We start from the raw sequence: 230,686 nt of genomic DNA, 5'->3' as shown, positions 1-230,686 counted from the left end.
CGAGATCATTTCAGAACGCGCATGGAATGGAACCGGCTTTTGTGCATGGAAAAGTCATGGCAGCGTTCAGGAACGCACCGTGGAATATCTGGAAGAGCAAATGCCGAAAATGGAACGCGAGTTGGAAGAACGAAGAGCCTTTCTTGAACGCATGATACAGCTCGCCCCTGAACACCGTGAAGCAATCGAAAGCACCTCTTTATACAAAGACGCATTCAAAAACGTGGTAAATAGTGTGGTATAAGCAAAGAAAAACGCCTAGATTTTAGCAAATCTAGGTGCTTTTTACTGGTGGAGGCGATGGGAGTCGAACCCATGTCCGAAAAGAGTTCAGTGTAGGTATCTCCGGGTGCAGGCGATCTACAACATTCCCGCCGCGCCACGCCGATCGTCAGGCTAGCGCATTGGTAGCTTCATGAGTTCCTGCCGGTCCGCAAAGCTTAGGTCCGTTCAGGTGCTGTGTCTAAAGGACGCCCCGGCCCCACACGACACAAGAGTGGGCGGAACGCGCAGCACTCAGGCTGCGAGCAACTGAGAATTGTTATTGTCAGTTAATTTTTTTGGAGGAGTTATAGAGCAGTTCCCCCACTGCTACCCGCTGCCCAGACCTCGCTCTCCCCGTCGAAACCTTTACGCCCCCTTATAAAGCACACCCTGCGGTGTGCAGAAAGCTTTGGAAAAGTTCCGCTTCAGGAAGCGGTCTGAAAGAATCAATAATACTTGCCGTTGGACTTCATGGCACGGTCAATAGAGCGCTTTGCGTCACGCTGTGCGGCGTCTGCACGCTTATCGTAGAGCTTTTTGCCTTTGCAAAGGCCCACTTCCATTTTTACGCGGCCATGCTTGAAATAAAGCGAGAGCGGCACAAGGGTGTAGCCCTGCAGCTTGCACTGCTGGTGCAGCCGCCGGATCTCACTTTTGTGTGCCAGCAGACGCCGGACACGCATGGGATCCTGATTGAACATGTTTCCGTGGTCGTAGGGGCTGATATGCATCCCCTTCACCAGCAACTCACCATCTTCAATATCGACCCAGCTGTCTTTCAGGTTGACGCCTCCGGCACGCAGGCTTTTCACCTCTGTGCCCTTCAGCTCCACACCCGTTTCCAGCGCTTCCAGAACAAAATACTCGTGGCGCGCTTCACGGTTTGTAGCGATGGTTTTGGTTGCCGGACGCTCTTTGGTGGGTGCCATGCTGCGCGCCTCCTTTCTCCGTTTCTGTTGTATCAGTATACCATTTTTTCACGGTTTTGCAAGAGCTGTTTTTGAAGAAACTGTAAATTATTTCCAAATTACAGCTCGCCGCGGCCAGAAAGTGCACGGTACAAGGTGGTCTCGTCTGTGTACTCCAGACTTGCACCTACCGGCAGGCCGTAGGCCAGACGGGTAGTTTTGATGCCCAGCGGTTTGATGAGCTTTGCCAGATACATGGCAGTAGCCTCTCCTTCTACCGTCGGGTTCATGGCCATGATGACCTCTTTCACCTTGCCATCCCCCAAGCGGGCCAGAAGCTCCTTGACGCACAGCTGCTCTGCGGTGATGCCGTCCATCGGGCTGAGCAGGCCGTGCAGCACATGGTACAGGCCATGGTATTCCCGGGTGCGCTCAAATGCCTGAACATCGCGGGGCGTTTCCACCACGCAGATGACAGAGGGATCCCGCTTTGTGCTGGCACAGATGGGGCAAAGCTCTGCCTCCGTATAGTTCTGGCAGATGCGGCAGCGATGAAGCTTGGTGTGAGCACCCTGGATTGCACCTGCCAGAGCTGCAGCGTCTTCATCCGACATGCTCAGTACCTGATATGCCATACGGGTAGCACCCTTGCGCCCGATGCCCGGAAATTTGCTGAACTCTTCGATCAGCTTTTCCAGCGGGGCTGCAGTATAGCCCATGTTCTTCCCTCCTGCCGGATCAGAGACCGGGGATGTTCATGCCGCCGGTCAGCTTGCCCATTTCAGCTTCGGCCGTTTCGTCCACCTGCTTGACGGTAGCATTGATGGCTGCAGCCACCATATCTTCCAGCATTTCAATATCATCCGGGTCCACAGCCTCCGGCTTGATGCTGATGGACAGCACCTCGTGCTTGCCATTCATCCTGACCGTGACCATTTCACCGGCAGCACTGCCAGTGTACTCAGCAGCTTCCAGTTCGGCCTGCTTTGCCTTCATGTCCTCCTGCATCTTCTGTGCCTGACGCATGAGGGCGTTCATATCGGGGCGGCCAAAGCCTGCGGGCATTCTTGCTTTCATAGTTGGTTTACTCCTTTTATTTATTGACCCTCTCAGTCAAACCCTTCGGGAGAGCTGGTGCGCATGCGCCTGAGAGGGTTTTATTGCTTATGATTTCTTTTTCCTTGCGGAATCTTCAATGGACACATCCAGACCCAGCTTTTCCAGTGCTCGGAGAGACTGTTCCGCATTGGAAACAGCCTTGCCTGCCGTTTTGGGCTCATAGGGTCCGATGGGCACTGCCACGCCGGATACATTGGCGATCAGCTTTTTGATGAGCCGCTGGCTGTCCTTATTGGCACGGATAAAATCCCGGAAGGTCTTTCCGCCGTCGATCAGCACACGGGTACCGTCAAAATAGGCTTTTGACTTGCGCAGGTAGGTGTACAGCATGGGGTCTTTTTCCTGCAGCTGCTGCACCACCTGCTCCCAGTACGGGAAGGGAGCGATCCCCTCCTGTACTGTCTTATCGGACTTGCCGGGTACAGGGCCTGCCGTTTTTTCCTGCACCGGCGGGACAGACGGCTGCTGAACCGATTCCGGGGCAGCGGGCTGCTCCACCGATGCGGGTGGTTCCTCCCACGGCAAAGGAGTTTCTGTCTGCTGCACCGGAGGTTCCTCGGGAAGCGGCAGTGTTTCCTCCGCCGGAGCAGGAGATATTTCTGCCTGTTCCGGCTCTGCAGTCTGCGGTACGGATGCAGCAGGCACCGCCGACTGTACCGGAACAGCTTCCTGGGGCTGCGCCGGTGTCGGTTCGGCGGTCGGAGCAGGCCGGGCCGGAGCACTTGCAAATGGCTGCGCCGCCGGTGCCGAAGCAAACGGCTGCACGACTGCAGGCTGAGCCGCCGCACGGGCAGGCACGGCCTGTACGGGTATCGCCTGCATCTGCTGAGGCGGCTCCGAAAGGCTGAACAAGGCAAGTTCCAGCTCAATGCGCTGGTCGCTGCCGCGGGTCATGTGCTCCAGCGCACTGCCCAGAGCACGGATCGCACGGATGGCCTCCCGCTGTCCCAGCTGAGGGCCTTTTTCCAGATAAAGGGCTTCTTCCTCCGGCGAAACACCGGACAGCAGGGCCTGTCCGCCGGGCAGTGCCGCCAGCATCAGGGCACGGTAGTGGGCGATCAGTTCCTCTGTCAGGCGCTTGACATCCACCGACTGCTGACGCAGCTGGGCAAGCTGTGCCAGCGCCGCAGCACCGTCCTGCGCTTCCAGCGCATCCGAAATACGGAACAAATAGCTGCGGTCGGTCACGCCGGCCATACGGCGCACCACATCTGCGTCGATCTTCGCCGTCACGCCGGCGCAGGTGTCCAGAATGGACAGTGCATCGCGCAGTGCGCCATCTGCCAGACGGGCGATCAGCTCGGCTCCGTCCGGGGTCAGCTCCAGCTTTTCCTCCCCTGCGATATACTCCACCCGGCGGGCAATGTCCTCCGGCCCGATGCGGGTGAAGTCATACCGCTGGCAGCGGGACAGAATGGTGGCAGGCACCTTCTGGATCTCGGTCGTTGCCAGAATAAAGATGACATGGGCAGGCGGCTCTTCCAGTGTCTTGAGCAGTGCATTGAAGGCTGCTGTGGACAGCATGTGCACCTCATCGATAATGTATACCTTATATTTACAGGCACTGGGCGTGTAAGCAGTCTCATCGCGCAGGTCGCGGATATCATCCACGCCGTTGTTGGAGGCGGCATCCATTTCCACCACATCCAGAATGCTGCCGTTGTCGATGCCCCTGCAGATCTCGCACTCGCCGCAGGGGTCGCCATTCACCGGATGCAGGCAGTTGACCGCCTTTGCAAAAATCTTAGCGCAGGTGGTTTTGCCGGTGCCGCGCACACCGGTGAACAGATAGGCGTGGCCCACACGGTTTGCCGTGATCTGGTTTTTCAGAGCGGTGACGATGGCCCGCTGGCCCACTACGTCTTCAAAGCGCTGGGGTCTCCACTTGCGGTACAATGCGCGATACATGGTCTGTTCCCCCTTCCTGGCAAATCTGCAAACAAAAAGGACAGCGCACGACGGGGTTTTGTCCCCGCCTTGCGTAACTCGGCATACGGATGCAGGCTTACTGAAACGCACGAACGCACTGCTTAAGGCTGCTTGGTTCCCCACCTGACCTGGTTCACAGCGAATCCATCGTACAGGACCCGCATCCGTATGCCGAACCACGCAGCAGGCGCTGTCCGACACATTCATTGAATGCTAGGATATTGTACCATAAACGCAGGCAGATTGCAAGAGGGGCACGGCCGGTTTTTGCCGGTGCAAAAAAGCCGCGCCGGACGATTTAAAATGGCCTCCGCTGCGCTCTGGCCATTGTTCAGGGAATTGCATTTTAATATTTGAGGTTTCGAAGGGGTCGCAACCGGAAACGGTATCTGAAACAATAGATGATACTATTCTATCGCAAGACAAGATAAATCGGGTTATTTTTCTTCACGACTTCTCTCGTGAAAATGCCCAAAGCACTGCGGAGGGCACCCCTGATCGTTCTCACGCAAAAAAAGACTGCCGCACAAAAAAGTACGACAGTCTTTGAAAAGGCAGATGCTATTCAGCCGGTCGGCAGTTTAGGACTGGCAGGCAGTGATCAGGCTCATCTTGTAGACCTCGTCTGCGTTGCAGCCACGAGACATGTCGTTGATGGGAGCGTTCAAGCCCTGCAGGATGGGGCCGTAAGCTGCGTAGCCGCCCAGACGCTGAGCGATCTTGTAGCCGATGTTGCCGGCCTCGATGCAGGGGAAGATGAAGGTGTTGGCCTGACCAGCCACCTTGCTGCCCTTGCACTTGACCTGTGCAACCTCGGGAGCAACGGCAGCGTCAAACTGCAGCTCGCCGTCCACAGCCAGCTCGGGGTCCATTTCCTGAGCCTTGATGACAGCGTCATGGCTCAGAGCGACCGTACCGCCCTTGCCGGAGCCCTTGGTGGAGAAGCTCAGCACTGCGACCTTCGGGTCAATGCCGAACAGCTTTGCGGTCTTGGCAGTCTCAACTGCGACCTCAGCCAGCTTTGCAGCAGCAGGGATCTTGACCTCGCCGGTAGCCTTATCAACGGTATCGGTGTAGTCGATGTTCACAGCGCAGTCGCCCATGGCAATGCGCTTCAGGCCCTCTTCGCCGCAGTCGCGGTCCAGAATAAAGCAGGAGCTCACCAGATGTGCGCCCTTCCTGGTCTTGACCAGCTGCAGGGCGGGACGGATGGTATCGGCGGTGGAGTAGGTAGCGCCGCCCAGCAGGCAGTCAGCCTTGCCCATCTTCACCAGCATGGTGCCAAAGTAGTTGGACTTTTTCAGCAGAGCAGTGCACTCCTCAGCAGTCTGCTTGCCCTTGCGCAGCTCCACCATGGTGTTGACCATCTCATCGAAGCCTGCGTAGTTCTCAGGGTCGATGATCTCGGCAGCGGAAATATCAAAATTACCGGCGGCGGCAGCAGCCTTGCACTCAGCCTCGTTGCCCACCATGACGACCTTCAGCACGCCCTCAGCCAGCAGCTTTGCAGCAGCCTCCAGAATGCGGGGATCATTGCCCTCGGTGAAAACGATCGTCTTGGGATTTGCCTTCAGCTGTGCTACCAGCGGTGCAAACATATCAGCCATTGTGATTACCTCCGAATTAACTTTCCAATATTCGCATCCCGGCGTCTGTTGGACACAAGGATGCCTTTCTTCTTTATTCTAGCACACCCGGCAAAAAGTTCAAGACAAAATTAGCTTTTTGTGCTATTATTTTAGGAGAAAAAGCGTTTCTATTTGTGAATAAAATATCATACTGTTTCAAGAGGAGATCGTGTCATCATGGATTGGGAAACTTTGCGATCAGGCTGTCTGGCCTGCACACGCTGCGAGCTGTGCAAGACCCGCACCAACGTGGTGTTCGGTCAGGGTGTTGAAAATGCCGAAGTATTGTTTGTAGGCGAGGGCCCCGGCCAGAGCGAGGATGAGCAGGGCCTGCCTTTTGTGGGCCGCAGCGGCCAGCTGCTGGATCGATATCTGTTCGCCATCGATCTGGACCGCAGCCGGAACTGCTATATTGCCAACATCGTCAAATGCCGCCCGCCCCAGAACCGGGACCCGCTGCCCGCCGAGAGCGAGGCCTGCATGCCCTGGCTGCGGGAACAGTTCCGTCTGCTACGGCCAAAGATCGTGGTCTGTCTGGGCCGCATTGCCGCGCAGCGGATGATCCGCCCGGACTTTTCGGTGACAAAGGAGCACGGGCAGTTCATCGAGAAGGGCGGCATCCTGTTCATGGGCACCTTCCACCCTGCTGCCCTGCTGCGTCAGCCGCAGAACAAGCCCACTGCTTTCGAGGATTTTGTCGCCCTGCGGGAGACCATTGAAAAGGTGTGTGACCATACCTATTAATAAGAACGAACCAAACCCTTCCCTTTTGCATACTGTAAAGCAAAAGAGAGGTGTTCAGTTATGGAAACCACACGGCACGATCCCATTGATTTTTTTCTGGGTGCGACCACACCCGCCGGGTTCAAGGGCTACTTTGAACCGCTGCGCCGCGAACCCGGGATGCAGATGTACCTGATCAAAAGCGGGCCGGGCTGCGGCAAATCCACTTTGATGAAGCGGCTGGCCCGTGCTGCAGAGCAGAACGGCCTGCTTACCCAGCGCATCCACTGTGCCAGCGACCCGGACAGTCTGGACGGCGTGATCCTGCCCGGGCAGCAGCGGGCCATCGTGGACGCCACCGCGCCCCACGTGGTGGAACCGGATGCCCCGGGAGCGGATGAGGTGGTGGTGAGCCTGTATCATACCATCGACGCCGAAAAGCTGCATCTGCACACCGACGAGGTAAAAGCGCTGTTTGCCCGCAACGCCATCCTGCGTAGCCGGGCGGCACGGTATATCGCTTCGGCGGGCAGTCTGCTTCTGGACAGCCGCCGGGCCGAAGCATGCAGTGCCAATTTTGACAAGGTGCGCCGCTACGTCAAGCGTTTGTGCGCCCGGGTGCTGCCGCGCACCGAGGGCACCGGTACCGAGGAGCTGCGGCTGCTCTCCGCCGTCACGCCCAAGGGTGAGGTATTCTATCAGGGTACCGTGCAGGCACTTGCCAGCAAGTTCATCGTGTTCCGGGACGATTATGGCGCAGTGTCGCGGCTTTTGCTGGAACTCATCCGCGCCGAAGCCCTGACCCGGGGCTACCACCTTATCACCTGCCCCTGCGCCATGCATCCGGATGACAAGATCGACCACATCCTCATCCCGGAGCTGAAGCTTGCCTTCCTCACGGACAATCGCTGGCATCCGGTGCAGCTGCCCGGCGTGCAGGCCGTGCGCTGCAGCCGCTTCCTTGACCGGGAAAATCTGGCCGGGTATCGTGCACGGCTGCGCTTCAACGAGCGCGCCGCTGCAGAATTGCTGGAACAGGCCAGTGCCCTGATGGCACAGGCCAAGAGCTGCCACGACGAGCTGGAGACCTACTACCGTGCGGCCGTGGATTTTGGCAAGGTGGATGCGGCAGCAAAGGAATGCATTAGAATGTTTGAATTGGATTAGCTTTTTTTACGGAAAGAGCATTTCAAAGGAAGGGAAGTGAACCGCCTTGTCCTCTATCCATCTGCCCATCCGCCAGCTGGTGGAGTTTCTGCTGCGCACCGGCAGCATCGACAGCCGTTTTACCGGCTTTGACCGCGCACTGGAAGGTGCACGCATCCACCGCAAGCTGCAAAAAGCGGCCGGAGAGGACTATCAGGCCGAGGTGTTTCTCTCTGCCGAGCGGCAGGCAGAGGGGCTCACGTTCCTTCTGGAAGGACGTGCGGACGGCATTTTTACCGACGGTTCCGGCACGACGGTCATTGACGAGATCAAGACCACCGCTGTCCCCTATGAAGCGATCACCGAGGATATGAACCCCTGCCACTGGGCGCAGGGCATGGTATACGGTGCCATTTACTGTTCCCGGCAAAGCCTGCCGGAATTGAACGTCCAGCTGACCTATTATCAGATCGATACGGATCAGATCATCCGCTTTGTGCGTCACTTTTCCGCACCGGAGCTGGAGCAGTTTCTGCACAAACTTCTTTGTCAGTACGCACCATGGGCACGGCGGCAGCTGGACTGGGCGGCAAGGCGCAGCCAGAGCCTTGCTGCTTTGCCGTTTCCTTTTGCGCAGTACCGCCCCGGGCAGCGGGCACTGGCGGGGGAAGTCTACCGCGCCTGCCGCACCGGAAGGGATGCCGACCACAAAGGCGGCAGCCGTCTGTTCTGTCAGGCACCCACCGGCATCGGCAAGACCATGAGTGTCCTCTTCCCCGCCCTGCGGGCCATGGGTGAGGGCAGCGGCGAAAAGCTCTTTTACCTCACCGCCCGCAATACGACTCAGGCCGCGGCCGAGGATGCCATTGCCCGGCTGCGCACTGCCGCGCCGGAGCTTGCTCTGCGCAGCGTGACCCTGACCGCCAAGGAAAAGGTCTGTCTTCACCCGGACCTGGAAGGACATCCCGCCTGTCTGCCGGAGCTCTGTCCCTATGCCAACGGCTACTATGATCGCATCAAAGATGCCCTGTCCGCACTGCTGGACGGTACCGGCAGCTTTGACCGCGCCGCGCTGGCCGGGGCGGCAAAGCGTTTTTCGGTGTGTCCCTTTGAGCTGGGGCTGGACCTGAGCGAATGGTGCGATGTGGTGATCGGCGACTACAATTATCTGTTCGACCCCGTCGTACACCTGAAGCGGTTCTTTGATGCTTCCGGCGACTGGCTGTTTCTGATCGACGAGGCACACAATCTTCCCGACCGGGCCAGAGCCATGTACTCCGCACGCTTTTTCAAAAGCAGTCTGACCGAGGCAAAACGCGCCCTTGGCAAAGGGAAAAGCTCCCTCCGGACCGCGCTGACCCGCGCAGACCGGGCGTTTCTGGATATCCGGAAAGCCTGCGTGCGTCTGGCACCGCGCCGCGGCCAGACCGGCGCACCGGAAACCGACACCGCTCAGACCACTCTTCTGCCGTCTTTGCAGGACCCTGTGCCGGAACTGCCCGAGCCGCTGTATGCACAGGACGGCACCGTGTTTTTGCAGGAGCTTCCGTCTGCCCTGCTCAGCCCTCTGCGGGCGGTGCAGGCTCCCTTGCAGGATTGGCTGGAAGCGAACCCGGACGCGGATGCTCACACGCAGCTGTTGGAGCTTTATTTTGCAGTGCAGGATATCCTCCGCTCTTCCGAACGGTACGACAGCCATTTTGTCACCCAGCTGACTGCCCGCGGCAGTGAGCTGGAACTGCAGCTGTTGTGTCTGGACCCAGCGCCCTTTGTGGAGGCCAGCCTTGCTGCCGGACGCTGTGCCGCATTGTTCAGCGCAACACTCACCCCGCCCAGCTATTATCGGGGCGTGCTGGGCTGCGCGGATGCCCGGGCCGTGGCGCTGCCCAGCCCCTTCCCCGCCGAAAATCTCGGTCTTTACTGCATGGCAAATATCTCCACCCGCTACCGCGACCGGGAAGCCAGTGTGCAGGCCGTTTCGGATGCACTGGCCCGGCTGACCAGCGGAAAAACCGGCAACTATCTGGCGTTTTTCCCAAGCTACGCCTATCTCCGGCAGGTATATGAAGATTTTACAGCGCGTCACCCGGACATCCGCACGCTTGTGCAGGAGAGCGGCGCAGACGATGCTGCCCGGGCAGAATTTCTTGCACAATTTGTGCCGCAGCCAAAAGAAACTCTGCTGGGTTTTGGGGTGCTGGGCGGTGTTTTTGGCGAGGGCGTGGATCTTGCAGGCGACCGGCTCATCGGGTGTGCGATCGTGGGGGTCGGTCTGCCGCAGGTGAACCCCCAGCAGGAAATGCTGCGCCGCTACTACGATGCACAAAACGGCTCCGGATTCGACTATGCCTACCGCTATCCCGGCATGAACAAGGTGCTGCAGGCCGCCGGGCGGGTCATCCGCACACCGGAGGACAGGGGTGTGGTGCTTTTGCTGGACGACCGCTTTGCCCGGCCGGATTACGCCCGGCTGTTCCCGCCGCACTGGCAGCACATCCGGTATCTGCACAGCGCCGAGGAGCTTGGGCAGGCACTGCAGGATTTCTGGCAGAAATAGCCGCAGACAAAAACCACCGCCTTTCCGATCTTCTGATCGGTCCGGCGGTGGTATTTTTTTGTCTTATTTGCGACGGCCCGGCATCATTTCTGGTGCTGCAGCGTCTCCCAGGGCGGCATCTCGCTGCGCAGCTTTTCCCACATGGGCATTGCCGTACCGGTCTGCCTGCGCAGAGCCTCAAAGGCCTCGTCCAGATATTTCATTTCGGACACCGCGTTCATTGCGTGGTCCGATGCACACAAACGGCCCAGCGGCGTTTTTGCCATCACGAGCACCATGGCTTCCACCTGACGGCGGCCTGCAGAACCCGGCTTGTAAACATCCGTGTTTTCCTTGTCATTCACCGGGATGCCGGCATCCTTGAGCATCAGACAGGCTTCATAGGCGGCATCGATCATCGCTCCGCGCTGCTGTCGGGTGGCGCGGGTCAGGTCTCCATTGCAGGCGTAGCAGACATAGCACACCGGCAGGATAAAAGCAATGTGACACTTGAGCCACTCGTCCATATCACTGTAGAAGGTAAGCTTATATTTCGTGCCGTCAAAGGCTGTCTTGAGCCGGATGCGGAACGCACCGGACAGCGGTGCTGTTGCGCCGCCCACCGTCATGCCCACCCCGACGTGAGCGCTGACCACGCGGCCATGTTCCCGGTGTCCTGCGGAGTTCTGGAAGCCGAATGCGATCTTATCAGCCGGACGCTGCATGTACTCCAAGACCTGCTTTGCATGAGGGTCGTTGCCCACGAACACAAAGTACTGGCTCCTGTTCGCCTTGAGCACAGGCAGCACATCCGGCAGCTGCCCTGCCTGCACCACCACAAAAACAAGATCATAAAAGTCATCCGGCGCAAGGACATCAATGGTCTTTACACGTTCTGTGGTCGTTCTGCGCTGCGCCCAGTGGCGGATGACCAGACCTTTCTGGTCGATCATCTCCTTCCACTCACCGCGTGCAAGCAGCGTCACAACGTTCTTTTTGTTCTGCAGCAGCACATGCGTCAGCTCACAGCCCAAAACGCCCGCACCATAAACCAGGATCCTCATACCGATACGCCTCCCTTGATGTGTGTTAGGGTGTATCTGAAAACAAAGAAAATGACGAATATTTCGCAAGCACAAGCGGGATTTAAGGCAAAGAGCCGCAGGAATCCTTTGTGGATTTCAAGGCTGTTTAACGCAAAATCCAGCTGTGTTTGTAGAAATAGGCTAAATTTTCGACTTTTCGGATACACCTTAGGGTCTGCTTATTTTTTCAAGAACGAGAAAAAGCCTTTTTTCTCGTAAGGTGCACTCTTTACGCCTTTGACCTCGTAACCGGTGGCATTGATGGCATCCCGCAGCTTCTGCTCATCCAGCGGCTGCTCCGAGTGGATCACGGTCTGCCCTTTGGCCTGCGAGGATGTGACCTTTTTCGCCTCCGGAAAGGCCTTGCGCACAGCTTCGTTGACATGGCTCTCGCACATGCCGCACATCATACCATCTACTTTTACGATCGTTTCAATCATTTTATTCCCCTCCGGATGTCCTGCGCACACCGGCCCACAGGTATCCGCTCTGTTAGGAAATACTAACCGTCGTTTCAAACAAAACGCCGCCGAGAACTGCCCCGGCAGCGGTGCGGAGCGGTTCCCTGTCTGCTGTCGGGTCTGCTCAGAAAAATGCACGCATGGTTTCTTGCCTTCATCATATCACACCGGTCGGATAAATGCAAGATAAAAATACCCCGCACCGGTGTCCTGTCTGTGTCAGTATTCAATGCCCTTCCGGGCCGCGATGCCCTTCTGGTACGGGTGGCGGCAGCACTTCATCTCGGTCACATAGTCCGCAGCATCCAGCATCCACTGCGGAGCGGCATGAGCGGTCAGGACACACTCCTGCGCTGCAGGCCGGGCCTGCACAGCTTTTTGCAGCAGGGCCTTATCCACCATATCCAGTTCCCACGCACTGCCCGCTTCGTCCAGCACCAGCAGATCGGCGTCTTCGGTCATAGCAGCAGCAAGGTTCCGGTTTTGCAGATCGCGGGTGGAGGCCTTTTCTACTTCGTTCATCTGGAACACGAATTTCTGCCCGGCCTTGCCCCGGTAGATCTTTGCGCCCAGCTGTTCCAGCAGCGGGATCTCGCCGCTCTGTCCTCCCTTGAGAAACTGCAGGACCACCACCTTTTTTCCGCTGCCCAGCGCCCGCAGCGCAAGGCCCATGGCAGCGGTGGTCTTGCCCTTGCCGTCGCCGTAATATAGATGTAACAGCCCTGTACGCTCCATGGTCATTTCTCCTTTTGTCTTTGCGTTTATGGTAACACAAACTCTGCAAAAAAGAAAGAGGAAGCACTCGAAGGCGCTTCCTCTTTCAAACAGAGCGATATTTACTGATACAGCGGGAAGTCCCGGGTCAGCTTCAGCACACGGTCGCTGATCTCGTCCTTCTTTTCGTCATAATGCCAGATGCAGTCGGCAATGCAGTCCGCAATGACCTTCATTTCGGCCACGCCCATGCCGCGGGTGGTGACAGCCGGAGTGCCCAGACGCACGCCGGAAGTCACAAAGGGGCTGCGGGTCTCGCCGGGAACGGTGTTTTTGTTGGCGGTGATGTGCACACTGTCCAGACGTGCTTCCAGCTCCTTGCCGGTGCACTCCTCGTCGCGCAGGTCAATGAGCATCAGGTGGTTGTCGGTGCCGCCGGATACCAGCTTGACGCCGCGAGCCTGCAGCGCATCTGCCAGAGCCTTTGCATTTTCCACGATCTTGCGGGCATACTCCTTGAACTCAGGCTTCAGCGCCTCGCCAAAGCAGACAGCCTTTGCAGCGATGACATGCTCCAGCGGGCCGCCCTGCGTGCCAGGGAACACAGCGGAGTTGATGCGCTTTGCAAGGATCGGGTTGTTGGTCAGGATCAGGCCGCCGCGGGGGCCGCGCAGGGTCTTGTGGGTGGTGGTGGTCACAACATCTGCATAGGGCACGGGGCTCTGGTGATAGCCGCCTGCCACCAGACCGGCAATGTGGGCCATATCCACCATCAGATATGCACCATAGCCGTGGGCGATCTCAGCGATCTTTTCAAAGTCGATGGCACGCGGATAGGCGGATGCACCGGCCACGATCAGCTTGGGGCGGACCTTCCTGACCTGCTTTTCCAGCTCGGCGTAATCGATCACGCCGTCGGCGTTGACACCGTAAGAGACGAAGTTATAGTTCTTGCCGGACATGTTCACCGGAGAGCCGTGGGTCAGATGACCGCCCTGAGACAGATCCATGCCCATGACGGTATCGCCCAGATCCAGCAGAGCAAAATAAACTGCCAGATTGGCCTGTGCACCGGAGTGCGGCTGAACATTGGCATATTTTGCGCCGAACAGTTTGCAGGCACGCTCGATGGCAATGTTCTCCACCTCGTCCACATAGACGCAGCCGCCATAGTAGCGCTTGCCGGGCAGGCCCTCAGCGTACTTGTTGGTCAGGATGCTGCCCATTGCGGCCATGACGGCGGGAGAGACGATGTTCTCGCTGGCGATCAGTTCAATGTTCTGGCGCTGACGGTTCAGCTCGCGATCCATAGCTGCAGCCAGCTCCGGATCAACGGTATTGACCAGACCGATGGTGTCCATCATTTCATTGTACATAATATTCTACCCCTCTCAATTTCCGGGAGAAAGCCCCGGATCTCTTCAAGCCACCCTGCTCCGCGCACGAACCGAATTGCTTTCCCTTATCATAGCAGAAAGCTGCAGAATCTTCAACTTCCATTTTGACAAAAGGCTTGCTTTTTTCGTCTGAAGTGTTTATTATACTTGTATAAAAATGCAATGTTGTTTTTGTATATTTTTCAAGTCAGTCAACCTTCAGATGAAGCGAGGTGTTCTCCGGTGACGGTCAGCGAACAAAAGCAGGCACAGCGCCGGGCAGGCCGTACCGCACGCAGGGCGCTTTCTGCTCAGGCACGCGCCGCAGCAAATGCAGCCCTGTGTGCGAACCTCTGGCAGCTGGATGCCGTACAGAATGCGCAGACCATCCTGCTGTACGCGGCGTTTGGCTCTGAAGCCGACCTTTCTGCCTTTGCAGAAAAGGCGCAGGCGCAAGGCAAAACGCTGGCCTATCCGGTGTGCGGCGAGGCGTATTCCCTTACCGCCGCTGTGCCCGGCCCGGACGGCTGGGAGGTGGGACAGTACGGCATCCGCACCCCCATCCTGAGCCGGTCGGAGATCCTGCTGCCGGAAGCGCTGGATCTGGTCCTTGTGCCCTGCACGGCTTTTGATGCAGACTGCTTCCGGGTCGGCATGGGCAAGGGTTATTACGACCGCTTTCTTCCCCGCTGCACCCATGCGGGAAAGATTGGCATTGCATTTGAAGCGCAGCGGGTCGCCCATGCCGCCGTGGACAGGCACGACCAGCGGCTGGACGCCTATGTAACAGAGAGGGGTATTTACCAATGGAAATGATGAAGCAGAGCTGTGAGCAGTTTCTGGCAGAACTGGCCGGCAAAGCGCCCACGCCGGGCGGCGGCGGCACAGCGGCACTGGTGGGTGCCGCCGGTGTAGCACTGGGCAGCATGGTGGGCAGCCTGACCGTCGGCAAAAAGAAATATGCCGCTGTGGAAGCGGGCATTCAGGCCCTGAATGCCCGGGCTGACATCCTGCGCAAAGAGCTGGAAGCTCTGGTGCAGGCCGACGCGGAAGCCTTTGCGCCGCTGGCCGCAGCCTATGGCCTGCCGAAGGACACGCCGGAACAGGCCGCACACAAAGCCGCCGTGCTGGAAAGCGCACTGGACGCCGCCTGTGTGGTGCCGCTGCAGATCATGGAAAAATGCGCTGAGGGCATTGTGCTGGTGGAAGAATACGCCGCCAAGGGCAGCGTGCTGGCCGTCTCGGACGCAGGCTGTGCAGCCGCTCTGTGCAAGGCAGCCTTGCAAGCCGCAAGCCTGAATGTGTTCATCAACACAAAGCTGATGACAGACCGTGCGCACGCTGCAGAACTGGACGCAAAAGCGGATAAATTGCTGGGTGAATTTGTACCAAAAGCAGATGCCGTGTTTGCATCGGTGACGGAGAAATTACGGATGCGGTGACCTACGGTCGAAGGCAGGAAGCTTTCTCCGCGAACAGCCCGGGACTCCAGTCCCGCCCCAACGCTTACGCGCCGGGGCCCCACCCCCAGGACATTCGCTGGAGAGACTTCCTGCCCCCGACCTGAGAAGCTGCTTTTACTATCAATCATCGAGAGAGGAAAAGTATTATGGCAACGATTTTAAAAGGTGCGCCGGTTGTGGCCGCCATGAACGAGCGCAACGCCGCATTGTGCGAGCAGCTCAAAGCAAAAGGCGTCGTGCCCACGCTGGCCGTAGTTCGTGTGGGCGAACGGGAGGACGACCTCTCCTACGAGCGCGGCGTGATCGCCCGCTGCGGCAAGGTTGGCGTGGAGGTAAAGCAGTTTCTGCTGCCCGCTGATGCCTCTCAGGACGAGCTGCTGAAGGTGATCGCAGAGATCAACGCAGAGGATGCCATCCACGGCTGTCTGCTGTTCCGTCCTCTGCCCAAACAGTTTGACGACCGCACTGTGCGTGCGGCTCTGGCTCCGGAAAAGGACATTGACGGCATCACAGACGGATCGCTGGCCGGAGTATTCACCAATACCGACCTCGGCTACGCCCCCTGCACTGCGCAGGCCTGCCTTGAGATCCTGAAGTATTACAACATTCCGCTTTCCGGCAGGCGTGCTGTCGTAGTGGGACGCAGCCTTGTGGTGGGCAAGCCCGCCGCCATGATGCTGGATCGCGAGAACGCCACTGTGACCATCTGCAATTCCCGCACCCGGGATCTTCCCGCCCTGTGCAGAGAAGCCGATGTGGTCGTGGTCGCCATGGGCAAAATGGGTGCCGTGGGTGCCGACTGCCTGCGGGAGGGCCAGACCGTGGTGGATGTGGGCATCCATGTGAACGAAGAGGGCAAGCTGTGCGGTGACGTGAAGTTTGCCGAAGCTGAACCCATCGTGGATGCCATTACCCCTGTGCCCGGCGGCGTTGGCACCGTGACCACCTCGGTGCTGGTAGGCCACGTGGTGCAGGCCGCAGCCAAAAAGGCCGGAGTGTAAGCGGAAGAATAATTTATAACATTGCAAGCAAGCCAGACCCGACAAGTTCTGTGGGTCTGGCTTGTTTGCTTTTTTTGCGAAAGAGTTTGTTGCAGGCGGCGGCATCTGCCGCGTCGGCTCTCCTCCTGTAAAAAAGAGGTTCAGAGAAATCCGCAGATTTTTCTGAACCTCAAAATAACAAATAATTTTCCGCTGAATATAGCCAAAGCGAACGCGGCGGCTATTTTCAATCAGCTTATCCGCGGACAAGGAACAGCAGCAGGGCCGACGCCACGCACTGCAGGATCAGCCAGCGGGCCACCACCTGTTCGTCGCTCCAGCCTTTGTTCTTGCGCACATGGTCGTGCAGCGGGGTGCGGGTGTTCTTGAGGATCGAAATATGCAGGAAGCGCTTCAGACTGATCTTGATAATGCCCAGGCTTCCATCCACGATGAACACGATGGCAGCCAGCAGGAAGGCAAAGGGGTGGCCGCACTTGAGCGACAGCATTGCGATGAAAAAGCCCATGGCGCGGCTTCCGGCGTCGCCCATCAGCAGGCTGGAAGGCTTTGCGTTGGACCACAGATAGGCCAGCAGTGCACCCATGAACACAACGCCTGCGGTGCCGTACTCGGCCAGCTCTGTTTTATAGGCCAGCAGGTAGGTGCCGATGGTCACGACTGCCACGCTAGCAGACAGACCGTCCACGCCGTCGGTGCAGTTGACCACATTGATGCTGGCCCAGATCAGAATGACGATGAGCAGCAGGTACACTGCATACGGCAGGGTGAAGCTCCACTGCAAAAAGTGCACGCCGCAGCCGTTGAAGTTCAGGTAAGTGGCACCGGCTACAATGGCGATCACAAAATCGATCAGGCCTTTTTTGTACTCATTCCACGCGGTCTCTGCCGCATCGTCAAAGTAACCGGACAGCATGGACGCAATGAGCAGCACGGTGTAGATGACATACTCCACCTTGAAGGGCAGGAAGGCCATCGACACCAGCGCGATGCACAGCACGAAGATCAGTCCGGAACCGCGGGCCTTGCCCTTGGAAAGTGCACCATTCACCGCAAACTCGCGGCCATGGTCATGGGGGAGCCTGTCATGAAAAACGGAATCCATCAGAGCCGTGAGAGCAAATGCCAGCAGAAATGCCAGAGCATCCACGCCGCGCTGTCCCACGACCGAAAGCAGCAGTTCGATCATATTCAAAGTTCCTCTTTCTTTTATTCTTACTGTGAAAGAAGTGTATCACGCTCCCCGTAAAAAATCAATCACTCACAGCGAAAAATGTGTCTTCGATTGACTTTTGTCGTGCCTGCATCTATAATAGTATATTAGTTTGTCAAATTCTGCTGTTTGGGCTGCTGCTTGCTTTCCGGACTTCTATTCGTGAAAAAGCGTTTGGAGCGGGCCACAGCCCGCGGCAAACGCAAACTATAAAAAATTATTTTCCGCTGAATATGGCAAAGCGTATGCGGTGCCATTTTTTAATGTGTAATCAGGATAAGGAGAACCAATGACCATTTCCCTTGAGCAGCTCTCGGCGCAGATGCGCCGGGGCGAACAGGTACCGCTGCGGCACACCATGCAGGTGGTGCTGACTCTGAGCATTCCGTCCATCCTGCAGCAGATCGTGGTAACAGCAGTGGAATACATCGACGCAGCCATGGTAGGCCACATCGGTGCATCGGCTACAGCCTCCATCGGCATCGTCAGCTCCAGCACTTGGCTCATGCATGGAATGCTGGCCGGTCTGTACATGTCCTTTGCCATTCAGGTGGCGCAGTATCTGGGGGCCGACCGGCAGGCAGACGCCCGCGGTGTGCTGCGTCAGTCTATGATCTTCAACCTTGCAGTGGGCCTTGCGGCAGCCGCCTTTGGCATCGGCATCAGCCGGTTTCTGCCCGGATGGCTGGGGGCAGACCCGTCCCTGCGGGCGGATGCATCGGCTTATTTTGCCATCTGGTCCGCTTCCCTGCCCTTTTTGATGGTCATGGGCACCTATTCCTCCATGCTGCGTTCCTGCGGCGACGCCCTGACGCCGGGCCTGATCAGCGTATTGACCTGCGTGCTGGATGTGATCTTCAACTTCTTCCTCATCAACCCCACCCGGCAGATGACGGTGCTGGGCCGCACCATGACCGTGTGGGGCCTCGGCTGGGGCGTGCCGGGCGCGGCGCTGGGCACCGCCTTTGCCACTGCCATCAGCGGCACGCTGACGCTGGCACTGCTGCTGCTCCGCGATGGCCCGCTGTGCATCCGCAAGCCCGGCTCCTGGCAGATCACCAGAGCCTGCCTGCAGAACCTCTGGAAGGTGGGCACGCCGCTGGCCGCCGAACGCGCGGCCCTTTCCTCCGCACAGGTGCTGCTCATCCGCATCGTGTCCGGCCTTGGCACCACTGCCATTGCGGCCAACAGTCTGGGGGTGAGCGCCGAAAGCCTGTGCTATATGGCAGGCTACGGCATTCAGGATGCCGCCCTTGCACTGGTCGGTCAGGCTGTAGGCGCAAACCGCCGGGATATGTCCAGACGTTTTGCATGGCTGTGCACCTGCATGGGCATAGGCATCATGGCTCTGACCGGTGCAGGCATGTATCTGTTTGCGCCCAATCTGATGGGCATCTTCACCGCAGACACCGCAGTCATTGCACTGGGTGCGCAAGTGCTGCGGATCGAAGCTCTGGCTGAGCCCATGTTCGGAGCCAGCATCGTTGCCAGCGGTGCCATGCAGGGCGCCGGCGACAGTGCCGGCTGCTTTGTGCTGAACCTCGTCAGCATGTGGGGCATCCGGCTCACCCTTGCCACCCTGCTGGCCCCGCACTTTGGGCTGGTGGGCGTGTGGTTTGCCATGAGCTTTGAGCTGACCATGCGCGGCGTGCTGTTCCTTGTGCGGCTGGCGCGTGGCAGATGGCTGGACAAGGGCGCACTGGCCTGATCGACCGCTGGCGGATCTATTTTCCTGTAAATAACAGCTCCCCGGCCGGGAACCGCACTGCGGGACCTGACCGGGGAGTTTTGCTGTGGTTATTTGATTTGAGAAGAAAAAAGTGGAGAACAAGTTACTTTCTGCCGTGCAGGATGGGAGACAGCGGCTTGTAGATCAGCAGGCACAGTGCTGCGTCCAGCAGGCCCTTGACCAGCGTAAAGGGCATGTTAAAGACGACCAGACACTTGATGAGGCTGTCTGCGGAGGGCAGGATCGCCTGATACATGCCAAGGATCGCCTCCAGCGGCATGTGGTAGAAGGTGACATAGGCCGGATAGGTAATAAAGTAGTTGGACGGTACGCTGAACACAGCCATGGCTGCAGCGCCTGCAATAGCACCAATGATGGCGGTCTTGCGGCTCTTGTGGTGCTTATAGACAACGCCTGCCACAGCGGAGAAAACCGCACCCAGCATAAAGTTGCACAGCTCACCCACACACGCGGTGGAGGTGCCCTTGATGACGATGTGCAGCAGGTTCTTCATAAAGCTGATGACCACACCGTACACCGGGCCAAGTGCGAATGCGCCCAGCAGAGCGGGCAAATCGGAGAAGTCCATCTTGACGAAGGACGGGATGAGCATCGGGATGGGAAACTCAATGAACATCAGGATAAAGGCCACTGCGCTGAGCATGGCGGCAACGGTAAGATTGTGGGTCGTGTTCTTTTTCATGGTTATGATTCCTTCCCGGGCAAAAGGCCCTGTAAAAATGTTCCGAAAGCTCTTTTCGTATCGCAGAAGCTGTTCCCATAAGCATTGCACACCGCCTGAGCGTCTTTGTCATTCGGTACGCCCTGCTCATGAAAGCAGTTTCTTATTTTGGAACGGGAAGGACAAACAGAAAAGCGCCCTGCTGCAACAAAAACACTGCAACAGGGCGCGTAGACAACAATTTGCCTGCCGTTTCTTACATCCGGACTATACCGTTGGTCCCGGAATCGCACCGGGTCAGCACCCACAAAAGGTGGTCGCGGACTTGGAGAGATCTCTCATTGTCATTGCACGCCGTTTGAACTTTTTTGTTCCTTTGGCACGCTCCGGCAACGAAAGCAGCTTCCTTACCGCCAGTGGGGAATCACACCCCGCCCTGAAACGAACTTTCTGGCACAGAGTATAGCGTGCCGGCCCCGGCTTGTCAAGAGGGAACTTTTTGATTTGTATATTTTTTATCAAAGTATTCCTTTTTTTGTTTTCCTCTCAGCCTTGCTCCGGCGGGTGTGATATGATATCATGGATGCGCTGTAAAAATTCAGGAGGTTAAAATGATTTTCTCGATCCGTGATCTCTCGTTTGAGCTTGGCTCGCTGCTTCTGGAAGGCTGGCTGGCGCTGGCTGCGCGTGCGGTGTGCGCCCTGCTCATCCTGCTGGCCGCATGGCTCGTGCGCCGCTGGCTGAACAAAAAGGGCATTCCGGCGCTGCTTGCCCGCAGCTGGTATTTTACCGGCACGCCCATCCTGCTGCGCAGTTTTTCCACCCCCATCCTGCGCATGTGCAGCGTCATTGGTGTGTATCTGGCCGCCGCTTCCCTGCCATGGGCCATTTCCGGCATTCCAAAGCTGCTGCTGCTCTGTTTCCGTCTCGCCATGACCTTTCTGGTCTGCGAAGGGCTGTATGCCGCATCCGATCTGGCCGACCTGCTGCTGGCTTCCTGCAGCCCGGAGATCCGCTCCAACAAAACGCTGCGCTCTCTGCTGGATACCACCTACAAGGTGCTGGTCATCGTGCTGTGCGTGGCTGCGCTGGCGCAGGAGGTGGGTTTTCCCATCGGCAGCATCGTAGCCGGTGCCGGACTTGTCGGCCTGACCATTTCGCTGGCTGCACAGGAAAGCGCCAGCAACCTGTTTTCCGGCATCGTCATCCTGCTGGATAAGCCCTTCTCGGTGGGCGACTGGATCACCGTGGGCAGTGTGGAGGGCGAAGTGATCGACATCAATTTCCGCTCCACCCGCATCCGCTCTCTGGATAAGACCATCAATGTCGTCACCAATAGCCAGATCTGCGCCTCCACGGTAAAGAACGCGGCCCTGCGCACCATGCGTCCCTATAAGTTCAACCTTGGCGTCACCTACAATACTACCCGTCCCAAGCTGGAAAAGCTGATGAAAGACCTGCAGGCCATGCTGGATGCCAGCCCGTATACCAACAAGGGCACCAACATCGTGCAGCTGGCAAACTTTGGGGATTCCAGCATCAACATTCTGGTCTCCGCCTATCTGGTGACCAATGTCTACGCCGAGTTCCTGCAGATGCAGAACGACCTGAACCTGAATATCATGGATATCATGCAGGCTGACGGTGTGGATTTTGCCTTTCCCTCCACCAGCGTGTACATCGAAAAAAATTCCTGACACCAGAAAAAAATGCCGCTCCAGCCAAACCGGAGCGGCATTTTTCTTTTGTTTATTCGTTTGCAGCCTTATTCAGCTGCACCTCGGCAGCTTCTTGCGCCTCTTCTTCCTTCTGATAGATTTCAAATGCCGACCACATGGGTACAATGTCCCTGCCGCAGAGCCGGCGCTCAATACAGGACCGCCAGCACCCGGCCCAGAGCCCTGCAGCCCTTCTTGGCCCCCAGACCACTCCATTGACCGCGCTGTTGATGCCTGTGATGGTATCCAGCATCCTGATTTCCCCCTCTTGTTAAAAAATGCGGGCAGGAACCTTTCAAGGCTCTGCCCGCATGTCAGGATGCTTATTCCACACTCTGGTGCGCACCTCAGCAGGCAGTCACACCATTGTGTCTGTTCGTTCTTGCCCCGTACCCTCTTGCGGGTACGGGGCATACAGGGTATCATAAAATTTCCGCATACGCAAGATTTTCAGATAAAATGCAGGAATTTTCAGTTTGGCCTTGTCTATGCTGAATTTTGTTATCGTATGACTTTTCATCGGTTATAATGCCACATCAAGCGCCATCATCAGCGCAAACCCCAGCACGATGCTCACCACACCGGCAGGCTCATCCTCTTCCACCGCCTGCGGGATCATCTCCTGCGCGGTCACGCACACCATGCAGCCTGCCGCCGCACTGAGCAGCCATGGTAGCGCAGCTCCGACCTGCTCCGCAAGGGCGAAGGCCAGCAATGCGCCCAGCGGCTCCACCAGCCCGGACGCAGCGCCTGCCAGAAACGCCCGGAGCCGTGCACAGGAGCCATGGGCCAGCGGCAGACTGACCGCCGCACCTTCCGGGATATTCTGCAGGCCGATGCCAAGGCTCAGTGCCAGTGCCCCGCTGATGGCATCCGGCTCCCCGGTCGACGCCATGGCAGCGGCAAGCCCCGCCACCATGCCCTCGGGCAGATTGTGTAAGGTCACAGCCAGGATCATGCGGCCGCTGTGCCCTGCCCCGCCTGCCAGCAGCTGTCCGGCAAACTGCTCCACCTGCAAAAGGCCTACTGCGCCCAGTACGAGCCCTATCGCCGATGGGATCCACGCAGGCAGTGCCAGACCGCGTCCCCGCTCAATGGCGGGCAGCAAAAGGCTCCACACGCTGGCCGCCAGCATGATGCCTGCCGCCATGCCGCACAAAATGCGCTGTGTGCAGGGCCGGGCCTGCCGCCGCAGCAAAAACACACCCGCCGCGCCCAATGTAGTGCACGCCGCCGGAAACAGCAGCACCCATGCAGTCAAGATCATCCGGTTCAAAACAGCATTCCCCCTTTGCCCGTTGTATGTGCGCAAAGGTAAAAAGGTGCAGAGCTGTCCGGAACGCCCTGAAAAAGCTTTCCCATGCGATGCGTCAGCCGCATCCTCACCCGAGATCCTCTCAGCTTTATTTCTGTCCGGAGCAAAGCCTTATTCCGCAGGTTTTATCTGAACAAATGATACGACCCTTCCGCCCTCATAAAAAACTTTTCCAGCTCATCTGCCGTTCCTTTGCCTCCAGGTTCAATTTTGCCAAAAAGCCTTTGGCTTTTGTCAACAAATTATAACAAAAGCGTAGATTTTCTTGAAGATATCACTTCTTTGCCCAAAAAACTCTTGATTTTTCAAATAAAAAGACTAGAATATCTTCTTGCAGCAAGGCTCCTCCTGTGGGGCAGCTGCAAGAATACTTTTGCATGAAGCAAGGAGATTTTAGATATGAAACTCAAGAATGTTTGTGTTGCTGTTGTCGCTCTGGCTCTGGCTGTTGGCATGACTGCCTGCGGCGGTTCTGCTTCCTCCACTGCTGCATCCTCTTCCGAGGCTGCTTCTACCAGCACTTCTGTTGCTGCTGAGGCCGAGGAGGACGCTTCTTCTGCTGTTGCAGAGGAGAACGCTTCTTCTGCTGTTGCAGAGGAGAACGGTTCTTCTTCTGAGGCTGCATCCAGCGAGGCTGCTTCTTCTGAGGCCGCTTCTTCTGAGGCTGCTTCCAGCGAAGCTGCTTCTTCTGTTGCAGCTTGATCGCACAGCGCCTAAATTCCAATAAAAGCTGAAGCCGGGCACAGGGAGCCATGAGTTTTCCTGTGCCCGGCTTTTTACAACAAAACGCACCGGATCGTTCAACGAGAACCACCCGGCGCGTTATTTTTTATGCTCCCCAGAACAGGATGCCCAGCGCTGCGGAGAGCAGGATCATCCCAATGGGCGATGGTGCTTTGCCCTTTTTCCGGCGGCAAAGGGCATGCAGCCCCCACAGCAGCAGGAACACCACAATGGAACGAAGATCCGGTGCAATGCCTGCCTTGTCTGCTGCAAACCCGGCCAGCGTAGAAAGCGCCATGTTGACAGCAGTTGCCAGGATCATCGCCACCACACAGGGACGAACGCCGCCAAGAACTGCGTTGACTCCCGCATACTTCATCAGGTTCTGCAGCACCGATGCAACGAGCAGGATAATGACAAAGGACGGCAGCACCACACCCAGCGTCGCACACAGCGCGCCCCAGAAGCCGCCCTGTGAAGCACCGATGAAGGTAGCCATATTGATGGCCAGCGGGCCGGGTGTGGATTCCGACACGGCAATGAAGCTGAGGAATTCGCCTTCCGTCAGCCAGCCGTGTCCTAAGACCGTTTCCCGCACCAGCGAGATCATCCCGTAGCCGCCGCCGAAGGACAGCGCACCGATCATGAGGAAATTCCAGAAGAGTTCTACATAGATCACGGCTTCTTCTCCCCCTTCCGCAGCTGCTGTACTGCATACACCAGCAGCCCGGCCGCACCGCTGAACAGGATGTAAAAAATGGAAGAGAAGGACACTGCTGCAATGGAACAGCCCACCATCGCTGCCGCAACCGTGGTCAGGATGACAATATTGAAGACGCTGTGTTCCAGCTGCTTCAGCATTTTTAGGCCCGCCGAGAGGATCAGATAGATCACACACACCTGAATGCCGTGGAACGCACTTGCCACCACCGACAGGCGGAGGAACTGGTCAAAGAACAGCGAGATCAGATAAATGACCGCGAAGGACGGGAGACACACCGCCACCGTGGACGCCGCCGCGCCTGCCGCACCCTCGATCTTGTAACCGATATAGGTGGCACTGTTCACCGCCACCGGGCCGGGCGTAGACTCCGCAATTGCCACCATGTCCAGAAATTCTTCTTTTGTCAACCACTTTTTCTCTTCCACAAATTCATTCTGCAGCAGGGCTACCATGGCGTAGCCGCCGCCAAACGTGAACGCGCCGATCTTGAAAAACGTCCAGAAAAGCTCCTTTGTTTTCGACATAGCTTTCTCCCTTCTTGCACCTTATTATATCATTTTTTGTTTTGATATGATATACTTTAATGGAATATGCTGTTTTCTTTGGAAAAAGCAGAAAAAGGAGTTTAGGATATGAAAACAAAATTTGGCATTGTAGGCTGCGGATTTCTGGGCAACATTGTGGCCGATGCATGGAAGAACGGTCTGCTGCCGGACTATGAGCTGGTGGGCGTGACCAGCCGCACCCGTGCTTCGGCAGAAAAGACTGCCGAAACGGTGGGCTGTGCCGTGTGTGACGATGTGGACGCCCTGCTGGCGCTGGAGCCGGAGTACATCGTGGAGACCGCTTCGGTGGAGGCTGTGCGCGCCATGGCTGTGCCTGTGCTGAAAAAGGGCGTGAATCTGGTCATCATTTCCATTGGCGCGTTTGCAGACCTTGCCTTTTATGAGCAGGTCAAGGCCGCTGCCGCAGAGGGTGATGCCAAGGTGCATCTTGCAAGCGGTGCCATCGGCGGCTTTGATGTACTGCAGACCGTCACCCTGATGGCTCAGGCCCAGCAGCTGGCCGAGACCGCAGGCATCGAGACCCACACCGGCGCAAGAGGCTTCCGCAACACGCCCGTATGGGAGGAGCACCTGCTCACCGATACGGAAAAGACCACCGTGTTCACAGGCAATGCCAAGCAGGCCATTGCCACCTTCCCGCGCCGGGTCAACGTAGCCGTGGCCACCTCTCTGGCCACCACCGGCCCGGAGATCACCAGCGTGACCATGCATTCCGTCCCCGGCTGGGTGGGTGACGATCACCGCATCACTGCCGAGATCGAGGGTGTGAAGGCTGTGGTGGACATCTGCTCTTCCACCAGCGCCATTGCTGGCTGGAGTGTGGTTTCCCTGCTGCGCAATCTCGCTTCCCCTGTGTGCTTCTATTAAAAGGAGGATCTGCACATGTTCCATAAACTGGTAGCCATTGAGCCGGTCAGCCTGATCCCCTCTGCCGAGCAGGAACTGCATCAGTATGCAGAAGAGGTGACCCTGTACCGCGATATCCCGGCGGACGATGACGAGATCGTGCGGCGTGTCGGGGATGCCGATGCCGTGCTTCTGAGCTATACCTCCCGCATGGGCAAAAGCGTGATCGAGCGCTGCCCGAATATCCGTTACATCGGCATGTGCTGCAGTCTGTATTCGGAAGAGAGCGCCAACGTAGATATCGCCTATGCCCGCACCCGCGGCATCAAAGTGCTGGGCATCCGGGACTACGGCGACCGCGGCGTTGTGGAGTACGTTCTGCACGAGCTCATCGGCATCCTGCACGGTTTTGGAATGCCCATGCTGCGGGACGAGCCGGTGGAGATCACCGGGCTGAAGGTCGGCATCGTCGGGCTGGGTGTGTCCGGCAAAATGATTGCCGATGCTCTGCAGTTCATGGGTGCCGACATTGCCTATTACAGCCGCACCCGCAAGCCCGATGCCGAAGCCTCCGGCATGGCCTACAAGCCGCTGGCACAGCTGCTGACCGAGAGCGAGGTGGTGTTCACCTGCCTGAACAAAAATGTCCTGCTGCTGGGCAAGGACGAATTTGCGCAGCTGGGCGAGGGAAAGGTGCTGTTCAACACCTCCATCGGCCCGGGCTTTGACTCGGCCGCACTGGAAGATTGGCTCACTCTGCCAGGCACCCATTTCTTCTGCGATACCCGCGCCGCTGCAGGCCCGGTGAGCGAGGGCTTTTTTGAACGCGAGAACGTACACTGCGCCAATGTTTCCGCCGGGCGCACCAAGCAGGCCTTTGTGCTGCTGAGCCAGAAGGTCCTTGCGAATCTCCGCACTGCTCTGGGAGAATGATATAAAAAGGGAACGCTTCCCGGCCGTGAGAAGCGTTCCCTTTTAGGCTTTATTCAAAATTGTTGCGATCTCTTCCAGATTCGCTGCAAATCGGATGCCCTGCTGGCGCTGCGGCGTGGAAAGGCCCTTCTCGATCATTTTGTCCAGCAGTGCTTTCAGGCTGTCGTAGTAGCCGTTCAGATCATAAAGGATGCAGGGCGCATCCAGCTGACCCAGCGAGACCCGGGACATCACTTCTGCAATTTCTTCCAGCGTGCCTGTGCCGCCGGGAAATGCGATAAAGGCATCCCCCAGCTCGATCATCTTCGTCTTGCGCTCAGCCATATCTCTGGTAACGATCAATTCGGTCAGGCCGTCATGCTGCAGCTCCTGCTGAATAAAAAACTGCGGCTCCACACCGGTCACGGTGCCGCCCGCATCCAGTGCGCTCTGCGCCAGCAGGCCCATCAGACCGCTGCGGGAGCCACCGTATACAAGGTGATGCCCGTTTGCGCCGATCCAGCTGCCCAGCTCCCGGACAGCCGCTGCCAATGCCGGATCGCTGCCTTCATTTGCCCCAAGATAGACTGTAATGTTCATGGTGTTTCCCCTTTTTGTTTTTTCTCATTTTACCACGTTCGCTACGCTTTGCAAGGCCCGGCACTACTTGCAAATAAAGCTGCACTGTGGTATGCTTGTGCACAGAAAAGGGAGCTTGCAAAAGCAGGCTGAGAGTGGGCTGTCTGCCCAGACCTGTGACCTGATTTGGATAATGCCAACGTAGGGAGATACCACTGCTTCAGCATGCGGAAGTGTCTCCCTGTGGGCATTTCCGCATTTTGATGCAAAGGAAGTTATTGCTATGAAAACCGCATTGACCATTGCCGGCAGCGATTCCAGCGGCGGCGCCGGCATTCAGGCCGATATCAAGACCATGACCGCCAACGGCGTGTATGCCATGAGCGCCATCACCGCCCTGACCGCCCAGAACACCACCGGTGTTATCGGCATTTTTGAAGCCACCCCGGAATTTCTGGCGCAGGAGATCGACTCCATTTTCACCGACATCTACCCGGACGCCGTCAAGATCGGCATGGTGTCCTCGGCTGAGCTGATCGGGGTAATTGCCGAAAAGCTGCGCAGCTATGATGCAAAGCACATCGTGGTGGATCCCGTGATGGTAGCCACTTCCGGTTCCAAGCTGCTGCGGGATGACGCCGTGCAGGCACTGACCGAAAAGCTGCTGCCCATGGCAGAGGTCGTCACCCCCAATATCCCGGAGGCCGAGATCCTCTCCGGCATGAAGATCACCGACGCGGCAGGCATGGAAGCTGCCGCACAGCGCATCAGTGAAAAATATCACTGCGCCGTGCTGTGCAAGGGCGGCCACCAGATCAATGACGCCGACGACCTGCTGTGGCGGAACGGCTGCGGCAAGTGGTTCCGGGGCAGACGCATTGACAACCCCAATACGCACGGCACCGGCTGCACCCTTTCCAGCGCCATTGCATCCAATCTGGCAAAGGGCTATGATCTGGATGCTTCTGTGGAGCGGGCAAAAGCCTATATTTCCGGCTGTCTTTCTGCCATGCTGGATCTGGGCCATGGCTCCGGCCCCATGAACCACATGTTTGCACTGAAGGGAGAATTTGTTGGTGAGTGAGCAGTCTTTTGTGCAGCAGCTGGTACAGGAAAGTCTGCCCGTGTGGGAGCAGTGCCTGCATTCGGAATTTCTGGAAAGACTTGCGGACGGCACGCTGGACGAAGCTTGCTTTAAGGGCTACATTGTAGAGGACAGCCTTTACCTGCGGGAATATGCCAAGGTGTTCGCATGGGGCATGACCAAGGCGGCAGATATGCAGACCATCCGCACCTACTATTCCCTGCTGTCCTTCGTAAACGAGAGTGAGGACGCCGAACGCCTGCGCTGCCTGAGGCAGTTCGGGCTGACCGATAAGGGCATCCAGAGCCTGCCGCTGCGGCCGGAGAACCGCGCCTATGTGGACTACATGATCGACACCGCCAGAAAAAGCGAGGGCGCAGCCGAGTGCATGATGGCCTGCCTGCCCTGCATGCTGAGCTACAGCTGGATCTTCCAGAAGCTGCTGAAAGAGCATCCCGCTGTGCAGGATGCCCCCTATGGTGCGCTGGTGGCAGACTATGCAGGCAGGGACTACGAGGAAGCCTGCCGCGACTGGGCTGCATTTGCAGAAAAGACCTGTGAGGGCCTGAGCCCGGAGCGTCTTGCCCGCTGCCGCGAGATCTTCCATGCCTGCTCTGTGTATGAGCTGGATTTCTGGGCCATGGCGGCTTTGCCCCGCAGCGACCTGTAATGATTCTGAGCATAAAAATGCACCCGGCGTGTGGGCAGGACCACAGCAGCCGGGTGCATTTTCTTTTGCGCAGTCAGGCAGACATTAAAAGTCCGACTTCTCGTGATTTTTTGCAAAAGTTGTCCGTGGTGCAAACCACTGCGGGCTTTTTGTTTTTCTGGGAAAGTGTTAAGAAATTAGAGGAGGCATTTCTTATGAAAGCATGCTCTCCGCTTCGCTCTGAGCATAAGCAGAGGAATTTATAATTTTATTTGTGGTCTGGAAACAACCGCAGTTGTTTCCAGACCACTTTTTTCACGAGAAAGGCCGTTCCGTTCAATGCATTTTGAGCTCCAAAATTTACAGCAAAAAGCGAAGAGGAAATGACCCTCAGTCATTTCCTCTTCGCAAACGGTAAAGTTATATTCTATGAATATTCTTACCCTCTTACGGCATCCTTCATGCGCTTGACATAGGCACCGATCTGCTCCGGGGCATCCTTGCCGTACTGATCCAGCAGCTTGATGACGGCGGAACCCACGATCGCACCATCGGCGATGCCCGCCATCTTTGCCGCCTGCTCCGGTGTGGAGATGCCAAAGCCGATGGCACAGGGCACTGCGGTGTTTTCCCGCACCACCTTCACGATGGACGCAAGGTCGGTCCGGATCTCGCTGCGGGTACCGGTGACACCCAGACTGGACACGATATACAAAAATCCCTCGGCTTCTTTGGCGATCATGGCAATGCGGTTTTCAGAGGTAGGAGCGATCATCGAGATCAGGTCCACACCGTACTTATGGCAGATGGGCGCAAACTCCTCTTTTTCCTCATAGGGCAGGTCGGGCAGGATCAGCCCGTCGATGCCGATCTCCGCGCAGGTAGAGATGAACCGCTCTGCGCCGTAGGAGAACACGACATTTGCATAGGTCATGAACACCATGGGGATCGAAACATCTTTCCGCACCTCGCGGACAAAGTCAAAGACCTTATCCGTGGTGGTCCCCGCTTTCAGGGCGCGGATGTTGGCCCCCTGAATGACCGGGCCCTCGGCGGTGGGGTCCGAGAACGGGATGCCCAGCTCGATGAGGTCGGCGCCGTTTGCCGCCATGGCGCGGACGGCGGCGGCAGTGGTTTCCAGATCCGGGTCGCCGCAGGTGGTGAACGGAATGAACGCCTTGCCGTTGGCAAAGGCCTTTGCAATGTTACTCATGAAGATCCTCCCCTCTGTAGCGGGCAATGGCGGCGCAGTCCTTATCGCCGCGGCCAGAAATGGTGATGACGATGATCTGTTCCTTGTCCATAGTGGGTGCCAGCCGGATGGCATGGGCCACGGCGTGGGCCGATTCAATGGCCGGGATGATGCCCTCGGTGCGTGCCAGATACTCAAATGCGTTCACGGCTTCGTCGTCCGTAATTGCCACATACTCGGCGCGGCCGATATCATGCAGCCATGCGTGCTCCGGGCCGATGCCGGGATAATCCAGACCGGCAGAAATGGAGTAGACCGGCGCGATCTGACCGTATTCATCCTGACAGAAATAGGACTTCATGCCGTGGAAAATGCCCAGACGGCCCGTATTGATGGTAGCGGCAGTCTCGAAGGTGTCGATGCCGCGGCCTGCGGCCTCACAGCCGATGAGGCGCACATCTTTATCATTGATGAAATTATAGAAGCTGCCAATGGCATTGGAGCCGCCGCCCACGCAGGCAATGACGGCATCCGGCAGGCGGCCTTCCTTTTCCAGTATCTGCTCCTTGATCTCCTTGGAAATAACCGCCTGAAAATCACGCACGATGGTGGGGAACGGATGCGGGCCCATCACCGAGCCAAGGCAGTAATGGGTGTCGCTGATGCGGCCGGTCCACTCGCGCATGGCTTCGGACACGGCATCCTTCAGCGTGCCGGTGCCGCTGGTGACGGGAATGACCTCTGCGCCCAAAAGACGCATCCGGTAGACGTTCAGGGCCTGACGTTTGGTGTCCTCCTCGCCCATGAACACCACGCACTCCATGCCCATCAGGGCAGCGGCAGTGGCGGTGGCAACGCCATGCTGACCGGCACCGGTCTCGGCGATGAGGCGGGTCTTGCCCATCTTTTTGGCCAGCAGCGCCTGCCCGAGAACATTGTTGATCTTGTGCGCACCGGTGTGATTCAGGTCCTCACGCTTGAGGTAGATCTTTGCACCGCCGAGGTCCTCGGTCATCTTTTTTGCATAGTACAGGCGGCTGGGGCGGCCTGCGTACTCGTTGAGCAGTTCGGTGAGCTCCCGATTGAATTCCGGGTCATCTTTGTAATGGTTGTAGGCCTCTTCCAGTTCAATGACGGCATTCATCAGCGTTTCGGGGATATATTGTCCGCCGTGGATGCCAAAGCGTCCGTTGGGGTTTGTCATGGTCGTTCATTCCTTTCCTGATTGGTCGTTTTTGCGTACCGCGGCCACGAATGCCGCCATCTTTTCGGGGTCCTTCTTCCCTGCCGTCTCAATGCCGGAGCTCACATCCACCGCATAGGGGTGCAGACGCTCCACAGCATCGGCCGCATTTTCCGGGCCAAGCCCTCCGGCAAGAAGATAATCCCGCTTGAAATTTTCCAGCAGCGCCCAGTCAAAGGCCCTGCCCGTTCCGCCTGCGCCGGAATCCAGCAGAATAAGGTCTGCCGGGCTTTTTTCCGCCTTTGCAAGGCTTTCGGCATCCGTCACGCGGAAGGCCTGCCAGAGCGGCCTTGCGGTCAGCCCCCGCAGCCGGGCAATGTAAGCGGCATCCTCCTGCCCATGAAGCTGGGCGATATCGACAATGCCCGCATTCAGCAGGCCCGCCACCGTTTCCGGTGCTTCGTTCACGAACACGCCCACGGCCTGGATCCCGGGGGAAAGCTGTGCTTTTAATTCTGCGGCCAATTCCCGGGAAACATACCGTCTGCTTTTGGGGGCAAACACAAAGCCGATGTACTCCGGCTGCAGGGCATTTGCCGCTGCGATATCCTCCGGACGGGTCAGGCCACACAATTTGATCCTTGTCATAGCAGTCCTTTCAATTCCCGCAGCTTTGCGGTCTTATCCGGCGCACGCATGAGCGTTTCACCAATGAGCACTGCGTCTGCCCCGATGGCTGCAAGCCCGGCAACATCTTCGGCAGTTTTTACGCCGCTTTCCGAGACAAAAAGCACATCCTGCGGGATACGGGAGCGCAGGCGGCGGCTGTTTTCGGTGTCCACCGTGAAGGTTTTCAGGTTGCGGTTGTTCACACCGAGGATGCGTGCCCCGGCGGCAAGTGCCCGGTCCACTTCGGCGTCATCATGCGCTTCCACCAGAGCGGAGAGTCCCAAGTCCTCGCAGATGGCAAGATACTCTTTGAGCTGTGCATCGTTCAGAATCGCGCAGATGAGCAGCACCGCCGAAGCGCCCAGAAGCTTTGCTTCGTAGATCATGTACGCATCCACGGTAAAATCCTTGCGCAGGCAGGGTGTGGAAACAGCAGAAGTGATCTCTTTCAGATAGGCGTCACTGCCCAAAAACCACTTTGGCTCGGTCAGCACCGAGATGGCATCTGCCCCGGCGGCTTCGTATTCTCTGACGATCTGCAGGTACGGGAACTCCGGTGCGATGAGCCCCTTGGAGGGCGATGCTTTTTTACACTCACAGATAAAGGCAAGCCCCGGCTTTGCAAGGGCTTTTTCAAACCGGAAGTCCCCTTTGGGCAGGGACAGCGCCTGCCGCTTTATTTCGGCCAGCGGCAGGGTCTGCTTTGCCGCTTCCACCCGCTGCCGGGCGTGTTCGGCCAGCTGGTCTAAGATGTTCATGCATTTTCCTCCGGGCGATTGCTCACCTCAATGAACTTTTCCAGCACAGCCGCCGCCTTGCCGCTGTCGATGAGCCGGGCGGCCAGCTGGATGCCGTCGGCCATCGTGTCCGCTTTGCCGCCGATGTAGAGGGATGCGCCCGCGTTCAGCAGAACGGCGTCACGCTTGGGGCCCTTCTCGCCTGCCAGAATGGCGCGGGTGATGGCGGCATTTTCTGCCGGGGCACCGCCCACAAGGTCGGCCTTTTCGCAGCGGGTCAGACCGAACTGCTCCGGCGTGATGGTGTAGCACTTGTACCAGCCATCCTTGATCTCACACACTCTGGTGGGAGCACTGAGGGAGATCTCGTCCAGCTTATCCTTGCCGTAGACCACCATACCGCGCCGGACCCCCAGACTGATGAGCACCTGTGCCAGCGGCTCCACAAGGTATTCATCGTAGACGCCCAGCAGCTGCATGGCAGGCGAACCGGGATTGGTGAGCGGTCCAAGGATGTTGAACACGGTGCGGAAGCCCAGTTCCCTGCGGATGGGGCCCACATACTTCATGGAGGCGTGGTACTTCTGGGCAAAGAAGAAGCAGATACCCACCTCGTTCAGCAGCTCTACGCAGCGGGCGGGGCTCTGCTGAATGTTCACGCCCAGTGCTTCCAGACAGTCGGCGGTGCCGCACTGGGAGGAGGCGGCCCGGTTGCCGTGCTTGGCCACCTTCATGCCGCCTGCCGCCGCCACCAGCGCCGAGGTGGTGGAGATATTAAAGCTGCGGGCGTTGTCGCCGCCGGTGCCTACGATCTCGAAAAGCTCCATGTCGGCATCCACCTTGGTGGCGTGATCCCGTATGGCAGCAGCGCAGCCTGCGATCTCGTCGGTCGTCTCCGCCTTGGCGCTCTTGGTGGAGAGTGCCGCCAGAAAGGCTGCGTTCTGGGTGGGCGTGGTCTCGCCGCTCATGATCTCGTTCATCACGGCGTAGGCTTCATCATAGGTCAGGTCCTGTTTGCTGACGATCTTCACGATTGCTTCCTTGATCATTTTCTTAACCCTCCATAAAATTTTTCAAGATCGACCGGCCCTGCGGGGTCAGGATGGAACTGCACCCCATGGATGGGGTATACAAAGCGCGGGCTGTATCTTCATGGCCGCTTCCCCTTTCTGTAAAAACAAAAACTCCCCCGGCTCTTCTGCCGAAGGAGTGTAAAACAAAACGCCCCCGACAGAAGAACGCTCTTCTGTCAGGGACGAATAAAGCTTGGCCTTTTATCCGCGGTACCACCCTGATTTCATGGGTATGACCCCATGCACTTGGCGGGATGCCAACACATCCCCGGCAACTGACGTATGCCCTCACGTTGCAGAATACTATGCGGCAAAAGCGCCGCAGTTCCCTGCACCCTCAGCGGTCCATTTCGGGAAAAGCGACGCAAAATCACACTTTCCTTGACGAACTGTTTCCGGTCTGCTTCTCAGCTGCGCAGGCTCTCTGTACAGGCGTGGTTCGCCGTTATCTCCGCTTCAACGGTTTAGTGTATTGAATTTGGCTATATTAAACCACGGATTTTTCGTTTGTCAATACCTGTTTGCAAATTTTTCAAAATCAGCCTATGTCCACAGTGGGTTCAGCGCTTCCGGCGGCTGTTCGTGCTGGAAAACTTCACCGCTTTTGCCGGCCTGCGGCGGCTGTGCAACGCACTGTAGTAGCCAAAGGCAGTGCCGCATAAGCCGCCCACAATGTGCATGAAGTTTGCCACATTATCATGCACAAAAATGATATCGTACACCTGCTGACCGAAGTACAGCGCTGCTACCAGCAGCATGGTGACCGGGATGCCTCCGGAAAAGCCCGCCAGCGAGGAGAGCATGATGAGCATGAACACGATGCCGGACGCGCCCAGCAGCCCCGAACGCGGGAACAGCACGCATTGCAGCACACCGGTGACCAGAGCGGTGAACACCATGCCGCACAAAAGCGGCTTGCTGCCGTACTTTTCTTCCATTGGCGGGCCAACAACGAGCAGCAGCAGCATGTTGTTCAGAAAGTGGTCCCAGCTGGCATGGCCCAGCACATGGCCGAACAGCCGGATGTAGAACAGCGGGTCCTTCAGCGAGGAGCGGTAGACGCAGAACAGGTGCATGGTTGTCCACCCGTCCGTCCACTGGTCGAGGAACAGCACCAGAAGTGACAGCAGGAAAAATGTGAGGATCACAGGGGAGTTGTATTGCAGCTCCAGTTTGAGTTTTACTTTTTTCATCCTCTTGTCTCCACCCAGTATTCGCCCATGCTCTGGCCGGGCTGACCGGTCACCTCATCGCTGAGGTATGCACCAAGGCCGCAGCTTTCCGGCTGCCATGCAAGGGCCGCTTCCACCGTGGGGTACTCCACCTCGGCATACCAGAACTCGGTGGGCTGGCCTTCGTCCACATGGTTCACTTCCAGCACAGAACCGTCCGGCAGGGTGTAGCTGCGGCGCAGCTTCGGGATGAGAGGTTTGCCGATGATCTTGTGTTCCAGATCCTCAAACAGCGCTTTGTCGATGCTGCGCTCGATCTCCTCGCGGGCAAGGCCGCCCCCGGATTTGAAGCAGAGGATGTAGTCCGTTCTGCCGCCAGTGAGGGCTTCTTCCCGGATGCGCACGGTGGGCCGCACGCTGATATAGCCCTGCCGCATGGCAAATTCCTCTCTGAGGGGCAGCCCCTCCGGCCAGCCCTTCACCATCCATTTGCGTTCGATTTCCATAATGCATCCCTCTTTCATGCGGATTTTGGGCATTTCTTATTTATAATAACATGATTTTGTGCTATTATAAAGAGTAGATTTTTACTCCTTCTGTCTGCAAACGCGGGACGAAGGGAGTTCGTTCATGATAAGGAGAACCATATGAAAGAACGCGCTTACCCTGTGTATACCGTCAACAAACACGCCGAGGGCCTGCTGGTGGGCGGGCATCCATGGGTGTACGAGAACGACATCCTCAATTCCCCGGAAAATGAGCCGGAAAACGGCACTCTGGCCGATGTGGTCAGCACCAAAGGTTCCTATCTTGGCACCGGCTTCGTTTCGCTCAAGAGCAAGATCCGCGTGCGGCTGATCTCCCGCAACGCCAATGACACCTTTGATGCAGCCTTCTGGCGCCGCCGGGTGGAATATGCATGGAGCTACCGCAAAACCGTGCTGGAACCCGCAGACCTTTCTGCCTGCCGCGTCATTTTTGGCGAGGCCGACCAGTTCCCCGGGCTGACTGTGGACCGGTTCAGCAACATCCTCGTCACCCAGACCCTGAGCGTAGGCATGGAAAAGCTCAAACCCATCCTCTTCCCCATTCTGGCAGAAGTCCTGCGTGCCGACGGCCAGACCATCGATGGCATCTACGAGCGCAACGATGAGGCTCTGCGTGCCAAGGAAGGTCTTGAGCAGAACAAAGGCTGGTTTGAGCTGCCCGGTGAGACTCATCCGGCAAGCACCCAGACCGAGATCTGCGAGAACGGCGTTTACTACCATGTGGACTTCGAGAATGGGCAGAAGACCGGCTTCTTCCTTGACCAGAAGTACAACCGCCGGGCTGTGGCACGTCTTGCCGCAGGCCACACCGTGCTGGACTGCTTTACCCACACCGGCAGCTTTGCGCTGAACGCCGCTGCGGGCGGCGCTGCCCGTGTGACCGCCGCCGACATCAGCGCCGAGGCCATTGCCATGGCGCAGCGCAATGCCCAGCGCAACGGTCTGACCAATATGGACTTTTTGTGCGAGGACACCTTTGAGCTGCTGCCGAGGCTGGAAAAAGAGGGGCACCCCTACGATTTTATCATTCTGGACCCGCCTGCCTTTACCAAGGCGCGCCGCACCGTAGAAAACGCCATGCGCGGCTACAAGGAGATCAACTACCGTGCCATGAAGCTGCTGCCCCGCGGCGGCTATCTGGCAACTGCCAGCTGCTCCCACTTTGCCACCGAGGAGCTGTTCATCAAGATGCTGCGTGCAGCGGCAAAGGATGCGCACCGCCAGCTGCGGCAGATCGAAGTGAAGCAGCAGGCTCCGGATCACCCGATCCTGTGGGGCGTGCCGGAAACGAATTATCTGAAGTTCTTCCTCTTTCAGGTGATTTGACAATTTGAATGCCCTCCGTTTCACTCTGGGCATCTTCAGCGGAAATTTTATTTTTAATGTTTGAGCTTCCGGAAAATCCGCGGATTTTCCGGAAGCTCTTTTTCACGAAGCGGGGCCGTAGCGGACAATGGCACCGTATATTAAAAACACATTTTCACCAGAAGGGACCCCATCGGGTAAATGCATCTTTTTGCTGCGCTGCCTGAACCCTCTCAGTCAAAGCCTGACGGCTTTGCCAGCTCCCCCGAGGGGGGGAGCTTTATGAGCAGGGACGGAAAACAACAATCTTTTCCGATGATGAATAAACTTACCCGGCAGCTGGATAAAAGCTCGCCCTTCGGGAGAGCTGGCATTGCGCAAGCAATGACTGAGAGGGTTTTTCCCATCGGGCGGAGAGGGTTCGTTCTCTTAAAAAGTCATACCAAGTGCGGATGCTCCAAAAATGCCGGAAGCTGCTTGTGCAGAATCGTCAGATTTGTCAATTGCCTTTTTGCCCGGCAGCGGCTATAATCAAATCATAGACAGCAACGGCGCTGTGGGTCACCTCCTGACTCGCAGCGCTGTTTTTGTTAAGAAGCTTTCGTTCTTCTGGGTACGGCATTGCGGCAGACCAGAATGCAGACGAAAGGGTAAGAAAAATAAGATCAAGTAAGGAGTAGGATTTATGGCAGCGAATGTTATGGAAATCTACGGCAGCAAGGTCTTTAACGAACATGTGATGAAGGAGCGCCTGCCGAGCGCAACCTATAAGAGCCTGAAGAACACTCTGCACAAGGGTGCTCCGCTGGACATCGAGGTGGCAAACGTTGTGGCCAGCGTGATGAAGCGCTGGGCCATGGAGCTGGGTGCCACCCACTACACCCACTGGTTCCAGCCGCTGACCGGCATCACCAGTGAGAAGCACGATGGCTTTGTTTCCCCTGTGGGCGACGGCACCGCCATCATGGAGTTCTCCGGCAAGGAGCTGGTGCGCGGCGAGCCCGATGCATCTTCCTTCCCCTCCGGCGGTCTGCGCGCCACCTGCGAGGCCCGCGGCTACACTGCATGGGACCCCACCAGCTACGCATTCGTGAAGGATGATGTGCTGTGCATCCCCACCGCATTCGTCAGCTACACCGGCGAGGCTCTGGATAAGAAGACCCCCCTGCTGCGTTCCATGAACGCACTGTCCAATCAGGCGATCCGCATCCTGAAGCTGTTCGGCAAGGATGTGGATTACGTCTCCACCACCGTCGGCCCCGAGCAGGAGTACTTCCTTATTAAGAAGGAGGATTACGAAGCCCGTCAGGATCTGATCCTCACCGGCCGCACCCTGTTCGGTGCTCCCTCTGCCAAGGGTCAGGAGCTGGAAGAGCACTACTTCGGTGTCATTCGTCCCGAGGTCTCCGAGTTCATGAAGGAACTGGACGAGGAGCTGTGGAAGCTGGGCGTACCTGCCAAGACCAAGCACAACGAGGTAGCCCCCTGCCAGCATGAGCTGGCCCCCATCTACGATACCACCAATGTGGCCATCGATCACAACCTGCTGACCATGGAGATGATGAAGAAGATCGCTCCCAAGTACGGTCTGGTCTGCCTGCAGCATGAAAAGCCCTTTGAGGGGGTCAACGGCAGCGGCAAGCACAACAACTGGTCCCTGTCCACCACCGAGGAGAACCTGCTGGATCCCGGTGACACCCCCATGGAGAACCTGCAGTTCCTGGTGTTCCTGGCCGCAGTCATCAAGGCTGTGGACGAGTACGCCGACCTGCTGCGGACCTCTGTGGCCACTCCCGGCAACGATCACCGTCTGGGTGCAAACGAGGCACCTCCGGCCATCATCTCCATCTTTGTGGGCGAGGAGCTGGAGGCTGTCATCGATGCTATCGCCTCCGATTCTCCCTACGCCGGCCCCACCAAGATGAAGATGGACCTGGGTGTGGACGTGCTGCCCAAGTTCAGCAAGGACACCACCGACCGCAACCGCACCTCCCCCTTTGCCTTTACCGGCAACAAGTTCGAGTTCCGGATGCCCGGTTCTTCTCAGAACCTCAGCGACTGCGATACCATCCTGAACACCGCTGTGGCCAAGGAGCTGAAGGGCTACGCCGACGAGCTGGAAGGTGCTGAGGACTTTACCAGTGCCGCCATCGCTTTGGTCAAGCGCACCATCCGGGACCACCGCCGGGTCATCTTCAACGGCAACGGCTACACCGCCGAGTGGGAGGCCGAGGCTGCCAAGCGTGGCCTGCCCAACATGAAGAACACTCCTGCTGCCCTGCCGGCCCTCATCGACCCCAAGAACATCGCCCTGATGGAAGAGTTCGGGGTGCTGACCAAGGTGGAGATGCACAGCCGCTACGAGGTGGAGCTGGAGCACTACTCCAAGGTCATCAACATCGAGGCCCTGACCATGCTGGAGATGGCCCGCAAGCAGCTGCTGCCTGCCGTCAACTCCTACATGAGCGAGGTTGCCAACACCGCCGCCTCCAAGCTGGCCGTCAGCGAGAACATCAGCGTGCGCAGTGAGACCAAGACCCTGACCAAGCTCTCTGCCGATGCCGATGCTATGAGCGACGCCGTCGATACCCTGCAGGATGCAGTGGATGCTTCCAAGGCATTGCCCACCGAGGCAGAAAAGGCCGTTGCTTTCCACGACAACGTGCTGCCTGCAATGGATGCTCTGCGTGCCGCTGCGGACGACGCCGAGACCATCTGCGGTGAGGATTATTGGCCTCTGCCCAGCTACAGCAAGATGCTCTACTACGTCTGATCTTTCATCAGCGTAACAGCAGAATAGCATCCGTAGGCTGCGGAATTTAAAATTGCCATTCTCCTTTTCCTATTTCTTACACCAGCCTAAAGACCTGCTCCCATTTTGAGGGCAGGCCTTTAGGCGTTTTATTTGAAAGGGAAACCATTATGAGCTATTCGACCCAACAGGACATCCTTGATTTTGTGGAGGACAACAACGTCAAATTTGTGCGCTTTGCCTTCTGCGATATCTTTGGCACTCAGAAGAACATTGCCGTGCTGGCAAACGATCTGCCCAAAGCTCTGGAAGACGGTGTCTGCTTCGACGGCAGTTCTATTGCCGGCTTCATGAAGGTGGAGGAAAGCGACCTTGTGCTGCGGCCGGATCTGTCCACCGTGACTATCCTTCCCTGGCGCCCTACCGAGGGCCGGGTGATGCAGTTCTTCTGTGATGTGGAAAAGCCGGACGGCCAGCCCTTTGGCGGCAACTGCCGCGGCTTTCTGCGCAGCGTGAACCGCAAATTCAAAAAGCTGGGCATCACCTGCAATGTGGGCGCAGAGTGTGAGTTTTACCTGTTCGAGAATGATGACCGGGGCCGCCCCACCCGTATCCCCATCGACTTTGGCGGCTACTTTGACGTGGCCCCGCTGGACGCAGGCGAGAACCTCCGCCGGGACATCTGCCTGACCATGGAGCAGATGGGCATGAGCCCTCAGCACAGCCATCACGAAAGCGGCAACGGCCAGAACGAGATCGACTGCCACCACGCAGGCCCCCTCAAGACCGCCGACAACGTGATGATGTTCAAGCAGATCGTGCGCGCCATTGCCACCCGCAGCGGCATCCACGCAAGCTTCCTTCCCAAGCCCCTGCCGGATCAGGCGGGCAGCGGCCTGCACATCAACCTGTCCCTTTACATGGATGGCCGCAACCTGTTTGAGGGCGACATTGCCCCGGACAGCATTGCAGGCAGCTTTATGGCCGGTGTGCTGGCCCACAGCCGGGAGCTGACCGCGTTCACCAACCCTCTGCCCAACAGCTATCAGCGCTTTGGCTGCGATGAAGCGCCCCGCTATGTGAGCTGGAGCCGCCAGAACCGCAGCCAGCTGGTGCGCATCCCGCAGGTGAAGGGCGACAACTGCCGCATGGAACTGCGCAGCCCGGACCCTGCCTGCAACCCCTATCTGGCTATTGGTCTGGTGCTGGCTGCCGGATTGGACGGCATTGAGAACCGCATGGTGCTTTCTGCCCCCGTGAACAAGAATCTGTTCGACTCCTCCATGGCTGAGGGGCTCGGTCTTGAGACCCTGCCCGCCAGTCTGGAAGAGGCCGTACAGGCCGCGGAGGAGAGCGAATTTTTGCGCAGAGTGCTGCCCGAGCAGCTTGCCACCCGGTACTTCACCGAGGAGCTCAAGCGCTGTGAAGCACTGAAACATGCGTCCGACCCTGCTGAATACGAGCGCACCCATTACTTCAACGCCATCTGACCCCTGCAAAAAAGAGTGTGTAGGAGAAAGGAGCGAAGGAAATGGGACGTGCACTGATCGTAAGTGCCGGTGCAAGCTCCAACGAGTATATCGCTGCACGGCTGACCGAAATGGGCTACAGCCGCCCGGTGATCATTCCCAGCGGAGCCGAAGCACGGCGTCGCATGACGGAATCGGATTTTGAGCTGATCGTAGTCAACTCTCCCCTGCCCGATGAATTCGGGCATGAGGTGTGCATCAATGCTGTGGAAAAAACAGATGCCGGCGTTGTGTTTCTGGTCAAAGCCGCACAGGCTGAGCAGCTGCTGGGCCCTTTGAGCGAGCAGGGGGTATTGCTGCTGTCAAAGCCCTTCAGCACTGCCCTTTTCGTGCAGGCCATGCACATGGCAGCGGCCGGCAATCACCGGCTGCTGCGTGCCCGGCAGGAGAACGCCCGCTTACAGGAAAAGATCGCACAGGTGCGGCTGGTCAGCCGTGCAAAGTGCTGCCTTGTGGAGCACGAGCACATGACCGAAGCCGAAGCACACCGCTACATAGAAAAGCAGGCCATGGATACCCGTCGTGACCGCACAGAAATTGCACAGGAAGTCCTTGAAAATTATGAGGACATGGGTGTATAATATTGGATTGGGAAAAGTATCCTTGCTTTCACCGGCTCATTTTTGGAGAGGCAGAGAGCAAGACCGTTTGCCTGAAAGAATTTACAAAGGTTTACAAGGGAAAGAATTCAGAAAAGCAAAAATAGAGGAGGAAATTCTATGGCAGAGAAACAAACCAAATTCATCTTTGTCACCGGCGGTGTCGTATCCGGTCTGGGCAAGGGCATCACGGCCGCATCGCTGGGCCGTTTGCTCAAGTGCCGCGGTCTGAAGGTGGCCAGCCAGAAGCTGGACCCCTATGTGAACGTAGACCCGGGTACCATGAGCCCGCTGCAGCATGGCGAAGTGTTCGTGACGGATGACGGTACCGAGACCGATCTGGATCTGGGCCACTACGAGCGCTTCATCGACGAGAACCTGAACAAATACTCCAACCTGACCACCGGCAAGGTGTACTGGAACGTGCTGAACAAGGAACGTCAGGGTGCATACCTGGGCCAGACCGTGCAGATCATCCCCCACATCACCAACGAGATCAAGAGTTATATCTACAATCTGGCTTCCTCCACCGAGGCTGATGTGGTCATTACCGAGATTGGCGGCACGACCGGTGATATCGAAAGTCAGCCCTTCCTCGAGGCCATCCGTCAGGTGGGTCTGGAGCAGGGCCGTGACAACTGCTGCTACATCCATGTGGTGCTGGTGCCCTACATTTCCGGCTCGGACGAATACAAATCCAAGCCCGCACAGCACTCTGTGAAAGAGCTGCAGGGCATGGGTGTGAACCCCGACATTATCATCCTGCGTGCGGACGGCAGCGTGGGCGGCGATATCCGCCGCAAGATCAGCACCTTCTGCAATGTGAAGCCTGAGTGCGTGATCGAGAACCTGACCATGCCCAGCCTGTACCAGTGCCCGCTGATGCTGCACACCGGTGGTCTGGACGACGTCGTGGTGAAGAAACTCAAGCTGGACGTTCCTCCTGCCGACCTGACCGAGTGGAAGCAGGTGGTGTCCCGCATTGCCACCCGCAGCAAGACCTGCAGCATTGCACTGGTGGGCAAGTACGTCAAGCTGCACGACGCTTACCTCTCCGTGATGGAGAGCCTGTATCACGCCGGTTTTGAGAACGACAGTCAGGTAGAGATCCGCTGGGTGGAGAGCGAGGACCTGACCGATCAGGCCGCCTGCCGGGAGGCCTTTGCAGATGTGGACGGCATCATCGTGCCGGGCGGTTTCGGCGACCGCGGCATTGAGGGCATGATCCAGGCTGCACAGTATGCCCGCGAGAACCATGTTCCCTACTTCGGCATCTGCCTTGGCATGCAGATCATGGTAATGGAGTTTGCCCGGGGCGTTCTGGGCTACAAGGACGCCAATTCCAGCGAATTCACCCCGGACGGCAAGCACAATGTGATCGCGCTGATGGCCGACCAGCAGGGCAACATTCCCAAAGGCGGCACCATGCGTCTGGGTAAATATCCCTGCAAGGTTGCACCCGGCACCAAGATGGCCGAATGCTACGGCGAGGCCGAGATCTGGGAGCGCCACCGCCACCGCTACGAGTTCAACAACGAATTCCGTCAGGAAATGCAGGATGCCGGTCTTGTCATTTCCGGCACCAGCCCGGACGGTCGTCTGGTGGAGACTGTGGAGCTGCCCGGCCGTGACTTCCATTTGGGCGCACAGTTCCATCCGGAGTTCAAGAGCCGTCCCAACCGCGCTCACCCGCTGTTCAAGGCCTTTATCGCTGCTGCGCTCAAGTTTCGCGCCAGTGAGCAGCGCAGCCTGCTGCACATGTAAAGTCTCCAATAAATGAGGGTCGCTGCGGCAAAACAGCCCCTCAAGAATACACCGCACAAAACCCGGAACCCTTTCAAAGTCAAATGACTCAGAGGGCCCCGGGTTTCTTTTGGTTTTATAATAAATACTTTAGTCGAGAAAAGATTCAGACCTCATCCTTGAAAAGAGCTGGAAATACCCCAATAAGCAGCAAGAGCTCGTTTCTCGGCTGGAGGAACTGGCAGGCGTACAGACCGGAAACGATCACTCAAATTTGATGTCACTCGGCCAACTTGAAATAGAATGATGTCACAAGCCACATTTTGATGTCATGATGTCACAAAAGCCCCGGAAAGTTTCGATTTCTCGTTGCTTTCCGGGGCTTTCAAATTATTCTTCGATAATAAACCGTGCTACCAGTTCTCTGTACATCCAGCAAGTGTTTTTGAAGCGGATGATGTCAAAGTGATGTCATTTTTACAAGATTCATCGTTTTTTTAAACGTGGGCACGATATATTTTCTCGTATTTCATTATTCGAGCTCGATCGTCGCCGGCGGTTTGCCGGTGCAATCGTAGAACACGCGGTTCACATACTTGACTTCATTGACGATGCGGCTAGTGACAGTGCCCAGAACGTCCCAAGGCATATTGTAGCTCTCGGCCGTCATAAAGTCGGTGGTGGTCACAGCACGCAGCGCCACAGCGTAATCATAGGTGCGCTCGTCGCCCATGACGCCCACACTGTGCATGTTGGTCAAGGCTGCATAGTACTGGCTGATTTCCTTATCCAGACCAGCCTTTGCGATCTCTTCACGCCAGATGGCATCGGCGTCCTGCACGATAGCCACCTTCTCCGGGGTCACCTCACCGATGATGCGGATGCCAAGACCCGGGCCGGGGAACGGCTGACGGCTGACCAGATATTCGGGCAGGCCCAGCTCACGGCCGGCCTGACGCACTTCATCCTTGAACAGGTTGCGCAGCGGCTCCACCAGCTCCTTGAAGTCCACGGTGTCGGGCAGACCGCCCACGTTGTGGTGGCTCTTGATAACGGTAGACTCGCCGCCCAGACCGCTCTCGACCACGTCAGGGTAGATCGTACCCTGTGCGAGGAAGTCCACCTTGCCGATCTTCTTGGCCTGCTCTTCAAACACACGGATGAACTCTTCACCAATGATCTTACGCTTGCGTTCCGGCTCCGTGACGCCAGCCAGCTTGCTGAAATAGCGCTCGCGGGCATCTACACAGATAAAGTTGATATCAAAGCCATTGGCATTGCCCGGGCCGAAGACCGCGCAGACCTCTTCCTTCTCGTTCTTACGCAGCAGACCGTGGTCCACGAACACACAGGTCAGCTGTTTGCCGATGGCCTTAGCCAGCATAGCTGCCAGAACGGAGGAATCCACGCCGCCGGACAGGGCGCACAGCACCTTGCCATCGCCGATGCTCTCACGCAGGGCCTTGACATTGTTCTCCACAAAGGAATCCATCTTCCAGTCGCCGGTGCAACCGCAGACGTTGTACACGAAGTTGCGCAGCATCTTTTTGCCTTCCGCAGTGTGCAGCACTTCCGGGTGGAACTGAACTGCGTACAGGCCCTTTTCCTCGTTCTCTGCCGCAGCTACGGGGCAGTTGACCGTGTGGGCTGTGATCTTAAAGCCCGGGGCCGCCTGCTCAATGTAGTCGTTGTGGCTCATCCAGCAGATGGTGGACGGCTGTACATCCGTGAACATTTTACTGTTATTGTCCACGAACACCTCCGTCTTGCCGTACTCACGCTCCGGTGCACGGCAAACATGACCGCCCAGCAGATGCATCATCAGCTGGCTGCCATAACAGATACCCAGCACAGGCACACCCCATGTAAAGATCTCCGGGTCGATCGTGGGAGAATCCTCCAAATAAACGCTGTTGGGGCCACCGGTGAAGATGATGCCCTTGGGGTTCTTTGCCTTGATGACCGACAGATCGGTTTTATAGGAATAGATCTCACAGTAGACATTGTTCTCGCGGACACGGCGCGCGATCAGCTGATTGTACTGGCCGCCAAAATCCAGCACGATAACAGTTTCATGCTGCATGATATTCTCTCCTCCCTTATCCATTCAATGTGTTTCTACAGGTAACTTTAGTATAGCACATCTGCCAAATAAAAGCGACATCATTTGTGAATTTTCCTGTATTTATTTTTTCACCGGATGCCGCAACACCGTTTTCAGTGTCCCCGGTGCAGCACGGCGAGGATCGCTCAGATAAATTTCGTGGTGGAAGCGTGTCTCTGAAAAATCAAGCCTATACCCCTGCTCTACGGCAAAGGCATCCATCTGCGCCAGCGTTCTCGGTTCTTCATCATAAGGGCCGATATGCAGGCACTGAATACAAAGTCCCTCGTCATAGGTCAGGAATTCCGCCTTGGAAAAATCCTTTTTCTTTTTTGCCGTTGCTTCCTGTACGGCCCAATCAAACGCTTCCGGCGTCACGAATTCTGGCAGTCGGATCATGGATGTCCACTCAAATGTTTCTTTATGTGCATAGTCAACGCCATCCACGCCCTTCTGATGCCACAAGCCCTCCAACGGTGGAACCACATATTCAAAATAGCCGTCCATCTTGTGGCTGCCCTTATAGCTCATTTTGATGGTGAAAGCAATGCCGTACAGCACTCCCATAGCCTCCTGATAGGCTCCACCCGGAGCATTCGGGTCGCCCTTGCCGTGCACTGCCACAAAATTCATACGCGGTATCGTAATCAGATGCGGTTTTTTCGGCGGAAGATAAAATTCCCTGTACTCTTTCTTATAATCAAACGGCATTGTTCTTCACCTCTTCCAGAAGTTCTCGCTGTTTCTTTTTGCTAAATCCCCTCAGCACCAGCCGATAGGACTTTTCCAGCATTTCCTTTTTCAGTATACCAGAACAACCTTGTTTTGTAAACAAAGAGTTGTGACATGCCGAAAAAAAATCCCCTGCCCTTACGGACAGAGGATCCAAAGTAAAAAGAGACCTTCCCACTCTCCGGAATGGGAAGGTCTCTCGTAAGTTTAACCTTTAGCCTCAGGAAAGGCGCGAAGGGTCAAAATCACTCAATGATCTTGCCAACAACGCCAGAACCAACGGTACGGCCACCCTCACGGATAGCGAAACGCAGGCCCTCTTCCATAGCAACAGGGGTCAGCAGCTCAACGTGCATCATGACGTTATCGCCGGGCATGCACATCTCAGTGCCTTCGGGCAGAGTGATGATACCGGTCACGTCGGTGGTACGGAAGTAGAACTGAGGACGATAGTTGGAGAAGAACGGAGTATGACGGCCGCCTTCGTCCTTGGTCAGAACGTACACCTGAGACTCGAAGGTCTTGTGGGGGTGCACGGAACCGGGCTTAGCCAGAACCTGACCACGCTCGATCTGGGTACGATCAACACCACGCAGCAGAGCGCCGATGTTATCGCCAGCCTCAGCGAAGTCCAGAGACTTACGGAACATCTCCAGACCGGTGATGGTGGTGCTCAGACGATCGGGCTTGATGCCGACGATTTCCATAGCATCGCCAACCTTAGCAATACCACGCTCAACACGACCGGTTGCAACGGTACCACGGCCAGAAATGGTCATGACGTCCTCGATGGGCATCAGGAAGGGCTTGTCTTCCTCACGATCGGGGTTGGGGATATAGGTGTCAACAGCGTCCATCAGCTCCTTGATGCAAGCATACTCGGGAGCATTGGGATCGGTGGAGGTAGACTCCAGAGCCTTCAGAGCGGAACCACGAATGATCGGGGTATCGTCGCCCGGGAAGTCGTACTCGCTCAGCAGCTCACGGATCTCCATCTCGACCAGATCCAGCAGCTCTTCGTCGTCGACCATATCGCACTTGTTCATGAACACGACGATATAGGGCACGCCGACCTGACGAGCCAGCAGGATGTGCTCACGGGTCTGGGGCATGGGACCATCGGTAGCAGCAACGACCAGAATAGCGCCGTCCATCTGAGCAGCACCAGTGATCATGTTCTTAACGTAGTCAGCATGGCCCGGGCAGTCAACGTGAGCATAGTGACGAGCCTCGGTCTGATACTCAACGTGAGCGGAGTTGATCGTGATACCACGAGCACGCTCCTCAGGAGCCTTATCGATGTTGGCATAGTCCATGAAGTCTGCGTCGCCCTTCAGAGCCAGGTACTTGGTGATAGCGGCGGTCAGAGTGGTCTTGCCGTGGTCAACGTGACCGATGGTGCCGATGTTCACATGCGGCTTAGAACGGTCGAACTTTGCCTTTTCAGCCATTGGAATATCCTCCCTTAATTTAGGTTTTGATATTTGGTTACAACAACCCTGCAAGATGCAGACATTGCATTGCAAGGCTATTCTACTAAATTTGTCCTGTAAAATCAAGTGCTTTTACAGGAAATTTTGCCGGAGTTACACTACCCCGGCAAAATCTTTATCCATTTTTCAGGAATCAGCCCTTGGTGCGGCCAGCAATGATCTGGTCAGCAATGTTCTTGGGCACCGGCTCGTAGTGAGACGGCTCCATGACATACTGGCCACGACCCTGAGTCTTGGAACGCAGGTCGGTAGCGTAGCCGAACATCTGAGCCAGAGGCACAAATGCATTAACACGCTGAGTACCGGCCATAGCCTCCATGCCCTGGATCTGACCACGGCGTGCATTCAGGTCGCCGATAACATCGCCCAGATACTCATCGGGAACGATAACTGCAACCTTCATGATGGGCTCGGTGATGATCGGATCAGCCTTGCGCATAGCATCCTTGAATGCCATAGAACCAGCAATGGAGAAGGCCATTTCAGAGGAGTCGACCTCATGATAAGAACCATCCCACAGGGTGACCTTGACATCAACGACAGGATAACCAGCCAGAACACCGGACTTCATAGCACCCTGGATACCATTGTCGATAGCCGGGATGTATTCTTTCGGGATGGCACCGCCAACGATGGCGTTGACGAACTCGTAACCCTTGCCGGGCTCGTTGGGCTCGATCTTGATCTTAACATGACCGTACTGGCCCTTACCACCGGACTGACGTGCGTACTTGGTCTCCTGGTTGGCCTCTTTGCGGATGGTCTCACGGTAAGCAACCTGGGGTGCACCCACATTTGCTTCAACCTTGAACTCACGCAGCAGACGGTCAACGATGATCTCCAGATGCAGCTCGCCCATACCAGCGATAATGGTCTGACCGGTCTCTTCGTCGGTGTAGGTCTTGAAGGTCGGATCCTCTTCGGCCAGCTTTGCCAGCGCGATGCCCATCTTCTCGTTGCCGGCCTTGGTCTTAGGCTCGATGGCAACGCGGATAACAGGCTCGGGGAACTTCATGGACTCCAGAATGATGGGATGATTCTCATCACACAGAGTGTCACCGGTGGTGGTGTTCTTCAGACCGACAACAGCAGCGATATCACCTGCATAGCAGCAGTCGATATCCTTGCGGTGGTTAGAATGCATCTGCAGGATGCGGCCCATACGCTCCTTGCTGTCCTTCACGGAGTTGTAGACAGTGGTACCTGCCTCAACCTTACCGGAGTAAACACGGAAGTATGCCAGCTTACCAACGAACGGGTCGGTAGCGATCTTGAAGGCCAGAGCTGCGAAGGGAGCGTCGTCGGAAGACGGACGGGTCTCCTGCTCTTCGGTCTCAGGATTCACACCCTTGATGTCCTCGACATCGGTAGGTGCGGGCATATAGTCAACGATAGCGTCCAGCAGCTTCTGCACGCCGCGGTTCTTGTAGGAAGAGCCACAGGTCACAGGCACCAGAGTGTTGGCGATGGTCTCCTTGCGGATCGCAGCCTTCAGCTCGGCACGGGTGATTTCCTCGCCCTCGAGGTACTTCTCCATCAACTCTTCGTCGTTCTCGGCAACAGCCTCGACCAGAATGTTGTGGTACTCCTCGGCCTGCTCACGCATATCCTCGGGGATGGGCTCAGTGCGCATGTCGTTGCCCATGTCGTCGTAGTAGACCTCAGCGTTCATATCGACCAGGTCAACGATACCGCGGAAGGTATCCTCCTGACCGATGGGCAGCTGGATTGCCACGCCGTTTGCGTGCAGACGATCGTGCAGCATCTTGATGCAGCGGAAGAAGTCAGCACCCATGGTATCCATCTTGTTGACGTACACCATGCGGGGGACCTTGTACTCGTCAGCCTGACGCCAGACGGTCTCAGACTGAGGCTCGACACCGCCCTTAGCAGCCAGAACGGTCACAGAACCGTCCAGCACGCGCAGGGAACGCTGGACCTCAACAGTGAAGTCCACGTGGCCCGGAGTGTCGATGATGTTGATGCGGTGACGGTTCTTCTTGAATGCGACCGGATCCTTCTGGGTCTCAGAGTGGCTCCAGTAGCAGGTGGTAGCAGCGGAAGTGATGGTGATACCACGCTCCTGCTCCTGAACCATCCAGTCCATGGTAGCGCCGCCATCATGAACTTCGCCGATCTTATGATTGATGCCGGTGTAGTACAGAATACGCTCGGTAGTCGTAGTCTTACCAGCATCGATATGGGCCATAATGCCGATATTTCTCGTCATCTGAAGAGAAACTTCTCTGGGTGTAGCCATGAAATTAACCTCCTACAGAACAGATCAATAACGGAAATGAGCGAAAGCCTTGTTAGCTTCTGCCATCTTGTGAGTATCCTCACGCTTCTTCACGGCGTTACCAGTGTTGTTGGCAGCATCCATGATTTCAGCAGCCAGACGCTGAGCCATGGTCTTCTCACCACGGCTGCGGCTGTAGGCAGTCAGCCAGCGCAGACCCAGAGTCTCGCGGCGAGCCGGGCTGACTTCCAGAGGAACCTGGTAGTTAGCACCGCCAACGCGGCGGGTCTTGCACTCGAGGCTGGGCATGATGTTCTCCATCGCCTTCTCGAAAGTCTCCAGAGGATCGTTGCCGGTCTTCTCCTGAATCATGGAGAAAGCCTCGTAAACGATCTTCTGAGCGACGCCCTTCTTGCCATCCAGCATAACGCTGTTGACCAGACGAGTGACCATCTTGGAATTGTAAATAGGATCAGCTAAGACATCGCGCTTAGCAATGTTACCTCTTCTAGGCATCTTTCTTCCCTCCTTCACAGAATGATATCATCGGTACTCGAAAGTAATAAAACTCCCGTTGTGTCACAAAGAGCTGACCTTTACATAAACTGTTGCCCTCCGCTTTATCAGCGGACTTGTTATTTATATAATGGAAAGCCGTTTATGGCGGTTGTCCTCAATTACTTCTTTGCAGCACCGGCCTTAGGACGCTTTGCGCCGTACTTGGAGCGGGCCTGATTACGGCCTGCCACACCCTGAGTATCCAGGGTACCACGGATGATGTGGTAACGCACACCGGGCAGGTCCTTAACACGACCGCCACGGATCAGCACGACGGAGTGCTCCTGCAGGTTATGGCCGATACCGGGAATGTAAGAGGTGACCTCGATACCATTCGTGAGGCGGACACGAGCAACCTTACGCAGAGCAGAGTTAGGCTTCTTGGGGGTCATGGTACGAACAGCGGTGCACACGCCACGCTTCTGGGGGCTGCTCAGATCAGAATACTGCTTCTTCTGAGAGTTGTAGGTCTTCTGCAGGGCGGGAGCGGTGCTCTTGGTAGTCAGAACCTCACGGCCTTTGCGTACAAGCTGGTTAAAAGTAGGCATTTTGTTTCTCCTTTCTTAATGATGAGCATCGGACTTTTTCCGACTTTTTTGCCGCACTATCCCCATGAGGGACGCGCAACAGTTATATAATACTCGCTTTACAGGCGGATGTCAACAGTTTTTGCAAAGTTTTTTTCGTTTATTCCAGTTTTTTTCTTTTCGTGTTTTTTCGAGGCAAAACGCTGTTATTTTCTCCCCTGCTTCTCTGTTTTGGACATACAAAAGACCGTTCTGCAGGCGGCTGCCCACAGAACGGTCTGTGCTTTATACTTTCAGGAAGGAGCTTTGCTTACTGTGCAGCAGCTGCCTGTTCGGCAGCGACCTCAGCGTCGCGCTCAGCCTCACGATTCTTCAGATCCTCACGGACTTCCGGCAGACCGGTACCTGCGGGGATCAGCTTACCGATAATGACGTTCTCCTTCAGGCCGGCCAGCGGATCGACCTTGCCCTTGATGGCAGCTTCCGTCAGCACGCGGGTGGTCTCCTGGAAGGATGCGGCAGACAGGAAGGAGTCGTTGGCCAGTGCAGCCTTGGTGATGCCCAGCAGCACCTGCTGATACTCGACCAGCTTCAGGCCCTCTTCACCAGCATCGATGCGCTGCTGCAGATCGGCGTTGATGTTCTCCACTTCCAGACGGCTTGCCAGAGCACCGCCGATCAGGTTGGAAGAACCGGAATCGGTCACACGCACCTTGCGGCACATCTGACGGACGATGACCTCGATATGCTTATCGTTGATTTCCACGCCCTGCAGACGGTAAACCTTCTGGACCTCGTTGATCAGGTAGTTCTGGACATCCTCCAGACCCTTGATCGCCAGAATATCCTGCGGATACAGAACACCTTCACGGGTGATGATGTCGCCCTTCTCCACACGGTCGCCCGGCATCACGCGGGAATGCTGGGTGAACGGGATGGAGTAGCTCTTCACGACCTCAGCACCGGTCTCGTCCTTGCCGGTCACCTTGATGACGACATTCTTCTTGGTATCATCCTGAGAAACGACACCGGAGATCTCGCTCATGATGGCCATGCTCTTGGGACGACGGCTCTCGAACAGCTCCTCGACACGGGGAAGACCCTGTGTGATATCTTCAGCAGATGCGATACCGCCGGTATGGAAGGTACGCATGGTCAGCTGGGTACCGGGCTCACCGATGGACTCTGCGGCGATAACACCGACAGACTCACCCAGACGGACCGGCTCACCGTTTGCCATATCGGAACCATAGCAGCGTGCGCAGACACCGGTCTTTGCACGGCAGGTCAGCAGGCTGCGGATCTTCAGCTTGGTGATGCCGGCTGCCTCGATCTCGTTTGCATCGTACAGGTCGATCATCTTGCCTTCCGGCACGATCACCTTGCCGGTGACGGGGTTGACCACATCGCCCACAGCAAAGCGGCCGATCAGACGCTCACGGAAGCTCTCGATCTTCTCCTTGCCCTCGTGGATCTCGGAGACCCACAGGCCGTCGGTGGTGCCGCAGTCGATCTCGCGGACGATGACATCCTGAGAGACATCGACCATGCGGCGGGTCAGGTAGCCGGAGTCAGCGGTACGCAGAGCGGTATCTGCCAGACCCTTACGGGCGCCACGGGCAGAAACGAAATATTCCAGAATATTCAGACCTTCACGGTAGTTGGCGCGAATGGGCATCTCGATGGTGTGACCAGCGGTATTTGCCAGCAGGCCGCGCATGCCGGCCAGCTGCTTGATCTGGTTCATAGAACCACGAGCACCGGAGTCTGCCATCATATAGATCTCGTTGTCCTTGGGCAGGTTGTCTGCCAGAGCCTTGGAGACCTTATCAGTGGTAGCCTGCCAGATGGAGATGGTCTGGTTGTAACGCTCGTTGTCGGAGATCAGGCCGCGGTTGAACAGCTTGCCGACCTTGGCGATCTGTTGATCAGCCTCGGCGATCAGCTCCTGCTTCTGCGGCGGGATCACAGCGTCGCACACAGCGACGGAGATTGCAGACAGAGTGGAGTACTTGTAGCCCTGCGCCTTGATGGCGTCCAGCATCTTTGCACACTTGCGGGTGCCGTTGCGGGTCATGCAGCGGGAAATGATGTCGGGCAGGGTCTTCTTGGTCACACGGAAGCTGACCTCGTACTCCAGCCAGTGCTCGGGATCGGTACGGTCGATATAGCCCAGATTCTGAGGAACAGGGTTATTGAAGATGATGCGGCCAACGGTAGCATCCACCAGACCGGTGCGCTCCACGCCATCGATCACCATGGTGCGGCGCACCTTGATGGGTGCGTGCAGGGTGACGATGTGCTCTGCATAAGCCATCAGAGCCTCGTTCTCATCGCGGAACACCTTGCCTGCGCCCTCATCGTTTTCACGAACGGTGGTCAGGTAGTAGCTGCCCAGGATCATATCCTGTGTAGGCACGGTAACAGGTGCGCCGTCAGAAGGCTTCAGCAGGTTGCCGGAAGCCAGCATCAGCATCTTGGCCTCACGGCAGGCATCCTCGCCCAGAGGCAGATGCACTGCCATCTGGTCACCGTCGAAGTCGGCGTTGAATGCGGTACATGCCAGCGGGTGCAGCTTGATGGCACGGCCCTCCACCAGCACCGGGTTGAAGGCCTGAATGCCCAGACGGTGCAGGGTAGGTGCACGGTTCAGCAGAACGGGATGACCCTTGATCACGGTCTCCAGGCTGTCCCAAACCTCAGGCTTTGCGCGCTCCACCATCTTGCGGGCGGACTTGATGTTGTTGGCGATGCCCTTCTCCACCAGATCCTTCATGACAAAGGGCTTGAACAGCTCCAGAGCCATCTCCTTGGGCAGACCGCACTGATCCATCTTCAGCTCAGGGCCGACGACGATAACGGAACGGCCGGAGTAGTCAACACGCTTGCCCAGCAGGTTCTGACGGAAGCGGCCCTGCTTGCCCTTCAGCAGGTCGGACAGGCTCTTCAGAGCACGGTTGTTGGGACCGGTGACGGGACGGCCGCGGCGGCCGTTGTCGATCAGGCTGTCCACTGCTTCCTGCAGCATGCGCTTCTCGTTGCGCACGATGATGTCGGGAGCACCCAGCTCCAGCAGACGGCGCAGACGGTTGTTGCGGTTGATGACGCGGCGGTACAGGTCATTCAGGTCGGAGGTGGCGAAGCGGCCGCCATCCAGCTGGACCATGGGGCGCAGGTCAGGCGGCAGAACAGGCAGTACATCCATGACCATCCACTCGGGACGGTTGCCGGAAATGCGGAATGCCTCCACGACCTCCAGACGCTTGAGGATACGCACGCGCTTCTGACCGGAGGACTTTTCCACCTCAGCGGTCAGCTCTGCGCTCAGCTGATCCAGATCGATCTCCTTCAGCAGATCCTGAATAGCCTCGGCACCCATAGCAGCCTCGAACTCATCACCGTAGTGGTCGCGCATTTCGCGGTACTCGCTCTCGGTGAGCAGCTGCTTCTTTTCCAGACGGGTAGCGCCCGGATCGGTGACGATATAGCTTGCAAAGTACAGGACCTTCTCCAGCAGGCGGGGGCTGATGTCCAGCATCAGGCCGATGCGGCTGGGGATGCCCTTGAAGTACCAGATATGGCTCACGGGAGCGGCCAGCTCGATGTGGCCCATGCGCTCACGGCGGACCTTGGCCTTGGTGACCTCAACGCCGCAGCGGTCGCAGATCTTGCCCTTGTAGCGGATACGCTTATACTTGCCGCAGTGGCACTCCCAGTCCTTGGTAGGTCCAAAAATGCGCTCGCAGTACAGGCCGTCGCGCTCCGGCTTCAGGGTACGGTAGTTGATGGTTTCAGGCTTTTTGACCTCGCCGTAGCTCCAGTTGCGGATCTGCTCCGGGGAGGCAAGGCCGATTTTGATCGAATCGAAAACGTTGTTTTCCATGAAACGAACCCTTCCTTAATCTCTTGTTGTCTCGATGATACAGGCGGCTTTCTTATTCAGAGCACAAGTCTCTCCCCTGCCGCAGCACGCGGTCAGGGGCAGCAGACCTGTGTTTTTGTTCTGATCAGAAATCTACTTCGTCGGAAGAAGCGGGAGCCTCGCTGCCAGAGTTATCGTCCTCCAGCACGGAAGGATCATCGAAGCCAGCATCGGCGTCCTTAATATTGTAATCGTTGAGCAGTTCGCTCTCCTGCACGACGTTCTCAGTGCCAGCCACATCACGCATGTCAAAGCCGGTCTCTTCATCGTCGAAGTTCTGGCGCATGTCGATCTCGTTGCCTTCCTTATCCTGCACGACAACGTCCATACCCAGAGACTGCAGTTCCTTGAGCATAACACGGAAGGACTCGGGGATGCCGGGCTGCGGGATGGGCTCGCCCTTGACGATGGCCTCGTAGGTCTTGACACGGCCCTCCACGTCGTCGGACTTGACGGTCAGGATCTCCTGCAGGGTGTATGCAGCGCCGTAAGCTTCCAGTGCCCAGACTTCCATCTCGCCGAAGCGCTGGCCGCCGAACTGGGCCTTGCCGCCCAGAGGCTGCTGAGTGACCAGAGAGTAGGGGCCGGTGGAACGTGCATGGATCTTATCATCGACCAGGTGATGCAGCTTCAGGTAGTACATATAACCGACGGTAACGCGGTTATCGAACTTCTCACCGGTGCGGCCGTCATAAACGGTGGTCTTGCCATCGCGGTCCAGCTCGATCTTGGAGAAGTCGATGATGTGGCCCTTCTCGCCCATGATCTTGGGGAGCTTGGTGGGATATGCAGGAGCATTCTCACCGTGCCACATCTCGCGGGCGGTATCAAAGGTATCGCCGATGTCGTTCTCACGAGCGGAATCGAAGACGGGAGTCATGACCTTGATGCCGCATGCCTTGGCAGCGTAGCCCAGGTTGACTTCCAGCACCTGACCGATGTTCATACGGGAAGGCACGCCCAGGGGGTTCAGCACGATGTCCAGCGGGGTGCCATCGGGCAGGTAGGGCATGTCCTCCTGCGGCAGAATACGGGAAACGACACCCTTGTTGCCGTGACGGCCTGCCATCTTATCGCCGACGCTGATCTTGCGCTTCTGGGCGATATAGCAGCGGACGACCTCGCGCACGCCGGGCTGCAGCTCGTCGCTGTTCTCCGGGGTGAACACCTTGACGTCCACGATGATGCCATATGCGCCGTGGGGCACACGCAGAGAGGTATCGCGCACTTCGCGGGCCTTCTCGCCGAAGATGGCGCGCAGCAGGCGCTCCTCAGCGGTCAGCTCGGTCTCGCCCTTCGGGGTGACCTTACCAACCAGAATGTCGCCGCTCTTGACCTCGGCACCGATGCGGATGATACCGCGCTCGTCCAGATCCTTCAGCGCATCCTCAGAGACGTTGGGGATATCACGGGTGATCTCCTCAGGTCCCAGCTTGGTGTCGCGGCTCTCGGTCTCGTACTCTTCAATATGAATGGAGGTGTACACGTCCTCGCGCACGATCTTCTCGTTCAGCAGAACGGCGTCCTCGTAGTTGTAGCCTTCCCAAGTCATGAAGCCGATCAGAGCGTTCTTGCCCAGAGAGATCTCGCCGTTGCGCATTGCAGGGCCGTCGGCCAGCACCTGACCGGCCTTGACGCTCTCGCCGACCTCGACGATGGGACGCTGATTGATGCAGGTGCCTGCATTGGAGCGTGCGAACTTGATTAGAGGATAGTCCTCCAGCTCGCCCTTGTTGTTGCGCACAACAACATGGTCGGCATCCATCTTCTCAACGATACCGTCGTTCTTTGCCAGAACAGCAGTGCCGGAGTCGGTAGCTGCCTTGTATTCCATACCGGTAGCAACGATGGGCTGCTGGGTGACCATCAGAGGCACTGCCTGACGCTGCATGTTGGAGCCCATCAGAGCACGGTTACAGTCATCGTTCTCCAGGAAGGGGATACATGCGGTAGCAACAGAGACCATCATTCGCGGAGAAACGTCCATGTAATCGACCTTCTCTGCGTCGATTTCCAGGATCTCATCGCGGCGGCGGGCAGAAACGCGGGGACGCACGAAGTGCTTGCCCTCATCCAGCGGCTCGTTGGCCTGTGCCACAACGTACTCGTCCTCAACGTCAGCGGTCATATACTCCACTTCATCGGTGACGACCTGCTCGAGCAGGCGGCCATTCTCGTCGTAGGTCTTTTTGACCTTGCGGTACGGAGCTTCCACGAAGCCATACTCGTTGATCTTTGCGTAGGATGCCAGATAGGAGATCAGACCGATGTTGGGGCCTTCAGGGGTCTCGATGGGGCACATACGGCCGTAGTGGCTGTAGTGAACGTCGCGGACCTCGAAACCTGCGCGGTCACGGCTCAGACCGCCGGGGCCCAGAGCAGACAGACGGCGCTTGTGGGTCAGCTCAGCCAGCGGGTTGTTCTGATCCATGAACTGGGACAGCGGAGAAGAACCGAAGAACTCCTTGATGGCTGCCACCACCGGACGGATGTTGATGAGGGCCTGCGGAGTGATCACGCTCTGATCCTGACTCTGCAGGGTCATGCGCTCACGGATGACGCGCTCCATGCGGGAGAAGCCGATGCGGAACTGGTTCTGCAGCAGCTCACCCACGCTGCGGATGCGGCGGTTGCCCAGATGGTCGATATCATCGGTGGTGCCAATGTTGTGGCCCAGACCGTTCAGGTAGTTGATGGAAGCCAGAATATCGGCGACCGTAACGGTGCGGCCGATCAGCTGGTCGTGGTTGCGGCGCAGCATCTCCTTCTGCTCTTCCACATCAGAGGTGGTGTCCAGGATCTTCTTGATCTCGTCAAAGGAGCAGCGCTCGTTGATGCCGCACTCCTTCACGTCAAAGGAGAAGAAGCCCTGTGCATCCACACAGCCATTGGTGATGACCTTGATCTTCCGGCTCTCTTCCTTCATGGGATCGTCGAGCTTCAGCTCGACCAGATTCACACCGGCGTTGTCAGCCTTCTCGGCCAGCTCGCGGGTGATTTTGGCACCGGCCTCGATCAGGATCTCGCCGGTGAGCGGAGCAACCACATTCTCAGCAGCCACCTGACCGGTGATGCGGCGGGCCAGAGACAGCTTCTTGTTCATCTTATAACGGCCGAAACGAGACAGGTCGTAGCGGCGCGGGTCGAAGAACAGCATGTTGATCTGGCTGGTAGCGGACTCCACCGTGGGAGGCTCGCCGGGGCGCAGCTTGCGGTAGACTTCCAGCAGGCCCTCTTCCTGATTCTTGGTGGTATCCTTCTCCAGAGTAGCGAGGATGCGCTCATCGTCGCCAAAGAAGTTCAGGATGTCCTCATTGGTGGACAGGCCCAGTGCACGGCACAGCACCGTGACCGGCAGCTTGCGGTTCTTATCGATACGGACATAGAACACATCGGAAGCATCGGTCTCGTACTCCAGCCATGCACCGCGGTTGGGGTTCATGGTTGCGCTGTACAGGTCGTTGCCCACCTTATCCTTGGCATCGCCGTAGAACACGCCGGGAGAGCGGACCAGCTGGCTGACGATAGCACGCTCTGCACCGTTGATCACAAAGGTGCCGGCATCGGTCATCAGCGGGAAATCGCCCATGAAGATCTCCTGATCCTTCACTTCACCGGTTTCCTTGTTCAGCAGACGGGCGGTGACGCGCAGGGGTGCTGCATAGGTCACGTCGCGCTCCTTGCACTCCTTGATGCTGTACTTCGGCTCCTTATCCAGACGGAAGTCCACAAAGCTCAGTGCCAGATTGCCGGTGTAGTCCTCAATGGTGCCGATATCGTGGAAGACCTCTTTCAGGCCCTCGTCCAGGAACCACTGATAAGAGTTCTTCTGGACCTCGATCAGGTTCGGCATACTGATGACTTCGTCGATGTGGGAGAAGCTCATGCGCTCGGTTTTGCCGAGCTTTACGGGCTTGACTTTCATCATAAAATCAACCACTCCTTACTTTTATACTCTACGGGATGTCGTATACACGGGTCAAATTTGAGCAGACACACATAATTCGACCCGCGTCGAAGGGAGCCTTTCGGCGTTTTTCACAAACTTTCCGGTTCGACCCATCCAGCCGCTGCCTCTGTGTTCCCTTTTTTGGCGCACTAGTCCATTATGTGATACTAATACAGTATAAACTCTAAAAGTCTTGTTGTCAAGCCATTTTTCAGATTTTTGCCAAAATAAATTTATTTTTCTTTCAATTCCGGCACGCCCGGCAGCGTGTTGCTTTTTACCGTTTTGGGTCTTGATTTTTTTATTTTGCACGTTCCTGTTCATAATCCCCTTGTGCAATTTGTCTATCTTTGCTCTTGTGTTTTGGAGTATTACTTCTACAGTCGGATCTGTCCGTTTTCCTTCGCGGCCCTTTATTCGTGAAAAAGCAGCTCAGAAAAGCCCGCAGGCTTTTCTGAGCTGCAAATATAAAAAATAATGTTTCCTCTAATATTGCCAGAGCGCACGCGGCGGCAATTATAACCGTTTACTCATCCAAGTAATCCCGCAGGCGTTTTGCCCTGCTGGGGTGCCGCAGCTTGCGCAGGGCCTTGGCTTCGATCTGCCGCACCCGCTCCCGCGTCACATTGAACTCTTTGCCCAATTCTTCCAGTGTGCGGGCCCGGCCATCCTCCAGCCCGAACCGCAGTGCGATCACCCGCTCTTCCCGGGGCGTCAGGCTCTTGAGCACGCTGAACAGCTCCCGGCGCAGCAGCTGCCGCCCGGCTTCATCCACCGGGACGCCCGCTTCCTCGTCCTGAATAAAATCCTCAAGGTGGGCGTCCTCTTCTTCACCCACCGGTGTTTCCAGGCTGATGGGGTCCTGTGCCAGCTGCAAAAGCTCCCGCACCCGGGCAGGCTCCATATCCAGCCGCACGGCGATCTCCTCCACCGTAGGCTCCCGGCCATTTTTGCGCAGCAGGTCGCCAGCCGTCTTTTTGACCCGGTTGATGCTCTCCACCAGATGCACCGGGATGCGGATCGTTCTCCCCTGATCCGCAATGGCCCGTGTGATGGACTGCCGGATCCACCATGTGGCATAGGTGGAGAACTTGAAGCCCCGTTCCGGCTCAAATTTTTCTGCAGCCTTCATCAGCCCCAGATTGCCCTCCTGGATCAGATCAAGAAACGGCAGTCCCCGCCCGGCGTAGCGTTTTGCCACCGACACCACCAGCCGCAGATTTGCTTCGCTCAGGTGACGGCGGGCATCCTCGTCTCCGGCCTGCGCCGCACGGGCAAGCTCCGTTTCCTGTTCTGCCGTCAGCAGCGGCACCTGGCCGATCTCCTTCAGATAGGTCTTTACCGGGTCATCCAGTGCCACGCCTTCGGCCGAAAGCTCGTGCTCCAGCCTGCCGATCTGCGTTTCGTCCAGTGCAGGCAGCTCGGTTTCTTCTTCGGCCAGATGTACGCCGCGGGTCTCCAATGCAGCATACAGCTCATCCAGCTGTGCCACATCGTAATCCTTCTCGTCCATAGCACGGCTGATCTGTTCCGGCGTCACAGTGTGACGCCGGGCATGAGAGGCCAGCTCCCGGGCCAATTCCTCCGTTTGCGACAATTTCTGCATGATTCCTGCTCCTTTCCGCTCCTGCTCCAGCCGGAGGGAAAAGCAGCGGTCTCATTCTTCTACAGGAACGCTTCCCTGCTTTTTTTCGCGCATCGACTGGAGGTAATCACTCAGTTCCTCATTGGACATATGCGCCGCCTTGCCTGCCACGGGCATCCCCCGGGCAATGCGGTCCAGATACAGCCGGATATCGTCCGGCGTGCAATTCACTTCGCTGTATTGTGCCGCAAAACGGCTCAGCTCATTCAGCGCTTCTTCACTGACATAGGCCCGCAGCGTGGTCAGGTTGATCTCAATGCCTTCCCGGCTGCAGCGAAGCATGGCTTCGTACAGCTCCTTTTGCTGGGGCTGGATGAACTGCTCCGGCAACAGCTCCTTCTCTGCCAGCTTCAGATACTGCGGCTCCCGCAGGATCGCTGCCAGCAGCCGCTGCTGTGCACTTGCGATCCCCAGCGCCTGACTGCCGCCCGCACTGTAGGGCAGCTTGATCTGGTTCATTTCGCCGGACTTGAGCACCTGCTGCCGTTTCTCCCAGCGGCGCCTGTTTCCGGCCTTTTTCACTGCCGTTTCCAGCTGGGTCATAATGGCTGTTTTGGAGATATTGGTCTCCTCTGCCAGACGGCCCGCATACACCTCCTGCTCGGTAGGGTTGGAGCGCTCTGCCAGCATATTCACAGCTTCCTTGACGTATTCCAGCCGCTGCGCATCCTGTGCCAGATCGTACTGGCTGCGCAGGCGGCCCAGCCGGAAATCCAGTGCATTGCCCACACCGTCCAGCAGCGTCTTGAACCGTTCTGCACCGTACTTCTTGATGTACTCGTCCGGGTCTTTTGCCCCGGGGATCTGCAAAACGCCCACTTTCACCGGGCTGTTGCGGAACAGTTCCAGTGAACGCAGAGTCGCCTTCTGGCCGGCCTCGTCGGAATCGTAGCTCAGAATCACCTCATCTGCATATTCGCTGATGAGCCGCACCTGCTCCGGTGTCAGGGCCGTGCCGCAGGCGCACACCGCAGTATCGATCCCCGCCTGATGCATACTGATCACGTCCATGTAGCCCTCACACAGCACGAACCGGCGCACTGCACTGCGCTTTGCGATCTGCAATGCAAATACCGTTTCCGATTTGTGGTACACCAGCGTTTCCGGGCTGTTGACATACTTTGGTTTGGAATCGTCCAGCACCCGCCCACCGAATGCGATGATATTGCCCCGCAGGTCAAAGATGGGGGTCATCACCCGCTTCCAGAACAGGCAGTAGATACGGCCGGACTGGCTGCGCTTGAACAGGCCGCTGGCATCCAGCTCTTGCTGGTTGTAGCCCTTATCCCGCAGGTACAGGTACAGGGCCTGTCCGTCATCGGGTGCATAGCCCAGCCCGAACCGTGCAATAGTCTTATCGTCCAGTCCGCGCCGCCGCCAGTAGGCCCGCGCCTGCCGTGCTTCCTCCACGGTGGAGTTCAGACAGGCATGGAAAAAACGCGCAGCCTCCTTGTTCATGGAAAGGATGCGGCTGCGCATCCGGCCCGTCTTGTCGTCCTCCTGCGGTTCGGGCATTCCGGCCCGCGCCGCCAGCAGCTTGACGGCCTCCGGGTAATCGATGCTGTTGATCTTTCTGACAAAGCTGATGGCATCGCCTGCCGCCTGACAGCCAAAGCAGTAGAAGCTCTGGGTGTCCGGGTAGACATAGAAGGAGGGCGTTTTCTCGCTGTGGAAGGGACACAGACCGCCGTACAGCCGCCCTTTGCGCTTGAGCTGCACATAGCTGCCCACCAGCTCTACAATGTCGGTGCGGCGGGTCAGTTCCTCAATGTATTCGTGTGGGATCATGGATCTTTCAAACAACCTTTCAAAGTTTACAACACATGCCATTTCTGCGGCACAAAAATTTCCTCAAAGGTCCGGATGGCAAATTCATCGCTCATGCCGCTGATGTAATCGGTGACGGCACGCTCTCTGCCCTCCTGATAGGCCAGCTGGACATAAAAGTTGGACATCTGATCGATGTGGCTCAGGTAGTACTCATACAGCTCTTCGATCACCTTGCCCACCTTCTGCTCCTCCCGCTTGGCGCTCCGGTCCACATACACCGTAGCGTACATGAAGTCGCGCAACGCGAGGAAAGCCTCGTTTTCCTCTGTGCCCACCTTCACATCGCCTTCGCTGTTGGCCAGAATGCTGTTGATCATTGTGGTGATGCGGGCAGATTTGGTCCTGCCCAGCACAGCCGTGCACTCTTTGGGCAGAATATCCGGGTCCAGCACCCCGGCACGAACGGCATCCTCGATATCATGGTTCACAAAGGCGATCTGGTCGGCCATGCGCACGATGCGTCCCTCCGGCGTTGCCGCCCATGTCCCCTTGGTGTGGGTCACGATGCCGTTGCGCACCTCCCATGTCAGGTTCAGGCCCTTTCCGTCCTTTTCCAGCCTGTCCACCACACGCAGGCTCTGCATATAGTGCTTGAAGCCATCCGGGCAGAGCTTGTTCAACGCCTGCTCACCCGCATGGCCAAAAGGCGTATGCCCCAGATCATGGGCCAGACTGATGGCCTCGGTCAGATCCTCGTTGAGCCGCAGGGCCCGGGCAATGGTACGGGCGATCTGTGAAACCTCCAGCGTATGGGTCAGCCGGGTCCGGTACAGATCTCCTTCCGGTGAGAGAAATACCTGCGTTTTCTGCTTGAGGCGGCGGAAGGCCTTGCAGTGCAGCACCCGGTCGCGGTCGCGCTGGAACACCGGCCTGATCGGGTCCTGTTCCTCCTGCACCATCCTCCCCCTGCTCTGGTCGCTGAAGGTCGCCCACGGTGCAAAGGTCATACGTTCGATCTCTTCCGTGCGCTGTCGTACATTCATACAGGATCCCCTCCTTTTTCAGCATTCCCCCTCTCTGCTTCGGCACAGCCGATCCCAATTGCTGCGCCCGCGGCAATTGTAACACACCCGGTTTGTCGAAGGGGGAAATACCCTGTCGTTTCACAAAATTTTGCCCGTTTTTTTCAAAAGTCCTCCTATGGACGCAGTTTTTATCAAAAGGGTGCGTAGAAAGGTTCCGAGACATGGACCTGTGCTCCGCCCCGGGTCAGCTCCCGCAGCTGCTCCAGCAGCGGGCCTTCCGTGTGCTCCGGCATCTGCCAGCACAGGGTCACACGATCCGTGAACTGCGGTGCGGCCTGTTTTGCTCCCGCCGCATCGATGAGCAGCGAAGCCCGCTCATACAGCGAGTAGTCCACCGTCACGCTCAGTTCCACCACACTGCGCACCGTGACCACCTCGGCGTTCTCCAATGCCCGGGCCGTGGCCGTCGTATAGGCACGCACAAGGCCGCCGGTGCCCAGCAGCACACCGCCAAAATAGCGGGTCACCACCACGATCAGATCGGTCAGACCGCTGTGCTGCAGCACTTCCAGCGCCGGGGTCCCCGCCGTTTTTGCCGGTTCGCCATCGTCCGAGTAGCGTTCCCGGTTGCCTTCCCGCAGGCGGTAGGCATATACATTGTGCCGTGCGGTCCGGTTGGCCGCACGCACCTGTTCCAGAAATGCAACGGCGGCTTCCTCACTGTCCGCAAAAGACAGGGATGCAATGAAGCGGCTCTTCTTCTCTTCGTATTCTCCTGTGGCCGTGCCACGAATCGTGCGGTAATCCTCCACGGTGGTTCCTCCTGCTTTTTATTCAGAATAAGTATAACATAAATCGGCCGTTGTGCAACCACTGCAGAACACGTTATCTGTTTCATTTCTTTCGGGTCGGATCCTCAGCTCCCCCGGCTCTTAAAAAAGACAGCAAAAAATCGGCTGAGCCCTGCGGCCCAGCCGATTTTTCTGAAGAAAGCATATGATTACGATGATTACTTGGTAAAGAGCTGGATCCACTGATGGCCCCAGGTGCTGGAGCTGTTGTAGTAGTAGCCAACACCCATTGCGCGGGCTTCCGGGTCCAGAATATTCGCACGGTGGCCTTCGGAGTTCATCCATGCCGTTACGACCTCTTCGGGAGAAACGCTGCCCCATGCGGCATTCTCACCGGAAGCAGCATCGGTCACACCGTATTCACTGAGCACGGTGTACCACTTGGAACCATTGGGGCGCACATGAGAGTTCACAGTTGCGATCTCCTCAGCACGATGCTGTGCAGCTGCAGTGAGCTTTGCGTCCCCCATGACCAGAGGCTGCAGGCCGTAGTTTGCGCGCTCTGCATTGACCAGATCCAGAACTCTCTGACGATAGTCGCTGGTGTAAGAGTTTTCGGGATAAGAGAAGATCAGCACCCAGTAGTTGTTGTAAACGCCGCCTTCATAGTGGCCCACGCTCATGGTGGTCGCATCTGCGTTCAGGATGCGCTCACGGGCAAAATCAATGTTCATCCACTGATCCACCGCTGCATCGGGGGTGGAAACGCCCGCCATGTAGTCCTCGCCACTCGACACATCTTCGATGCCATTCTCTGCGAAGACGGTAAAATCGCGCTGGCCATTGGGACGAACGTAAGAATAAGAAGAGGCCAGTTCCTTCGCACGCTCCTGAGCAGCACTGTTGTGACTGCTATCACCCAGCTGGACAGGCTTCAGGCCAGCCTTTGCGCGCTCGCTGTTCACACGGCGCAGGAACTCGTTCTGGTAAGCTTCATCCTGATGGCTCAGGAAGGAGTTTTCTTCTTCCATCACGGAAGCTGTCTCAGGCCCGGCCTGTGCAGCATTTGCGGCAACAGGCTTGAGGGATGCGGCACCAAAAACCACAGCCATGGCCATCGCAGCGGCTGCGACCTTCTTTACGATCCTCATCTCAAGTTCCATAAGACATCCTCCGTAGGTTTTTGCAACTTGTTTGCAACACTACCGTTTCACAAGTGCAACTGTTGTGCAACAATAGTATCACAAAAGTGTCTCATGGTCAAGGGATTCAGTCGTGTTTTGATGAATAATATAAAATTTTAGAACTTTTTCACCTAAAAAGCCCCTTGACGAGCACTGCAGACTCGTCTTAAATGTTGTTCTATTGTTATGCAACTGTTGCAGCGCACCCTTTTGGGAGGCTTTTTAAGGCACTTTTTGTACGGAAATTTATTTTTGCAACACGATTTTGTGACGTTTTGATCGTGTATTTCCGTTTCTTTCTTAACTCAAAGCCGTCTTTTCATGTTTCGCTGCACTTTGTGTGCACTTTCAGACGCTGTTTTTTCTTCCTCTGGCTATCCCTGCACTGCACCCGCTCTTTTGCAGCACCATCCGCAACAAAAAACAGCGCAGACGGTTCTTCCGAACCCATCTGTGCTGTCCCTCCGTACAGTTTAATACTCTAACTCTTTGCTCTGACTGAACCGAGTATTACGCAAAACGCAACAAGCCCCGCCAAAAAGGACATCGCTCAAAGAATCGCCGAACAGAGCAAAAAGGCAGGATCTCTGGCGAAGCCCTGCCTCTTGCTGTTTTGTCCACCGTCTTTTATGCGTCACCTTAGCATTTGACAAACAAAAAAGAAGAGCGGCTCCGAAGAGCCGCCCTTCCACAATTCAGGCTATGCTATTGAAAAGATCTTGCTTCAGGCGATCACTGAGCAGCCTTTGCTGCCTCGATCTGCTTGATCAGCTCGGGCACGACCTTGAACAGATCGCCCACGATGCCGTAGTCAGCCACGCCGAAGATGGGAGCACCCTCGTTCTTGTTGACAGCGATGATGCACTCGGAGTCCTGCATACCAGCAGTGTGCTGGATAGCGCCGGAAATGCCCAGAGCAACATAGATCTTGGGATGCACGGTCTTGCCGGTCTGGCCAACCTGATGGTCAGCGGTCATCCAGCCTGCATCGGTGACGGCACGGGAAGCACCCACAACGCCGCCGCCCAGAGCAGCTGCCAGCTGCTCAGCCAGCTCAATGCCCTTCTGGACATCCTTGCTGATGCCGCGGCCGACAGAGACGATCACGTCTGCGCCGATCAGATCGACCAGCTTCTCAGCGGCCTTCTCAACGCTCAGGACCTCGGTCTTGATGTCCTCAGCAGCCAGAGCGAATGCGGGCTTCACGATCTGGCAGGCATCAGCCTTGGCCTGATCGAAGGGAGCCTTCTTCATAACGCCGGGACGCACGGTGGACATCTGCGGACGGAAGCGGGGGCAGATGATGGTAGCCATCAGATGGCCGCCGAATGCGGGACGGGTCATCTTCAGGTTGCGGTCTTCCATATCGAACTTCTGCTTGGACAGGTCGATGGTGGAGCTCTCCTTCAGGAAATCGATGTACTTTGCAGTGTCGATGTCCAGATGGGTAGCATCAGCGGTCAGGCCGGTGTGCAGACGAGCTGCGCAGCGGGGGCCCAGATCGCGGCCGATGTTGGTTGCACCGATCAGCAGGACTTCGGGCTTGTACTCGTTGACCATGTCGCACACGACCTTAGCGTATGCATCGGTGGTGTAGTCCTTCAGCAGGGGGCTGTCGCAGACCATGACCTTATCGGCACCATAGCCGCCCAGCTCCTTGGCAATGCCTTCCACGTTGTCGCCCAGCAGCAGGCCGGTGACCTCGCAGCCCAGCTCATCAGCCAGCTTGCGGGCCTCGCTCACCAGCTCGAAATCAGTGGGCATCAATGCGCCCTGGCGCTGCTCGCAGAAGACCCATACGCCTTTGTATTCGTTAAAATCAGCCATTGTAATCCTATGCTCCTTTCATCAGATCAGGTGCTTCTTGGCCAGGATACCAGCCAGCTGTGCGGCAGTATCGTCGCCCTTGAGCATGGTGCCTGCGCCCTTCTGCGGAGGAGTGAAGGACTTAAAGACGTTCGTCGGAGAACCCTTCAGACCAATGGTATCGACCTCGATCAGCGGATCGTCCTTCAGTGCGTTGTAATCGAACACTTCCATCGGCTTGTCGTAGCAGGTGAAGATGCCGTTCACGCTCATGTAACGGGGCTGGTTCAGCTCCTTGATGCAGGTCAGCAGGCAGGGAGTCTGCACCTTGACCATCATGTAGCCGTCCTCCAGCATACGCTTCACGGTCAGGGTGTTGCCATCCTTCTGGATGTCAGCCACATAGGTGACCTGAGGCAGGTGCAGCTTCTCAGCGATCTGAGGACCGACCTGAGCGGTATCACCATCGATTGCCTGACGGCCGCAGAACACAACGTCCTCGGGGCCGACACCGATCTTGTTGACGGCAGCAGCCAGGATCTGGCTGGTTGCGAAGGTATCGGAACCGCCGAACTCACGGCCGGAGACCAGAACAGCCTTATCTGCACCGCAGGCCAGCAGCTCACGCAGCATGCCTTCTGCCGGCGGGGGACCCATGGTAACAACAACGACTTCGCAGCCGGTAGCGTCCTTGAGCTTCAGAGCAGCCTCCAGAGCATTCAGGTCATCAGGGTTGGTGATGGTAGCCATCGAAGCACGGTCCAGAGTGCCATCGGGCTTGACGGACACCTTGCCGGAGGTATCAGGAACCTGCTTTACACAAACAATTGCTTTCATTGTAACTCTTGCCTCCCTTACTTCAGCAGCGCGCCGGAAATGACCATCATCTGCACTTCGCTGGTGCCCTCGTAGATCTCAGTGATCTTGGCATCACGCATCATGCGCTCGATGGGATAGTCACGGGTGTAGCCGTAACCGCCGAACAGCTGCAGGCAGCGGCGGGTCACATCGCTTGCGGTACGGGCTGCGATCAGCTTTGCCTGAGCAGCCTCGACGCTGTAACGGACCTTCTTGCCATCCATTGCTTCCTGCTTCTTCAGAGCAGCAGCGTAGACCAGATACTTTGCAGCCTCAACGCGTGCCTTCATCTCAGCCAGCTCGAACTGGGTGTTCTGGAATGCGGAAATGCTGCGGCCGAACTGCTTGCGCTCCTTGACGTAAGCAACGGTCTCTTCCAAAGCGCCCTCGGCGATGCCCAGAGCCTGAGAAGCAATGCCGATACGGCCACCGTCCAGAGTAGCCATAGCCAGCTGGAAGCCGCGGCCACGCACACCCAGCATACGGTCAGCAGGGATGCGGCAGTCCTCGAAAATCAGCTCGCAGGTGGAAGAACCGCGGATGCCCATCTTGTCCTCAGCCTTACCGACGGAGAAGCCCGGGTCGGTACGCTCCACGATAAAGGCGGAGCACTGCTTGGTGGGACGGCCCTTCTTGTCGGGCACGATATCGGTGACAGCAATAACGATAAAGACGTTTGCGTAGCCGGCGTTGGTGATGAAGATCTTGGAACCGTTCAGGATCCAATCACCGGTCTCGGGGTCCTGCTTTGCAAAGGTCTGCTGGCCCTGTGCGTCGGTGCCGGCACCCGGCTCAGTCAGGCCGAAAGCACCCAGCCACTCACCGCTGCACAGCTTGGGCAGATACTTTGCCTTCTGCTCGGGAGTACCATTTTCATAAATAGGAGCAGCACACAGGCTGGTGTGAGCAGAGACGATGACACCGGTGGTGCCGCAGACCTTGCTCAGCTCTTCCACTGCCATGACGTAGGACAGCACATCGCCGCCTGCACCGCCGACCTCAGTCGGGAAATAAATGCCCATCATGCCGAGCTTGCCCATCTTTTCGACGGTTTCTTTGGGGAAGTACTCTTCCGCATCAACCTTCTTTGCCAGGGGCTTGACTTCGTTCTCAGCAAACTCACGGTACATTTTCTGTACCATCTGCTGCTGCTTGGACAGAGTAAAATCCATCGCTATATCCTCCTAACGGGTCTTTTTCATTTACCGGAATTGCCCGGTGCAAACAAATTCCTCCCGGCCGTGTTTCCATAGTCGGGAGAAACGTTTATCAGAATTTACAGCTGGTCAACAGGGGTCTTGGTGCGGTCTGCGTTGTAAACGTAGAAGCCCTTGCCGCTCTTGCAGCCCAGGTTGCCGCCGCGGACCATCTTACGGATCAGCGGGCATGCACGGTACTTGCTGTCGCCGGTCTCCTTGTACAGCACGTCCATGATAGCCAGGCAGATATCCAGGCCGATGAAGTCGCCCAGCTCCAGGGGTCCCATGGGGTGGTTGGCACCCAGCTTCATGGCAGTGTCAATGCCGGCGATATCGGAAACGCCTTCCATCTTGATGAAGGCTGCTTCGTTGATCATGGGGATCAGGATGCGGTTGACGACGAAGCCTGCAGCCTCGTTGACCTGAACCGGCTGCTTGCCGATGGCAACAGAGATCTCCTTGATCTTCTCAACGGTCTCAGCGGGAGTGTTGCAGCCTGCGATGACCTCGATCAGCTTCATGCGGTCTGCGGGGTTGAAGAAGTGCATGCCAACCAGCGGACGGCTAACGCCCTTGCCGATCTCGGTGATGGACAGAGAAGAAGTGTTGGAAGCGAAGATGCACTCAGGCTTGCAGATCTTATCCAGCTCACCGAAGGTGGTCTGCTTGACCTTCATATCCTCAAAAGCAGCCTCAACGACCAGATCGCAGTCAGCGCACAGGTCTTCCTTCAGGCCCGGGGTGATGGCAGCAACGATAGCGTCTGCCTTTTCCTGCGTCATCTTTCCCTTGGCAACCAGCTTCTCGTAGCCCTTCTTGATCTTTGCCAGACCATTCTCGGCCCACTCCTGCTTGATGTCGCACAGAGCAACGGTGTTGCCCTCAACCTGTGCAAATGCCTTTGCGATGCCCTGGCCCATGGTGCCAGCGCCGATAACACCGATCTTCATAGGAAACCTCTCCTTTAATATCAAAAATTATGTAGTAATGGATTAGTTGTTGGTGAATACTGCCTTGGGCTTCGGCTTCTCACGGGACAGGAAGCAGCTCATGCCCTCCACCTGATCGTGGGTCTCGAAGCAGTCGCCGAACAGCTTTTCCTCGACCTCAACAGCCTTCTCGATGGGCAGGCTGATGCCGCCGTTGATTGCCTTCTTGCAGTTGCGTACAGCGATGGGTGCGTTCTTTGCGATCTTGCCGGCCAGCTTCAGCACGTTCTCCATCAGCTCAGCCTGCGGATACACAGCGTTCACCAGACCAATGCGCAGAGCCTCGTCTGCCTTGATGTTCAGAGCAGAGTAGACCAGCTGCTTTGCCATGCCCATGCCGACCAGACGTGCCAGACGCTGGGTGCCGCCGAAGCCCGGGGTGATGCCCAGACCAACTTCAGGCTGACCAAACACAGCGTTGTCAGAGCAGATGCGGATATCGCAGCTCATTGCCAGCTCGTTGCCGCCGCCCAGTGCAAAGCCGTTCACGGCTGCAATGACGGGGATGGGGAAGCTCTCGATCATCAGGAACACATCATTGCCCAGCTTGCCGAAGGCCTCGCCCTCTGCCTTGGTCATGGTGCTCATGGAACCGATATCAGCGCCTGCCACGAAGCTCTTGTCGCCTTCGCCGGTCAGAACGATGCAGCGGACAGTCTCCTGATCCACAGCCTCAAATGCAGCCTTCAGGTCTGCCAGAACTTCGGGGTTCAGGGCATTCAGTGCCTTGGGACGGTCGATGGTGATGATCTCAACTGCGCCCTGCACCTCGGTTTTTACAAATGCCATTGTGAAAACCTCCTATTCAAATCTTATCAGTTATCATAAACAGCCCCCGGGCCAGAGCAGGCTCTCCGGTTCCTCCCCTGCCCGGGTCTGTCATTCAGTCAGGCTCTCCAGTAATGGAGCTTAGTCCATCTCAACGATGGTAGCGCAGCCCATGCCGCCGCCGATGCACAGGGTAGCCAGGCCCTTGTGTGCGCCGCGATGCTTCATAGCATACAGCAGGGTGACCAGGATACGAGCGCCGGAAGCGCCGACCGGGTGGCCCAGAGCAATTGCGCCGCCGTTGACGTTCACCTTGCTCATATCAAAGTTCAGAGCCTGGCTGACAGCCACAGACTGAGCAGCAAATGCCTCGTTGGCCTCGATCAGATCCATGTCAGCAACGCTCATGCCGGTCTTAGCCATGACCTTCTTGGTAGCAGCGATGGGGCCCAGACCCATGACTTCGGGCTCAACGCCTGCCAGAGCACCAGCCACCCAAGTAGCCAGAGGCTTCACGCCCAGCTCCTTTGCCTTCTCCTCGCTCATGATGACCAGAGCAGCAGCGCCGTCATTGATGGCGGAAGAGTTGCCGGCGGTCACAATGCCGTCCTTGGTGAAAGCGGGCTTCAGCTTTGCCAGCACTTCAGGAGCGCTCAGACGGGGGCCTTCATCGGTATCGAACACGGTGTCGCCCTTCTTGCCCTTGATCACAACGGGAACGATCTCGTCCTTGAAAGCGCCGTCCTTGATGGCCTTGTCAGCCTTCAGCTGGCTGTTGTATGAGAACTCGTCCAGCATCTCACGGGTGATGGGGCTGTAGCCGTACTTCTTCTGATAGGTCTCGTTGGTGCAGACGTTCTCAGCGGTCATACCCATGTGCTTGTTGAAGCCGCAGGCATCCCACAGAGCATCGTTGACCATGGTATCCACGATCTCGCTCTTGCCCATAGGAGCGCCCATGCGGTAGCCGTAACGAGCCTTCTGCAGTGCGAAGGGAGCCATGTCCATGTTCTCCATGCCGCCTGCGACCACGATATCAGCATCGCCTGCCTCGATCATCTGAGCAGCCATATTGACGCAGTTCAGACCGGAGCCACACACCACGTTGACGGTGACAGCCGGGGTCTCGATGGGCAGACCAGCCTTCAGAGCAGCCTGACGTGCAACGTTCTGGCCCAGACCAGCCTGAATGACACAGCCCATGTAAACATGATCGACCTGCTCAGGTGCGACGTTTGCACGGTTCAGGGCTTCCTTGATGACAATGGAGCCCAGCTCAACTGCGGGAACGTTTGCCAGAGTGCCGCCGAACTTGCCAATAGCGGTACGGCATGCAGATGCGATAACGATCTTTTTCATGTGAATAGCCTCCTGAATTGTGTATGTGTTGCTTTTCGATTGCCTTTTTATCAAAACGCCCTTGGGCATTTCTGCAAATTATTTTTCAGGGTCTTTTCCCTGCCGGATCAGCGCATACTTTTCGTTGACCGCCTTTTCCACATTGGGGGTAACGAACTTGCCGATGTCGCTGCCGTAATACGCTGCCTCCTTCACGATCGTAGAAGAAAGGTAGCTCCACTTGATGCTGGTGGCAAGGAACATGGTCTCAATGCCGGGCATCAGTGCGTGATTGGTCTGCGCAAGCTGGATCTCGTTTTCAAAGTCCGTCACAGCCCGCAGTCCCCGTACCATCACCGATGCGTGCCGCTTCTTGGCGAACTCTACGGTCAGGCCGTCGAAGCTCTCCACCGAAACATTCTGGATGCCTTTGCAGCACTCCTTGAGCAGCTCTACGCGCTCTTCTACGGTGAAGAGCGGATTCTTTGCGCTGTTGTTGAGCACTGCCACAATCAAATGATCGTTGATCTTTGCTGCGCGCTTGATGATATCAAGGTGTCCTTTTGTGACCGGGTCGAACGAACCGGGATAAACTGCTGTTGCCATCGTCTGGTGTCCTCCTTGAGCGCTGTGAAAAGCGCGTTTTGGTTCTGCCATGATAGCACTTTCCAGTCTTGGGTGCAAGATTTTGTGCAAGCTGTACGTTTTATCGTTAAAATTTAAACAATCAACGCTGTGCCACATCGCGGCAACTTGCTACGCTATAAGTAAATCACATCGTCAAAATTTTATCAAGTCCTTTTGCAAAGATTTTTGGTTTCACCGCACCAAACAATCCTCCGAAATTGCTCTAAATTTTGTAAATATTGACAGTCAGCCAAAATTTTCACGATAAACTATTGATTCTGCACATTGTTAATGTTATAACTAAGTTGTGCAGGTCTGCCGACCTGTCCGGCAGCTTTCCCTGTTGTCTGTCAGGATACCACACGGCTATGTCAGAGTTGTGTGCAAACTACCAAAAACCGGTAAATAACCTGCAAAGATCTGTCCGTGCAGGAAGTGTAAATGATAAATTTACAATTCCTTTATGTTATTATAGGAGAGGATGGTTTATAATGGATTTTACGGAACTGTATGCTCAGAAAAAAATGACCGCCGCTCAGGCTGCCGCACTGGTCAAAAGCGGTGACTGGGTGGACTACGGCTGGGCAGTGAACACCCCCGTGGCGGTGGATGCCGAGCTTGCAAAGCGTCTGCCGGAGCTGGAGGGCGTCAACTTCCGCGGCGGCATCCTGATGTGGGTGCCCGCGATCTTCCAGATCGACGACCCCGCCGCACACATGACCTGGAACAGCTGGCACATGGGCGGCATTGAGCGCAAGGCCATTGCACAGGGGTTCTCCTTTTACTCCCCCATCCGTTATTCCGAGCTGCCCCGCTACTACCGTGAGAGCCCGGACCCGCTGGATGTGGCCGTGTTCCAGGTGACCCCCATGGACGAGCACGGCTATTTCAACTTCGGCCCCAGTGCATCTCATCTGGGCGCTGTGTGCGAAAAAGCCAAGAAGATCATTGTTGAAGTCAACAAGAACATGCCCCGCTGCCTTGGCGGCATGGAGAACTGCATCCACATTTCTCAGGTCACCGGCATCGTGGAAGGCGAGAATCCTCCCATTGGCCAGATGGCCGCTCCCGGTGCTGCTACCGAAGTGGATCTGAAGGTCGCCAACCTGATCGTTCCGCAGATCCCCAACGGTGCCTGCCTGCAGCTGGGCATCGGCGGTATGCCCAATGCCATCGGCAGCCTGATTGCACAGAGCGACCTGAAGGATCTGGGCGTGCACACCGAAATGTATGTGGACGCCTTTGTGGATATCGCCAAGGCCGGCAAGATCACCGGTGCATGCAAGCAGCTGGACAAGGGCCGTCAGGTCTACGCCTTCGGTGCCGGCACCCAGAAAATGTACGATTACCTGAACGATAACCCGGAGTGCATGTCTGCACCCGTGGACTACACCAACGATATCCGCAGCATCTCCGCACTGGATAACTTTATTTCCATCAACAACGCTGTGGACATCGACCTGTTCGGTCAGGTGAACGCCGAGACTGCAGGCCTCAAGCACATCTCCGGTGCCGGCGGTCAGCTGGATTTCGTTCTGGGCGCATACCTTTCCAAGGGCGGCAAGAGCTTTATCTGCCTGTCCTCTACCTTCTTTAATAAGAAGACCGGCCAGCTTGAGAGCCGCATCCGTCCCACTCTGGAAAACGGCAGCATCGTCACCGATACTCGTGCCAACATCCACTACCTGTGCACCGAGTACGGCTGCGTGAACCTGAAGGGCCTGACCACCTGGGAAAAAGCTGAGGCCCTGATCAACGTTGCACATCCCGACTTCCGCGAAGACCTTATCAAGGAAGCCGAAAAGATGCATATCTGGCGCAGGAGCAACAAAATCTAACATGTGTCGTGGGTATTCCTGCTGCCTGCGGCAGGAATGGAGTTTATCACATGATGGACAAAAAGCCGCACATCAAGCCCTATCTTTACGGGATGCTGGCCGGGTTCGGAGCAATCTCCCTGAGCATCATCTTTTTCTTCCTGATCTACCGCTTTGACGGTTTTGGCAACGCGATCTCGACCCTGACCGGCATTCTGATGCCGTTCATCTACGGTGCCGTCATCGCCTACCTGCTCAAGCCCGTATGCAACACCATCGAGAGCTTTCTGCGCCGCTTCATTCCGGAAAAGATGCATGGTCTGGTCAATGTGCTGTCTATTACACTGACCATCCTGTTCGGTCTGCTCCTCATCTACGCTTTGTGTATGATGATCATTCCGCAGCTCATCACCAGCGTGACCACCCTGTACTACACTGCACAGCGCAACCTTGCAAAGTTCGTGCAGTGGGCGAATCATGTGGAGTTCATTGAAAACAACCAGCAGATCATGAACATGCTCAACTCTGCTTATGCCACCATCAGCACCAATTTCGATGATCTGATCAAGACCCGGCTCCTGCCCTCCATGCAGAACATCGTCAGCGGTGCCGCCATTGGTGTGCTGAACATTGTAACGGTAGCCAAGAATCTGGTCATCGGCATCATCGTGGCCGTGTACATGCTGGCCAGCCGCAAGCGCTTTGTGCAGCAGGGCAAGCTGGTGCTCTACAGCATCTTCAAGCCCCGCTGGGCAGAGCTCATCAAGGAAGAAGCGAAGTATGCCGATAAGATGTTCGGCGGCTTCATCAACGGCAAGATCATGGATTCCGCCATCATCGGCGTGCTGTGCTATATCGGCTGTCTGATCTTCAAATTTCCCAGTGCACTGCTGGTGTCGGTCATCATCGGTGTGACCAATGTCATCCCCTTCTTTGGCCCGTTCATCGGTGCGGTTCCGGCCACCCTGCTCATTCTCATCCAGAACCCCATCAAGGCACTGTGGTTCGTGCTGTTCGTGCTGGTCCTGCAGCAGCTGGACGGCAATGTGATCGGCCCCAAGATCCTGGGCAACACCACCGGTCTTTCCAGCTTCTGGGTCCTGTTCGCCATCCTGCTGTTCGGCGGTCTGTGGGGCTTTGTGGGCATGATTGTGGGTGTACCGCTGTTTGCTGTCATCTATGACATCATCAAAAAGCTGGTCATCCACGGCTTGAAGCGCAATGCAGAGCTCGACATGCTTCAGACCTACCACGACAATTTCGGTGACCCGGAGGACGATGCTTCGCCTGCCCCGGAACCGTCTGCCGAAAAGCAATAAGCATCTCCCCTGCCCTGTATCACAAAGGCCCTGCGTTCTTTCGAACGCAGGGCCTTTGCTTTTTATGATGATGTTTGCCGAAGATTACTTTTCAATGGGCTGTGAGGGCTTCCAATCCTTGTAGTTCTCGTAGCGGCTTTCGCGGATCCTGGTGTGGGACCAGATCTCGTCCGCAGTGGGCTGCCAGTTGGCGGCGTAGCTCTTGCACTTCTCGCACAGGTGCTCCACGCTTTCCGGGGACTGCAGGTCGGTGCTGTGGGCACCGGTCTCGTGCACCATCTTCTGCAGCAGCTCGGGGTTTTCCAGCATCGGGCAGGGACGCAGATGGTTCTTGTTGAAGGGCTGGCCGTTGTGATAAGCCATGAACAGCGGGCTGTGCAGAATTTCAAGAATGCTCTGGTCGTGGATATTGGCATTGGAGTAGTGGATGAATACACAGGGCTCTGCATCACCGGCCGAGTTGATGTGGAAGTAGTTGCGGCCGCCGGCAATACAGCCGCCCACAAACTCACCGTCGTTCTGGAAGTCCATGGGGTAGAACGGGATATCGCAGGCCTCCGAGCGCAGATAGCGGATGCGGTCGATCATATATTTGCGCTGCTCCGGGGTAGGCATCAGCTCCGGTGCTGCCTCGTTGCCCACGGGCATGTAGTGGAAGTAGAAGCCGAAGTGTGCACCCTTCTCGCACAGGAAACGCATGAACTCGTCGTTGGTGACAGCTTCGATGTTATCACGGGTATAGCAGATGGATGTGCCAAAGATGATGCCGTACTTCTTCAGCAGATCCATCGCGTTCATGACAGCGGCATAGTGCCCCTCGCCACGGCGGGCATCGTTGGTCTCCGGGGTGCCCTCGATGGACAGCATGAAGGCAATGTTACCCAGACGCACCACCTCTTTGCAGAAGGGCTCATCGATGAGGGTGGAGTTGGTGTAGATGGCAAACTGCACATCATTGTGCTTCTCCGCCAGCTTCAGGATATCGGCCTTGCGCACCAGCGGCTCGCCGCCGGTCAGCATGTACAGGTATACGCCCAGCTCCTTGCCCTCGGTAACGATCTTGTCCATATCCTCAAAGCTGAGGTTGTTCTTGTTGCCATACTCGCCAGCCCAGCAGCCCACGCAATGCATGTTGCAGGCAGAAGTGGGGTCGAACAGGATCAGCCACGGAATGTTGCACTGGTACTTCACGCGGTTTTCGCGGATGGTCTTGGTGCCGCGGAAGAAGGCTTCATAGCCCAGATTCAGCGCCATAGTGCGGGCCACGTTGGGGTCGGTCTGATCCAGCACACAGTTGATGAGCTTGGACCACTTGCTGTCGGGGTCGGTCAGGGTCTGTCTGGCGTGTTCGTAGGCTTCAGCGCTGAACGAACTGCCATAGAACTGCTTTGCAACATCCACCAGCTGTCCCACGGTTTTCTGACGATCTTTATCGGCATGAGAAAGCACCACGTCCACCATTTTACCAACGGCAGCACGCTGCATTTTATGAGTCAGGCTCTCAACAGAAGTATTCATTATCCTTTTCCTCCAAACGGTATTTTTCGGAAATCTCTTTTTCTATTTCTATGCCATTACTCTACCACTCTATCCCACAAGTTGCCATAAACAGAAAAAGCGCCGTGATAGAAAACCCATCACGGCGCAGATTATGATAAAATTTTGTCGTTCTTCCGGTTCAGCCGTCCTGTTCCAAATGGATCTTATTGCTGGCAAGGCGGCATAACGCGCGGCGCAGATCCCCCTGCAGCATCCGTCCCGTACGTTCTACCATCACAGCAGGATCCGTTTTCATGTCCCGGCGGATCCATTCCAGCCCCACGCCCACCAGCGCATATTTGTAAAAATCCACCACAAACTGCTTGTCATCGTCCTGCACGGTGATATCGTGGCATTCGCGATCCGCAAATTCCTTCAGCATGGGATCCAGAAGCTTGTAGAGATACTGCTCCACCTGTTCACGGCCCACAGAACGGTATACGTTCAGCACCAGTGCTTTGTTATCCCGGATCTGGTGCAGGATGTCCAGAAACGCTTCGGTCCATGTATCAAAGCTCTGGCAGCCTTCCATCGCCTTGGTTGCATCTTCCGTCAGGATCCAGTCCACCAGATCGTAAATATCCTTGAAGTGGTAGTAGAAGGTCATGCGGTTCACACCGCAGTCCTCGGTGATATCGTTGATCGTGATCTTATTGAGGGGCTTTTCCAGCAGCAGCTTTTTCAGCGATGCTTCCAGTGCCCGCTTCGTTGTTTGTGACACAAAAACCTTCCTTTCCCGACCGTAGAAATTTTTCCCGCTGCGTACGGCGATTGGCAGCTTTGTACATTATAATACCGCAAAAGCCGTCCCGATTGCAAGCATTGATTCTGTCCATTTTGTAAACAAAGAATGATTTCCTGTGTTTCACTCCGGCAGTTTCTCGCTTCAAAAGCCATTTCTCTGCCCCCAAAAGACCCTTCCGGCGGTGTGCAACGCCTGCAAAAGCGGCTTCTTCCGGCAAAAAAGCGGAAAAGGCCCTTGATTTTATATTCCTCTGCGCTTAGAATGGGAGCAGACGACTGTGAATTAAGTGCCGTTTTGAGGGAGGGTACAAACTATGATGGATACCATTGGTTTTCTGGGCTGCGGCAACATGGGCGGAGCCATCGCCCGTGCCGTTTGCAAAGCTGTTGACCCCAAGAAGGTTTTTCTGGCAAACCGCACTGCGGCCAAGGCACAGGCACTGGCCAAGGAACTGGGCTGCAAAACAGCCACCAATGCTGAGGTGGCCGGTGACTGCGACCTGATCTTTCTGGCCGTGAAGCCCCAGATGATGGAAGCACTGCTGGAGCCGCTCAGATTCACGCTGGACGAGCGCCCCAAGCGCTTTGTGCTGTGCAGCATGGCAGCAGGCCTTTCGATCGCCCGCATTCAGGAGCTGGCCGGTGAGGACTTTCCTGTGATCCGCATCATGCCCAATACCCCGGCATCGGTGGGCGAAGGCATGATCCAGTATTGCTCTTCCAATGTTACCGCAGAAGAAGAGGAAGCGTTCCTCAGGATCATGGCTCCCGCGGGCCGTCTGGACGCCGTGCCGGAAAGTCTGATCGATGCTGCCAGCTGCGTTTCCGGCTGCGGCCCGGCATGGGTGTACCAGTTTATTGAGGCTCTGGCCGACGGCGGTGTGGCCTGCGGCCTGCCCCGCACCAAAGCGCAGGAATATGCCGCACAGATGGTTCTGGGCAGCGCAAAGCTGGTTCTGGAAAGCGGAAAGCATCCCGGCGAACTCAAGGATGCCGTATGCAGCCCCGGCGGCAGCACCATTCAGGGCGTGCGCGTGCTGGAAGAGCGTGGCCTGCGCGGTGCGGTGATGGATGCCGTCATCGCCTCGTACAATAAGACTAAGGAAATGGGAAAGGGTTAATGGAATCATGCGCATCGTTGTGAAAGTAGGCACTTCTACTCTGGCATACGCCACCGGGCGGCTGAACATCCGCCACACCGAAAAGCTGGTCGAGGTTTTGAGCGACCTGAAAAACGAAGGCCACGAGGTCATTCTGGTGTCCTCCGGCGCCATCGGCATGGGCGTAGGCAAACTTTCTCTGCCGACCCGCCCAAAGGATACCTCCACCAAACAGGCCTGTGCCGCTGTGGGACAGTGTGAGCTGATGTACACCTACGATCGTCTGTTCAATGCCTATAATCACACTGTGGCGCAGATCCTGCTCACCGGCGTGGACGTGGAGCACACCGAGCGCCGGGTGAACTTCCAGAACACCCTGTCCCGCCTTCTGGAGCTGGGTGCACTGCCCATCATCAATGAGAACGACACAGTAGCCACCGATGAGATCACCTCCATCGGCGACAACGACACACTGGCGGCCATCGTGGCCTGCTGTGCACAGGCCGACCTGCTGGTGCTGCTGAGCGACATCGACGGCCTGTACACGGCCAATCCCCACACCCACCCGGATGCAAAGCTCATCCCGCTGGTGCAGGAGATCACCCCTGCGGTGATGGCACTGGCCGATGGCGCGGGCTCCGCCCTTGGCACCGGCGGCATGGCCACCAAGCTGCGCGCCGCCCGCATGGTGACCGGCAGCGGTGCCGACATGGTCATTGCAAACGGTGCGCACCCGGAACTTTTGTATGACATTGCCGCGGGCAAGCCCGCAGGTACCCGCTTTACCGGCCACAAGGAGGACTGAACCTATGACGACACAGCAAATTCTGGAAGCGGCCCGCAGCGCCAAAAGCGCCCTTGAACTGGCCGATAACGCTGCCCGCAGCACTGCCCTGCTGGACATGGCGGACGCTTTATGCGATGCGCAGAACCAGTCTGCCATCCTTGCCGCCAACGCCGAGGACATGGCTGCTGCCAAAGGGCACATCAGCGATGTGATGCTGGATCGTCTGGCCCTAACCGTTCCGCGCATCGAAGCCATGGCGCAGGGCATCCGCGAGGTTGCCGCCCTGCCCGACCCGGTGGGCCGGGTGCTGAACCGGGTAGAGCGCCCCAACGGCCTTGTGATCGAAAAGACCGCCGTACCGATGGGTGTGATCGCCATCATCTACGAGAGCCGTCCCAACGTGACCAGCGATGCCGCCGCCCTTGCCATCAAAAGCGGCAACGCCTGCATCCTGCGCTGCGGCAAGGAGGCCTGGCGCAGTGCCAACGCCATCGTCACCGTTCTGCGGCAGGGCCTGAAAAAGGCCGGTCTGCCCGAGACTTCGGTCTGCCTGATCGAGGACACCACCCATGCCTCTGCCAACGCTCTGATGACCGCCGTAGGCTATGTGGATCTGCTGATCCCTCGCGGCGGTGCAGGGCTCATCCGGGCCTGCGTGGAGAACGCCAAGGTGCCCTGTATCCAGACCGGCACCGGCATCTGCCATATCTATGTAGACGACACTGCCGACCTTTCCAAAGCACTGGACATCATCGAGAACGCAAAAGCCAGCCGTCCCAGCGTCTGCAACGCCGAGGAGGTGTGCCTTGTGCACTCTGCCATTGCCGGGGAGTTTCTTCCCCGTCTGGCCCAGCGGCTTGGCCCGGACCGCATTGCAAAGGGTCTGCATCCGGTAGAGCTTCGTCTTGACAAGCGCGCCGCCGCCATAATCGCTGGCACGCCTGCCGGCGAAAAAGACTTTGACACCGAGTTTCTGGATTATATCCTTGCCGTCAAAGTGGTGGACAGCGTGGAGGAAGCCATCGATCATATCGCCCGGCATTCCACCGGCCACAGCGAGGCCATCCTGACCCGGACACAGGCCCACGCGGATCTGTTTACCGCTGCTGTGGACAGCGCCGCTGTGTATGTGAACTGCTCCACCCGCTTTACGGATGGCGGCGAGTTTGGCCTTGGGTGCGAAATGGGCATTTCCACCCAGAAGCTCCACGCCCGCGGCCCCATGGGACTGGCCGAGCTGTGCAGCTACAAATATATCATCCGCGGCAATGGACAGACCCGCTGAACCCACCTTCCGCGTGTGAAGATCGGGAGTGAGCGATTTCTCCATTCAATTCATCATTTGGCAAAAGGATCTGAAAAGCTTTTTCAAATACAGGCTGGTGCAAATTGCGTCAGCCTGTATTTTTGTTTCACACAGACAGACTGTTTTTGCAAAAAATACAATTTTTGAATTTTGTTTTCAGCAGGCCCGTTTAAATCGTCCCCTGATATGGATGAATGTATCCCAGTTTCCTGCACTTCTCACAAAGATATAGTCTTACTTTCTCCATTTTGTTTTGTAAAAAGTACAAAAAACCCCTTGACAACCCCTATTTCGATGCGGTAAAACTATATTGGATAATTTGATAACGATTTCACTTCATTTCACTTTCCAATGAGAAAGTTGTTCGTCACACACAACACTATACTTGGAACAAAGGAGAGAGCAATATGACGATCGCCATTCTTGCACATGATTCCCGTAAAGAGCTTGCACTGCAGTTCTGTACTGCTTACAGTGCCATTTTGTCCAAAAACACAGTCATTGCCACCGGTACCACCGGACGGATGTTGGCACAGACCACCGGTCTGCCGGTACATTGCTATCTCTCCGGAAAACTGGGCGGTGTGCAGCAGATCACTTCCCGCGTTGCCTGTGATGAGGTGGATCTGGTGCTGTTCTTCCGCGACCCGCTGAAGGCAGACGCTTCCAGCATCACGGAGCAGAATCTGCTCCGCCTGTGCGACATGCACGGCGTACCCATTGCCACCAACATTGCCACCGCAGAGGTTTTGCTGCGCGGTCTGGATCAGGGTGATCTGGATTATCGAGAGGGAATGCATCCGGCCCTTGTGGAGCCTGTGCCCGCAGCCATGCCCCGCCGTGTGACTGCCTGATTTTGTGTATAGAGTATTGGGAAAGAGCGAGGCTGCTGCAACAGCCTCCTACGAAAGATGAGATAGACTTCCCCGGAAGGGGTCGCCTATCTCATTTTTTTGTAAGCTGAAATTGTGGGAAACCACAAATGAATATTCGGATTAAAGTCAGCAAATGGAGAATCAAGTGATAACCGTCCGCATTGACTTCGTTGCACAATATAGATATAATATAATTAGAATTTTACTATCACGGGTCACACAGGAGCAGGAGGTGCTTTTATGAATATCCGTCCATCCGCAGCGATTCGTCAGAACTACAATGAGATCGCTGATTTATGCAGAGAAACCGCTGAGCCGATTTTTCTCACCAAGAACGGCGAGGGTGACTTGGTCGTCATGGACATCGAAACCTACAACCGCCGGGAAAAAATGCTGAAGCTCCGTGAAGAGCTGCTTTCCGTGGAAGAGGACCGGATGCGTGGAAGCGAGGGCTATTCGGTTGATGAGGTCACTTCCATGATGCGCAGCGCGATCAAGGAGGCCGCCGGACATGGAGCAGCAAAATAAATACCGCGTGATCGTGTCAGCACGGGCCGCTCAGATGCTGGTGTCCCACGCCGCATTTCTGGCACAGGTCAGCCCTGCAGCAGCAGAGCGGCTTACAGTCGAATTTGAAAAGGCTGCAAAGTCTTTGGAGCAGATGCCGCAGCGCTGCCCATGGCTCAGAGGCGAATACATTCCTAAAAATGCTTACCGGTTCATCTTGTTTGAAAAACGCTATATGCTCATCTTCCAGATCGTAGATAATACGGTTTATGCAGATTATGTGGTAGATTGCAGGCAGGATTACGGCTGGCTTATCCGATAATCAACAAAGGCGGTGGCTTCCCTTATTGTGGGAGACCACCGCCTTTTGCCGCATCTATTGAGGGGGGATGATGCGACAGCCTGCTGAAAAAACGGGCGGCAAACAGTCCTTTTTGAAAATGGTGTAAAGTCAAAAGCTGGGGGTTGTATAGGAACCGCCTGCAAATGCCTGAAAACGGTGCAGGCGAAGCAATGCAGCCCCCAAAAACCGGCTCCAGCAAAAAGAAAAGCACCATACTTCCTATGAAGTACAGTGCTTTTTGGTGGAGAATACCGGGATCGAACCGGTGACCTCTTGCATGCCATGCAAGCGCTCTCCCGAACGGTATCGAAACACACCCCCACACGAAAGTGCGGGGACAGGCTTAATATCGCGTTGATACGTTCTATCCACCAAAAAGGTTCACAGCTGCATCCTGCTTCCAGGAATCATGCTCCGCCTACAAGGCAATTTTACCACCCAATTTTTAAGTGTGTCAATGGGTTTTGCTCAGAGAGAAGGTCATTTACGAGAAAAGTTTTTTCTGACAGCTTACTTAGCGCAATTTTGATTTTACACATCAAAGTTGCGCTTTTTATTTTCCCCAAAAGTATTGACAAGGAGGTTTTCTCAACGATGCCGATGTATTTTTGCTGTTTTTTATCCATAAACCAACCGCATGACCCTTGACTACTTCTACGGACAGACTGGAGAGCTTTTCTCCTTCTACCGCATTCCAAAGGCTCTTTTTCAGGAGCAGCGGTTCCAGAGCCTGTCCACGGATGCCAAGACGCTCTACGGTATCCTGCTGGATCGGATGAGCCTGTCAGCCAAAAACGGCTGGCTGGACGAGCAGAACCGGGTGTTCATCATCTTCACGATCGAGGATGTCAAGAGGTCATTGTGTTGCGCAGACAACAAAGCGACGAAGTTGCTGCGGGAGCTTGAAGAATTTGGTTTGATTGAACGAAAACGCAGAGGTTTAGGAAGGCCAAGTTTGGTGTATGTGAAAAACTTTTCGGCAGATTCTTCAAAAACACGATTCCAGAATCGTGAAAATCACGAATCTGGAGGCTTCAAAAGCGCAAGTCAAGACCCTGCAAAACCACGATGTAATAAGACTGATAAGAATAATACTGAGATGAATGAGACTTATCCCTTCAATTCGGAAGAAACCGACGGGATGAGCCAGCGCGAACAACTTGAAAAATATTTTTCTCAGTCCTTGGAGGTCGAGCTTCTTCTCCGGCTTTGCCCAGATGATGAGGATATTATCTACCAGATTGTTGATTTGCTGGTGGATACCTGTGCGACCAAGCGAAAGATGCTGCGGATTGCCGGGGATGACCGCCCTGCCGAGGTAGTGCGTAGCCGGTTTATGAAGCTGAACGCCGACCACATCAAATTTGTGTTGAAGTGCCTTGCAGAGAACAGCAGCCCGATCCGAAACATGAAACAATACCTGCTCGCTTCTCTGTACAACGCACCCACCACCATGCAGCTTTCCTATCAAAACCAAACCAACCACGACTTAGCGAATCGGAGGTGATGAAAATTTCAAAGAAAGCAACCACGATTGCCATCGTCAACCAGAAAGGCGGCACCGGCAAGACCACTACCTGTGAAAATCTGGGCATCGGGCTGGCGATGGAGGGCAAAAAAGTCCTGTTGGTGGATGCCGACCCACAAGGCAGCCTGACCATCAGCATGGGCTGGCAGCAGCCCGATGAACTGCCCACTACCCTTTCCACCCTGATGGCAAAAGCTATGAACGATCAGTGCATTCCACCCGGTGAAGGTGTGCTGCACCATGCAGAGGGAGTAGACCTCATCCCAGCCAACATAGAGTTGGCAGGGATGGAAGTTGCCCTTGTCAATACCATGAGCCGCGAAAAGATGTTGAAACAGGTCTTGGACAGCGCAAGGCAGGAATATGACTATATTCTGCTGGACTGTACTCCTTCCCTTGGGATGCTGACCATCAACGCGCTGGCGGCGACAGACACTGCTCTGATACCCGTACAGGCACAGTACCTTTCCGCGAAAGGTCTGGAACAGCTTTTGCAGACCATCAACAAGGTGCATCGGCAGATCAACCCAAAGCTGAAAATCGAAGGTATCCTGCTGACGATGACAGATAACCGCACCAACTATGGCCGACAAATCGACACGCTGATCCGGCAGGCATACGGAAAGCACATCAAAGTGTTCGGTCAGACGATTCCACACTCCGTCCGTGCAGCGGAAATCAGCGCGGCGGGTAAGAGCATCTTTGTCCATGACCCGAAAGGCAAAGTGGCAGAAGCCTATAAATCTCTGACGAAGGAGGTGCTGGCCGATGCCGAAAAGCAGCGTAAACGCCAGTCTGAGCAGCTACGATGATATTTTTTCCACCGAAGAATCCCGGCAGGAAGAACAGCGCGAGCAGGTGCGGCAGATTCCGATTGGAGAGCTGTTTCCATTCAAGAACCATCCCTTCAAGGTTCTGGACGATGATTCTATGAGCGATACCGTGGAAAGTGTCAAGCAGTACGGTGTGCTTTCGCCGTTGATTGCCCGCCCCAGACCGAAGGGCGGCTATGAAATTATCTCCGGGCACCGCCGTCAACACGCTGCGGAGCTGGCCGGACTGGAAACCCTGCCGGTCATTGTGCGCCAGATGGACGATGATGCTGCCATAATCCTCATGGTAGATAGCAATTTGCAGCGTGAGCATATTCTGCCCAGTGAACGCGCATTTGCCTACAAAATGAAGCTGGACGCAATAAAAAATCAAGGTACAAGGTCAGATTTAACTTCGACACAAGTTGTGTCGAAGTTGCGGAGCAATGAAAAGCTGGGCGCAGAGAATAATCAAAGTCGTGAGACTGTTCGACGTTTCATCCGTCTGACCAACCTTATTCCAGAACTGCTGGACATGGTGGATAACAAAACCGTGTCCTTCAATCCTGCTGTGGAGCTTTCCTATCTTTCTCCTGAACAACAGCAGGAAGTGATCCGGGCAATGGATGATACCCAGAACTTTCCTTCTGTCTCACAAGCAAAGCGTATCAAGAAGCTGGCTCAGGATGGAACTTTTACAACGGAGACGGTCGTTGCCATTATGGGCGAGGAGAAAAAGAGCGAGCTTGATACAGTGACCATAAAAAATGACACCCTGAGAAAATACTTTCCCCGCAGCTATACGCCCAAACAGATGGAAGATACCATCATCAAGCTGCTGGAGCAGTGGCAGAAAAAGCGTCAGCACAGTGAAGAACGCTGACAGGATATGAATTGGAAAGACCCGGTTGGGTCTTTTTCTTTAGAAAAAAGGAGAAAACGCCTATGAAAAATGATTCTAATCCCATTATTCGTTCCCAGGAAGTCACCATTGATATGCACATCTGTGCGGCACTGTCGGAGAGCAGGGGCAGCGGCGAGATCTATTTTGCTGCCATCGCCCCGGATATGGAACTGACAGTCATCACGCTGGACGAGGCTCCCGACATTCTGCCCTGCTTTGACGAAGATGATGCATATCTGAACATCCCCGGCAGCTCACTGCTGCTCAGCTACAACCCGGCACAGGTGCTGAAGCTGGCAGGCAAGCACTATCTGACCGGCCCGGTCATTTTGGTGCGCACCAATATGGATGGCGAGTTCATCTCGCTGACGATCGATCAGGTCTACCTCTTTCAGAAGTACCTGATGCGCCACAGCGTTACCCTGATGGCTGACGGCCAGAAGCTGCCCTGCATCTGCATGGAGTGAGGTGCCTTTTTATGTCAACCAGAGAAAAAAGAGAACAGCGGAAAACCCAGAAAGCGAGGTTTGTTGCAATGTATCCGGGCTTGTCGCACGATGAGATTATCGAGGAGTGTCTCAAGGAACTGAAGCACCATTTCGAGGTTGGGCCGGAAGTTGCCCTTATCAGTGCCGAAAAAGGTGTTCAGTGTGTGCCGTTTGATGAATCCCTTCAAAAGAAGTTTCCTTACTTTGAGGGGACTTACGAAGTCTTTGATGTTCCGCATACGGATTTTCAGATTCGCTACCAGCCAGAGCAGATTCTCGCCGCAAGCGGAAGAAAAATCCTGACCGGCACGGCATTTCTTTGCCGCAGGGAAAATGAGCGTTGTCTTATGCTTCCGAGCCGATATGAAAAGGTCGATGTGGAAGATTTTATTCGGGAGCATCTGTTTTTCTATGACGATGCTGAGATGCGCCATGTTGGTGTTGCGCTTTCGGAGGTTGCGTAATGGAGTTCGTGAAAGACTTTCTGATCTATGAAGCCGGTGCGCTCTGTGGGTTCTTTATCGCAGCCCTGATGAATGCGGCGCGCGCCGGACAGGAAATCACCATCAAATTTGAGGAGGATAAGCATGGAACAGGAAAAGAACACCCTGACGGTGCTGGAGATCGCACCGGGACAGTACCCGAAGCAGGTCGAGATCGATCCTGACCTGAAAGCCTTGCAGCAGGCGGTGGGCGGCTCCATCGGCGCAAGCTACCCCTTTGCCGATGACCCGGTCGCCATCATCTACAACGATGATGGTAAGCTGATGGGACTGCCGTTGAACCGTGCCCTGCGGGACGAGGACGGGCAGATGTACGATGCCGTTGCCGGAACCTTTCTGGTGGTGGGGCTGGGCGAGGAGGATTTTGCATCCCTGACCCCGGAGATGGCGCAGAAGTACGAGCGGCTTTTCCATCAGCCGGAAGATTTTATCCGGCTGGGGCATCGGATGATGGTTGTTCGTGTGCCCGATGAAGCAGTTTGCCCGGAAGAAAGCAAAACCACCCTGCCGAAGGATGCCGGATTTGACCGCTAAACACGACTTTCTGCACTGGAGGTGATGGAAATGCAGGAAGAAATCGAGCATAAAACGGTCAACTTCGCCATCTCGACTGCAAAGCTATCTGCCCGTACACTTTTGAGAGGGGCGCAGTTCTTTCTGCGCCAGTACGACAAGAGTGCGTCGCAGGGCAAGCAGTCCATGAAGCGGCTCATACGGCAGAACCGGGGTGTGACCAATCTGGAGATCGAAAAGACTGGCATCAAGGATTTTGACCGCTACGCTAAGCGGTATCACATCGACTATGCAATCCAAAAAGACCTGTCCTGCACACCACCTCGGTTTCTGATTTTCTTCAAGGCACAGGATGCAGACGTTCTGAACGCTGCGTTCAAGGAGTATTCTGCAGCAGTATTGAACAAGGCCGAGCGTCCCTCTGTGCTGGCCAAGCTGCACGATCTGGCACAGGTCATTGCCAACCTCCCCGACAAAGTACGGCACAAAGAGGAGGAACGTGGCTTATGAACAAGAAAAAGTTCACCAAGCTGCTGGCCCTGTACCTGCCTTATCTGGTGATTGGGCTGGCTGCGACCAATTTTGGCGAGGCATGGCGGCTGGCCGAGGGTAAGGAGCTGGGCGATAGAATCGTGTCACTCATAGATACGCTCCCGGCTGCATTTGCAAACCCTCTGCCCAGTCTGCACCCACTGGATATTCTGGTGGGCATCTGCTGCGGTACCGGACTGCGGCTGGCGGTCTATCTAAAAAGCAAAAACGCTAAAAAGTACCGGCACGGTATGGAGTACGGCTCTGCCCGGTGGGGTACTCCGGCAGATATTGCGCCGTTCATGGCTCCGAAGTTTGAGGATAACATCATTCTGACTAAAACAGAACGCCTGATGATGAGCAACCGACCACCTGACCCCAAAAATGCCCGGAATAAAAACGTGCTGGTGGTGGGCGGTTCCGGCAGCGGCAAAACAAGGTATTTTATTAAGCCGAATTTGCTTCAATGCACGTCAAAAAGCCATCCGGTTTCATTCGTGGTAACTGACCCCAAAGGCGGTCTCATTCAAGAATGTGGACTTGCCCTGCTGAAGAACGGATATAAGATCAGGACGATGAACACCATAAATTTTCACAAGTCCATGCGCTACAATCCGTTCGCATATATCCACGAGGAAAAGGATATTTTGAAGCTGGTCACGACCCTTATGACCAACACCAAAGGTGAAGGTCAGGGCGGCGATCCATTCTGGGACAAAGCAGAGCGGCTTTTACTGACATCGCTGATTGCCTATCTGCACTACGAAGCCCCAGCTGAGGAGCAGAATTTTGCTACGCTGCTGGAAATGCTCAACACCATGCAGGTGTCCGAGGACGACGAGGATTATCAGAATCCGGTTGATTTGCTCTTTGAAGATTTGGTAAAAAAGAAGCCGAACAGCTTTGCAGGGCGGCAGTACAAGCTCTATAAATTGGCTGCCGGTGTTGTATGCTCTAAAAGACTTCTTAATCAAGCGGTTGGGAAGTCTCTTAGAACACACAACCTAAAACCGAAGAAAGGAGCGCAAGTTATGAGAAAAAATGAGAAAATCACAGCTCTGTACGAACGACTGAGCCGTGATGACTTTGGCAAAGATGATGACCAACAGCGTGAGAGCAATTCCATATCCAATCAAAAGGCAATGTTGGAGGAGTTCGCCGCACGGCAGGGCTTTACAAACATTGTCCATTTCACGGACGATGGCATTAGTGGTACTTGCTTTGACCGTCCCGGATTTTTAGCAATGATGAAAGAAGTGGAAGCCGGGAATGTGGAGTATTTGTGCATCAAGGACATGAGCCGCATGGGTCGTGACTATCTGAAAGTCGGTCAGATTATGGAAATCCTGCGTCAGCGTGGCGTTCGCCTTATCGCCATCAATGACGGCGTGGACAGTGCCAGAGGGGACGATGATTTTACCCCTTTCCGCAACATTATGAACGAATACTACGCCAGAGACACCAGCCGTAAAATCCGTTCCACTTTCCAGTCCAAAGGCAAGTCCGGCAAGCACCTCACAGGCACGGTCATTTACGGCTATCTTTGGAACGAAGCCAGAGACCAATGGTTGGTTGACCCCGAAGCCGCCGAGGTGGTCAAGCGCATCTTTGCCATGACGATTGACGGCTACGGTCCGTATCAGATCGCCAGCAAGCTGAAAGAAGAAAAAGTCCTCATTCCGTCCGCTTACCTTGCCCGGCACGGCGAGGGCGTGAACAAAAATAAGACCTTCAAAGATGTGTACGGCTGGGGTTCTTCCACCATCTGCAACATTCTTGAAAAGCGTGAATATCTGGGACACACCATCAACTTCAAGACCCGAAAGCACTTCAAGGACAAGAAAAGCCATTATGTCCCGGAGGACGAATGGACAATTTTCGAGAATACCCATGAAGCTATCATTGACCAGCAGACCTTTGACCTTGTGCAGAAAATCCGTGGGAATGTCAGACGCTACCCGGACGGCTGGGGCGAAGCAGCTCCCCTCACAGGCTTGCTTTATTGTGCCGATTGCGGCGGCAAGATGTATGTCCACCGTACCAACAACGGCAAGCGTATTTCTCAATATACCTGTTCCCAATACAGCAAAGTCCCAGTTGGAAAGCTCTGCACGACACAGCACCGTATCAATGAAGATGTGGTACTGTCCCTTGTTTCCGAAATGCTCAAAGCTATTGCCGAGTATGCGAAGCATGACAGAGCCGAGTTTGTCCGAGTGGTGCAGGAAGCGCAGTCCAGCCAGCAGACGGCAGAGGTCAAGAAACAGCGGACACGCCTTGCCACCGCAAAGCAGAGAGTTTCCGAGCTGGAAGTCCTGCTCTGCAAAATCTATGAGGACAACATTTTAGGAAAGCTGTCTGACAGCAGATATGCCACTCTGGACGCTCAATATGAAAAGGAGCAGACCGAGCTTACCGCTGAAATCTCTGTTCTGGAAAAGGCTATCAAGAGCTACGAGAAGCACGAAAAGGACGCTGACCGTTTTATCGCTCTGATTGACAAGTATGAGAACTTCGACAAGCTGACGATTGCCATGCTCAATGAGTTTATTGAGAAAATCCTTGTGCATGAGCGTGACCGCAAGGGCAGTATTCAGACCACACAGGAGGTCGAGATTTACTTCAATTTCGTGGGTCGTTTCGTTCCCCCTGCGTTTGGCGAAGTGGAGCTTACCCCGGAGGAATTAGAGGAAATCCGCAAGCGTGAGGAACGCAAGGACAGGCTCCACCAGAACTACTTGAAGCGGAAAGCCAATGGTAAACAGAAAGAGTATGAGGAGCGCACGAAAGCCAAGAAAAAAGCGGAGATTGAAGCCAGAAAACAGGCAATCCGCACCGAGGATATTGCCAGAGGGGTATTTATCCCGGTGAGCAGTTTGCCGCAGCTGGGACCGAGAAAGGGAGCGTGATTTTATGAAAGAGTTGAAACCGAGAATCCATGAGAACGGTATGGACTATGTGTTGGTGGGCGACTACTATGTGCCGGACTTGAAGCTGCCGGAGGAACGCCGACCTATTGGGCATTGGGGACGCTTGCACCAGTCCTATCTGAAATTGCACCGTCCCATGCTTTACAACGAGCTAATTTTGTCCGGCAGGCTCCACACCGTCGTTGCCGATCTGAACGAGCAGGCGGCAGACAGGCTGGACTTGATTATCCGGCAGATGATGAAAGCCGAGGGCGTGACCGAAGCCATGAAAGCGGAAAATCAGATGTTATGGGTGCAGTCAATGAACTCCATCCGCTGCCGGGCAGAGGAAATCATCAAGACGGAACTAATCTACTGTTGAGAGAGGTAAAGCTATGATTTTGGAAGCCATGTATAATGGGGAGTTTTATCCCTGCGAGACAGTTGTACCTACATCACCGGAATACCGAAAGGCAGTCATAGCCTGTGAAAAGCTCATGGAGCAGTTGTCCCAGCGGCTCAGCAAAGAGGACTATGAGCTGGTGCAGGAACTCCGGGCGCAGACAGCAATCGCCCAATGTGAAGAAAGTGAAAGTCACTTCAAGTATGGCTTTTCCGCTGGGCTGATGTTCAGCAGGAAGCCCATGAACAAGTGCAGCAGAAGAAAGAAAAATAGATGAAGAAAGCCGCCTGAGCAGAAAGAAACTGTTCGGGCGGTTTCAGCATTCGCCAGTAGATTTATTCACACTCTTGTGATAAAATTTACTACAATAAAGAGCGTGATAGCACTAATTTTATGGGGGGATGCTTAATGAATAGAATTTTGAAAAAGTTTTTACAGCGGGGTGTCGATTTAAGTCCTGTGGGAGTTGAACTCCGTGAGGATAATACAAATTATTTTTGTACCCCAAAAGGGGCATCGGTTTTTGGATGGGCAGGGATAGATGGTATCCACTTCTGTTTCATTCGTGGATTTGGAGAGATGGTTTTCTCTGTCAGCCCCATGAATACTTCTCCTGATTATGTTCATCCAGTAGCTGAAAATTTTACCGACTTTCTGCGGCTTATACTGGCTTGTGGTGATGTGGCGGCAGTGGAACAAGCGTGGATGTGGAACGAAGCACAGTTTGAAGCCTTTCTCAATGAAAACCCTACAACCCAGGAACAACAGCAAACTTTATCGGAAATTTCAGAGAAGATGAATTTGTTGCCGATGGAACAACCGTGGACATATATCAAAAACCTGCAATCTTCCTTTGATTACAGTCAGATTAAATACACAGAAGATTATTACGATAATGATATGACTTCAGAGGCAGAATTGGTTGCCCCTGAATGGAAGGTCTACTTTGATGGAGATTTCTGGGGACATCGAGGTAAAGACCGTGCCGGAAAAGAGATCAAGCTGGATAAACAATTCGATTGGGCTGGATATCATTGGGTAATTCCGGCAGCTTATTCATGTAGCAAAGGACTTGTCGTTGATTTTTGTATGCGAGTTGATTCAGAAAGCATCCGTGACTTCATGAAAAAATGGAATCTGGACTGGGAAAATGACTCATGTGAAAATTTTACCCGTGAGCAACAGATGCAGATGGAATGGGAAAACCCACTTTGTTTTAACTTCAAACCTTGCTTGAAGTTAAACGAGAAAATATTACAGACAACCCATGGCTGCGCTGTGAGCTTTAATCCTTGTCTGCCAGATGGCGTTATCAATGAGTTGGAAGCAAAATGGGCAATCGACCATTATGGGCTGGATAGTACTTATGGCTGGGTCATATGCAGAGACGTATTTCCTTGGGGAACCAAGCATCACCCTGAAATCAATAAACTTTTTCTTACAATGGAGCAGCAACCAGGACAAGTTCCAGGCTCACATTTCAAAGTTCACGCACCCGGAGATTCATTTATGTTTTCCCATCCTGTTAGCGGAATAACCCATACACTGACCGTGCAGGAAATAGAACAGCAGACAGTTCCTCAAAATAGTTTTGGTTCTGATCGCTGGATTTATCCGACACATTATATTGCCATGAGTTATACACTTACCCCTGAACCGATGGAGAACATTTCGGTTTTTGACTGTGATGAAGGCGATAGACCGATAGAAGTTACACCAGACGATCATTCGTTCCGTCCAGTTGGCAGTAGTTCCTGTTTTGTTGTTGGTGTTATTGGTGGTGCAGATGGTCCGACAGCAGTTATATATGGAACAAATTCACAAGAAAAACTTCATGCTGCTTGTTCTGCTCTGCACTTTGAACCGGTTGGTGATGATGTCGAGTGGCGTATCGTGTTCAATGTTACGCAGTTTGACAAAGAAACATTCCCAATTATCTAAAAATACCCTTAGAACTCTAAGGGCGCACTTCTATACTCTCTGTCGAGAGTAGTGCGTCCTGCGGAGCTTCATTCCCGGTCAGCAGAAGAAAACTGCACGACCGAGAATGTTTCGTCACTTCGTTCCGTCAAGGTGGCTACACCCCCTTGCGCCGCTAAAGCGGCTATCCCCTGTGGACTTGCCGTCCGCAAACGGTTTTGACAAACCGTTCGCCGCCAGCAAGTTTGAAAATCAAGAATCTTAATTTGATAAAGGAGTGTGATTCTATGAAAAAGAAATTACCCATAATCCTCTTGGGTGTTATTTTGGCTTGTGTGTTGGTTTTCGGTTTCCTTTATGCAAACAATGACATTGGTAAAACCGCAAACAGTTTAGAAGCAGACATTCGCCAATCTCAAAAAATTTTGGATGATTGGATTGTTGATGGAAGCATTTCCGACACAATGGCTGCATTTATTTCTTACCCACAGGACAAGACAGACCACACTTTTTCTGTCTATGTAAATCGCCCTGGCTTGTCTTTTGGATATTTCTTCCGTGGTGGTGGAGATATAGTTGAGGTTGATGATTACATTGCAGAGTTTGTTGTTGAGGGAAATAACGAAAGGGCATTTATCTCAATGAATACCCAAAATATTGTTCGACTTGAAGTAGATGATGGCAACGGCATTCAGGTGATTGATATTGATAGTGGCAAGCCTTTCGCCATTGTCCTGCCCCTCAATGTAGGAAACATCTGTTTCTATGATACGAATGGAAATGTTGTGGAATATCTTCGCCAACAACTTTGACCAACTTCAATTTACCGAACTGAACACAACAACTGAATACCGAAAAACTGACCGTTGACTGGTCGCAATCTGCGAAAAGTTGACGGTCTTTTTTTATCCCCAAAATCAAAAAAGGAGGTCAATCCCAATGACAAAACCGAAAACCCTCGACCAGCTCCGAGCCGAAAAGGAACGAGCTGAGACGCAGCTTGCACAGGAACAGCACAAGCTGGAGCGTCTGGAGAACAGAAAGAAGTATCTGGAGAAAGGCGAACGCACCAAGCGCACCCACCGCCTTTGCAATCTGGCGGCACGATTGAGAGCCTTGCCCCGGAGGTCAAAGATCTCACACGCACCGAAATGACAGAGCTGATGGAACACATCTTTTCCCTGTCCGAAGTCCAGCGAGCCGTCCGTCACATGGCGATTACCCATATCAGTCAAGCGAACAGAGAAAAGGAGTTGAAAGCCGATGGCACTATTTCATCTGAGCGTCACGCAGACTAAGCGAAGCGCAGGACAGTCCGCTATTGCTTCTGCCGCCTACCGTGCCGGGGAGCGATTGTATAGCGAGTATTACGGCGAATACAGCGACTACACCCGCAAGGGCGGCGTGATCTGCTCCGACATTCTCCTGCCGTCCCATGCACCGCCAGAATACGCAGACCGCCAGACCCTATGGAACGCCGTGGAAAAAGCCGAGCGTGGAAAGAACGCCCAGCTTGCATACAGCTTTGACATTGCCTTGCAGAATGAATTTTCCCTTGAGGAAAACATCGCTCTTGCAAGGCAATTTTTGTTGGAGAACTTTGTGAGCCGTGGCATGGTGGTTGACTTCGCCGTACACCAGCCAGACCGGGAGGACGGCGGCATACCAAACCCGCATTTTCATGTGCTTTGCCCCATCCGCCCCATCGAGCAGAACGGCAAATGGGGACTAAAGCAACGCCGGGTGTATGAGCTGGACGAGGACGGCAACCGTATCCGGGACGCAGACGGAAAGTTTGTGTTCAACGCCGTTCCCACTACCGACTGGGGCAGTCCCGAAACGCTGGAATACTGGCGGCAGACATGGGCGGAGCTATGCAACGCCAAGTTTGCGGAAAAGGGGCTTGACGTTCGTATCGACCACCGAAGCTATGAGCGTCAGGGCGTGGAGCTTCTTCCCACCGTCCACGAGGGCGCAACCGTCCGGGCAATGGAGAAGAAAGGCATACGCACCGAAAAGGGCGATTTCAACCGCTGGATCAAGGCAACCAATGCCGTTATCCGGGACATCAAGAAGAAAATCGCTCTCCTGTTCGATTGGATTGCCGAAGCAAAAGCAGAGCTTGCCAAGCCGCAGGCCCCCGACCTTGTTTCTCTGCTGAACGCCTATTACACCCAGCGCAGAGCCGGGGCGTATTCGCAGAAAGGCAAGGTCAGCAATCTAAAGGAGATGAACGAGACTTTCAATTATCTCCGGGCAAACGGCATTTACTCCCTTGAAGATTTGGAAAGCCGTGTCAGCGAACACAGTGCTGCCACAGAGAGCTTGAAGAAAACGCTGGACGAACAGACCGCCCGAATGAAAGCAATTAAGCAGCTCTATGACAGCTCCGCTGCTTTCCAGAGCTTGAAGCCTGTCTATGACGGCTTGCAGAAAATCAAGTTTGAGAAGCCCAGAGCCAAGTACAAGGCAGAGCATGAAGCGGAACTGAAACAGTTCTACGCCGCCAGACGCAAGCTGACCGGAGAGTTCCCGGACGGCAAGGTGGATATGAAAAAGCTGACCGAAGAGTATGACGAGCTGGAACTGGCGCACAACACCACCTACGGCGAGTTTAAGACTGTCAGAGACGATTTACACCGCCTTTGGAAGGTCAAGTCATGTGTAGATACTGCCGCCCGATTTAACGAGCGCACAGAGGAACAAAAGCTCCAAAATCGACCCCAAACACGACAGAAAAAGGAGGAACTATCACGATGAATTACACCCAAGCGCAGATTGATCGGGCAAACGCCGTCAGTCTGGAAGATTTTCTCCGCACACAGGGAGAGACGCTTATCAAAAGCGGACGGGAATACCGCTGGAAAGAACATGACAGCCTGACCGTCCGGGGAAACAAGTGGTTTCGCCATAGCCAGAGCAAGGGCGGCTATCCCATTGATTTTGTCATGGAGTTTTACGGCAAGTCCTTTCCCGAAGCTGTCCAGCTCTTAACCGGCGAAAGCGGTGAGGGACAGAGCGAAGCCAGCACAGCACCGCCCACAGCGTTTCACTTGCCCTTGCACAACAGGACAGCCGACAGAGCAATCCAATATCTCACAGAAAGCCGAGGTCTCAACAAAACGCTTGTTGAGGTTTTTCTTCTTTCCGGGGATATTTACGAGGACTCAAAGCGGCACAATGTTGTGTTTGTCGGCAGAGACCGAAGCGGTACGCCGAGATACGCCCATGTGCGAGGAACGGCAGACCCATTCAGACAGGACATTGCCGGGTCTGACAAATCCTATCCGTTCCGACACGAGGGTAATGGCAATCAGCTCTTTGTCTTTGAAGCGCCGATTGACCTGTTATCGTTCATCTGCCTTTATCCGCAGGACTGGCAGACAAGGAGCTATCTTGCCCTGGGCGGCGTTTCGGGAAAAGCCCTTGACCGTTTTCTTTCTGAACGCAAGGACACCCAAAAAGTATTCCTCTGCCTTGACAGCGATACCGCAGGAAGCGAAGCCTGTACCCGACTGGCACAGTCCATTCCCAGCGAGATCGCCGTCATTCGCCTTGTCCCGGCAAGGAAAGACTGGAACGATGTTCTCCGTCAGCAAGGGGACATTCCGAGCCGCAAATTTATAGCGGAAACAATCACGCTGCGAGAGCTGCCCACTGCCCAGCCTGTCCCCATGCTCCGTATGGCAGATGTGGAGCTGACGAGCGTGGATTGGTTATGGTTTCCGTATATTCCCTTTGGAAAGCTGACCATCATACAGGGCAACCCCGGCGAGGGCAAGACCTACTTTGCCATGCGTCTTGCGGCGGCTTGCACCAACCGAAAGCCTTTACCCGGTATGGAGACCCTTGAGCCTTTTAATATCATCTATCAAACCGCCGAGGACGGTCTGGGCGATACCGTTAAGCCCCGGCTGATGGAAGCGGAAGCAGACCTTGAAAGAGTGCTTGTCATTGACGATAGGGACACGCCGCTGACCCTTGCCGATGAGCGCATAGCAAGGGCAATCCGTGAGAACAACGCAAGGCTTGTTATCATTGACCCGGTACAGGCGTTTCTGGGCGCAGATGTGGACATGAACAGAGCAAACGAGGTGCGCCCGATATTCCGCAGTCTGGGAGACATTGCACAGGCTACCGGGTGCGCTATCGTGCTGATTGGACACCTGAACAAAGCCGCAGGAACGCAAAGCACCTACCGGGGATTGGGGTCTATCGACATTACGGCGGCAGTCCGCAGTCTGCTTTTTATCGGCAAGCTGAAGGACAGCCCCACAACGAGGGTGCTTATCCATGAGAAAAGCTCCCTTGCGCCGCCCGGACAGTCCCTTGCCTTTTCTCTGGGAGATGAGAAAGGTTTTGAGTGGATAGGGGCTTATGACATTACCGCTGACGAGCTTCTTGCCGGGACAGACACCGCCAAGACCGAGAGCAAGACCGCACAGGCGCAAATGCTCATTCTGGAACTGCTTGCAAACGGAAAGCGTATGCCGAGCGCAGAGCTGGAAAAGGCAGTCAATGAGCGTGGGATTTCCTCACGCACCATGAGAACGGCAAAGAGCCGTATCGGGGACAGACTTGTGACCGAGAAAGACGGCACAGTATGGGTCTGCTATCTCCGAGACTGACAACAGGAACACGGCAAGCGTGGCAAAGACGGCAAGGTTTTTATAGATACCTTAATGTTGCCGCCTTGCCTTGTTCCCTCATACCGACACCGCCCGATGATGAACAGTCACCGGGCATTTTTCATTTACAGGAGGATTTTGAATGAACAATACCGCAACCAACACCGCCACTTGCCCGACTGTCAGAAAGCAGATTGGCAAGACCACCTATATCGTCCGTGTCCATTTCAGCGAGACCGCCAAGGAGACGATGGAGGACAAAATCAAGCGTCTGCTCCGTGAGGAAGTCCGCAAAATGTGACTTCTTTTTGAATTTGATGAAAAAGTCCTTGACTTTTCGTCTCTGGCAAGACCGCAAAATCCATCCTGATTTCCTGCGGTGCCCGCCTTTCGCCCTTTGACATCCAAGAAATCCGGGATGCGACCATGTACGATGAGCTGGAGCTGGATAAGCTGGGCGACCGAAAAACAGCCTTATTCCTTATCATGTCGGATACGGACAGCACGTTCAATTTCCTTATCAGCATGATCTACTCCCAGCTTTTCAATTTGCTCTGTGACAAGGCAGATGATGTGTACGGCGGAAAGCTGCCTGTCCATGTGCGCTGCCTGATCGACGAGTGTGCCAATATTGGCCAGATTCCGCAGCTGGAAAAACTGGTGGCAACCATCCGAAGCCGCGAGATTTCGGCCTGCCTTGTGCTGCAAACCAGAAGCCAGTTGAAAGCCATCTACAAGGATAATGCGGATACCATCGTGGGCAACATGGACAGCCAGATATTTCTGGGTGGCAGCGAGCCTACTACCCTTAAAGATCTTGCCGAAGCACTCGGCAAGGAAACCATCGACAGCTACAACAATTCCGATACCCGTGGCAATAGCCCAAGCTATGGCACCAACTATCAAAAACTCGGTCATGAACTTATGAGCCGGGATGAGCTGGCGGTGCTGGATGGCGGCAAGTGCATCTTGCAGCTGCGCGGTGTAAGACCCTTTCTGTCGGATAAATACGATCTGACCCAACATCCGAACTACAAAATGACATCGGATGCTGACCCCAAAAATGCTCTGGATATTGAAAAATATCTGAGCCATAAAGAAAAAATCCGCCCGGACGACCAGTTCGTCCTCGTGGATGTTGATTCACTCCCGCCCGCCTGACAAAGACGAGCGGTTATTTTTTATCCTGACCCAAAAGGCGCACCAGAAAATCAGCCCTTGCCGCAGTTTACGGCAGTTCACAAGTAGGTTTCGGGTGTGCGCAGGGTCACTTTTTGCCAAACAAAGGAGACGAAATATGGAATTTTTCAATAGTGCAGTGGACGTTCTGAAGACTCTGGTCGTTGCTCTGGGTGCCGGTCTGGGCGTGTGGGGTGCTGTCAACCTCATGGAAGGCTACGGCGGCGATAATCCCTCCGCAAAGAGTCAGGGTATGAAGCAGCTCATGGCTGGCGGTGGTGTCGCCCTGATCGGCATTACCCTGATCCCCCTGCTGAGCGGTCTGTTCGGCTAAAAACTGCGGGCGGCATCTGCCGCCCATACATATTGCTCCAACTCACCGTGGCTAACGGTTTTTGTACTTGTGGAGCGAATTTTCAAGCCATACGTTCTATCAAAAAGGAGATGTTTCTATGAATTTTTTGACGAACCTCATCTTTGTTCTCAACCTGCTCAAGACCCTCATCAACCATTTCTTTTAAGGTGGTGGCGCTGAGTGGAAACCGTTCTCAAAGCAATCTCCGATTGGATCAAGTCACTGCTGACAGCTGCGATCATGTCCAATCTTTCCGGCCTGTTCGATGACGTCAACACCCAAGTGGGCAACATCGCACAGCAGGTCGGCACCAAACCATCCAGTTTTGAACCGCGCGTTTTCGCTATGATCGAGGCACTATCCCGTAATGTGGTGCTGCCCATCGCAGGCGTGATTTTGACCTTCATTGCTTGTTATGAATTGATTCAGATGATTACTGAACACAACAATATGGCACAATTTGAACCTGCGCTGCTGATGAAATGGATCTTCAAAACTGCCATTTCGGTCTGGATGATCTCCAACACCTTCGACATCATCATGGCGGTGTTCGATGTGACGCAGCAGGTGGTGGCAAATTCCAGCGGCATTATTTCCGGCAACACAAGGGTCAACGACATCGGGCTTTCCATGCTGCAATCCAGCATGATGCAGATGGACGTAGGCCCACTGTTCGGGCTGTTCTTGCAGTCCTTCTTCATCGGCATTACCATGCGCATCCTGTCCATTGTGATTTTCGTCATCGTCTACGGAAGAATGATTGAAATCTATATGGCCGTCAGTCTGGCTCCCATCCCGATGGCAACATGGGGCAACCATGAGCAATCCCATGTGGGACAGAATTATCTTCGCTCGCTGTTTGCGCTGGGATTTCAGGGCTTCCTGATTTTGATCTGCGTGGCGATCTACGCAGTTTTGCTTCAGAACGTCGCCATATCCGGGGATGCCATCAACTCCATTTGGAGCATTGTCGGCTATACGGTTCTTCTTTGTTTCAGTTTGTTCAAGACCAGTTCTGTGGCCAAGAGCATACTGGGTGCCCACTGATTGGAGGTGTTTTTTTGGCAGCGTATATTTCCGTGCCGCGCGATTTCAGCAAGGTGAAGTCCAAAGTAGCCTTTAATCTGACCGCCCGGCAGCTTATCTGTTTTGGTGCAGCGGCAGTCGTGGGCGTGCCGCTGTTCTTTGTTCTGCGGGACACCGCAGGCAATTCCGGCGCTACCCTCGGCATGATGGCGGTCATGTTGCCCATGTTCTTTCTGGCGATGTACCAGAAAAACGGACAGCCCGCCGAAAAGATTCTGCGGTACTACCTTCAGGCACGTTTTGTTCGCCCGAAGGTGCGTCCGTACAAGACCCGCAACTACTATGCACTGCTTATGAAGGGAGATGACACCCGTGATTCCGTTTCTGAAAAAGAATAAGGACGGCAAAAAGCCGCCCAAGTCCACAGTGCCCCGCACGGCACAGGAGAGCATCCCGTTTCAGCGGATGTTTGAGGACGGCACCTGCCGTGTCCGCCCCGGCTACTACACCCGCACCATCCAGTATCAGGATATCAACTATCAGTTGGCGCAGCAGGAGGACAAGACCGCCATCTTTGAGGAATGGTGCAGTTTTCTCAACTTTTTCGACAGCTCCATCCACTTTGAACTGTCCTTTGTGAACACTGCTACGGACAGTGCAGACTTTGAAAAGTCCATCCGTATCCCGTATCAGCAGGATGGTTTTGACGATGTTCGTGCCGAGTACAGCCAGATGCTGCGGCAGCAGCTTTCCAAGGGCAACAACGGCCTGACAAAGACAAAATTCCTGACCTACGGCATCGAGGGTGACAGCATGGCGCAGGTCAAACCCCGGTTGGAGCACATCCAGAACGACCTGATGAACAATTTCCACAGACTGGGCGTTCTGGCAAAGCCGCTGGACGGTACGGAGCGTCTGAAACTGATGCACGGGATGCTGAACATGGACGGTGCCAACAAGTTCCACTTCAACTGGAAAGACCTTGTGCCCAGTGGTCTGTCCGTAAAGGATGCCATTGCACCCACTGCGCTGGCATTTAAGAACAGCCGGACCTTTCAGATGGGCGGCATCTTCGGGGCGGTCAGCTTCCTGTCCATCACGGCATCCGACCTCAGCGACCAGCTCTTGAAGGATTTTCTGGACATGGATTCCAGCCAGATCGTTACCATGCACATCCAGTCCGTTGACCAGAACAAGGCCATCAAAACCATCAAGCACACGATTACCGAACTCGATAGATCAAAGATTGAGGAACAGAAAAAAGCCGTCCGCGCCGGATACGACATGGACGTGTTGCCATCCGATTTGGCGACTTATGGGCGGGATGCAAAAGCCCTGCTGAAAGAATTGCAGAGTCAGAACGAGCGGATGTTCCTCGTCACGTTTCTGGTGCTGAACACCGGCAAGACCGAGCAGGAACTGGAAACCAACGTGTTTCAGGCGGTCAGCATTGCCCAGAAGCACAACTGCGAACTGTGCCGGCTGGATTTTCAGCAGGAGCAGGGGCTGATGAGCAGCCTGCCGCTGGCAGACTGTCAGATCGAAATTCAGCGGGGACTGACCACCAGCAGCACGGCAATTTTTGTGCCGTTTACTACGCAGGAGCTGTTCGACAACGGTAAGGAAAGCCTGTACTACGGTTTGAACGCCTTGTCCAATAACCTGATTATGGTGGACCGTAAAAAGCTGAAAAACCCCAACGGTCTGATTCTGGGCACTCCCGGCTCTGGCAAGTCGTTCAGCGCAAAGCGAGAAATTTGCAATGCTTTTCTCGTCACGGATGACGATATTCTTGTGTGCGATCCTGAGTCGGAGTATGCTCCACTGGTGGAACGTCTGCATGGGCAGGTCATCCATATCAGCCCTTCCAGCACCCAGTATATCAACCCCATGGACATCAACACAAACTATTCCGAGGAAGATAATCCGCTGGCTTTGAAAGCCGATTTTATTCTTTCCCTTTGCGAACTTGTAGTCGGCGGCAAAGAGGGGTTGAAGCCTGTGGAGAAAACGGTCATTGACCGCTGCGTCCACAAAATCTATGCTCCTTACTTTGAGCACCCCTGTCCCGAAACCGTGCCGATGCTGGAAGACCTCTACAATGCACTGCTGACGCAAGACGAACCGGAAGCGCGTCATGTGGCGGCGGCGTTGGAAATCTATGTCAAGGGCAGTCTGAACATTTTTAACCACCATACTAATGTGGATATCAATAACCGTATCGTCTGTTTTGACATCAAGCAGCTTGGCAAGCAGTTGAAGAAACTCGGTATGCTCATCGTGCAGGATCAGGTCTGGGGCCGTGTGACTGCCAATCGCTCCGTTGGCAAATCGACCCGATACTACGCCGATGAGTTCCACCTTTTGCTGAAAGACGAGCAGACAGCCGCCTATTCCGTGGAGATCTGGAAACGTTTCCGTAAGTGGGGCGGCATCCCGACAGCCCTAACGCAGAACGTCAAAGATTTGCTGACAAGCCCCGAAGTATCGAACATTTTCGAGAACTCGGACTTTGTGTATATGCTGAATCAGGCCAACGGCGACCGGCAGATTCTTGCGAAACAGCTTAATATTTCGCCCCATCAGCTTTCCTATGTGACCCACTCCGGCGAGGGCGAAGGGCTGCTGTTTTTTGGCAATGTCATTCTTCCTTTTGTGGATCATTTTCCGAAAGACCTTGAGCTGTACCGCATCCTGACCACCCGCCTGTCGGAAGTTGTGGAGGCAAAACATGAATAAGAAACAGCCGAAACTGAAATTTGAGGAGGACAAGGAGCGCACTGCAACACGCTCCCCTCCGAAAAAGGAAAAGATGGAGCAGACCCAGCCCCGAAAGAAACTGAAACTGGATGCCGACAAAGCTGCCGAAAAAGCACAACATCTACGCTTTGGCAAAGCCGAGATCACTCCGGACGAAGCATCCCGCATGACAAAAGCCCAGAAACGAGAGATGTACGCTTCGGCCATTGCCCGGTCTGCGGCTCACCGGGAAGTTGACCAGTATGAGGATGATAATGTCGGCACGCAGGCTCTCAACGAGGGACTGAAAACAGAAGAATCTGCTGCGGATTTTTCCAAAAGTCGCTATTCTCGTAAGCTCAAGAAGAAAGCCAAGCTCCAAGCAAAAAAGAAGCTCAGAGCTACAAAATCTTCTGCCCATGAGCCGGACAAGGTACAAAATGCAGGAGAGGCCAACGTCATTCATAGTGACAGCGGCGAGGGTGGTTCCAATTGGCTTTCCCGGTGGCGGCAGAAACAGGACGTTCGCAAAAGCTACTATGCTGCTGCCCGGTCGGGCGGCACCGCAGCACAGACCGCTGGCGGGCAAAAGATCACATCCAGCGGTGCATCTGCCACTAAGTCCGGTGTAGAGCAGGTCATTGATAAGGGCAAGTCGGCTGTCAGCACTGCCGTCAACGGCATTGCCAATTTTGCAAAGAGCAACGCACACGTTTTGGTGATCGTGGGCGTTTTTCTTTTGCTCCTGCTGCTGGTCATGTCGGCATTTTCGTCCTGTTCCATTCTGTTTTCCGGCACCACGCAGGTATCCGGTCAGACCATTTACACCGCAGAGGACCGGGACATCCGGGGAGCCGAAACCGACTACAAGAAGCTGGAAAAGGAACTGGATAAAAAGATCAAGCGCACTCCTACCGACCACCCCGGCTACAACGAGTACCAGTACCACCTTGACCCCATCGAGCATGACCCATGGCAGTTGACCTCTTTTCTCACGACTCTCTATGACGATTACACCCGGTCAGAGGTGCAGGGCAAGTTGAAGGAGACCTTCAAAAAGCAATACAAGCTGACCGCATGGGTAGAAGTCCAGACCCGATACCGCACGGTAGTGATGATCGACATTTTTACTGGCATCCCCTACACCGTGCAAGTGCCCTATGAGTATCGAATTTTTCACACCAAATTGGTGAATAAAGGGCTGGAGGTCGTTATCCGGGAGGAACTGGACAACGACCAGTGGAAACGCTATGAGATCTTTCAGGATACGTTGGGCGGCAGACCTTATCTGTTCAACGGCGGCTTGCCGCCCGGTGGCTCCGATGGCTCCGGCACACCGGGCATCGACTATCAGGTTCCAGCAGAAGCCCTGACGGACGAGGAATTTGCCGCCATCTACAAGGAAGCCCAAAAGTATGTGGGCACGCCCTATGTGTGGGGCGGTTCTACCCCGGAAACCGGGTTCGATTGCTCCGGCTACGTTTGCTGGGTGTACAACCAGAACGGCTATGATGTAGGGCGCACCACAGCCAACGGTCTTTGGCAGAAAAGCCAGCACATTTCCGAAGCCGAAGCAAAGCCCGGTGATCTTGTTTTCTTCGAGGGAACGTATGATACCCCCGGAAAAAGTCATGTGGGCATCTACCTTGGCAACGGCATGATGGTGTCCGCTGGCGACCCCATCAAGTACGCAAACATTCACTCGTCCTACTGGGAGAAGCATCTCGCCGGGTTCGGACGGCTTTCAAAATGATTGGAGGAGTTTTATGAGCGAAAAACTGGATAAGTTGCGGGCAACGCTCAAGAAAGAGCAGGAGCGCCGCATCAAGCTGAATAACCGCATTGCGGTTTTGGAGCGTCGGATTCAGGAGGAAGAAGCCGCTGAGGTCAGCAGCATGGTACGCACGGCGAATGTGACCCCGGAACAGCTCGCCGCCCTGCTGCGGCAGTCGGCAACCGCCACCCCGAACCCGGCTGCGCTGTCTGCCGTGGGTGCAACTTTCGAGAAGGAGGTCGATGCAGATGAAGATTAAGAAACTGGGTGCGCTGTTGGTATCGGCGGCACTGTGCGCTGGCATGGCAGCTCCCGCTTTTGCCTTTGAGGGCGAAGCCGCCCCCGTGGAGCAGCCTGTTCTGCCGGAAGTGGTGGAGGAAGATGTTGTAACCGTCACGGACGAAACCTCTGGTGCCCTGACCCCGGAGGGCAATCTGACGCTGGTGGACGATTACCACACCGACTATTCCGATGGCAGCGGACAGCAGTTTATTACGCTGGTGTCGAAGTCGGGTGCCACCTTCTATCTGGTCATCGACCGCAACGCCAAGGGGCAGCAGACCGTTCACTTTATGAACCTTGTGGACGAAGCCGACCTTTTGGCGCTGATGGAGGAAGAAGATGCGGATGCTTATACCGCTGAAAAGGAAGCAGCAGAACAGGACAAGCTGAAAGCCGAGGAAGAAGCCAAGAAAGCCGCAGAAGAAGCGGCGGCATCCGGCGAGGAACAGCCCAAGGAAAACAAGGTCACAAAGATTGCATCCGGCTTTCTGGGCGTAGTCGTGCTGATTGCACTGGCGGCAGGCGGCATTTTCTACGCTTTCGCAAAGCAGAAGCAGAAAAAGCAGGCCGAAAAAGAAGCCCTCGACCCCGATGCAAACTACACCGAGGACAAGGGCGACTTCGAGATTCCCACCGAGGACGAGCCGGAGGAACCCGGTGAGGAAGATACCGAACCCATCTGATTTTAAGGCGGCATTTTGCCGCCGTACATATTGCAATCAGAAACAGATTGGAGTGATTTTTATCGCAAAATTAGTCGTGGCGGAAAAGCCCTCGGTGTCCATGTCCTATGCAAAAGTTCTCGGTGCGACCAACCGGCAGGACGGCTACCTTGAGGGCAACGGCTATCTTGTCAGCTGGTGCGTTGGTCATCTGGTGGAGCTGGCTCCGCCCAATGTCTACGATGCCAAGTATGTCAAGTGGAGCATCGCAGACCTGCCCATCCTGCCGCAAAAGTGGCAGTATCTGGTGTCTGCGTCCACCAAAAAGCAGTTTGGCATCCTGCAAAAACTCATGCACCGCCCGGACGTAGACAGCATTGTGAACAGTTGCGATTCCGGACGTGAGGGAGAACTGATCTTCCGCTTGGTGTACCAGCAGGCTGGGTGCAAAAAGCCCTTTTCCCGCCTGTGGCTGTCCAGCATGGAGGAAAATGCCATCCGAGAAGGGTTCGCCCACCTGAAACCGTCAACTGAATACGATGCGCTGTACAACGCAGCACTCTGCCGGGAACGTGCCGACTGGATGGTCGGCATCAATGCGTCCCGGCTTTTTTCGTGCCTGTACGGTCAACCGCTGGCGGTGGGGCGTGTTATGACCCCGGTACTTGCCATGACGGTTGTCCGGGAAGCTGCCATCGCTGCCTTTGTACCGGAGAAATTCTACACGGTGAATCTGGAACTGACCAGCGGCTGCACAGCATCCAGCAAACGGTTTGCACAGAAAGCAGATGCCGAACTACTGCTTTCCAAATGCCGAAAGGAGGGGCGTGTCACGGTGCAGAAGATGGAGCGCAAGGAAAAATCCGAAAGCCCGCCGCAGCTCTATGACCTTACTGCATTGCAGCGGGATGCCAACCGTCTGCTGGGATTTACGGCACAGCAGACCTTGGATTATGCCCAAAGTCTTTACGAAAAACGGCTCATCACCTACCCCCGCACGGACAGCCGGTTTTTGACGGAGGATATGGCGGCATCCCTTCCGGGACTGGTGACGGCCACGGGCAAGGCGTTTGCCGTGGAGGAGCCGATTTCCATCCATGTGCAGCAGGTCATCAATGGCAGCAAAGTCACCGACCACCATGCACTGCTGCCCACGAAAAGCATGGCAAACGCAGACCTTGCTGCCCTCCCTGCCGGGGAGCGGAATATCCTGCGGTTGATTGCCGCACGGCTGCTCTGCGCTGTGGGTGAGCTGCACCGCTATGCAGAAACCACCTTGACCACCCTCTGCGCCGGAGAGGAATTCTCCGCAAAAGGCAAGTTGGTGCTGTCCGACGGATGGAAAGCCATGGAACGAAAAATGCTGGGGGAACTTCTGGGCAAGCAAAAGGAAGCAGTTGTTCTGCCCGATGCGCAAGAGCAGAGCCAGTGCAGCGTTGCCGGTGCCGAACTGAAAGAGGGGCAAACGACCCCGCCAAAGCATTTTACCGAGGACCTTCTACTTCATGCGATGGAAACCGCCAGTGCAGACAGTATGCCGGAGGGCGTGGAACGTCAGGGCATCGGCACCCCGGCCACCCGCGCCGCAACTATTGAAAAGCTGGTGCAGAAGGGCTTTCTGGAACGCAAGGGCAACAAGAAAGCCAAGGTGCTGCTGCCCACCGACAAGGGCAAGGCATTGATTACCGTGATGCCCGAAGAAATTCAATCCCCGGAAATGACCGCTGATTGGGAAGCAAAGCTGCTACAAATCGAGCGTGGCGAAATGGAGCCGAGCGAATTTATGACCGAGATCAATACGATGATTACCGAACTGGTAAAGAACACGGAAATGAAAAAAGGAGCGAATGCACTTATGAAAAGCAAGATCATTGGTGTCTGCCCGAATTGTGGTGCAAATGTTGTGGAGCGTGAAAAGGGCTGGTTCTGCGAGAACCGGGAGTGCCGTTTCGTGCTGTGGAAGGACAATGCGTTCTTCAAGCGTCTGGGCAAGCGGCTGGACGCTCACGTGGCGGACAAGCTGCTGCGGGATGGTCGGGTCCGCCTGAAGGACTGCAAGAGTGCCAAGGGCAAGACCTACAATGCCACCGTGCTGCTGGGCACCGAACCCGATGGGCGCAGCAGGTTTTCTCTGGAATTTGAAGGTGGGTGCTGATGGAGCAGATAAAAGAAGCGGTCTACCTTATCAACGATGAACGCTATCTGCATCTCCGGGAAAACGGTGCAGGGGTCGGCTTTGCCACTTATAACAAGGTAACTGGTGAGCCGCTGGAAAGCGGGCAGATCTCGGAAAAGAACCTGCCGCCCGATGGCAGGAACGCCATTCCTGCTGCCCGGAACTGGTATCTGTTTGAACTTTCGGACGATGACCGCAAGGCCATCCAACAGGAAAGCGTAAAGATCCTCGAAAACATCCCGCAAGCTGGTATCGGCAGACGGCGCATCTGGGAGCCTGAAACGCTGCCGAAGGATATTCGTCTCATCAACAGCCACTATGACGACCTCTACCGCATTCCCGATGGCGGAGTTGTACAGGTGGATTACCCGGATGGGCGCAGCTTTACGGCACGGCTGGAACATCTGGATGATTACCACTTTGACATGGGCGGTCTGGGCAATGTGTTCCACATCTGCCAGTTTGCCGAGGTCATGGAACGAAACCATGCCGACTTCTACCCGGAAATTCAGACACAGGACGAGCAGGCTGCATGGGAACTGGGCGGCAAGGGCTATCTTGCTATCCAGTCCTGTGAGGACGGCTGGGACTACACTATTTACCACAGTGATTATTCCGTAATGGACGGTGGGCAGCTGGGTGCCCCGGAACTGACCATTCAGGAAGCCCGTGAGCAGATTCTGGAAGCACACCACATGGAAAAGGGCCGGCGGCTACTGCAGGACTACGATGCAGTCATGGATAAAGTTGCGGAAGCCGAGGAACTGAGTGCAGACCATCGCCCTTCCACACTGGAAAAGCTGGCAGAACTGGCAAGTGATACGTCTGCGCCAAAATCCTCTGCACGTTCTGCACCGGAACTGTGAGGTGGACGATGCAGCAAAAATGGAACCAGAATTTTGACGGTGAGCCCATGACGGACATCCCGCAGAAGTTTCTGAACGCAGGGTGCGATGTTTATATGGTGATGCAGCTGCGGCATGACGAAAAAATCCTCGATGAAAGATTTGCTTCCATGCGGGAACTGCATCGTCGGGGCAAAACGCCAGACCCGGAGCATTACGAGGTCACCTACTATGCTGATTTGCCCGCCATGTGGCAGGATGTGCCGGACAACGAGGTTCTGGAAGAACTGTTTCAGATGTTCAACATCTCCCGTCCGCAGGATTTTGAGGGGCACAGCCTGTCGGTCAGCGATGTGATCGCACTCAGACGCAATGGCGAGGTGTCTGTGCATTATGTGGACAGCATCGGCTTCAAAGATTTACAGGGGTTTCTGGACAAGCAGCCGGAACGTCCTTCGGTGCTGCTGAATCTCAAAGAGAAGTGCGATGCCCCGGAGTGCAATCCCACCGCCTGCCGGAAAGCGAGGGCTGAACATGAACTTTAACCACGAGGAATTGACCCTGATGATGCTCTACAACACCGGCACCCGGCTGGGGCTTATCCACGAACTGCGGCTGATGCAGTGCTACCTGATGCCCGATGAAACTGCCCTGCGGGAGTTGTCGGAGGGCGTTATCGAAAAGCTGAAACTCATGACCGATGCTGAGTTTGTCGAGTTGGAATTTCCACTGGACTGATCTTTGCCGCCTGCGGGCGGCGTACATAAAGTATTTTGTTCTTCCAAAAGATATGCTATAATCAAATCAGACAAAATTCCTCTCTTCAAGCGATTTCTCCGCAATTTTTCTGTGGCTCTGCTCGTATCAAAAATAAGGGACCGATTTTTAATTGTCAGAACGGAGGAACCATTATGGCAATCTTTGAAAAGACCATCCGAAACAAAAACTTTGACAAGCTGCTTCGGAAGCTGGAAAATGAAATCCCGGACAGCAGTTGGTCGGCAGATTTAGAGGCAGGCAGTGATTTCAAAGAGGGCGATGCCCGGTGCAGTGTCCGTGTATTTGAACGGTACAGCATGATGGGCGGCAACCGCCTGAGTCTGACACTGACCATGTTCCAGAATGCGGACAGTCCGATTCGGCTGTCTGCCATCACCGCAGGAGGCAGTCAAGCGGTGTTTTTCAAGGTGAACACCCTCGGAGAAGAATCTTTTCTGGACGATGTAAAGGACCTGCTGGAAGAAATTTTGGAGGAATAAGATGTTTTACGCTGGAATTGATATGCTGTTCAGCATTCTGTTTCCCATCCTGTTCCTTGTGGTTCTGGGTATGATACTATACACCATCATCGGAAATATCAGCACATGGAATAAAAACAACCATTCGCCGCGGCTGACTGTTCCGGCAACGGTTGTGGCAAAACGAACGGAAGTTTCTCGCCACCATACAGACAATACGATGGCTCATACGTTCACGACCTATTATGTGACCTTTCAGGTAGAGAGCGGCGACCGCATGGAGCTTACCGTAAGTGGTTCGGACTACGGAATGCTTGTGGAGGGCGACATTGGAAAGCTGAGTTTTCAGGGCACCCGCTATCTTGGGTATGAGCGGAACTAAGCGTTCTCCTACATTGTATAGTAAGGAGTACTGTATGAACGATCTGTTTATCCAAGGGCTGACCATCGACTGGAACAGAGTTCGCCCATACAATTATGTTCGTCAGATTCCTGCCATCAGTGGAATCGACACTTTTACATTCCATAAGCCCATTACGTTCTTTGTGGGCGAAAATGGAAGCGGAAAATCTACACTTCTGGAAGCAATCGCTGTTGCTTACGGCTTCAACGCGGAGGGTGGAACGAAAAACTATTCATTTTCCACATACAACTCCCATTCGGAACTATGTGAGGCTATGACGATTTCCAAGGGGTATCGCAGACCAAAGTTCGGGTATTTTCTCCGGGCAGAGAGTTTCTATAATGTAGCCACCAAGGAAATCGACTATTCCGATGACGATCATCCCTCCAAAGGCTATCACCAAAAATCACACGGTGAAAGTTTTCTCGCCATTGCGCAGGACTACATGGGTGCAGATGGAGTCTATATTTTTGACGAGCCGGAAGCTGCTCTATCCCCGCAGAGGCAACTCACGTTGCTGATCAACATTTATCGGTGTGCCCAAGAAGGGGCGCAATTCATTATTGTATCACATTCACCCATTCTCCTCGGAATGCCTGATGCTGAAATTTTTAGCTTCGACAATGGCACGATTCATCCTTGTCAGTATGAAGATACGGACAGCTACGTTATCACCAAAACATTTGTAAATAATCGGCAGCATTTTTTGAACCAGCTTCTGAATGAAGAAACGTAATGCCGGGAAAGGACATTCCATATGAATGATTCTACGTTGAAAGAACTTTGGCAGCAGGTCGCTGAAAAGAAAAGCTGCGAAGCAAAACAGAAAGAGCTGACCGCCCAGAGAGATACGCTTGCTGATCGTCTGAAAAAGCTGGAAAAATCCAAGCTGGCGGAACAGGCTGACGTGGACCGTCTGGAGGGGCACAGCCTTGCCGCATTTTTCTATCAGGTGATCGGAAAGATGGATGAGAAGCTGGACAAGGAACGGCAGGAAGCCTATGCAGCCCGTGTCAAGTACGATGTGGCTCTCCATGACCTTTCTTCCGTTGATGCCGACTTGGAGCAGATTCAAAATAGATTGGCACGGCTGTCCGATTGCGAAAGGCAGTATCAAGCTGCTCTTTCCGAAAAAATCAAAAGCATCAAAGCATCTGCCCATCCTGCCGCACAGCTGGTTGCGGAAAGTGAAAGCCGTATTGCCGCACTGAAAGTCCAAAAACGGGAGCTGCTGGAGGCCATCAACGCCGGAAAGACCGCCCTGCATACGGTCAATGAAGTTCTGGAAACCCTCGACAATGCCGAGGGCTGGAGTACATGGGACGTAATGGGCGGCGGTTTGATGGCTGATCTTGCCAAGTATGAGGAACTGGACGATGCGCAGGAACAAATCGAACAGCTTCAAGTGGAACTGCGACGGTTCAAAACTGAACTTGCCGATGTTGAGATCACCGCCGACCTTCAGGTTACGGTGGACAGCTTTCTAAAATTTGCAGATTTCTTCTTTGACGGCCTCTTTGCAGACTGGGCAGTTCTGGATCACATCAATCAGGCACAGAGCAGAGTGGAGAATACCAAAGGTCAAATCAAGCGAGTCCTTGCACTTCTGAAAAAGATGCGCGAAGATGTTGATACCCAAATCGCTGATGAAAAAGAGAAGCAGGAGCAGCTTGCGGTGGAAACCGAACTGTAGGTTTGGAGTGTCTGTGTATGAAACGAAAATTCCCAAAGATTTTGGATGTCGCTATTCATTCCATAAATCTTATTCTTATCAATTATGCGCTATCGAATATGATGGCTTTTTTTCGGAGCAGCCTCCTTTACATTTTGTTTTTCACCTCTGAAATGTGGGTCTTTGTCCAATACCGAAAAAATATTGAAGAATTGAGCGACAGTAAAGCTCTTGCAAATCTTCTGCTGATAATCTGTGTTGCTATCGAAATCGGGCTTTTGTATTTCTTTGGGATTGTTTCTGGCGAACTGATTCCATTTAAGATCAAGTGGTGAAATCAAATCTTTGAGTGTACTATTGATTAGGAGACGCTGATATGAAATGTCCTATTTGTGGAGAAGAAATGCTTGCGGGAGGATTGATTTCCGCTGGTATCTCAGTTGGGTGGGTTCCAAAAGACGAGTTTGATAAAAAAGGACTTAGAAGAATTTCCTATCAGGAATGGCACAGTATTGGCAATTCCAGCATTTTATTAGGACAGACAAAGATACCAAACGCTTTTCTATGCAAAAAATGCAATAAAATCATTGGCGTGTTTGATGTTCGCAAAACATTTTCTCATTATGAAGCTGTAACTTTATAGATTAAGGAGATGAATTCTCATGAGTTATGGATGGGCAACTGTTTTCACTTTAGCGGCATGGTTTGCAGGGCTTGTGATTGATGTAAATGTGCGGGTCGGCGACCTCGGTTTACGAACCGTGCTTCCCGTCATCGTGATGGGGTGCTGCGTTATGAAGTACATAAAGGACAATAGCAAATAATCTTATCTCAATACACTTTCCAGCGGGCAACCCCAAAATGGTTGCCCGCTCTTTTTATACCCTAAAAACTAAAGAAGGAGGCTAAAATGCCAAGCAAAACCGAAGAATATCTCGCCCTTGCCCAGCGCACAGCCAACGGCTTGACCCGGTACTGGGAAAGCTGGACGGACTACCTGACCACCGCATCCCGGCTGTACAAGTACCCCTTTGCCGACCAGCTCATGATCTACGCCCAGCGCCCGGATGCCACCGCCTGCGCCGACTTTGACATCTGGAACAACCGGATGAACCGCTATGTGCGCCGGGGCGCCAAGGGCATCGCCCTGCTGGATGAATCCAGCGGATTCCCCCGGCTGCACTACGTCTTTGATGTGTCGGATACCGGGGTGCGCCGCAATTCCCGTGACCCGGAGGTGTGGCAGTACAACGACGACCTGAAGCAGCCGGTTTCGGAAATGTTGAGCAAGACCTACGGCATCAGCGGGGAGCGTATCAGCCAGCAGCTTGCCGATGTTGTTGGGAAACTGGTGGCAGATTACTGGGACAACAACGGCGGCGACATTCGTGCCATCGTTGACGGCTCGCTTTTGATGGATTATGATGAAGCCGGGGTGGAGATGCAGTTCAAGTCTGCCGCCACCATCAGCGTCACCTACACGCTGCTGGAACGCTGCGGGTTTGAGCCTGCCGGGTGGTTCGACAAGGACGATTTTCAGGCGATCTACAATTTTTCCACCCCGGATGCTGTCTTTGCCCTTGGTGGAGCCGTCAGCGACATGAGCCGTGAGGTGCTGCGGAACATCGAGCGCACCGTGAAAACCACCATTCGCCGCCGCAATGCAGAAAGGAGTCAATATGAATACGAACAGCAGGAACGTGACCTACTCGACCGTCGGGGACTACCAGCTCCCGAACCTGATCCTGAACCAGCCCCGGAAGCCGCTGGGCAAGTACGGCAGGCTGCGCCGGACCTACCTGAAACAGCATCGCCCGGTGCTGTACCACACGATGCTGATGAACGGGAGCCTGTATCCGCACCTGATGGAGGTGGAGCAGACGGCAGAGAGCCGGATGCAGCAGACCATGGAGCAGCTTCTGAAGCAGGACCCAGCCCCGGACAAAGCGCAGAATCAACTGATGTGGGTGCAGCACATGAACAGCCTGAAAGCACAGGCAGAGGAACTGGTGCTGACGGAGCTGATCTACAGCTAAGTTTTCTGGATGCGAACATCCCCACCGAAGCCCAGCAAATTGAAAAAATCGACCAAGCGGAGAGCGAAAAAACGCCCTCCGCTTTTGTTTTGTCGCAGGCTGAAATCGAGAACGAACTGCGTAAGCATGGTTCTGGGTTTGCAGGTGGCAAGCAACGCATTATGGCACTGTACCAGACCCAGCCTGACCGAAAACTCCGTGCCAAGGCGTTGGCAAAGGAGTACGGCATCGGTGGGCACTCCCACGATTTTCTGGACGGAAGCCGGGGTTTTGTGAACCACGACTGGAAGGGTCTGGAATTTGACCATTACCCTGACCACCAGAAAATCACCCTGAAATGGGCGCAGGTGGAAAAGTATATCGACCTGATGATCCAGTCCGACCGCTACCTGACCGACAAGGAGAAGGAACAGCGTACTGCCAGACAGGAAGCTGAGTGTCAGCTTCCGATGCTGGATGGCACTGTTGCCGCAGAGTACACTGCTCTGAAAAAACAGTATCCCAACACCCTCGTGGGCTTTGAACTGAACGGTAACTATCTGTTCTATGACAAAGATGCCGTTGCTGTGGAGCGGATTCTGCGCACCAATCTTCTGTCACAGGAAAATGTGCTTGGCAAAGTCAAAGTAACTGGTTTTCCGAGTGAGCAGTGGGCAGCAGAATCTAAAAAGCTGTGGGCAGCGGGCAACAACGTCTATCTGGCTGGCTTGAACGAAAATGGCTCCCACCACCAGACAAAATATCTCCGGGAAGCGGATTATCTGCCAATCGGCAGCATCATCAAGCTGGATGGCCGGGATTTTCGGGTGGAACACGTTAATTTTACGTTCAAATCCGTCAGCTTGCAGGACATGGAGCTGACGAAAAACAGACTGCCCATTTTCCGCAATGAGCATCTTCCGCACATCAGGGAACTGTACGAAGAACAGCAGGCCGCAGCCATTGATCTGGTTCCCGAAAAAGAGGTCAGCTATAAGATCGGGGACGAAGTTGTAGTAGACCTTCCCACCAGAACGATTGAAGGAACAGTAGGCTATATCGGTGATACCGATGTGCGCATCGACACCAGCGCACACGGGCAGTCGTGGGATAACGAAGTTATCAACAAACGACAATTCGAGGACGGTCTGCGGCAGGTTGAAGCGCAACTTTCCGATGAGGAACTGGACGAGCTGCCTATCTCTGCCGTGATGGACGGAAAAGTGCAGACCTTCCCGGATGCCACTGCCTTGGATGAAGCCCTGAATGCCGAACCTGCGCCGGAGCCTGCCGGAAACTTCCGCATCACGGACGACCATCTGGGCGAGGGCGGCGCAAAGCAGAAATATGCCCGGAATATCGAAGCCATCCGCACTTTGTTCAAGCTGGAACAGGAGCACCGGGGTGCCACCGCCGAGGAGCAGCAGGTGCTTTCCCAGTATGTAGGCTGGGGCGGTCTGTCAGATGCCTTTGACCCCAGCAAGGACAACTGGGCAAAGGAATATGCGGAACTGAAAAATCTGCTTTCCGAGGACGAGTACACTGCCGCCCGTTCCAGCACTCTGAATGCCCACTATACCTCCCCGGTGGTGATTCGCTCAATTTATGAGGCAGTCGAAAAGATGGGCTTTAAGTCCGGCAACATCTTGGAGCCGTCCATGGGCGTCGGCAACTTTTTCGGGATGCTGCCGGACACCATGGCAGATAGCCGACTGTACGGTGTGGAACTGGACAGCATCACCGGGCGTATTGCGAAAAAACTGTACCCACAGGCAGACATTACTGTTGCCGGATTTGAAACCACCGACCGCCAGGATTTCTATGATTTGGCAATCGGCAATGTGCCTTTCGGTCAGTATAAGGTCAACGACAAGGCGTATAACAAATTGGGTTTCAACATCCACAATTATTTCTTTGCAAAAGCCATCGACCAAGTGCGTCCGGGCGGTGTTATAGCTTTTGTCACCAGCCGCTACACCATGGACAGCAAGGACAGCACCGCCCGCAAGCACATGGCAGAGTGTGCCGACTTGCTGGGCGCGATCCGTCTGCCGAATAATGCGTTCAAGGCGAATGCTGGCACCGAAGTGGTTTCGGATATTATCTTCCTGCAAAAGCGTGATCGCCCCATCGACCATGAGCCGGACTGGGTGCAGCTTGGCAAGACCGAGGATGGCTTTGCTATCAACCAGTATTTTGTGGACCACCCGGAGATGGTGCTGGGCGAGCTGACCACCGAAAGCACCCCATACGGACACGATCTGACCGTTGCGCCCATTGAGGGCGCAGTGCTGGCCGACCAGCTTGCCGAAGCGGTACAGCATATTGAGGGCCAGTATGTTGAAGTCGAGGTGGAAACACCAGATGTTGCGGATGCAGAAGTCGAGCGCAAGACGCTCCCCGCTGACCCGGATGTAAAGAATTTCTCCTATGCCGTGGTGGACGGTGAGGTGTACTACCGAGAAAATTCGATTATGACGCAGGTGGAGTTGTCCGATAATGCCAAAGCCCGTGTCACCGGCATGGTGGAACTGCGGCAGATCGTCAACCAGCTGATTCAGGAGCAGCTGGACGATTACCCGGATGAGGACATTAAGGCAACCCAAGCAAAGCTGAACACAGCTTATGACGCTTTTACCGCAAAATACGGTCTGCTCAACGACCGCAAAAATGGGCGTTTGTTTGAGGATGATTCTTCCTACTATCTGCTCTGCTCTTTGGAAAATCTCGATGAGAATAAACAGCTCAAAAGCAAGGCGGATATGTTCACCAAGCGAACGATTCGCCCAGAGCACACGATCACCAGCGTGGACACCCCCAGCGAAGCACTGGCAGTATCCATTGGAGAACATGGCCGTGTTGATCTGCCCTATATGGCGGAACTTCTCGGCTCTCCCGGCGATTATGAGCGTATTACCACAGAGCTGCAAGGCGTGATTTTCAAAGACCCTTCTGCGGATGCAGATGAGCCGGAAGCAGGCTGGCAGACTGCGGACGAGTATCTTTCCGGCAATGTGCGGAATAAACTGCGCATGGCTCAGCTTGCCGCTGAAAGCCACCCGGAGTTCAAGATCAATGTGGAGGCTTTGACCAAAGCGCAGCCGAAGGACCTTGAAGCATCAGAAATCGACATCCGACTGGGTGCCACATGGCTGAATCCCGCCATTGTGCAGCAGTTTATGATGGAGACTTTTCAGCCGCCCTACCGCATCCGCTATAACAACCTGATCCAAGTCCGCTACTCTCCATTTACGTCCGAATGGCGCATCGGCAACAAATCTGCCGCCGGAATGTATGATATCATGTCCACCGAAACCTACGGCACCCACCGGGCCAACGCCTACAAGATTTTGGAGGACACCTTGAATTTGCGGGACTGCCGCATTTATGATACCATTGAGGAGGATGGTAAAGAGCGGCGTGTCCTGAACCAGAAGGAGACGATGCTTGCCCAGCAGAAGCAGCAGGCCATCAAGGATACCTTTGCAGGCTGGGTTTGGCAAGACCCGCAGCGGCGGAATCTGCTGGTGAAGCAGTATAACGAGTTGTTCAATAGTACCCGGCCCCGCGAGTATGACGGAAGCCATATCCATTTTGTCGGTATGAATCCGGAGATCAATCTGCGGGAACATCAGCGCAATGCAGTTGCTCATGTGCTTTATGGTGGGAACACCCTGCTCGCCCACGAGGTGGGTGCCGGCAAAAGTTTTGAGATGGCAGCTTCGGCAATGGAATCTAAGCGTTTGGGCCTGTGTCAGAAAAGCCTGTTCGTGGTACCCAACCATCTGACCGAGCAGTGGGCCAGCGAGTTCCTGCGGCTATACCCCAATGCAAAGCTGCTCGTTACCAGCAAGAAAGACTTTGAACCCGCCAATCGAAAGCGTTTTTGCGCCCGCATCGCAACCGGCGACTACGATGCCGTCATTATCGGCCACTCGCAGTTTGAGAAAATCCCTCTTTCTGCGGAACGGCAGGCACGGATCATCGAAGATCAGATCGAGGAAATCGAAAAAGCCATTGCAGAGGCCAAGGAACAGTCCGGTGAGCATTTTACCGTGAAACAGATGGAAAAGACACGGAAAACATTGGAGGTGAAACTGAAAAAGCTACAGTCCACCGATCGCAAGGATGATGTGGTCACATTTGAACAATTAGGCGTAGATAGGTTATTTGTGGACGAGAGCCAGAACTACAAGAACCTATATCTTTACACCAAGATGCGCAATGTTGCTGGCCTTTCTACCTCCGAAGCACAGAAGTCCAGCGATATGTTCGGCAAGTGTCGTTATCTGGATGAAGTGACTGGCGGGCGCGGCGTGATTTTCGCAACGGGAACGCCCATCAGCAACTCCATGACGGAAATGTACACCCTGATGCGCTATTTGCAGTACAGCACTCTCCAGCAGAAACAACTGACCCACTTTGATGCATGGGCTTCTACGTTTGGCGAGACCACCACGGCCATTGAGCTTGCGCCGGAAGGAACCGGCTACCGTGCGCGCACACGTTTTGCCAAGTTCTTTAACCTGCCGGAGCTGATGAATATGTTCAAGGAGGCAGCGGACATCAAGACTTCCGACCAGTTGCATCTGCCTGTTCCGGAAGCCAAGTTTGAAACTGTCGTGGTCAAACCCTCGGAAATCCAGCAGGACATGGTGAAATCCCTGAGCGAACGTGCTGCTGAGGTGCATAGCGGTGCGGTTGACCCCTCGGTGGACAATATGCTGAAGATCACCTCGGACGGACGTAAAATCGGCCTTGACCAGCGGCTGATGAATCCGCTCACCCCGGATGACCCGGACAGCAAGCTGAATGCCTGCGTCGACAATGTTCTGCGTATCTGGAACGAAACCAAAGAGGATAATCTGACGCAGCTGATTTTCTGCGATATGTCCACGCCCAAGGGAGACGGCTCGTTCAATGTCTACGATGATATTCGCACAAAGCTGCTTGCCGCCGGGGTGCCGGAATCGGAGGTCGAGTTCATCCACAACGCTGATACTGAAGGTAAGAAAGCGGATTTGTTCTTCAAAGTCCGCAGCGGCAAGGTGCGTGTCCTGCTGGGCAGCACTGCAAAGATGGGCGCAGGCACCAATGTCCAGACCCTGCTGGTGGCCGTGCATCATCTGGATGTAGGCTGGCGACCGTCCGATATGACCCAACGCAACGGCCGAATCATCCGTCAGGGCAACAAAAACAAACAAGTTTACGTCTATAATTACGTCACAGAGGGGACATTCGACGCCTACCTCTGGCAAACGCTGGAAAACAAGCAGAAGTTTATTTCGCAGATCATGACGAGCAAATCTCCGATGCGCTCCTGTGATGATGTGGATGAGCAGGCTCTTTCGTATGCCGAGGTCAAGGCCCTATGCGCAGGCGACCCGCGCATCCGGGAAAAGATGGATCTGGATGTGCAGGTAGCAAAGCTCAAGGTGCTGCGCTCGGATTACCAGAACCAGAAATATCGTCTGGAAGATAAGCTGCTCAAGCATTACCCGGAGGAAATTCAGAAAGCGAAGAACCGTATTGCGGCTCTGAAAAACGATGCCCAAATCGCAGACGCACACCCGCAGGATAAGGAGAACTTCTGCGGCATGACGATCAAGGGCATGGTGTTCGATGAGAAAAAAGCAGCTGGTGAGCGGCTGATGCTCGCCTGCAAGGAGATGCCGAATGCGGATATGATGCTGCTGGGCACCTATCGCGGCTTTGAGCTTAACATTCGCTTTGACAGTTTCAAGAATGAGCATCAAATCGTTCTCCGCGGCGAGCTGAGTTATCCGGTACCGCTGGGCGATGACCCTCGCGGCAACATCGTCCGTCTGGACAATGCCATCGGCAATTTTGCCGACCGCATTGCCGATGCTGAGGCCGCACTGGATTCTCTGGAACAGCAGAAGCAGGCCGCAGAGGTTGAAATCGCCAAGCCGTTTGCGCAGGAGGAAGAACTGCAAACCAAGTCTGCCCGCCTTGCAGAATTGGATGCGCTGTTGAACATGGAGCATCAGTCCAGCCGGACAGAACCCGAAGCGGAAGAAAAGCCGGATGCCCGCCCCTCTGTGCTGGCTGCGTTGGAAGAAAAGGCTGATAAAGTGGAGCCTGTCCGACCATTCAAATCTTACTTGGATAAGGATGGTGATGCCCGGTGACGGAGCACCGTGACCAGCAGATCCATTTTCGTGTCAGCAAAGTCGAACTGGAACGCATTCGTCAGAAGATGGAAAGTTGCGGTATTTTGAGCATTGGCTCTTATCTGCGAAAAATGGCTCTGGATGGTTACTGCCTGAATCTTGATTTACCACAGCTGCGTCGGATGGCGTACCTTCTTCAGAATTGCAGCAACAACCTGAATCAGGTGGCGAAACGGGCCAATGAAAGCGGGCAGCTCTATGCCGCCGATTTAGAGGACTTGCGTAGTCGGTTGGATGAGCTGATAGCTATTGGCAAGCAACTTCTCGACAAACTCACCGAACTCTAAAAAATTTCCCGCAGTAGGAGGCTGCGGGCTTACATAACGGTTGACATCCTTGCAAGGCAGGGACCGATACCTTTATAATAGGGGCGAAAGGAAAGGTTGGTGTTTGATATGAGGATTCTGTTCAAGATGGTGCTTGCCCCGATCTCTCTGTTTGTAGCTTTTCTGGCTCTGATGGCAAAGTGGCTGCTTACCTTGTCCAGCTATATTGTTGCGCCATTGATGCTGTATATTTTCGGCTGCGGCATCTACACCGTCTACCGCCAGACTTGGGATCAGTTTTTGATTCTGCTGGTTGCTGAATTTTTGTGCTTTGTCCTTTTTGTCGGCGCAACTGCAATGGTGGAGGGCGTTGAACGATTCAGCGGTTGGTTCCGGGACGTGATTTGATTTTGAATCTTTTGCCGCCTTCGGGCGGCTTTTTCATTTGGGGGGTGATCTGCTCTGGCTGCTACTCGTCTGATTGCACTGCATCAGCACAAAGGGAAATCTATCGCCGCCTGCCTAAAAGACCGCACTGACTATGCACAGAACCCCGACAAGACTGAAAAGGGCGAGCTTGTCAGTAGTTATCAATGCAGCCCGCTTACCGTGGATGAGGAGTTCATGCTCACAAAGAAGCTATACGAGCAGGCCACCGGGCGCAGCCAAAAAAGCAATGTCATCGCCTATCAGATACGGCAATCCTTCCGGCCCGGTGAAATCACGGCAGAGGAAGCCAACCGCATCGGCTACGAACTGGCCTCCCGATTTCTGAAAGGCAAACACGCCTTTATTGTTGCCACTCATACTGACCGGGAACACATCCACAACCATATCATCTACAATTCCACTGCACTGGACGGCACCCGGAAATTTCGGGATTTTTTCTTTTCCGGTCTGGCAGTGCAGCGATTGAGCGATCTGATCTGTCTGGAACATCAGCTTTCCGTAATCGAAAAGAAGCCTTACCGGGAGCGGCAGAAGCGCATCACTTACCCGCCAAGGGAAAGCAACCGCGACCGGCTGTGCGGTATCATCGATGAAATTTTGCAGCAGGAACCCACCGACTACGAAGAATTTTTGCAAAAGCTGGAACAGCAGGGCTATGAAATCAAACGCGGCAAATACACTTCCGTCAAGGGCGCACGGCAGAAGCGCTTTATCCGTTTCAAGACACTGGGTGCTGGGTACAGTGAGGAAGAAATCAAGGCGGTGTTGGCTGGTAGGGCAAAGCATCATCCCCATCAGAAACAGCCACCAAAGGAACAGACATTTCAGTTGCTGGTGGACATTCAAGCGAAACTTGCCGAGGGCAAGGGCGGTGGATACGAGCGTTGGGCGAAGAAGCACAACCTGAAAGAGATGTCCAAAACGCTGATTTTTCTGCAACAGCAGAAAATCAGCAGCGCAGACGAGCTAAAGGAACGTGCGGATGCTGCACTTTCTCGCTATCACGAACTGGGCGATTCCATCAAAACCTCTGAGAAGCGGCTGGCAGAAATCGCAGTGCTGAAAGCACACATCATCAACTATGCCAAGACTCGACCTGTGTATGATGCCTACCGTAAAGCTGGGTACAGCAAAAAGTTTTTGGAAGAGCACTGCACAGAAATCACGCTGCACAAGGCGGCGAAAGCGGCGTTTGATGAATCCAATTTGAAAACGCTCCCCAAGATTAAGGAGTTGGATGCGGAATATTCCAAACTGCTGACAGAAAAGAAAGCACGCTACCCGGACTACCGCAAGGCGCGCGATGAGATGCAGGAGCTTCTTCGAGCGCAGAAAAATATCGAGCTTTTCTTTGATGAGGAAAAGGATCCAAAGCAAACCGAACATTCCAGATAAACAATACGACCCTGAGAACTTTGCCGCTTATCCGGCAAGGTTCTCGGGGCCTTTTTTGCTTATTACTCAGTCTATACTCAGAGCAGCATTTCCGGCGCTTTCAATTTGTTTGGCAATCATGTTTTCCAGTTCCTGCGTGATCGTTGCACAATTTGCAACTCGGTAATTCCAGAAATAAGAAACACCTTCGCACTCTTCCACGGACAAATCACTGTTGACCAAAAGCAGTCGGTCGGAGGTTACTTTCAGCTTTTCGCATAGAGAAGCGTATTTTCCATAATCAATACTTCGGCTGGACGATTTGGCTTCCACCCAGAAGAATTTTCCGTTGATGGAAAACGCAACATCCAGTTCATGCGTGCTCCCTGCGGATGCCGCTTCTGAAAGAATCACATTGGAGCAAAGCGAAACTTCTGCACCCTGCTCCTCCTGATAGCGATTCAAAATCTGCTGAACCTGATGCTCCACAAAAAGTTCCAGCCACTTCCCGCTCAGGAAATGCCGGACAGTCTCATTTTGCGCAAGCTCATAGACGATATTCTGCGGATAGATCACAATGGATGCAAAAAGTCCCATTTTATCCCACGTCTGAGCGATTTCCGAAAGTGTGGCAAACGAATTCTTGGAAGTACCCTTTGGGATACGGAACGAAAAAGAGCCGTCACTCTGCATATGTGTCCGAATAAACTGCAAGAAATCCACCACTACCGGGTCGCAAAGAGCTTCGCCTGTTTTCCATGCCATCCGCTGAACGGCAATCGGCGGAAGTTTTTTCGGTACGACCTGCTGAACGATTTTATACCCACAGCGTTCCAGATGTTCCAATGCGGTCAAAGGCTTCGGAGGGATTTTTTCTTTAACTTCGGACTTTTCTGCACCGGATGTATTCTCAGTCAGATAGTTAAACTTCCATCCGTATTCCCAAGCAGGCGAACGGGTCAACATACCGACTGCATGAAATCCGCTGTCATGCTCCTCCATCGGAAATGTAATTTTGTTCTTCTGGATATTGATTTGGAGCGTTTTGTTTTTCAGTGCTTTCTGATAAGTGTCAAGAAGGAATTCCTTTCCCTTATACGCCAGCTCACTGGAATTATTTGCAGAAAGACCAGCATTTTTTGCCAAAGAGAGAAGCAGGCAGGTCACTTTGGGCAGCTCAAGGATATGCTCCATCTGCGCAATGTCCGGAATCACTTCCGCATTTGCATTATCGGACTGCGGCGATTCGTCTACCGGAATCTCTTTTGCTGGTGCAGAAACTTCGGGTGTCGTTTCTGAAGCAACCTCAGATTTTCCGGATTTAGGCAGAGGTTTTGGCTCCGTGTAAACTTCCGCAATGAATGATTCATAGGAATCGATGCACGGAAGTTTTCCTGCCGCTGCAAGTCCTACATAGATTGCAACTGCTCGCGAGGAATCGCCATAATACTTTTTTGAATCCGCTGCGGCAGCAATATCAGAAAAGGCATTATATCTGCTCAGCTGCGCAGCCTTTTCCGGGGACTGCTTCAACGCACGGCAATAGAGCCACTCAAAGAACGAATCCGGGTACGGCTCTGTCGGATACTCACTTTCTTCCAGAGAGTAGCGCAGCAGCTCTCCACTGGTTCGCAGCCGAGTGTCCTTATGGACTTTGGGTGGCTCACAGGTCAGAAGGTCAGCGAATGGCCCACCATGTTCAAACACTTTGGTGGCTTCAAAAACCGTGCTGATGGGTACATCCTGCGCAACAGAATCCAGATGCAGCAAAAGCCGCAGAGAAGAAACACCTTCACCCTCCGGCTGAACGGATGCAGAGCTGACTTCCAGAATCGAAACATCCGGGTCTGTTGTATGGACGGCATCATGGACGGCACGGATATTCTGCCGCTTGCTGCCTTTTATCCATGTGAATGTCACCGGCTGTTCTCTGCAATAGGGATAGCCGGATATGGGAAAACAAATGGTTCGTGTTGCCATGAACACCTCCAACTTTTTAGGACAAACAAGTTTATGTAAATCAAGTATAGCACAATCCCGGATGTGCTGCATAGCACTATTTTCTGCTTCCGGAAATCCATCTGTGCAAAAAGTGCCGACACCACAGGCATCGGCACTCAGATTAAAAAACATTTTGCAAAAATGCGCAGCCTGCATCCGTCGGATGCAGAACGCAAGGGGTTTGGGCACAGCCCAACAAGCATTTTGAATTTGATTTTTAGAAATCAGATTCAAAAATTGCAAGTTGGTACCAGCTTGCACTGCTTGCAGAAGCTTTGAAGAAAAAGAGTATCAGACGGGAGTATAGATATAAATGTTGCGTCCCATCTCTCCCGTTTCAACATCGAAGCTTCCCGATGCCACTAGTTTTCCGTTATGAGTTATCTCAACATAAATATCCCAAAGGCCAGCAGACTCCCAATATGCTTTCGGCGATTGACGAATCTCTACATTAAGGTCATCCGGAACACCCAAATCTTTTGCAATGATTCGCAGCTGCTGATCTGTAAAGCTATCTCCTTGGGATATTTTATCTGTAGGGTCGTCCCATTCGCAGATGTAGGCACATCCGGCATCAATTATTCCATCTGCATCATTCCATGTCCCATCCTGAAAATTTTCATAGAACATTGCATAGTGCTCAATACCATCCTGATTGTTCGGCTCACCAGAATGCCAATTTGTATAAGCGGTGCTGGTTCCATTGACCCATTTCCAGTTTCCTTCAGAGCTTTTATCGCTGTAACCAAAGTAGGCATTCTCGTACCCTTTTGCTTTCATTGCACTGTAGAGAAGAAAATTTTCCGTTGACGATTCAATGACCGCCAGATGACCGCCTTTCCACTCGCAGCGTCTCTCTGCTTGCTGCCATGTGATTGGGCCGGACTCCCACTCCGATTCGGGCAATGTATAGAACTCATAGAGGTGTCCTGTGTAACCTTCGGCCTGTGTTTCCTCGGCCACATCGGATGCTTCCCATTCGCAAATGTATCCGCTTTGCTCATAAACATTACTATTCGCAAGGTCGTTCCATTTTTCCGGCCACATGGCAACACAGCTTTCTCCCGCAACGACATTACTGGAATTATTAGGTTCACCGTCGCCCCAGTTCTCATATTCCCATGGTTCGCCTGTCACCCAACACCATTGCCCCTCCGTGTTTTTATAGCCGCCGATCCAGAGTTTGTGGTTTCCAGCATTATAGAGATTCAACTTCTGTTGTTCTTCTTCTGAAGTAATTGTTGCAAGGTGTCCGCCTTTGGCTTCACAGGCCGCTTTTGCTTCTTCCCATGTAAGCGCATCATAGAAAATTCTGTACTGGTGCTCGCCACTTGGTTCAAATGGCAAATCATCCCCAGTTTGACCTTTGGCTTTCTCATTACTCAGTTTGATTGCCTTTTCCACCGCCAAACGCGCGTTTAACAACGGATATTGTTCCTTAACACTTCCATAACTTCCTGTTGCAGTGCTTATTATAATATCCTTCACTTCTTTGGCGGTAAAGGTAGGATCAATGCCAAAAATCATTGCAGCAACACCAGCAACGTGAGGGCACGCCATGGAAGTACCAACAAGGCCATCATAGCCATTTCCATAAGGAACTGTGCTATAGATGGACGCATCAGGTATTCCGTCAATAGTCTTCTCTCCTCCTGGCGCAAGCACATCCAATCTGCTTCCCCGGTTGCTGTAAGCTGTTACTTCATAACCGGTATGCTTACATTTTCCCCAAGATGAATGCTTTCCTGTATTCTGTGCCGCACCAACAACAATAATCATATCCTCGATTTCCGGATCTGTAATACCGCTAATCATATCCCACTGTGCGTTTACACTGTGAGTTTTACAATTTTCTTTAGAAATCCTTCCAGCATATCGTTTGAACTTTTCATCCCAATATTTTTTCGTTTCATCGTCCGTACTATCGAACTCACCATTCATATATTTCAAATAGTCACTATACAAAATATATGGAAGATTGAAATCATCATCTGCATCTTTTGAAAAAAACAGATCATGGTTGTTATCATTATTTGCGCATTTGCAAATGATAAATTCCATCTTTGAAAGTTCTCGGACATATTTCAAAAATGATGCAAATTCTTCATTAAATTTATTTATAACATTAATAGCATCATCATTATTGTTGCTTGCGTTGCACCTTACTTCTACTCCAAATGCACTTTGTGATATATTGATTACCTGACATTGTTTTTCAACAACAAGATATAACATTGCAATTTTCATGCAATACAGATTACTTCCATCTCCAAAGGTTGGTTTTTTCTTATCAATGGTACGATATAATGGTGAGTCAGACCAATCCACTCCGTATAGTTTTGCATTTGGAGCCACACCGCAAATACCTTTTCCATTATCAAAATCCGCACCAATAATTCCGGAAACATGCGTTGCATGCCCTTTGCCTGACCACTTTCCTTTCCATATACTCAAGCCTTGATTCATCATAGCGGAAGCATTTCCAAGCGGCATTTCTTGAAAGACATCTTTTAGATCCTCATGGTATGGGTAAAAAATGCCGTCTATCACGCCAACATTGACCGGCTGCATTTGATTACGGTATACCCATGCACCCGGCGCATCAATGGCCTTCATGTTCCAGTTGTTTCCAGAATTTCCGCTCCAATCGTCCCATTTTTTATCATTTGGATAATACGCCGAAGAACCCGAAATTGCGTCATTTTCCAGCTCAAATGCATAATTCAGAGAAGAACGTCTCACATAGGGGAGTGCTTTGAGCTGTTCAATCATCTGCTCCAGTTCTTCCTGCGTATGCGCAGCAGGGAGAAGAATCTGGTAATCCGCAGTGACAGGGATTTCACCAACGACCTCACCGCCAATCGTCCGCAGATAGTCTTTCAGTGCAGAAAGACTGTCGGAGCTGTCCAATGTGACCAGAAGCTCGTTGTTAACATATCCAAAACCGCCCTGCATTACAACATTTTCTGCTGCCGGTTCGTGATAAATCAGATCACCCATGTCCGTTTCAGGGATGTCTTTTTCTACATTCACCGCAGAGACTTCTTGAACAGTTTCAATGGGCTTAGACGACAAATTGCTGAAAATCAAAAAAGCCAAAATCGTTCCCAGAAACAGTACAAGAATGCCAAGCAGAGCAAAGAGCCATGTCAGGTTGTTCTTACGGCGCTTTCTGTGCATATGATTCGCAGTAGATTTCTTCATAATGATATTCCTTTGCTTGAGTTATCGAAATTTGTGATGCAATAAAAAAACTGGAAGAATGCCATAAGTTAAAGCTCTGCGATGCTTCGCAGAAGCTCAGAATTTACAGATAGAATGCAGCGAACAGATCGCCGATTCCATAGAAGAAGTCACCGAGACTGGTAAAGCCCCAGTTGCTGCCACCAGACATTGTGTGGGTATAACCATCGGAGTAAGTATATACACCGTTTTTCTTGGAAACGACAGCACCATGGGACTGCTCAAGCGTTTTGGATTCGCTTTCCCATTTATCGTAGTAGGTGCTACGGAACATACGTCCGAAAGCATAGCAGACCTGAGAAATGATACCGCCGCCCTCAACACAAGACATTTCACTTTCGTTCAGTGCCATATAATTAGCGGGCATCTGAAGTTTGCTGTTTGCCATAAAGCAACACTCCTTTTATTTTGTGCCTTCTTCCAGTTTTTTTATTGCACCCCTTTCTTTCTATAATTTTCCGATCTCAGCCTTTATATCTTGCCAATAGAACCGACGTATTATCGTGCCCTCCGGGAACAGCAAGTGCCGTTTTGACCATCTGTTCCGCCGCCTGTTTCAGATTTCCCGTCACGGCCAAAATTCTGCACATAGTGCTGTCCGGCAGATAGCGGTACAGCCCGTCCGTGCATTGAATGAGCACATCTCCCTTCCGAAGCTGGAACGGCATCCGGTTTCCGCTGATCAATGTCAGCTCCGAAATCCCAAGATAGCTTGTCAGAGCAGCACGCTGCGGATGATGCAGTGCCTCATCCTGTGTTATGCTGCCCTCCAGTGCCATTTGGTCAAGCTGGGCACCAAAATTGTGATCGATGTTCAACTGCTCTAGCGTACCATCTCTATACAGGTAAATATGGCTGTCTCCTATACTGCACCAGAACAGCTTCCCGTTACGGAGAAACACTGTCGTCAGAGTCGTCCCCGCTTCGATTTTCTGGTTGGCCGGGTCCCGGAGATTCTTGACTTCCTCGTTCAGTCGTAGTGCTGCGCGTCCCATCTCCGTAGGAATATCTTCCGCCTGAGCGTGTTCCAGCAGGTATCTCGTTACCCCATGCGCCGCCAAAGCGCTGGCACGTTCGCCCCCGGTAAGCCCGCCCATACCGTCACACACAGCGCAGACTGTGCAGAAATCCCCAAAATCAAAGCATATCGAATCCTGCTGGCTTTTCCGGGTTCCAATCGACGTATAGCTGGCGATCTCCGCCTGACTCGTCTCATAGGCATCGGCACACATCGTTTTTTCTCCTTCGTCTTTTACGGGTATCAGAAGAGTCTGTGTGATATCATCCATCACTTCGGGAATGGTATTGGCTTCCTCGCCTGCCTTTTTTCGCTTGAACAGGGACATCACGTTTCAATCACCACCTTGAATGTGTACTCGGGCGACACGACACAAAAAATATCGCCATCTTTCAGTGTATACGATTTTTCTTTTTCCATTGGCTTTCCGTCCGCCAGATAGGTGCCATATTTGGACAGGTCCCTGACGATAAATTCCCGCTTGGGCTCGTTGTAAAACACCTCGCAGTGATTCCGGCTGATCTGGTTATCCGCTGGCATCATCACGTCGCTCGTCGCCAAACGCCCGACCTTCACCGTGCGATTCGGCTCGATTATCCACCGCCGTCTGGAAATGTGACCACCCGATTTCCGCATCGTCAGCTCCAGATATGCCAGCCTGCGTTTTTTCGGATGGAAGAATGCGGCCAGGCGCTTCGGCTCTGGCATATTCTGCTCCTCAACCTGACACATCTTCTCCGAGTCGTCGGAAGTCTCGACATGAATTTCCGCCTGCTTCGATGCCTTTGATTTCGGCATCAGTGCCCCCAAATCGATGTCGTAGTCCTCCGGCCGGACGACCTGTTCCAGTGCATCCAGAAAATCAAGCATCCTGCGATAACGGTCGTGGTAGTCGAACGCCAACGCCTTGTCAATCACGTCCGACAGCTGTCGGGAGACAGCGGGACACAGCTCGTGCAACGGGGGATAGGAGGCTCCTTTCGCACGGCTCAGTGCGTCCAGCATCTTGCGCCCTGACACGATAAAGTAGAAAGTTGCGGCCAGTGCGTAAATGTCCGTCCACGGTCCCTGACACGGTTTCTGCGTATACTGCTCGTAAGGGGCGTAGTTCGGCTTCAGGTAAATTTTTCTTTCTTTATTATCGCTCCCCTGACGGAACGAGCGTGCCGCGCCGAAATCGATGAGCTTTATTTCACCGTCCTGTGTGATAAGGATATTTTCCGGGCTGATATCCCCGTGGATCATGCCGAAACGATGGACTTCTGCCAGTGAACTTCCGAGCAGGAACAGCATCTGGAGTGCCATCTTGAGCGTCTGCTTCGGATTATGATTTTTTCGGAACACCCGCAGATTGCAACCCTCAATCAGCTCCATTGCAAAATATGCCGTCCCGTTTTCTTCAAAAAAATCCAGAATGTCAACGACAGAGATATTTTCTCGAAGCTCCTGAAGGGCGCATGCTTCTTCAATGAACTGCTGCTTTCCCTCTTCATACTCAGGCCGGTTTTCTTCATCTGCCAGGATGAGGGCACCATCTGGTGTCCTCCCCTGAAGCAGACCGGACGGGAAGTACTCTTTGATGCAGCAGCGTAGGCCGCTCTGCATATTCTCAGCAAGATACGTAATTCCGAAACCGCCCTGTCCCAAACTCTTGCCCAACAGGTATTTTTCTTTCAGAATGGTGAACGGTGCCAGATAGTCTTTCACTGCAGAAGATTCTTCTGCATGATACCCGCAGTTCCGACACTCCCCATGCTCCATCGCTTCCTGAAAGCAAACGGGACAAAGTTTTTCTTCCAGACCCGCCATCTTTTATCTCACCCCGTCCTAATACTTTCCCGGCTCAGTTTTTGAACTGGAAGATTTCGTTTCCGAGCGTGATATACATACCATTCGCCAGCGTCACTGTATTGCTGCCCAGAATTTTCTCGTCGCCCACGAACGTGCCATTTTTGGAGCCAAGGTCCTGAATGGTGCAGACACCAATGAGTGTCCTAAAATCTCACTCAGAGTTTTGATGTCGATTTTTGCTTCCACACAGCGTGTGGCAAAAGTGTGCCTTAAAACATGAAAATTCCTTTTTTCCAATCCACAGGCATCCAAAATCTTGTGAAATCTTCGCTGAATGCACCGCGGTTCGATAAACTTCGAAGGAGAACCGCTCAAAAAGAATCCGGTGTGACTCAGGGAATAGCGCTCCAGAAAACCGAACAGCAAATTTGAGATTGGGATATTCCGATTAGCGGAGCTGCTTTTGGGAGATGCAATCTCGATATGTGTTTTTTTGCTCCCAGGTACCCGATTCTGGATACGTTGCATCGTCTGACAGATATAGATATTCCTTTCCGAAATCGAGATCTTTTCCCACGTCAACGCACACAGCTCCCCGATACGTATTCCTGTCAGTAGACAAAGAAGAATCCCCAGATTCAGAGCATCGGGATGTTCCTCTAGATATTGCTGCAAAATCATCTGCTCTGGGAGGCTTAAAATGGGCAACGACTTTTGCGTCTGCTTGACCCTGATATCAAGAACCTTCGAATCTACGAATATACCGAGTGTTCCTGCATAATTCAGAATGCGACGCAGAACAGAGAGCACATCCGAGATTGTCTTGGGAGAAAGACCGGTTTTATCCTTTTTTCCGTGCAGTTCAAGGTGTTTGCAAAGCTTCCTTACCATTTCTTTTGTGATCTTCTCGATTTTTACTGTCTGGAATGATGGCATGAGATAGCATTCGATTAGCGTCCGATAACGAATGTAGGTGGATTCCTTGAAGTTAATGGAAAAGGCGTCAAGCCACTCCATGGAAACAAGTTCAAATGTACTGTTTCTGGTTCTTTCCTCGCTTCCGGATGGTTTACCTTGGAGCTGGAGCGTGTGCTGTAGATCACATCGCACTTCGCGGTAGGAGGAAGCATACAGATAACCATATTTGGGCTTTCCCAGCGCATTTCGCGACTTTATGTAGCGTGCTTCCCAGCGGCCATCCTTCCTTTTATAAATGTTCAATCCTTTTCTTGACACAAAAACCTTCCTTTCGTTGACGGCTTATTTGACGGAGCATACAATCGGATTGTATCGAATTTGTTGAAATTGTCGAGTAAGTACGACATTATTTTCTTTTTTTCAGAATTTCAGATTGCTTTCTCTTGACCATCCGTGTAATCGGCGGTAAAATTCAATTGAATCATCCTGTCGCAGAGTGGGCTACTCTGCGACAGGAAACATAAACCATGAATGTAAAAATTCATGGTTTTTATTTTTTCCATTTTCTTTTAGTCTATCACAGGTAGTTGATTATATCAATTAAAAATAATAGATTTAATCATTCGGTTTCAGCTATGCTCTCGACTACAATAGAGTTGAGAAGGATGGTGGTGGCCATGTACGAAGAACAGTTTTCTAAGAGGCTTACTGAGCTGCGCACACAGAAGGGTGTGTCTGCAAGAGACATGAGCCTCTCAATCGGGCAGAATCCCGGCTATATTCGTGCAATCGAAAGTGGTACTGCCTTTCCGACGATGGCAAATTTCTTTTACATCTGCGAATATTTCAACATTACTCCACAAGAATTTTTTAATTTCGGCGAGGAAACCTCCAATGGAATGAATGCACTTGTTGACCAGCTAAAACAGTTCGATGCCGAGCAGATCAATGCACTTACGGCTTTTATAAAAACAATCGTAAAAAAGTAAATTATCAAAGAACTTAATACTTGGTAAACCTACCGAAAGATAGGGCAACAAAGCCAAATGAGTCTAAAATCTCATATACGAGGTCATGGCAGCTGGTTGCTTTTTGAATGGGATAATTTTATCCCTCTACCATGTTAGAACCGTCTGTGAAGATTTCAACTCACAGGCGGTTTTTGTTATTTAAAAGCAAAATGATGGGGCATTCTTCAGCTTATGCGGTGGAGAGATAGCTTTACATAGCAGCATCCGGGATTCACCGTATTAAGCGGAAGAATGCCCGGATGCTGCTTTTTATTCAGGAGGTGTCTGTTATGCGGCAATCTGATTCGGTGAGCGAAGAACTTGACACGGAGAACGTTCAGTGTGCGCTTGATTTTGAGAACACAATGAATGAGCTGGAGACACAGTTATACTATCGCCATCTGCCGCCGAAGGAAGTTGCTCTGCGGGTCATGGAAGCGGCCTGTAAATTCTATGATGCCGACTGGTGCGGTCTAATTCAGGTTGATCTGGATTTGGGGCTGTGGAAGCCGCTCTGGTGGCACAATGAATGCCAAGAAGATAAAACCACTATCCTTACAAATGAGTTTGAATCGTCTGAATTTCTCGACCGCTGGGTAAAGGCAGTGCGCAGAGGAACCCCGATGGTCGTTTCTGATGCAGAAGATGTCAAGGACACCTACCCGGACGAATACCGGTTGTATGAGCGCTTAGGTATTAAGTCCGTCCTTGCGATTCCACTGGAACCACGGCAAATCGCCCTGATTGCCGTGCGCAACCCTCAGCGGTACACCCATCAGACCAGTATGCTTAAACTTCTGGCCTATGTGTTACTGGCGGCATACAACGATAAGCGAATGGCTGACAGTCTGAGCATGGCATTCTCGCCAGAAAATATCAAGAGCAGCCATGATGTCTTCATCAGCTTGTTCGGAGAATTGAAAATCCACACTTCCCACGGTGTCCTGCCGGAGTCTGACCTGAAATCTCCTAAAATCAGCCGTCTGCTGACCTTTATGCTGCTTTCCAATAAGAAAGCCCTTTCATCGTTGGAAATCGTACAGGAAATCTGGCCAGAAGAACTGGAGGATAAGGACGAACCCGGAAAAAAGGTCAAACAGCTCGTTTACCGGCTGCGGCAAGCATTCAGCATTATCTCGGATGAGCAGCTGATTCTCTCCACGCCGTCTGGCTACCAATTCAACCCCGACCTCCATATCACGACCGATTTTCAGCGGTTCGATGAGTTGTGCATTGCAGCCGCAAAAGCCACTTCTGCTATAAATAAGGTGAGATTGCTCGAAAAAGCGGCATCATTGTATCAGGGCAAACTTCTTTCTGCTGCCAATGGCGAACATTGGCTGGTTCACTACGCAAACCGATACCACCTCGCATTTATGAGTACAGTTAATGAACTGCTGAAGCAATTGATGGACTTCCACGCATACGATCTGCTTCATCGGGATGCTGCACTGGCCCTGACCATCGCGCCGGAAAACACAAAAGCCTACTATTGGCTTATTCGCTCGTACCAGAAGCAGCACATGGACGAGATGGCAGCGGGCGAGCTTGCGGCTGCGAAGCAAAAGCTGCCCGAAGATGAATACCAGAAACTACTCAACTCACTCGAATGATAAAATAACGTAGTTGCGTCATGCGACTTTCGTGTGACCTTCATACAACTTCTGTGTGACCTTATTTTTTCTAAAATCGTTCCATGTGACTTTCATAAGACCGTCATGTGACTTCTATAAGACCCTCGTGTGCTATGATAACAAGGCAAGTCAAAGCCTTGTTGTCTGGCCGCGAGGGTTTTATTTTTTTGTCCTTTTTTTAGCCGGATAAACCGCTTTTGACCTGTAACGAAGAAAAATATATCGAAAGCCTGAGATGCATTAAAGGCTGAGGATACTCATATTGCTTTCCATCCGCGGATGGAAAACAGTGTTTGTACCCTTTTCTTTAATGCGTCTCTTTTTTGCGCCCAAAGAAAAGCCAGTGCCCTGTCCAACAGTGAAGTGTCCTCATCCTCCGCATCCAGTGGAAAGGACATTTCATGTTTCTTTTTGCCCTCTTTTCGTGGCTGGAACTGGCCGCAAAGTATCCCTAGAATCTCCAAATTTTCAACTTTTTACGCTTTATCGAAAATTTGGAGGTTTAACATGGGATTTAACAATGGTTTTGAGCATGTACGTCTGGAAAACAAGTGGAAGAAACTGCGTATCCAGTACCGGGAAGCAGGAATGTCAGAGGAAGCAATTCAAGAGATGTACAACTTTGATGTTCAAGTTGTCAACTCCGAACAGCGGTACTATCGACATTCAAAAGACCTCGCCTTTAATGATGCAGACACGGAGGACACCCATAGTAACGACCGCTATGAAGAAGCTATTTTGATGGCCGACACATACAGGGAGACCAAAAGTCGTTTTACATGGATTGGCGAAATTGAAGATGAACGCTTGCTCTCTGCCCTTGAGAAATTGAAAGAGGAGGATTTGAAAATTCTGACCTTATATGCCTATGACGGCTACACTGTTACTGAAATTTCTAAAGTTTTACGCTGCTCTCAGCCTACAATTAGCATCAAAATCAAACGAATCACTAAATTTTTGAAAAACTTTGAATTTGATGCTATGGATTGAGCTTTCTCGTGAGCTAGTAAGTGAGGGGACAATTTCCCAGACGGCTCTCGCCGCTGGTGATATGTCCACACTCACGGACCTTGAAAGCTGAATAGTTCAATCATCTGGTACTTCAAGATAATGATACTTCTGTTCAACGCAGCCCGGTCAGCGTTAGGCGGGGTGGCTGAGATGCCAATGGAGCGGTACAAGCCCGCCGCCAGATGATTCCCCACTCTCAGGGAGCCGAGGGCGAATATGAGAGAACTTTATTCATATTTTCATCGCACTGCCAAATCGGCAGAGCAGTGATCTGCAATCCCAACACGATTCCCCAACGAATAACACGTTGGTTTGCAATAAAGCAGGAGCGGTCGGATGCCGTTTTCGGTCTCCGACAACTCCTGTTACTTTTACTTATCCATATCTATCCGCAAAACAACTACCCGACATAGGAGGACATCTCTATGGTTGAATTGAATCCTACCGTGCGGGAGCAGGAGATCTACGAGGAAATGGAGCTGACCCCGGAAATGGTCAAATCCATCCGAACCCTCTGCGCGACCTGCCTCCGGCACTTCGTGGAAGCTAAGGCTTTCAAAATTGCGCTCGTGCCCAGCCCTGACAAGAGCATGGACACCTGCACGGTCTGCCAGACCAACCGTGGGCATGACTATGTTGTTATGCACCGGTAAGTCCGGCACTGCACTTTGTCACCGGGGAGGTGATAACACACCCCATTAAAATGAATGCCACCATAAATTGAACGAAGCCCGCTGCCAAGAAAAAGCAGCGGGCTTTGTACATAACAAAACATGGAGGTAAACATTTGCAGCAAAACTGGAAGTTCCGGCGCGGAGACATTTACTACGTCCAATTCGGAAACACAAGTACCGGCTCGGAACAGCACGGCGACCGCCCTGCGGTCATCATTCAGAATGATGTGGGCAATACCTATGCACCGACCCTCATCGTTGTCCCTCTGACAAGCAATACGGAAAAGAAAGTAACTCAGCCGACACACTGCTTGTTGGAAAACGAAGGGCTGTCTATGTCCTCTATGGCTCTGGCAGAACAGATCTTCACCATCGACAAAAGCCGCATTTTGAAATACTTAGGGCATCTCGCCCCGGAAGATATGCAGCAGCTCGATTATGCCTTGAAGAACAGTCTTGCCTTGAACCCACTGGGCAGCATTCGGAAGCTCAAGCCCATCATCCGCTCCACGGCAGCGTATGCGCCGCCGGAAGTAGTGGATGGAAAGCCACCCATCTATCCCTACACACCCATCAAATCGTCCTTTGAGGACGCAGGGAGCGTGGAGGAAATGATGCTGTACACCGAGCTGCAATCCGCTGTTCATGCCATGATACAGCGGCTCGAATACAGCTTTACCTTTAATCCCAGCCTGCTCACCATCCCGAAGCGTAAGCAGCAGGTCAGTGAGATTTTAGCAGAAGCCGAAAAATACATCTGGAGAATCCGGGAGGAAATGCAATGCGACTGAGCAACACCAACAACTTTTCCGCATCTTTCAATGTGGCCACTCCTTATCAGATGGTGGTCATTCACAGCAGCAAGCTAATCTACCCGCGCGAGCTTTATCAGCGGGGCATCCAGCGTAAGCGCGTTGAGCTGATTGCAAGAGACTTCAATGAATATACGGCGAATGAGCCGAAGGTCAGCTTTCGCAATGGCCGGTATTATGTAACGGACGGTCAGCACACCATTGAAGCGCGTATCCTGCGCAACGGTGGCAAAGACCTCCCGATTCTCTGCAAGGTGTATACGGGTCTGACGATGCAGCAGGAAGCCCTGTTCTTCGCAGAGCAAAACGGTCACGCTGCACCGCTGACGGCGGGCATCAAGCTCCGTGCCAAGGTCGTGGGCGAGGATGCTCTTTCCATGGCATTCCTCGCAGCCACCAACCGGGTGGGTCTGGACTTCAACTATGACAGCTTGCAGTTGAGCGACTACCGCATCAGCTGCGTAGGCACTGCACTCAAGCTGTACAACCAGATGGGCGAGAAAATCTACTGCGAGGCTCTGCGGCTGATTGTGGACGCATGGGAGGGCAAACCCGATTCCTTCCGTGCCGCAGTCCTGAAGGGTGTGATGTACTTCGTGGAAGTGTATCACGGTGAGTTCAACGAGGAACGGCTGATCCGTGCCCTGCGCAGCGTCCATCCCATGGAAATCTACCGCACCGGGATGGACAACCCGCAAAGCTGCCCGGATGGAAGAAATACGTTTTCCCCATCTATGCGGCGTACAACGGCAAATCCCGTAAGGATGCCCTGCCGATGAAGTTCTGACATTTACAGGAATCTCTCCTTAAAGACAATGGGCATCCGCACAACGCAGATGCCCATTGTTACATATTAAGACAACAGCATTTATTCATAATAGGAGTTACAATCTTATGATCGATAAATTTTCACAGGTCGCAGAGAACCTTCCTGCGGCTGACCGTGATGCCGACCGGCAATATCATGTAATCAACGGTTATCCTGTCGTTTTTAGCTTTTCCAAGGAACCCAACCCGGAAGCGTTTGAGCGCATTCGGAACATCCTGCTTGCCACCAGCTATACGAAGAAGGTAGGTTGACATCATGGACGAATGCAGAATCAAACGCTATACTGAGTGCGGTAACGGGCGATATTACAAACCGAGCCATTGCCGGACGTTCTTTGACAACGAAATAAAGCCTATCCCCACTTTTATGATGAAAGTGAGGAATTTACAATGACAAGAAATAACAATCGCGTGTGCTGCTTGTACCGCGTTTCCACCGATAAGCAGGTGGATTTCAACTCCAACCATGAAGCAGACCTGCCCATGCAGCGAAAGGCTTGCCATAAATTCGCTGAATCGAAGGGCTGGGTCATCGTCCATGAAGAACAGGAAGAAGGCGTGTCCGGCCACAAAGTCCGGGCCGCCGCCCGCGACAAGCTCCAGATCATCAAGGACTATGCCCGAAAGGGCAAGTTCGATATCCTGCTGGTATTCATGTTCGACCGTATCGGTCGTATCGCAGATGAAACGCCCTTTGTTGTGGAATGGTTTGTACGGAACGGCATCCGGGTATGGAGTACCCAAGAGGGTGAGCAGCGTTTCGACAACCACACTGACAAACTGCTGAACTACATCCGATTCTGGCAGGCGGACGGAGAAAGCGAAAAGACTTCCGTCCGTACCCGCACCAGTCTGCGCCAGCTTGTAGAAGAAGGTCACTTCAAGGGCGGAAATGCGCCTTATGGCTATGACCTTGTACGGAGTGGGCGTATCAACAAGCGCAAGCATGAACTGTACGAACTGCACATCAACGAGCAGGAAGCTGCCGTAGTGCGGATTGTCTTTGACAAATATGTGTATGAGGGCTACGGCCCGCAGCACATTGCTACCTATCTGAACAATTCTGGCTATCGCGCAAGGTCTGGAAAGTGCTGGCACCCATCCAGTATTCGGGGGATGGTACAAAACCTGACCTACACCGGCGTTCTCCGCTGTGGGGATGCACGGTCAGAATTGATGCCGGATTTGCAGATTGTCCCGCAGGAACAGTTTGAAAACGCACAGCGCATTCGGAATGAACGCTCTGTGCGCTCAACTGCGGAAGCCGAAAATCGTCTTCCTTTGAACATCCATGGGAAGTCGCTGCTTGCCGGCAACGCTTACTGCGGACACTGCGGTGCAAAGCTGGAACTGACCAGCAGCCGTAAATGGCGAAAAATGGCAGATGGATCGTTAGACGATACGCTGCGTATTCGCTATACCTGTTACGGAAAGCTCCGCAAGCAGACCAACTGCACCGGGCAGACGGGATATACCGTCCACATTCTGGATGAGATCATTGATAAAGCTGTCCGCCAGATTTTCTCCAAGATGAGGGGTATCCCCAAAGAGCAGATCGTTACAAAACGCTATGAAAAAGAGAATGCGGAACGCAAGAATCATCTGCAAGACCTTCAGACACAGCGGAACAAGGCAGAAAAAGACCTGTTCGCACTGAAAACCGAGGTTTTAGCTTGCATCAAAGGTGAAAGCGTGTTACCGAGAGAAACCCTTGCCGAAATGATTACAGCGCAGGAAGAGAAACTCACGGAGCTGGAAAACCTTTGCGAAGCGGCCAGTGAAGAACTGGAGAAAACGGCTGAGCTGATGGATAAAGTGTCGCGGCTGTATGATGAACTGATTTCTTATGCTGACCTGTACGACAGTGCAAATTTTGAAGCGAAGAAGATGATCGTCAACCAGCTCATCCGCAGGGTAGACGTATATCGCGGATACCAGATCAACATCTCGTTCAACTTCGATCTCACTCCTTACATTGAGGGGGAGTGATACGTCCGCCTGCAAAACAGTCGGGCATCGAACAAGCATTTTCAAAAACAACGAAACAGCAAGAATTGGGGGTTGCCGTCCATACGCCTGCAAAATCAGGCATTTGGCTGATTTTCAGTGTGACCTCCAAGAAAGCAAAAAGAAAAGCACCATACTTCCTACGAAGTACAGTGCTTTTTTGGTGGAGAATAGCGGGATCGAACCGCTGACCTCTTGCATGCCATGCAAGCGCTCTCCCAGCTGAGCTAATCCCCCAGATGTTCGTGCCGTGCCTGACGACAGGAGTAATTATACCAGCGATTCCCCGGATTGTCAACCATTTTCGGAAGATTTTTCCCAGAAAATCGAAAAAAGCAAAACAAAACCCGCACAGAACATTTTCCCCTTCTGTGTAGGAATGTTTTCTTCGTCATGCCGGTGCCGGCCGGGTTCTATTTTCAGACATTGGTTCACCTGCTTTCTTCTTCCAAGAATATCGTTCCATTATCTCATCTTTTTACAAGCCAACGCTATTATAAGCATGGAACTCCATTTCCGGTGTTGAGCAGGCTGCACAGCTTGATATGCAAAACGATTTATGGTAAGATGAAAGTACGATAAGGGCTTATATGCTCTTGTTGAACCTGTTGCGAGGAAGTGAATGCCGATGGAAAAGCAAAACACGGTAGAAAATCAGCTTGCACACACGATAACTCAGACGGAGTTTGATTCGGACTATGATAAGACGGCCAAAAAACTGCTGGCGAACAAGCAGATTTTGGCGCAGATCATGAAGGGCTGTGTAGATGAATACAGTGAATGTTCCGTAGAGGAAATTGCCGAAAAGTATATTGAGGGAACTCCAGAGGTTGGCACGGTTGGCGTTCACGTTGATGATACAAACAGACCTCCAAAAGCTCCCGAAGTGATAACCGGAAGCAATAATGAGGATTCTACGCTGACTGAGGGAACGGTGCGTTATGACGTTCGCTTTGATGCGATCACTCCGACAACAGCGAATGATGCTGCCTCACAAGATGTAATTCGTCTTATTATCAATGTAGAAGCACAGACTGCTTTTAATCCGGGATACCCGCTGACGAAGCGTGCAATCTATTATTGCAGCCGAATGATCTCCGCGCAGCACGGGCCGATTTTCAAAAAATCGGAGTATGGAAAAATCCGAAAAGTGTATTCTATATGGGTCTGCACAAAACCGTCGGATGAATTTCAGAATACACTCACACGGTATTCGATTCGGCCAGAGCAGTTGATTGGAAACGCTACTGAAAAATCAGAAAATTATGATCTGATGAGCGTGGTAACGATTTGTCTGGGGAAACCTGATGCAGAAAACTATACAGGTATTTTGAAGTTTCTGGATGTGCTGCTTTCCTCGTCAAGAGCGGCTGCGGAGAAAAAGAAAATTCTCGAAGAAGAGTTTGGCGTTGCAATGAGTGAAGAACTGGAAAGAGAGGTGCTTATTATGTGCAACCTTAGTCAAGGTGTCAAGGCCGAAGGCCGGGAAGAAGGCATCGGCATTGGCAGAGAAGAAGGCATCGGCATTGGCGAGATGCGGATGCTAATGCGGCTCGTCCAAGAGGGTGATTTAAAGCCGGAGCGTGCTGCAGAAAAAGCCAACATGACAGTTGAGGAATTTAAGAAAGCAATGGAAAACACACCGTTACAGGCGGTATAAAGCAAAAATCCTGTAGAATGCAAAAGCCCTGCAAGGCTCAATTGGTTCAAAACCGATCAAAAGTCTTGCGGGGCTTACTTTTTACGCTTTACAATTTACGTATAAAAAATGTTCAGGAGCTGCTGCCGGGCGGCGTTTGCCGTCTTACAGATCAGGCAGGCTTCTTCGTATCCAAGGCTTTGACTTCTTCAAGGGTCAGCTTTGAATACTTTGCAACCTTTTCATATGGCATTCCATCTGCCAGCATTTCCAAAGCACACTCGATGTTCCGCTCCCGAACAGTTTCATTTCTCATTTCTTCCATAGCTCTGCACATAGTTGCCAACTCTTGCTGCGTTTTATTTTCAGGCATTGGTCCACCCGCTTTCTTCTTCCAAGAACATAGTACCATAATCCCATCTTTTTTACAAGCCAACGCCATTTGCAAATTTTACGGTATTATAAAGGTCTCTCCTCTGCCCGCACACCAATACTGCAAAAACAAAACCCCCGCACAGAACAGTTGCCCATTCTGTGCGGGGGTACGTTAGCCCTTTGGTTTCCCTCCGGGTGCTAGTCTATCCTTATATCAGGAGAGATTAGCCCTTGTAGCCGAAGCCGTAGCCGGTGTTCAGGGTCTTGTCGCCAGCGGACTTGACTTCCAGACCGATGGAGCTGGAGCCCAGAGTGTAGATAGCAGACAGACCGCCAGCAATGCTCAGGGCAGCGTTCAGCAGGCCCAGGCCAGCGCCCCAAGCGCCGTTTGCGTAGGTGTGAGCACCCTTGTCGTATGCACGGTGCACGGTGTTCCACACGCCGCCGATGAAGTCACCGGGGACGTAGTTGCCATCGAACACGCTGTCGAAAGCAGAAGAAACATAGTTCTTCAGGAAGGTGTTGCCAACGATCTTGATCACGTTAGCAGAAACATTCTGCCAGTTCTCAGTGGTCATAGCGGGTGCCAGGTAGTCAACCAGAGAAGCACCACCAACAACGTAGGTCAGTTCGTTTTCTGCAACAGCAGAGAAGTTTGCAGGCATCATCATAATGATATTACTCCCTTCAAAATTAGAAAAAATATTTCACAAACCACTTTGTGTGGTTCGCATCCCGTATCTAGGATGGCAATAATATACCACACTTTCCAGAAAGATTCAAGTACTTTTTTGAAAAAAATGTGAAAAGTGTGATAACTTGTGAAAATCCGGTCTCAAAATCTTTACAAAAGCCCGGCTTTTCAGCGCATCGACATGGTTTTTTCTGTAATTGGAAGATACTGGAATGTGTGAGGACTTTTTCTATGAAAACTGTGATCTATCTGGATGAGCTGCTGCTGACGAACTTTCTGGCCGCAGCAATGCTGCTTTTGTGCACCGGGCTGCTGTGTGCACGGCAGTGCAGCGGCCTGCGCCTGCTGGCAGGCAGTGCAGCAGCAGCGGCCTTCTCGCTTGGCATCCTGCTGCCGGAGCTGCCCGGTGCGGCGGCGGTGCTCTGCAAAGTCTTTACCTGCGGTGCCGTTGTGTCCGCTGCCTATGGTGTGCCCGGCCCGCGCGGCTTTGCCCGGCTGTGCGCGTGGTATCTGCTGCTGAACCTGCTGCTGTGCGGAGCGGTGGTGCTGCCCGGCGTGCAGAGCGCGAACCTCTGCGTGTACTTTGCCCTTTCTCCGGGGCGGCTGCTGCTGTGCTGCGGGGCCGTATCTGCCCTGTTGCGGGCGGTGCTGTTCTGCTTTGGCCGGGCAGGGCCCCGCAGCGTCGCCGCCGTTCTGGAGCTGGACAGTGCCGCCCTGCCGGTGCAGGCGCTGTGCGACACCGGCTTTTCGGTGCAGGACCCGCTGAGCGGGCGGGCCGTGGTGCTGCTGCATTACCCCTCTGTGCGCGACGGCCTGCCGCAGGCGCTACGGGCCTTTCTGGACAGCTACTTTGCCTGCGGCACGGCACCGCCGCCGGAGCTGGGGGTGCGGCTGGTGCCCTGCACCACCATTGCCGGGCACTGTGTGCTGCCTGCGGTCCCAGCCAAAGCCCTGCGCGTGGGCAGCCGCCGGGTACAGGGTTTTCTGGCTGCATTCTGCCGCCCGGAAACGCCCCCGGAGCACTGGACCGCGCTGCTTGGCAGTGAGCTGGCCGGGCAGCTGGGCATCCGCTGACGCTTATATTATAGATGTACAGGAGGAGATCTCATGTTCCATGGTATTTCTGCATTCCGGCTGTTCTGGCAGCGGCTTCTTGCACGGCTGCGATATTGCGGCGGTGCCCATTATCTGGCGGGCGCGCCCAGTCTGCCGCCGCCCCTGACCCCGGAGCAGGAAAAAGCCCTGCTGGCCCGCATGGCAGAGGGAGACGCCTGCGCCCGGGACGACCTGATCACCCACAACCTGCGGCTGGTGGTATACCTTGCCAAAAAGTACGAAAACAGCGGGGTCCCCGCCGAGGATATGATCAGCATTGGCACCATCGGGCTCATCAAGGCCGTGAACACCTTCACCCCGGAGCGCAGCATCAAGCTGGCCACCTACGCCAGCCGCTGCATCGGCAACGAGATCCTGATGTACTTACGCAAAAGCTCCAACCGCCGACAGGAGGCCAGCATCGACGAGCCGCTCAACGTGGACGGCGACGGCAACGAGCTGCTGCTCTCGGACATTCTTGGCAGCGACGAGGATCAGATCAGCCAGCGGCTGGAACAGGACGCCGAGCGTGCCATTCTGCGCCGTGCCGTGGACAGCCTGTCCCCACGGGAGCGGCAGATCATGGAGCTGCGCTTTGGCCTTGCCGACGGCGTGGAGCGCACCCAGAAGGAAGCCGCCGACGCCCTTGGCATCAGCCAGAGCTATATCTCCCGGCTGGAAAAGCGGATCATCCATACATTAAAGGCCCAGCTGGAAAGCGAATGAAGTGGAAAAACGCGAACTGCCGCCCGCCGGGCTTGACAATCCGCGCTGATTCGCATATAATAAAACTACAAAAGGCGCTGGCCCTGCAAACGGCTAGTTCCTTACCGGATTAGTCAAGAAAAGATGACCGCTCGGATTGGGACTCGAGGCGGTCATTTTTTCTTTTTGTCATCACTGTGAGAAACAGTCCATGTAATTTCAAACGTAACGTAGATCGCTCCGCCGAGAAGCGTGAGCAGAAGCACGACCTGTTCAAACGTCATGGTGCATCCCCCCTTTCCGCCCTTGGGCATCCGGGGAGAACGAGATTTTCAAGAAAAAATCGTCTTTAGCCGGCACCCAAGTACCGGTAAGGAGCAGCTGCAACGGAGCCGACCGCCGCCTATGGCGGAAACAGGGAGGCGAGGTTGGGGCCGCGGCCAGCAAGACGCGAGTGCCGCTCAAGACACGAAGCGGATGCTGGGTGCCGCAACCCGTTCTGCTTTTGTGGGCACAGCGCCTGATGGCGGCGTTGCCGCCGCAAATACAGCATATCATAGATCCGCACAAAAAACAATATTTTGCCGCGCTTTCCTGCCAAACGGGAAAGCGCACAGTTTTTTCCACGCATACGATGCCGCTGCACATCCCATACTCCCGGTGAGAACAAAAACAGACCGGGGGCGTTTGGATGTACAACAAAGTGGAGCTGTGCGGCATGAACACGGCCCAGCTGCCTGTGCTGACCGAGGCCGAAAAGCGGGAGCTTCTGGCCCGGGTGCGCACCGGCGATGCCGCCGCGCGGGAGCGGATGGTGGAGGGCAATCTGCGGCTGGTGCTCAGCGTGGTGCAGCGGTTCGCCCAGCGCGGCGAAAATCTGGACGACCTGTTTCAGGTGGGGTGCATCGGGCTCATCAAAGCCATCGATCATTTCGACCCCGCCCAGCCGGTGCGCTTCTCCACCTACGGCGTGCCCATGATCATTGGCGAGATCCGGCGCTTTCTGCGGGATAACAACGCCCTGCGGGTGAGCCGCAGCCTGCGGGATACCGCTTACCGGGCCATGCAGAGCCGCGAGACGCTGGAAAAGCAGCTTGGCCGCGAGCCGACCATGGACGAGATCGCGCAGAGTGCCGGGCTCACCCGCCGGGAAGTAACGGCGGCGCTGGAATCGGTGGTGGAGCCCATCAGTCTGGATGAGCCGGTGTACACCGACGGCGGCGATGCCATGTACGTGATCGATCAGGTGCGGGACCCGGATGGCGAGGACAGCTGGATCAGCGGGCTGCAGTTTCGCCAGACGGTGGCCGGGCTGACCCCGCGGGAGAAAAAGATCATGGAGCTGCGCTACCTGCAGGGCAAGACCCAGATGGAGGTGGCGCAGGAGATCGGCATCAGTCAGGCACAGGTCAGTCGGTTGGAAAAGGGCGCACTGAGCCAGTTCCACCCCCAGAACCAGCAGTAAAACAGGCGGCACGCTTCCGGAATAAAAACGGAAAGCGCGCCGTCTCTCATTTGCGGCTGTATTTGCGCCGGGTAGCTGCGCCGCCGCGCAGATGCCGCTCGGCTTTGTTGCGGGCCAGCACAGCCCGCACCTGCCGGAACAGCTCCGGCTGCAGCGTCCGCAGCCGCACGGCCACGTCCTTGTGCACCGTGGATTTGCTGCACCCGAACACCGCAGCCGCCGCCCGCACGGTGGTGCGATGGGCCGCAATGTACTCGCCCAGCTGTATTGCTCTCTGCTCAGGGTCTCCCTTCATGCCCGGATCCCTCCTGCTGTATTATGGTACAGCCTATGCGCCTGACGGGGCAGATATGTGCCGCCGGGGCTTGACTTCTGCACCAGATGCGCTATACTTTTATACGGACATAAAAACAGGGGTGCCGAAAGGCTGAGATCCGCATTGTGCGGAGTACCCTTTTACCAGACCGGACAATGCCGGCGTGGGAGTTTGCAGAACTGTCCGTTCTTTCACAAACCCCGTGCGCCTGCTGAAAAGCGGGCGTATTTTGTTTTTGTGTACTATCGTTCTGAGAAGAGGAATCCTTATGACCAAAACCTATTCCAAGACCCGCATTCTGGTGGAGGGTGCACTGATAATCGCGCTGTCCACCGTTTTGAGCATGATCCAGATCCCGCTCATGCCCCACGGCGGTTCCATCACCCTGTTCAGCATGGTGCCCATTCTGGTAATGAGCTACCGCCACGGCGCAAAGTGGGGCGTCATGACCGCTTTCGTCAACAGCCTGATCCAGCTTGTGCAGGGCCTTGGCAATCTGGCATACTGCCAGACCCTCACGGCGCAGGTGGGCTGCGTGCTGCTGGACTACCTTCTGGCTTTCACGGTACTGGGCTTCGCCTGCCTGATCGCAAAGCCTTTCCGCAGCCGTACCGTGGGTGTCGGTGTCAGTGCCTTTGTGGTGTGCCTGCTGCGCTTCCTGTGCAGCTTTCTGTCCGGTTACATCGTCTGGAAGGACTACGACTACGCTTTCAGCTGGATGACTGAGATCGGCTTCCCCGGGATCTCCAGCATGAGCGTGGACGGTCTGTGCTGGCTGTACAGCGCCTTGTACAACGCCACTTACATGCTGCCCGAAGCCATCCTGACCACCGTCCTTGTGGTGATCCTGATCCGTGTCGCACCCCAGATCTTCGACCGGCAGAACGCAAGAGCGTAAGTTTTTTCGCAGTCATTTTTCCCGCCGGGAAGGGCATTCCCCCGGCGGGAATTTTTTTGCGAAAAATCCAGAAAAGCTGTTGACAATCCGGCAAAGCGCTGGTATAATTACTCCTGTCGTCAGGCACGGCACGAACATCTGGGGGATTAGCTCAGCTGGGAGCCCAAGCAGTGTGCTCACGCACCCCCACAACTGAACTTCATAAAGCATTTCTTGTTTGAGCATCTCTTTTCCAGAGGCTTCCACTTCTGGAAAATTATGGGGGATTAGCTCAGCTGGGAGAGCGCTTGCATGGCATGCAAGAGGTCACCGGTTCGATCCCGGTATTCTCCACCATTGGCTCAAATGAGAGTTACAGACACCGTTGATTTCAAATCGAAGTCAACGGTGTTTTTGTGTTTGTCAGCAAGCAAGTTCATCGCTATTCTCCAAATACTGTGCAAGATCAAAGTTGAAGTCCACATGGATTTGGTATCCGCGATAAACGTCTACCCTGCGGATAAGCTGGCTGACGATCATCTTTTTTGCTTCAAAGCTGGCACTATCGTACAGGTCTGCGTAAGAGATCAATTCTTCGTACAGCTGCGATACGTTTGCCATCAATTCAGCGTTTCGCTCCAGTTCTGCACTGGCTTCTTCACACAGAGTTTCCAACTCCGTGTGCTTCTTTTCCTGTGCTGCGATCATCTCGGCAAGAGTGTCTTTCGGAAAAGCACTCTCCCCCTTGATTACAGCCAGAATCTCGGCTTTTAAGGCGAGCAGGTCTTTTTCGGCCTTGTCGCGTTCTGCTTGAAGGGCTTGCAGATGGTTCTTGCGCTCCACAGTTTCCTTCGCATAGCGGCTGGTGATAAGCTGCTCTTTGGGGATGCCTCTCAAGCGGGAGAAAATCTGGCGAACCATCTTGTCGATGATCTCATCCAGAATGTGCATAGTGTAGCCGGTCTGCCCGGTGCAATCCGTCTGCTTGCGGAGTTTTCCGTAGCAGGTGTAGCGGATGCGGAGCGTATCGTCCAGAGTACCATCGGAGAGCTTACGCCATTTCCGGCTGGTCGTCAGGGCAAGCCTTGCACCACAGTGACCGCAGTAAACGTTGTTGGAAAGCAGTGCCTGTCCACGGGTACGAAGAGGAACATGGTGTTCAGCTTCTTCCGCTGCGTGGGCAGAACGGTCTTCCCGGATACGCTGTGCAGCTTCAAACTCTTCCTGCGGGATGATCTGGAGTTCGGGCATCAATTCGGAGCGTGCATCTCCGCAGCGGAGAACGCCCATATAGGTCAGATTGCCGACCATTCCTCGCAAGCTGCCCGGATGCCAGCACTTTCCAGAGCGGGCGCGGTATCCAGCATTGTTCAGATAGGTGGCGATCCGCTGTGCGCCGTAACCCTCGTATACATATTTATCGAAGATTAGCCGAACGATTTCGGCTTCCTGCTCATTGATATGAAGTTCGTAGAGTTCGTGCTTGCGCTTGTTGATGCGGCCACTTTTCACAAGGTCATAACCATACGGCGCACTGCCGCCCTTGAAGTGTCCTTCTTCCACAAGCTGCCGCAGGCTGGTACGGGTACGGACAGAAGTTTTTTCGCTTTCGCCGTCTGCCTGCCAGAAGCGGATGTAGTTCAGCAATTTGTCGGTGTGGTTGTCGAATCGCTGCTCACCCTCTTGGGTACTCCATACCCGGATGCTGTTTCGTACAAACCATTCTACGACAAATGGCGTTTCATCTGCGATGCGTCCGATACGGTCGAACATGAACACCAGCAGAATATCAAATTTGCCCTTTCGGGCGTATTCCTTGATGATTTGCAGCTTGTCACGGGCTTCTGCGCGGACTTTGTGACCAGACACGCCTTCTTCTTGTTCTTCATGGACGATGACCCAGCCCTTTGCTTCGGCAAATTTGTGACACGCCTTGCGCTGCATGGGAAGGTCTGCTTCATGGTTCGAGTTGAAATCCACCTGCTTGTCGGTGGAAACACGGTACAGGCAGCAGACACGGTTTTTATTTTCAGTCATAGGGGGTTCCTCACTTTCGCTATAAAAGCGAGGATGAACGATATTCGGTTATCAAAGAACGGTTGGTCGTGGTTCATGGATTGCTCCGAATACCACTGCCATCCTCAGTATAGCGCGTTCTTTTGTCCTCGTCCACGATGTCAGCTGGTCTTTTTGGTATAGCTGGTGGCGAGCAGGATGTCACGGACACGCTCAAAGACACCCGGATTGGGTTCTTTTGCAAAATTGAGGACGACAGGATAGCCATTGATAACGGTATATCGGCGATTCGGGTCGTTATTGGTCACCGGAACGTTGCCAGCGACCTGCGAAAACTTATCGACCATTGTATCATCACTCCTATATATTGTAATTTTCAATATGTAACAAGGGACATCCGCAGCTTGCAGATGCCCCTTGGCAGAGAGAATATGTTTTAGAACTTCATCGGCAGAGCGTCCTTGCGACCTTTGCCGTTGTAGGCCATGTAGATGGGGAAAACGTATTTCTTCCATCCGGGCAGCTTGGCGGGATTATCCCTGCCGACACGGTAGATCTCCATAGGATGGACGCTGCCCAGCGCACGGATGAGCCGTTCTTCGCTGAACTCGCCGTGATACAGTTCCACGAAGTGCATCACGCCCCGCAGGACAGATGCACGGAACGAATCGGGCTTGCCCTCCCATGCGGCAACGATCAGCCGCAGCGATTCGCAGTAGATCTTCTCACCCATCTGGTTGTACAGCTTGAGCGCGGTGCCCACACAGCTGATGCGGTAGTCGCTCAGCTGCAGGCTGTCATAGTTGAACGCCAGACCAACCCGGTTGGTGGCTGCGAGAAACGCTTTGGAAGGAGCATCGCCGCCCACGACCTTGGCGCGCAGCTTGATGCCCGCTGTCAGGGGCGCGGCGTGGCCGTTCTGTTCAGCGAAGAACAGGGCTTCCTGCTCCATCGTCAGGCCGGTGTAGACCTTGCAGAGAATCGGCAAATCCTTGCCGCCATTGCGGAGGATGCGCCCCTCGATGGTGTGCTGACCGTCCACTACATAATACTTGCCGTTGCGGAAGCTGACCTTCGGTTCGTTCGCAACGTATTCGTTGAAGTCGGCAGCAATCATTTCCACCCGCTTGCGTTGTACACCCCGCTGATAAAGTTCACGGGGATAAATCAGCATCTTGCTGTGAAGCACCAGCATCTGGTAAGGCGGGGTGATATTGAAAGAAGCGGCAAAATTGTTCGTGTCGTTTTTCAGGCGCATCGCATTTCCTCCTTGATTCGCCAAATGTATTTTTCGGCTTCAGTCAAAATCTCAGCCACCTGCTTCTTACGCTTCGGGCTGGTGAGCAGGCTGGGATTAAAGGTGAAGCTGTATTCGAGCCGCTGAATCATGGCATGAACAGCGGATTGCAGTTCGGTGTATAACATCATTTCTTCGACCGTCCCTGCGTCCTCAAAATCGGATTTGATGGGTGTGTAGGGATAGACGGGCGGTTTACCGTCAACCACTTCAGGCGGTGCGTAAGCCGCCGTGGAGCGGATGATGGGTTTCAGCTTTTGGATACTCCCCATCGGGTTCAGGGCAAGGCTGATCTTCACGGCATCATCGACCCGGCTCATTTCTTCCGGGGTGAGGTGTCCTGCAAAATTCTGGATACGGCTCTTGTCGATGGTGAAGATCTGTTCAGCTTGAACGATGGAAGGCTCCAGCTTTTCCGGTTCCACCAGACAATGGGTCGGCTGCGCAGCTTTCTTTTCTGTCTTACTTGTCAAAGTCGCAACGATCAAAGTCGGTGAATAGGCATTGCCCACATCGTTTTGCAGGATGACTGCAGGGCGGGTTCCGCTTTGTTCGGAACCGGTGCCGCTGCCCAGTCGAATAAAGTAGATGTCTCCGCGTTGGAATTTCAAAGTGGATTCCAATTGCGAACCTCCATCTGGATATGTAAGAAGCCCGCTGTACCTCCTAGGCAGTGGGCTTCTGTTAAAGTATGAAAGCGGTTTTACTTATACGGTACGCATCACCTCCCCGGTGATTGGAATGAAGCACCGGCATCAGCGGTGCATGACAACGTAATCGTGACCGCGCCGGGTTTGGCAGACGGTGCAAACATCCATGCTCTTGTCTGCGCTCGGTACGAGAGCGATTTTGAAAGCCTTGGCTTCTACGAAATGCCGCAGACAGGTCGCACAGAGGGTTCGGATAGATTTGATCATTTCCGGGGTCAGTTCCATCTCCTCGTAGAGCTCCTGTTCGCGCACCGTAGGATTCAACTCATCCATTTGAGCAGTCCTCCGTGTCGGTAAAAAGTGAATGGCGGATAAATATGTAAAAGAACAGGAGTGACCGGAGACCGAAAACGGCATCCGGCCGCTCCTGATAAAATATGTTAAGGTCTCGCATATTCGCCCTCGGCTCCCTGCGAGTGGGGAATCATTCGGCAGCGGATTTGTACCGCTTCATTGGCATCTCAGCCACCCCGCCTACATCCTGACCGGGCCGCGAATTACGGAAGTATCATTATCTGAGTACCGAACAACTGAACTATTCAACTTTCAAGGTTCGCGAGTGCGGACGTTTTGCCAGCGGCAGGAGCCGATTTGGTGAATTGTCCTCTCACTTACTAGCTCACGAAAGAGGTCAAATTATAACCAGAAATCAGAATTTCTTCAAAAATATAGTAATTTTTGCAATTCTCTTATGAATTGCGGGCTGTGAAATATTAAAGACTTTAGAAATCTCGGCTTCGGTGTAGCCCTCATAAGCATAGAGCGTCAAAAGTCTGAGCTCGTCTTCGGACAATTTTTCCAGAGCAGAGAGCAACCGTTCATCCTCAATTTCCCCAATCCATGCAAAGTGACTTTTAGTTTCATGGTATGTATCGGTTGTTAAAATGACTTCATGGTAGTGCTTTGTGTCGCGTGAGTCGCCAGCTTCGGTATTGCTAATGGAAAGATCAACCGTATGGCGATAATACGTTTGTTCTGAGTTGACAACTTGAAAATCAAATTCATACATTGCTTGAATTGCTTCATCGGACATACCAGCTGCCCGATACTGAACCCGCAGCTTTTTCCACTGATTTTCCAAACGAATGCGCTCAAGGTCATTGTTGAAGCCCATATTAAACCTCCAAATTTTCGATAAAGCGTGAAAAGTCAAAAATTTGGAGTTGCTAGGGATACCGTGCGGCCAGTTCCAGCCACGAAAAATGGGCAAAAAGAAACATGAAGCATCCTTTCCGCCGGATGCGGAGGTTGAGGACACTTCACTGCGGGACAGCTTGCGGGCTTTTCTTGGCAACAAAAAAAGAGATGCACTAAAGAAAAGGGTACCGACACTGTTTTCCATCCGAAAATGGAAAGCGGTATAAGTATCCTCGGCCTTTAATGCATCTCAGGCTTCGATATGTTTTTGTTCTGACGCATCGAAGCCTATAAAAAAGAAAACCGCCGTGCGATCAGCTTTTGCAAGGCATCGATGGAATTGCGCAAAAGGTTATTGATGAGTGTCCTATACTGATACTTGACATTCCGATGTACTTTGCCACGGTGCTGCTGTTCTGGTAGAAAAGTCCGATATTGCATTCTGCTTTTTGTGTAGTAAGTGCAATGAAGCCGGATTAAAGTTCGTTTTCATGAGAATATTTCAAGAGCCAAACCTTTGTGCGACACAGAGATTTGGCTCTTGAAATACAAGCTGCTTTTTATCAATCGAGCAAGCCGTGCTCACCGTGAGTTTTTTAAATATGCATTCAATCCACCGTTTAGCACGAGCTGCACATACTCTCGTGGCGCGTTATAAATGAGCCAGTCAAGCTCAGTACGCACTCTTACAAATGGTAGTGTTCCGTCAATGGTATCCTCTACAACATCGCAGTCGATTGATATCATTGTCCCGTCTGCAAAGCGACATTCTACGTTGCCCGTGTCGATGTTAAATTCACAAGATAAGAGCTTATTCATAATCAGACCTCCGATTTTCACTTTTCAGCGTTAATGCGTTTTTATAAATCTGAATAGTGGGCAGCGGTCATTTGATTATGTAGTGTTACTTTATGGCACATGAGCATTGCTGCCGGGGTTGTCGTTACCGTAACCTTCCAGCAGGTTGATGGCACCCCACACGCCGAGACCGACACCCAGAGCGACAACCAGAGTCTGAAGAACTTCGATAACAGAGTTAAAGAATTCCATAGTCGTTTCTCCTTTATAAATGAAAGTTGTAGACCGCCCGTACACACCTGAAGCTGTTGCTGTTAAGCCGCAAACTACGGCGGAAGTGGGCTTGCTGGTGTACCTCTCTGGTCAAAAATAAAACCGCCTACCGGGTCAGGCAGACGGAAGCGAATCAGCGTCCACCACGATGAACTCATCACCGGGGTGGATCTTTTCTTTTCGGTTCAGATATTTTTCAATATCGAAGGTGTTTTTGGGGTCGTAGTCGGAGGTCAGCTTGTAGTTGGGATGCTGGGTCAGGTCGTACTTGTCAGAAAGAAATGGTCTGACACCACGCAACTGCAAAATGCACTTGCCGCCGTCCAGCACCGCCAGCAATTGTTGCCGGGTGCAGCGAGCATCCGGCAACTTTAATAAGCCGACAGGAGAGTTCTGTCAGCAGAGTTTTCAAATTATAGAAAAATCCTTAATCTTTGCAATCTAAACAGATGGCAGCTGCAGGGGGCTCTTGGGTACGCAAATATTCAGATACTCGCGCATAGTAGATCCTTAGAAATTTTGCACTGCCAGCAATCGTGTAGACGTAGTAGTGCTTTCCTTCAGCGCGCTTTTTGTCCATAAAGCAAAAGACGCTGTTATCTTTGTGGGATAAGGTTAGAATAATATTTGCTACAAGGAATACAGTGCGCCTCAAATGAGGTGAGCCGCGCTTGGAAACGTGGCGTGACTTGGATTCAAAGTTTCCAGATTGGAACGGTGGTGCATCAATGCCGGCAAAGGCAACGAGAGCTTTCTTGTTTTTGAAACGTCTGACATCACCAATCTCAGCCATTAGAGCAGGGCCTGTAATATTGCGAACATCTTCCATGCCAGCCTTTGCCTTTGGTGCAAGGTAGAAGATTTCTCTTTCTTCCGTTACATCCATCGGCATTCCGCAGTGGTAGCACAGTCCGTTCTGTTTTTTCCAAATCATCTTGAATTTTCCAGTCAGCCGGTGCATTCCTTTATCGAATTTCCTTTTTTGGAAATACGCCTCATCGAGGAACGGATTTGCAGTAGCTTTTATCTTGGTATGTCGCACAATGACTGTGCTGTCCGCCCGTATCAGCTCCTTGTTTTCCGTAGAGAACACCCAGTTCCGATTACCGACACGATGCCAGTATCTCGTGGAAATCCACCACTTGTTCTTCTTTGGGTGCCGTCTTTTAGCCCATCGCCACAGCAGTTCGTACAGGACATAGTCCAGATGCGCGAACGCATCACTTGCGCATACGGACTGGTGGTAATTAGTCCAACCTCGAATTTGTTCATTCAACTTCATAATCAGAACATCTTGCTGCCACGCTTTTCCTCTGCGGAGAATCGTGTCAGAGATATTGGAAACGATAGCCTTAACCGCCTTTTGGGAAGGCTTGATAATCAGCTTTTCGTTATACTTTCTGAAGTTCCAGCCGAGGAAGTCGAAACCATCGTCAATGTTGGTGACAACGGTCTTTTCATCAGAAAGTTCCAATCCGCGTTCAGCGAGAAACTCTCGAATCAGCTCCTTTGCTTCAAGAGCCAGTTCAGGTGTTGCCGCTGTGACCACAAAATCGTCTGCATAGCGGACGAAGTTTACTTTGTGGGCATTCTTAAATCTTGAATCGACCTTACCGAGCGCGTTCGTGTGAAAGCGTTTGACCAGCTTCTTCTCGATACCATCCAGCGTCATGTTCGCCAGAATGGGGGAGATAATACCACCTTGCGGAGTTCCTTCCTCGGTAGGAAAGAGTTCGCGCTGATAGATAAATCCCGCCTTTAAGAACTGCTTCAAAATGTTCTTGTCCATGGGGATATTCGCCAGAAGCCAATCATGGCTGATATGGTCGAAGCAACCTTTGATGTCACCCTCCAAAACCCACTTCGGAGAAATGTGCTTGCGCGACAGTGCATTGAACAGATATTCGCAGGCATCCTGTGCGCATCTTCCTTTTCGGAAACCAAAGGATTTCCCATCTGCTGTTGTTTCCGCCACCGGCTCCAGTGCCAAAGCATAAAGAGCCTGCATTGCGCGGTCATACATCGTGGGAATCCCCAACGGACGTTTTTTCTTCTTGTCCTTCTTTTCGATATACACTCTACGGAGAGGACGTGCACGATACCTTTTATCTGTCAGCGATAGAGCCGCTGCCATTTTCTTCGCCGGAGTGTTCCAGAGAACACCATCTACACCGGGAGTTCTGCGCCCGTCGTTGGTTACGACACGCTTGACAGCCAGTGCTTTGGCGTAAAAGGAATGTGTCAGAAGATACTGAAGTCGTTTTACTGCGTTGTAGTCTTTTTGCTGAGTTGCCTTGACAATCCTGATTTGTAGCCTGTTGACTTCCCGCTCTGCCTTATGCCAATCAATGTTTTTCCATTGGGCACTCAACATAGCTTCGTCCGACAGCTTCTCAGAAGTTTTACCTTCCGTCGTTGAATACTTATCGTTCACAGGAATACCTCCAATCTTGCCATGAAATACCCGGAATAAGTCAGCACCCTTTCAGGTCAGGGCAAATTTTGAACCCCTATGCTCACCGTTACAGTGAACCTTTCGCTTTTTATTCCATCTCATACCCTCTGCGCCATTTCTTCCTCTTGCGAGGTCGATACCTTTGTTCAAGGAACGCATAGGGTTTTCCACGTTCCACGTAATGCATAATTCTCGAATGCCTTAGCCGCCATCTTTGAACCGGGAGGATTTGTGTCCATTTGCTTCGGGGTAGCGAAAGGCCCCTCGGCCACCTCCAACACCTTTTGGTGTAGGTGTATCAGCCTTATTTCACCTATTCCCTGTAACGATCCTTACGATGATTCACATTACGTTCGACATAGCATTCTTTACCCTAACAGTACATCCGCTTTAGGCTGGCAGATTTCCCATATTGTCCTGTGAGCTTCCCAACGCCGGCTTTTGACCAGTGCAGGTCACAGTAGGGTTACTCCAAATGGATAGAGCAGTGTTTATACACAATACATTACGCGACTTCGTGTCGCACCTCACATTCTGGGTCGCAGATGATAATATCATCGTCCGTCACGAGGAATGCGTTGCAGATCTCACGCTTTGCGCTGAAGGACTTGCCGGAACCGGGAGTGCCTAGAATCAGACCGTTGGGGTTCTTCAGCTTTTTGCGGTCAACCATAATCAGGTTGTTGGACAGGGCGTTCAAGCCATAATACAGGCTTTCCTTGCCGTTGTCGAACAGCTCCTGTGTGGTAAACGGCACAAAAATCGCCGTGCTGCTGGTGGTCAGACCGCGCTGGATCTCGATCTGGCAGTCTGCCAGCGGCAGCGAGGACATAAGCCCCTGCTCCTGCTGAAAATCAAGGCGACATAATTCGCAGTTGTGCTTCTGGGCAATGCTGACTGCCTGAAATACGTTGGTTTCCAGTTCCTGCTCGGTCTTGCCGGTGTTCAAAACCAGAAAGGTAACAAGGAACATCCGCTCGTTCTGGCTCTGCAATTCCTTCAAAAGTGCCTTGGCATCCCTGCCATAAGTCGCCAAATCAGACGGAATCACGTCCATATCGTATCCGGCGCGGACGGCTTTTTTCTGCTCCTCGATCTTGGACCTATCGAGTTCGGTGATGGTGTGTTTGATGGTTTTGATGGCCTTGTTCTGGTCAACGGACTGGATGTGCATGGTAACGATCTGGCTGGAATCCATGTCCAGAAAATCCTTCAGCAACTGGTCGCTCAGGTCAGAAGCCGTAATATTCAGGAAGCTGACCGCCCCGAAGATGCCGCCCACCTGAAAGGTACGGCTGTTCTTAAACGCCAGCGCAGTGGGGGCAATGGCATCCTTTACGGACAGACCACTGGGCACAAGGTCTTTCCAGTTGAAGTGGAACTTGTTGGCTCCGTCCATGTTCAGCATCCCATGCATCAGCCGCAGACGTTCCGTACCGTCCAACGGTTTTGCCAGAACGCCCAACCTGTGAAAGTTGTTCATCAGGTCGTTCTGGATGTGCTCCAACCGGGGTTTGACCTGCGCCATGCTGTCGCCCTCGATGCCGTAGGTCAGGAATTTGGTCTTGGTCAGACCGTTGTTGCCCTTGGAAAGCTGCTGCCGCAACATCTGGCTGTACTCGGCTCGCACATCATCAAAGCCATCCTGCTGGTACGGGATGCGGATGGACTTTTCAAAGTCTGCCGAATCGGTGGCGGTATTCACAAAGGACAGTTCAAAGTGGATAGAGCTGTCGAAAAAGTTGAGAAAAGAGCACCATTCCTCAAAGATGGCGGTCTTGTCCTCCTGCTGCGCGAGCTGATAATTGATATCCTGATACTGGATGGTGCGGGTGTAGTAGCCGGGACGGACACGGCAAGTGCCATCCTCAAACATCCGCTGGAACGGGACGCTCTCCTGTGCCGTGCGGGGCACCGTGGGCTTGGGCGGCTTCTTGCCGTCCTTATTCTTTTTCAGAAACGGAATCATGGGTCATGCCTCCCTTCATCAAAATCGCATAGTAGTTGTTGGTCTTGTACGGACGCACCTTCGGGCGAACAAAACGCGCCTGAAAGTAGTACCGCAGGATCTTTTCAGCGGGCTGGCCGTTTTTCTGGTACATGGCCAGAAAGAACATAGGCAGCATGACCGCCATCATGCCGAGGGTAGCGCCGGAATTGCCTGCGGTATCCCGCAGAACAAAGAACAGCGGCACGCCCACAACTGCCGCTGCACCAAAACAGATAAGCTGCCGGGCGGTCAGGTTGAAGGCTACTTTGGACTTCACCTTGCTGAAATCGCGCGGCACGGAAATATAAGCTGCCAAAATTCCACCTCCTTAGTGTGCGCCCAGAATGCTCCGGGCGACGGAACCAGTCTTGAACAGCGTAAAGCACAGCAGCACCGTGTACCCCACGATGCTCCAGATCGAGTTGATGGCATCCCCGGATATGGCGACATTCTGAAGCAGAACAGCATAAATCGCCACGCAGATCAGAATCAGGAAACCCTGAAATCCCAGCGCGAACAGAGAACGAAGATAGTTCTGTCCCACATGGGATTGCTCGTGGTTGCCCCATGTTGCCATGGGCACCGGGGCAAGGCTGACCATCATGTAGATCTCAATCATTCTTCCGTAGACGATGACGAAAATCACGATGGACAGGATGCGCATAGTGATGCCGATGAAGAAGGACTGCAAGAACAGCCCGAACAGTGGGCCTACGTCCATCTGCATCATGCTGGATTGCAGCATCGACAAGCCGATATCGTTGACCCTTGTATTGCCGGAAATAATGCCGCTGGAATTTGCCACCACCTGCTGGGTCACGTCGAACACCGCCATGATGATGTCGAAGGTGTTGGAGATCATCCACACCGAAATGGCAGTCTTGAAGATCCATTTCATCAGCAGCGCAGGTTCAAATTGTGCCATGTTGTTGTGCTCTGTGATGAGCTGAATCAGCTCGTAGCAGGCAATAAAGGTCAAAATCACACCTGCAATGGGCAGCACCACATTCCGGGAGAGGGCTTCGATCATAGCGAAAACGCGCGGTTCAAAACTGGATGGTTTGGTGCCGACTTGCTGGGCGATGCCGCCCACTTGGGTGTTCACATCATCAAACAAGCCGGAGAGATTGGACATGATCGCCGCTGTCAGCAGCGACTTGATCCAATCGGAGATTGCTTTGAGAACAGTTTCCACTCAGCGCCACCACCCATCAAGAAAAATGGTTGATAAGGGTCTTGAGCAGGTTGAGCAGAAAAATAAGGTGAGTCAGAATCTGCATAATAGCACCGTCCTTTCAGAATAAAGGTGAATATTCGATTTGCAATGCGTTTCCTCTTTATAATAAGAATCCGTTTGCCACGGAGGGGCTGGAAATACTTGCAAGTAAATATGTACGGGGCGGCAATCGCCGCCCGGAAAAGATTAGCCGAACAGACCAGACAGCAGAGGAATGAGGGTGATACCGATGAGGGCAACGCCGCCGCCAGCCATCAGCTGCTTCATACCCTGACTTTTTGCGGAGGGGTTATCGCCGCCGTAACCTTCCATGAGGTTCACAGCACCCCACACGCCCAGACCGGCACCCAGAGCAACCACCAGAGTCTTCAGAACGTCCACTGCACTGTTAAAGAATTCCATAGTAAAATCTCCTTTGTTTTGGAAAAAGCGACCCTGCACACCCCTGAAATCCATTTATTGAAACACCGTAAGCTGCGGCAGAAGTTGATTTGCTAGTGTACTTATGGGTCAAACTGTGTTTATGTGAGAGCGAATTAGCCGAACAGACCGGACAGCAGGGGCACCAGAGTGATACCGATGAGGGCAACGCCGCCGCCAGCCATCAGCTGCTTCATACCCTGGCTCTTGGCAGAGGGGTTATCGCCGCCGTAGCCTTCCATGAGGTTCACAGCACCCCACACGCCCAGACCGGCACCCAGTGCCACAACCAGAGTCTTCAGAACATCCACTGCACTATTAAAGAATTCCATAGTAATCTCCTTTGTTTTGAAAAAGCGACCCTGCACACCCCTGAAATCCGTTTGCAAAAAGCCGAAAACCACGGCGAAGGCTGATTTTCCGGTGTACCTGTTGGGTCAATGGGTAAAAAATAACCGCTCGTCTTATCAGGCGGGCGGGAGTGAATCGGCATCCACCATGATGAAGGTATCATCCGGGTGGATTTTTTCTTTTCGTTTCAAGAACTTCTCGATATCGAGTGCGTTCTTGGGGTCATAGTCGGAGGTGTACTTGTAGTTCGGGTGCTGGGTCAGGTCGTACTTGTCGCTCAAAAACGGGCGCACACCCCGCAGTTGCAGGATGCACTTGCCGCCATCCAGCACCGCCAGTTCATCCCGGCTCATAAGTTCGTGGCCGAGTTTTTGATAGTTGGTGCCATAGCTTGGGCTATTGCCACGGGTATCAGAATTGTTGTAGCTGTCGATGGTTTCCTTGCCGAGTGCTTCGGCAAGATCTTTCAGGGTGGTAGGCTCGCTGCCGCCGAGAAAGATCTGGCTGTCCATGTTGCCCACGATGGTATCCGCATTGTCCTTGTAGATGGCTTTCAACTGGCTGCGGGTCTGCAAGACCAGACACGCCGAGATCTCACGGCTGCGGATAGTGGCCACCAGTTTTTCCAGTTGTGGAATCTGACCGATGTTAGCACACTCATCAATGAGGCACCGCACATGGATGGGCAGCTTACCGCCGTACACATCATCGGCTTTGTCGCAGAGCAGATTGAAAAGCTGGGTGTAGATCATAGAGATTAAGAAGTTGAATGTACTGTCGGTATCACTCATAATCAGGAACAATGCCGTTTTCCGGTCGCCCAGCTTGTCGAGTTCCAGTTCATCATACATGGTGGCATCCCGAACTTCCTGAATGTCGAATGGAGATAAACGGGCACCGCAGGAAATAAGGATCGACTTAGCCGTCTTGCCGGCAGCTAGCTTATAAAGTTTGTACTGCCGCACTGCAAAGGATTTTGGTTTTTTCTTACCCAGATCCTCAAACAACAGGTCTACCGGATTCTGATAGGTTTCATCATCTTCCGAAACCTGCATAGTGTTTAGCATTTCCAGCAATGTTGCAAAGTTTTGCTCTTCAACTGGGGCTTCATAATGCAGATAGGCAATCAGTGAAACGAGCAAAAGCCGTTCCGCTTTGTCCCAGAATGGGTCGCCGCCCTGACCTTCACCTTTGGTGTTGGTCATCAGTGCAGTCACGAGTTTCAGCACATCCTTTTCACTATGGATGTACGCCATAGGGTTATAGCGCATACTCTTGGAAAAGTTGATCGTGTTGAAGAATTTTAGCTTGTAGCCGTGCTTTAACAGGGCTTCTCCACATTCCACGCCGATACTACCTTTCGGATCTGTAACCACGAATGATACCGGAAAATTCTTGGAATCACATTGCAGCAGATTCGGCTTGATAAAGAACCTTGTCTTGCCGCTGCCGGAGCCGCCCACCACCAGCACGTTTTTGTTCCGGGCGTTCTTGGGGTCAGGTGGGCGGTTGGACATCATCAGGTGTTCCGTTTTGGTGAGGATGATGTTGTCCTCAAATTTCGGAGCCATGAAAGGTTCGATATCTTTAGGCCCGCCCCACCGGGCAGCGCCGTACTCCATGCCGTGACGGTACTTCTTGGCGTTTTTGCCTTTCAGGTACACCGCCAGCCGCATCCCTGCACCGCAGCACAGACCAATGAACAGGTCAAACGGATGCAGGCTGGGCTGCGGATTGGAAAATGCAGCCGGGAGCGTATCCATCAGCGATACGATTTTATCGCCCAGTTCCTTGCCCACAGCCAGCCGCCATGCCTCGCCCAGATTGGTTGCCAGCAAGCCAATTACCACATAGGGCAGATAGAGCGCCAGCAGCTTAGAGAGTTTCTTTTTGCTCATAGACCGCGCTCCTCCTGCTTATGCCGCACCTTGTCCGGTAGGTTTGCAACGGACTGCGCCAGATCATGCAGCTTTGCCAGCACGGAAGGACGCTTGGTTTTATCCAGCACCGATGCCGAATATTCCTTGAAAGCTGCGTTCAATGCGTCCGTGTCCTGTGCCTTAAAGTAGACCATATACCGGGGCGGCGTGCAGGACAGGTCTTTCTGGATGGAGTAGTCGATGTGATACCGCTTGGCGAAGCGGTCAAAATCCTTGATGCCGGTTTTCTGAATCTCCACATTTGTCACGCCACGATTCTGCCGCACCAGCCGCTTCATGGACTGCTTGCCCTGCGAAGCGTGCTTGTCGTACTGCCGCAGCAGAAACTGCATCCCGCGCAGCAGGGTGCGGGCAGACAGTTTTGTGGTCGAGATGGCAAAGTTGACCGTCTTATGCTCGATTTCTTCCTGCATCGTTACCACCTCCCTGAGAGAAATTCAGCTTAACGGTCATGTTCCACCGGGGGCTTGCTCACAGCCTTTTCTGCATCACTCCGAATCGATTCATCCGGCACCGGAATGACCATCAGGCGACGCCCCAGAGGGAGAAAGGCTTCGGGTTGATGGAATTCTTCTTCATACTTCTGCGCCAGTTCCGGGGAGAGCGATACAAAGTCCTCCTCTCCCAGTCCCACCACCAGAAAGGTTCCGGCAATGACATCGTACATAAGCCCGTCCTCGTCCCACAGGGCACGGTTCAACGGCAGTCCCATAAGCTTGCCATCATCGTTGTAGACAATGGCGACCGGATCTTCAAAAGGATAGCTTGCGCCGATGGAGCCGCCCACAGCCTGCTGCAAAGCCTTCAATTCGTTATCGATCTCGACCTGCTGCGGATACTGTCCCGGTGCAATTTTCAGCACTGACAGAGTGTTCTCGTTCTGTTCCATTATCGTCCTCCTTGAATTTGATCGTGATTTCCTGCCCGGCACGGGCGGCGTTCAACAGCGCTGCCACAAAGAAGCCAAAAATAGCGCCGGCTTCAAAAAGCATAAATCCAAAGACAAATCGCATCAGTCATCCTCCGACAGTTCCACACCGATACACCGTTTTCCGTCTTTGTCGTAGAAAAACAGGTGTGCCAGAAGCCAGTCATCCAAGTCCAGCTTCTCATATATGCTCGGAAGAATAAGGAAGTGGTCATTGTCCTTCCGGCAGAGAAAGGCTGTATCCTCTAGGATGCGTTTGCCATCCACAATGCGAACCTGCTCCGGCTGATAGCGGATTTGGAAATCCGTAAAAGGAATATTGCAGGCTTTGTAGGTGCCCTCCCAATACGGGGATTTTTTCTGCATTGCCGCATCATAAGGAACATAATGGATGCCCTCTGCGGCACTGATGGTCACAACTTCCGGGCTGTGCTCAAAACCGTATATACTGGCTTTGATAAGTTCATCAATGACTTCACCATCGGACAGTCCCGGATACATACTCTGGAAAAATTCCGCTCTCGTTGACATAGTGGCACCTCAGTCGATGCAGATGCAGGGCAGCTTCTGGTCATCTGCCATCAGGGTGATGCTGTGGCTTTCCAGATACTTCTGGAACAGGTAGACCTCATCAATGGTCAGAGAGATGACCCTGCCGTCCATGTTGGTACGAGCCAGAATCACCGGGCCGGTCAGGTAGTGCTTGCCGCCCATCTTCAGCACCTGCGCCGGATTGTAGCAGAGCAGCAGCGAGGTGTCAGGGAGGTTCAGGCAGGCATCGTCCTCCTCAAAGCAGGGCAGAATGCCGGGAGCCTCATCCAGCTTGATGATGGTCAACTCCATATCCGGGGCAATGGCTGCGAGGTAGACCTCACCGCTGCCCCTGTTTGCCGCCAGTGCAGCGCAGATACGCACGTCAATGGTGATCTCTTCGGAGCGGATGGTACGGATGGCGTTATTTTTCATAGGCTTTTTCTCCTTTGTTTGCAAAAGAAAAAGACCCCATCGGGTCTTTCGTTACGGTGTGAGTCAGCGTTCGTTCTGCCGCTGGAGCTTGCGCTGCCACTGTTCCAGCAGCTTGATGATGGTGTCCTCCATCTGTTTCGGGGTGTAGCTGCGGGGAAAGTATTTCCGCAGGGTGTCGTTTTTGATGACCACCTTGTCCAGCTCGTCCTTTTTTTCTTCGCCCATGACGGCAAAGGCAACATCATACGAGAAGTGCCCCTCCTGCGCCAGCTTTTTAAGCCGCTGCGCTTGGGAAAGGGATGGCGCATTTTGGGTGTCGTTCATCGCTTCTAAAAAATCCCGCTGTTGGTTCGTGTCGAGATACGACAACTCCACAGCGGGATTGAAGGCAATCTTCTTTTCGTCTACCATGTCCAGCAGTTCAGGTACAAGATTGGTCAGGCGGATAAAGCGCCGAACCTGATTCCTACTGTCGCCAGATTCCTGACCAACAATGTCTGCTGTTTCCAACTTCCGCCCAAGTTGGGCGGAAGTTAAATCCGACCTAGCACCTTGATTTTTTAGAGCTTCCAGCTTCATTTTGTAGGCAAAAGCCCTTTCACTGGGCAGGATGTTCTCACGCTGGAGATTGCTGTCCACCATGAGCAAAACTGCGGCATCATCATCCATGTTGCGGACAATGACCGGCAGGGCATCCAGCCCGGCAAGCTGTGCAGCGTGCTGGCGGCGATGCCCGGAGATGATCTCATAGCCACCTTCCGGGCGTGGGCGGGCAATCAGCGGAGAAAGCACACCGTACTGTTCTACACTCTCTACAGTGCGCTGCATGGACTCGTCGTCCAAAACCTTAAAGGGGTGGTTCTTGAAAGGGAACAGCTCTCCAATGGGAATCTGCTGCACCTGCTCCCGCTGCTGTTCCTGTCGGGATTCTTCCGTGGAGAAAATGTCATCTGCCCCTTTCAGCGACACGTTTAAGCTGCCTTTCGGCATTCGCCATCACCTCCTTCGTCAGAGAGCGGTAGGCTTCTGCCACCTTGCCTTTGGGGTCGTGCTGGAAAATGCTCTTACCCACGGCACTGATCTCCGCAGCACGGACAGACCGGGGAATGGTCTGGTCGAACACCTTGATCCTGCTGCCGTAAGCACCCCGAATCAGATTGTCGATCTGCTGTCCGTAGTTGGTGCGGCTGTCGGTCATGGTCAACAGGATGCCCTCAATTTTCAGCTTGGGGTTGATCTGCCGCCGGACCTTCTGGACGGTCTGCAAAAGCTGTTCCAGACCTTTGGCCGAAAGGTACTGCGCCTGCACGGGAATCAGGGTGGTGTCGGCTGCTGCCAAGGCATTGACGGTCAGCATCCCAAGGGAAGGGGTACAGTCCAGCAGAATGAAATCGTATTCATGCTTTGCACCTTCCAGCACCTGTTTCAACATTTTTTCGCGGTTCATGCAGTTGACAAGGGAAACTTCCAGCCCTGCCAGTTCGATGTTTGCAGGGATCAGGTCAACGCCTTCTGCATGGTGCAGAACGCCCTCGCCGGGCGGAATGCTCTGGTCGTTCATGGCTTTTGCCATCAAGGTGGAAAGGGTGGTGGGCAGTTCATCGGGTTGCTGCCAGCCCATGCTGATGGTCAGTGACCCCTGTGGGTCAGCGTCCACCAACAAGACCTTTTTGCCCTCCATCGCCAACCCGATGCCCAGATTTTCACAGGTGGTGGTCTTGCCGGTGCCGCCCTTTTGGTTGACAATGGCAATCGTGGTACATTTCTTTGCGATAAAATCACCCCCTCGTGGAGCCATGCGCAAAGTCATGGTTCGTTCGATTTTGATAGACTAGCTGCATTGTGGTCGGTGCGTTGTACAGAGAGGCAAGCAGATATTGTTTCATGTTTCGGATCGGGCTGCTGTTCTCTGCAAGGCACTTCAACACAAATTGGATGTGGTCGGCGTTCAGCTTCATAAAGCGGCTGCGCACGACTTCGGCAGGCTTATCGTCCCCAGCAATGCGCAGCATCTTGCGATTGGTGGCGCAGGTGTCCACCAGCAGATCTACGATCTGATAGATGGTGTCCTCATCGTCAGGGCAGAGCCGGAGCAGGGTATCCACCTCCAAAGACTGTGAAAAATATTCTTCCAGTTGTTCGCGTTTGCTCATCCCATCCTCTTCTTCCGAATAGAATGGATAAGTTTCACTCATTTCAGTATTATTCTCCTCTGTCTTATTACATCGTGGTTTTGCAGGGTCTTGACTTGCGCTTTTGAAGCCTCCAGAATCGTGAAAATCACGATTCTGGAATATTGATTTTGACGATTCTGCCGAAAAGTTTTTCACATACACCAAACTTGGTTTGCCCAAACCTCTGCGTTTTCGTTCAATCAAACCAAATTCTTCAAGTTCCCGCAGCAGCTTGGTGGCTTTGTTGTCTGCGCAACACAATGCCCTCTTGACATCTTCGATTGTGAAGATGATGAACACCCGGCCTTGTTCGTCCAGCCAACCATTTTTAGCAGATAGGCTCATGCGGTCGAGCAGGATACCGTACAGTGTTTTGGCATCGGTTGACAGGCTCTGGAATCGTGGTTCCTGAAACAGTGCTTTGGGTATGCGGTAGAATGAGAAAAGCTCTCCGGCTTGTCCATAGAAGTAATCAAGGGTCATGCGGCTGTGCTCTGAAATAGCGTCGGTAAGATGTTGACATTGTAGAAAACCTCCTCGCAATAGATTTTTTGAAATAAAAAAGCGCAATTCCGATTTTTGAAAATCAAAATTGCGCTTTTCAGCTTGATAAATAAGAAGATTTCAACCTGTTTGGTACCGAAAGAGGGATAAAACATCTTGACAACACCTAGAGACAGGTTGTAAACTATACATCGTCAATAAAACTCGTTTAAGCAACAGAGTTGCTTCTGGGTGAGAATGCGTCTTTCTCGAAATAAAGCGTTATAACGACGAATATCGATCATCCCCGCACCTTTGTGTGGGGGTGCGTGAGTGCGTGGTTCGGGAGAGCGCTTGCATGGCATGCAAGAGGTCACCGGTTCGATCCCGGTATTCTCCACCAGAAGGAAAAGCACCGCACGGAAACGTGTGGTGTTTTTTGTTACTACCGAACAAAGGAGAAACCTATGAGCTACGCGATCGTATTCAGCAGTAAAACAGGCAACACAAAATTACTGGCAGACACGCTGCACACCTGTCTGCCGCAGGAAAGCTGCTGCTATTTTGGCACTCCGGACCCTGCTGCCCTGGAGGCAGACGAGCTCTACGTGGGCTTCTGGACAGACAAAGGAACCGCTGACGAAAGTACTTTGGACTTTTTGAAGCAGCTGCATGGCAAAAACATCTTCCTCTTTGGCACCGCCGGTTTTGGCGGCAGTGAGGAGTATTTCAGCAAGATCCTGAAAAAGGCGGAGCGTTCACTGGACAGGAGCAACACGGTCTTCGGCCGTTATATGTGTCAGGGCAAGATGCCGCTGTCGGTACGCCAGCGGTATGAGGGCATGAAAAAGCAGCCGATCTATCTGCCCAACCTGGATGCACTGATCGAGAATTTCGACAACGCCCTTTCTCACCCGGATGCGGATGATCTGGAACGGCTGAAGCGGGCGGTAAAATGATAAAAAGGCAGTGGTTTCCCTCAAATAGGGGAAGCCACCGCCTTTTTTGCTTAACGGATGATCCTGCGCTCCTGTCTGCAGTTTCGCGGTTCTCATCCCACGCTTCTTTTATAAAAGAACAGGTACTGCTGCACGATGCCCGCTTCCGGCCCGAACTGAGGGAACGGGTCCTGCCCGGCAAACTCGTCCCGGATGAGCCGTTCGATCCAGACATCCACCGGCACACGGCCCACACGACCATAGCCGAACAGACACACGCAGTTTGCCACCTTTTTGCCCACGCCATCCAGTTCCATCAAACGGGCAAAAAGCGCTTCATCGGGCATGGAAGTCAGCTTCTTCAGGTCCAGTGTTCCCTCTGCCGCCTGCTGCGCCGCATGCAGCACGTAGCGGGTGCGGTAGCCAAGACCGCACTCCTGCAGCGCCTGCTCCCCGGCACAGCAGAGCGCTTCTGCTGTCGGGAACGCATACACCGGCCCTTCGTCATCGCTGCCCAGCCGCTCGCCAAACCGCTCCGAAAGCAGTTCTACCGCCCTGCGGATGGCCGGGATGCTCTTTCGCTGCGAGATGATGAAGCTGACCAGCATCTCCCACTCGTCCTGCCGCAGCACCCGGATGCCCCGGCCATATTCCATGGCACGCTGCAAAAAGTCGTTCCGGCTGTCCAGCTTTCCACGCAGAGCGGCATAGCTGCGGCCAAAGTCGAAGTAACCGTGCCAGAAGGTTTCCCATGCGCCCGGCTCGCACCGCACCGTGTAGGTTCCGCTGCGCAGTGGTCTGAGGTAAAGCAGCTGTCTCCCGGAAACAAACCGATACCAGCCCTCCGCCTGCTTCCGGGGGCGAAAGCACTGGCCGCTTGCCAGAATTTTGTCCGGGTCGAAATCATCCCGGATCTGAACCGTTTTCTCTTCCAGCTTCATTGCCCCCATCACAGCTCCAGCTCCCGGTACACTTCACCTTCCAGCGTTTTCCAAAGGAAGGTCTCCCCTTCCAGTGTCATATAGCTGTGTGCACTCCCCTCCTTTGGGATGCTCACAGAACCGGGGTTCAGGTAGAGATTGCCTTCGCCGAACTCTGTCCACGCCGGAATGTGGGTGTGGCCATGCAGCAGGATATCTCCCGGAGCCAGCGGCGGCAGATTTTTCAGGTTGTGCACATGACCGTGGGTAGCGTAAACGAGCCGCCTGCCCACCGGCAGCGCAGCATAGTCGGCCAGAATGGGAAAATCCAGCACCATCTGATCCACCTCAGCGTCACAGTTTCCCCGCACGCACAAAAGCGCCGGCTTCAGCCCGTTCAAAAGCGGGATGACCTCCTTCGGGGCATAGCCCTCCGGCAGGTCGTTGCGGGGGCCGTGATACAAAAGATCCCCCAGCAAAAGCAGCCGGTCTGCTCTCTCCCGCTCAAAGGCTTCGAGCATTTTTTTGCAGTAAAACGCCGACCCGTGCAGGTCGGATGCGATCATCCATTTCATGGCAGGATTCTCCTTATTTTATAAAGTATCTATTTTTATTTTAGCCTCCCGGTGAAAAATGGTCAAGTCTATAAAAGTCATACTTTATCCGTTTAACCTCTTGACATCTGCCGGAAGCCGTGTTATCCTACAGTTAATAAAATTCGTGTGGATTTTTACAGCAATATGCTACTTTTCGCCACACAATGACTTCAAAAGAGCCATTGTGTGGCTTTTTTGCGTCTGCTTTTATCTTCGAGCAGTCTCGCCCTGACGATTCCGCGGCTGCAGTAATTCATTCCTTTTCTCTACAGGAGCAATGCAAACACTATGAACGAGACCTTTATGAAAGAAAAACCGGTGCTGCCGCTGTTGGTATCCATGGCGCTGCCCAATGTTATTTCCATGCTGGTGAACAGTCTGTACAACATTGTAGACAGCCTGTTTGTGGCCCGCATCAGCGAAGACGCCATGACTGCTTTGTCGCTGGTGTTCCCGATCCAGAATTTTGCCAACGCCATCGCCATCGGCTTCGGTATCGGCATCAATGCCATGATCGCACTGTATCTGGGCGCAGGCGACCGCAAAAAGGCCGAGACCGCAGCCACCCACGGTATGGCTCTGAGCCTGATACACGGCATTCTCATCACCATTCTCAGCATCGCCATCATGCCGGGCTTTTTGCGCCGGTTCACCGGTGACGAAAGCCTGATCTCCTCCGGCATCACCTACTCCACCATCGTATTCCTGTTTGCCACCATCAACATGGCGGCACTGGCCTTTGAAAAGATGTTTCAGGCCGTGGGCCGCATGAAGGTGACCATGGCCGCACTGATCTTCGGCTGTGTGTGCAACATCCTTCTGGACCCCATCCTGATCTTCGGCCTTGGCCCAGTGCCTGCCATGGGCATTGCAGGTGCAGCCCTTGCCACCGGCATCGGTCAGCTGCTGAGCCTGTGTGTCTACCTTTTCGTCTATGCCCGCATCGAGCTCCCGGTGCGCCTGCGCCGCAGCTGCCTGCGCCCGGACGCCGCACTGGACAAAAGGCTTTACGGCATCGGCGTGCCCGCCATTCTCAATCTGGCCCTGCCCTCCCTGCTGGTCACTTTCCTGAACGGACTGCTGGCGGGCTTTTCCCAGAGCTATGTGGTGGTGCTGGGCATCTACTATAAGCTGCAGACCTTCCTGTATCTGCCCGCTAACGGCATTGTGCAGGGCATGCGCCCGCTCATTGGTTACAACTACGGTGCCCGACAGCACGCCCGCGTGAAAAAGCTTTATGAGCTCACCCTCATTATGAGTGCAGCCATCATGGCGGCCGGGACCCTGATCTGCCTGTTCGCGTCCCGCCCGCTGATGCAGCTGTTCACCTCCAACCCCGAGACCATTGCCATCGGCCAGACCGCCCTGCGCATCATTTGTCTGGGTTTTGTGGTTTCTGCCGTCTCCACCACCTCTTCCGGTGCCTTGGAGGGCCTTGGCAAGGGCACCGAATCGCTGGTCATTTCGCTGTGCCGCTATCTTCTTTTCATTATGCCGCTGGCCGCTGTGCTGTGCCATTTCCTGGGCGCAAACGGCGTGTGGCATGCCTTCTGGATCACCGAGGCGCTTTCTGCGCTGGTGGCCTACCCGGTGTACCGCCGGGCAGTTGGAAAGCGTTGAGCTTTCCTGAAAGCGCCGAACGGCGAAGGCAAAGTAAAACAAACGTCCACAGCACAAGGGAGAGCCGCAAAGGTTCTTCCTTCTTTTTTGCGATTTTTATTTGACAGCGTATAAATCCTGATGTAAAATGAATTGTTTGTTTTCCGGCATTACGGCTGGAAAAGCGCAATTTAACAGAGGATGTGGGAAAATATGATCGAAACGATCACGGCCGTCAATCATGCGGTCAACCAATTCATCTGGGGCGTGCCTGCCATGGTGTGCATCATCGGCGTGGGCCTGCTCCTGAGCGTGCGCACGGGCTTTTTGCAGATCCGCAAATTCCCCTACGCCATCAAAACTACCATTGGACGCATGTTCCGCAAAAAGGATGCTTCCGATGGTGCCATGACGCCGTTTCAGGCGGTGTGCACCGCACTGGCGGGCACCGTGGGCACCGGCAACATCGCCGGTGTGGCAGGTGCCATCGCCATCGGCGGCCCGGGTGCGGTGTTCTGGATGTGGTGCTCTGCCCTGCTGGGCATGTGCACCAAGTTCGCTGAAGTCACGCTGGCGGTGTACTACCGTGAGCGCAGCGAGACCGGCGAATGGGTAGGCGGCCCCATGTACTACATTAAAAACGGCCTGAGCAAGCATTGGCAGTTTCTTGCTGTGCTGTATTCCCTGTTCGGCGTGCTGACCGTGTTCGGCACCGGCAATGCCACACAGGTGAACACCATCGTTGCGGCCATTGACACCGCCCTGCTGGAGTACGGCATCGTGGGCAGCGGTTCTCTTTCCACCCTGAACCTTGTGGTGGGCATCATCGTGACCCTGCTGGTAGCGCTGGTGCTGCTGGGCGGCATCAAGCGCATTGGCAGTGTGAGCGAAAAGCTGGTGCCCTTTATGGCGCTGTTCTATATCGCGCTGGCCGTGGGCGTCATGGTGCTGAATTTTGAGCGTCTGCCCTATGTGTTCAAGTCCATCGTTGCCGGTGCGTTCGATCCCGCTGCATTCACCGGCGGCACCATCGGCAGCCTGTTCGTCAGCATGCAGAAGGGCGTCTCCCGCGGCATCTTCTCCAACGAGGCCGGCCTTGGCACCGGCTCCATCGCCCACGCCTGCGCCGACACCAAAAAGCCGGTCAAGCAGGGCATGTTCGGCATCTTTGAAGTGTTTGCGGATACCATCGTCATCTGCACCCTGACCGCCATGGTCATCCTGTGCAGCGGCACTCCCGTGAATTACGGCACTGCTGCCGGTGCAGAGCTGACCATCAGCGGCTTCACCACCACCTACGGCGGGTGGGCATCGGTCTTTACCGCTGTGGCGCTGTGCTGCTTTGCCTTTTCCACTATCATCGGCTGGGGCCTGTACGGTTCCCGGTTCCTGGTGTTCCTGTGCCGCAGCGATAAGGTGGCAAAGCCCTTCTTTCTGGTCTACTCCTTTGTGTCCATTCTGGGCGCAACGATGGATCTGGGCCTGCTGTGGAGCATTGCGGATACCTTCAACGGCCTGATGAGCATTCCGAACCTGCTCGCACTGCTGCTGCTTTCCGGCACAGTGGTCAGGCTGACCCGGGAATTTTTTGCATCTGAGGGCTGATTGCCCACAACAAAAGAGGCTGTTGCACTTTCGGCTAAAACGATGTGCAACAGCCTCTTTTATTATCCCCTTATTCTGCCCGCGCCCGGCTCTTTTCAATCCAGACAGTTCATGTTACAATAGATGCATTAGATAACAGAACCGAAAATGGACGGAGGAAAAGGATTTTGGATTTTTATGGAACCATCGGCCCGGCCTGTGGGCAGCTGGAGACCCTGCAGCGCATGGTGGAAGCTGGCATGACCGGCATCCGCATGAATCTTTCCCACGGACCGCTGACCGCACATGCTGACTGGCTGGCAATGATCCGCGCAGCCGGCATCCGGCAGCTTCTCATCGACCTGCAGGGTCCGGAGCTGCGCATCGGCACGCTGGCAGAGCCTGTCACTCTGGTTGAGGGCAGTTCTGTACGCCTTGGCGCAGACGGCATTCCCTGCCCGGCAGCTCTGATGCAGGCCGCTGCACCCGGACAGCAGCTTCTGCTGGACGACGGGAAACTTCTGGTGCAGGTGACGCAGACCCTGCCGGGTGCCCTTTTGTGCACAGTGGTACGCGGCGGAACGCTGCAGAGCCGCAAAAGCATTGCTGCGCCGGGCCTTGCAGTGCACTCTCCTACCCTGACCGAAAAGGACCTGCAGAACCTGAAAATTGCAAAGCAGTGCGGTGTTACCGGCGTGATGCTGCCCTTTGTGCGCGGCAAGGCGGACATTCTGGCCCTGCGCAGCGCCTTAGAGCAGGCAGACGCAGCAGACATCCGCATTTTTGCCAAAATTGAAAACATGGCCGGGGTGCGAGCCCTGCCGGAATTTCTGCATCTTGCCGATGAGATCGTCATTGCCCGGGGCGACCTTGGCAACGCCATGCCGCTGTGGGAGCTGCCTCGCTGCCAGAAGCAGATTTCTGCTGCCTGCCGGGCTGCCGGTGTACCTTTTATGGTAGTGACCCAGATGCTGGACAGCATGTGCACCCAGGCCGTGCCCACCCGGGCCGAGGTGAGTGACATCTACAACGCCGTATTGGACGGTGCCGCCAGCGTCATGCTGACCGGCGAAACAGCTGCCGGGCAATACCCGGTGCAGGCCATGGAATATCTGGTGCGTACAGCACGCACCGCGATGTGATACGTGCTGATTTAGAATGCCCTCCGCTGCGCTCTGGGCATCGTCAGAGGAAGAATTATTTTTTATTTGGGATTCCGAAAAGTCTGCGGACTTTTCGGAATCCCTTTTTCACAGAAAGGGGTCGTGACCGAGAGTGGCAGCTTTCATTTCTGCATTTTGGAAAGCCTGTAATAAATTGTTGTAGATGTCATTTTCCGCTACGGGCCCTCCCGTGAAAAGGCCAATCGGGAAAATCCGCAGATTTTCCCGATTGGCAAATATAAATGATATTCCGCTAAAAATGCCCAGAGCGCAGCGGAGGGCATTTTCAAATCGTCCCGCACGGAAATTTTTCTGCAAAAAACGGCAAAAGGATAGCTTCTTTTGTCTGCTTCCTGTATAATAAAGGTAAAATCAACTGAATTCAGAAAGGTTTATCGTTTATGGGCATCGTAGTCATCGGAGCTGTTTTTGTGGATATCAAGGGGTATCCCCTGTCTGCCTACATTCCCGGCGGACGCAACACTGGGCGCATTGAACAGGTGCATGGCGGTGTGAGCCGCAATGTAGTGGAGGATATCGCCAATGTAGAGCTGCGTCCTACCTTTGTCAGTCTGGTGGACGACACCGGCATGGGACAGGATGTGATCAACAAGCTGGAAAATCATAAGGTGAACACCCGCTACATCCTGCGTGTGCCGGACGGCATGGGCACCTGGCTGGCCATCTTTGACAACGACGGCGATGTGCACGCAGCCATTTCCAAGCGGCCGGACACCACTCCCCTCACCGGCCTGCTGAAGGAAAAGGGAGATGAGATCTTTGCCGACTGTGACGCCATTGCACTGGAGCTGGATCTGGAAAAGGAAACTGTAAAGCAGGTGCTGCACTATGCCAAAAAGTACCATAAGAAGGTCTTTGCTGCCATTTCCAACATGCGCATCGCTATGGAGCGCCGGGACTTTTTGCAGCAGATCGATTGCTTTGTGTGCAACCAGCAGGAAGCCGGGCTGCTCTTTTCGGATGACTACGACCACCTGAGCCCCGAGGAAATGCGCAAGGTACTGGCCGCCAATGTACACAGTGCCAACATTCCCAGCATGGTGATCACCATGGGCGGTCAGGGTGCCGTGTACGCCCGTGCCAACGGTGGATCCGGCATCGTGCCCGCCAAGAAGGTAGACGTTCTCGACACCACCGGTGCCGGTGACGCCTTCTTCGCCGGCACGGTCATCGGCCAGACCTACGGCAAGACTCTGGCCGAGTCCTGTGAGATCGGCAGTCGTCTGGCTGCATCGGTCATCTGCATCACCGAGAACGTCTGTCCCCGCTTCCGCCCCCTGGAATTCGGGCTGGACGTCCCTGTGGTGGACTGAGAAACCGTTTTCATAAGCACCTGCTATAAAGCCATCATCTAAAAAAGACAGAGGAGCTTTTATGCTGCCTCTGTCTTTTTGTCTTTTCGGTTTCCACGCAGATGCGAGCCGGAAGGCCTTTTACTTTTCCTGGATCTGCTTGCCGGTCAGGTGTTCGATCGTGATCTCGTAGAGCTGTACGCCCTTGATGGCTTTTGCGATTTCTTTTTCCACCTCTTCCCTGCCGGGATAATACTTCAGGCCCAGTTCCCGCACGCGGGCCTCGGTGGCGGCTGCATCCTCGACCAGCCTGCAGCGGCCAAAGACCACTGTGCTCTGCACATAGGGGGCCCAATCGCCCGGCTCAAAGTGCTCATTGCCGTAAACGGTAAAGCAGACCTTATCGTTCTTTTTCAGTGCATCCACTTTATGTCCGGACTTTGCACCGTGAAAATAGATCTTATCCTGTTCCTGATCGTAGAAATAGTTGACCGGAATGGCAAATGGATAGCCGTCATCGCCGTTGACGGCCAGCACGCCCCGCCGGGACTGCTTCAGCAGATGTTTTGCGGCTTCCTCCGGGATCTCCCGGTTCGCTCTTCTCATGGGTCTGAACATCTTTGCTTTCCTCCCCGATATTGCACTTTCATCATAAGTAGTCTGCTGCCCTTTGGCGGTCAGCTTCCTTTGGTAATGCGGATCAGCGTTTTGTCCAGTTGAATGGTGCGGTTCCACGGGTTCAGGATGATGCCGCTGATCTCCGGCACGGCAAGCGCTGCATCAAACAGCTTGTCCATATCCACAAGAAAGGTGGACTGCACCGGCTCGGCACCCTTCAGTTCTTCCTCAAAGCTGGTGAATGCATACCACCAGCTTGCACCGTCGGCGGTCCGGATGGTCCGGAGCTGCATCTGTTCACTGCCTAAATTAGGCTCCACCGCCACGACGAACTGGCCGTGTTCCTTCATGCGCCGCCGGATGACGGTGAGGGTGTGGGCCAGCTGTTCCTGTGTGGCCTCCTGCTGCAGGGCGTACACCGCCTGCTCGATCTTTTCGTTTCCATTCAGGCCTTCGTCTTTGGGTCGATTCATTGAAGTTGGTTCCTTTCCATTGTGTTTTGGCGGAGGGAATAAGCGCAGCTCATCACAGCAGCAGATCGAACAGGCCGATCATCACCGGCATTGTGATGATGGAAAGCAGCGTGGTGAGCACATACAACGCGCTGGAATGCGCTGCATCGCGGTCATACAGCTGAGCCATGGAGGTAACGGTGGCGCAGGCGGGGGTAATGGCGGCAAGGTACACCGTCATGAGGATGTTTTTGCCATCAGCCACCCAGCTGGAAGCATGGCAGACCAATAGCAGCACCAGCATGACCAGCGGGCACACCACAAGCCGCAGCACGGTGGGCAGGTAGTTGCGGCGGGTACAGAACACATCCCGCAGCGGCTTTTCTGCAATGGCCATACCCGCCAGCAGCATGCCCATGGGGCCTATCATATCACCCATGGTGCTCATGGTGTTCTGCAGCGGCGCAGGCAGCGCCACACGGAACCAGTACAGCAGCGCACCGGCCGCAATGGCGATCATATTGATGTTGGAAAAAACTTTTTTCCAGTCCAGCGCACGGTCGCCCTGCAAAAGAGAACTGGCATGCGTCCACAGCAGGATCAGCTGTACAATGATAAATGCGCAGGAATAGATGACATACTCATCGCCCAGCAGGGCCCTGACCAGCGGGATCACCAGTGCCGCCGCGTTGCTGTAGATCACATTCACCTGTTCCACGGCATCCAGCTTCAGCGGACGGCTCAGCAGTGCACTGATTCCCAGCAGCACTACATGGATAGCCGCCGCAATAGCCATGGAGTACAAAAGTCCCTTGCGGATCTCTGGCGTGTCGTTGATCTGGAACGCATTGATGATGACACAGGGCGTGACCAGATATACCATAACCACCGAGAGCACTTTGCTGTCACTTGCCTTCAGCAGCCCTGCTTTGACCACGGCGTAGCCCATGATCAGGATCAGGAACAGCTGCGCGATCTGCTGGGCCAAAAGAATGCTGATCTGCATTGTTTTTCCTCTTTTCCGTCTTGTGTTGTAAAAGCCCAAAAGGAGAGCCGCCTTTCTGCAAGGCAGCTCTCCCCTTTTGATTTTATTTGCCGTTCGTCAGCCGCGCCACATGCAGCGCCAGATAGGCTGTCTCCTCATTGGGCAGGAACACGCCGTACTTGCGCAGAATAAAGGTGCGTATTTTTTCCGCACAGGTCACTGCCGCCGGGTAGTTCTGCTGCATCTGCTGGAACAAAAAGTCGTCCTCACTGTCCATCAGCTTGCCGGAGAAGAACCGCTCTGCAAAATACTGCAGATGGCTCACGAACCGTGCATAATGGATGCTCTCCGCGCTGACCGGGCAGTGCATACTGTAGGTGACGATATTGGACAGCTCACTGATGAACTGTGCCGCCCGCATGGCATCGTAGCCGGCCTGCGGGTCCTGCCGTGCATTGACGATGTGGAACGCGATATTGCCCGCTTCTTCGTCCGGCAGCTCGATGTCAAGCTTTGCCCTGACTTTTTGCAGGCCGCGCTGGCCCACCGCATACTCCTTGGGATAAAAGTGCTTGATCTCCCAGAAGATGCGGTTGGTCACCACAAGGCCCTTCTGCTGGCGCTCCACCGCAAAATGCAGATGGTCGGTCAGCAGCAGGTAGATGTGGGCTGAAAGCTTGACCCCCAGCGACTGCTCTGCATCGTCCACGATGTCCTGTGTCAGATCCAGATAGACCGCCGGAATGCTGGAAAACAGCTCCAGCATGGGCTGTGCATCCGGGTTGGACAGCGGAAGGAACACACGGTCTGAGGGCTGCCGCTCAATGGGTTCGCCGGCCTTGCGTCCATAGCCGATGCCCTTGCCCAGCAGGATGGATTCCTCGCCGCTGTCATCCTGCACCAGCACAACGCTGCTGTTCAGCACCTTTTGGATGTGCATCGGTCCCTCCTCCTTCCGTTGAAACCTTAAGACTGCCGCTTAGTCCAGATCTTCGCCGTTGGAAGCAATGACCTTTTTGTACCAGTAGAAGCTGTCCTTACGGCTGCGGGCCAGAGTGCCATTGCCCATATCATCCTGATCCACATAGATAAAGCCATAGCGCTTGGACATCTGGTTGGTGGATGCAGAGATCAGGTCGATGGGTGCCCATGTGGTGTAGCCCCACATTTCAACACCCTCATCGATGGCCTTGCCCATCTCGCTGATGTGCTGACGGAAGTACTCCACACGGTAGGGGTCGTGGATGGAGCCGTCGGCCTCCACCACGTCCTTGGCGCCCATGCCGTTCTCCACCACCATCAGCGGCTTGCGGTAACGATCATACAGCTCGATCAGGCTGTAGCGCAGGCCCTTGGGGTCGATCTGCCAGCCCCAGTCGGTGGAGGGCAGATACGGGTTCTTGACGCCCAGCACCGTATTGCCGGGGGTGCGCTCTGCGTTCGGGTCCACAGACTCGGTCATGGTCATATAGTAGCTGCAGGAAACAAAGTCCACACAGCCTGCCTTCAGGGTGGCGGCATCCTCGGGCAGCATTTCCACGTGGATGCCCTTGCGCTCGAACATCTTGAGGATCAGGCGGGGGTACTCGCCCCAGACATGCACATCGGCGTAGAACAGGTTTTCCAGATTCTTTGCCTGAGTAGCCAGCTCATCATCAGGTGCGCAGGTGCGGGCATAGGTGGTGAGCTTGGTCAGCATGCAGCCCACCTTGCTGCCGGGGATGATCTCGTGGCAGTCCTTTACTACCATAGCGCTGGCCACCAGCTGGTGGTGCAGGGCCTGATAGCAGGTCTCCAGCATCTTATCCTCGGGCACGCGGCTGGGGATGATGCCGGCGGTGGTGAACGGGTGACGGATCACGCTGTCCACCTCGTTGAAGGTGAGCCAGTACTTGACCTGATCCTTGTAGCGCTCAAAGCACGCATGGCAGAACTTTGCAAAGCAGTCGATCACGCGGCGATCCACCCAGCCATTGTACTTGGTGGCCAGTGCCAGCGGCATTTCGTAGTGGCTCAGCGTGACCAGCGGCTCGATGCCGTTCTTGTGCATCTCAGCGAACAGGTCGCTGTAGAACTGCAGGCCCTTTTCGTTGGGCTGGGCTTCCTCGCCGGTGGGGAAGATGCGGGTCCATGCAATGGAAACGCGCAGCATGGTAAAGCCCATCTCGGCAAACAGCTTCAGGTCTTCTTTGTAATGATGGTAGAAGTCGATGCCGCGGCGCTTGGGATAATAGGTATCATCCGGGTCGGCCATGGCGGCAGCAATGTGTGCGTCGTCCATGGCAACATGGGACTTGTAATCCTTCACGTCCGTATTGGGCTTATAGGTGGCAACGTCCGCCACGCTGGGGCCCTTGCCGTCCACATTCCATGCGCCTTCTACCTGGTTCGCAGCAACAGCGCCGCCCCAGAAAAAACCTTTGGGGAAACTCATTTTACAGCCTCCAGTTTCAGCAGTGCAGCACCGGGCACAACCATGCCCTCGGCCACAGTCTTGATGGTGAACTCATCGGCGTTGGTCACGACGATGGGGGTAGTTACATCATAACCGTCTGCCTTGATTCCGTCAAGGTCAAATTTCATCAGCAGCTGGCCTTTCTTGACGGTCTCACCGTCCTTGACCTGCGGATCAAAGCCCTTGCCGTCGCGCTTGACGGTATCCATGCCGATGTGCATGAGCAGTTCAGCACCGGCAGCGGTCTTCATGGAGATGGCGTGCTTGGTGCCGAACACGGACTCGATCACGCCGTCTGCGGGGGCATACAGCTCGCCCTTTTCGGGCACCACAGCGATGCCGTCGCCCAGGATCTTCTGGGAGAAAACCTCGTCCTTCACCTGATCCAGTGCAATGGCCTTGCCCTGCAGGGGGCTGCTGATGGTGGAATCCGCAGCCGCTGCGTCTGCAGCAGCCTCGGGAGCGGTCTCTGCGGTCTCACCCTCAGCGGGAGTCTCATCCTTGTACAGGAAGAAGGACAGTGCGAAGGAGACCACAACGGAGATCACCAGACCGATGGCAGCCCACAGAATGTTCTTGGAGTTGTCCGGGTCAACGAACATAGCCATACCAGCCAGACCGGGGCCCATGGCAACGAATGCCTTGACCTTCATCAGGCCAACGAACAGACCGCCGATGAAGCTGGAGATCACAACAGACATCATGACCTTCTTGTGCTGCAGGGTGACGCCGTACAGAGCAGGCTCGGTGATGCCGAACAGGCCGGAGATACCAGCGGAAATTGCGGTAGCGCGCATGTTTTCATCCTTGGTCTTCAGAGCAACGCCCAGGCAGGCACCGCCCTCGGAAATGTTGTGTGCCAGAGAAGCGGGCATGTACAGCATTTCAAAACCGGGGTCGGAAATAGCAGCAACTCCATAGGGGACCAGAGCCTTGTGCATGCCCATGGAGATCATGAAGGGCAGCACAGCAGCCAGCAGAGCAACGGCCAACCAGCCCAGAGTGTTGTACAGAGCAAGGATCACAGTGGTCAACAGGGTGCCGATGTTGTAACCCAGAGGTCCGAGAACGACCAGTGCCACAGGGAAGCCGATGCCGAAGCACAGCATGGGCACAAAGAACACGCGGATGGCCTTGGGGCACCACTTGTTGGCCCACTTTTCAATGAAGGACATGAAAATGACGGTCAGGATGGCCGGGAACACCTGGCCGCCGTAAGCGATGTTCTGCAGCTTGATGCCGAGGAAGTAAGCACCGCCCTCGGTAGCCAGCAAAGCGGAAACGCTGGGGTGGATCATGGCAGCAGCCAGAGCCACAGACACCAGCTTGTTGCAGTTGAACTTGGTTGCAGTGGTGAAGGCGACCATGACGGGCAGGTAGTACAGAGCTGCATCTGCCACGCCGACGAACACCTTATAGGCGATATCTCCGCTGCTCATCACGCCCAGAGTGCTCAGCAGCACCATGAGGGCCTTCAGAACGCCTGCACCTGCAATGGCGGGCACCAGAGGCTGGAAGATGCCGACCATGTAGTCCAGAATAATGCCGCCGATCTCTTTTTTGCCCTTGGGAGCAGCGGGAGCCACTGCCTGGCCTGCGTTGAAGGTGCCCAGCTTGAGCAGCTCATCGTACACTTCGATGACATCGTTGCCGATGACCACCTGACACTGCGGACCGCTGGAAATAACGCCCATGACGCCGGCAGTCTTTTTCAGGGCAGCAACATCTGCCTTGGAGGTGTCTGCCAGAGTGAAGCGCAGGCGGGTGGAGCAGTGCTCGACCTGCACAACGTTCTTTTCGCCGCCAACCAGACGCAGCACGTCGGAGGCAGTCTGCTTGTAGTTCTTCATTGTGTTCTCCTTTATCTTGTGTGTGATGGCATTCCCCTGCCGTCCGGCCGAAACGGGCAAAAGAAAAAGGATCCAACAGAATGACTCCGTATACAGCTTCTCCCGGAATCATAGTATCTGGCTATAATTCACCCAAAAGAAAAGGTACTCGTCATTCCGTCAGATCCTGCCTGCATTACCAGTAACATGTCCAACTGGATATCATAGTACTAGTATATCAGCCCTGATTTGGTTTTTCAATATTACTTTTTCACAAAATAAGTCTTAAAAAATTATGAACTCCGTACAATCGTCTATTTTTTCGCAGAGCCGTTTTCTCTCTTCCTGTGCCGCCGCACGCCGGTTTTAAGATGTAAAAGCCAGAACGCCTCTCTTGCGCGTGCACGGGCCGCTTGCTATAATGGTTCTATTCTATCTTTTGCCGCCTGCGCAGGCTGTACCACCGCATTTTTGTCAGGCAGCAGTCAGGATGTACCCGAAAAATCTTTGCAAAGCAGGAGGGCATCACGGTGACGATCTATGACATTGCACGGGAGGCCGGTGTCTCGGCCAGCACCGTTTCCCGGGTGATCAACCACAAGCCCGGCATCAAGGAGAGCACCCGCCAGCGTGTGCAGGAGCTGCTGGAACGCTACCACTACACCCCGGACGTCTCTGCCCGCGGTCTGGTAACACAGGCTTCCCGGTTCATCGGCATCCTTATTGAGGATATCCGGGTGGAGCACCACACCGAGTCGGCCTATGTGCTGGAACAGGCCATGACCGCCAAAGGGTACACCTGCATCACCTTCAGCACCGGGCCGCAGCCGGAACGCAAGGCGCAGTACATTCAAATTCTGGAGCAGCGCCGGGTGGAGGGCGTATTTCTGATCGGTTCCATGTTCGGCACGCCGGAGGTACGCCAGAGCGTCGCCCAGCACATGAACAGTATCCCGGTGGTGCTGGTGAACGGGGAGCTGGACCTGCCAAACGCCTATAATGTATTGGCAGACGAGCAGCAGGGCACCGCAGACTGTGTTGCCCTGCTGGCAGAAGCCGGACGCCACAGGCCAGCCTATCTGATGGACACCGACACCCCCGCCAATCGGAACAAAGTCTGCGGCTTCCGGCAGGGACTTGCACGATGCGGCCTGCACCCCAACGCCCCGATCCTGACCGAAAAAGACACCGGCCCGGATCCCCGCAGTGCCATCGCCCGGGGACGCCGGGAAACCGCTGCCCTGCTGGCACAGCAGCCGGACACGGACAGCATCCTCTGCGCCACCGACCTGTTGGCCATCGGCTGCCTGCAGGAGCTGCAGGCCCGCGGCATTGCCGTACCGCAGCAGGTGGCCGTGGCAGGCGTGGACAACACCCTGTATGGGCAGCTGTGTTCCCCTGCCCTGACCACACTGGACAACCGTCTGGCCGAGGTGAGCCAGACCGCCGCCGCCCTGCTGCTGGATCTGCTGCAAGGCAAAGAAGTGCCGCACCGGCAGGTGCTGCCTGCGGCAGTGATCGTGCGGGAAAGCACCTGATCTGAGAAGAGAATGACCGAATCGGGGATCGGACAGTGCCTGCTGCTTCCCCAACAGAAAAAAGCACTCCATCTGTTTTTGTCAGAGTCAGAAAAGCCGCACAAAATCAGCGGCAAATAATCATATATTCTGCACATTGAAAAACAGCTGGAAATCGTGTATGCTTGTTTTGCAATCGATTGCAAAATCTGAGATCGTCTGCAGACAGCCAAAAACGAAGTTCATCCTTTTGATACACAGGAGGTATCCCCCATGCGAGTTGCTTATGAAACCATGCTGGCCGAGTTTGAGCGTGTGCTGAACAAATACGGCTTCAGCCCGGAGCGTGCCCACGAGGCTGCCGAGATCTTTGCACAGAACAGTCTGGCGGGTATATTCAGCCACGGCCTGAACCGCTTTCCCCGCGTGGTGGAATACCTTCGCAAGGGCGAGATCGACCCTGCCGCCACGGCCGAGTGCATCGCCAGCTTTGGTGCGATGGAACGCTGGAACGGCAAGCGTGGCTTTGGCCCGCTGAACGCCAGGCACGCCATGGGGCGTGCTGTGGAGCTGGCCCATCAGTATGGCATCGGTCTGGTGGCGCTGGGCAACAACAACCACTGGATGCGCGGCGGCACCTATGGCTGGCAGGCAGCAGACGCCGGCTGCATCGGCATCTGCTGGTCCAACACCTGCCCCAACATGCCGGCATGGGGCGCAAAGGACAATCACCTTGGCAACAATCCTCTCATTCTGGCTGTGCCGCGCACAAACGGCGAGCATATCATGGTAGACTGTGCCATGAGCCAGTTCAGTTACGGCAAGCTGGAGACCATGCGTCTGGCCGGTAAGCAGTTGCCGGTGGCGGGCGGCTATGATGAAAACGGCCAGCTGACCACCGACCCCGTCGCCATTGAGCATTCCGGCCGGGTCATCCCCATCGGCTACTGGAAGGGCAGCGGCCTGTCCATCCTGCTGGATATGATCGCCACCATCCTGACCAATGCTAATTCCGTGGCAAAGATTGGCACCTTTGGGGATGAGGTGGGGCTGACCCAGATCATGATCGCCATCGATCCCGCAAAGTTCCAGTCCGCCGATCTGACCGATGCCATCATTGACGCCATCGCCGCCGATGTAGCTTCCAGTGAGCCCGTCGAGCCGGGTCGCGAGGTCCGCTGCCCCGGCATGGGCGAGCACCGCAGCCGCCTGGAAAACATGGAGCTTGGCATCCCGGTGGCCGAAGAAAAGTGGGCCGAAGTTCTGGCGATGTAACGCAAAAAGCCTTTTCCATCCGTGAACTAATCTGAAAACAGCCTCCCCGTGTAGTTTTATCGTCCTACACAGGGAGGCTTTGTTATACCCGGGAACCATACAAAGACTCGTTTTCTCTGGCGCTTCCGCACCAGATGCATGGAGAGATCCGAAAGCTCAAAATATCTCTTGACAATTCCCTATCCGGTGCGTATACTATGCATCGTGAACAATGTTCATGTTGAGGTGATCGGATGAATCCAATGGCAACATCAAAAGAGAATATCCTGCAGATCAGCAGAAAACTCATCCAGCAAAACGGATGGGCCGGTGTCAACATCCGTTCGGTGGCTGCTGCCTGCGGAGTCTCGGTGGGCTGCATCTACAATTATTTTGAATCCAAGACCGACCTGTTGAGTGCCACGGTGGAAAGCATCTGGAGCGATATCTTCCATCATCCGGAGGATGAGGCTGTCTTTCAGGACACTCTGTCCTGCGTCCGGTGGATGTACAAGCAGCTGGAGTACGGCTGCCAGCGGTATCCGGGTTTTTTCACCCATCATGCGCTGGGCTTTGTCCAGCAGAACACCGCCGATGGAAAACAGCAGATGCAGCGGGCTTGGCAGCACATTCTGGATGCCCTGTGCACGGTGCTGCGGAATGATACCAGGATCCGGGCTGACGCCTTCACAGCGGAGTTTACCGTTGAAAAATTTGCAGAGATGCTGTTCTCGCTGATGCTGTCCGCTCTGGTACGGCAGGACTTTGACCCTTCTACCGTGCTGGAGATCGTACGGCGGGCTGTCTACTGAAAAATGTCCCACAGATTTGTGGGAATTTTTTAAGTCTAAAATGAACAGTGTTCAACTTGATTGGTGCTGCAGGATGAAAGCATCCTGTTCCCATATCCATATACTATATCATATTTTCTCCAAACCAATTTGAAAAAGGAGCAAACCCTATGCGTGCAATCATTGAAACCGTTTTCGACATCTTCTATCTGGTCACCGTGCTCACGGTGGGCATCCGTATGATCCGCAGCAGCAAGAGTGGCTCGCAGTTCAAGCTGTTCGGCCTTATGGCTGTGGTGCTGGGTGCAGGTGATTCCTTCCACCTTGTCCCCCGTGCACTGGCACTGTGTACCACCGGTCTGGAAAACTACGCAGTTCCTCTGGGTCTGGGCAAGTGGATCACTTCCATCACCATGACCGTCTTTTACGTGCTGCTGTATTATGTCTGGCGCAAACGCTACCATGTGGAGGGCCGGAAGGGTCTGACCATTGCCGTGTATGTCCTGTCCGCTGCGCGTGTGCTGCTGTGCATGATGCCTCAGAACCAGTGGCTCACCAACAAGACTCCCCTCACCTGGGGCATCCTGCGGAACATTCCCTTTGCTCTGCTTGGCCTGCTGGTCATCGTGCTGTTCTACCACAGTGCAAAGGAGCACAGCGACCGGGCTTTCCGCTGGATGTGGCTCACCATCGTGCTGAGCTTCGGCTTCTATATCCCCGTCGTATTGTGGGCTGAAGTGAACCCGCTGATCGGTATGCTGATGATTCCCAAGACCTGCGCTTATGTGTGGACCGTTCTGATCGGCTACAACGCCATGAAGGCCGAGGGCGGCGCAGAGAAATAAGCCTGCGGTGCTGTCATCCTTTGACCGGACAGACATATGAGCAGTCGTGTAGTATTTGCTATGCGGCTGCTTTTTGTTTTAGAAAGCTGTGTGCGAATAGCAAAAGGAGCTTGATCTTCAATGCGGGGAATATGCATTCCAGACGCAGACTTGCACTGGAAGTCGGACGAAAAGTATGCTATACTCAAAAAGATGCATATTTTGATCATAGATAAGTAACCCGTGATTGGTGTGAGGACTGGCGATGATGAAAAAAAGAAAACTGGAATGGTGGCCGTTCGTGTTGTTTATAGGCCTGACCGTGTGTTTGATGCTCATGTGGTCCCTGCGTAAGGAAGGATGGTTTCTGGACGAGGTGTACTCCTATGGGCTGTCGAACAGTACAGAGGGCCCTTTTCTAACAGATCTGCATGACGATTGGGAAAATGGAACTGTTTTTGACCGGGACGAGCTGATGCAATATGTTATGGTGGCAGAAAATGAGCGTTTTGATTATGCCACGGTCTATTACAACCAGACGCAGGATGTGCATCCGCCATTATATTACTTTTTTCTGCACACAGTTTGCTCGCTGTTCCCCGGAAGCTTTACAAAGTGGACGGGCATTGGCTTAAATTTCGTCTTTCTTGGATGTACGTTGGCTGCAATGTATGCTCTGGCACTAGAACTGCTGCATGATTCGAAAAAAGCTTTGTTTGCATGCGCGCTGTATGTCTTCAACCGGCAGGCTGTTACTCATTTTATGCTGATCCGGATGTATATGCTGCTGACGTTGCTTACCGTTTTGCTGGCGTTGCTGGTTGCAAAGTCCCTTCACCGACCAAGCATCGGAAAAAATCTGGCAATTGGTGTTGTCATATATCTGGGTATGATGACACAGTATTTTTATGTGGTCTATGCGTTCCTGCTGTGTGCAGCTTATGATCTTTATCGGCTGCACGAGCGAAAGTGGAAAGAGATCTTTCTGTTTTCGATCCCGGCGCTTGCGGGTGTTGTCGGAATGCTGCTGTCTTTTCCGTCGTGGTATGCGCAATTGCATTCACAGGGAAATGTTTCTCTGGAGACGACGGCCACTCATGTATTGGATCTGACACTGTATCCCATAAGAATGGGAACGATGCTAACGTGGCATACGCTTAATTTCTGGACGGGTGCGGTGATCCTTGCTGTAATGGTCATCGTGGCGATTTACAGAAAAATCGCGAGAAAAAGCCCGAAAAGCAAAACAGGTTTCACCACCGAACTCAAACTGATCACCGTTCCGGCCATCGTAGCAGTGCTGGTTATTTCGATTATCGCACCGTATCAGGTGATACGCTATTTTACGCATTTGCAGCCATTGGAAGCAATCTTTTTCAGCTGCGGTTTTTTTGACGTAACAGGGGCGCTGCGGCGGAGAAAAGAAATTGCGATAGGCTTTTTGGCAGCAGCATTTCTGACAGCTGTTATCATGGAACCTGAGAATCTTTATCTTGGCGATAAAAAGCTGGATACGATGCTGGAAGCATATGCAAGTGATCCATGTGTACTGGTCAGTGATAAAAGCAATCCGTCTATTACCTCACTTCTCCCGCAGCTTTTGTACTTTGACAGTATCTGTGTAACAGATGATATTTCCAATGATATTTCGGAGAGCTACCTGACGGAGAAAACGGGAAACAAGGAAATGATCCTTGCCGTTGCAACCTACCCCGAAGCGCAGATGACCGAGGATGAAGTGTATGAATTTGCCAAACAGGGAAATTACAAAACAGTAGAAAAAATTTCAGAAAAAGGTCTGGCAGTTATTTACCTGATCCAAAAAGACGAATGAATGGAAAAGGAGAAAACGGGCGATATGTTAATCAGTCTGATCGTACCCTGTTATAATGAAGAAGAGGCCATGCCCCTTTTTTATCAGGAAGCGTGCCGCGTGGCAAAAAACATAAAAGGATCTCATAATGCAGACTTTGAGATCATCTTTGTGGATGATGGTTCAAAGGACGGCACTCTGCATACAGCGCGGAAACTGCACCGGCAGGATGATCGGGTACGATACATTTCCTTCAGCCGCAATTTTGGCAAGGAAGCCGGCATCTATGCAGGTCTGCAGGCAGCGAAAGGCGACTATGTGGCAACGCTGGATGCCGACCTGCAGGATCCACCGTCACTTCTGCCGGACATGCTGGATACGCTGCTGACCGGCGAATATGACTGTGCAGCTACCCGCCGCACGACCCGGGAGGGCGAACCACCGATACGCAGCTGGTTTGCTCATAAATTTTATCAAATCATCAACAAAATGTCGGATACTGAAATTGTAGATGGTGCCCGGGATTTTCGATTGATGAGCCGAAAAATGGTGGATGCCGTGCTGAGCATGAGTGAGTATAACCGCTTCAGCAAAGGCATTTTCAGCTGGGTAGGATTCCGCACAAAATGGTTCGATTATAAAAATGTGGAGCGTGTGGCAGGCCAGACAAAATGGAATTTCTGGAGCCTGTTCAAATATTCCATCGAAGGCATCGTGGGCTTTTCTACCGCGCCACTGGTCATGGCGGCAGGCCTTGGTGTACTTTTCTGCGCTCTGGCATTCATCGGCATCATCTTCGTGATAGTGCGTGCACTGATTTTCGGCGACCCTACTTCCGGCTGGCCCAGTATGGTATGCATCGTTCTGCTGTGCAGCGGTGTGCAGCTGCTGTGTACGGGTATCGTGGGTGAATATCTGGCCAAGGCCTATCTGGAAGTGAAGCACCGCCCCATTTACATCACTGCGGAGACAGAAGCAGACGGGAGGTAAGCTTTGGGATTAACTGTCGGCCCTAATCACAGCATTGATTCAGCTTATTCGTCCCTTTCGGTCAAAATACACACATTTCCGTGCATCAGCGGCAAATGTTTGTTAAACTATTATCTATCTTGCGACCTTGCAATGTGCACGGTTTTTGTTTATAATAGTATCGTAACGGGGCATGACCCCCGAATGCGAGCGAAACTCTAGTTCAGACATTAAAACTTGAGAGGAGTTTATTACCATGGGTTTAGGTAAGAAGACGATCGACGATCAGAACTACTGCGGCAAGAAGGTGCTTGTCCGCTGTGATTTCAACGTCCCGATGAAGGACGGTGTCATCACCAACGAGAACCGCATCAACGCAGCTCTGCCCACCATCCAGAAGCTGGTCAATGATGGCGCAAAGGTCATCCTGTGCAGCCATCTGGGCAAGCCCAAGAACGGCCCCGAGGCCAAGTTCAGCCTGGCACCCGTTGCTGTGGCTCTGAGCGCAAAGCTGGGCAAGACCGTTGTGTTTGCAGATGACGACAATGTTGTCGGCGAGAACGCAAAGGCTGCTGTTGCTGCCATGAACAACGGCGACGTCGTTCTGCTGCAGAACACCCGTTTCCGCAAGGAAGAGACCAAGAACATGCCCGAGTTCAGCGAAGAGCTGGCTTCTCTGGCTGATGCATATGTTGACGATGCATTCGGCAGCTGCCACCGTGCACACTGCTCCACCGCAGGCGTCACCGACTTCATCAAGGATACCGCTGTTGGTTACCTGATGGAGAAGGAGATCAAGTATCTGGGCAACGCTGTGAACGATCCCGTTCGTCCCTTCACCGCTATTCTGGGCGGTGCAAAGGTCGCAGACAAGCTGAATGTTATCTCCAACCTGCTGGAGAAGGTCGATACCCTGATCATCGGCGGCGGCATGGCTTACACCTTCGTCAAGGCTCAGGGCTACGAGGTCGGCAAGAGCCTGTGCGACGATTCCAAGCTGGATTACTGCAAGGAAATGATGGCCAAGGCTCAGGAGAAGGGCGTGAAGCTGCTGCTGCCCGTTGATGCTGTCTGCATCAAGGACTTCCCCGATCCCATCGACGCTCCTGTTGAGACCACTGTTGTTCCCGTCACCGCGATCCCGGCTGACATGGAAGGCTGCGACATCGGCCCCGAGAGCATGAAGCTGTTTGCCGATGCTGTCAAGGCATCCAAGACCGTTGTGTGGAACGGCCCCATGGGCGTGTTCGAGAACCCCACTCTGGCAGCTGGCACTCTGGCAGTTGCTAAGGCTATGGCTGAGAGCGACGCTACCACCGTGATCGGCGGCGGCGACAGCGCAGCAGCTGTGCAGCAGATGGGTCTGGGCGACAAGATGACCCACATCTCCACCGGCGGCGGCGCTTCTCTGGAGTATCTGGAGGGCAAGGAGCTGCCCGGCATCGCTGTCATTCAGAACGCATAATTTTTCCGGCATCGTAAATGGGTGCGGCGGCTTCAGCGCCGCCGCACCTTTTTGTTTGTGCACAGACTGCACATATAGAAGGTAAATAAAGGAGATAGAGTATCATGGATAAGGCAAAGCGCAAGGCTATCATTGCAGGCAACTGGAAGATGAACAAGACCGCCTCTGAGGCTGCTGTTCTGGTGGACGAACTGGTTCCCGCTGTTCAGGACGCAGGCTGCGAGGTGGTCATCTGCACCCCGTATACCGATCTGGTCACCGCTGTGGAGAAGACCAAGGGCACCAACATCCATGTGGGTGCTGAGAATGTTCACTTCGAGAAGTCCGGCGCTTTCACCGGCGAGATCAGCGCTGACATGCTGGTGGATCTGGGCGTGGAGTACGTCATCGTGGGCCATTCTGAGCGCCGCCAGTACTTTGCAGAGACCGACCAGACCGTGAACAAGCGCGCTCTGGCTGCTCTGAACGCCGGCCTGAAGGTCATCATCTGCGTGGGCGAGAGCCTGCAGCAGCGTGAGGAGAGCGTCACCGAGGAGCTGGTCCGGATGCAGACCAAGATCGCTCTGCGCGACGTGACCGCTGAACAGATGGCAAATGTCGTTATCGCCTACGAGCCCATCTGGGCCATCGGCACCGGCAAGACCGCTACCGCCGATCAGGCTGAGGAAGTCTGCGGCCAGATCCGCAAGGTCATCGGTGAGGTGTACGGCGAGGCAGTTGCCGAGGCTACTACTGTTCAGTACGGCGGCAGCATGAACGCCAAGAACTGCGAAGAGCTGCTGAGCAAAAAGGATGTGGACGGCGGCCTGATCGGCGGCGCATCCCTGAAGGCTCCCGACTTTGCAGTGATCGTCAACGCAGCCACCAAGGGCTGATAAAACCGCAAAATAAGCCTTTTCCACTGCGGAAAGGCGGCACGAAGTGCCGGATGAGGGGTAGCTGCGGAGAATGCGCTCTATCGGGCACATTGCAGGCGCTGCCCCTTGTTTTTATTGAAAATAGTGTTCTCAAATCAAAGGAGATTCATTTTTATGGCAAAGAAACCTGTTCTTCTGTGCATCATGGATGGCTTCGGCTGGGTGCCGGATGAGACCTTCGGCAACGCCGTGGTCGCCGCCAAGAAGCCCCATCTTGATGCTCTGATGGCAAAATATCCCATGACCACCATCAACGCTTCCGGCATGGCCGTCGGCCTGCCCGATGGTCAGATGGGCAACTCTGAAGTTGGCCACACCAACATGGGCGCAGGCCGCATCGTGTATCAGCAGCTCACCCTCATTACCAAGTCCATCAAGGACGGCGAAATGCTCCAGAACCCGGTTCTGGTCAAGAACATGAAGGCCGCCATTGATGCCGGCAAGGCCATCCATCTGATGGGTCTGGTGGGCACCGGCGGTGTGCACAGCCACGCAGACCACTGGTTCGGCGTGCTGGAAATGGCAAAGCATTTGGGTGCAAAGGATGTCTACCTGCACTGCATCACCGATGGCCGTGATACCGACCCGCACTCCGGCAAGGGCTTCCTGGCCGACCTGCAGGCCAAGCTGGACGAGCTGGGCATCGGCAAGATCGCCAGCGTCTCCGGCCGTTACTACGCCATGGACCGCGATAACAACTGGGATCGTGAAGAGAAGGCATATGCTGCCTTTGTCTACGGCGAGGGCAATCATGCCGCCAATGCCGCCGAGGCCATCGAGGCTTCCTATGCAGCAGATAAGACCGATGAGTTCGTTCTGCCCTGCGTCACCTGTGAGGGCGGCCGCGTGCAGGACGGCGACACTGTGATCTTCATGAACTTCCGCCCCGACCGTGCCCGCCAGATGACCCGTATCTTCTGCGACGACGCTTTCACCGGCTTTGAGCGCCGCGGTGGCCGCAAGCAGGTGAACTATGTCTGCATGGCCGAGTACGACGCCACCATGCCCAACTGCGAGGTGGCCTATCCCCCTGTGGAGCTGAAGAATGTTCTGGGCCAGTACCTGTCCGAGAACGGCAAGACCCAGCTGCGCATTGCCGAGACCGAGAAGTACGCCCATGTCACCTTCTTCTTCAACGGCGGCGTCGAGGCTCCCTACGAGGGCGAGGACCGCTGCGTGATCCCCAGCCCGAAGGTAGCAACCTATGACCTGAAGCCCGAGATGAGCGCCCCCGAGGTTGCTGCCGAGTGCGTCAAGCGCATCGAGAGCGGCAAGTACGATGTGGTCATCCTGAACTTTGCAAACTGCGATATGGTGGGCCACACCGGCGTATTCGATGCTGCGGTCAAGGCCGTTGAGGCTGTGGATACCGCTGTGGATCAGGTGGTGTCCGCTGTGCTGAAGGCCGGCGGCTGCGCCTTCATCACCGCCGACCATGGCAACGCCGAGAAGATGATGAACCCGGACGGCACCCCCTTCACCGCACACACCACCAACGTGGTGCCCTTTGTGGCTGTTGGCTGCGGCGATGTGAAGCTGCGTGAGGGCGGCTGCCTTGCCGACATTGCACCCACCATGCTGCCTTATATCGGCCTGCCCGTCCCGGCTGAAATGACCGGCAAGAGCATCATTGTGGAGTAATTGACCGTTATAATGGCCGCCGCGTTCGCTTTGGGACGAGTTGTGGCTCCCAGCATCCATTTCGCGCCTTAAACGGCGCTCATGTCTTGCTGGCCACTGCCCCAACAACTCTTCCCTGTTCCCGCCACTGGCGGCGGTCATCGTTGTTGCATCAATAGCGGAATTATAACTCTTATATTTACAGCTCTGGAAAATCTGTGGATTTTCCAGAGCTGTTTTTTCATGAAAAAAGTCGATGATAAAAACTGAATCTTCCGGTTTTGGCCCCATTCGTGAAAAGGCGTTTGGAGCGGCCCGCAGGCCGCAACAAACTCAAAATGAAAATAAACTTTCCGCTGAAGATAGCCAGAGCGCAGCGGAAGCCATTTTCAAGCAAAACTTTTCTTTTTTCCCCATCCGTGCTACAATAAACATGAATTTTGAATTGTAGGAGAAGCGGATGGAAACTATTCACAAGCATATCGTTCTGGGCATTCTGGCCCATGTGGATTCTGGCAAGACCACCCTTTCGGAAGCCATGCTCTACCGTTCCGGCGCGATCCGCAAACTGGGGCGCGTGGATCACAAGGACGCCTTTCTGGACACAGACGCACTGGAAAAAGCCCGTGGGATCACTATTTTTTCCAAGCAGGCACTGCTGACGGCAGGCAGTACGGATATCACTCTGCTGGACACTCCCGGCCATGTGGATTTTTCCACCGAGACCGAGCGCACTCTGCAGGTTTTGGATTATGCCGTGCTGGTGGTCAGCGGTACCGATGGCGTGCAGAGCCACACCGAAACGCTCTGGCGGCTGCTGCGGCGCTACCATGTGCCCACCTTTGTGTTTGTAAACAAGACCGACCTGCCCGGCAAGAGCAAGGAAGAGTTGCTGGCCCAGCTGAATCATCGCCTCGGCGAAGGGTTTGTGGATTTTGGCATGCCGCAGGCAGACCGGGATGATGCGTTGGCTCTTTGCGATGAAAACCTGATGAACCGGATGCTGGAGGCCGGACAGCTGACAGATACCGAGATCATCCCGGCCATTGCCCGGCGGCATGTTTTCCCGTGCTGGTTCGGCTCGGCGCTCAAGCTGGACGGTGTGGAGGCGCTTCTCACCGGACTGGACCGCTTTACACGCCCGGCTCCTGCACTGGATACCTTTGGGGCCAAGGTGTTCAAGGTCTCGCAGGATGAGCAGGGTGCCCGCCTGACCTGGCTGCGCGTTACCGGCGGGGAGCTGAAGGTGAAAGCACAGCTCTCGGGCGAAGCGGACGGCGAGCCTTGGGCCGAAAAGGCCAACCAGCTGCGGCTGTACTCCGGTACAAAGTATACACTGGCAGAGACCATCCACCCCGGGCAGGTGTGTGCTGTCACCGGCCTGACCAAAGCCCGTCAGGGCGAAGGCCTTGGCGCAGAACGCGACAGCGACCTGCCGGTGCTGGAACCGGTGCTCAGCTATCAGGTGCTGCTGCCGGAGGACGCAGACGTACATGCTGCGCTGGGCAAGCTGCACCGGCTGGAGGAAGAGGAACCTCAGCTCCATGTGGTATGGAACGAAACGCTGGGCGAGATCCATGTCCAGCTCATGGGCGAGATCCAGCTGGAAGTGCTGCGCAGCCTGCTGGCAGAGCGGTTTGGCCTGAACGTGGAGTTCGGCCCCGGCGGCATCCTTTATAAAGAGACCATCACGGAGCCTATGGAGGGTGTAGGTCATTATGAGCCGCTGCGCCACTACGCAGAAGTGCATGTCAAGCTGGAACCGCTGCCGCGCGGCAGCGGAATGCAGTTTGCCACCGACTGTCGGGAAGAAGTGCTGGACAAAAACTGGCAGCGCCTTGTGCTGACCCATCTGGAAGAGAAACAGCACCTTGGCGTGCTGATCGGAGCGCCGTTGACGGACGTGAAGATCACCCTCATTGCGGGCCGTGCCCACCTGAAGCACACAGAGGGCGGAGATTTCCGGCAAGCGACCTACCGCGCTGTGCGGCAGGGCCTGATGATGGCCAAAAGCCAGCTGCTGGAGCCGTGGTACGCCTTCCGGCTGGAAGTGCCGGTGGAAAGCCTTGGCCGTGCCATGACCGATATCCAGCGCATGGAAGGCAGCTTTGACCCTCCGGAAAGCGGAGAAGAAACTGCTGTGCTCACCGGTTTTGCGCCGGTAGCTGCCATGCGCAGCTACCCCATGGAAGTGGTCAGCTATACCCGCGGCCGTGGACGGCTGACCCTGACGCCGGATGGCTGCCGGCCCTGCCACAACGCGGCGCAGGTCATCGAAGCCGCAGGCTATAAGCCGGAACATGACCTTGAAAATCCCGCAGATTCGGTGTTCTGCGCCCATGGAGCAGGCTTTGTGGTACCATGGGATCAGGTGCGCAGTCACATGCATGTGGACAGCGGCTGGGGAAAAGCCGCGCGCCCGGAACCGGAAGCGCAGACTGTGCCGCAGCGCCGGGCCATGGCCTACCGCGCCACTCTGGAAGAGGATGCCGAACTGCTCAAAATTTTTGAGCGCACCTATGGCCCTATCAAGCGGGACCCGCTGGCCGCATTCCGCCCGACGCAAAAGCGGGAACGTCCGGATTTTGACACTCAGCAGTGGGAGATCCTGCCGGAATATCTGCTGGTGGACGGCTATAACATCATCTTCGCATGGGACGAGCTGAACGCCCTTGCAAAGGATAGTCTGGAAGCCGCCCGGCATAAGCTGATGGACATTCTGTGCAACTATCAGGGCTACCAGAAATGCAACCTCATCCTTGTGTTCGACGCCTACCGGGTGCCGGGCAGTCCGGGCTCCATCGAGCAGTACCACAACATCCATGTGGTCTACACGAAGGAAGCAGAAACGGCGGACATGTTCATTGAACATGTCACCCACGAGATCGGCAAAGGACGCCGTGTGCGCGTGGCCACTTCCGACGGTATGGAACAGATCATCATTCTGGGGCACGGTGCGCTGCGCGTCTCTGCCCGCATGTTCCACGAGGAAGTGCAGAACGTGGAAAAGCAGATCCGCGCCCTTGTGCAGGGGCAGGCGTGAGCTTTGAGAAGCAACAGATTTTAAATCGCTTTCTGGAGGCGCCTTTATGGCTGTGGAAATAACCGAAGATTTTGTCTGGCAGGTCATCCCGCCGCGCCCGCGTGAAAGCCACAAGGGCACCTTTGGCACTGTTCTGGCCGTTGCGGGCAGTGCGTCTTACCGTGGTGCAGCCCTGCTTGCCGCCGAGGGAGCTCTGCGCACCGGTGCGGGCATCGTGACCCTTGCCAGTGTGGAGCCGGTGCTCGCTGCTGCCGCAGCCCGCCTGCCGGAGTGCTGTCTGTGCCCGTGCGCCGCAGGGGCCGAAGGCGGCATCTCACCGGAAAGTATCCCGTTTATTCAGCGACAGAAGACCACAGTGCTGCTACTGGGCCCGGGCCTTGGCGGTACGGCCCAGAGTGCAGCCCGCGCAGCAGAGACACGCGTACTGGTACAAAGGCTTCTGCCGGGCTTTGCGGGCAGTGCAGTGCTGGACGCTGATGGCCTGAATGCCGCCGCGCAGCTTTTGGCTGAGGGGAAGGCGCTGCCCCATCCGACGGGCGAGTTGATCCTTACGCCGCATCCCGGTGAAATGGCCCGGCTCACCGGCCTTTCCGTGGCAGAAATCAGCGCCGACCGTGAGAAAATTGCCCGTCAGTATGCAAAAAAATGGAACGTCGTGGTGGTACTCAAGGGTTCCCGCACCATTGTAGCTGCGCCGGATGGCCGTGCATGCGTGAATCCCACCGGCAACCCGGGCCTTGCCCGGGGCGGCAGCGGGGATGTACTGGCCGGTATGACGGCGGCCCTGCTGGCCTGCCGTCTGCCTGCGTTTGAAGCTGCTTCCTGTGCGGTGTATCTGCATGGTGCCGCAGCTGACCGTGCTGCTGCGCTTTGTGGGGAGTACGGAATGCTGCCGCATGATATCCTGCCGCAGCTTGGCCGGATGTTTGCGGAAAACCAGAGATAAACTTAGAACCAAGTCCTGATTGCCATTTCTCGCGCTGCCAATCAATACCGTGAATAGTGCTGATGAAAGCGTAAATAATTTTTGTCAGCAAGATAAGTTTCCAATACCTGTGAGAACCTTTCATCTGTCGAACCATTATATAATAATTGTCTAAAGGTCTCATTGGCATTAGCCATCATAATAACTGCACGCGACGAAACAAATGTATTGTAAAAATGGCCTATACAGATCACCGCAACAATCTATACGCAGGCTTGCCTTCGTACCTCCTTATTCTGTTTTCTGCTCTATCAGCTTTCGCTGCGGTAGGTTAAGTATAGAGCGCAACCAGAAGCCATTAGCACCTGAAATCACGCTTGCTGTAACGCACCATGACAGGCAGAAACAGGTTGAGGTGAAAAGGTCAAGCCGCGTAAGCCCGCATGAAATCAGGCTTTTCTCTGGTTGTCCATATGCGGTTGTCAAGTAAGGAACAAAAATTTTTGTAAAAAAAGCCCTACAAGGCTTTCAATCGGTTCTTACACCAATTTGAGCCTTGTAGGGCTTATCTTCTTATTCATAATTCGGGGGCTTAACCTGACTACAGATGGTATTATTCCAGCACACACCAATCGCCTGAACTGAAATACACTGCTCCCACGTACAGCATTTTTATGGACGAAGACCCTTCACAAGAGTCTGAAATTCCTGTTCTGTATCCACAAAGTGGTAAGGCGCATACTCACCATACGCTGTTGGCCTGCTGATTGTTACAAGCTGTACTCCCTTATATCCAACCTCTTTGTTCAATTCTCTTTTTAATTCCACCAGATGCTTCCCATGCGTCGTTTTTAGAACAAAACAACCATGTGCATTACGATCTTTTGCTACTAAATAGCACATTATTCAGCACCTTCTTAAATTCATGTTCATTCCGAATCAATCCATTTTCATACTTTTCACGCATTATCTTCCCTGTTTCCACGGGATAATTCTTTTTATATTGCTCTTTTTTCGGCATCATGCCGTCATTTAAATTGATGTTTTCCCCTGTCACCAAATCATTTGCCTTCAATAGTTTTCAATTCTTCAAAGTAATAGTCACCATGATAGAATTTAGAAACATCCATATCAAGAGCTTCAATTACCCGACAGGCCAAGCCAAAAGAAGAAGTCAAAATATTTCTTTCCCCAGATTCCAGCCTTTGATATTGACGTAAAGTTATATTGGCTCGATCAGCAACCTCTTGTTGCGTCATCCTTAACATTTGTCGTCTTTCCGATAAGACAGCCGCTGCTGTTGGAATTATCGTTTGGAAACTATCTAAAATTCCACCACTCATAAGAATCGCCCCTTCCATTACGTCCATTTGGTCACATTGTACGACCAATCGGACGTAATGTCAAGTCAAATACTTTTAGAGGCTCAAGCCTATTTTCGATTGACATTCGTTCTCAAATTCATTTTCTTCGAGCGAAATAACAACCGCATTTTTCTCAGCATCATACCGTCCTTTAAACTGATGGTCTTTTCCTGCCGCCAGACCATTTGCTTCCAGCAACATCTGAATGAACTGTATTCCGTTAATCATCATCCGACACTGCCCATCGGTCAGCAGCCTGTCCGGGACCTTAAAGGACATGGGATGCTCCGCAGCACACGGCGTGATTGCAATAGACTTCCGATCTTTCCTCTGCAAAACGCAGATATTTCAGCAGAAAACAGAAATCACAGGTATTCGCTGCAAGGTAGGCCCTTGTCTGTGAAAAAATCAGATTGACGGCACCCTTTTTGCAATCTTTGAGCAGATGCACCATTTCCGGGCGTTTATAAATTTCCTTATTCCCTGTGATGTCAATATAAACACCAACCAGCTTTTTATCGCTATCAGTTTTAAACTTTTCAGCATAGTAGGAACTGTGATAGGCTACTGCTGCATCCTTAGAGCGTTGGAATTTAACATTCATCCGTATTAAAATCACAAAATAAAAAGGCCCGCATAAGCCGCAGACGCACCCTCGAATCATCTTGGGTGCTGTCTGTGGTTTATGCGAGCACTTATTATGTTAGCTTATTCTCTTACTATCAAGCAGGCATATTGTTGCTGCGTTCACTCCGCTTCATTCCCATAAAAGGAGGAACAGAAGCACGGCTCAGTCCTTTCTCATGGGCTTTCATCAGCTGGTACTCGTGCGTAGCCACTGCATCAATAAATTCACGCTGCTTCGGTGTTGCATGGTAATAATCTGTTTTAAAGCGTTTGCATACGCCAAATAAAACATTCAAATATTCCATTGTATCATTGCTCATAGGAGCAACCTGCAGCTCAAGTTCTTGATCTTTCATACTGAACCCTCCAATCTTTAAGATAAGTAGGTACTGAAAATTTCTTGTGCGCCTTCATCAGCCAGCATAAGCAGCTTTGGGCCTCCCGAATGTGGCTGAAAAATCGGAACTGCATGAAAATCTTTGATGTAGTGATCATACAGTTCATCTGTTTTTGCTTCAAAGGTTACAATACCACCATGTCCACTATCAATCGACAATTGAATACCATAAGCAATCATCATTCGACCAATGCCTGCGTATTTCCGCACTGTGCTAATTGTCGGATTACTCTCAGGATGCGCTTCAATATTAGCAATAAAAACAGATATTCCGTGATCATCTTCTCGATATGCACCCAATGCTACAATTTCGCCAGCATCTGTTTTCGCCGCATACTTTTCCAGCTTTGGATCGCGGATAAATTCACTCGTCCAATCAGATTGCCACTTTTCCTTTGTAGAGGTCAGGTCTTCGTTGGTTGCCGATTCAATATCGATTTCAATTTGTTTTCCGGTCGCATTTTCTACCACATAGTACTGGAGAACCATTTCCTCCACACTCCCTTCTATAGTTATTGTAGCATGAACTTTTCAAAAACGCAAATATCATTTCTCACTCTGCTTCGTAATTTTTCAATACATCTTCAAATGTAAAACGAATTTTCACGCTTTCATCGTTGAAAACTTCAATGCGGTCAATAAAGGTTTCCACCACATTCTGCGACAGGTGCATCACATCGCCAGCTTCTCCCACCGTATTCATCACGGCTTGCAAATTATCCGTATCCTTCTTCACAGGCTGGAAAATTTGATTTTTCTCGGTACGCAGCCTTTGAATCTGCTCCATCTTATCATCTTCCTGCACTCTGTAGGCATCTCTCTGCCGGATGAACTCTTCCTTACTCATATTCCCGTCGGCATACTGCTCATACAGTGCAACACGAAGTTTTACGAGCTCTGCCTTTTCTGCACTCAGCTTTTCTTCCTGCCGTTCCAGTGCGGAAAAGCAAATCAACGCTTTGCGTTCCCGTTCGTGCAGGATTTCCAGTACATGCTCCGCCTGCTTTATCTGCACTGTCAGTGCGTTTCGGACAATCTCTTCCAGCAATTCCTCAGAGATCGGGATTCGCTTGCAGGGACTGTCCACCGCTGTGGCTGAGAATCTGCAGTTAAACGAGGGGCCAAGCTTCTTGAGAACACGATATTTCATCAGTTTCTGGCAGTAGCCGCAGTAGACCTTGCCTTTCAAGGGATACTGGTGCTTTGTGTAGTTCCCGGCCTGGTGTTTTCCATGCTGCAGCATGATGACCATTTGTGCCTGTTCAAATTCCTCCGGGGTCACAATGGCGGCATGGCTGTCCTCAATACGTACCTGCTGTTCCAAAGGAGCGCGTAGCACCCGATGCTTACAGGGAACCGGCATAATGAATTTCGCGCCCACATAAGTTCCCTTATACTTCTCATTTTTCAGAACATGGTAAACCGTTCCACTTGTCCAATGGCTGCGCTGCAGATCCCATGCTTTCTGCTCACTGTACACATGGTTTTCCGCCACATGATACGCTGCCGGGGTCGGGATCTGCTTTTCATTCAGGATTTTTGCGATGGTGCCTGTTCTGTTGCCCTGCAATGCCAGTTCAAAAATCAACCGCACATATCGACTGGCTACCGGGTCGAGGATTAGCTTATGACAGTCGTTCGGGTCCGACAGGAATCCAAACGGGCGGTATCCTTCGAGATACATTCCTTTTTTCTGCATCACATGGTCTGCTGCCGCGATTTTGGCAGAAAGATCCCGGCTGTAGGATGCGTTGATGATGTTCTTAATGGCTACTTCCAGTCCGCGTACATCGTTCCCGGCCTGCATTCCACTGTCATACCCATCGCTGACAGAGATGAATCGAACGCCCAGCAATGGAAAAATGCGCTCCATATAATCGCCTGCTTCGATATAATCGCGGGCAAACCGGGAAAAGTCCTTTACGATAATTGTTTTCACCTTGCCATCCTGCGCGTCCTGAATCAGCCGCTGGAACGCCGGGCGGCTCGTGGAGGTGCCGGAGTAGCCATCGTCCACATACTCCTGACGCGGCTCTGCAGCCAGTTCCGGGCGAGCCACGATATACCCCTCTACCAGTCCGCGCTGGCCCTGAATGCTGTTGCTCTCGGCCTTATCAGCACCCACATCCTCGTCTGCAAGTGAAAGCCGGTAATAGGTTCCGATCATCTGCTGCTCACCGCCTTTCAAACGTGTAGATCAATTCTGCCTTTACGATTTCCTCTGCACGATTTTCCAGATTTCTCATGTGGCTCACCCACTCCATCTGATTTTCTTCTTTCAGTTTTTCTGAAATGCTCTCCCGCTGGCTCATCTGCTCGATCAAAACCTCATATCGCTCTGCTGCCTGTTCTTCCACGTCTGCCAAAACAGCGTCCAGCTTTCCATTCAGCAGCAGGCTCTGATAATAGGCTGGTTTTCGCAGTTTCAGGTACGCCTTGTGCAGCATCCCCCAGCGGCCAATCGGACGGGTCCGTGGCAATTTCAAGGCTGGCAGATAATAATCACCCACCAAAACATATTCCATTCCTGTCTGGGCATCATAGATTTTCTCTTTCATCGTCTGTTCTCCTCGTTAAAACACAAATTCCGTGTAAGTATTTTTCTTGTGATCCACTTCAATTTTCTTTACATACTGCTGCAGATTATCTGCTGTTAGAACCAAGTCCTGATTGCCATTTCTCGCGCTGCCAATCAATGCCATGGACGGTAACAACAACTCTTTTCCCAAACATCTTCGGCAGCCATGCAAAGAACGCTGGCCCTTCGGCGTGGATGTGCACCACATCGTATTTTCCAAATGCACTATAAAGTGCCGCAAATGCGGAGGAGCTGACTGCAGCAAGTCCCCCTGATGTCAAGATAGGGACAAAAAAATTCTCAAAAAAAGCAAAAAAATAAGCCCCACAAGGCTTTTCTGACAATTCTTTGAATCATCAGGGCCTTGTAGGGCTATCCGTTATCTTATGCTATTTTATTTTCACACTGCCTGTAATGGGGTGTTCTCCATTGTTTCCTTAAACTGCTCAACTGTCATCTTTGCTTTTGCCGCAGCACGCTCCAGCGGTAAATCACCCTCTCGAACAAGCTGAACCAGCATCCGAATCTCGCCAATTCCGATGCCTTCGATTCTGCCTTCCTGACGGCCTTCTTCACGGCCTTCGGCTCTTACGCCTTGACTAAGATTGCACACTTCAAGCACCTCTCTTTCCAGTTCTTCGCTCATTGCAACGCCAAACTCTTCTTCCAGAATCTTCTTTTTCTCCGAACCTGATCTTGTGGAAGATAACAGCACTTCCATAAATTTCAGGATTCCCTTATGATTCTCCGTCCCTGGCTTGCCTAAACAAATCATTACGACACTCATCAAATCGTAGTTTTCGGTTTCTTCCTGCGCTTCTCCAATCAACTGTTCGGGTTTGATGGAGTACCGGGTAAGCGTATTTTCAAAACCATCTGACGGCTGAGTACAAATCCAGATGGAGTAGACCTTACGAATCTTCCCATATTCAGATTTTGTAAAAATCGGACCGTGCTGTGCAGAAATCATTCTGCTACAATAATAGATTGCCCGTTTCGTCAATGGGTATCCCGGCTTGAATTTTGTCTGTGCTTCCACATTGATAATCAGACGAATGACTTCTTCCTGCTCTGCACTGTCCGCAGATTTCGGTGCGATTGCGTCAAAGCGAACATCGTAGAACAATGTTCCCTCGGTCAGCGTAGAGTCCTCGTTGTTACTACCCTTGATTACATCTGTTGACTTTTTGGGTCTGTTCGTATCATCGACATGAACACCAACAGAGCCAACCTCCGGGGTTCCCTCGATGTATTTCTCAACAATATCATCTACGGTGCAATCGCTGTATTCATTCACACAGCCTTTCATGATCTGTGCCAGAATCTGTTTGTTTGCCAACAGCTTTTTCGCTGTTCTGTCATACCTCGAATCATACTCTGTCTGATCTATCGTGTGGGCAAGCTGATTTTCCACCGTGCCTTGTTTTTCCATCGGCATTCACTTCCTCGCAGTAGATTCAACAAGAGCGTAAACTCTCCTATCGTACTTCCATCTTACCATAATTCACCGCCCATATCAAGCAACCAACTGTAAACTTTCCTTGCACGGAGTTGTCCATATTATTGCATTCTTCGCCACTGTTATATCATAGGCAACTAATTATTTCAGAACCCACTAATGTGAGATTCACATTTCAGTCAGTACTCTCCCGTTTTCTATCTGCATCGCATCCGTTATCTTAAACGAAACAAGTCGCTGCTGTGGAAAAGCTCTTCCGATCAGCCGATAGGACATTTTCTTGTCCCACCCAGAATCCCCGTAAATCATGCGAACCAATGCCATACACTTGATTTCGCCGCTATTAGATTCGTCTGGTTTTCCCACACGATGCGCTCCTGATTCTTCTGCTCCACACGCCTGTACAGCTATCTGTTTCATTTTACGATTATACAGAAACCGATAGTGTGACGGCCATTCTAACGCTTCCAGCGTTTTTCTGAAGACCGTGATTCGTCCCTCTTCCTCGCAGAAACTCATGCCAAGTCCTGCCTGTTGCTCCGTTTTCTGTTCTGTTTTTTGCATATTGCTCACCTCCCACAAATGGACAGACCCTCCCCTTGTACAACCTGTCAATTAGTCCTTTCCAGCTTCAGGAGCAATCTTTCCTGTCAGAATCCCCATTGACACATACCCATCCATTTGCTTGACTTCAGATTCTTTCCGGTGTTCTTCCACAGGCACACCAAAAGTTCCCACAATATCATCCAGGTAAAATCCCTTTCGGCTGTTCACAGGTTTTGTTGACGCAGCATTATCCTGCGAATCGACTGCGTTCTTTTTTCTCTGTCCTTCATGAAAAATTTCTGGCACAAGCAGATCAAAAACATACAGAGTTTCACCCTCAAAGGTAATCCTGTACCCCAGCATTTTATATCGGCACTCGCTGTCCCATCCCATTTTCTGATAAACTAAAGTCGCAAATGGCTTGCAGGACATCTTCCGGCTTTTGCGCTTATCCGGTTTTGCCACGCACCAACGCAGAGCGTCCTTGTCATTTTCATCACACCCACGAACAACGATACGCTTCAAATCATTGTTGAACATGACATGAACGTAGACCACATCCTCCAGCCCTGTGATACAGGCTGTATTGAATGTGATACTATCTTTACGAATCACGATTGCCGGGTCACGCAGATGGGCAAACAATTCCTTTCGCACGACCTGGTAGCCATCATACGAAAAGGCACTTTCCAGTTCTTCCGCCCGTGCGTCTCTATCATCCTGCACAATCTGCTTCTCTGGCGGCATGATTGTTGTGTTTTCTTCATTCATCTATAATCAGTCCATCCTTCCATTATCTTCTCCGCTTCACGGAGCAACTCATTTAGACTTTCTGCCGTAAATATGTTCATTTCCTCTATCTCCGTCGCAGGACGAAATACATCCCAGTTTCCGGCATAATGCTCCTGCCGTAAGATACCCACCTGTGCTATACTTGTAATCGGCTGTCCAAATGTTCCAGCCCACTCTGGTGGAAAAATGTAAATCTTCTTTTTGACCGTTTCGCCCTCATCTTCTTCGGTGTTTTCCTTTGGAGGCAGAACGATTTCTTCCACCTTAATCATTTCAGGCTCATCAAATGCGAACAGCATCATTTTGTTATCGCCCTGCTCCAAAAACTGGCCACGGAACCGATAACGCAAATCCTCATCCCATTCCATAATGTCAAATAAAGTCTTTGCAAGTCCACGACAGCCCAAAGTGCTTGCACACCAACGTCCCTCTTTCAGTCTGCCCCAACGGATCGCGTTTGGATTATTCTTGTCACAGGGGCGAATGGCAATGCAGCGTTCAACAGAATTTAGCAGCAGCTCCACATATTCAACATTTTCAAACTTTTTCAAGCAAGCGGTGTTAAAGCGCAATCGTCCATTAGAAATCGTCATAGCCGGATTCTGCATAGTAGAAAAATACTGTACCCTGACTATTTCATAGCCCGTCAGATCAAGACGCTTTTTCACATCCGCAGTAACAGTGACATCCGGTTCTTTCATCACGCTTTCAGAGGCTTCCCTGTATTCTTCTGCCGAAAAACCTGTCCAATCCTTATCAAAAGGCACATATCCTCGCAAAATCCCATCTTCAACCACGCTCAACACGGGCAAGGGTCTGTTTTTCTTTGAATAATTGCGGGATGCCCGCAGATGATTGGCTGCATTAAAAACTTCTCTGGAAACAATGGCTTCATGGTGATTCTTCTGCCTGTACTGTGTCCGATCATTGTTGTTTTTCTTTGATTTATGCGTCAAAAAGTTCGGTGTAAAGGTCTTTCTTGCCAGTACATCACCACAATGGCGCTCATTTGCCAGAACACCTGCAAGTGTACCGGGATTCCACTCCACACGTCCCAACTTCGTCTTACGGCTATACTCCATCAAAAGAGTTGCAATCTCCGTAAGCGAATATCCATTCAGGTACAGGTAGTAAATCACCTTTACCGTCTGTGCTTCCTCCGGGTTAATTACAAGGTTGCCTTCCTCGTCTTTATCGTATCCAAGCAATGCAGGGGTCAGGAACAGGCCACGGCTGAACCGCCGATCAATCGACCAGTTCATAATGATAGATTTGGAATGCGATTCTTCCTCTGCCACAGATGCCAGAATCGTCAGAATCATGCGTCCATTGCTGTCCAGCGTATAGATATTATCTGCTTCAAATTTCACACCCACAGGCGGATTCAGATTTTTCAGAAGTTCAATCACAGAAAGGCAGTCAACGATATTTCGAGCAAAACGGGCAATGGATTTTGTAAGAACAAGGTCAATCTTGCCTGCCTTGCAGTCCTCAATCAACTGCTGCATCCCTTTTCGGTGTTCCAGAGATGTGCCGCTGATGCCCTCATCCGCATAGATTCCAACAAATACCCATCCCGGCTGTGCCTGAATATAATCCGTATAATAGTTTTTCTGAAGTTCATACGAAGAAGTCTGTTCATCATTATCCGTGGAAACACGGATATATGCTGCCACACGCCGAATCACAGAACTTGTTTCCAAATCCTCTATGATTTTGGCGGGAATGACTTCCAATTCCGATATATCTACGCCCTTATAGCGGTCTCTGATTTTTTGCTTACGGTCTACTGCTTCTACTTCACCGGTAATCATGTGCTTTTCCTCATTCTCCCGTATGGATGCTCCAATACCACTGTCGCATCTTCCGATAACTTCGGATACCGAGTTCTTTCTTCGTATTTTCTGCGGTTCTGCGGCTGATTCCTTCATCTTTCATCCGCATATAGATTTCTCTTGCTCTCATATCGCCATCAGAAAGCAACTTTTTTATCAGATATGCTGCCTTTTCTGTTTTTGACTCAAATTCCGGCACTTTCGGTTGTTCCGATGAAACGAATGTGCTCTTGCACTCCAACCATTGAAAACCCATCTCCGCTGTTATAGAAAACCGAATTTCTCCATCAGACGGAGCCAAACTGTTTTTTATCTGCCGAACAATACGAATATCTGTATCTTTCTGGTCACGCTCCACCTGCAAAACACTTCGCGCAGCAGCAACCACATCTATGCTGCCAAGGCTTCGGTACAAACCTTTCGTTCCCTCTTTCTTATTGAGATGACCAATCAGCACAATGGCACAATCATATACTGAAGCCCACATTCCGAGACGCTGCATCAGTTTTCTGGCTCTCCCTGCAATCTGGAGGTCAGAATCACTTCCTAAATACGCCTGAATCGGGTCTATAACTACAAGCCGTGGGCGAAATTCAATGATTGCCTGACGGATACGCTCATCATCCAGTGTTAGACCACTGTATGTTTCTTCATTGATAAAAGCTACTTTTCTACAATCTGCGCCACATCTTTCCAGTCTGGGTTTAATGGTATCTGATACTCCATCTTCCGAACACTGGTAGATAACCCTCTGCGGCGTCCCAACAGGCTTTCCATCCGGTGTTTTCCCACCCTTAGAAAGTTCCGCAATCAGATTCATCATCATGGTTGACTTTCCATCGCCGGGATCGCCTTGTAGCAATGTTATCTTTCCCACTGCAATGAATGGATACCACAACCAGTGAACAGAAGTTGCCTGCACATCACTATATAATGTAAGAATTCTTTTTTCTACCTTGTCCGCCATCGTCTTTCCTTCCTATTTGCAGTCTTTTCCTACCTCTATTATAAAGCATTCGTTGCGTTTTGACTGCTACCCATCAGGTAGCATGAGTTGCCTTTTGCTACCCAGTAGGTAGCAAAACAGCCTAAGACCACAGAGCAGCTAGCAGTGTGTCCCTTTGCGGTCTTAGAACCTTTGATATAGAGTTGCTCTGCCTACCATCATGCGAGATAATTGTACTGCCTTATGCGGGGAATCATAAGGAGAAAAGCACATGGCTACTGATTATAAAGCTTTGGGCAAGCGCATTTCAAATGCCCGAAAACAAGCTGGTATCACGCAAGAGGCCCTTGGAGAGCAGCTTAACATGACACGAAAACATATTAGCGTAATCGAATCCGCTATCAAACGCCCAAGTCTTGATGCACTGGTTGATATTGCCAATGCTCTTGACGTATCGACTGATGATTTGCTGGTAGATAGTTTGATGCACTCGACTTCAACCTCAAATTCCGAAATTCACCGTCTTCTCTTGGACTGCAATGAAATCGAACAGGAAATTCTCACTCGGATGGTAAGAGAGATGAAAGCCATACTGTACGGTTTGGGAATCTGATTTTGTAGCCCGCTGATCATATAACAAAAAAGCCCGCATAAGACACAGCTGCACTTCGGATTACACCGGGGTGCTGTCTGTGGCTTATGCGGTCAAAGTCATTCCTACGGAATGAAATGCCCGCCTGATCGAGAAGATTTACGAATCCTCTCAACCAGACGGGCATTCTTTTTGCTCACCTTGCTGTTTCTATGCAGTTATGCGCCATACTTTTCCAATGCTCTCCGAATCACATCCTCACAGTTAAACTCAACTTTCATCGTCTGATCGTCATACAGATAAACCATGCTGACAAAAGCATCTACACATTCCTTGGTCAGACCGCCTATGTATGTTTTTTGACTTGCCTGCTTTGTCAGGTTGCGGATTTCTTCATCCAGTTCATCGGCACACTCCTGTTCTTCCTTTTCTGTCCGTATGCTATCCTGCAATGCAGCCAGTTTTTCCGAAAGGGTCTTTTTCTTTTCTATGTACACATCTCGCCGTAGCACACCGTCTGCATACGATTCATATAGTTTGATTTGCTCTACCCGAATGGCTTCTGCTTGCTTTTCCAAGTCCTCAATGTCCACGCAGCGCACCGTGATAGACTGCTTTTCCTGCATTCCCTGATTTACCACATCCAGCGCATAGAATACTGTTTTTATCGCACGAGCCACTTTTGCATTCACCGAATATTCTCTGTAATAGCCGCCGTAGCATTTAGAGAACTTTCCGGCTGACCGTTTATAGCCGCAATAGAAAACCATTTCCCCATATTGCCTTTCGTGGCGAAGCTGCCGATTACAGTTTCCGCAGCAGATTTTTCCTTTTAACGCAAAATCATCATCCACCTTATATTGAATTGGAGTTACGTTACGGATTGCTTTCTGTGCCTGGTAGTATTCATCTTTTGTCACGATGGCCTCATGAGCGTTTTCTGCGATGATCCACTTATCCTCCGGGAGCGTCCGAACAGAGGTAGTATTCACATCAATTTTCTTTCTTCTCCCCATAACCAACGCACCAGTGTATTCATACCGTCTAAGGATTCTCCACACGATTGCCGCGTTCCATAACATTTCACTGTCCGGGGCAATAATAGGATTGCTGCCCATCAGCAGATTCTTTCGTTTCGCATACAATCCCGGCGTAGGAAGATTTAATTCGTTCATGCCGTAGGCGATCTGCGTTGTATTGCGGCCGGACAATGCTAATTCAAATACTTTTTTCACGCAGGGTGCTGCCTCCGGGTCAATCTCCCACCGCTGCCCACCTTTCTTGTTCCACACATATCCAAAAGGGACATTCGTGCAGGTGGCTTTCCCGTTCTTCCAGTTCGTTTCCAGAGCAGCCCGAATCTTTTTCGCAATATCCCGGCTATACATATTATTCACCAGATTGCTGACCGCCACTTCGATTCCCGGTGTTCCGTTGTTCAGTTTCATGCTGTCAAAGGAATTATTCACAGCAATAAACCGAACTCCCATCAACGGAAAAATCTGTTCAATGTAATCGCCAACACCGATATAGTCACGACCAAGGCGGGATAAATCCTTTACCATGATGACTTTTATATCGCCCTGCTTCAAATCCACGATCATTTTCTGAAAAGCCGGACGATTAAAATTTGTTCCAGTATAGCCATCATCTACATATTCTACAATCTCGCCAAACAAATCTTCCTGCTTCCCAATGTAATCGTGGAGCAGCATCCGTTGGTTCTCAATGCTGTTACTTTCATCCTTGCTGCCTTTTTTCAAATCTCCGTCTGCCAATGATAAGCGGAGATAGATTGCAATTTTATCATTCATTCTGAACCTCCGACATGATTGCAAGCACTTCCTGATAGGGGTCGCCACACTTAAATTCGACCTCCACAGAATTGTCCATTCCTACATAGATTCTCTTGATAAGTTCATGCACCAGTTCTTCATCAAATTCATTTTGATTCAGAATCCCGCGCATCCGCTCCATCTGCGCATCGCAGATTTTGATTCTTTTTTCCAGTTCCAATGCACGTTGACGCTGCTTTTGCAGTTCATGTTCCAACCGCTGCTTTTCTGCTATGTAGTGTTCCTTTAGCTGACTGTATTCATCTTCGTCCAGAATTTCAGCTTTATAGTCCTCATATAAGCGCAACCGCCGTTCTTCAGCTTCCTGAATCCGAAACAGGATAGAGTTTTCTTTCATTTTGATGGAACGAGCCGAATCCAGATTGCTGCTGCGCATCATGTCTTTTACCAGCTTTTCTTCTTCACACATGGTAGACACCAGATGATGAATCTGATCCATCGCCACCATCATCAGCATTTTCTCCGGCACCGCATGATAGGCGCAGGGAGTCGTGTTCTTCTTTCTTTTGCAAATGAACACTCCATAGTGCGTTTCTTTCACCGTACCATGCACTCTCCGTTCAAACGTCATGTTGCGTCTGCAACAGCCACAGTAAACCATTCCTGAGAGATGGTTATAACACTTTTCTCTGGTTGCCTTGGAACGAGCCATCGCCATTTCCCGTTTTTCCTTATTCTGTTCCCGCCGTGCCTGCACTTTTTCAAAATCCGATTTCAGAATGATTGCTTCATGCGCGTTTTCAACAATATGCCATTCCTTCTTTTCCACTGGATGGAGGCCAATCCCTTTGTATGATGCAGTTTGCGTTTTTCCAGATACCAGTTCTCCAATATAGGCACTGCTGTTTAAAATACGAAGAACCGTACTGGGGTGCCATTTATTATAGGTAGGGTCATCTCCCTCATGTAATTTGCGATTCAGCCGTTCGTTCGGCCTTGCTACTTCTAAAAATTCCAACCTGCGGGCAATTTCGTTTGTACTCACTCCTGCAAGATACCATTGATAGATCAGTTTGACCCACTTCGCATCCTCAGTCGCTTCAAGCTTATTTCCCTGTTGGTTCAACTGATAGCCATACGGTGTACACCACGATGTAGGGATTCCCTTCTCGCGGCGCATCTGGTAACTAAGGCTGATTTTCTTTGAAATGTCCTTCGCGTACAAGCTGTTTACCATGTTCTTGATGGGAACCGCAAGACTATCCACATCCGACTGCCGGATGTTGTCAAAATCATCGTTGATGGCGATAAAACGAACATGGAGCATCGGGAAAATAGTTTCCAGATAGCTTCCCGTTTCGATATAGTCACGACCAAATCGAGATAAGTCCTTCACTACGATGCACTGAATTTTGCCTGTCCGTATATCCTGCATCATACGCTCAAATTCTGGTCGGTCAAAACGTGTTCCCGTAAAACCATTGTCTGCATAGGTATCGGTCAGCGTCAGTTCCGGGTTTTCCCTGATATAATTATGAATTTGCAAAATCTGTGTGTGCAGGGAATCTTCTGTTTCATGCCCGCCGTTCTCAACCGACAGCCGCGCATACGCTGCCGTGCGCAGAAGTTCTTTTTCGTTTTGCTGTACGGCCTCCTGCACAGCAGCCTGCGGCATCATATTCTTTCTACTCTTTCTTGCCATTACAATCTTCCTCTCCGTTGTTCAGCCATTCTTCCGGGAAGAATCTCTTCCACTCACTTTCTTGTAGGATCACTTCTACCTGTTCAAAATCTACGATCCATACATGGTCAAGCCATTCTTTAAGATGTGTGCGCTCCAATTTTTCAGGAATTGAAATCGCTCGGAACTTCATCAACCAGGGATTTCCATGGCTAAATGCTTTTTCTATGTCATTAACAGCCAGCATTACTTTTTTAAAAGCCGCTTCCTGCTTCTGGACCGCCACCTGATACTGATGTTCATACTCCTCTACCTGTTCTAGTAAAATTGATCCCTGCTCGTATTGCCGATAAACTGCTGTTCGTTCATCGTCCTTGGCCATCAAGTGCGCAACGATCTCATTTGCTCTTTTTCTGTACTGCAACAGTCCAGCATCCATGCACTGCTTGACTTTCTCAGGATTCAAGTCCAGCACCCTATCAATATGCGCAGCTTGCATTTTTTCTTTTTCCAAAGCTGAAAGAATCTCTCGAAAGATTTTCTCGCTTTCGATGAAAGGGGCTTTTCCAGAGAAGCATCTATACCCCTTGTCAAACGAATAGATTTGCTGGCTTTCATCTTCTGATGTTCTGCACAGCAGACCTTTTCCACTTTCCTTGTCATAGATTTTTTTGAAGAGCAGATTTGGTTTTTTTCGAGCCTTTTTTCTCGAAGGCAACCTCGTAGATTCCAACTTTTTCTGAGCTTTCTGAAATTCCGTCTTTGAAACAATCGCCGGAACCTCCAATTCTCGCTTTGCCTTTGCCAGTGTCAGCGTACACTTTCCGATATAGAGTGGATTTTTCAAAATCGAGCGAATTGTTGAATCCTGCCACTTATTTTTTGTTCTTGATCTTTTTTTCTTTGCCATCTGGACTTGCGGTGTTTGAACGCCCTGTACATCCAATGCTCTTGCGATTTCCGGGATTTTCATATCTTCCAGATACATCTGAAAAATCAGCTTTACAACCTGTGCGCTTTCAGGATTAAGAACAAGGCTTCTGCGATCTTCCGACAGCGCATAACCATATTTAGCCTGTCGATGGGTCAATGTACCTTCTTCAAAGTGATTCTGGCGATTGGTAATAAATTCCGAACGAATCTTATCAATGGTCTTTCCATTGAAATACTCTGCAACCTCTTCGGCAGTTTTGTCTATGCTGCAAAAGTCATCTTCCACAACTGCAAATTGGATACCAAGCGGATAGAACGTCCTCTGCAGTGCTTCAATGGCAAACGGAAGGGTTCTTCCACAGCGGAAGATAGAATCCACAACAACTGCATCAAATTTCCGAGCCATCCCATCCTGTACCAATTTGTCAAAGCCCTCCGTGGCTTCTGCTGTTCTCCTGCGGTCACTGTATTTTTCGGATACGCTGCACCCGCACTTTTTTAGATACCGTGCAATGCGCTCATTCTGTTCCGCAATCGTATTGGATGGATTTTCTTCTCCGATCCTGCTGGAAATCGACCTTGTATAACTGACCCATTTCATTCCTCTGCCACCTCATTTCCATGATGTGCTTGATATTCCATAAATTTTTCTGTGATACTGTGCAGTTCATCCTCGAAGCAGAAATGAATTTCAATCTCTGTTTTGCTATGAACATCTATGTGGTCGATCAGTTCCACCACGACCCTGCGTTCGAGCGTTTTGATATGTTCGTACTGCTTAAATTCTTCCAACCAAGTAGGAAGCAGTGTGTCGTGCTTTAATGCCTCCTGCTTCTTTTCGCGGATTTCCTGAATCTTATCCTGTGCCTCTTTTATCTTCTGCGCAAAACGAGTATTCATTTCTCCGTACTCTTCCCGACTGACAACATCATCGCATAAGTCCTGATACAGACGGATTTTTAAATTACTGTACCGTTCTAATTCAGCTTCCAGTGCAGTGATCTGGCTGTCCAGAATCTTTATGCCAATCTGTTCGCCGCTTGCCAACTCTGCATTGGAGAGTACCTTTTCCGCTTCTACAAGAAGTGTCACTTGATGCCGGATCGCAGCCAGAACACTTTCCGTCAACTTCTCACTGTTTATCATGTGCGGTGTGCAGCCGCCGCCATTCTTATAGGTAGAGCAGTGATAGTATTGATACTTCTTCCCGTTTTTCGTCACCGTGCGGCGAATCATATTCTGCCCGCAGTCTGCACAGCGCAGAAAACCTGATAATGGATAAACTGTTGTCTGCGATGGTGCGGTACGAGTGTCCAGTTCCAACAACTGTTGTACTTGCTGGAACTCGCCTTTGCTGATAATGGCATCATGCGCATCTTCCACCCGAATCCAGTTTTCACTTCCAACATCATGGCTCTTTTTTACTTTGTAATTGATTTTCCTGCGTTTACCCTGAATCAATGTTCCCGTATAGGATTCATTTTTCAAAATACGATTGACGGAAACCACTGTCCACTTCTGATTCAGCCCAGCCTGAAAACCGCAGGTATAGTTGAATCCATTGGCTCTCTTATACTCGTTTGGCGGCAGGACACCCAGTTCGTTCAAGTGACTGGCAATGCGCTGTGAACTCATTCCGTTCAATTTCTGCTTGAATATTTCCTGCACAATGCCCGCAGCGTATTCATCTATAATCAGATGATTCTTGTCTTTCGGGTCTTTCTGATACCCGTATCCTGCAAAGCTGCCAATGAACTGACCTTCTTTCCGTTTCACATCCAAGTGACTTCTGACACGCATCGAAATGTCACGGCAATAGGTATCGTTGATAAGATTGTTGAACGGAATCAGGATACGTCCCTTATCATCGTTTTCTTCCGCACTGTCATAATGATCGTTGATGGCGATGAACCGGACTCCCATAAATGGAAAGATTCTTTCCAGATAACGTCCTGTTTCAATGTAGTTTCTGCCGAATCGTGATAAGTCCTTGACGATAATACAGTTGATTTTCCGATTCTCAATGTCCTGTATCATCCGTTTGAAATCCGGGCGTTCAAAATTCGTACCACTGTATCCATCGTCTACATACTCATCGACCTTATGCAGTTCCGGGTGCTTTCCCAGATAATCATTCAGTAAAGCTCTTTGATTTTTGATGCTGTTGCTTTCCTGCTGATCGCCGTCCGAACGTGACAATCGAAGATACACAGCACAGCGATATTGTCCATTTTCCTGAAAAAACATAAAAAGCCGATAACCTCCTTAATCTATTTGTCGTTCTGACAATAAACCAAGAAAATTATCGGCTTTAGTTAGCATATTCTGTTTTGACCCAAAGCCATTATCTCATATTTCGCGGTCCATGTCAACGCTTTAATGTGCTAAAGTGTAAATTTTCTTCTGCTTTCTTCTTTTTTATCTCCGATGCGTCCGTGCGCATTTTTTCAGTGTGTCCTCTAATCGGTTCTCTCCCGCAAAGCTGATCTTCACTACCATGCCCTTGTCGAGATAGCAATAAGGGTTCTTGATCTGCGAAATGAAATCGACCATCCGCTCCCGCTGCGACAAGTCTTTTCTAATTTCCACTTCGTTGATGTCTACCAGTTCCTTGCGGTTCACATTACGGAGATCGGTCTGTGCCATCTGGCGCAGGCTTTCCATGGTGTGATAGGTTCGTGCAGTTGTTTCGGTCATTCACTCATTCCTTTCTGTTTTTGGGGTGGTGTGTCAGCCTCTTTCACTTATAGAATTGGAGAAAGGCCATTTCGCAAGGTATTTCAAAAATTTTTTGTCTTTTTTCAAAAACACCTTGCGAAACACGCTCTGCCCGATTCTAAAGATAGAAGAACCCGAAAAATGCGTAAGGCAACGGCTTCACCGTAAGTAGGGCAAGATTCGCCTGGAGTAACTCAAAATTCACTTTCGTGATTTTTCGTTACCGGCAATCTTGATGGGGATTCCGCTTCCCCATTCCCTCGGTACGCACAAAATCTCTGATTTTGGCTATTTGGCTTCCACTAAAGTGGTCGCAGCCGACCGCCTACGACTTGTCGGGATTTGCTTCGCAAATAAATTTGAAGGGAGTTTCTATCTATGGGCAGAAGAAAAAAGTGCGAGCAGATAAAAAGAACAAATAACGTAATGGTACGTTTTACGGATGCCGAGTACGCTTCTATTTCCATTTCTGCTGAACAGGCAGGCTATCCGGTTGCCGTTTATGTCAGGAAGAGTGCGCTGGACGAACGCATCGAAGTCCACTACAACATCACTGCAGAACTTCCCGAACTTCAAAAACTGATTGCTGAGTATTCTGCCATCGGCAACAACCTAAATCAGATTGCCCAATACTTCCACTCTGGCGGTTTCTATTCCAAGTCAATGCAGGACGAGATCAACCGCCATCTCACTGCATTATGGCAGCTTCGGCAGGAAGCAATCAAATTAGGGGGAACCTATCATGGCCGTGTTAAAACACATCGCAATAAAAAACGCTGATTACAGTGCGGCAGTCTGCTATTTGAAATATCAGCATGATGAACGACACTTAAAACCGCTCCTTGATGAAAACGGGAGCATGATGCTCCGCAGCGAATTTCACATGAATGGAGTAAACTGCAATCCCGACACCTTTGACCTTGAGTGCGAAATGCTCAATGACCAGTATCGAAAAAACTACCGATACGACGAAGTCAAGTCCCATCACTATATCATCAGTTTTGATCCGCGCGATAAAGACGAACACAATCTTACTGGCGAGAAAGCACAAACCCTGGGACTTGAATTTGTGAAGAATCATCTTCCCGGACATCAAGCATTGGTCTGTACTCACACGGATGGACATAATGGCAGTGGCAACATCCATGTTCATATCATAATCAACAGCTTACGGAAACTGGACATAGAGCCACAGTCATACACCACACGCAGCATTGACTGCAAAGCAGGATACAAACATCACCTGACAAAAGATTATCTAAAATACTTACAGCAAGAACTTATGAATCTATGCCAGCGTGAAAATCTGTATCAGGTCGATCTTCTCTCTCCGGCTCAACGTAAAATCACTGAAGCTGAATACTGGTTGCAAAAGCGAGGGCAGAAAGAGCTGGAAGATATAAACGAACAGATCATTGCTGATGGCATGAATCCAATGGAAACAACATTTCAGACTCGTAAGCAGTTTGTTCGGAATGCCGTTTCAGAGATTTCTTCCTCCGCAATTTCGTTTGAAGATTTTCAAAGCCAGTTATTTGAAAAGTATAAGATTCATGTGAAAGAAAATCGGGGAAGGTATAGCTATCTGCATCCAGAGCGAGAGAAGTACATTTCTGGTCGCTCTTTAGGCACAAATTTTGATAAAGATTATTTGCTCAATCTTTTTGAAGCCAATACACTTGCTACTGAGCAAGAAGAAAAGCAACGACAGACCATGCCCGATTACCATGCAGACCCGATTGCCATTCTCTTCATTCGCTCTGATCTGCGTCTTGTTGTGGACTTGCAGAACTGTATTAAGGCTCAACAGAGCAGAGCTTATGCTCAAAAAGTCAAAATTTCCAATCTTCAGCAGATGGCAAAGACCGTAGCTTACATTCAGGAAAACGGATTCGATACCAGAGAAAATTTACAGACAACCTACGATAGCATCACATTACAGATGCACGATGCACGGCAAAAGACAAAGGACACCGAAACACAAATCAAATCTGTGAATGAGCAAATCCACTATCTGGGTCAGTATCTTTCCACAAAATCCACCTACAATGAATTTTTGAAAGCTCGCTTCAAAGGAAAATTTCGCAAGGATCACGCTGATGAAATTGAGAAGCACGAAAAAGCCGCCCAGATTCTGAAAGCACAAAATCCAGACGGCTCACTTCCGAAGATGAAAGATTTGAAGCTTGAAAAAGAACGATTACTTGCCTTGAAAGCGGCTCAATACGACACCTACACCTATTATAAAGATTATCAAAAAGAATTGCGAACAGCCTGCGCCAATGTTGACAACATCTTGGGGCAGCACCACATTCGAGATCACACTCAGCGAACAGAACAGACCCTTTAAGCAAAAAAGAGCCACCATACGCTACCCTTTTGTTGGGTAAGCCTATGGTGGCTCTTGCACTATTTTCAGTCTTTAAGCGTCCCTGTATTTCAAGAAACCATTTTGTAATTCCACAAAGCGATCCTGAAATATTTCTTCCAACGCCTGTTTGCAGGGAACCCTCTGCATCCGGGCAACAACAGATCACTTCCTGTTCCGTTCCATATCAGCCGACTGCTCTTGGCTACTCTTTTGCTTTTCCCGTGCCATCTGCCTGATTCGCAATTTATCAAGAACGGATTCCCGTCCGTTGATTATGCGGGGCTTAGGGAGATTGTTGGCACAGCCATCAATCATATTGTAATTCTGTTCCGTAGTGGATTCTACAGCCCGAACATATTCCCCGTTCTCATAGAACTTCTGATAATGTTCCATCTGGTGTAGTGAAAACTTCTGGTTCACCGGCTTTTCTATCAGCGGTGGATTCAGATAATCCAGAATCTTTTTTCTGGCATCCTCATCCAACCCTTTTCGGATTTCAGTGGAAACCAGTTTTCCAGAAGCATCTACAATCACGTTCGGTGCTTTTTCCTTATAGACTTCATGCTGCATCAGAAAAAAGTGCTGGCTTTCTACTACGCATTCTTCGGTTGCCATCCACGTTCCAGCACATCCATCTATAAAAAGATTTTTCGTGTCAAGTGTAACCAGAATGCCAGAACTACTACTGCGGATAAAGCCAGCAACCACAACAAGGGAGTCCTTATCCACAAAATACGCCGTGATTTCTCCCTGTTGGTTTATGACAATCACATCACCGACACCAAATGGACGGCCACGGAAATTCTTCGGTCGATGCTCTTCCAACCGTTTCCGAATCATCTCTGGTGTGTCCGATGTAAACAACTTGGTAAAATACGCCTGCTGATAATTTTGTACGATCACCTGAAAATGATGTTCCGTCAAATACTGATATGAACGTGACCGATACGCAGCAAGTTCTGCACTTTCTTTCAGCTGATAGACCGCATACTGATTGATATTCATTTTGCCACCACATCCTGAAGATACGGTTTAAGGTCAAGTCTGGAAAATTCCATGTCCGAAATAGAGCGCATCTTTTTCATGGTCGATGCTACCAGCGAAAAAACTTCAACATCGTCCTCGACAAACGGAACAACTTCCTCGATATATCTCATGGTTTCCGTCCGTGTCGGCTGCTCAAACATTGCCATAACCATCATCTCATCTGCATTAAACTTCACCTTGCTCACAGTTCCATTTCTCCTTTCTTCTTTGCCTTCTTCGGTTTTTCCTGTTCCTGATTGGACTGCTGTTCCTGCGCCTTTTTGCGGTTCTTCAACGCTTCACGAACAGACTGCCGGGTGCTGGGGCGTTCCTCTAACTCCTTGCTTGCCTGCCGCTTTTCCAAAAGCGTTTTCATATCCGAAATTGCTTTCTGCACCAGCGGACTTTCCCGGTAATGCTGGATATGGTTGACGATTTCTGCCTGCACTTCTCCACCTACCATCAGGTCAAACATTCCCGAATAGATGCTTCCATCCTCAAGGGAAAAGCCAATGCTTTTGATTCCGTTCATCCGCTCTGCCGGAATCTTATCGTAGACTTCCAATGCCTGCTCCAAGGTCAGATTGTCATGGAACTCACCCATCACTGGGAACTCTGCACACTCTGCCACATAAAAGCTGATGCTTGCTTCTGGCGCAGGCTTCTCTGCCGCCAGCTTTTCTTTCATCGCTTCTGCCCGCTGTGTTTCTGCACGGTAGGACTGTTCCTGAAGATATTCAGCGCTAATCACACCGCACTCAGAAACGCTGTGTCCGTGTTCTGCCAGAACTTCTTCCATCACTTCCTGCACGGGTCTGTACTCGTCTGTTTCAACAATGCCACCGTCCATTACTGTGAAGTCCTTACTATATAAGGTATAGTCGTAGCCGTCCTCGCTGGTCTGGATGTGAAAATAGCCATCGTTGATCTCATAGGCTACCGCCACATCCTGCACTTTCAATGCTTCTGCCACCAATGCAACAACATGATTCTGGATGTACGGATTATCCCAGCCCGGAACTTTCTTGTAGTCCTCCACAATCGTGTCGATACCGTTCTTGCACTGCACAATGTCCAGACTGCCCGGAAGTGGCTCAGGCGTTTTCTCTACGCCAAGGGCTTTTAGATGAAAATTCGGAACCTGTTGATAGCAGGACATTGCATCATCGAGATCCCCGAACTTCTCAATTTGCATCGGATTGGTCTGCAAATCTGTCACAACATAGAACTGCTGCACAAAAGGCTTTTCCGGCTCCCTCTGCTGTTCAGCCTCAAGTTCTTTGCGGTACATATCCACAAATCCGTTCAGCACAGCCGGGTGACTGCGCACGATCCAGTCAGGACGAATGTTGTTACCGCGTTCTCCTTTACAGGTGGTCTCTGCCCATTCCTTATTGCTGTGCGAATACCGTCCGTCGTGATTGTTATAATTCAGCGTATACGCCAGAATATAGCCCATACGCTCCATGCCGAACTGTTCAACGACGGATTTCGTAGCATCGTCTGCAAGGTGCATTCCATCGAAATTGCCTGCAATCGCTTCTTCAATGGCATTTCTGCAATCTTCATTGAGCTGTCTGGAAATGCGGTACAAATCCACCTCGCCATTCTCTGCTGCATAGGCAAAAGATTCGTAATAAACCGGAACATCCGAATTATCCGTGCGGCTTTCCTCTGCCACAGGCACAGCCTGTTCTTCTTTTTGTGAAGTCGGATTCTTTTCTGCAAAATACTCCTTTACGGCATCCTGAAAGTCCTCATCAAAGCCGTTCCACAAATCTTCTGCCACCAGTTTTCCCTGCTCATTGACCGCAACGCAGGCAGCTTCATCCCCGTATTCCTCATGCTCCAGCAGGAAGAACTTCTCGCCACCGACCTCCGTTTCATCAATCGCATACCATGTACCAACATGACCCTCAACTGCAATCTGGTCGGAGTCACCGTGTATTAAGCCATCCTTTTTATGCTCTTGTTCTTCCATAAACTCCCGTACAGTCAGCAATCCACCCGTGAAGTTCAGCCCTTCCTCGCCCAGTTCCAGACGACCGCCTGCGCCAAGGTCAAGTTCTTCTGCCATCAGAACAGATGCCGCATGGTTTACGATCACTGTTTTCTCCACCAGAATCGGCTGCCCCGGATCATAGTCCGACCCGCGCAGGTCATAGCGGTACAATCCATCCGGCACATCCTCATCCCGCAGTCTGCTGTTGCTGAAAAGACCGGGCTTATCAAAGATTTCAATTTCCTGCAACTGTTTATCCAGAATCGTTTCTTTCTTCAAATCCATCTTTCTTTCCTTGAAAAAATCCGGCAACTCTGCAAAGCCGATGCTGTCCACATAGCAGGCTTTGATCGACTTGCCATCGTTCAGCACCACAACATCACTGACGGAAAGCGAATGCCCGGTAAAATCCGTTGGACGCTGGATATTGAAGCGTTCGTAAATGGCTTCAAGTGTATCTTTTTCCGTAAGAGGCTCGGTATAGACCAGCTCATAGTCTGCACGGTTCACTTCCATCCCATGCCGTTTTACAAAGTCCAGATTCATAAAGCGATAGTCGTGTTCCGGGTCACGGGCAGTGATCTGGTAGATGCCAAACTGCTTTTCACTGCCGGAAAGCAGCTTCTGCTCCTTGACCAACGCATCCAGCCGGGTTATCAGCTCTGCCGCCTTTTCTGCGGACTCTCCCTCTGATTCCTCCACTGCAACTTGCAGCCATTCCCGGATCGGCTGAATATCCCCAGCCTGAATCTGTTCTTTCAGTGCTTCAACTGCCTGTTCCCGATCCTCCACGCTATCTTTATAGTGGTAGAAATCGAAGTCAAAGGCGAAATTATCAAGGTCTGCCGCCAGCTTTTCAACGGGTGTTTTTTCGCTGTTTTCCATTGCTTTCTGCTTGTCCTTTTCCAAATCTTCCTGGGCAATCTGGAAATAGTCACTTCCCCGCTCGATTTCTTCACGCCCTGTGACAAGAACCGGCCATGGGCTAACGCGGATAAGATAAATCTGCTTGCCCTCATCAAACAGACGCAGAGCCTGCTCCCGGCTTATCACCGTCAGTGCAGCGTCCGGGCGGGCATACTCATCTTCCAGATACTCTTCGTTCTTTTCCAGCAAAATTGCACTCCATGCGTCAGCCTTGATTCCGAAAATGCCATCATGCTGTTCGATCTCTTCCTGACTGGCGAAATCTCCTGCCGTGCCATCCTGAAACAGCGGGTAAATCCGTTCGCCCAGCCGATGCCACTCCCGTGCGCCTTCCTTTGTCAGCGGCAGAACATCATCTTTCAGATACCCATATTCGTGCATTTCCGAAAGACCGATCATGCCATCCGGCAGACTTTCGATCTTCTCCTCTGCTTCCCACATCAGGCGATTGATTTCTTCCGTGTTTTCAGCCGCAACCGCAGCCGCCAGATGGTTGGCAAGTTCTTCCGTTGCCGCCCGGTCATCCAGCTTGTAAGCAAAGTTTACAATGAGATTTCGCTGGCTGTTGTCAAAAACGGTTTCGTCCCGTTCCTTGTCCGCAATCAACTTTTCAGCATATTCCATCGCCGTCATGCGCTCCACACTCCTTTCTACCACCGCCGTTTCCAGTTTTTCAAGAAAATCAGCAGCGGTCAATCGAATCGTATCCATCGAATCTTTCAATTCTTTCAGTTCCTTGCCGCTTGCCCAGCTTGCTACATACGGGAACGAGTAGTCCGAAGTATCAATGCCAAGTGCCGAGCAAACCGTAAATGCAATGCTTTCCGCTTCTGTTTCTTTGGTAAGCTGGTCTTTTTCCTCGCCGCGCTGTTTCATCTGGTCGCTGTCATGCAGCATGGCATGAGCAACCTCATGGATCATCGTCTTGATGGTCTGGCTCTCACCCATATCGGCACGAACACAGATTTCTTTGTCCATGTGGCTGTAATAACCTTTTGCGTTGCCCTCGATCTCTCCAAAACGAATTGGCACAGGAGATACCTGTTCGATTGCCTCTTTCAGCAGGGTATAATCCTTGACACGGGCAGTCAGTTCATTCACTTCCAGCGTAGCCAGCGGTTCTCCGTCTGTCTGGGCATAATCGAAAACCGTTGTTACCCGGAACCGCGGAATCACCCTCTCCACCACTTCGATTTCCGGCTCCCCGCTCTCATTCAGCACCGTAAGCCCGGTGTCCTTGTCGATTTTCTCCCTCTCTTCCCGTTCCTTTACCGGGGCAGGCGCGATGATCTGGATGCCCTTTTCACCCTTTTTCACATAGCGGTTAAACTTATTTTTCCAGGCATTGTACCCAGCCACCAACGTAGCATCTGGACGCTGCATTGCGATCAGCAGCGTATTATTGAAGCTGTAATTGTGGAATTTCGACATTGTAAGCAGGTACTTCGTATACATTTCCGAAGTAAAAATGTCCTTTACGCCCTGTTCCAACCGTTCCGTGATTTCTTTGAGCTGGTCTGCCCGCTTATCTGCCATTCATGCCCTCCTTTTCGATTTTTTTGACCCATCTAGTTTTCATCTGATACGGATACTGGTTCGCCATCTTCGGCTTTCTCTCGCCGTTCCATTCCAATCCTCCAGCACGGCCCTCACAAACATATCCGGCAGCTTTGAGCGATACGCCGCTTTCGGTGTCCAGAATATAAGTGACAACCTTTGTATAGCCCATTGCCCTTGCCGCCCGGTATGCGGCAGCATAGAGGATACTGCAAGCATTCGGTGTACCATCCGTACAAAGGCGGTTGATTTCCAGCGTATAGCCATCATCCAGCCGCCGCGCAACAGGTCTGCCGCATATTGCCACACCCACCAGTGAACCACTGTCTGAAACTCCGACGGAAAACTTGTGTCCTCTTGTCGGCTTATGATGGCGGTGATACTGCTGCACAAATGCGTTTGCAGTTTTCAGATTGATCGGTGTTAATGTCAGCAAATGCTCTCCTTTACAAAATCTGCCCCATCAGATTCCCTTTCGGAGATCTGACGGGGCATTCTCAGTTATAGTTCCATATCGTGACTTTTCTTTTTCTGCGGTTTCGGCTCTGCCATGCGTTCTGCCTGCTTTTCGTGAAGCTGTGCAAGGATCGACGGACGTTTTACGCTGTCTGCACTCCGCTCAATCTCACGTTTCGGCGCAGGAAGTTCGCTATCCGTTACTTCCTCATCCATGCCAAGAGCCGCATCATCCCCCTTTTCGTCCATATCCAGCAGGGCATTCAATTCTGCAAGCCGTGCAGATTTTTCGTTTAATTCCGCCTCCTGCGGGAACGGACGCTGCACTTCTTCCTTTGCTTCTGCCAACTGCTGCTGTAAGGTTTCCAATCTGCGCTCCACCTGCGGCAGTGTCTTTTCGATAGATGCCAGCGCATTGAGAATACGCTGGATATTGCCAGCCGGATCACTGCCAAGTTCAATCGTATAACTGCTCTGCCGCTTGATGGTCAGCTTGAATGTCTGGGCGAACGCATCAAACCGGGAACTGATTGCAAACCCTCCCAAATCTGCGATTTGCCCCTCTGTCTTAGCGATCTTCATTGCGGCACAGGCTGCAAGAATTGCCGAGCCTGCTTCCTTGCGGTCGGTATAAACCCTGTCCTCCACCGTGATGGAGAACTTCTCCTTGTCCTGTTCCAGCAACGGCTTTGCCACTGCAAGGTCAGCTTTCAGACCTGCTATGCGCTCTTTCGCTGCCGTGATTTCTGCCGGATACCGCCGTGCAATATCCGATTCCAGGCTGTAAATCTGGCTGGTGTGGTTGGCCCGCATCAGCTTCAGCTTGCTGACCTGAATATCCAAATCCATCTTTTCCTTGATGTAGGGATTTCCCGTTGCCAATGCTTTGATTTCTGCATAGGTCAGCGCGGTATCGTCCACATCATCGCAGGCACGAACAGGAGATTTCGAGGTCATGATCTGCGAGATGAACTTCTGTTTATTTTCCAGAATTTGCCACATATACGAATCGAACGTATTCTCTGTGACGTAACGGAAAATCTTCACTTTCTGGTTGCGGTTTCCCTGACGAAGAATGCGTCCTTCCTGCTGTTCCAGATCAGAGGGCTTCCACGGGCAGTCCAGATGATGCAGGGCGATCAGTCTGTCCTGAATGTTTGTACCAGCACCAAGTTTCGGGGTCGAACCAAGCAGGATACGCACCTGACCGGAGCGCACCTTTGCAAACAGTTCTGCCTTTTTGGTTTCGGTATTTGCCTCATGGATAAAAGCAATCTCCTCACGGGGGATTCCCTTTGCCACCAGTTTTTCCCGGACATCATCGTACACATTGAATGTTCCGTCTGCTTTCGGGGTCGATAAGTCGCAGAAAATCAACTGGGTGGATTTGTCGGGCGTGGATTCTTCCCATACCTGATAGGCATTCTCCACGCAGAGGTTGACCTTACTTTCCGGCTCATCCGGCAGCAGGTCATTGATAAGCCGCTGATCCAAGGCCAGCTTTCTGCCGTCGTTCGTGATTTTGAGCATATTATCGGTTCTCGGATTGACATTTCCGTTCCGCACACGCTCTGCACGGTCGGCAAAGCTGCTCACCATTTCCTGCTGCGTTTCACTGGGTTTCAGCACCTCATTGATGTACTCTGCTTCTGGCACAGGCAGATTCAGCATATCTGCCGTCTGTACGTCTGCGGACTCCTTGAACAGTGAAATCAATTCAGGGAGATTGAAAAACCGGGCGAACCGCGTCTTTGCACGGTAGCCCGTTCCCTCTGGGGACAATTCGATTGCCGTTACGGTTTCGCCAAACGAAGCCGCCCAGCTATCGAAATGTCCAAGATGAAGTTTCTGCAAGGTGTCATACTGCAAGTAGCGCATAATGGTATACAGCTCTACCATGCTGTTCGATACAGGCGTACCTGTTGCAAAGGTCACACCCTTGCCGCCAGTGATTTCATCGAGATACTGACATTTTGCAAACATATCCGAGGACTTCTGTGCATCGGTCTGAGCAATACCAGCGATGTTCCGCATTTTTGTGTAGAGGAACATATTTTTATAAAAATGGCTCTCGTCCACAAACAGGCGGTCAACACCAAGCTGCTCAAATGTAACTACATCATCCTTGCGGCTCTGGTCGTTCAGCTTCTGAAGTTTTGCCTGCAAGGTTTTCTTTGTTTTCTCCATCTGCTTGACCGTGAAACTCTTGCCATCGTCCTCTGCCTTTGCTTCTGCAATCGCAAAGGTAATGTCCTGAATCTGCCGCTCGATCATGGATTTCTGCCGTTCCGGGGAAAGCGGAATCCGCTCAAACTGCGAATGCCCGATAATGATAGCATCATAATCGCCCGTGGCAATCCGGGAACAGAACTTCTTTCGGTTGGATGGCTCGAAATCCTTTTTCGTTGCCACCAGCACATTGGCATTCGGATACAGCCGCAGGAAGTCTGCACCCCACTGTTCCGTCAGATGGTTCGGCACAACATAAAGATTCTTCTGCGCCAGACCCAGACGGCGGCTTTCCATGCCGGCAGCGATCATCTGGAAGGTCTTGCCAGCACCCACACAATGCGCCAGCAGCGTATTATTGCCATACAGGATATGCGCCACTGCATTTTTCTGGTGCGGCATCAGGCTGATTTCCGGGGTCATGCCCACGAACTTGATGTGACTGCCATCGTATTCACGGGGACGAATCGCATTGAACCGCTCATTGTAGACCTTGCAAAGTTCCTCTCTGCGGTCTAAATCCTTGAAAATCCACTGCTTGAACGCATCCCGAATCGCTTCCTGTGCCTGCTGCGCCAGCATGGTTTCTTTTTTGTTCAGCACTCTCCTTTCTTTTCCATCTTCATAGATGGTATCGTAAATTTTGGTATCCCGGAGATTCAGCGCATCTTCCAGCAGTCGATAGCCGTTGACCCGCATTGTGCCATAGGTGTTCGTCACACGGGGATTACTCCGGTCAAGTGACTTTCCGCTGATGTTCCATGCGCCGCTGATTTCCGAATAGGTAGCCTTGATGGAACTTCCGATATAGTAACTCGGCGTTTTGAATACCTGCTCCATGAAGTCCGTAATGTACTCTGCCTTGATCCAGTTTGCACCCAGCCGCACTTCAATCTCCGAAGCATTCAAATCTTTCGGCTGTACCCGCTTGAGATACTCGACATTGACCTGATACTCCAGGTGGTTTGCGGCAAAGGTTTCTGCCGTTGCCAGCTTTTCCCGGACGTTGCCGGACAGATATTCGTCCGCCGTCACCCACGCCTGTGTGACAGGATTGCGGAAGATAACGCCCGCCAGTTCTTCGGTCACTTCCTGCTCTGTCTTTCCGCAAAGTTCAGCCATAAACGGCACATCGACCTTTGCTTTTTCTCCGATGGAGAGTGCCAGGGCTTCACTCGGCGTATCCACAGAGGTCACAGGTTCCGGCTTGCGAATAGTGCGTTTCGTGAAAATATCTGCCAGCCGCTTGAGGTTTTTATCCTCGTCCAGAATCTCAAGAGATGCCAGCAGACAATAGCTGCTATCCTGCCGGAATGCCCGTTTGTTGGCGGTGCTGTTGATCAGACCATACTGCGCTGTGAACCGCTTATACTGGTCTTTCAGCTTTCCTTGCAGCAGTTCCACTTCGGCATCCGTACCATCGTGCAACTGGCAGTCCAGCAATTTCTGTGTGGTTTCCCGCAGGGCAATCATCCCCAGCACACGCTCTGCCGTGACCGCAGGCAGGTCAACCTTGTTCATATAGGAGTTTTCACGGTAATAGACCTGTCCGTCCACATTGGTGTAACTGAAATTCTTCACGTTTGGGTCTGCCGGAAGTGGTTCTGCGTTCTGGTCAAGTTCATCGTCCGTGATTTCCGGCTCAGTGATTTCCGCATGGATGTTCTCAACGGCTGCTTTCAACTGTTGTGCAAGGTCTACGCCCTCGATGGGCTTGACCGTGGTTTCCTGTTTGCCGTACTGTGTACTTTCAGTCGTGATCTCACCCAGCACCATTTCAGGATGCTGCGCAAAATACTGGTTGATGGGGTATCCCTCCGGCGTTGTGCCAAGGTCTACCCACTCTGCCCGCTCCACTGCCGCCCGGTCTCGCTTTTGCAGGAACAAAATGTCAGCTACAACACTTGTGTTCGCATTGCGCTGGAACGCATTGTTTGGCAGGCGAATTGCACTGACCAGATCGGCACGGTTGGCAAGATACTCTCGGACAGAGGAATTCTTTTTATCCATCGTACCGCTGGAAGTGACTACCGCCACCACGCCGCCCGGACGAACAAGGTCAAGACTTTTTGCAATAAAGTAATCATGGATGAGGAAGTTGTGGCGGTCATACCGCTTATCCGGCACTTTGTAATTGCCGAACGGCACATTACCCACCACACAATCAAAGAAACTGTCCGGGAACTGCATTGTTTCAAAGCCCTGCACCGCAATCTTGTTTTTCTGGTACAACTGCTGTGCAATGCGGCCTGAAATGCTGTCCAGCTCCACACCGTACATCCGAATCTTTTCCATGCTGTCCGGCACCAGACCCATGAAATTGCCGACACCGCAGGACGGTTCCAGCACATTGCCTTTGGACAATCCCATATTGCCCAGAGCTTCATACATTGCCTTGATGACCGTAGGGGAAGTGTAAAACGCATTCAGGGTACTGGCGCGGGCTTCCTTATACTCATCTGCCGTGAGCAGGGACTGCAGTTCGGCATACTCTTTCGACCATTCCGCGTTGTTTTCATCGAACGCCTGCGGAATACCGCCCCAGCCCACATACCGAGAAAGGATTTCCTGTTCCTCCGCTGTGGCCTGCCGCTGCTCTGCATCCAGCGTTTGCAGCACCCGAATGGCTTCCACATTGGCTTTATACTTTGTTTTCGGCCCTCCTGCGCCGAGATCATCGTCCGTAATACGGAAGTTCATAGGTTCCTGTTTGGGCTGTACAGGCTGTTCTGTTTCTGCTTCACTGTCCAGTGGAAGGTTGTGCTGCCGCCTTGCATGGTTGACCTCTGCCGGGGTCACAGGCTGCTGCGTCAGCGGTTCAAGGGCTTCCTCTGCCGCTGCGCGGCTAATGGCATCCGTTCGGTTCTGCACATCTGCGATCAACTGCATTTGTTCCGGCGGAAAGTCGGGATTCAGCAGTTCTTCCAACTCGCCACCCGATTCTGCCACCGAATAGATCACATCCATCTGCTCCGGGGAAAAATCCTCGTAGGCTACACCTGCATTGTGCAGAGCCGTAAAGACCGTGATTTCCACCGCTTCTTCCATCGGCACATCGACCTGTTCATACAGGTGCCGAATGTACTCCAGCGGTTCCGTTCGGAAGATCGGATACCGAGCTTCTTTTGCAAGGGTCATGTCCTGCAAACTGACCGTTCCCTGTTCAAAGTTGACCGAATCCACACGGAACTCTCTATCGTCCAGTTCAACGATGGTATTGACTGGCAGATATTCCTCTCTGCGGAAATACTTTGTCTGCGCATGGGTTCCATCTTCCTGCTGGCCGGACAGATAGATACTCTCCCCCTGTTTCCAGAGCTTCATTGCCTGCGAAACCCACTGTTCACGCGGAAAACCAGATACCTCAACCTTGCCGAGTGCGGTTTCCTTTTCCAACAGCTTGCTGCCAAGAAGTTCTGAAACGCGCTTTGCATCCTCGCCGTAGAACTCAAAGTTGCCGTACTGCTCATAGCCGACCAGAGCATCCGGGTAACGCTCTTTCAGCGCGTTATATTCGTTTACGGCATCCAGCGGCAGGGGCTGCAAGGTCGGCTCAACGGCCTTTTCTTCCGCTGCATACGGAACCATAATGCCGCGCACCCACTGCGGTGCGTCCTTGCTATCCTGATACAGTGCAACGGCATCCCGTCTGTCCGTAATAACGTCCTGATAGGTGCGCTGGAAAATATCTTCTACCAACCAGTCTTTGAAGTTTTCCCAGTTCTGGCTTGCTTCCAGATACAGCGGAGCAGTTTTCGCATTCTGCTCTAACAGCTCGTCGATCTTGTTCCGAAGTTCCTTTTCCGCTTCGTCTGCATCCACATCGCGGTCGCGGAGATACGGATAGATTTCACTCTGCTGCACCGCATCCAGCATGGAATACAGACATTCTTTGTAAACACAGCGACTATCTTTCAATGCAGATTTCTGCCCTGCCAGAAGATAATCATTCAGCGGATTCTTTGCCAGTTCTGCATCATACTGGTTCGGTCGAAGCACCCGCGCCGCCCATGCAGGACGCTCCATATCTTTCAGATAGATCAGAGAATCCGTAACACGTTCGATTTTATAAAGGCGGTCATCTTCCAGATAGAGATAATCCCCGACATTTCTGCTGTACTTTGCCGCCTGCTTCTGGGGTTCTTCAACCACTGCGGTGGTTGAATGCTCTTTCGATTCCTGTTCCTGCGCCCAAATATCGAAAAGCGATATTTGTCCTGTCTCAGAAACAGAAATCTCAACAGCCTTTTTCTTTTCCGGGAAGATCGTGTACGTTCCCTCAACATACTGGTGCAGTTCAGCAAGCGTCTTTGATTTTTCCGCATATTCCGGGGAATCCAGCGGCACGGAAAGAAGTGCTGCATCCATCTTTTCCAGAAGTTCTACCGCCTGTTCCGAATCAGCCAGCATGACGAGCAGTTTCTTTCTGGCATCCTCATTCAGCAGTTCCCGTTCAAACGGACGTTCCACTTCATCGGGCAAGTGGTAATAAAAGCCAATTACTCGATTTGCCATCTGCTCATGCTCATAATTCGGCATCCGGCTGTAATCCGCAGGCTTCAGATACAAACTCTGGTCAATGAGCCTTGCAACTCGTTCAGCCGCCTGATTCCATTTCAGCTTTACAAGTGCATCCGGCTTTCCATAGATGCCCCGTGCCAGTTCAAGACCTCTGCCGTCATAGCTGGCATGGGAATTATCTGCACGGGAAAGTGCATGACTGCTGCCGCCCACACCGTATCGGTCTTTCAGAAATGCCGCGCGTTCTGCTTTCTCCGTATGGGTAAGGAAAAAACTGTACGTTGCCAGTCTGCCATCCGAATACGGCCCGCCGCCTGCAAGAAAAGCATTGATCTCATCGTCCGTGATAAAGACTTTCTGCGTATTCCACTGAAAGCCCTCTCTTGCCTGATAGGGCTGATACGGGAGGGCGAACTTCTGAAATCGTTCCGACACCTTATCCGGGCGGTAGAACTGCATCCGCATCACACTTTTATCTTCGGCGTAGGCTTCTGCCAGTCCTAAAAGACGTTCGTTCAGGTCAGCCAGAAATTCCGGCTGGTCAAGCAGCTTTGCAAGGCGTTCTGTAAGTTCCGGGTATCCGCCGGAGAAGATGGACGTATCGGCAAAGACCATCTCTGCCACACCCTCTGCCATATCGCGTTCCATATAGCTTAGGGCTTCTGCGTGTTCATGCAGGGCATTGCCACGGGCTGCATCCAAAACCGATTTTGGTGCATACTCTCCCTGCTGCAAAAGCTGATGGATTCTGCAGCTGACATCTTCCCAGGACAGAAATGCTTTGTTTTTGGGGTCGTTCCGAACCGTATCGCCAACGGCAATCTGCATACCCAACTCATCGAACCAGACCGCATATTTTGTGCCACCGATCTCAAAGCCCTTGCCGCCCTCGCCATACTCTTTTTTGACGAAAGCGGTATACTCTTCCGGGGTCTGTTCGGTCATAAAGTTATAGATAAGGCGGAGCTGGCTTTTGCTTCGATTGCTTCCCGTCCGCAGGATTTCATCCACAACTTCTGCCGGAATCGTGATCTCATCGGCATACTGGGCCTGCATCGGGGCTTCGATTGTCCGAATCTGCTGTTCCACGGTCGGCAGACTGGGCAGAGAAAAAGCAGAGGCAATTTCTTCCTCTGCTTCGCTCAAATCCTGTTCGGTTGTGTCAGCGGTTAGTTGTACACCAATTCCTTCAGCACGATCTCTTCCGCCA

Annotated in this window: 207 protein-coding genes, 2 tRNA genes, 2 other RNA genes, 10 pseudogenes and 4 riboswitches (2 of these 225 cut by a window edge); of the genes and pseudogenes, 103 read left to right on the top strand and 118 right to left on the bottom strand. The window is 53.1% G+C overall.

Annotated elements, in window-relative coordinates; all coding sequences use genetic code 11:
• On the top strand, nt 1-244 hold the 3' portion of the coding sequence (locus tag ACNSPV_RS09310) for a sigma-70 family RNA polymerase sigma factor (RefSeq protein WP_348583632.1). It extends 710 nt beyond the left edge of the window; the window shows 244 of its 954 coding nt (coding positions 711-954); its start codon lies off the left edge, out of view; the stop codon is at nt 242-244.
• 45 nt (nt 245-289) lie between these two features.
• Here ACNSPV_RS09310 and ssrA read toward each other — a convergent pair.
• The 7 genes from ssrA to pta all read right to left on the bottom strand — a co-directional run bounded on the left by ssrA (nt 290) and on the right by pta (nt 5,827).
• Nucleotides 290-640: a transfer-messenger RNA gene (gene ssrA, locus ACNSPV_RS09305) on the bottom strand.
• A gap of 70 nt (nt 641-710) precedes the next feature.
• Nucleotides 711-1,193: an SsrA-binding protein SmpB gene (gene smpB, locus ACNSPV_RS09300; RefSeq protein ID WP_005941729.1), complete on the bottom strand. Its 483-nt coding sequence runs from the start codon at nt 1,191-1,193 to the stop codon at nt 711-713.
• A 98-nt stretch (nt 1,194-1,291) separates the two neighbouring features.
• On the bottom strand, nt 1,292-1,891 hold the full coding sequence (gene recR, locus ACNSPV_RS09295; RefSeq protein ID WP_249238578.1) for a recombination mediator RecR: 600 nt from the start codon (nt 1,889-1,891) through the stop codon (nt 1,292-1,294).
• A gap of 19 nt (nt 1,892-1,910) precedes the next feature.
• Nucleotides 1,911-2,249: a YbaB/EbfC family nucleoid-associated protein gene (locus ACNSPV_RS09290; RefSeq protein WP_249238577.1), complete on the bottom strand. Its 339-nt coding sequence runs from the start codon at nt 2,247-2,249 to the stop codon at nt 1,911-1,913.
• A gap of 87 nt (nt 2,250-2,336) precedes the next feature.
• Nucleotides 2,337-4,199: a DNA polymerase III subunit gamma/tau gene (gene dnaX, locus ACNSPV_RS09285; RefSeq protein WP_348583633.1), complete on the bottom strand. Its 1,863-nt coding sequence runs from the start codon at nt 4,197-4,199 to the stop codon at nt 2,337-2,339.
• 86 nt (nt 4,200-4,285) lie between these two features.
• Nucleotides 4,286-4,384: signal recognition particle sRNA small type (gene ffs, locus ACNSPV_RS09280), an RNA gene on the bottom strand.
• A gap of 417 nt (nt 4,385-4,801) precedes the next feature.
• The gene (gene pta, locus ACNSPV_RS09275) at nt 4,802-5,827 is read right to left on the bottom strand and encodes a phosphate acetyltransferase (RefSeq protein ID WP_348583634.1); all 1,026 of its coding nucleotides are present in this window, start codon (nt 5,825-5,827) and stop codon (nt 4,802-4,804) included.
• 198 nt (nt 5,828-6,025) lie between these two features.
• Here pta and ACNSPV_RS09270 point away from each other — a divergent pair, with 198 nt between their 5' ends.
• From ACNSPV_RS09270 to ACNSPV_RS09260, 3 genes are read left to right on the top strand one after another with little or no spacing between them, the layout of a single operon-like run.
• Nucleotides 6,026-6,592 carry a uracil-DNA glycosylase gene (locus tag ACNSPV_RS09270; protein WP_348583635.1) on the top strand — a complete coding sequence of 189 codons (567 nt, stop codon included), beginning with the start codon at nt 6,026-6,028 and terminating at the stop codon, nt 6,590-6,592.
• A 60-nt stretch (nt 6,593-6,652) separates the two neighbouring features.
• Nucleotides 6,653-7,738, top strand: a complete 1,086-nt coding sequence (locus tag ACNSPV_RS09265) for a hypothetical protein (RefSeq protein ID WP_348583636.1) — start codon at nt 6,653-6,655, stop codon at nt 7,736-7,738.
• A gap of 46 nt (nt 7,739-7,784) precedes the next feature.
• Entirely contained in the window at nt 7,785-10,274 is a 2,490-nt protein-coding gene (locus ACNSPV_RS09260; protein ID WP_348583637.1) for an ATP-dependent DNA helicase, read from the top strand.
• 83 nt (nt 10,275-10,357) lie between these two features.
• On the opposite strand, the gene ACNSPV_RS09255 is transcribed toward ACNSPV_RS09260, so the two are convergent.
• The 4 genes from ACNSPV_RS09255 to glyA all read right to left on the bottom strand — a co-directional run bounded on the left by ACNSPV_RS09255 (nt 10,358) and on the right by glyA (nt 13,889).
• Nucleotides 10,358-11,317: a ketopantoate reductase family protein gene (locus ACNSPV_RS09255; protein WP_339394744.1), complete on the bottom strand. Its 960-nt coding sequence runs from the start codon at nt 11,315-11,317 to the stop codon at nt 10,358-10,360.
• A gap of 200 nt (nt 11,318-11,517) precedes the next feature.
• The gene (locus tag ACNSPV_RS09250) at nt 11,518-11,778 is read right to left on the bottom strand and encodes a heavy-metal-associated domain-containing protein (RefSeq protein WP_348583638.1); all 261 of its coding nucleotides are present in this window, start codon (nt 11,776-11,778) and stop codon (nt 11,518-11,520) included.
• A 240-nt stretch (nt 11,779-12,018) separates the two neighbouring features.
• On the bottom strand, nt 12,019-12,534 hold the full coding sequence (locus tag ACNSPV_RS09245) for a cob(I)yrinic acid a,c-diamide adenosyltransferase (protein ID WP_348583639.1): 516 nt from the start codon (nt 12,532-12,534) through the stop codon (nt 12,019-12,021).
• A 101-nt stretch (nt 12,535-12,635) separates the two neighbouring features.
• Nucleotides 12,636-13,889, bottom strand: a complete 1,254-nt coding sequence (gene glyA, locus ACNSPV_RS09240; RefSeq protein ID WP_348583640.1) for a serine hydroxymethyltransferase — start codon at nt 13,887-13,889, stop codon at nt 12,636-12,638.
• Between the two features lie 243 nt (nt 13,890-14,132).
• On the opposite strand from glyA, the gene ACNSPV_RS09235 reads away from it, so the two are divergent.
• The 3 genes from ACNSPV_RS09235 (at nt 14,133) to ACNSPV_RS09225 (ending at nt 16,353) form a co-directional block, all read left to right on the top strand.
• Nucleotides 14,133-14,705, top strand: a complete 573-nt coding sequence (locus ACNSPV_RS09235) for a 5-formyltetrahydrofolate cyclo-ligase (protein ID WP_348583641.1) — start codon at nt 14,133-14,135, stop codon at nt 14,703-14,705.
• Nucleotides 14,696-15,331, top strand: coding sequence for a cyclodeaminase/cyclohydrolase family protein (locus ACNSPV_RS09230; RefSeq protein WP_348583642.1), 636 nt, complete (start codon nt 14,696-14,698; stop codon nt 15,329-15,331). The genes ACNSPV_RS09235 and ACNSPV_RS09230 overlap by 10 nt, the downstream gene beginning before the upstream one ends.
• A gap of 167 nt (nt 15,332-15,498) precedes the next feature.
• Nucleotides 15,499-16,353, top strand: coding sequence for a bifunctional 5,10-methylenetetrahydrofolate dehydrogenase/5,10-methenyltetrahydrofolate cyclohydrolase (locus ACNSPV_RS09225; protein ID WP_348583643.1), 855 nt, complete (start codon nt 15,499-15,501; stop codon nt 16,351-16,353).
• 235 nt (nt 16,354-16,588) lie between these two features.
• On the opposite strand, the gene ACNSPV_RS09220 is transcribed toward ACNSPV_RS09225, so the two are convergent.
• Nucleotides 16,589-17,542, bottom strand: a complete 954-nt coding sequence (locus ACNSPV_RS09220; RefSeq protein ID WP_339394737.1) for a phospho-N-acetylmuramoyl-pentapeptide-transferase — start codon at nt 17,540-17,542, stop codon at nt 16,589-16,591.
• Nucleotides 17,543-17,855: 313 nt separating this feature from the next.
• Between ACNSPV_RS09220 and ACNSPV_RS09215 the strand changes: the two genes are divergently transcribed.
• The gene (locus tag ACNSPV_RS09215) at nt 17,856-19,274 is read left to right on the top strand and encodes an MATE family efflux transporter (protein ID WP_348583644.1); all 1,419 of its coding nucleotides are present in this window, start codon (nt 17,856-17,858) and stop codon (nt 19,272-19,274) included.
• A gap of 124 nt (nt 19,275-19,398) precedes the next feature.
• Here ACNSPV_RS09215 and ACNSPV_RS09210 read toward each other — a convergent pair whose 3' ends face one another.
• Nucleotides 19,399-19,998: an ECF transporter S component gene (locus tag ACNSPV_RS09210; RefSeq protein WP_348583645.1), complete on the bottom strand. Its 600-nt coding sequence runs from the start codon at nt 19,996-19,998 to the stop codon at nt 19,399-19,401.
• 225 nt (nt 19,999-20,223) lie between these two features.
• Nucleotides 20,224-20,425: riboswitch (FMN riboswitch) on the bottom strand.
• Between the two features lie 163 nt (nt 20,426-20,588).
• Between ACNSPV_RS09210 and ACNSPV_RS09205 the strand changes: the two genes are divergently transcribed.
• Nucleotides 20,589-21,674: a mechanosensitive ion channel family protein gene (locus ACNSPV_RS09205; protein ID WP_348583646.1), complete on the top strand. Its 1,086-nt coding sequence runs from the start codon at nt 20,589-20,591 to the stop codon at nt 21,672-21,674.
• A 52-nt stretch (nt 21,675-21,726) separates the two neighbouring features.
• On the opposite strand, the gene ACNSPV_RS09200 is transcribed toward ACNSPV_RS09205, so the two are convergent.
• Together ACNSPV_RS09200 and ACNSPV_RS09195 are read right to left on the bottom strand one after the other, a co-directional pair.
• The gene (locus tag ACNSPV_RS09200) at nt 21,727-21,948 is read right to left on the bottom strand and encodes a hypothetical protein (RefSeq protein ID WP_348583647.1); all 222 of its coding nucleotides are present in this window, start codon (nt 21,946-21,948) and stop codon (nt 21,727-21,729) included.
• Between the two features lie 270 nt (nt 21,949-22,218).
• Entirely contained in the window at nt 22,219-22,962 is a 744-nt protein-coding gene (locus tag ACNSPV_RS09195) for a ZIP family metal transporter (RefSeq protein WP_348585192.1), read from the bottom strand.
• A 447-nt stretch (nt 22,963-23,409) separates the two neighbouring features.
• On the opposite strand from ACNSPV_RS09195, the gene ACNSPV_RS09190 reads away from it, so the two are divergent.
• A complete protein-coding gene (locus tag ACNSPV_RS09190) occupies nt 23,410-23,712 on the top strand; it encodes a hypothetical protein (RefSeq protein WP_348583648.1) in 303 nt (100 codons plus the stop codon).
• A 127-nt stretch (nt 23,713-23,839) separates the two neighbouring features.
• Here the strand turns inward: ACNSPV_RS09190 and ACNSPV_RS09185 are convergent, their stop codons facing one another.
• Together ACNSPV_RS09185 and ACNSPV_RS09180 are read right to left on the bottom strand one after the other, a co-directional pair.
• Nucleotides 23,840-24,412: a chromate transporter gene (locus tag ACNSPV_RS09185; RefSeq protein WP_348583649.1), complete on the bottom strand. Its 573-nt coding sequence runs from the start codon at nt 24,410-24,412 to the stop codon at nt 23,840-23,842.
• Nucleotides 24,409-24,981 (bottom strand): chromate transporter, encoded by a 573-nt coding sequence (locus ACNSPV_RS09180; protein WP_348583650.1) that lies wholly within the window; start codon nt 24,979-24,981, stop codon nt 24,409-24,411. The genes ACNSPV_RS09185 and ACNSPV_RS09180 overlap by 4 nt, the downstream gene beginning before the upstream one ends.
• 108 nt (nt 24,982-25,089) lie before the next feature.
• On the opposite strand from ACNSPV_RS09180, the gene ACNSPV_RS09175 reads away from it, so the two are divergent.
• Nucleotides 25,090-25,890, top strand: a complete 801-nt coding sequence (locus ACNSPV_RS09175; protein ID WP_348583651.1) for an aspartate dehydrogenase domain-containing protein — start codon at nt 25,090-25,092, stop codon at nt 25,888-25,890.
• A gap of 15 nt (nt 25,891-25,905) precedes the next feature.
• Entirely contained in the window at nt 25,906-26,802 is an 897-nt protein-coding gene (locus tag ACNSPV_RS09170; protein ID WP_348583652.1) for a D-isomer specific 2-hydroxyacid dehydrogenase family protein, read from the top strand.
• 42 nt (nt 26,803-26,844) lie between these two features.
• On the opposite strand, the gene ACNSPV_RS09165 is transcribed toward ACNSPV_RS09170, so the two are convergent.
• Nucleotides 26,845-27,381 carry a TIGR00730 family Rossman fold protein gene (locus ACNSPV_RS09165; protein ID WP_348583653.1) on the bottom strand — a complete coding sequence of 179 codons (537 nt, stop codon included), beginning with the start codon at nt 27,379-27,381 and terminating at the stop codon, nt 26,845-26,847.
• Nucleotides 27,382-27,478: 97 nt separating this feature from the next.
• Nucleotides 27,479-27,581: riboswitch (TPP riboswitch) on the top strand.
• A 62-nt stretch (nt 27,582-27,643) separates the two neighbouring features.
• Here ACNSPV_RS09165 and thiD point away from each other — a divergent pair.
• Both thiD and ACNSPV_RS09155 read left to right on the top strand, forming a co-directional pair.
• Nucleotides 27,644-28,444 (top strand): bifunctional hydroxymethylpyrimidine kinase/phosphomethylpyrimidine kinase, encoded by an 801-nt coding sequence (thiD, locus tag ACNSPV_RS09160; RefSeq protein ID WP_348583654.1) that lies wholly within the window; start codon nt 27,644-27,646, stop codon nt 28,442-28,444.
• Nucleotides 28,437-29,114 carry a TENA/THI-4 family protein gene (locus ACNSPV_RS09155; RefSeq protein ID WP_348583655.1) on the top strand — a complete coding sequence of 226 codons (678 nt, stop codon included), beginning with the start codon at nt 28,437-28,439 and terminating at the stop codon, nt 29,112-29,114. Before thiD ends, ACNSPV_RS09155 begins: the two co-directional genes overlap by 8 nt.
• A 418-nt stretch (nt 29,115-29,532) precedes the next feature.
• On the opposite strand, the gene trpA is transcribed toward ACNSPV_RS09155, so the two are convergent.
• The 7 genes from trpA to ACNSPV_RS09120 form a co-directional block, all read right to left on the bottom strand.
• On the bottom strand, nt 29,533-30,306 hold the full coding sequence (trpA, locus tag ACNSPV_RS09150; RefSeq protein WP_348583656.1) for a tryptophan synthase subunit alpha: 774 nt from the start codon (nt 30,304-30,306) through the stop codon (nt 29,533-29,535).
• Nucleotides 30,299-31,489: a tryptophan synthase subunit beta gene (trpB, locus tag ACNSPV_RS09145; protein ID WP_348583657.1), complete on the bottom strand. Its 1,191-nt coding sequence runs from the start codon at nt 31,487-31,489 to the stop codon at nt 30,299-30,301. Before trpB ends, trpA begins: the two co-directional genes overlap by 8 nt.
• 6 nt (nt 31,490-31,495) lie before the next feature.
• On the bottom strand, nt 31,496-32,116 hold the full coding sequence (locus tag ACNSPV_RS09140; RefSeq protein ID WP_348583658.1) for a phosphoribosylanthranilate isomerase: 621 nt from the start codon (nt 32,114-32,116) through the stop codon (nt 31,496-31,498).
• Nucleotides 32,113-32,895 (bottom strand): indole-3-glycerol phosphate synthase TrpC, encoded by a 783-nt coding sequence (gene trpC, locus ACNSPV_RS09135; protein ID WP_348583659.1) that lies wholly within the window; start codon nt 32,893-32,895, stop codon nt 32,113-32,115. The genes ACNSPV_RS09140 and trpC overlap by 4 nt, the downstream gene beginning before the upstream one ends.
• Nucleotides 32,892-33,923 (bottom strand): anthranilate phosphoribosyltransferase, encoded by a 1,032-nt coding sequence (trpD, locus tag ACNSPV_RS09130; protein ID WP_348583660.1) that lies wholly within the window; start codon nt 33,921-33,923, stop codon nt 32,892-32,894. Before trpD ends, trpC begins: the two co-directional genes overlap by 4 nt.
• A gap of 584 nt (nt 33,924-34,507) precedes the next feature.
• Nucleotides 34,508-35,140 (bottom strand): rhomboid family intramembrane serine protease, encoded by a 633-nt coding sequence (locus tag ACNSPV_RS09125; protein ID WP_005941761.1) that lies wholly within the window; start codon nt 35,138-35,140, stop codon nt 34,508-34,510.
• Nucleotides 35,137-35,625, bottom strand: coding sequence for a CYTH domain-containing protein (locus ACNSPV_RS09120; protein ID WP_348583661.1), 489 nt, complete (start codon nt 35,623-35,625; stop codon nt 35,137-35,139). Before ACNSPV_RS09120 ends, ACNSPV_RS09125 begins: the two co-directional genes overlap by 4 nt.
• A gap of 141 nt (nt 35,626-35,766) precedes the next feature.
• Here ACNSPV_RS09120 and ACNSPV_RS09115 point away from each other — a divergent pair, with 141 nt between their 5' ends.
• The 5 genes from ACNSPV_RS09115 (at nt 35,767) to ACNSPV_RS09095 (ending at nt 43,616) form a co-directional block, all read left to right on the top strand.
• Entirely contained in the window at nt 35,767-36,993 is a 1,227-nt protein-coding gene (locus ACNSPV_RS09115; protein WP_339394721.1) for a class I SAM-dependent rRNA methyltransferase, read from the top strand.
• Nucleotides 36,994-37,657: 664 nt separating this feature from the next.
• Nucleotides 37,658-39,745: a glutamine synthetase III gene (locus ACNSPV_RS09110; RefSeq protein ID WP_348583662.1), complete on the top strand. Its 2,088-nt coding sequence runs from the start codon at nt 37,658-37,660 to the stop codon at nt 39,743-39,745.
• 149 nt (nt 39,746-39,894) lie between these two features.
• Nucleotides 39,895-41,214: a glutamine synthetase family protein gene (locus tag ACNSPV_RS09105; RefSeq protein ID WP_348583663.1), complete on the top strand. Its 1,320-nt coding sequence runs from the start codon at nt 39,895-39,897 to the stop codon at nt 41,212-41,214.
• A 41-nt stretch (nt 41,215-41,255) separates the two neighbouring features.
• Nucleotides 41,256-41,834 (top strand): ANTAR domain-containing response regulator, encoded by a 579-nt coding sequence (locus tag ACNSPV_RS09100; RefSeq protein WP_348583664.1) that lies wholly within the window; start codon nt 41,256-41,258, stop codon nt 41,832-41,834.
• Between the two features lie 138 nt (nt 41,835-41,972).
• Complete coding sequence (locus ACNSPV_RS09095; protein ID WP_339394718.1) at nt 41,973-43,616, top strand: CTP synthase; 1,644 nt, start codon at nt 41,973-41,975, stop codon at nt 43,614-43,616.
• 511 nt (nt 43,617-44,127) lie between these two features.
• Here the strand turns inward: ACNSPV_RS09095 and guaA are convergent.
• The 21 genes from guaA to coaD all read right to left on the bottom strand — a co-directional run bounded on the left by guaA (nt 44,128) and on the right by coaD (nt 73,098).
• On the bottom strand, nt 44,128-45,678 hold the full coding sequence (guaA, locus tag ACNSPV_RS09090) for a glutamine-hydrolyzing GMP synthase (protein WP_348583665.1): 1,551 nt from the start codon (nt 45,676-45,678) through the stop codon (nt 44,128-44,130).
• Nucleotides 45,679-45,780: 102 nt separating this feature from the next.
• Nucleotides 45,781-46,410, bottom strand: coding sequence for a GyrI-like domain-containing protein (locus tag ACNSPV_RS09085; RefSeq protein WP_348583666.1), 630 nt, complete (start codon nt 46,408-46,410; stop codon nt 45,781-45,783).
• 266 nt (nt 46,411-46,676) lie between these two features.
• On the bottom strand, nt 46,677-47,882 hold the full coding sequence (tuf, locus tag ACNSPV_RS09080; RefSeq protein ID WP_348583667.1) for an elongation factor Tu: 1,206 nt from the start codon (nt 47,880-47,882) through the stop codon (nt 46,677-46,679).
• Nucleotides 47,883-48,057: 175 nt separating this feature from the next.
• Nucleotides 48,058-50,184, bottom strand: a complete 2,127-nt coding sequence (gene fusA, locus ACNSPV_RS09075; RefSeq protein ID WP_348583668.1) for an elongation factor G — start codon at nt 50,182-50,184, stop codon at nt 48,058-48,060.
• Between the two features lie 24 nt (nt 50,185-50,208).
• Complete coding sequence (rpsG, locus tag ACNSPV_RS09070; protein WP_005930552.1) at nt 50,209-50,679, bottom strand: 30S ribosomal protein S7; 471 nt, start codon at nt 50,677-50,679, stop codon at nt 50,209-50,211.
• Between the two features lie 161 nt (nt 50,680-50,840).
• A complete protein-coding gene (gene rpsL, locus ACNSPV_RS09065; protein WP_005926182.1) occupies nt 50,841-51,269 on the bottom strand; it encodes a 30S ribosomal protein S12 in 429 nt (142 codons plus the stop codon).
• A gap of 289 nt (nt 51,270-51,558) precedes the next feature.
• Entirely contained in the window at nt 51,559-55,131 is a 3,573-nt protein-coding gene (gene rpoC, locus ACNSPV_RS09060; RefSeq protein WP_348583669.1) for a DNA-directed RNA polymerase subunit beta', read from the bottom strand.
• A gap of 124 nt (nt 55,132-55,255) precedes the next feature.
• Nucleotides 55,256-59,098, bottom strand: a complete 3,843-nt coding sequence (locus ACNSPV_RS09055; protein ID WP_249238528.1) for a DNA-directed RNA polymerase subunit beta — start codon at nt 59,096-59,098, stop codon at nt 55,256-55,258.
• A gap of 51 nt (nt 59,099-59,149) precedes the next feature.
• Entirely contained in the window at nt 59,150-59,443 is a 294-nt protein-coding gene (locus tag ACNSPV_RS09050; RefSeq protein WP_348583670.1) for a hypothetical protein, read from the bottom strand.
• A 202-nt stretch (nt 59,444-59,645) separates the two neighbouring features.
• Nucleotides 59,646-60,725: an RNA polymerase sigma factor RpoD gene (rpoD, locus tag ACNSPV_RS09045; RefSeq protein ID WP_348583671.1), complete on the bottom strand. Its 1,080-nt coding sequence runs from the start codon at nt 60,723-60,725 to the stop codon at nt 59,646-59,648.
• 51 nt (nt 60,726-60,776) lie between these two features.
• Nucleotides 60,777-62,552, bottom strand: a complete 1,776-nt coding sequence (gene dnaG / locus ACNSPV_RS09040) for a DNA primase (protein WP_348583672.1) — start codon at nt 62,550-62,552, stop codon at nt 60,777-60,779.
• Between the two features lie 26 nt (nt 62,553-62,578).
• Nucleotides 62,579-63,577, bottom strand: coding sequence for a deoxyguanosinetriphosphate triphosphohydrolase (locus tag ACNSPV_RS09035; protein ID WP_348583673.1), 999 nt, complete (start codon nt 63,575-63,577; stop codon nt 62,579-62,581).
• Between the two features lie 173 nt (nt 63,578-63,750).
• Nucleotides 63,751-64,371, bottom strand: a complete 621-nt coding sequence (locus ACNSPV_RS09030) for an IMPACT family protein (RefSeq protein ID WP_249238523.1) — start codon at nt 64,369-64,371, stop codon at nt 63,751-63,753.
• 197 nt (nt 64,372-64,568) lie between these two features.
• Nucleotides 64,569-65,513 carry a CAP domain-containing protein gene (locus tag ACNSPV_RS09025; RefSeq protein ID WP_348583674.1) on the bottom strand — a complete coding sequence of 315 codons (945 nt, stop codon included), beginning with the start codon at nt 65,511-65,513 and terminating at the stop codon, nt 64,569-64,571.
• A gap of 753 nt (nt 65,514-66,266) precedes the next feature.
• On the bottom strand, nt 66,267-67,361 hold the full coding sequence (acrA, locus tag ACNSPV_RS09020; protein WP_097774831.1) for an acryloyl-CoA reductase electron transfer subunit beta: 1,095 nt from the start codon (nt 67,359-67,361) through the stop codon (nt 66,267-66,269).
• 21 nt (nt 67,362-67,382) lie between these two features.
• Complete coding sequence (gene acrB, locus ACNSPV_RS09015) at nt 67,383-68,177, bottom strand: acryloyl-CoA reductase electron transfer subunit gamma (RefSeq protein ID WP_348583675.1); 795 nt, start codon at nt 68,175-68,177, stop codon at nt 67,383-67,385.
• Between the two features lie 17 nt (nt 68,178-68,194).
• The gene (locus ACNSPV_RS09010; RefSeq protein ID WP_005940174.1) at nt 68,195-69,370 is read right to left on the bottom strand and encodes an acyl-CoA dehydrogenase family protein; all 1,176 of its coding nucleotides are present in this window, start codon (nt 69,368-69,370) and stop codon (nt 68,195-68,197) included.
• A gap of 104 nt (nt 69,371-69,474) precedes the next feature.
• Entirely contained in the window at nt 69,475-70,347 is an 873-nt protein-coding gene (locus ACNSPV_RS09005; RefSeq protein ID WP_005940172.1) for a 3-hydroxyacyl-CoA dehydrogenase family protein, read from the bottom strand.
• Nucleotides 70,348-70,389: 42 nt separating this feature from the next.
• Complete coding sequence (locus ACNSPV_RS09000; protein ID WP_249238519.1) at nt 70,390-71,175, bottom strand: enoyl-CoA hydratase-related protein; 786 nt, start codon at nt 71,173-71,175, stop codon at nt 70,390-70,392.
• Between the two features lie 120 nt (nt 71,176-71,295).
• Nucleotides 71,296-72,513: an acetyl-CoA C-acetyltransferase gene (locus ACNSPV_RS08995; protein WP_097774827.1), complete on the bottom strand. Its 1,218-nt coding sequence runs from the start codon at nt 72,511-72,513 to the stop codon at nt 71,296-71,298.
• A 78-nt stretch (nt 72,514-72,591) separates the two neighbouring features.
• Nucleotides 72,592-73,098 carry a pantetheine-phosphate adenylyltransferase gene (coaD, locus tag ACNSPV_RS08990; protein ID WP_339394701.1) on the bottom strand — a complete coding sequence of 169 codons (507 nt, stop codon included), beginning with the start codon at nt 73,096-73,098 and terminating at the stop codon, nt 72,592-72,594.
• Between the two features lie 512 nt (nt 73,099-73,610).
• Between coaD and ACNSPV_RS08985 the strand changes: the two genes are divergently transcribed.
• Nucleotides 73,611-74,957 (top strand): butyryl-CoA:acetate CoA-transferase, encoded by a 1,347-nt coding sequence (locus ACNSPV_RS08985; RefSeq protein WP_348583676.1) that lies wholly within the window; start codon nt 73,611-73,613, stop codon nt 74,955-74,957.
• A 50-nt stretch (nt 74,958-75,007) separates the two neighbouring features.
• On the top strand, nt 75,008-76,255 hold the full coding sequence (locus ACNSPV_RS08980) for an AI-2E family transporter (RefSeq protein WP_348583677.1): 1,248 nt from the start codon (nt 75,008-75,010) through the stop codon (nt 76,253-76,255).
• Between the two features lie 84 nt (nt 76,256-76,339).
• Here ACNSPV_RS08980 and ACNSPV_RS08975 read toward each other — a convergent pair whose 3' ends face one another.
• Nucleotides 76,340-77,773, bottom strand: a complete 1,434-nt coding sequence (locus tag ACNSPV_RS08975; protein ID WP_348583678.1) for a radical SAM protein — start codon at nt 77,771-77,773, stop codon at nt 76,340-76,342.
• 160 nt (nt 77,774-77,933) lie between these two features.
• The gene (locus tag ACNSPV_RS08970) at nt 77,934-78,515 is read right to left on the bottom strand and encodes a TetR-like C-terminal domain-containing protein (RefSeq protein ID WP_339394697.1); all 582 of its coding nucleotides are present in this window, start codon (nt 78,513-78,515) and stop codon (nt 77,934-77,936) included.
• Nucleotides 78,516-78,852: 337 nt separating this feature from the next.
• Here ACNSPV_RS08970 and proC point away from each other — a divergent pair, with 337 nt between their 5' ends.
• From proC to ACNSPV_RS08755, 43 genes and pseudogenes are all read left to right on the top strand, one after another.
• Nucleotides 78,853-79,659 carry a pyrroline-5-carboxylate reductase gene (gene proC, locus ACNSPV_RS08965; RefSeq protein ID WP_249238512.1) on the top strand — a complete coding sequence of 269 codons (807 nt, stop codon included), beginning with the start codon at nt 78,853-78,855 and terminating at the stop codon, nt 79,657-79,659.
• 7 nt (nt 79,660-79,666) lie between these two features.
• Nucleotides 79,667-80,443, top strand: a complete 777-nt coding sequence (proB, locus tag ACNSPV_RS08960) for a glutamate 5-kinase (RefSeq protein ID WP_348583679.1) — start codon at nt 79,667-79,669, stop codon at nt 80,441-80,443.
• Between the two features lie 4 nt (nt 80,444-80,447).
• A complete protein-coding gene (locus ACNSPV_RS08955) occupies nt 80,448-81,710 on the top strand; it encodes a glutamate-5-semialdehyde dehydrogenase (protein ID WP_348583680.1) in 1,263 nt (420 codons plus the stop codon).
• A gap of 428 nt (nt 81,711-82,138) precedes the next feature.
• A complete protein-coding gene (locus tag ACNSPV_RS08950) occupies nt 82,139-82,585 on the top strand; it encodes a methylglyoxal synthase (RefSeq protein WP_177986569.1) in 447 nt (148 codons plus the stop codon).
• A 261-nt stretch (nt 82,586-82,846) separates the two neighbouring features.
• A complete protein-coding gene (locus ACNSPV_RS08945) occupies nt 82,847-83,134 on the top strand; it encodes a type II toxin-antitoxin system Phd/YefM family antitoxin (RefSeq protein ID WP_270193517.1) in 288 nt (95 codons plus the stop codon).
• A complete protein-coding gene (locus tag ACNSPV_RS08940) occupies nt 83,118-83,435 on the top strand; it encodes a type II toxin-antitoxin system RelE/ParE family toxin (protein ID WP_339394693.1) in 318 nt (105 codons plus the stop codon). The genes ACNSPV_RS08945 and ACNSPV_RS08940 overlap by 17 nt, the downstream gene beginning before the upstream one ends.
• A 658-nt stretch (nt 83,436-84,093) precedes the next feature.
• The gene (locus ACNSPV_RS08935; protein ID WP_348583681.1) at nt 84,094-84,963 is read left to right on the top strand and encodes a DUF6017 domain-containing protein; all 870 of its coding nucleotides are present in this window, start codon (nt 84,094-84,096) and stop codon (nt 84,961-84,963) included.
• Nucleotides 84,963-85,796: a ParA family protein gene (locus tag ACNSPV_RS08930; protein ID WP_348583682.1), complete on the top strand. Its 834-nt coding sequence runs from the start codon at nt 84,963-84,965 to the stop codon at nt 85,794-85,796. The genes ACNSPV_RS08935 and ACNSPV_RS08930 overlap by 1 nt, the downstream gene beginning before the upstream one ends.
• Nucleotides 85,753-86,679 carry a ParB/RepB/Spo0J family partition protein gene (locus tag ACNSPV_RS08925; RefSeq protein WP_291017149.1) on the top strand — a complete coding sequence of 309 codons (927 nt, stop codon included), beginning with the start codon at nt 85,753-85,755 and terminating at the stop codon, nt 86,677-86,679. Before ACNSPV_RS08930 ends, ACNSPV_RS08925 begins: the two co-directional genes overlap by 44 nt.
• A gap of 62 nt (nt 86,680-86,741) precedes the next feature.
• Nucleotides 86,742-87,167 (top strand): hypothetical protein, encoded by a 426-nt coding sequence (locus ACNSPV_RS08920; RefSeq protein WP_348583683.1) that lies wholly within the window; start codon nt 86,742-86,744, stop codon nt 87,165-87,167.
• A gap of 11 nt (nt 87,168-87,178) precedes the next feature.
• Nucleotides 87,179-87,652, top strand: a complete 474-nt coding sequence (locus ACNSPV_RS08915; RefSeq protein WP_097793388.1) for a hypothetical protein — start codon at nt 87,179-87,181, stop codon at nt 87,650-87,652.
• Entirely contained in the window at nt 87,652-87,855 is a 204-nt protein-coding gene (locus tag ACNSPV_RS08910; RefSeq protein ID WP_173016332.1) for a hypothetical protein, read from the top strand. Before ACNSPV_RS08915 ends, ACNSPV_RS08910 begins: the two co-directional genes overlap by 1 nt.
• Nucleotides 87,776-88,225, top strand: a complete 450-nt coding sequence (locus ACNSPV_RS08905; RefSeq protein WP_154266145.1) for a DUF3846 domain-containing protein — start codon at nt 87,776-87,778, stop codon at nt 88,223-88,225. The genes ACNSPV_RS08910 and ACNSPV_RS08905 overlap by 80 nt, the downstream gene beginning before the upstream one ends.
• Before the next feature lie 30 nt (nt 88,226-88,255).
• Nucleotides 88,256-88,714, top strand: a complete 459-nt coding sequence (locus ACNSPV_RS08900; protein WP_154266061.1) for a PcfB family protein — start codon at nt 88,256-88,258, stop codon at nt 88,712-88,714.
• Nucleotides 88,711-89,571, top strand: a pseudogene (locus ACNSPV_RS08895) (type IV secretory system conjugative DNA transfer family protein); the annotation flags it as partial. The gene ACNSPV_RS08900 and the pseudogene ACNSPV_RS08895, both read left to right, overlap by 4 nt.
• A gap of 195 nt (nt 89,572-89,766) precedes the next feature.
• Nucleotides 89,767-91,644: a recombinase family protein gene (locus ACNSPV_RS08890; protein ID WP_243086041.1), complete on the top strand. Its 1,878-nt coding sequence runs from the start codon at nt 89,767-89,769 to the stop codon at nt 91,642-91,644.
• A gap of 4 nt (nt 91,645-91,648) precedes the next feature.
• Nucleotides 91,649-92,026 (top strand): TnpV protein, encoded by a 378-nt coding sequence (locus ACNSPV_RS08885; RefSeq protein WP_005944774.1) that lies wholly within the window; start codon nt 91,649-91,651, stop codon nt 92,024-92,026.
• 13 nt (nt 92,027-92,039) lie between these two features.
• A pseudogene (locus ACNSPV_RS08880) lies at nt 92,040-92,320 on the top strand (DUF6809 family protein).
• Nucleotides 92,321-92,455: 135 nt separating this feature from the next.
• Nucleotides 92,456-93,988 (top strand): hypothetical protein, encoded by a 1,533-nt coding sequence (locus ACNSPV_RS08875; RefSeq protein WP_015573038.1) that lies wholly within the window; start codon nt 92,456-92,458, stop codon nt 93,986-93,988.
• Between the two features lie 266 nt (nt 93,989-94,254).
• The gene (locus tag ACNSPV_RS08870; RefSeq protein ID WP_015516227.1) at nt 94,255-94,779 is read left to right on the top strand and encodes a hypothetical protein; all 525 of its coding nucleotides are present in this window, start codon (nt 94,255-94,257) and stop codon (nt 94,777-94,779) included.
• A gap of 127 nt (nt 94,780-94,906) precedes the next feature.
• A pseudogene (locus ACNSPV_RS08865) lies at nt 94,907-95,112 on the top strand (DUF3847 domain-containing protein); the annotation flags it as partial.
• A 118-nt stretch (nt 95,113-95,230) separates the two neighbouring features.
• Nucleotides 95,231-96,727: a MobQ family relaxase gene (mobQ, locus tag ACNSPV_RS08860; protein WP_348583684.1), complete on the top strand. Its 1,497-nt coding sequence runs from the start codon at nt 95,231-95,233 to the stop codon at nt 96,725-96,727.
• Nucleotides 96,724-98,595 (top strand): AAA family ATPase, encoded by a 1,872-nt coding sequence (locus tag ACNSPV_RS08855; protein WP_348583685.1) that lies wholly within the window; start codon nt 96,724-96,726, stop codon nt 98,593-98,595. Before mobQ ends, ACNSPV_RS08855 begins: the two co-directional genes overlap by 4 nt.
• A 142-nt stretch (nt 98,596-98,737) precedes the next feature.
• Entirely contained in the window at nt 98,738-98,896 is a 159-nt protein-coding gene (locus ACNSPV_RS08850; RefSeq protein ID WP_015524582.1) for a transposon-encoded TnpW family protein, read from the top strand.
• A 41-nt stretch (nt 98,897-98,937) separates the two neighbouring features.
• Nucleotides 98,938-99,756 (top strand): annotated as a pseudogene (locus ACNSPV_RS08845) (VirD4-like conjugal transfer protein, CD1115 family); the annotation flags it as partial.
• A gap of 136 nt (nt 99,757-99,892) precedes the next feature.
• Nucleotides 99,893-100,108, top strand: a complete 216-nt coding sequence (locus tag ACNSPV_RS08840; RefSeq protein ID WP_015565185.1) for a Maff2 family mobile element protein — start codon at nt 99,893-99,895, stop codon at nt 100,106-100,108.
• Nucleotides 100,109-100,309: 201 nt separating this feature from the next.
• Nucleotides 100,310-101,176, top strand: a complete 867-nt coding sequence (locus ACNSPV_RS08835) for a VirB6/TrbL-like conjugal transfer protein, CD1112 family (RefSeq protein WP_298637805.1) — start codon at nt 100,310-100,312, stop codon at nt 101,174-101,176.
• 14 nt (nt 101,177-101,190) lie between these two features.
• Entirely contained in the window at nt 101,191-101,553 is a 363-nt protein-coding gene (locus ACNSPV_RS08830) for a PrgI family protein (RefSeq protein WP_154266063.1), read from the top strand.
• A complete protein-coding gene (locus tag ACNSPV_RS08825; RefSeq protein ID WP_317333703.1) occupies nt 101,519-103,894 on the top strand; it encodes a VirB4-like conjugal transfer ATPase, CD1110 family in 2,376 nt (791 codons plus the stop codon). Before ACNSPV_RS08830 ends, ACNSPV_RS08825 begins: the two co-directional genes overlap by 35 nt.
• Nucleotides 103,887-105,647, top strand: a complete 1,761-nt coding sequence (locus tag ACNSPV_RS08820) for a C40 family peptidase (protein ID WP_348583686.1) — start codon at nt 103,887-103,889, stop codon at nt 105,645-105,647. Before ACNSPV_RS08825 ends, ACNSPV_RS08820 begins: the two co-directional genes overlap by 8 nt.
• Nucleotides 105,648-105,660: 13 nt before the next feature.
• Nucleotides 105,661-105,927, top strand: a complete 267-nt coding sequence (locus ACNSPV_RS08815; RefSeq protein WP_112122164.1) for a DUF4315 family protein — start codon at nt 105,661-105,663, stop codon at nt 105,925-105,927.
• A complete protein-coding gene (locus tag ACNSPV_RS08810) occupies nt 105,911-106,633 on the top strand; it encodes a DUF4366 domain-containing protein (protein ID WP_227619712.1) in 723 nt (240 codons plus the stop codon). The genes ACNSPV_RS08815 and ACNSPV_RS08810 overlap by 17 nt, the downstream gene beginning before the upstream one ends.
• A 100-nt stretch (nt 106,634-106,733) precedes the next feature.
• Complete coding sequence (locus tag ACNSPV_RS08805; protein WP_418268304.1) at nt 106,734-108,767, top strand: DNA topoisomerase 3; 2,034 nt, start codon at nt 106,734-106,736, stop codon at nt 108,765-108,767.
• Nucleotides 108,767-109,654, top strand: coding sequence for an LPD16 domain-containing protein (locus ACNSPV_RS08800; RefSeq protein WP_348583373.1), 888 nt, complete (start codon nt 108,767-108,769; stop codon nt 109,652-109,654). The genes ACNSPV_RS08805 and ACNSPV_RS08800 overlap by 1 nt, the downstream gene beginning before the upstream one ends.
• Before the next feature lie 8 nt (nt 109,655-109,662).
• Nucleotides 109,663-110,178 carry a YodL domain-containing protein gene (locus ACNSPV_RS08795; RefSeq protein ID WP_348583687.1) on the top strand — a complete coding sequence of 172 codons (516 nt, stop codon included), beginning with the start codon at nt 109,663-109,665 and terminating at the stop codon, nt 110,176-110,178.
• A complete protein-coding gene (locus ACNSPV_RS08790; RefSeq protein WP_348583688.1) occupies nt 110,168-110,371 on the top strand; it encodes a transposon-transfer assisting family protein in 204 nt (67 codons plus the stop codon). The genes ACNSPV_RS08795 and ACNSPV_RS08790 overlap by 11 nt, the downstream gene beginning before the upstream one ends.
• Nucleotides 110,372-110,544: 173 nt before the next feature.
• Nucleotides 110,545-110,892 carry a DUF6054 family protein gene (locus ACNSPV_RS08785; RefSeq protein ID WP_097782404.1) on the top strand — a complete coding sequence of 116 codons (348 nt, stop codon included), beginning with the start codon at nt 110,545-110,547 and terminating at the stop codon, nt 110,890-110,892.
• 1 nt (nt 110,893) lies between these two features.
• Nucleotides 110,894-111,253, top strand: a complete 360-nt coding sequence (locus ACNSPV_RS08780; RefSeq protein WP_158397127.1) for a DUF2500 domain-containing protein — start codon at nt 110,894-110,896, stop codon at nt 111,251-111,253.
• A gap of 34 nt (nt 111,254-111,287) precedes the next feature.
• Nucleotides 111,288-112,010, top strand: a complete 723-nt coding sequence (locus ACNSPV_RS08775) for an AAA family ATPase (protein ID WP_005921747.1) — start codon at nt 111,288-111,290, stop codon at nt 112,008-112,010.
• Nucleotides 112,011-112,031: 21 nt separating this feature from the next.
• Nucleotides 112,032-112,967, top strand: coding sequence for a hypothetical protein (locus ACNSPV_RS08770; protein ID WP_348583689.1), 936 nt, complete (start codon nt 112,032-112,034; stop codon nt 112,965-112,967).
• Nucleotides 112,968-112,984: 17 nt separating this feature from the next.
• Entirely contained in the window at nt 112,985-113,281 is a 297-nt protein-coding gene (locus ACNSPV_RS08765; RefSeq protein ID WP_117533922.1) for a hypothetical protein, read from the top strand.
• 41 nt (nt 113,282-113,322) lie between these two features.
• Nucleotides 113,323-113,589 (top strand): PF20097 family protein, encoded by a 267-nt coding sequence (locus ACNSPV_RS08760; RefSeq protein WP_227619146.1) that lies wholly within the window; start codon nt 113,323-113,325, stop codon nt 113,587-113,589.
• A 19-nt stretch (nt 113,590-113,608) separates the two neighbouring features.
• Nucleotides 113,609-113,770: a hypothetical protein gene (locus tag ACNSPV_RS08755; protein WP_015565631.1), complete on the top strand. Its 162-nt coding sequence runs from the start codon at nt 113,609-113,611 to the stop codon at nt 113,768-113,770.
• 68 nt (nt 113,771-113,838) lie between these two features.
• Here ACNSPV_RS08755 and ACNSPV_RS08750 read toward each other — a convergent pair whose 3' ends face one another.
• Complete coding sequence (locus ACNSPV_RS08750) at nt 113,839-114,624, bottom strand: hypothetical protein (RefSeq protein ID WP_227619147.1); 786 nt, start codon at nt 114,622-114,624, stop codon at nt 113,839-113,841.
• Between the two features lies 1 nt (nt 114,625).
• On the opposite strand from ACNSPV_RS08750, the gene ACNSPV_RS08745 reads away from it, so the two are divergent.
• The 5 genes from ACNSPV_RS08745 to ACNSPV_RS08725 all read left to right on the top strand — a co-directional run bounded on the left by ACNSPV_RS08745 (nt 114,626) and on the right by ACNSPV_RS08725 (nt 123,266).
• On the top strand, nt 114,626-114,982 hold the full coding sequence (locus tag ACNSPV_RS08745) for a TnpV protein (protein WP_227619148.1): 357 nt from the start codon (nt 114,626-114,628) through the stop codon (nt 114,980-114,982).
• A gap of 161 nt (nt 114,983-115,143) precedes the next feature.
• Complete coding sequence (locus tag ACNSPV_RS08740; protein WP_418268272.1) at nt 115,144-121,113, top strand: DEAD/DEAH box helicase family protein; 5,970 nt, start codon at nt 115,144-115,146, stop codon at nt 121,111-121,113.
• Nucleotides 121,110-121,442, top strand: coding sequence for a plasmid mobilization protein (locus ACNSPV_RS08735; RefSeq protein WP_156073441.1), 333 nt, complete (start codon nt 121,110-121,112; stop codon nt 121,440-121,442). The genes ACNSPV_RS08740 and ACNSPV_RS08735 overlap by 4 nt, the downstream gene beginning before the upstream one ends.
• Before the next feature lie 108 nt (nt 121,443-121,550).
• Nucleotides 121,551-121,829, top strand: coding sequence for a hypothetical protein (locus ACNSPV_RS08730; RefSeq protein WP_015565635.1), 279 nt, complete (start codon nt 121,551-121,553; stop codon nt 121,827-121,829).
• A gap of 54 nt (nt 121,830-121,883) precedes the next feature.
• Nucleotides 121,884-123,266 (top strand): relaxase/mobilization nuclease domain-containing protein, encoded by a 1,383-nt coding sequence (locus ACNSPV_RS08725; protein ID WP_120081531.1) that lies wholly within the window; start codon nt 121,884-121,886, stop codon nt 123,264-123,266.
• A gap of 66 nt (nt 123,267-123,332) precedes the next feature.
• Here ACNSPV_RS08725 and ACNSPV_RS08720 read toward each other — a convergent pair whose 3' ends face one another.
• The 7 genes from ACNSPV_RS08720 to ACNSPV_RS08690 all read right to left on the bottom strand — a co-directional run bounded on the left by ACNSPV_RS08720 (nt 123,333) and on the right by ACNSPV_RS08690 (nt 132,534).
• Complete coding sequence (locus ACNSPV_RS08720; RefSeq protein ID WP_197039540.1) at nt 123,333-125,225, bottom strand: DarT1-associated NADAR antitoxin family protein; 1,893 nt, start codon at nt 125,223-125,225, stop codon at nt 123,333-123,335.
• 312 nt (nt 125,226-125,537) lie between these two features.
• Nucleotides 125,538-128,450 carry a S8 family serine peptidase gene (locus tag ACNSPV_RS08715; protein WP_348583690.1) on the bottom strand — a complete coding sequence of 971 codons (2,913 nt, stop codon included), beginning with the start codon at nt 128,448-128,450 and terminating at the stop codon, nt 125,538-125,540.
• A gap of 103 nt (nt 128,451-128,553) precedes the next feature.
• Nucleotides 128,554-128,877 (bottom strand): hypothetical protein, encoded by a 324-nt coding sequence (locus tag ACNSPV_RS08710; protein ID WP_015565637.1) that lies wholly within the window; start codon nt 128,875-128,877, stop codon nt 128,554-128,556.
• A 76-nt stretch (nt 128,878-128,953) separates the two neighbouring features.
• On the bottom strand, nt 128,954-129,835 hold the full coding sequence (locus tag ACNSPV_RS08705; RefSeq protein ID WP_348583691.1) for a PP2C family protein-serine/threonine phosphatase: 882 nt from the start codon (nt 129,833-129,835) through the stop codon (nt 128,954-128,956).
• Entirely contained in the window at nt 129,835-131,316 is a 1,482-nt protein-coding gene (locus ACNSPV_RS08700) for a protein kinase domain-containing protein (RefSeq protein ID WP_156073447.1), read from the bottom strand. Before ACNSPV_RS08700 ends, ACNSPV_RS08705 begins: the two co-directional genes overlap by 1 nt.
• A 34-nt stretch (nt 131,317-131,350) precedes the next feature.
• A complete protein-coding gene (locus ACNSPV_RS08695) occupies nt 131,351-131,446 on the bottom strand; it encodes a hypothetical protein (protein ID WP_418268271.1) in 96 nt (31 codons plus the stop codon).
• Nucleotides 131,410-132,534, bottom strand: coding sequence for a site-specific integrase (locus ACNSPV_RS08690; RefSeq protein ID WP_348583692.1), 1,125 nt, complete (start codon nt 132,532-132,534; stop codon nt 131,410-131,412). The genes ACNSPV_RS08695 and ACNSPV_RS08690 overlap by 37 nt, the downstream gene beginning before the upstream one ends.
• 359 nt (nt 132,535-132,893) lie before the next feature.
• On the opposite strand from ACNSPV_RS08690, the gene ACNSPV_RS08685 reads away from it, so the two are divergent.
• The 8 genes and pseudogenes from ACNSPV_RS08685 (at nt 132,894) to ACNSPV_RS08650 (ending at nt 140,174) form a co-directional block, all read left to right on the top strand.
• Nucleotides 132,894-133,205 (top strand): helix-turn-helix domain-containing protein, encoded by a 312-nt coding sequence (locus ACNSPV_RS08685; RefSeq protein ID WP_117529631.1) that lies wholly within the window; start codon nt 132,894-132,896, stop codon nt 133,203-133,205.
• A 12-nt stretch (nt 133,206-133,217) separates the two neighbouring features.
• Nucleotides 133,218-133,309, top strand: a riboswitch (cyclic di-GMP riboswitch).
• Between the two features lie 207 nt (nt 133,310-133,516).
• Complete coding sequence (locus ACNSPV_RS08680; RefSeq protein WP_015565649.1) at nt 133,517-134,839, top strand: BTAD domain-containing putative transcriptional regulator; 1,323 nt, start codon at nt 133,517-133,519, stop codon at nt 134,837-134,839.
• A gap of 528 nt (nt 134,840-135,367) precedes the next feature.
• Nucleotides 135,368-135,850, top strand: a complete 483-nt coding sequence (locus ACNSPV_RS08675) for a sigma-70 family RNA polymerase sigma factor (protein ID WP_015565650.1) — start codon at nt 135,368-135,370, stop codon at nt 135,848-135,850.
• A gap of 446 nt (nt 135,851-136,296) precedes the next feature.
• A complete protein-coding gene (locus ACNSPV_RS08670; protein WP_015565651.1) occupies nt 136,297-136,524 on the top strand; it encodes a hypothetical protein in 228 nt (75 codons plus the stop codon).
• 134 nt (nt 136,525-136,658) lie between these two features.
• Entirely contained in the window at nt 136,659-137,336 is a 678-nt protein-coding gene (locus ACNSPV_RS08665; RefSeq protein WP_348583693.1) for a type II toxin-antitoxin system PemK/MazF family toxin, read from the top strand.
• 107 nt (nt 137,337-137,443) lie between these two features.
• A pseudogene (locus tag ACNSPV_RS08660) lies at nt 137,444-138,144 on the top strand (DUF6551 family protein).
• A 107-nt stretch (nt 138,145-138,251) separates the two neighbouring features.
• Complete coding sequence (locus tag ACNSPV_RS08655; protein WP_015565653.1) at nt 138,252-138,437, top strand: hypothetical protein; 186 nt, start codon at nt 138,252-138,254, stop codon at nt 138,435-138,437.
• A gap of 138 nt (nt 138,438-138,575) precedes the next feature.
• Nucleotides 138,576-140,174, top strand: a complete 1,599-nt coding sequence (locus tag ACNSPV_RS08650) for a recombinase family protein (RefSeq protein WP_112145132.1) — start codon at nt 138,576-138,578, stop codon at nt 140,172-140,174.
• A 179-nt stretch (nt 140,175-140,353) separates the two neighbouring features.
• On the opposite strand, the gene ACNSPV_RS08645 is transcribed toward ACNSPV_RS08650, so the two are convergent.
• A tRNA-Ala gene (locus ACNSPV_RS08645) sits at nt 140,354-140,429 on the bottom strand.
• 391 nt (nt 140,430-140,820) lie between these two features.
• Between ACNSPV_RS08645 and ACNSPV_RS08640 the strand changes: the two genes are divergently transcribed.
• On the top strand, nt 140,821-141,852 hold the full coding sequence (locus tag ACNSPV_RS08640; protein ID WP_348583694.1) for a hypothetical protein: 1,032 nt from the start codon (nt 140,821-140,823) through the stop codon (nt 141,850-141,852).
• Between the two features lie 151 nt (nt 141,853-142,003).
• Here ACNSPV_RS08640 and ACNSPV_RS08635 read toward each other — a convergent pair whose 3' ends face one another.
• Nucleotides 142,004-142,204, bottom strand: coding sequence for a hypothetical protein (locus ACNSPV_RS08635; protein ID WP_348583695.1), 201 nt, complete (start codon nt 142,202-142,204; stop codon nt 142,004-142,006).
• 226 nt (nt 142,205-142,430) lie between these two features.
• The gene (locus ACNSPV_RS08630; RefSeq protein WP_348583696.1) at nt 142,431-142,877 is read right to left on the bottom strand and encodes a hypothetical protein; all 447 of its coding nucleotides are present in this window, start codon (nt 142,875-142,877) and stop codon (nt 142,431-142,433) included.
• Nucleotides 142,878-143,131: 254 nt separating this feature from the next.
• On the opposite strand from ACNSPV_RS08630, the gene ACNSPV_RS08625 reads away from it, so the two are divergent.
• The 3 genes from ACNSPV_RS08625 to sigG all read left to right on the top strand — a co-directional run bounded on the left by ACNSPV_RS08625 (nt 143,132) and on the right by sigG (nt 146,165).
• Nucleotides 143,132-143,974 (top strand): sigma-E processing peptidase SpoIIGA, encoded by an 843-nt coding sequence (locus tag ACNSPV_RS08625; protein WP_348583697.1) that lies wholly within the window; start codon nt 143,132-143,134, stop codon nt 143,972-143,974.
• 33 nt (nt 143,975-144,007) lie between these two features.
• Nucleotides 144,008-144,721: an RNA polymerase sporulation sigma factor SigK gene (sigK, locus tag ACNSPV_RS08620; protein ID WP_348583698.1), complete on the top strand. Its 714-nt coding sequence runs from the start codon at nt 144,008-144,010 to the stop codon at nt 144,719-144,721.
• Nucleotides 144,722-145,391: 670 nt separating this feature from the next.
• Complete coding sequence (gene sigG, locus ACNSPV_RS08615; RefSeq protein WP_348583699.1) at nt 145,392-146,165, top strand: RNA polymerase sporulation sigma factor SigG; 774 nt, start codon at nt 145,392-145,394, stop codon at nt 146,163-146,165.
• Nucleotides 146,166-146,211: 46 nt separating this feature from the next.
• Here the strand turns inward: sigG and ACNSPV_RS08610 are convergent, their stop codons facing one another.
• Entirely contained in the window at nt 146,212-146,460 is a 249-nt protein-coding gene (locus ACNSPV_RS08610) for a sporulation transcriptional regulator SpoIIID (protein ID WP_249238464.1), read from the bottom strand.
• 107 nt (nt 146,461-146,567) lie between these two features.
• A riboswitch (TPP riboswitch) is annotated at nt 146,568-146,667 on the top strand.
• Nucleotides 146,668-146,749: 82 nt separating this feature from the next.
• Here ACNSPV_RS08610 and ACNSPV_RS08605 point away from each other — a divergent pair.
• Together ACNSPV_RS08605 and ACNSPV_RS08600 are read left to right on the top strand one after the other, a co-directional pair.
• On the top strand, nt 146,750-147,379 hold the full coding sequence (locus ACNSPV_RS08605) for an energy-coupled thiamine transporter ThiT (RefSeq protein WP_348583700.1): 630 nt from the start codon (nt 146,750-146,752) through the stop codon (nt 147,377-147,379).
• Between the two features lie 260 nt (nt 147,380-147,639).
• Nucleotides 147,640-147,715, top strand: a tRNA-Ala gene (locus ACNSPV_RS08600).
• A gap of 66 nt (nt 147,716-147,781) precedes the next feature.
• Here ACNSPV_RS08600 and ACNSPV_RS08595 read toward each other — a convergent pair.
• The 24 genes and pseudogenes from ACNSPV_RS08595 to ACNSPV_RS08480 form a co-directional block, all read right to left on the bottom strand.
• Nucleotides 147,782-149,395, bottom strand: a complete 1,614-nt coding sequence (locus ACNSPV_RS08595) for a recombinase family protein (protein ID WP_348583701.1) — start codon at nt 149,393-149,395, stop codon at nt 147,782-147,784.
• A gap of 140 nt (nt 149,396-149,535) precedes the next feature.
• Complete coding sequence (locus ACNSPV_RS08590; RefSeq protein ID WP_055190497.1) at nt 149,536-149,721, bottom strand: hypothetical protein; 186 nt, start codon at nt 149,719-149,721, stop codon at nt 149,536-149,538.
• An 89-nt stretch (nt 149,722-149,810) separates the two neighbouring features.
• The gene (locus tag ACNSPV_RS08585) at nt 149,811-150,632 is read right to left on the bottom strand and encodes a DUF6551 family protein (RefSeq protein ID WP_348583702.1); all 822 of its coding nucleotides are present in this window, start codon (nt 150,630-150,632) and stop codon (nt 149,811-149,813) included.
• A complete protein-coding gene (locus tag ACNSPV_RS08580) occupies nt 150,623-151,294 on the bottom strand; it encodes a type II toxin-antitoxin system PemK/MazF family toxin (protein ID WP_348583703.1) in 672 nt (223 codons plus the stop codon). Before ACNSPV_RS08580 ends, ACNSPV_RS08585 begins: the two co-directional genes overlap by 10 nt.
• Before the next feature lie 132 nt (nt 151,295-151,426).
• Nucleotides 151,427-151,654, bottom strand: coding sequence for a hypothetical protein (locus tag ACNSPV_RS08575; RefSeq protein WP_112146599.1), 228 nt, complete (start codon nt 151,652-151,654; stop codon nt 151,427-151,429).
• A gap of 376 nt (nt 151,655-152,030) precedes the next feature.
• A complete protein-coding gene (locus tag ACNSPV_RS08570; protein WP_348583704.1) occupies nt 152,031-152,495 on the bottom strand; it encodes a sigma-70 family RNA polymerase sigma factor in 465 nt (154 codons plus the stop codon).
• 605 nt (nt 152,496-153,100) lie between these two features.
• A complete protein-coding gene (locus tag ACNSPV_RS08565; protein WP_097782582.1) occupies nt 153,101-153,337 on the bottom strand; it encodes a DUF6061 family protein in 237 nt (78 codons plus the stop codon).
• Between the two features lie 102 nt (nt 153,338-153,439).
• A pseudogene (locus ACNSPV_RS08560) lies at nt 153,440-153,568 on the bottom strand (Maff2 family mobile element protein); the annotation flags it as partial.
• A 135-nt stretch (nt 153,569-153,703) separates the two neighbouring features.
• Nucleotides 153,704-153,925 (bottom strand): annotated as a pseudogene (locus tag ACNSPV_RS08555) (type IV secretory system conjugative DNA transfer family protein); the annotation flags it as partial.
• A 91-nt stretch (nt 153,926-154,016) separates the two neighbouring features.
• A pseudogene (locus ACNSPV_RS08550) lies at nt 154,017-154,421 on the bottom strand (transposase); the annotation flags it as partial.
• A gap of 297 nt (nt 154,422-154,718) precedes the next feature.
• A pseudogene (gene ltrA, locus ACNSPV_RS08545) lies at nt 154,719-155,963 on the bottom strand (group II intron reverse transcriptase/maturase); the annotation flags it as partial.
• A 607-nt stretch (nt 155,964-156,570) separates the two neighbouring features.
• Nucleotides 156,571-158,013: pseudogene (locus ACNSPV_RS08540) on the bottom strand (VirB4-like conjugal transfer ATPase, CD1110 family); the annotation flags it as partial.
• Nucleotides 157,988-158,350, bottom strand: coding sequence for a PrgI family protein (locus ACNSPV_RS08535; protein ID WP_348583705.1), 363 nt, complete (start codon nt 158,348-158,350; stop codon nt 157,988-157,990). The gene ACNSPV_RS08535 and the pseudogene ACNSPV_RS08540, both read right to left, overlap by 26 nt.
• 12 nt (nt 158,351-158,362) lie before the next feature.
• Entirely contained in the window at nt 158,363-159,229 is an 867-nt protein-coding gene (locus ACNSPV_RS08530) for a VirB6/TrbL-like conjugal transfer protein, CD1112 family (protein ID WP_348583706.1), read from the bottom strand.
• A 228-nt stretch (nt 159,230-159,457) separates the two neighbouring features.
• Nucleotides 159,458-159,673, bottom strand: coding sequence for a Maff2 family mobile element protein (locus tag ACNSPV_RS08525; RefSeq protein WP_015565185.1), 216 nt, complete (start codon nt 159,671-159,673; stop codon nt 159,458-159,460).
• Nucleotides 159,674-159,807: 134 nt separating this feature from the next.
• Entirely contained in the window at nt 159,808-160,023 is a 216-nt protein-coding gene (locus ACNSPV_RS08520; RefSeq protein WP_015565186.1) for a Maff2 family mobile element protein, read from the bottom strand.
• Nucleotides 160,024-160,158: 135 nt separating this feature from the next.
• A complete protein-coding gene (locus tag ACNSPV_RS08515) occupies nt 160,159-161,940 on the bottom strand; it encodes a VirD4-like conjugal transfer protein, CD1115 family (protein ID WP_348583707.1) in 1,782 nt (593 codons plus the stop codon).
• A complete protein-coding gene (locus tag ACNSPV_RS08510; RefSeq protein ID WP_112146226.1) occupies nt 161,937-162,395 on the bottom strand; it encodes a PcfB family protein in 459 nt (152 codons plus the stop codon). The genes ACNSPV_RS08515 and ACNSPV_RS08510 overlap by 4 nt, the downstream gene beginning before the upstream one ends.
• Nucleotides 162,396-162,424: 29 nt before the next feature.
• Nucleotides 162,425-162,871: a DUF3846 domain-containing protein gene (locus ACNSPV_RS08505; RefSeq protein ID WP_112146224.1), complete on the bottom strand. Its 447-nt coding sequence runs from the start codon at nt 162,869-162,871 to the stop codon at nt 162,425-162,427.
• A gap of 123 nt (nt 162,872-162,994) precedes the next feature.
• Nucleotides 162,995-163,441 carry a hypothetical protein gene (locus tag ACNSPV_RS08500; protein ID WP_348583708.1) on the bottom strand — a complete coding sequence of 149 codons (447 nt, stop codon included), beginning with the start codon at nt 163,439-163,441 and terminating at the stop codon, nt 162,995-162,997.
• Nucleotides 163,442-163,450: 9 nt separating this feature from the next.
• Nucleotides 163,451-163,876, bottom strand: a complete 426-nt coding sequence (locus tag ACNSPV_RS08495; protein WP_348583709.1) for a hypothetical protein — start codon at nt 163,874-163,876, stop codon at nt 163,451-163,453.
• A gap of 63 nt (nt 163,877-163,939) precedes the next feature.
• The gene (locus ACNSPV_RS08490) at nt 163,940-164,866 is read right to left on the bottom strand and encodes a ParB/RepB/Spo0J family partition protein (RefSeq protein ID WP_112146215.1); all 927 of its coding nucleotides are present in this window, start codon (nt 164,864-164,866) and stop codon (nt 163,940-163,942) included.
• Nucleotides 164,823-165,674, bottom strand: a complete 852-nt coding sequence (locus tag ACNSPV_RS08485) for a ParA family protein (RefSeq protein ID WP_112146213.1) — start codon at nt 165,672-165,674, stop codon at nt 164,823-164,825. The genes ACNSPV_RS08490 and ACNSPV_RS08485 overlap by 44 nt, the downstream gene beginning before the upstream one ends.
• On the bottom strand, nt 165,655-166,533 hold the full coding sequence (locus ACNSPV_RS08480) for a DUF6017 domain-containing protein (RefSeq protein WP_156061918.1): 879 nt from the start codon (nt 166,531-166,533) through the stop codon (nt 165,655-165,657). The genes ACNSPV_RS08485 and ACNSPV_RS08480 overlap by 20 nt, the downstream gene beginning before the upstream one ends.
• 467 nt (nt 166,534-167,000) lie before the next feature.
• On the opposite strand from ACNSPV_RS08480, the gene bilS reads away from it, so the two are divergent.
• Nucleotides 167,001-167,492: a flavodoxin family protein BilS gene (gene bilS, locus ACNSPV_RS08475; RefSeq protein ID WP_348583710.1), complete on the top strand. Its 492-nt coding sequence runs from the start codon at nt 167,001-167,003 to the stop codon at nt 167,490-167,492.
• Between the two features lie 92 nt (nt 167,493-167,584).
• Here the strand turns inward: bilS and ACNSPV_RS08470 are convergent, their stop codons facing one another.
• Both ACNSPV_RS08470 and yfcE read right to left on the bottom strand, forming a co-directional pair.
• Nucleotides 167,585-168,421 (bottom strand): DNA-3-methyladenine glycosylase family protein, encoded by an 837-nt coding sequence (locus ACNSPV_RS08470; protein ID WP_348583711.1) that lies wholly within the window; start codon nt 168,419-168,421, stop codon nt 167,585-167,587.
• Nucleotides 168,421-168,966, bottom strand: coding sequence for a phosphodiesterase (yfcE, locus tag ACNSPV_RS08465; RefSeq protein ID WP_348583712.1), 546 nt, complete (start codon nt 168,964-168,966; stop codon nt 168,421-168,423). The genes ACNSPV_RS08470 and yfcE overlap by 1 nt, the downstream gene beginning before the upstream one ends.
• Before the next feature lie 309 nt (nt 168,967-169,275).
• Here yfcE and ACNSPV_RS08460 point away from each other — a divergent pair, with 309 nt between their 5' ends.
• The 4 genes from ACNSPV_RS08460 (at nt 169,276) to ACNSPV_RS08445 (ending at nt 174,667) form a co-directional block, all read left to right on the top strand.
• Entirely contained in the window at nt 169,276-170,607 is a 1,332-nt protein-coding gene (locus tag ACNSPV_RS08460) for an MATE family efflux transporter (protein ID WP_348583713.1), read from the top strand.
• 192 nt (nt 170,608-170,799) lie between these two features.
• Nucleotides 170,800-172,191 carry a sodium:alanine symporter family protein gene (locus ACNSPV_RS08455; protein ID WP_348583714.1) on the top strand — a complete coding sequence of 464 codons (1,392 nt, stop codon included), beginning with the start codon at nt 170,800-170,802 and terminating at the stop codon, nt 172,189-172,191.
• A gap of 167 nt (nt 172,192-172,358) precedes the next feature.
• A complete protein-coding gene (gene pyk / locus ACNSPV_RS08450) occupies nt 172,359-173,312 on the top strand; it encodes a pyruvate kinase (protein WP_348583715.1) in 954 nt (317 codons plus the stop codon).
• A gap of 422 nt (nt 173,313-173,734) precedes the next feature.
• Nucleotides 173,735-174,667, top strand: coding sequence for a carbohydrate kinase family protein (locus ACNSPV_RS08445; RefSeq protein ID WP_348583716.1), 933 nt, complete (start codon nt 173,735-173,737; stop codon nt 174,665-174,667).
• A gap of 120 nt (nt 174,668-174,787) precedes the next feature.
• On the opposite strand, the gene ACNSPV_RS08440 is transcribed toward ACNSPV_RS08445, so the two are convergent.
• The 6 genes from ACNSPV_RS08440 to ACNSPV_RS08415 all read right to left on the bottom strand — a co-directional run bounded on the left by ACNSPV_RS08440 (nt 174,788) and on the right by ACNSPV_RS08415 (nt 181,006).
• A complete protein-coding gene (locus tag ACNSPV_RS08440; RefSeq protein ID WP_348583717.1) occupies nt 174,788-175,264 on the bottom strand; it encodes a pyridoxamine 5'-phosphate oxidase family protein in 477 nt (158 codons plus the stop codon).
• A 59-nt stretch (nt 175,265-175,323) separates the two neighbouring features.
• Nucleotides 175,324-175,737: an SseB family protein gene (locus tag ACNSPV_RS08435; protein WP_249238451.1), complete on the bottom strand. Its 414-nt coding sequence runs from the start codon at nt 175,735-175,737 to the stop codon at nt 175,324-175,326.
• 52 nt (nt 175,738-175,789) lie between these two features.
• Nucleotides 175,790-176,722, bottom strand: a complete 933-nt coding sequence (locus tag ACNSPV_RS08430; RefSeq protein ID WP_348583718.1) for an AEC family transporter — start codon at nt 176,720-176,722, stop codon at nt 175,790-175,792.
• An 82-nt stretch (nt 176,723-176,804) separates the two neighbouring features.
• On the bottom strand, nt 176,805-177,641 hold the full coding sequence (locus ACNSPV_RS08425; RefSeq protein WP_339396192.1) for a PRD domain-containing protein: 837 nt from the start codon (nt 177,639-177,641) through the stop codon (nt 176,805-176,807).
• A gap of 39 nt (nt 177,642-177,680) precedes the next feature.
• Complete coding sequence (locus ACNSPV_RS08420; RefSeq protein ID WP_097775306.1) at nt 177,681-179,135, bottom strand: glycoside hydrolase family 1 protein; 1,455 nt, start codon at nt 179,133-179,135, stop codon at nt 177,681-177,683.
• Complete coding sequence (locus ACNSPV_RS08415) at nt 179,132-181,006, bottom strand: beta-glucoside-specific PTS transporter subunit IIABC (protein ID WP_348583719.1); 1,875 nt, start codon at nt 181,004-181,006, stop codon at nt 179,132-179,134. The genes ACNSPV_RS08420 and ACNSPV_RS08415 overlap by 4 nt, the downstream gene beginning before the upstream one ends.
• A 509-nt stretch (nt 181,007-181,515) precedes the next feature.
• On the opposite strand from ACNSPV_RS08415, the gene ACNSPV_RS08410 reads away from it, so the two are divergent.
• The 12 genes from ACNSPV_RS08410 to ACNSPV_RS08355 all read left to right on the top strand — a co-directional run bounded on the left by ACNSPV_RS08410 (nt 181,516) and on the right by ACNSPV_RS08355 (nt 196,144).
• Nucleotides 181,516-182,523, top strand: coding sequence for a LacI family DNA-binding transcriptional regulator (locus tag ACNSPV_RS08410; protein WP_348583720.1), 1,008 nt, complete (start codon nt 181,516-181,518; stop codon nt 182,521-182,523).
• Nucleotides 182,524-182,775: 252 nt separating this feature from the next.
• The gene (gene yiaK, locus ACNSPV_RS08405) at nt 182,776-183,777 is read left to right on the top strand and encodes a 3-dehydro-L-gulonate 2-dehydrogenase (RefSeq protein ID WP_348583721.1); all 1,002 of its coding nucleotides are present in this window, start codon (nt 182,776-182,778) and stop codon (nt 183,775-183,777) included.
• A 233-nt stretch (nt 183,778-184,010) separates the two neighbouring features.
• Nucleotides 184,011-184,568, top strand: coding sequence for a TetR/AcrR family transcriptional regulator (locus ACNSPV_RS08400; protein ID WP_348583722.1), 558 nt, complete (start codon nt 184,011-184,013; stop codon nt 184,566-184,568).
• Nucleotides 184,569-184,717: 149 nt separating this feature from the next.
• Nucleotides 184,718-185,392: a hypothetical protein gene (locus tag ACNSPV_RS08395; RefSeq protein ID WP_348583723.1), complete on the top strand. Its 675-nt coding sequence runs from the start codon at nt 184,718-184,720 to the stop codon at nt 185,390-185,392.
• Between the two features lie 244 nt (nt 185,393-185,636).
• Nucleotides 185,637-187,205, top strand: coding sequence for a glycosyltransferase family 39 protein (locus ACNSPV_RS08390; RefSeq protein ID WP_348583724.1), 1,569 nt, complete (start codon nt 185,637-185,639; stop codon nt 187,203-187,205).
• Between the two features lie 24 nt (nt 187,206-187,229).
• Complete coding sequence (locus tag ACNSPV_RS08385) at nt 187,230-188,174, top strand: glycosyltransferase family 2 protein (protein ID WP_348583725.1); 945 nt, start codon at nt 187,230-187,232, stop codon at nt 188,172-188,174.
• 235 nt (nt 188,175-188,409) lie between these two features.
• Complete coding sequence (locus tag ACNSPV_RS08380) at nt 188,410-189,618, top strand: phosphoglycerate kinase (protein ID WP_120020325.1); 1,209 nt, start codon at nt 188,410-188,412, stop codon at nt 189,616-189,618.
• 104 nt (nt 189,619-189,722) lie between these two features.
• The gene (gene tpiA, locus ACNSPV_RS08375; RefSeq protein ID WP_348583726.1) at nt 189,723-190,493 is read left to right on the top strand and encodes a triose-phosphate isomerase; all 771 of its coding nucleotides are present in this window, start codon (nt 189,723-189,725) and stop codon (nt 190,491-190,493) included.
• Between the two features lie 156 nt (nt 190,494-190,649).
• Nucleotides 190,650-192,176, top strand: coding sequence for a 2,3-bisphosphoglycerate-independent phosphoglycerate mutase (gene gpmI, locus ACNSPV_RS08370; protein WP_348583727.1), 1,527 nt, complete (start codon nt 190,650-190,652; stop codon nt 192,174-192,176).
• 235 nt (nt 192,177-192,411) lie between these two features.
• Complete coding sequence (locus tag ACNSPV_RS08365; RefSeq protein WP_348583728.1) at nt 192,412-192,606, top strand: hypothetical protein; 195 nt, start codon at nt 192,412-192,414, stop codon at nt 192,604-192,606.
• A 9-nt stretch (nt 192,607-192,615) separates the two neighbouring features.
• On the top strand, nt 192,616-195,198 hold the full coding sequence (locus ACNSPV_RS08360) for a translation factor GTPase family protein (protein WP_348583729.1): 2,583 nt from the start codon (nt 192,616-192,618) through the stop codon (nt 195,196-195,198).
• Between the two features lie 46 nt (nt 195,199-195,244).
• Entirely contained in the window at nt 195,245-196,144 is a 900-nt protein-coding gene (locus ACNSPV_RS08355; protein WP_348583730.1) for an NAD(P)H-hydrate dehydratase, read from the top strand.
• Nucleotides 196,145-196,795: 651 nt separating this feature from the next.
• On the opposite strand, the gene ACNSPV_RS08350 is transcribed toward ACNSPV_RS08355, so the two are convergent.
• From ACNSPV_RS08350 to ACNSPV_RS08280, 15 genes are all read right to left on the bottom strand, one after another.
• The gene (locus tag ACNSPV_RS08350) at nt 196,796-197,026 is read right to left on the bottom strand and encodes a DUF6718 family protein (protein ID WP_348583731.1); all 231 of its coding nucleotides are present in this window, start codon (nt 197,024-197,026) and stop codon (nt 196,796-196,798) included.
• Nucleotides 196,998-197,198, bottom strand: coding sequence for a hypothetical protein (locus tag ACNSPV_RS08345; RefSeq protein ID WP_348585210.1), 201 nt, complete (start codon nt 197,196-197,198; stop codon nt 196,998-197,000). The genes ACNSPV_RS08350 and ACNSPV_RS08345 overlap by 29 nt, the downstream gene beginning before the upstream one ends.
• Nucleotides 197,185-197,466, bottom strand: a complete 282-nt coding sequence (locus ACNSPV_RS08340; RefSeq protein ID WP_348583732.1) for a helix-turn-helix transcriptional regulator — start codon at nt 197,464-197,466, stop codon at nt 197,185-197,187. Before ACNSPV_RS08340 ends, ACNSPV_RS08345 begins: the two co-directional genes overlap by 14 nt.
• A 75-nt stretch (nt 197,467-197,541) precedes the next feature.
• On the bottom strand, nt 197,542-197,766 hold the full coding sequence (locus ACNSPV_RS08335; protein WP_348583733.1) for a hypothetical protein: 225 nt from the start codon (nt 197,764-197,766) through the stop codon (nt 197,542-197,544).
• Entirely contained in the window at nt 197,756-198,091 is a 336-nt protein-coding gene (locus ACNSPV_RS08330) for a hypothetical protein (RefSeq protein ID WP_348583734.1), read from the bottom strand. The genes ACNSPV_RS08335 and ACNSPV_RS08330 overlap by 11 nt, the downstream gene beginning before the upstream one ends.
• A gap of 118 nt (nt 198,092-198,209) precedes the next feature.
• On the bottom strand, nt 198,210-198,470 hold the full coding sequence (locus tag ACNSPV_RS08325; RefSeq protein ID WP_097777541.1) for a hypothetical protein: 261 nt from the start codon (nt 198,468-198,470) through the stop codon (nt 198,210-198,212).
• A 17-nt stretch (nt 198,471-198,487) separates the two neighbouring features.
• A complete protein-coding gene (locus ACNSPV_RS08320) occupies nt 198,488-199,000 on the bottom strand; it encodes a hypothetical protein (RefSeq protein ID WP_348583735.1) in 513 nt (170 codons plus the stop codon).
• Between the two features lie 64 nt (nt 199,001-199,064).
• The gene (locus ACNSPV_RS08315; protein ID WP_348583736.1) at nt 199,065-200,678 is read right to left on the bottom strand and encodes a recombinase family protein; all 1,614 of its coding nucleotides are present in this window, start codon (nt 200,676-200,678) and stop codon (nt 199,065-199,067) included.
• Nucleotides 200,679-200,685: 7 nt separating this feature from the next.
• Nucleotides 200,686-201,069 (bottom strand): TnpV protein, encoded by a 384-nt coding sequence (locus ACNSPV_RS08310; RefSeq protein WP_348583737.1) that lies wholly within the window; start codon nt 201,067-201,069, stop codon nt 200,686-200,688.
• Between the two features lie 85 nt (nt 201,070-201,154).
• Complete coding sequence (locus ACNSPV_RS08305; protein ID WP_348583738.1) at nt 201,155-201,433, bottom strand: glycosyltransferase; 279 nt, start codon at nt 201,431-201,433, stop codon at nt 201,155-201,157.
• Between the two features lie 56 nt (nt 201,434-201,489).
• Nucleotides 201,490-202,521, bottom strand: coding sequence for a hypothetical protein (locus tag ACNSPV_RS08300; protein ID WP_113998567.1), 1,032 nt, complete (start codon nt 202,519-202,521; stop codon nt 201,490-201,492).
• Nucleotides 202,522-202,716: 195 nt separating this feature from the next.
• Nucleotides 202,717-203,112 (bottom strand): hypothetical protein, encoded by a 396-nt coding sequence (locus tag ACNSPV_RS08295; RefSeq protein ID WP_118539017.1) that lies wholly within the window; start codon nt 203,110-203,112, stop codon nt 202,717-202,719.
• Between the two features lie 51 nt (nt 203,113-203,163).
• Entirely contained in the window at nt 203,164-203,865 is a 702-nt protein-coding gene (locus ACNSPV_RS08290; protein ID WP_113998565.1) for a hypothetical protein, read from the bottom strand.
• Nucleotides 203,862-205,700 carry a recombinase family protein gene (locus ACNSPV_RS08285; RefSeq protein ID WP_158538756.1) on the bottom strand — a complete coding sequence of 613 codons (1,839 nt, stop codon included), beginning with the start codon at nt 205,698-205,700 and terminating at the stop codon, nt 203,862-203,864. Before ACNSPV_RS08285 ends, ACNSPV_RS08290 begins: the two co-directional genes overlap by 4 nt.
• Nucleotides 205,701-205,710: 10 nt before the next feature.
• Nucleotides 205,711-206,688 (bottom strand): AAA family ATPase, encoded by a 978-nt coding sequence (locus ACNSPV_RS08280; protein ID WP_118539013.1) that lies wholly within the window; start codon nt 206,686-206,688, stop codon nt 205,711-205,713.
• 250 nt (nt 206,689-206,938) lie between these two features.
• On the opposite strand from ACNSPV_RS08280, the gene ACNSPV_RS08275 reads away from it, so the two are divergent.
• Complete coding sequence (locus ACNSPV_RS08275; RefSeq protein WP_113998562.1) at nt 206,939-207,280, top strand: helix-turn-helix domain-containing protein; 342 nt, start codon at nt 206,939-206,941, stop codon at nt 207,278-207,280.
• A gap of 197 nt (nt 207,281-207,477) precedes the next feature.
• Here ACNSPV_RS08275 and ACNSPV_RS08270 read toward each other — a convergent pair whose 3' ends face one another.
• From ACNSPV_RS08270 to ACNSPV_RS08250, 5 genes are all read right to left on the bottom strand, one after another.
• Nucleotides 207,478-209,073, bottom strand: coding sequence for a recombinase family protein (locus ACNSPV_RS08270; protein WP_154252957.1), 1,596 nt, complete (start codon nt 209,071-209,073; stop codon nt 207,478-207,480).
• Complete coding sequence (locus ACNSPV_RS08265) at nt 209,066-210,757, bottom strand: recombinase family protein (protein ID WP_348583739.1); 1,692 nt, start codon at nt 210,755-210,757, stop codon at nt 209,066-209,068. The genes ACNSPV_RS08270 and ACNSPV_RS08265 overlap by 8 nt, the downstream gene beginning before the upstream one ends.
• The gene (locus ACNSPV_RS08260; protein ID WP_113998559.1) at nt 210,741-212,270 is read right to left on the bottom strand and encodes a recombinase family protein; all 1,530 of its coding nucleotides are present in this window, start codon (nt 212,268-212,270) and stop codon (nt 210,741-210,743) included. Before ACNSPV_RS08260 ends, ACNSPV_RS08265 begins: the two co-directional genes overlap by 17 nt.
• Nucleotides 212,267-213,916, bottom strand: coding sequence for a recombinase family protein (locus tag ACNSPV_RS08255; protein ID WP_308562983.1), 1,650 nt, complete (start codon nt 213,914-213,916; stop codon nt 212,267-212,269). Before ACNSPV_RS08255 ends, ACNSPV_RS08260 begins: the two co-directional genes overlap by 4 nt.
• Nucleotides 213,917-214,087: 171 nt before the next feature.
• Nucleotides 214,088-214,366: a DUF6870 family protein gene (locus tag ACNSPV_RS08250; protein ID WP_242699444.1), complete on the bottom strand. Its 279-nt coding sequence runs from the start codon at nt 214,364-214,366 to the stop codon at nt 214,088-214,090.
• A 399-nt stretch (nt 214,367-214,765) separates the two neighbouring features.
• Here ACNSPV_RS08250 and ACNSPV_RS08245 point away from each other — a divergent pair, with 399 nt between their 5' ends.
• Together ACNSPV_RS08245 and ACNSPV_RS08240 are read left to right on the top strand one after the other, a co-directional pair.
• A complete protein-coding gene (locus ACNSPV_RS08245) occupies nt 214,766-215,167 on the top strand; it encodes a plasmid mobilization protein (RefSeq protein ID WP_119250909.1) in 402 nt (133 codons plus the stop codon).
• Entirely contained in the window at nt 215,130-216,737 is a 1,608-nt protein-coding gene (locus ACNSPV_RS08240; RefSeq protein WP_348583740.1) for a relaxase/mobilization nuclease domain-containing protein, read from the top strand. Before ACNSPV_RS08245 ends, ACNSPV_RS08240 begins: the two co-directional genes overlap by 38 nt.
• A gap of 183 nt (nt 216,738-216,920) precedes the next feature.
• Here the strand turns inward: ACNSPV_RS08240 and ACNSPV_RS08235 are convergent, their stop codons facing one another.
• From ACNSPV_RS08235 to ACNSPV_RS08210, 6 genes are all read right to left on the bottom strand, one after another.
• Nucleotides 216,921-217,763 carry a YodL domain-containing protein gene (locus ACNSPV_RS08235; protein WP_348583741.1) on the bottom strand — a complete coding sequence of 281 codons (843 nt, stop codon included), beginning with the start codon at nt 217,761-217,763 and terminating at the stop codon, nt 216,921-216,923.
• A complete protein-coding gene (locus tag ACNSPV_RS08230; RefSeq protein WP_097777522.1) occupies nt 217,760-217,990 on the bottom strand; it encodes a transposon-transfer assisting family protein in 231 nt (76 codons plus the stop codon). The genes ACNSPV_RS08235 and ACNSPV_RS08230 overlap by 4 nt, the downstream gene beginning before the upstream one ends.
• Nucleotides 217,987-222,249, bottom strand: coding sequence for a DUF3849 domain-containing protein (locus ACNSPV_RS08225; RefSeq protein ID WP_348583742.1), 4,263 nt, complete (start codon nt 222,247-222,249; stop codon nt 217,987-217,989). Before ACNSPV_RS08225 ends, ACNSPV_RS08230 begins: the two co-directional genes overlap by 4 nt.
• Nucleotides 222,239-222,706: an XF1762 family protein gene (locus ACNSPV_RS08220; RefSeq protein ID WP_348583743.1), complete on the bottom strand. Its 468-nt coding sequence runs from the start codon at nt 222,704-222,706 to the stop codon at nt 222,239-222,241. The genes ACNSPV_RS08225 and ACNSPV_RS08220 overlap by 11 nt, the downstream gene beginning before the upstream one ends.
• Nucleotides 222,707-222,771: 65 nt before the next feature.
• Nucleotides 222,772-228,543 carry an Eco57I restriction-modification methylase domain-containing protein gene (locus tag ACNSPV_RS08215; protein WP_418268303.1) on the bottom strand — a complete coding sequence of 1,924 codons (5,772 nt, stop codon included), beginning with the start codon at nt 228,541-228,543 and terminating at the stop codon, nt 222,772-222,774.
• 2,102 nt (nt 228,544-230,645) lie between these two features.
• A protein-coding gene (locus ACNSPV_RS08210) for a TnpV protein (RefSeq protein ID WP_418268302.1) crosses the window boundary here: on the bottom strand, nt 230,646-230,686 show its 3' end. The gene runs 235 nt beyond the window's last position; 41 of the gene's 276 nt are visible here — the last part of the coding sequence; its start codon lies beyond the right edge, outside the window; its stop codon occupies nt 230,646-230,648.

This window comes from Faecalibacterium sp. 3, from assembly GCF_048323735.1.
Classification (GTDB): domain Bacteria; phylum Bacillota; class Clostridia; order Oscillospirales; family Ruminococcaceae; genus Faecalibacterium; species Faecalibacterium wellingii.
The sequence above is the reverse complement of the archived record's forward strand: the minus strand, read 5'-3'. Positions and strand labels throughout refer to the sequence as shown.

Coding starts and splice junctions, on each gene's coding strand:
- ACNSPV_RS08570 (WP_348583704.1), bottom strand. CDS start 152,495: ATGGGCTTCAACAATGACCTTGAGCGCATTCGTTTGGAAAATCAGTGG.
- coaD (WP_339394701.1), bottom strand. CDS start 73,098: ATGGCAACAGCAGTTTATCCCGGTTCGTTCGACCCGGTCACAAAAGGA.
- ACNSPV_RS09115 (WP_339394721.1), top strand. CDS start 35,767: ATGAAAGAACGCGCTTACCCTGTGTATACCGTCAACAAACACGCCGAG.
- yiaK (WP_348583721.1), top strand. CDS start 182,776: ATGCGAGTTGCTTATGAAACCATGCTGGCCGAGTTTGAGCGTGTGCTG.
- ACNSPV_RS08355 (WP_348583730.1), top strand. CDS start 195,245: ATGGCTGTGGAAATAACCGAAGATTTTGTCTGGCAGGTCATCCCGCCG.
- ACNSPV_RS08760 (WP_227619146.1), top strand. CDS start 113,323: ATGAAATGTCCTATTTGTGGAGAAGAAATGCTTGCGGGAGGATTGATT.
- ACNSPV_RS08340 (WP_348583732.1), bottom strand. CDS start 197,466: ATGAGTGGTGGAATTTTAGATAGTTTCCAAACGATAATTCCAACAGCA.
- ACNSPV_RS08250 (WP_242699444.1), bottom strand. CDS start 214,366: ATGACCGAAACAACTGCACGAACCTATCACACCATGGAAAGCCTGCGC.
- ACNSPV_RS08950 (WP_177986569.1), top strand. CDS start 82,139: ATGACGATCGCCATTCTTGCACATGATTCCCGTAAAGAGCTTGCACTG.
- fusA (WP_348583668.1), bottom strand. CDS start 50,184: ATGGCTACACCCAGAGAAGTTTCTCTTCAGATGACGAGAAATATCGGC.
- ACNSPV_RS08320 (WP_348583735.1), bottom strand. CDS start 199,000: ATGGTTCTCCAGTACTATGTGGTAGAAAATGCGACCGGAAAACAAATT.
- ACNSPV_RS08295 (WP_118539017.1), bottom strand. CDS start 203,112: ATGCAAAAAACAGAACAGAAAACGGAGCAACAGGCAGGACTTGGCATG.
- trpC (WP_348583659.1), bottom strand. CDS start 32,895: ATGAACATCTTAGACCAGCTGGCCGAACACGCCCGGCAGCGGGTGGAA.
- ACNSPV_RS09170 (WP_348583652.1), top strand. CDS start 25,906: ATGTTCCATAAACTGGTAGCCATTGAGCCGGTCAGCCTGATCCCCTCT.
- ACNSPV_RS08775 (WP_005921747.1), top strand. CDS start 111,288: ATGAACGATCTGTTTATCCAAGGGCTGACCATCGACTGGAACAGAGTT.
- ACNSPV_RS08595 (WP_348583701.1), bottom strand. CDS start 149,395: ATGACTGAAAATAAAAACCGTGTCTGCTGCCTGTACCGTGTTTCCACC.
- ACNSPV_RS08635 (WP_348583695.1), bottom strand. CDS start 142,204: ATGCCTGAAAATAAAACGCAGCAAGAGTTGGCAACTATGTGCAGAGCT.
- ACNSPV_RS08350 (WP_348583731.1), bottom strand. CDS start 197,026: ATGTGCTATTTAGTAGCAAAAGATCGTAATGCACATGGTTGTTTTGTT.
- bilS (WP_348583710.1), top strand. CDS start 167,001: ATGAGCTACGCGATCGTATTCAGCAGTAAAACAGGCAACACAAAATTA.
- ACNSPV_RS08770 (WP_348583689.1), top strand. CDS start 112,032: ATGAATGATTCTACGTTGAAAGAACTTTGGCAGCAGGTCGCTGAAAAG.
- ACNSPV_RS09000 (WP_249238519.1), bottom strand. CDS start 71,175: ATGGCATTTGTAAAAACCGAGGTGCAGGGCGCAGTTGAGATCATCACC.
- ACNSPV_RS08685 (WP_117529631.1), top strand. CDS start 132,894: ATGTACGAAGAACAGTTTTCTAAGAGGCTTACTGAGCTGCGCACACAG.
- ACNSPV_RS09035 (WP_348583673.1), bottom strand. CDS start 63,577: ATGAATGTACGACAGCGCACGGAAGAGATCGAACGTATGACCTTTGCA.
- thiD (WP_348583654.1), top strand. CDS start 27,644: ATGAAAACCGCATTGACCATTGCCGGCAGCGATTCCAGCGGCGGCGCC.
- ACNSPV_RS08820 (WP_348583686.1), top strand. CDS start 103,887: ATGAATAAGAAACAGCCGAAACTGAAATTTGAGGAGGACAAGGAGCGC.
- ACNSPV_RS09270 (WP_348583635.1), top strand. CDS start 6,026: ATGGATTGGGAAACTTTGCGATCAGGCTGTCTGGCCTGCACACGCTGC.
- trpD (WP_348583660.1), bottom strand. CDS start 33,923: ATGATCAAGGAAGCAATCGTGAAGATCGTCAGCAAACAGGACCTGACC.
- ACNSPV_RS08590 (WP_055190497.1), bottom strand. CDS start 149,721: ATGGTCGATAAGTTTTCGCAGGTCGCTGGCAACGTTCCGGTGACCAAT.
- ACNSPV_RS08605 (WP_348583700.1), top strand. CDS start 146,750: ATGACCAAAACCTATTCCAAGACCCGCATTCTGGTGGAGGGTGCACTG.
- ACNSPV_RS08955 (WP_348583680.1), top strand. CDS start 80,448: ATGACGACACAGCAAATTCTGGAAGCGGCCCGCAGCGCCAAAAGCGCC.
- ACNSPV_RS09215 (WP_348583644.1), top strand. CDS start 17,856: ATGACCATTTCCCTTGAGCAGCTCTCGGCGCAGATGCGCCGGGGCGAA.
- tuf (WP_348583667.1), bottom strand. CDS start 47,882: ATGGCTGAAAAGGCAAAGTTCGACCGTTCTAAGCCGCATGTGAACATC.
- ACNSPV_RS08290 (WP_113998565.1), bottom strand. CDS start 203,865: ATGAATGAAGAAAACACAACAATCATGCCGCCAGAGAAGCAGATTGTG.
- ACNSPV_RS09205 (WP_348583646.1), top strand. CDS start 20,589: ATGATTTTCTCGATCCGTGATCTCTCGTTTGAGCTTGGCTCGCTGCTT.
- ACNSPV_RS08745 (WP_227619148.1), top strand. CDS start 114,626: ATGAATACGAACAGCAGGAACGTGACCTACTCGACCGTCGGGGACTAC.
- ACNSPV_RS08925 (WP_291017149.1), top strand. CDS start 85,753: ATGCCGAAAAGCAGCGTAAACGCCAGTCTGAGCAGCTACGATGATATT.
- ACNSPV_RS08780 (WP_158397127.1), top strand. CDS start 110,894: ATGTTTTACGCTGGAATTGATATGCTGTTCAGCATTCTGTTTCCCATC.
- ACNSPV_RS08565 (WP_097782582.1), bottom strand. CDS start 153,337: ATGAATAAGCTCTTATCTTGTGAATTTAACATCGACACGGGCAACGTA.
- rpsL (WP_005926182.1), bottom strand. CDS start 51,269: ATGCCTACTTTTAACCAGCTTGTACGCAAAGGCCGTGAGGTTCTGACT.
- ACNSPV_RS08445 (WP_348583716.1), top strand. CDS start 173,735: ATGGGCATCGTAGTCATCGGAGCTGTTTTTGTGGATATCAAGGGGTAT.
- ACNSPV_RS08225 (WP_348583742.1), bottom strand. CDS start 222,249: ATGGCAGATAAGCGGGCAGACCAGCTCAAAGAAATCACGGAACGGTTG.
- ACNSPV_RS08520 (WP_015565186.1), bottom strand. CDS start 160,023: ATGGAATTCTTTAATAGTGCAGTGGATGTTCTGAAGACTCTGGTTGTG.
- rpoC (WP_348583669.1), bottom strand. CDS start 55,131: ATGGAAAACAACGTTTTCGATTCGATCAAAATCGGCCTTGCCTCCCCG.
- ACNSPV_RS08240 (WP_348583740.1), top strand. CDS start 215,130: ATGGCCGTGTTAAAACACATCGCAATAAAAAACGCTGATTACAGTGCG.
- gpmI (WP_348583727.1), top strand. CDS start 190,650: ATGGCAAAGAAACCTGTTCTTCTGTGCATCATGGATGGCTTCGGCTGG.
- ACNSPV_RS08365 (WP_348583728.1), top strand. CDS start 192,412: ATGATAAAAACTGAATCTTCCGGTTTTGGCCCCATTCGTGAAAAGGCG.
- ACNSPV_RS09110 (WP_348583662.1), top strand. CDS start 37,658: ATGGCAGCGAATGTTATGGAAATCTACGGCAGCAAGGTCTTTAACGAA.
- ACNSPV_RS08765 (WP_117533922.1), top strand. CDS start 112,985: ATGAAACGAAAATTCCCAAAGATTTTGGATGTCGCTATTCATTCCATA.
- ACNSPV_RS08495 (WP_348583709.1), bottom strand. CDS start 163,876: ATGAAAAATAACGCCATCCGTACCATCCGCTCCGAAGAGATCACCATT.
- ACNSPV_RS08790 (WP_348583688.1), top strand. CDS start 110,168: ATGAACTTTAACCACGAGGAATTGACCCTGATGATGCTCTACAACACC.
- ACNSPV_RS08700 (WP_156073447.1), bottom strand. CDS start 131,316: ATGGCGGGTCTGGAAGAAAAACTTTGTCCCGTTTGCTTTCAGGAAGCG.
- ACNSPV_RS08650 (WP_112145132.1), top strand. CDS start 138,576: ATGACAAGAAATAACAATCGCGTGTGCTGCTTGTACCGCGTTTCCACC.
- ACNSPV_RS08440 (WP_348583717.1), bottom strand. CDS start 175,264: ATGTTCAGACCCATGAGAAGAGCGAACCGGGAGATCCCGGAGGAAGCC.
- acrA (WP_097774831.1), bottom strand. CDS start 67,361: ATGGCTGATTTTAACGAATACAAAGGCGTATGGGTCTTCTGCGAGCAG.
- ACNSPV_RS08575 (WP_112146599.1), bottom strand. CDS start 151,654: ATGGATGAGTTGAATCCTACGGTGCGCGAACAGGAGCTCTACGAGGAG.
- ACNSPV_RS08850 (WP_015524582.1), top strand. CDS start 98,738: ATGAACAATACCGCAACCAACACCGCCACTTGCCCGACTGTCAGAAAG.
- ACNSPV_RS08920 (WP_348583683.1), top strand. CDS start 86,742: ATGAAAAATGATTCTAATCCCATTATTCGTTCCCAGGAAGTCACCATT.
- ACNSPV_RS08855 (WP_348583685.1), top strand. CDS start 96,724: ATGAATTACACCCAAGCGCAGATTGATCGGGCAAACGCCGTCAGTCTG.
- ACNSPV_RS09175 (WP_348583651.1), top strand. CDS start 25,090: ATGAAAACAAAATTTGGCATTGTAGGCTGCGGATTTCTGGGCAACATT.
- mobQ (WP_348583684.1), top strand. CDS start 95,231: ATGGCACTATTTCATCTGAGCGTCACGCAGACTAAGCGAAGCGCAGGA.
- ACNSPV_RS09255 (WP_339394744.1), bottom strand. CDS start 11,317: ATGAGGATCCTGGTTTATGGTGCGGGCGTTTTGGGCTGTGAGCTGACG.
- ACNSPV_RS08795 (WP_348583687.1), top strand. CDS start 109,663: ATGCAGCAAAAATGGAACCAGAATTTTGACGGTGAGCCCATGACGGAC.
- sigG (WP_348583699.1), top strand. CDS start 145,392: ATGTACAACAAAGTGGAGCTGTGCGGCATGAACACGGCCCAGCTGCCT.
- ACNSPV_RS08485 (WP_112146213.1), bottom strand. CDS start 165,674: ATGGCTCCACGAGGGGGTGATTTTATCGCAAAGAAATGTACCACGATT.
- ACNSPV_RS08390 (WP_348583724.1), top strand. CDS start 185,637: ATGATGAAAAAAAGAAAACTGGAATGGTGGCCGTTCGTGTTGTTTATA.
- trpB (WP_348583657.1), bottom strand. CDS start 31,489: ATGACAAACCCCAACGGACGCTTTGGCATCCACGGCGGACAATATATC.
- smpB (WP_005941729.1), bottom strand. CDS start 1,193: ATGGCACCCACCAAAGAGCGTCCGGCAACCAAAACCATCGCTACAAAC.
- ACNSPV_RS08680 (WP_015565649.1), top strand. CDS start 133,517: ATGCGGCAATCTGATTCGGTGAGCGAAGAACTTGACACGGAGAACGTT.
- ACNSPV_RS08280 (WP_118539013.1), bottom strand. CDS start 206,688: ATGGCGGACAAGGTAGAAAAAAGAATTCTTACATTATATAGTGATGTG.
- ACNSPV_RS08975 (WP_348583678.1), bottom strand. CDS start 77,773: ATGAATACTTCTGTTGAGAGCCTGACTCATAAAATGCAGCGTGCTGCC.
- ACNSPV_RS08395 (WP_348583723.1), top strand. CDS start 184,718: ATGCGTGCAATCATTGAAACCGTTTTCGACATCTTCTATCTGGTCACC.
- ACNSPV_RS08900 (WP_154266061.1), top strand. CDS start 88,256: ATGCAGGAAGAAATCGAGCATAAAACGGTCAACTTCGCCATCTCGACT.
- ACNSPV_RS08510 (WP_112146226.1), bottom strand. CDS start 162,395: ATGCAGGAAGAAATCGAGCATAAGACGGTCAACTTTGCCATCTCGACC.
- ACNSPV_RS09195 (WP_348585192.1), bottom strand. CDS start 22,962: ATGATCTTGACTGCATGGGTGCTGCTGTTTCCGGCGGCGTGCACTACA.
- ACNSPV_RS08945 (WP_270193517.1), top strand. CDS start 82,847: ATGAATATCCGTCCATCCGCAGCGATTCGTCAGAACTACAATGAGATC.
- ACNSPV_RS08500 (WP_348583708.1), bottom strand. CDS start 163,441: ATGTCAACGAGAGCGGAATTTTTCCAGAGTATGTATCCGGGACTGTCC.
- ACNSPV_RS08785 (WP_097782404.1), top strand. CDS start 110,545: ATGGCAATCTTTGAAAAGACCATCCGAAACAAAAACTTTGACAAGCTG.
- ACNSPV_RS09180 (WP_348583650.1), bottom strand. CDS start 24,981: ATGTCGAAAACAAAGGAGCTTTTCTGGACGTTTTTCAAGATCGGCGCG.
- ACNSPV_RS08310 (WP_348583737.1), bottom strand. CDS start 201,069: ATGAAAGAGAAAATCTATGATGCCCAGACAGGAATGGAATATGTTTTG.
- ACNSPV_RS08425 (WP_339396192.1), bottom strand. CDS start 177,641: ATGCACATCCAAAAGGTGCTGAACAGCAGCGTTGTGCTGGTGCAGGAT.
- tpiA (WP_348583726.1), top strand. CDS start 189,723: ATGGATAAGGCAAAGCGCAAGGCTATCATTGCAGGCAACTGGAAGATG.
- ACNSPV_RS09120 (WP_348583661.1), bottom strand. CDS start 35,625: ATGGAAATCGAACGCAAATGGATGGTGAAGGGCTGGCCGGAGGGGCTG.
- ACNSPV_RS09245 (WP_348583639.1), bottom strand. CDS start 12,534: ATGGAGCGTACAGGGCTGTTACATCTATATTACGGCGACGGCAAGGGC.
- ACNSPV_RS08885 (WP_005944774.1), top strand. CDS start 91,649: ATGAAAGAGTTGAAACCGAGAATCCATGAGAACGGTATGGACTATGTG.
- ACNSPV_RS08505 (WP_112146224.1), bottom strand. CDS start 162,871: ATGGAACAGAACGAGAACACTCTGTCAGTGCTGAAAATTGCACCGGGA.
- ACNSPV_RS08630 (WP_348583696.1), bottom strand. CDS start 142,877: ATGATGATGCCTGCAAACTTCTCTGCTGTTGCAGAAAACGAACTGACC.
- ACNSPV_RS08710 (WP_015565637.1), bottom strand. CDS start 128,877: ATGGCAAACAGCAAACTTCAGATGCCCGCTAATTATATGGCACTGAAC.
- ACNSPV_RS08800 (WP_348583373.1), top strand. CDS start 108,767: ATGGAGCAGATAAAAGAAGCGGTCTACCTTATCAACGATGAACGCTAT.
- recR (WP_249238578.1), bottom strand. CDS start 1,891: ATGGGCTATACTGCAGCCCCGCTGGAAAAGCTGATCGAAGAGTTCAGC.
- ACNSPV_RS08260 (WP_113998559.1), bottom strand. CDS start 212,270: ATGAAATGGGTCAGTTATACAAGGTCGATTTCCAGCAGGATCGGAGAA.
- ACNSPV_RS08840 (WP_015565185.1), top strand. CDS start 99,893: ATGGAATTTTTCAATAGTGCAGTGGACGTTCTGAAGACTCTGGTCGTT.
- dnaG (WP_348583672.1), bottom strand. CDS start 62,552: ATGATCCCACACGAATACATTGAGGAACTGACCCGCCGCACCGACATT.
- ACNSPV_RS09010 (WP_005940174.1), bottom strand. CDS start 69,370: ATGGATTTTACTCTGTCCAAGCAGCAGCAGATGGTACAGAAAATGTAC.
- ACNSPV_RS08215 (WP_418268303.1), bottom strand. CDS start 228,543: ATGGTTCCGTATGCAGCGGAAGAAAAGGCCGTTGAGCCGACCTTGCAG.
- ACNSPV_RS09055 (WP_249238528.1), bottom strand. CDS start 59,098: ATGATGAAAGTCAAGCCCGTAAAGCTCGGCAAAACCGAGCGCATGAGC.
- ACNSPV_RS08720 (WP_197039540.1), bottom strand. CDS start 125,225: ATGGCAACACGAACCATTTGTTTTCCCATATCCGGCTATCCCTATTGC.
- ACNSPV_RS08610 (WP_249238464.1), bottom strand. CDS start 146,460: ATGAAGGGAGACCCTGAGCAGAGAGCAATACAGCTGGGCGAGTACATT.
- ACNSPV_RS08480 (WP_156061918.1), bottom strand. CDS start 166,533: ATGACCCTTGATTACTTCTATGGACAAGCCGGAGAGCTTTTCTCATTC.
- yfcE (WP_348583712.1), bottom strand. CDS start 168,966: ATGAAATGGATGATCGCATCCGACCTGCACGGGTCGGCGTTTTACTGC.
- pta (WP_348583634.1), bottom strand. CDS start 5,827: ATGGCTGATATGTTTGCACCGCTGGTAGCACAGCTGAAGGCAAATCCC.
- ACNSPV_RS09105 (WP_348583663.1), top strand. CDS start 39,895: ATGAGCTATTCGACCCAACAGGACATCCTTGATTTTGTGGAGGACAAC.
- ACNSPV_RS08815 (WP_112122164.1), top strand. CDS start 105,661: ATGAGCGAAAAACTGGATAAGTTGCGGGCAACGCTCAAGAAAGAGCAG.
- ACNSPV_RS09050 (WP_348583670.1), bottom strand. CDS start 59,443: ATGAACAGGAACGTGCAAAATAAAAAAATCAAGACCCAAAACGGTAAA.
- ACNSPV_RS09220 (WP_339394737.1), bottom strand. CDS start 17,542: ATGATCGAACTGCTGCTTTCGGTCGTGGGACAGCGCGGCGTGGATGCT.
- ACNSPV_RS08515 (WP_348583707.1), bottom strand. CDS start 161,940: ATGAGCAAAAAGAAACTCTCTAAGCTGCTGGCGCTCTATCTGCCCTAT.
- ACNSPV_RS08455 (WP_348583714.1), top strand. CDS start 170,800: ATGATCGAAACGATCACGGCCGTCAATCATGCGGTCAACCAATTCATC.
- ACNSPV_RS09250 (WP_348583638.1), bottom strand. CDS start 11,778: ATGATTGAAACGATCGTAAAAGTAGATGGTATGATGTGCGGCATGTGC.
- ACNSPV_RS08985 (WP_348583676.1), top strand. CDS start 73,611: ATGGATTTTACGGAACTGTATGCTCAGAAAAAAATGACCGCCGCTCAG.
- ACNSPV_RS08935 (WP_348583681.1), top strand. CDS start 84,094: ATGACCCTTGACTACTTCTACGGACAGACTGGAGAGCTTTTCTCCTTC.
- ACNSPV_RS09265 (WP_348583636.1), top strand. CDS start 6,653: ATGGAAACCACACGGCACGATCCCATTGATTTTTTTCTGGGTGCGACC.
- ACNSPV_RS08905 (WP_154266145.1), top strand. CDS start 87,776: ATGGAACAGGAAAAGAACACCCTGACGGTGCTGGAGATCGCACCGGGA.
- ACNSPV_RS08490 (WP_112146215.1), bottom strand. CDS start 164,866: ATGCCGAAAGGCAGCTTAAACGTGTCGCTGAAAGGGGCAGATGACATT.
- ACNSPV_RS09140 (WP_348583658.1), bottom strand. CDS start 32,116: ATGACAAGGATCAAATTGTGTGGCCTGACCCGTCCGGAGGATATCGCA.
- ACNSPV_RS08300 (WP_113998567.1), bottom strand. CDS start 202,521: ATGGAAAAACAAGGCACGGTGGAAAATCAGCTTGCCCACACGATAGAT.
- ACNSPV_RS09200 (WP_348583647.1), bottom strand. CDS start 21,948: ATGCTGGATACCATCACAGGCATCAACAGCGCGGTCAATGGAGTGGTC.
- ACNSPV_RS08730 (WP_015565635.1), top strand. CDS start 121,551: ATGAGGATTCTGTTCAAGATGGTGCTTGCCCCGATCTCTCTGTTTGTA.
- ACNSPV_RS08910 (WP_173016332.1), top strand. CDS start 87,652: ATGGAGTTCGTGAAAGACTTTCTGATCTATGAAGCCGGTGCGCTCTGT.
- ACNSPV_RS08525 (WP_015565185.1), bottom strand. CDS start 159,673: ATGGAATTCTTTAACAGTGCAGTGGACGTTCTGAAGACTCTGGTGGTT.
- ACNSPV_RS08270 (WP_154252957.1), bottom strand. CDS start 209,073: ATGAATGATAAAATTGCAATCTATCTCCGCTTATCATTGGCAGACGGA.
- ACNSPV_RS08930 (WP_348583682.1), top strand. CDS start 84,963: ATGAAAATTTCAAAGAAAGCAACCACGATTGCCATCGTCAACCAGAAA.
- ACNSPV_RS08460 (WP_348583713.1), top strand. CDS start 169,276: ATGAACGAGACCTTTATGAAAGAAAAACCGGTGCTGCCGCTGTTGGTA.
- ACNSPV_RS08805 (WP_418268304.1), top strand. CDS start 106,734: ATGTCCTATGCAAAAGTTCTCGGTGCGACCAACCGGCAGGACGGCTAC.
- ACNSPV_RS08415 (WP_348583719.1), bottom strand. CDS start 181,006: ATGAAGAACTACAAGCAGACTGCCTCCGACGTGCTGCGTCTGGTTGGC.
- ACNSPV_RS08420 (WP_097775306.1), bottom strand. CDS start 179,135: ATGAGTTTCCCCAAAGGTTTTTTCTGGGGCGGCGCTGTTGCTGCGAAC.
- ACNSPV_RS08915 (WP_097793388.1), top strand. CDS start 87,179: ATGTCAACCAGAGAAAAAAGAGAACAGCGGAAAACCCAGAAAGCGAGG.
- ACNSPV_RS08875 (WP_015573038.1), top strand. CDS start 92,456: ATGAATAGAATTTTGAAAAAGTTTTTACAGCGGGGTGTCGATTTAAGT.
- sigK (WP_348583698.1), top strand. CDS start 144,008: ATGTTCCATGGTATTTCTGCATTCCGGCTGTTCTGGCAGCGGCTTCTT.
- ACNSPV_RS08470 (WP_348583711.1), bottom strand. CDS start 168,421: ATGGGGGCAATGAAGCTGGAAGAGAAAACGGTTCAGATCCGGGATGAT.
- ACNSPV_RS08255 (WP_308562983.1), bottom strand. CDS start 213,916: ATGTTTTTTCAGGAAAATGGACAATATCGCTGTGCTGTGTATCTTCGA.
- ACNSPV_RS08285 (WP_158538756.1), bottom strand. CDS start 205,700: ATGATTACCGGTGAAGTAGAAGCAGTAGACCGTAAGCAAAAAATCAGA.
- ACNSPV_RS08640 (WP_348583694.1), top strand. CDS start 140,821: ATGGAAAAGCAAAACACGGTAGAAAATCAGCTTGCACACACGATAACT.
- ACNSPV_RS08335 (WP_348583733.1), bottom strand. CDS start 197,766: ATGTCCTTTAAGGTCCCGGACAGGCTGCTGACCGATGGGCAGTGTCGG.
- ACNSPV_RS09210 (WP_348583645.1), bottom strand. CDS start 19,998: ATGAAAAAGAACACGACCCACAATCTTACCGTTGCCGCCATGCTCAGC.
- ACNSPV_RS08275 (WP_113998562.1), top strand. CDS start 206,939: ATGGCTACTGATTATAAAGCTTTGGGCAAGCGCATTTCAAATGCCCGA.
- ACNSPV_RS08890 (WP_243086041.1), top strand. CDS start 89,767: ATGAGAAAAAATGAGAAAATCACAGCTCTGTACGAACGACTGAGCCGT.
- ACNSPV_RS08755 (WP_015565631.1), top strand. CDS start 113,609: ATGAGTTATGGATGGGCAACTGTTTTCACTTTAGCGGCATGGTTTGCA.
- ACNSPV_RS08870 (WP_015516227.1), top strand. CDS start 94,255: ATGAAAAAGAAATTACCCATAATCCTCTTGGGTGTTATTTTGGCTTGT.
- guaA (WP_348583665.1), bottom strand. CDS start 45,678: ATGCAGCATGAAACTGTTATCGTGCTGGATTTTGGCGGCCAGTACAAT.
- ACNSPV_RS09085 (WP_348583666.1), bottom strand. CDS start 46,410: ATGCCGTTTGATTATAAGAAAGAGTACAGGGAATTTTATCTTCCGCCG.
- trpA (WP_348583656.1), bottom strand. CDS start 30,306: ATGAGTAACATTGCAAAGGCCTTTGCCAACGGCAAGGCGTTCATTCCG.
- ACNSPV_RS08810 (WP_227619712.1), top strand. CDS start 105,911: ATGCAGATGAAGATTAAGAAACTGGGTGCGCTGTTGGTATCGGCGGCA.
- ACNSPV_RS08235 (WP_348583741.1), bottom strand. CDS start 217,763: ATGAATATCAATCAGTATGCGGTCTATCAGCTGAAAGAAAGTGCAGAA.
- ACNSPV_RS09025 (WP_348583674.1), bottom strand. CDS start 65,513: ATGGAACTTGAGATGAGGATCGTAAAGAAGGTCGCAGCCGCTGCGATG.
- dnaX (WP_348583633.1), bottom strand. CDS start 4,199: ATGTATCGCGCATTGTACCGCAAGTGGAGACCCCAGCGCTTTGAAGAC.
- ACNSPV_RS08940 (WP_339394693.1), top strand. CDS start 83,118: ATGGAGCAGCAAAATAAATACCGCGTGATCGTGTCAGCACGGGCCGCT.
- ACNSPV_RS08980 (WP_348583677.1), top strand. CDS start 75,008: ATGATGGACAAAAAGCCGCACATCAAGCCCTATCTTTACGGGATGCTG.
- glyA (WP_348583640.1), bottom strand. CDS start 13,889: ATGTACAATGAAATGATGGACACCATCGGTCTGGTCAATACCGTTGAT.
- ACNSPV_RS08315 (WP_348583736.1), bottom strand. CDS start 200,678: ATGATCGGAACCTATTACCGGCTTTCACTTGCAGACGAGGATGTGGGT.
- proB (WP_348583679.1), top strand. CDS start 79,667: ATGCGCATCGTTGTGAAAGTAGGCACTTCTACTCTGGCATACGCCACC.
- ACNSPV_RS08675 (WP_015565650.1), top strand. CDS start 135,368: ATGGGATTTAACAATGGTTTTGAGCATGTACGTCTGGAAAACAAGTGG.
- ACNSPV_RS08435 (WP_249238451.1), bottom strand. CDS start 175,737: ATGAATCGACCCAAAGACGAAGGCCTGAATGGAAACGAAAAGATCGAG.
- ACNSPV_RS08825 (WP_317333703.1), top strand. CDS start 101,519: ATGACACCCGTGATTCCGTTTCTGAAAAAGAATAAGGACGGCAAAAAG.
- ACNSPV_RS08625 (WP_348583697.1), top strand. CDS start 143,132: ATGAAAACTGTGATCTATCTGGATGAGCTGCTGCTGACGAACTTTCTG.
- ACNSPV_RS08360 (WP_348583729.1), top strand. CDS start 192,616: ATGGAAACTATTCACAAGCATATCGTTCTGGGCATTCTGGCCCATGTG.
- ACNSPV_RS08380 (WP_120020325.1), top strand. CDS start 188,410: ATGGGTTTAGGTAAGAAGACGATCGACGATCAGAACTACTGCGGCAAG.
- ACNSPV_RS08715 (WP_348583690.1), bottom strand. CDS start 128,450: ATGAAGAAATCTACTGCGAATCATATGCACAGAAAGCGCCGTAAGAAC.
- rpoD (WP_348583671.1), bottom strand. CDS start 60,725: ATGCAGAAATTGTCGCAAACGGAGGAATTGGCCCGGGAGCTGGCCTCT.
- ACNSPV_RS08585 (WP_348583702.1), bottom strand. CDS start 150,632: ATGCGCCTGAAAAACGACACGAACAATTTTGCCGCTTCTTTCAATATC.
- ACNSPV_RS08655 (WP_015565653.1), top strand. CDS start 138,252: ATGATCGATAAATTTTCACAGGTCGCAGAGAACCTTCCTGCGGCTGAC.
- ACNSPV_RS09290 (WP_249238577.1), bottom strand. CDS start 2,249: ATGAAAGCAAGAATGCCCGCAGGCTTTGGCCGCCCCGATATGAACGCC.
- ACNSPV_RS08430 (WP_348583718.1), bottom strand. CDS start 176,722: ATGCAGATCAGCATTCTTTTGGCCCAGCAGATCGCGCAGCTGTTCCTG.
- ACNSPV_RS08385 (WP_348583725.1), top strand. CDS start 187,230: ATGTTAATCAGTCTGATCGTACCCTGTTATAATGAAGAAGAGGCCATG.
- ACNSPV_RS08670 (WP_015565651.1), top strand. CDS start 136,297: ATGGTTGAATTGAATCCTACCGTGCGGGAGCAGGAGATCTACGAGGAA.
- ACNSPV_RS08325 (WP_097777541.1), bottom strand. CDS start 198,470: ATGAAAGATCAAGAACTTGAGCTGCAGGTTGCTCCTATGAGCAATGAT.
- ACNSPV_RS09125 (WP_005941761.1), bottom strand. CDS start 35,140: ATGAAAAAAGTAAAACTCAAACTGGAGCTGCAATACAACTCCCCTGTG.
- ACNSPV_RS09005 (WP_005940172.1), bottom strand. CDS start 70,347: ATGAAGATCGGTGTTATCGGCGCTGGCACCATGGGCCAGGGCATCGCA.
- proC (WP_249238512.1), top strand. CDS start 78,853: ATGATGGATACCATTGGTTTTCTGGGCTGCGGCAACATGGGCGGAGCC.
- ACNSPV_RS09100 (WP_348583664.1), top strand. CDS start 41,256: ATGGGACGTGCACTGATCGTAAGTGCCGGTGCAAGCTCCAACGAGTAT.
- ACNSPV_RS08740 (WP_418268272.1), top strand. CDS start 115,144: ATGGCACTGTACCAGACCCAGCCTGACCGAAAACTCCGTGCCAAGGCG.
- ACNSPV_RS08705 (WP_348583691.1), bottom strand. CDS start 129,835: ATGTCCCTGTTCAAGCGAAAAAAGGCAGGCGAGGAAGCCAATACCATT.
- ACNSPV_RS08265 (WP_348583739.1), bottom strand. CDS start 210,757: ATGGCAAGAAAGAGTAGAAAGAATATGATGCCGCAGGCTGCTGTGCAG.
- ACNSPV_RS09225 (WP_348583643.1), top strand. CDS start 15,499: ATGGCAACGATTTTAAAAGGTGCGCCGGTTGTGGCCGCCATGAACGAG.
- ACNSPV_RS09230 (WP_348583642.1), top strand. CDS start 14,696: ATGGAAATGATGAAGCAGAGCTGTGAGCAGTTTCTGGCAGAACTGGCC.
- ACNSPV_RS08400 (WP_348583722.1), top strand. CDS start 184,011: ATGAATCCAATGGCAACATCAAAAGAGAATATCCTGCAGATCAGCAGA.
- acrB (WP_348583675.1), bottom strand. CDS start 68,177: ATGAAAGCAATTGTTTGTGTAAAGCAGGTTCCTGATACCTCCGGCAAG.
- ACNSPV_RS09095 (WP_339394718.1), top strand. CDS start 41,973: ATGGCAGAGAAACAAACCAAATTCATCTTTGTCACCGGCGGTGTCGTA.
- ACNSPV_RS08995 (WP_097774827.1), bottom strand. CDS start 72,513: ATGAAAAAGATCGTTATCGCATCTGCATGCCGTACCGCTATTGGCAAG.
- rpsG (WP_005930552.1), bottom strand. CDS start 50,679: ATGCCTAGAAGAGGTAACATTGCTAAGCGCGATGTCTTAGCTGATCCT.
- ACNSPV_RS08245 (WP_119250909.1), top strand. CDS start 214,766: ATGGGCAGAAGAAAAAAGTGCGAGCAGATAAAAAGAACAAATAACGTA.
- ACNSPV_RS09165 (WP_348583653.1), bottom strand. CDS start 27,381: ATGAACATTACAGTCTATCTTGGGGCAAATGAAGGCAGCGATCCGGCA.
- ACNSPV_RS09190 (WP_348583648.1), top strand. CDS start 23,410: ATGAAACTCAAGAATGTTTGTGTTGCTGTTGTCGCTCTGGCTCTGGCT.
- ACNSPV_RS08330 (WP_348583734.1), bottom strand. CDS start 198,091: ATGAATGTTAAATTCCAACGCTCTAAGGATGCAGCAGTAGCCTATCAC.